Source organism: Bacteroides intestinalis (genome assembly GCF_003464595.1).
Taxonomy (GTDB): domain Bacteria; phylum Bacteroidota; class Bacteroidia; order Bacteroidales; family Bacteroidaceae; genus Bacteroides; species Bacteroides intestinalis_A.
Window position 1 is genome coordinate 403,701 of sequence record NZ_QRZF01000001.1, and the last position, 230,686, is coordinate 634,386.

The 230,686-nt window shown below is 42.9% G+C and carries 155 protein-coding genes, 1 tRNA gene and 1 pseudogene (1 of these 157 running past the window's edge); 73 read left to right on the forward strand and 84 right to left on the reverse strand.

Going from position 1 to position 230,686, the window contains the following annotated elements; translation table 11 throughout:
* From DWW10_RS01460 to DWW10_RS01510, 11 genes are all read left to right on the forward strand, one after another.
* A protein-coding gene (locus DWW10_RS01460; RefSeq protein ID WP_022391438.1) for a SusC/RagA family TonB-linked outer membrane protein crosses the window boundary here: on the forward strand, positions 1 to 1,065 show its final stretch. Its footprint begins 1,974 nt before the window's first position; the window shows 1,065 of its 3,039 coding nt (coding positions 1,975-3,039); its start codon lies beyond the left edge, outside the window; its stop codon occupies positions 1,063 to 1,065.
* Between the two features lie 34 nt (positions 1,066 to 1,099).
* Positions 1,100 to 2,620 carry a RagB/SusD family nutrient uptake outer membrane protein gene (locus DWW10_RS01465; protein WP_118420646.1) on the forward strand — a complete coding sequence of 507 codons (1,521 nt, stop codon included), beginning with the start codon at positions 1,100 to 1,102 and terminating at the stop codon, positions 2,618 to 2,620.
* A 74-nt stretch (positions 2,621 to 2,694) separates the two neighbouring features.
* Positions 2,695 to 5,112, forward strand: a complete 2,418-nt coding sequence (locus tag DWW10_RS01470) for a glycoside hydrolase family 3 N-terminal domain-containing protein (protein WP_118420647.1) — start codon at positions 2,695 to 2,697, stop codon at positions 5,110 to 5,112.
* Positions 5,113 to 5,222: 110 nt separating this feature from the next.
* Entirely contained in the window at positions 5,223 to 6,557 is a 1,335-nt protein-coding gene (locus DWW10_RS01475; RefSeq protein WP_118420648.1) for a glucoamylase family protein, read from the forward strand.
* Positions 6,558 to 6,849: 292 nt separating this feature from the next.
* Entirely contained in the window at positions 6,850 to 9,888 is a 3,039-nt protein-coding gene (locus DWW10_RS01480) for a SusC/RagA family TonB-linked outer membrane protein (protein ID WP_022393670.1), read from the forward strand.
* Between the two features lie 45 nt (positions 9,889 to 9,933).
* Positions 9,934 to 11,451, forward strand: a complete 1,518-nt coding sequence (locus DWW10_RS01485) for a RagB/SusD family nutrient uptake outer membrane protein (RefSeq protein ID WP_022393671.1) — start codon at positions 9,934 to 9,936, stop codon at positions 11,449 to 11,451.
* A 75-nt stretch (positions 11,452 to 11,526) separates the two neighbouring features.
* A complete protein-coding gene (bglX, locus tag DWW10_RS01490) occupies positions 11,527 to 13,848 on the forward strand; it encodes a beta-glucosidase BglX (protein WP_022393672.1) in 2,322 nt (773 codons plus the stop codon).
* Between the two features lie 306 nt (positions 13,849 to 14,154).
* Positions 14,155 to 15,477: a glucoamylase family protein gene (locus DWW10_RS01495; protein ID WP_118420649.1), complete on the forward strand. Its 1,323-nt coding sequence runs from the start codon at positions 14,155 to 14,157 to the stop codon at positions 15,475 to 15,477.
* Between the two features lie 133 nt (positions 15,478 to 15,610).
* On the forward strand, positions 15,611 to 18,439 hold the full coding sequence (locus tag DWW10_RS01500; RefSeq protein ID WP_022393674.1) for a triple tyrosine motif-containing protein: 2,829 nt from the start codon (positions 15,611 to 15,613) through the stop codon (positions 18,437 to 18,439).
* Positions 18,440 to 18,586: 147 nt separating this feature from the next.
* The gene (locus DWW10_RS01505) at positions 18,587 to 19,834 is read left to right on the forward strand and encodes an alpha/beta hydrolase family protein (RefSeq protein WP_022393675.1); all 1,248 of its coding nucleotides are present in this window, start codon (positions 18,587 to 18,589) and stop codon (positions 19,832 to 19,834) included.
* An 86-nt stretch (positions 19,835 to 19,920) separates the two neighbouring features.
* Positions 19,921 to 21,801: an outer membrane protein assembly factor BamB family protein gene (locus DWW10_RS01510; RefSeq protein ID WP_022393676.1), complete on the forward strand. Its 1,881-nt coding sequence runs from the start codon at positions 19,921 to 19,923 to the stop codon at positions 21,799 to 21,801.
* Positions 21,802 to 21,900: 99 nt separating this feature from the next.
* Here DWW10_RS01510 and DWW10_RS01515 read toward each other — a convergent pair whose 3' ends face one another.
* From DWW10_RS01515 to DWW10_RS01545, 7 genes are all read right to left on the reverse strand, one after another.
* The gene (locus DWW10_RS01515; protein WP_022393677.1) at positions 21,901 to 23,199 is read right to left on the reverse strand and encodes a zinc-dependent metalloproteinase lipoprotein; all 1,299 of its coding nucleotides are present in this window, start codon (positions 23,197 to 23,199) and stop codon (positions 21,901 to 21,903) included.
* A gap of 9 nt (positions 23,200 to 23,208) precedes the next feature.
* Positions 23,209 to 24,366, reverse strand: coding sequence for an Omp28-related outer membrane protein (locus DWW10_RS01520; protein ID WP_022393678.1), 1,158 nt, complete (start codon positions 24,364 to 24,366; stop codon positions 23,209 to 23,211).
* Positions 24,367 to 24,376: 10 nt separating this feature from the next.
* Positions 24,377 to 25,939 (reverse strand): DUF6029 family protein, encoded by a 1,563-nt coding sequence (locus DWW10_RS01525; RefSeq protein WP_022393679.1) that lies wholly within the window; start codon positions 25,937 to 25,939, stop codon positions 24,377 to 24,379.
* The gene (locus tag DWW10_RS01530; protein WP_229096854.1) at positions 25,936 to 26,424 is read right to left on the reverse strand and encodes a TlpA family protein disulfide reductase; all 489 of its coding nucleotides are present in this window, start codon (positions 26,422 to 26,424) and stop codon (positions 25,936 to 25,938) included. The genes DWW10_RS01525 and DWW10_RS01530 overlap by 4 nt, the downstream gene beginning before the upstream one ends.
* 66 nt (positions 26,425 to 26,490) lie before the next feature.
* Positions 26,491 to 29,064 carry a hypothetical protein gene (locus DWW10_RS01535; protein ID WP_147350449.1) on the reverse strand — a complete coding sequence of 858 codons (2,574 nt, stop codon included), beginning with the start codon at positions 29,062 to 29,064 and terminating at the stop codon, positions 26,491 to 26,493.
* Between the two features lie 1,411 nt (positions 29,065 to 30,475).
* Positions 30,476 to 32,041 carry an MAC/perforin domain-containing protein gene (locus DWW10_RS01540; RefSeq protein ID WP_022393684.1) on the reverse strand — a complete coding sequence of 522 codons (1,566 nt, stop codon included), beginning with the start codon at positions 32,039 to 32,041 and terminating at the stop codon, positions 30,476 to 30,478.
* Between the two features lie 265 nt (positions 32,042 to 32,306).
* Positions 32,307 to 34,829 carry a TonB-dependent receptor domain-containing protein gene (locus DWW10_RS01545; RefSeq protein ID WP_022393685.1) on the reverse strand — a complete coding sequence of 841 codons (2,523 nt, stop codon included), beginning with the start codon at positions 34,827 to 34,829 and terminating at the stop codon, positions 32,307 to 32,309.
* 319 nt (positions 34,830 to 35,148) lie between these two features.
* Between DWW10_RS01545 and DWW10_RS01550 the strand changes: the two genes are divergently transcribed.
* Positions 35,149 to 36,354, forward strand: a complete 1,206-nt coding sequence (locus tag DWW10_RS01550) for an ATP-binding protein (protein WP_022393686.1) — start codon at positions 35,149 to 35,151, stop codon at positions 36,352 to 36,354.
* A gap of 13 nt (positions 36,355 to 36,367) precedes the next feature.
* Here the strand turns inward: DWW10_RS01550 and DWW10_RS01555 are convergent, their stop codons facing one another.
* The 4 genes from DWW10_RS01555 to prfB form a co-directional block, all read right to left on the reverse strand.
* Complete coding sequence (locus DWW10_RS01555; RefSeq protein ID WP_118420696.1) at positions 36,368 to 37,660, reverse strand: MgtC/SapB family protein; 1,293 nt, start codon at positions 37,658 to 37,660, stop codon at positions 36,368 to 36,370.
* Positions 37,661 to 37,776: 116 nt separating this feature from the next.
* Positions 37,777 to 38,244, reverse strand: a complete 468-nt coding sequence (locus DWW10_RS01560) for a CYTH domain-containing protein (RefSeq protein ID WP_022393688.1) — start codon at positions 38,242 to 38,244, stop codon at positions 37,777 to 37,779.
* Positions 38,245 to 38,251: 7 nt separating this feature from the next.
* Positions 38,252 to 38,389, reverse strand: a complete 138-nt coding sequence (locus tag DWW10_RS25945) for a hypothetical protein (protein WP_007660676.1) — start codon at positions 38,387 to 38,389, stop codon at positions 38,252 to 38,254.
* Between the two features lie 199 nt (positions 38,390 to 38,588).
* Positions 38,589 to 39,704, reverse strand: coding sequence for a peptide chain release factor 2 (prfB, locus tag DWW10_RS01565; protein WP_022393689.1), 1,116 nt, complete (start codon positions 39,702 to 39,704; stop codon positions 38,589 to 38,591).
* A 102-nt stretch (positions 39,705 to 39,806) separates the two neighbouring features.
* Here prfB and DWW10_RS01570 point away from each other — a divergent pair, with 102 nt between their 5' ends.
* Together DWW10_RS01570 and DWW10_RS01575 are read left to right on the forward strand one after the other, a co-directional pair.
* Positions 39,807 to 42,725, forward strand: coding sequence for a M16 family metallopeptidase (locus DWW10_RS01570; RefSeq protein WP_022393690.1), 2,919 nt, complete (start codon positions 39,807 to 39,809; stop codon positions 42,723 to 42,725).
* Positions 42,726 to 42,914: 189 nt separating this feature from the next.
* Positions 42,915 to 44,393 (forward strand): glycoside hydrolase family 28 protein, encoded by a 1,479-nt coding sequence (locus tag DWW10_RS01575; protein ID WP_022393691.1) that lies wholly within the window; start codon positions 42,915 to 42,917, stop codon positions 44,391 to 44,393.
* A 79-nt stretch (positions 44,394 to 44,472) separates the two neighbouring features.
* Here DWW10_RS01575 and xyl3A read toward each other — a convergent pair whose 3' ends face one another.
* Together xyl3A and DWW10_RS01585 are read right to left on the reverse strand one after the other, a co-directional pair.
* Positions 44,473 to 47,061, reverse strand: coding sequence for a xylan 1,4-beta-xylosidase (xyl3A, locus tag DWW10_RS01580; protein ID WP_022393692.1), 2,589 nt, complete (start codon positions 47,059 to 47,061; stop codon positions 44,473 to 44,475).
* A gap of 88 nt (positions 47,062 to 47,149) precedes the next feature.
* Positions 47,150 to 48,955, reverse strand: a complete 1,806-nt coding sequence (locus DWW10_RS01585; RefSeq protein ID WP_118486961.1) for an AMP-dependent synthetase/ligase — start codon at positions 48,953 to 48,955, stop codon at positions 47,150 to 47,152.
* Between the two features lie 157 nt (positions 48,956 to 49,112).
* Here DWW10_RS01585 and DWW10_RS01590 point away from each other — a divergent pair, with 157 nt between their 5' ends.
* The 5 genes from DWW10_RS01590 to DWW10_RS01610 all read left to right on the forward strand — a co-directional run bounded on the left by DWW10_RS01590 (position 49,113) and on the right by DWW10_RS01610 (position 53,740).
* The gene (locus tag DWW10_RS01590) at positions 49,113 to 50,693 is read left to right on the forward strand and encodes a tyrosine-type recombinase/integrase (protein WP_022393694.1); all 1,581 of its coding nucleotides are present in this window, start codon (positions 49,113 to 49,115) and stop codon (positions 50,691 to 50,693) included.
* Positions 50,694 to 50,960: 267 nt separating this feature from the next.
* Positions 50,961 to 51,167 (forward strand): hypothetical protein, encoded by a 207-nt coding sequence (locus DWW10_RS01595; RefSeq protein WP_022393695.1) that lies wholly within the window; start codon positions 50,961 to 50,963, stop codon positions 51,165 to 51,167.
* The gene (locus tag DWW10_RS01600) at positions 51,142 to 52,092 is read left to right on the forward strand and encodes a hypothetical protein (RefSeq protein ID WP_022393696.1); all 951 of its coding nucleotides are present in this window, start codon (positions 51,142 to 51,144) and stop codon (positions 52,090 to 52,092) included. The genes DWW10_RS01595 and DWW10_RS01600 overlap by 26 nt, the downstream gene beginning before the upstream one ends.
* A gap of 255 nt (positions 52,093 to 52,347) precedes the next feature.
* Positions 52,348 to 52,977, forward strand: a complete 630-nt coding sequence (locus DWW10_RS01605) for a recombinase family protein (protein WP_022393697.1) — start codon at positions 52,348 to 52,350, stop codon at positions 52,975 to 52,977.
* Positions 52,978 to 52,990: 13 nt separating this feature from the next.
* Complete coding sequence (locus DWW10_RS01610) at positions 52,991 to 53,740, forward strand: class I SAM-dependent methyltransferase (protein ID WP_022393698.1); 750 nt, start codon at positions 52,991 to 52,993, stop codon at positions 53,738 to 53,740.
* A gap of 63 nt (positions 53,741 to 53,803) precedes the next feature.
* On the opposite strand, the gene DWW10_RS01615 is transcribed toward DWW10_RS01610, so the two are convergent.
* Positions 53,804 to 54,478 (reverse strand): porin family protein, encoded by a 675-nt coding sequence (locus DWW10_RS01615; protein WP_022393699.1) that lies wholly within the window; start codon positions 54,476 to 54,478, stop codon positions 53,804 to 53,806.
* Positions 54,479 to 55,049: 571 nt separating this feature from the next.
* Here DWW10_RS01615 and DWW10_RS01620 point away from each other — a divergent pair.
* The 3 genes from DWW10_RS01620 to DWW10_RS01630 all read left to right on the forward strand — a co-directional run bounded on the left by DWW10_RS01620 (position 55,050) and on the right by DWW10_RS01630 (position 58,991).
* Positions 55,050 to 55,709, forward strand: a complete 660-nt coding sequence (locus tag DWW10_RS01620; RefSeq protein WP_022393700.1) for a porin family protein — start codon at positions 55,050 to 55,052, stop codon at positions 55,707 to 55,709.
* A gap of 183 nt (positions 55,710 to 55,892) precedes the next feature.
* Positions 55,893 to 56,963: a M20 family metallo-hydrolase gene (locus tag DWW10_RS01625; protein WP_022393701.1), complete on the forward strand. Its 1,071-nt coding sequence runs from the start codon at positions 55,893 to 55,895 to the stop codon at positions 56,961 to 56,963.
* A gap of 297 nt (positions 56,964 to 57,260) precedes the next feature.
* Complete coding sequence (locus tag DWW10_RS01630) at positions 57,261 to 58,991, forward strand: erythromycin esterase family protein (RefSeq protein ID WP_022393702.1); 1,731 nt, start codon at positions 57,261 to 57,263, stop codon at positions 58,989 to 58,991.
* 38 nt (positions 58,992 to 59,029) lie between these two features.
* Here DWW10_RS01630 and DWW10_RS01635 read toward each other — a convergent pair whose 3' ends face one another.
* The 4 genes from DWW10_RS01635 to dut are packed head-to-tail and all read right to left on the reverse strand — an operon-like array spanning position 59,030 to position 63,144.
* Positions 59,030 to 60,343 (reverse strand): murein hydrolase activator EnvC family protein, encoded by a 1,314-nt coding sequence (locus DWW10_RS01635; RefSeq protein WP_022393703.1) that lies wholly within the window; start codon positions 60,341 to 60,343, stop codon positions 59,030 to 59,032.
* Positions 60,340 to 60,936, reverse strand: coding sequence for a lipoprotein insertase outer membrane protein LolB1 (gene lolB1, locus DWW10_RS01640; RefSeq protein WP_022393704.1), 597 nt, complete (start codon positions 60,934 to 60,936; stop codon positions 60,340 to 60,342). Before lolB1 ends, DWW10_RS01635 begins: the two co-directional genes overlap by 4 nt.
* The gene (locus tag DWW10_RS01645; protein ID WP_022393705.1) at positions 60,933 to 62,690 is read right to left on the reverse strand and encodes a tetratricopeptide repeat protein; all 1,758 of its coding nucleotides are present in this window, start codon (positions 62,688 to 62,690) and stop codon (positions 60,933 to 60,935) included. Before DWW10_RS01645 ends, lolB1 begins: the two co-directional genes overlap by 4 nt.
* Before the next feature lie 22 nt (positions 62,691 to 62,712).
* The gene (gene dut / locus DWW10_RS01650) at positions 62,713 to 63,144 is read right to left on the reverse strand and encodes a dUTP diphosphatase (protein ID WP_022393706.1); all 432 of its coding nucleotides are present in this window, start codon (positions 63,142 to 63,144) and stop codon (positions 62,713 to 62,715) included.
* 203 nt (positions 63,145 to 63,347) lie between these two features.
* Between dut and DWW10_RS01655 the strand changes: the two genes are divergently transcribed.
* Positions 63,348 to 64,673, forward strand: coding sequence for a deoxyguanosinetriphosphate triphosphohydrolase (locus DWW10_RS01655; RefSeq protein WP_022393707.1), 1,326 nt, complete (start codon positions 63,348 to 63,350; stop codon positions 64,671 to 64,673).
* A gap of 21 nt (positions 64,674 to 64,694) precedes the next feature.
* On the opposite strand, the gene glsB is transcribed toward DWW10_RS01655, so the two are convergent.
* Both glsB and glsA read right to left on the reverse strand, forming a co-directional pair.
* Positions 64,695 to 65,681 (reverse strand): glycine N(alpha)-acyltransferase GlsB, encoded by a 987-nt coding sequence (gene glsB, locus DWW10_RS01660; protein WP_022393708.1) that lies wholly within the window; start codon positions 65,679 to 65,681, stop codon positions 64,695 to 64,697.
* Positions 65,682 to 65,718: 37 nt separating this feature from the next.
* Positions 65,719 to 66,537, reverse strand: a complete 819-nt coding sequence (gene glsA, locus DWW10_RS01665) for a lyso-glycine lipid O-acyltransferase GlsA (RefSeq protein ID WP_118420652.1) — start codon at positions 66,535 to 66,537, stop codon at positions 65,719 to 65,721.
* Positions 66,538 to 66,767: 230 nt separating this feature from the next.
* Between glsA and DWW10_RS01670 the strand changes: the two genes are divergently transcribed.
* Complete coding sequence (locus DWW10_RS01670; RefSeq protein WP_118221689.1) at positions 66,768 to 67,271, forward strand: RNA polymerase sigma factor; 504 nt, start codon at positions 66,768 to 66,770, stop codon at positions 67,269 to 67,271.
* Between the two features lie 273 nt (positions 67,272 to 67,544).
* Positions 67,545 to 68,051: an RNA polymerase sigma factor gene (locus DWW10_RS01675; protein ID WP_022393711.1), complete on the forward strand. Its 507-nt coding sequence runs from the start codon at positions 67,545 to 67,547 to the stop codon at positions 68,049 to 68,051.
* Positions 68,052 to 68,285: 234 nt separating this feature from the next.
* On the opposite strand, the gene DWW10_RS01680 is transcribed toward DWW10_RS01675, so the two are convergent.
* The 7 genes from DWW10_RS01680 to DWW10_RS01710 all read right to left on the reverse strand — a co-directional run bounded on the left by DWW10_RS01680 (position 68,286) and on the right by DWW10_RS01710 (position 84,795).
* The gene (locus DWW10_RS01680) at positions 68,286 to 70,706 is read right to left on the reverse strand and encodes a sulfatase-like hydrolase/transferase (RefSeq protein ID WP_022393712.1); all 2,421 of its coding nucleotides are present in this window, start codon (positions 70,704 to 70,706) and stop codon (positions 68,286 to 68,288) included.
* A gap of 4 nt (positions 70,707 to 70,710) precedes the next feature.
* Positions 70,711 to 72,582, reverse strand: coding sequence for an alpha-L-fucosidase (locus DWW10_RS01685; RefSeq protein ID WP_022393713.1), 1,872 nt, complete (start codon positions 72,580 to 72,582; stop codon positions 70,711 to 70,713).
* Positions 72,583 to 72,607: 25 nt separating this feature from the next.
* Complete coding sequence (locus DWW10_RS01690; RefSeq protein ID WP_118420653.1) at positions 72,608 to 75,673, reverse strand: glycoside hydrolase family 2 TIM barrel-domain containing protein; 3,066 nt, start codon at positions 75,671 to 75,673, stop codon at positions 72,608 to 72,610.
* 27 nt (positions 75,674 to 75,700) lie between these two features.
* Positions 75,701 to 78,016: a glycoside hydrolase family 20 protein gene (locus tag DWW10_RS01695; protein ID WP_022393715.1), complete on the reverse strand. Its 2,316-nt coding sequence runs from the start codon at positions 78,014 to 78,016 to the stop codon at positions 75,701 to 75,703.
* Positions 78,017 to 78,042: 26 nt separating this feature from the next.
* Positions 78,043 to 79,626 (reverse strand): sulfatase family protein, encoded by a 1,584-nt coding sequence (locus DWW10_RS01700; protein WP_022393716.1) that lies wholly within the window; start codon positions 79,624 to 79,626, stop codon positions 78,043 to 78,045.
* A 119-nt stretch (positions 79,627 to 79,745) separates the two neighbouring features.
* Complete coding sequence (locus tag DWW10_RS01705; RefSeq protein WP_022393717.1) at positions 79,746 to 81,563, reverse strand: RagB/SusD family nutrient uptake outer membrane protein; 1,818 nt, start codon at positions 81,561 to 81,563, stop codon at positions 79,746 to 79,748.
* A gap of 19 nt (positions 81,564 to 81,582) precedes the next feature.
* Entirely contained in the window at positions 81,583 to 84,795 is a 3,213-nt protein-coding gene (locus tag DWW10_RS01710; protein ID WP_022393718.1) for a SusC/RagA family TonB-linked outer membrane protein, read from the reverse strand.
* Positions 84,796 to 85,055: 260 nt separating this feature from the next.
* Between DWW10_RS01710 and DWW10_RS01715 the strand changes: the two genes are divergently transcribed.
* Positions 85,056 to 88,967: a hybrid sensor histidine kinase/response regulator transcription factor gene (locus DWW10_RS01715; RefSeq protein WP_182021338.1), complete on the forward strand. Its 3,912-nt coding sequence runs from the start codon at positions 85,056 to 85,058 to the stop codon at positions 88,965 to 88,967.
* Positions 88,968 to 89,021: 54 nt separating this feature from the next.
* Here DWW10_RS01715 and DWW10_RS01720 read toward each other — a convergent pair whose 3' ends face one another.
* The 9 genes from DWW10_RS01720 to DWW10_RS01760 all read right to left on the reverse strand — a co-directional run bounded on the left by DWW10_RS01720 (position 89,022) and on the right by DWW10_RS01760 (position 109,291).
* A complete protein-coding gene (locus DWW10_RS01720) occupies positions 89,022 to 90,551 on the reverse strand; it encodes an arylsulfatase (RefSeq protein WP_022393720.1) in 1,530 nt (509 codons plus the stop codon).
* A 34-nt stretch (positions 90,552 to 90,585) separates the two neighbouring features.
* Entirely contained in the window at positions 90,586 to 93,261 is a 2,676-nt protein-coding gene (locus DWW10_RS01725; RefSeq protein ID WP_022393721.1) for a glycoside hydrolase family 2 protein, read from the reverse strand.
* Between the two features lie 246 nt (positions 93,262 to 93,507).
* Positions 93,508 to 95,934, reverse strand: a complete 2,427-nt coding sequence (locus DWW10_RS01730) for a glycoside hydrolase family 127 protein (RefSeq protein ID WP_022393722.1) — start codon at positions 95,932 to 95,934, stop codon at positions 93,508 to 93,510.
* Between the two features lie 23 nt (positions 95,935 to 95,957).
* A complete protein-coding gene (locus DWW10_RS01735) occupies positions 95,958 to 97,910 on the reverse strand; it encodes a RagB/SusD family nutrient uptake outer membrane protein (RefSeq protein ID WP_022393723.1) in 1,953 nt (650 codons plus the stop codon).
* Positions 97,911 to 97,922: 12 nt separating this feature from the next.
* Positions 97,923 to 101,075 (reverse strand): SusC/RagA family TonB-linked outer membrane protein, encoded by a 3,153-nt coding sequence (locus DWW10_RS01740; protein ID WP_022393724.1) that lies wholly within the window; start codon positions 101,073 to 101,075, stop codon positions 97,923 to 97,925.
* A gap of 904 nt (positions 101,076 to 101,979) precedes the next feature.
* Positions 101,980 to 104,397, reverse strand: a complete 2,418-nt coding sequence (locus DWW10_RS01745; RefSeq protein ID WP_022393725.1) for a glycoside hydrolase family 127 protein — start codon at positions 104,395 to 104,397, stop codon at positions 101,980 to 101,982.
* Between the two features lie 21 nt (positions 104,398 to 104,418).
* Positions 104,419 to 106,812 (reverse strand): beta-L-arabinofuranosidase domain-containing protein, encoded by a 2,394-nt coding sequence (locus tag DWW10_RS01750; protein ID WP_022393726.1) that lies wholly within the window; start codon positions 106,810 to 106,812, stop codon positions 104,419 to 104,421.
* Positions 106,813 to 106,838: 26 nt separating this feature from the next.
* Entirely contained in the window at positions 106,839 to 108,905 is a 2,067-nt protein-coding gene (locus DWW10_RS01755) for a beta-L-arabinofuranosidase domain-containing protein (protein WP_022393727.1), read from the reverse strand.
* Between the two features lie 104 nt (positions 108,906 to 109,009).
* Complete coding sequence (locus DWW10_RS01760) at positions 109,010 to 109,291, reverse strand: DUF6805 domain-containing protein (RefSeq protein WP_022393728.1); 282 nt, start codon at positions 109,289 to 109,291, stop codon at positions 109,010 to 109,012.
* A 209-nt stretch (positions 109,292 to 109,500) separates the two neighbouring features.
* Here DWW10_RS01760 and DWW10_RS01765 point away from each other — a divergent pair, with 209 nt between their 5' ends.
* The 16 genes from DWW10_RS01765 to DWW10_RS01840 all read left to right on the forward strand — a co-directional run bounded on the left by DWW10_RS01765 (position 109,501) and on the right by DWW10_RS01840 (position 131,688).
* Positions 109,501 to 113,526 carry a hybrid sensor histidine kinase/response regulator transcription factor gene (locus tag DWW10_RS01765; RefSeq protein WP_118420656.1) on the forward strand — a complete coding sequence of 1,342 codons (4,026 nt, stop codon included), beginning with the start codon at positions 109,501 to 109,503 and terminating at the stop codon, positions 113,524 to 113,526.
* A gap of 335 nt (positions 113,527 to 113,861) precedes the next feature.
* Entirely contained in the window at positions 113,862 to 114,338 is a 477-nt protein-coding gene (gene mraZ, locus DWW10_RS01770) for a division/cell wall cluster transcriptional repressor MraZ (protein WP_022393730.1), read from the forward strand.
* Between the two features lie 24 nt (positions 114,339 to 114,362).
* Complete coding sequence (gene rsmH, locus DWW10_RS01775; RefSeq protein WP_022393731.1) at positions 114,363 to 115,277, forward strand: 16S rRNA (cytosine(1402)-N(4))-methyltransferase RsmH; 915 nt, start codon at positions 114,363 to 114,365, stop codon at positions 115,275 to 115,277.
* A 19-nt stretch (positions 115,278 to 115,296) separates the two neighbouring features.
* Positions 115,297 to 115,656 (forward strand): FtsL-like putative cell division protein, encoded by a 360-nt coding sequence (locus tag DWW10_RS01780; RefSeq protein WP_021968182.1) that lies wholly within the window; start codon positions 115,297 to 115,299, stop codon positions 115,654 to 115,656.
* 52 nt (positions 115,657 to 115,708) lie between these two features.
* Positions 115,709 to 117,811, forward strand: a complete 2,103-nt coding sequence (locus DWW10_RS01785; RefSeq protein WP_118420657.1) for a penicillin-binding protein — start codon at positions 115,709 to 115,711, stop codon at positions 117,809 to 117,811.
* 32 nt (positions 117,812 to 117,843) lie between these two features.
* Positions 117,844 to 119,292, forward strand: a complete 1,449-nt coding sequence (locus DWW10_RS01790) for a UDP-N-acetylmuramoyl-L-alanyl-D-glutamate--2,6-diaminopimelate ligase (RefSeq protein WP_022393733.1) — start codon at positions 117,844 to 117,846, stop codon at positions 119,290 to 119,292.
* A gap of 88 nt (positions 119,293 to 119,380) precedes the next feature.
* Positions 119,381 to 120,649, forward strand: a complete 1,269-nt coding sequence (gene mraY, locus DWW10_RS01795) for a phospho-N-acetylmuramoyl-pentapeptide-transferase (protein WP_007660749.1) — start codon at positions 119,381 to 119,383, stop codon at positions 120,647 to 120,649.
* A gap of 125 nt (positions 120,650 to 120,774) precedes the next feature.
* Positions 120,775 to 122,109, forward strand: a complete 1,335-nt coding sequence (murD, locus tag DWW10_RS01800; RefSeq protein ID WP_022393734.1) for a UDP-N-acetylmuramoyl-L-alanine--D-glutamate ligase — start codon at positions 120,775 to 120,777, stop codon at positions 122,107 to 122,109.
* 33 nt (positions 122,110 to 122,142) lie between these two features.
* Complete coding sequence (locus DWW10_RS01805; protein WP_022393735.1) at positions 122,143 to 123,420, forward strand: FtsW/RodA/SpoVE family cell cycle protein; 1,278 nt, start codon at positions 122,143 to 122,145, stop codon at positions 123,418 to 123,420.
* A gap of 11 nt (positions 123,421 to 123,431) precedes the next feature.
* Positions 123,432 to 124,586: an undecaprenyldiphospho-muramoylpentapeptide beta-N-acetylglucosaminyltransferase gene (murG, locus tag DWW10_RS01810; protein ID WP_022393736.1), complete on the forward strand. Its 1,155-nt coding sequence runs from the start codon at positions 123,432 to 123,434 to the stop codon at positions 124,584 to 124,586.
* Positions 124,587 to 124,653: 67 nt separating this feature from the next.
* The gene (gene murC / locus DWW10_RS01815; RefSeq protein WP_022393737.1) at positions 124,654 to 126,027 is read left to right on the forward strand and encodes a UDP-N-acetylmuramate--L-alanine ligase; all 1,374 of its coding nucleotides are present in this window, start codon (positions 124,654 to 124,656) and stop codon (positions 126,025 to 126,027) included.
* A 3-nt stretch (positions 126,028 to 126,030) separates the two neighbouring features.
* Complete coding sequence (locus DWW10_RS01820; RefSeq protein ID WP_022393738.1) at positions 126,031 to 126,771, forward strand: cell division protein FtsQ/DivIB; 741 nt, start codon at positions 126,031 to 126,033, stop codon at positions 126,769 to 126,771.
* A 112-nt stretch (positions 126,772 to 126,883) separates the two neighbouring features.
* Entirely contained in the window at positions 126,884 to 128,308 is a 1,425-nt protein-coding gene (gene ftsA, locus DWW10_RS01825; protein WP_022393739.1) for a cell division protein FtsA, read from the forward strand.
* Positions 128,309 to 128,412: 104 nt separating this feature from the next.
* Entirely contained in the window at positions 128,413 to 129,732 is a 1,320-nt protein-coding gene (gene ftsZ / locus DWW10_RS01830) for a cell division protein FtsZ (protein ID WP_022393740.1), read from the forward strand.
* 54 nt (positions 129,733 to 129,786) lie between these two features.
* Complete coding sequence (locus DWW10_RS01835) at positions 129,787 to 130,236, forward strand: GatB/YqeY domain-containing protein (protein ID WP_021968176.1); 450 nt, start codon at positions 129,787 to 129,789, stop codon at positions 130,234 to 130,236.
* Between the two features lie 201 nt (positions 130,237 to 130,437).
* Positions 130,438 to 131,688 (forward strand): acyloxyacyl hydrolase, encoded by a 1,251-nt coding sequence (locus DWW10_RS01840; RefSeq protein ID WP_022393741.1) that lies wholly within the window; start codon positions 130,438 to 130,440, stop codon positions 131,686 to 131,688.
* A gap of 147 nt (positions 131,689 to 131,835) precedes the next feature.
* Here DWW10_RS01840 and recO read toward each other — a convergent pair whose 3' ends face one another.
* A complete protein-coding gene (gene recO, locus DWW10_RS01845; RefSeq protein ID WP_022393742.1) occupies positions 131,836 to 132,570 on the reverse strand; it encodes a DNA repair protein RecO in 735 nt (244 codons plus the stop codon).
* Positions 132,571 to 132,856: 286 nt separating this feature from the next.
* Here recO and DWW10_RS01850 point away from each other — a divergent pair.
* The 3 genes from DWW10_RS01850 (at position 132,857) to gyrB (ending at position 135,395) form a co-directional block, all read left to right on the forward strand.
* Positions 132,857 to 132,928 (forward strand) — tRNA-Glu (locus DWW10_RS01850).
* Positions 132,929 to 132,968: 40 nt separating this feature from the next.
* Positions 132,969 to 133,223, forward strand: coding sequence for a 30S ribosomal protein S20 (rpsT, locus tag DWW10_RS01855; protein ID WP_007660764.1), 255 nt, complete (start codon positions 132,969 to 132,971; stop codon positions 133,221 to 133,223).
* 210 nt (positions 133,224 to 133,433) lie between these two features.
* Entirely contained in the window at positions 133,434 to 135,395 is a 1,962-nt protein-coding gene (gene gyrB / locus DWW10_RS01860; protein ID WP_118221603.1) for a DNA topoisomerase (ATP-hydrolyzing) subunit B, read from the forward strand.
* A 251-nt stretch (positions 135,396 to 135,646) separates the two neighbouring features.
* On the opposite strand, the gene DWW10_RS01865 is transcribed toward gyrB, so the two are convergent.
* The 4 genes from DWW10_RS01865 to gpmI form a co-directional block, all read right to left on the reverse strand.
* The gene (locus DWW10_RS01865) at positions 135,647 to 136,228 is read right to left on the reverse strand and encodes a DUF3109 family protein (protein ID WP_022392248.1); all 582 of its coding nucleotides are present in this window, start codon (positions 136,226 to 136,228) and stop codon (positions 135,647 to 135,649) included.
* A 9-nt stretch (positions 136,229 to 136,237) separates the two neighbouring features.
* The gene (locus DWW10_RS01870; protein ID WP_022392249.1) at positions 136,238 to 138,181 is read right to left on the reverse strand and encodes a tetratricopeptide repeat-containing sensor histidine kinase; all 1,944 of its coding nucleotides are present in this window, start codon (positions 138,179 to 138,181) and stop codon (positions 136,238 to 136,240) included.
* Positions 138,178 to 139,272: a HAMP domain-containing sensor histidine kinase gene (locus DWW10_RS01875; protein ID WP_118420658.1), complete on the reverse strand. Its 1,095-nt coding sequence runs from the start codon at positions 139,270 to 139,272 to the stop codon at positions 138,178 to 138,180. The genes DWW10_RS01870 and DWW10_RS01875 overlap by 4 nt, the downstream gene beginning before the upstream one ends.
* A gap of 136 nt (positions 139,273 to 139,408) precedes the next feature.
* Entirely contained in the window at positions 139,409 to 140,923 is a 1,515-nt protein-coding gene (gene gpmI, locus DWW10_RS01880; protein ID WP_022392251.1) for a 2,3-bisphosphoglycerate-independent phosphoglycerate mutase, read from the reverse strand.
* Between the two features lie 273 nt (positions 140,924 to 141,196).
* On the opposite strand from gpmI, the gene DWW10_RS01890 reads away from it, so the two are divergent.
* A complete protein-coding gene (locus DWW10_RS01890; protein WP_022392252.1) occupies positions 141,197 to 142,123 on the forward strand; it encodes a magnesium transporter CorA family protein in 927 nt (308 codons plus the stop codon).
* A 427-nt stretch (positions 142,124 to 142,550) separates the two neighbouring features.
* The gene (locus DWW10_RS01895) at positions 142,551 to 144,107 is read left to right on the forward strand and encodes a PQQ-like beta-propeller repeat protein (RefSeq protein ID WP_259320399.1); all 1,557 of its coding nucleotides are present in this window, start codon (positions 142,551 to 142,553) and stop codon (positions 144,105 to 144,107) included.
* Here the strand turns inward: DWW10_RS01895 and DWW10_RS01900 are convergent, their stop codons facing one another.
* Positions 144,108 to 144,713, reverse strand: a complete 606-nt coding sequence (locus DWW10_RS01900) for a ribonuclease HII (protein WP_022392254.1) — start codon at positions 144,711 to 144,713, stop codon at positions 144,108 to 144,110.
* Between the two features lie 95 nt (positions 144,714 to 144,808).
* Here DWW10_RS01900 and DWW10_RS01905 point away from each other — a divergent pair, with 95 nt between their 5' ends.
* The 7 genes from DWW10_RS01905 to DWW10_RS01935 all read left to right on the forward strand — a co-directional run bounded on the left by DWW10_RS01905 (position 144,809) and on the right by DWW10_RS01935 (position 157,452).
* The gene (locus tag DWW10_RS01905; protein WP_118420659.1) at positions 144,809 to 146,431 is read left to right on the forward strand and encodes a tetratricopeptide repeat protein; all 1,623 of its coding nucleotides are present in this window, start codon (positions 144,809 to 144,811) and stop codon (positions 146,429 to 146,431) included.
* Between the two features lie 214 nt (positions 146,432 to 146,645).
* Positions 146,646 to 149,786: a SusC/RagA family TonB-linked outer membrane protein gene (locus DWW10_RS01910; RefSeq protein WP_022392256.1), complete on the forward strand. Its 3,141-nt coding sequence runs from the start codon at positions 146,646 to 146,648 to the stop codon at positions 149,784 to 149,786.
* A 23-nt stretch (positions 149,787 to 149,809) separates the two neighbouring features.
* Positions 149,810 to 151,327, forward strand: a complete 1,518-nt coding sequence (locus tag DWW10_RS01915) for a RagB/SusD family nutrient uptake outer membrane protein (protein WP_022392257.1) — start codon at positions 149,810 to 149,812, stop codon at positions 151,325 to 151,327.
* 92 nt (positions 151,328 to 151,419) lie between these two features.
* On the forward strand, positions 151,420 to 151,698 hold the full coding sequence (locus DWW10_RS01920; protein WP_022208430.1) for a LysO family transporter: 279 nt from the start codon (positions 151,420 to 151,422) through the stop codon (positions 151,696 to 151,698).
* On the forward strand, positions 151,695 to 152,300 hold the full coding sequence (locus DWW10_RS01925) for a LysO family transporter (protein ID WP_007660790.1): 606 nt from the start codon (positions 151,695 to 151,697) through the stop codon (positions 152,298 to 152,300). Before DWW10_RS01920 ends, DWW10_RS01925 begins: the two co-directional genes overlap by 4 nt.
* Before the next feature lie 28 nt (positions 152,301 to 152,328).
* On the forward strand, positions 152,329 to 155,481 hold the full coding sequence (gene lacZ / locus DWW10_RS01930; protein WP_022392258.1) for a beta-galactosidase, LacZ type: 3,153 nt from the start codon (positions 152,329 to 152,331) through the stop codon (positions 155,479 to 155,481).
* A 42-nt stretch (positions 155,482 to 155,523) separates the two neighbouring features.
* A complete protein-coding gene (locus DWW10_RS01935) occupies positions 155,524 to 157,452 on the forward strand; it encodes an MGH1-like glycoside hydrolase domain-containing protein (RefSeq protein ID WP_022392259.1) in 1,929 nt (642 codons plus the stop codon).
* 72 nt (positions 157,453 to 157,524) lie between these two features.
* On the opposite strand, the gene DWW10_RS01940 is transcribed toward DWW10_RS01935, so the two are convergent.
* Together DWW10_RS01940 and DWW10_RS01945 are read right to left on the reverse strand one after the other, a co-directional pair.
* Positions 157,525 to 159,732, reverse strand: a complete 2,208-nt coding sequence (locus DWW10_RS01940; protein WP_022392260.1) for a sodium-translocating pyrophosphatase — start codon at positions 159,730 to 159,732, stop codon at positions 157,525 to 157,527.
* A gap of 212 nt (positions 159,733 to 159,944) precedes the next feature.
* Complete coding sequence (locus DWW10_RS01945) at positions 159,945 to 160,265, reverse strand: heavy metal-binding domain-containing protein (RefSeq protein WP_022392261.1); 321 nt, start codon at positions 160,263 to 160,265, stop codon at positions 159,945 to 159,947.
* Positions 160,266 to 160,434: 169 nt separating this feature from the next.
* Between DWW10_RS01945 and DWW10_RS01950 the strand changes: the two genes are divergently transcribed.
* Positions 160,435 to 160,776, forward strand: coding sequence for a hypothetical protein (locus tag DWW10_RS01950; RefSeq protein ID WP_259320400.1), 342 nt, complete (start codon positions 160,435 to 160,437; stop codon positions 160,774 to 160,776).
* A gap of 86 nt (positions 160,777 to 160,862) precedes the next feature.
* Positions 160,863 to 161,906: a CNNM domain-containing protein gene (locus tag DWW10_RS01955; RefSeq protein WP_022392263.1), complete on the forward strand. Its 1,044-nt coding sequence runs from the start codon at positions 160,863 to 160,865 to the stop codon at positions 161,904 to 161,906.
* Between the two features lie 74 nt (positions 161,907 to 161,980).
* On the opposite strand, the gene DWW10_RS01960 is transcribed toward DWW10_RS01955, so the two are convergent.
* The 12 genes from DWW10_RS01960 to DWW10_RS02015 form a co-directional block, all read right to left on the reverse strand.
* On the reverse strand, positions 161,981 to 163,195 hold the full coding sequence (locus DWW10_RS01960) for an aminotransferase class V-fold PLP-dependent enzyme (protein ID WP_022392264.1): 1,215 nt from the start codon (positions 163,193 to 163,195) through the stop codon (positions 161,981 to 161,983).
* 22 nt (positions 163,196 to 163,217) lie between these two features.
* Positions 163,218 to 164,561: a Fe-S cluster assembly protein SufD gene (sufD, locus tag DWW10_RS01965; RefSeq protein WP_022392265.1), complete on the reverse strand. Its 1,344-nt coding sequence runs from the start codon at positions 164,559 to 164,561 to the stop codon at positions 163,218 to 163,220.
* A 33-nt stretch (positions 164,562 to 164,594) separates the two neighbouring features.
* Entirely contained in the window at positions 164,595 to 164,993 is a 399-nt protein-coding gene (locus tag DWW10_RS01970) for a GxxExxY protein (protein ID WP_022392266.1), read from the reverse strand.
* A gap of 56 nt (positions 164,994 to 165,049) precedes the next feature.
* A complete protein-coding gene (sufC, locus tag DWW10_RS01975) occupies positions 165,050 to 165,802 on the reverse strand; it encodes a Fe-S cluster assembly ATPase SufC (protein ID WP_007210912.1) in 753 nt (250 codons plus the stop codon).
* A gap of 25 nt (positions 165,803 to 165,827) precedes the next feature.
* On the reverse strand, positions 165,828 to 167,285 hold the full coding sequence (sufB, locus tag DWW10_RS01980; protein WP_007210913.1) for a Fe-S cluster assembly protein SufB: 1,458 nt from the start codon (positions 167,283 to 167,285) through the stop codon (positions 165,828 to 165,830).
* Positions 167,285 to 167,791 carry a CvpA family protein gene (locus DWW10_RS01985; RefSeq protein WP_022392267.1) on the reverse strand — a complete coding sequence of 169 codons (507 nt, stop codon included), beginning with the start codon at positions 167,789 to 167,791 and terminating at the stop codon, positions 167,285 to 167,287. Before DWW10_RS01985 ends, sufB begins: the two co-directional genes overlap by 1 nt.
* Before the next feature lie 152 nt (positions 167,792 to 167,943).
* Complete coding sequence (gene infB / locus DWW10_RS01990) at positions 167,944 to 171,048, reverse strand: translation initiation factor IF-2 (protein ID WP_022392268.1); 3,105 nt, start codon at positions 171,046 to 171,048, stop codon at positions 167,944 to 167,946.
* A gap of 67 nt (positions 171,049 to 171,115) precedes the next feature.
* On the reverse strand, positions 171,116 to 172,432 hold the full coding sequence (nusA, locus tag DWW10_RS01995; RefSeq protein ID WP_022392269.1) for a transcription termination factor NusA: 1,317 nt from the start codon (positions 172,430 to 172,432) through the stop codon (positions 171,116 to 171,118).
* A gap of 4 nt (positions 172,433 to 172,436) precedes the next feature.
* Complete coding sequence (gene rimP / locus DWW10_RS02000; RefSeq protein WP_022392270.1) at positions 172,437 to 172,904, reverse strand: ribosome assembly cofactor RimP; 468 nt, start codon at positions 172,902 to 172,904, stop codon at positions 172,437 to 172,439.
* Between the two features lie 228 nt (positions 172,905 to 173,132).
* On the reverse strand, positions 173,133 to 175,466 hold the full coding sequence (locus DWW10_RS02005; protein WP_022392271.1) for a glycoside hydrolase family 3 N-terminal domain-containing protein: 2,334 nt from the start codon (positions 175,464 to 175,466) through the stop codon (positions 173,133 to 173,135).
* 11 nt (positions 175,467 to 175,477) lie between these two features.
* The gene (locus tag DWW10_RS02010; protein WP_022392272.1) at positions 175,478 to 176,671 is read right to left on the reverse strand and encodes an esterase; all 1,194 of its coding nucleotides are present in this window, start codon (positions 176,669 to 176,671) and stop codon (positions 175,478 to 175,480) included.
* Positions 176,672 to 176,701: 30 nt separating this feature from the next.
* Positions 176,702 to 177,526 (reverse strand): alpha/beta hydrolase, encoded by an 825-nt coding sequence (locus DWW10_RS02015; protein ID WP_022392273.1) that lies wholly within the window; start codon positions 177,524 to 177,526, stop codon positions 176,702 to 176,704.
* A gap of 124 nt (positions 177,527 to 177,650) precedes the next feature.
* Between DWW10_RS02015 and DWW10_RS02020 the strand changes: the two genes are divergently transcribed.
* Positions 177,651 to 178,049, forward strand: coding sequence for a hypothetical protein (locus tag DWW10_RS02020; protein WP_022392274.1), 399 nt, complete (start codon positions 177,651 to 177,653; stop codon positions 178,047 to 178,049).
* 147 nt (positions 178,050 to 178,196) lie between these two features.
* Here the strand turns inward: DWW10_RS02020 and DWW10_RS02025 are convergent, their stop codons facing one another.
* Complete coding sequence (locus tag DWW10_RS02025; RefSeq protein ID WP_118420698.1) at positions 178,197 to 178,901, reverse strand: YgjP family zinc-dependent metalloprotease; 705 nt, start codon at positions 178,899 to 178,901, stop codon at positions 178,197 to 178,199.
* A 295-nt stretch (positions 178,902 to 179,196) separates the two neighbouring features.
* Between DWW10_RS02025 and DWW10_RS02035 the strand changes: the two genes are divergently transcribed.
* Positions 179,197 to 180,060 (forward strand): head GIN domain-containing protein, encoded by an 864-nt coding sequence (locus DWW10_RS02035; protein ID WP_022392277.1) that lies wholly within the window; start codon positions 179,197 to 179,199, stop codon positions 180,058 to 180,060.
* A gap of 328 nt (positions 180,061 to 180,388) precedes the next feature.
* Here DWW10_RS02035 and DWW10_RS02040 read toward each other — a convergent pair.
* Positions 180,389 to 180,715, reverse strand: a pseudogene (locus DWW10_RS02040) (transposase); the annotation flags it as partial.
* 378 nt (positions 180,716 to 181,093) lie between these two features.
* Here DWW10_RS02040 and DWW10_RS02045 point away from each other — a divergent pair.
* The 5 genes from DWW10_RS02045 to DWW10_RS02065 all read left to right on the forward strand — a co-directional run bounded on the left by DWW10_RS02045 (position 181,094) and on the right by DWW10_RS02065 (position 186,758).
* Complete coding sequence (locus DWW10_RS02045; RefSeq protein ID WP_022392279.1) at positions 181,094 to 182,785, forward strand: tetratricopeptide repeat protein; 1,692 nt, start codon at positions 181,094 to 181,096, stop codon at positions 182,783 to 182,785.
* 156 nt (positions 182,786 to 182,941) lie between these two features.
* Complete coding sequence (locus DWW10_RS02050; RefSeq protein ID WP_022392280.1) at positions 182,942 to 183,328, forward strand: DUF3244 domain-containing protein; 387 nt, start codon at positions 182,942 to 182,944, stop codon at positions 183,326 to 183,328.
* Positions 183,329 to 183,342: 14 nt separating this feature from the next.
* Positions 183,343 to 184,650, forward strand: coding sequence for a hypothetical protein (locus tag DWW10_RS02055; protein ID WP_022392281.1), 1,308 nt, complete (start codon positions 183,343 to 183,345; stop codon positions 184,648 to 184,650).
* A gap of 4 nt (positions 184,651 to 184,654) precedes the next feature.
* Positions 184,655 to 186,328 (forward strand): BSAP5a family pore-forming toxin, encoded by a 1,674-nt coding sequence (locus DWW10_RS02060; protein WP_022392282.1) that lies wholly within the window; start codon positions 184,655 to 184,657, stop codon positions 186,326 to 186,328.
* A gap of 4 nt (positions 186,329 to 186,332) precedes the next feature.
* Positions 186,333 to 186,758 carry a hypothetical protein gene (locus DWW10_RS02065; protein WP_022392283.1) on the forward strand — a complete coding sequence of 142 codons (426 nt, stop codon included), beginning with the start codon at positions 186,333 to 186,335 and terminating at the stop codon, positions 186,756 to 186,758.
* A 273-nt stretch (positions 186,759 to 187,031) separates the two neighbouring features.
* On the opposite strand, the gene DWW10_RS02070 is transcribed toward DWW10_RS02065, so the two are convergent.
* The 14 genes from DWW10_RS02070 to DWW10_RS02135 form a co-directional block, all read right to left on the reverse strand.
* Complete coding sequence (locus tag DWW10_RS02070; protein WP_022392284.1) at positions 187,032 to 189,176, reverse strand: glycoside hydrolase family 97 protein; 2,145 nt, start codon at positions 189,174 to 189,176, stop codon at positions 187,032 to 187,034.
* A 322-nt stretch (positions 189,177 to 189,498) separates the two neighbouring features.
* Entirely contained in the window at positions 189,499 to 190,824 is a 1,326-nt protein-coding gene (locus DWW10_RS02075) for an alpha-amylase family glycosyl hydrolase (protein ID WP_022392285.1), read from the reverse strand.
* 1 nt (position 190,825) lies between these two features.
* Complete coding sequence (locus tag DWW10_RS02080; RefSeq protein WP_022392286.1) at positions 190,826 to 192,169, reverse strand: alpha-amylase family glycosyl hydrolase; 1,344 nt, start codon at positions 192,167 to 192,169, stop codon at positions 190,826 to 190,828.
* Positions 192,170 to 192,332: 163 nt separating this feature from the next.
* Positions 192,333 to 194,012, reverse strand: a complete 1,680-nt coding sequence (locus DWW10_RS02085) for a starch-binding protein (RefSeq protein ID WP_022392287.1) — start codon at positions 194,010 to 194,012, stop codon at positions 192,333 to 192,335.
* An 18-nt stretch (positions 194,013 to 194,030) separates the two neighbouring features.
* Positions 194,031 to 195,827 carry a RagB/SusD family nutrient uptake outer membrane protein gene (locus DWW10_RS02090; RefSeq protein ID WP_022392288.1) on the reverse strand — a complete coding sequence of 599 codons (1,797 nt, stop codon included), beginning with the start codon at positions 195,825 to 195,827 and terminating at the stop codon, positions 194,031 to 194,033.
* A gap of 134 nt (positions 195,828 to 195,961) precedes the next feature.
* Positions 195,962 to 198,940, reverse strand: coding sequence for a SusC/RagA family TonB-linked outer membrane protein (locus DWW10_RS02095; protein WP_022392289.1), 2,979 nt, complete (start codon positions 198,938 to 198,940; stop codon positions 195,962 to 195,964).
* 204 nt (positions 198,941 to 199,144) lie between these two features.
* Entirely contained in the window at positions 199,145 to 200,800 is a 1,656-nt protein-coding gene (locus DWW10_RS02100; RefSeq protein ID WP_022392290.1) for a DUF6377 domain-containing protein, read from the reverse strand.
* A 218-nt stretch (positions 200,801 to 201,018) separates the two neighbouring features.
* The gene (locus DWW10_RS02105) at positions 201,019 to 201,414 is read right to left on the reverse strand and encodes a hypothetical protein (protein WP_022392291.1); all 396 of its coding nucleotides are present in this window, start codon (positions 201,412 to 201,414) and stop codon (positions 201,019 to 201,021) included.
* Between the two features lie 404 nt (positions 201,415 to 201,818).
* On the reverse strand, positions 201,819 to 202,301 hold the full coding sequence (locus DWW10_RS02110; RefSeq protein WP_022392292.1) for a hypothetical protein: 483 nt from the start codon (positions 202,299 to 202,301) through the stop codon (positions 201,819 to 201,821).
* Entirely contained in the window at positions 202,291 to 202,800 is a 510-nt protein-coding gene (locus DWW10_RS02115; protein WP_022392293.1) for an RNA polymerase sigma factor, read from the reverse strand. Before DWW10_RS02115 ends, DWW10_RS02110 begins: the two co-directional genes overlap by 11 nt.
* Before the next feature lie 61 nt (positions 202,801 to 202,861).
* Positions 202,862 to 203,635, reverse strand: a complete 774-nt coding sequence (gene argB, locus DWW10_RS02120; RefSeq protein ID WP_022392294.1) for an acetylglutamate kinase — start codon at positions 203,633 to 203,635, stop codon at positions 202,862 to 202,864.
* A 4-nt stretch (positions 203,636 to 203,639) separates the two neighbouring features.
* Positions 203,640 to 205,532 (reverse strand): biosynthetic arginine decarboxylase, encoded by a 1,893-nt coding sequence (gene speA / locus DWW10_RS02125; protein WP_022392295.1) that lies wholly within the window; start codon positions 205,530 to 205,532, stop codon positions 203,640 to 203,642.
* Between the two features lie 107 nt (positions 205,533 to 205,639).
* Entirely contained in the window at positions 205,640 to 206,167 is a 528-nt protein-coding gene (locus DWW10_RS02130; protein WP_118420664.1) for a shikimate kinase, read from the reverse strand.
* A gap of 54 nt (positions 206,168 to 206,221) precedes the next feature.
* Positions 206,222 to 206,830 carry a nitroreductase family protein gene (locus DWW10_RS02135; RefSeq protein ID WP_022392297.1) on the reverse strand — a complete coding sequence of 203 codons (609 nt, stop codon included), beginning with the start codon at positions 206,828 to 206,830 and terminating at the stop codon, positions 206,222 to 206,224.
* A 109-nt stretch (positions 206,831 to 206,939) separates the two neighbouring features.
* Between DWW10_RS02135 and DWW10_RS02140 the strand changes: the two genes are divergently transcribed.
* Positions 206,940 to 207,575: a ribonuclease H1 domain-containing protein gene (locus DWW10_RS02140; protein WP_022392298.1), complete on the forward strand. Its 636-nt coding sequence runs from the start codon at positions 206,940 to 206,942 to the stop codon at positions 207,573 to 207,575.
* A 107-nt stretch (positions 207,576 to 207,682) separates the two neighbouring features.
* Here the strand turns inward: DWW10_RS02140 and DWW10_RS02145 are convergent, their stop codons facing one another.
* Positions 207,683 to 209,524, reverse strand: coding sequence for an ABC transporter ATP-binding protein (locus DWW10_RS02145; RefSeq protein ID WP_022392299.1), 1,842 nt, complete (start codon positions 209,522 to 209,524; stop codon positions 207,683 to 207,685).
* A 195-nt stretch (positions 209,525 to 209,719) separates the two neighbouring features.
* On the opposite strand from DWW10_RS02145, the gene DWW10_RS02150 reads away from it, so the two are divergent.
* The 3 genes from DWW10_RS02150 to DWW10_RS02160 all read left to right on the forward strand — a co-directional run bounded on the left by DWW10_RS02150 (position 209,720) and on the right by DWW10_RS02160 (position 213,731).
* Entirely contained in the window at positions 209,720 to 211,501 is a 1,782-nt protein-coding gene (locus DWW10_RS02150) for an LTA synthase family protein (RefSeq protein ID WP_118420699.1), read from the forward strand.
* Between the two features lie 95 nt (positions 211,502 to 211,596).
* Positions 211,597 to 212,568: a hypothetical protein gene (locus DWW10_RS02155; RefSeq protein WP_022392301.1), complete on the forward strand. Its 972-nt coding sequence runs from the start codon at positions 211,597 to 211,599 to the stop codon at positions 212,566 to 212,568.
* 29 nt (positions 212,569 to 212,597) lie between these two features.
* Positions 212,598 to 213,731 carry a glycosyltransferase family 4 protein gene (locus DWW10_RS02160; protein WP_022392302.1) on the forward strand — a complete coding sequence of 378 codons (1,134 nt, stop codon included), beginning with the start codon at positions 212,598 to 212,600 and terminating at the stop codon, positions 213,729 to 213,731.
* Here DWW10_RS02160 and DWW10_RS02165 read toward each other — a convergent pair.
* From DWW10_RS02165 to DWW10_RS02195, 7 genes are read right to left on the reverse strand one after another with little or no spacing between them, the layout of a single operon-like run.
* Positions 213,702 to 214,517 carry a glycosyltransferase family 2 protein gene (locus DWW10_RS02165; protein WP_022392303.1) on the reverse strand — a complete coding sequence of 272 codons (816 nt, stop codon included), beginning with the start codon at positions 214,515 to 214,517 and terminating at the stop codon, positions 213,702 to 213,704. The genes DWW10_RS02160 and DWW10_RS02165 overlap by 30 nt on opposite strands.
* A 29-nt stretch (positions 214,518 to 214,546) precedes the next feature.
* Positions 214,547 to 215,686, reverse strand: a complete 1,140-nt coding sequence (locus DWW10_RS02170) for a glycosyltransferase family 4 protein (RefSeq protein ID WP_022392304.1) — start codon at positions 215,684 to 215,686, stop codon at positions 214,547 to 214,549.
* Between the two features lie 11 nt (positions 215,687 to 215,697).
* The gene (locus DWW10_RS02175) at positions 215,698 to 216,573 is read right to left on the reverse strand and encodes a glycosyltransferase (RefSeq protein WP_022392305.1); all 876 of its coding nucleotides are present in this window, start codon (positions 216,571 to 216,573) and stop codon (positions 215,698 to 215,700) included.
* A 2-nt stretch (positions 216,574 to 216,575) separates the two neighbouring features.
* A complete protein-coding gene (locus DWW10_RS02180) occupies positions 216,576 to 217,868 on the reverse strand; it encodes a glycosyltransferase (protein WP_022392306.1) in 1,293 nt (430 codons plus the stop codon).
* A gap of 2 nt (positions 217,869 to 217,870) precedes the next feature.
* Positions 217,871 to 218,803: a glycosyltransferase family 2 protein gene (locus DWW10_RS02185; RefSeq protein ID WP_022392307.1), complete on the reverse strand. Its 933-nt coding sequence runs from the start codon at positions 218,801 to 218,803 to the stop codon at positions 217,871 to 217,873.
* A 25-nt stretch (positions 218,804 to 218,828) separates the two neighbouring features.
* A complete protein-coding gene (locus DWW10_RS02190) occupies positions 218,829 to 219,920 on the reverse strand; it encodes a glycosyltransferase WbsX family protein (protein WP_022392308.1) in 1,092 nt (363 codons plus the stop codon).
* Positions 219,913 to 220,923 (reverse strand): glycosyltransferase family 2 protein, encoded by a 1,011-nt coding sequence (locus tag DWW10_RS02195; protein WP_022392309.1) that lies wholly within the window; start codon positions 220,921 to 220,923, stop codon positions 219,913 to 219,915. Before DWW10_RS02195 ends, DWW10_RS02190 begins: the two co-directional genes overlap by 8 nt.
* 201 nt (positions 220,924 to 221,124) lie before the next feature.
* On the opposite strand from DWW10_RS02195, the gene DWW10_RS02200 reads away from it, so the two are divergent.
* From DWW10_RS02200 to DWW10_RS02210, 3 genes are read left to right on the forward strand one after another with little or no spacing between them, the layout of a single operon-like run.
* Positions 221,125 to 222,036, forward strand: a complete 912-nt coding sequence (locus tag DWW10_RS02200) for a glycosyltransferase family 2 protein (RefSeq protein ID WP_022392310.1) — start codon at positions 221,125 to 221,127, stop codon at positions 222,034 to 222,036.
* A gap of 5 nt (positions 222,037 to 222,041) precedes the next feature.
* Positions 222,042 to 222,917: a beta-1,6-N-acetylglucosaminyltransferase gene (locus tag DWW10_RS02205; protein WP_022392311.1), complete on the forward strand. Its 876-nt coding sequence runs from the start codon at positions 222,042 to 222,044 to the stop codon at positions 222,915 to 222,917.
* A gap of 23 nt (positions 222,918 to 222,940) precedes the next feature.
* Positions 222,941 to 223,861, forward strand: coding sequence for a capsular polysaccharide synthesis protein (locus tag DWW10_RS02210; RefSeq protein ID WP_022392312.1), 921 nt, complete (start codon positions 222,941 to 222,943; stop codon positions 223,859 to 223,861).
* A 23-nt stretch (positions 223,862 to 223,884) separates the two neighbouring features.
* Here the strand turns inward: DWW10_RS02210 and DWW10_RS02215 are convergent, their stop codons facing one another.
* Positions 223,885 to 225,366 carry a glycosyltransferase gene (locus tag DWW10_RS02215; RefSeq protein ID WP_022392313.1) on the reverse strand — a complete coding sequence of 494 codons (1,482 nt, stop codon included), beginning with the start codon at positions 225,364 to 225,366 and terminating at the stop codon, positions 223,885 to 223,887.
* Between the two features lie 7 nt (positions 225,367 to 225,373).
* Positions 225,374 to 226,090, reverse strand: coding sequence for a hypothetical protein (locus DWW10_RS02220; RefSeq protein WP_022392314.1), 717 nt, complete (start codon positions 226,088 to 226,090; stop codon positions 225,374 to 225,376).
* Between the two features lie 515 nt (positions 226,091 to 226,605).
* Here DWW10_RS02220 and DWW10_RS02225 point away from each other — a divergent pair.
* From DWW10_RS02225 to DWW10_RS02235, 3 genes are read left to right on the forward strand one after another with little or no spacing between them, the layout of a single operon-like run.
* Positions 226,606 to 227,829: a site-specific integrase gene (locus tag DWW10_RS02225; RefSeq protein ID WP_004303751.1), complete on the forward strand. Its 1,224-nt coding sequence runs from the start codon at positions 226,606 to 226,608 to the stop codon at positions 227,827 to 227,829.
* 31 nt (positions 227,830 to 227,860) lie between these two features.
* Positions 227,861 to 229,150 (forward strand): site-specific integrase, encoded by a 1,290-nt coding sequence (locus DWW10_RS02230; RefSeq protein WP_004295428.1) that lies wholly within the window; start codon positions 227,861 to 227,863, stop codon positions 229,148 to 229,150.
* Positions 229,151 to 229,178: 28 nt separating this feature from the next.
* Positions 229,179 to 229,544, forward strand: coding sequence for a virulence RhuM family protein (locus DWW10_RS02235; protein WP_007559043.1), 366 nt, complete (start codon positions 229,179 to 229,181; stop codon positions 229,542 to 229,544).
* Positions 229,545 to 229,577: 33 nt separating this feature from the next.
* On the opposite strand, the gene DWW10_RS02240 is transcribed toward DWW10_RS02235, so the two are convergent.
* Together DWW10_RS02240 and DWW10_RS02245 are read right to left on the reverse strand one after the other, a co-directional pair.
* The gene (locus tag DWW10_RS02240) at positions 229,578 to 229,889 is read right to left on the reverse strand and encodes a helix-turn-helix domain-containing protein (RefSeq protein WP_004295430.1); all 312 of its coding nucleotides are present in this window, start codon (positions 229,887 to 229,889) and stop codon (positions 229,578 to 229,580) included.
* Positions 229,886 to 230,179 (reverse strand): helix-turn-helix domain-containing protein, encoded by a 294-nt coding sequence (locus DWW10_RS02245; protein ID WP_004319131.1) that lies wholly within the window; start codon positions 230,177 to 230,179, stop codon positions 229,886 to 229,888. The genes DWW10_RS02240 and DWW10_RS02245 overlap by 4 nt, the downstream gene beginning before the upstream one ends.
* Between the last annotated feature and the right edge of the window lie 507 nt (positions 230,180 to 230,686).

Sequence of the window (230,686 nt, forward strand, 5' to 3'; positions counted from 1 at the left end):
TCTGCAGTATTCGGTGTTCCGTCCGCTATCTACCCGGGTTATCAGCTTGCTTATCTGCCCAACCCGAATCTGCGTTGGGAGAAAGTAGAGGCATGGGAAGTAGGTGCTGAAGCCAACTTCTTCCGCAACCGTCTGCATTTTGAAGGTGTATATTACAAGAAGAAAACGAAAGATCTGTTGGCAGAAGTTCCCGGTATCTCAGGAACAGTGCCGGGTATCGGTAACCTGGGGTCTATTGAAAATCTGGGCGTAGAACTGGCATTGAACTGGCGCGATGAAATTGGCGACTGGAACTATAACATCGGAGCCAATCTGACTACCATTAAGAATAAGGTATTGAACCTTGTACAGGAAGGATACTCCATCATTGCCGGAGACAAGAGTCAAAGTTATACAATGGCAGGTTACCCTATCGGTTACTTTTATGGTTATAAAGTAGAAGGTGTTTATCAGAGCCAGGAAGAGATTAATAATTCACCGAAAAACAAGCTGGCTACCGTCACTCCGGGTGACTTGAAGTTCAAGGACGTGAACGGTGACGGCGAAATCACCACAGCCGACCGTACCATGATTGGTGATCCGACACCGGATATTACTTATGGTATTACACTCGGAGTAGGTTATAAGAATTGGGAGCTGGCAGTAGATATGATGGGACAAGGCGGCAATCAGATTTACCGCACTTGGGATAACTACAACTGGAGTCAGTTCAACTTCATGGCACAACGCATGGATCGTTGGCATGGTGAGGGCACCAGTAATACCCAACCGTTGCTGAATACAAAGCACACCATCAATAACCTGAACTCCGAATATTATATAGAAAATGGTAGCTTCTTCCGCATCCGTAACGTATCATTGGCTTACAACTTTGATAAGGCACTGATTTCTAAGATCGGCATGCAGGCACTAAAGCTCTATGTGAACATTCAGAACCTGAAAACGTGGAAGCATAACACGGGATATACACCTGAGTTGGGCGGTTCGGCCATTGCTTTCGGAGTAGATGACGGAAGTTATCCGATGCCGGCGATTTATACATTCGGGTTTAACTTAACTTTCTAAGGGATAGCATCATAAACCATTAACTATTGAAATTATGAAAATAAAGAAATATATTCTATCACTGTTGATTGGCGCAGCCGCCTTCTCATTCAGTTCTTGTAATGACTTCCTGGACCGCGATCCGCTGGGACAGTTCACGGAAGACGACGCCCCTAACGCCCTTGTAGGCGGAAAGATGTACAACGTCTACTACCTGATGCGTGGTTATGATATCACGGCGGGTATTCCTGCTTTCATGATACACATGGTACGTAGTGAAGACTCCGAAAAAGGAAGTGATGCCGGCGACGGTGGTGAACAGGCAGCCATGTACGATGACTTCGAATACACCGCTTCCAACGGTACCTTGGGTGCATACTGGAATCAAAACTATAAAATCATCTACCAGTGTAATGAAATTCTGGATGACATCGAGAATAGCGCAAACAAAGACGATACTGAGAATATCCGTACCAAAGGTGAAGCTCTGTTTTTCCGTGCTTATTGCTACTTCAATCTGGTACGTGCTTTCGGAGAAGTCCCCTTGGTGACCATCAAAGTAGTGGAAGCATCCGATGCCAATGTACCTAAAACCACTGCCGAGAAGATATACGAACAGATTGACAAGGACCTGACCACAGCCGAAGACTGTCTGCCTCTGCGATGGGACAGCGACTACACAGGACGTATCACCTGGGGAGCTGCACGCTCCTTGCACGCACGCACCTACATGATGCGCAACGACTGGGAGAATATGTACACCGCTTCTACGGATGTCGTTAATTCCGGAATTTATAACTTGAATACTCCGGTAGATAAAGTCTTCACCGTAGAAGGTGAGAATTGTGGTGAAAGTATCTTCGAACTGCAATGCGAATCCACCGATGCTATGAAGGAAGACGCCAGCATCGGTAGCCAGTTCTGTCAAGTACAAGGTGTACGCGGAGCAGGCAACTGGGACTTGGGCTGGGGTTGGCACATGGCCACCACCCTGATGGGTAAAGCTTACGAACCGGGCGATCCGCGTAAAGATGCCACACTGCTCTATTTCCGTCGCAGTGACGACGAACCTATCACTCCGGAGAATACAAACAAGCCTTATGGTGAATCGCCCGTATCCACCGCCATGGGCGCTTACTTCAATAAGAAAGCTTACACCGACCCAACCTTGCGTCGCAAATATACGCGCATGGGATTTTGGGTAAATATTCGTCTGATCCGTTATCCGGATGTCTTGTTGATGGCTGCTGAATCTGCCAATGAGAAAGGTTTGATGGGTGAAGCAAGCGGTTATCTGGAACAGGTACGCGCACACGCTCGCGGCACGCTGACCAATGTACTGCCGAAAGTAGAATCTCTGGATCAGAGTGTATTGCGTGAAGCTATCCGCCATGAACGCCGTGTAGAACTGGGATTAGAGCCCGACCGCTTCTATGACCTCGTACGTTGGGGTATCGCACAAGAAGTGCTTCAGGCTGCTGGAAAGAACTATCAACCTAAAAACGCACTGTTACCATTGCCGCAGACGGAGATAGATAAATCAAACGGTGTATTGGTACAAAACCCCGATTATTAATCAAATAGGAATTGAATAGGGGGATATCAGAAAGTCCCCCCCTTTATCGGACTCTAACTTATATAAAACAAGATATGAAGAAAATATTCAAAAGAACAAGCCTGTTGCTGATAAGTGCTTTAATGAGCATGGCGGCGGCACAGGCGCAAAAGTCTCCCCAAGACATGGACCGCTTCATCGATGCGCTGATGAAGAAGATGACTGTGGAAGAGAAAATCGGACAGTTGAACCTACCTGTCACAGGAGATATTACCACAGGACAGGCCAAGAGCAGTGATGTGGCGCAAAAGATTGAAAAAGGATTGGTAGGCGGACTCTTCAACCTGAAAGGGGTAGACCGCATTCTTGAAGTGCAAAAGCTGGCAGTAGAGAAATCACGTCTCGGTATTCCCCTTCTATTCGGTATGGACGTGATACACGGCTACGAAACCATCTTCCCCATTCCATTGGGATTATCCTGTACCTGGGATATGGCAGCCATTGAGAAGTCTGCCCGTATTGCAGCCATCGAAGCAAGTGCCGATGGCATCTCCTGGACATTCAGTCCGATGGTAGACATCAGCCGTGATCCACGCTGGGGACGTGTCAGCGAAGGTTCGGGAGAAGACCCTTTCCTCGGTGGAGCTATTGCACAAGCAATGGTATACGGGTATCAGGGTGCCAACTTGCAAGACCAACTACACCGTAATGATGAAATCATGGCCTGCGTAAAGCACTTTGCCCTGTATGGAGCCGGAGAGGCCGGGCGAGATTATAACACAGTGGATATGAGCCGCAACCGGATGTTCAATGAATTTATGTATCCGTACGAAGCTGCTGTAGAAGCAGGTGTAGGTAGCGTAATGGCTTCATTCAATGAAATAGACGGGATACCGGCTACTGGAAACAAATGGCTATTGAGCGACCTGTTGCGTGGTCAATGGGGATTTGAAGGGTTTGTGGTAACAGATTTTACAGGTATTTCAGAGATGATAGAACATGGTGTCGGCGACTTACAAACCGTCAGTGCGCTTGCCCTGAATGCAGGTGTGGACATGGATATGGTAAGTGAAGGTTTTGTCGGTACACTGATGAAATCCATTAAAGAAGGAAAAGTGAGAATGGGTACGCTGAATACGGCTTGCCGCCGGATATTGGAAGCTAAATACAAATTGGGCCTGTTCGACAATCCTTATAAATATTGTGATGTGAGCCGTCCGAAGCGGGACATCTTTACAAAAGAGCATCGGGATGCCGCCCGTAAGATTGCCAGTGAAAGCTTTGTACTCTTAAAGAACGCTCCGTTTCAGTTGACAAGGGAAGAGTTGACGAGGGAACAAGGAGACAAGGGAACAAGGACGGACAACACCGCGCAGCCCCTCGTCCCCTCGTCAACTCGTTCCCTTGTCAACTCCTCCCCCATCCTTCCTCTGAAAAAGCAAGGCACCGTTGCAGTCATCGGTCCTCTCGGTAATACGCGTAGCAATATGCCGGGTACTTGGAGTGTAGCTGCACGCCTCAACGATTATCCTTCTTTGTACGAAGGACTGAAAGAGATGATGGCAGGCAAAGTTAACATCACCTACGCCAAAGGTAGCAACCTTATCGGTGATGCTGCTTACGAAGAACGCGCCACCATGTTCGGTCGTTCACTGAACCGTGACAACCGTACAGACCAGGAATTATTGGACGAAGCATTGAAAGTGGCAGCCGGAGCCGATGTTATCGTAGCTGCACTGGGAGAATCTTCTGAAATGAGTGGTGAAAGTTCAAGCCGCACAGAACTCGGTTTACCCGATGTGCAGCATACTTTGCTGGAAGCCTTACTGAAAACGGGCAAGCCTGTAGTACTTACTCTGTTTACCGGCCGTCCGTTGACACTGAACTGGGAACAGGAACATGTACCTGCTATCCTCAATGTATGGTTCGGAGGTAGCGAGGCAGCTTATGCCATTGGCGATGTATTGTTCGGTGACGTAAATCCAAGTGGAAAGCTGACGATGACGTTCCCGAAGAATGTAGGCCAGATACCTTTGTTCTACAATCATAAGAATACCGGTCGCCCATTGGCAGAAGGTAAATGGTTCGAAAAGTTCCGTTCAAATTATCTGGATGTGGATAATGAACCATTGTATCCTTTCGGTTATGGATTATCATATACCAACTTCCAGTATAGTGACATTGCACTGAGCACGCCTACACTGGGAAAAGATGGTTCTGTTACCGCCGTAGTTACTGTAACCAATACGGGTAAATACGATGGTGCGGAAGTAGTGCAACTCTATATCCGTGATCTTGTAGGAAGCATCACCCGTCCGGTGCGCGAACTGAAGGGTTTCAATAAGATCTTCCTTCGTGCCGGAGAAAGTAAAACAGTATCATTCACCATCACGCGTGATCTGCTCCGGTTCTATGATTATGATATGAATTACGTAGCCGAACCCGGTGACTTCAATATTATGATCGGTGGAAACAGCCAGACGGTGAAGACGGCAAAGTTAGCACTTAAATAAAGTGATTAGGGTTTAGTGATAAGTGATTAGTGCCATGCGGAATAATAGCGCAGCCCACTAATCACTTATCACTAAACCCTAATCACTAAACTTTCCCCCCTATATTAATTATGAAACAACTAACAACCTATTTTCCTCTCCTCTTCCTGCTCCTCCTCGGAGCTTGCAAGAATTCAAAGACCGGAAGCACTGCCCAACTTACGGACGATGCTCTGATGGACACTGTTCAACGGCGAACCTTCAATTACTTCTGGGAAGGCGCAGAACCTAACAGTGGCCTTGCCCCCGAACGTATCCACATGGACGGTATCTATCCCGAGAAAGACCAGAACGTTATCACTTCCGGTGGCAGTGGTTTCGGCATTATGGCCATACTTTCAGGTATCGACCGCGGCTACGTCACCCGTGAAGAAGGTCTGGCACGTATGGAAAAGATTGTCTCTTTCCTCGAGAAAGCTGACCGTTTTCATGGAGCCTACCCACATTGGTGGTATGGAAATACCGGTAAAGTGAAGCCTTTCGGACAAAAAGACAATGGTGGAGACCTTGTGGAAACAGCCTTCCTGATACAAGGATTACTGGCCGTACACCAATATTACATCAATGGTTCGCCGGAAGAGCAGGCACTTGCCAAACGTATCGATACCCTCTGGCGCGATGTCGATTGGAATTTTTATCGCCAAGGCGATCAGAATGTACTCTACTGGCATTGGAGTCCCGAATATGGCTGGGCAATGGATTTCCCTGTACATGGTTATAATGAATGCCTCATCATGTACCTGCTTGCTGCAGCCTCTCCTACACATGGTGTTCCCGCCGCTGTCTATCATGACGGTTGGGCACAGAACGGTGCCATCGTCGATCCCCATAAAGTAGAAGGCATCGAACTTCATTTGCGCTATCAGGGTTGTGAAGCCGGACCGCTCTTCTGGGCACATTATTCTTTCCTCGGATTGGATCCGACAAATCTGAAAGATGAATATTGCGCCAGCTACTTCGACGAAATGCGCAACCTGACGCTTGTGAACCGTGCTTATTGCATCCGCAATCCGAAGCACTACAAAGGTTTCGGCCCGGACTGCTGGGGACTGACCGCCAGCTACTCCGTCAACGGATATGCCGCCCACATGCCGAATGAACGGGACGACCAGGGAGTTATCTCTCCTACTGCCGCCCTTTCATCCATTGTCTATACACCGGAGCAGTCGCTGGCTGTGATGCGGCACCTCTACGGAATGGGCGATAAATTATTCGGTCCTTACGGTTTCTACGATGCCTTTAGCGAAACGGACAACTGGTATCCCAAGCGATATCTCGCCATTGACCAAGGCCCGATAGCCGTCATGATAGAGAACTATCGAACCGGATTGCTATGGAAACTCTTTATGAGTCATCCGGATGTACAAAACGGGTTACAGAAACTGGGATTCTCAATAAATAAATAGATAGAAAAGCCGGAAGCAGTACACAATACTTGTTTCCGGCTTTTGCTTTTTGTCAGATAAGTTTTATTACAACTTTCCTTATTTCATTAATAAACAACGCATTAAATTAATTTGAGTAGTAAATGAGTAGTCTTTGATTTGTTAAAAATCAGGGATATGTATTGGTGGTGAATGTATTTTTTGTGCCCGGCTTATTTCTATTCATACTTTTGCCCCAGACTTAATTCCCGCCAAAAACAGAAGAAGCGAGGAATGAAGTCCAACCTAGTTATCCACTAAAAAATTTAATGCAATGAAGAAAAAAACACTTCTTCCCTTGGAGAGAGCCTCATGGCTTAAAAGTTTATTTCTATTAGTGTGCCTCGTACTTTCCGGCACCACTGTATTCGCCCAAGAAAAAACAGTAACCGGTGTAGTAACCGATTCATTTAATGAGCCGCTGATTGGCGCATCTATCGTAGTACAAGGTACCACTAACGGCGTAATAACCGATCTTGATGGTAAGTATTCCATTAAAGTTACTCCGGGTGCTACCCTCCAGTTCTCATACGTAGGTATGGAGAAACAAAGTGTCAAAGTAGGCAATCAGAATGTTATCAATGTTCAGTTGAAAGATGATTCCCAAATGCTTGCCGAAACTGTAGTTATCGGTTATGGTAGTGCAAAGAAACGCGACCTGACAGGTTCTATCACCAATATCAAAGGTGACGAGATTGCCAACAAGCCGGTTGCCAATCCATTATCGGCCCTGCAAGGTAAAGTGGCTGGTGTACAGGTTATCAACTCCGGTAGGGCAGGTGAAGACCCTGAAATCCGCGTACGCGGTACCAACTCTATCAATGGTTACAAACCTTTGTATGTAGTTGACGGATTGTTTAACGACAACATCAACTTCCTGAATCCGCAGGATATTGAATCTATGGAAATCCTGAAAGACCCGTCCTCGCTCGCCATCTTCGGTGTACGTGGTGCCAACGGTGTTATCATCATCACTACGAAGAAAGCTAAAGTAGGCCAGACTCGCGTAAACATTAACGGTTCTTTTGGTTTTAAGAGCGTACCCAATCAGATAGAAATGGTAGATGCCGCCGGATTCAAAGAACTGTATAACGAACAGCTAAGAAATGAAGGTAATCCCGAATTCGACTTCACGGGTTGGAACGGTAACACTAACTGGCAGGACGAAATCTTCCAGACCGGTTTCATCACCAATAACAATGTCAGCATCACAGGAGCTTCCGAAAAGCATAGTTTCTATCTTGGTGCCGGTTATGCTTATGAACAAGGTAACATCAAGAACGAAAAGTACAGCAAAATAACGTTGAGCGTCAGCAATGAGTATAAACTGACAGATAACTTCAGAGTAGGTTTCCAGTTCAACGGTGCACGCATTTTACCAGCCGACACTAAGACTGTAACCACTGCTGTTCGCGCTACTCCGGTAGCTACGGTATTCAATGACCAATACGGCCTTTATACAACTTTGCCTGAATTCCAGAAGGCACAGATGAATAATCCAATGGTAGACGTTGACCTGAAAGCCAACACAACACGTGCCGAGAACTATCGTGGTTCGGGTAACGTATATGCCGAATGGGATTTCCTGAAACATTTCCAGTTCAAGGCAATGTTCTCTATGGATTATGCTTCTAACAATAGCCGCAAGTTCACTCCTATCATCCAGGTATATGATGCCAGTGCTGAAGGAAGTATAGTTACACTGGGCGACGGTAAGACAGGTGTCAGCCAAGCCAAACAGACAGAGATGAAAACACAGAGTGACTATCTGTTGACTTACACGAATACATGGGGTGATCATAGCCTGACAGCTACTGCCGGTTTCACCACTTATTACAACAAACTGGAGAATCTGGGAGCTGCCCGTGCACAAGGTGTAGGTCTGGTGATTCCTGATAATCCTGACAAATGGTACGTAAGCATCGGTGATGCCGGTACTTCCACCAATGAAAGTACACAATGGGAACGCGCTACCGTATCAATGCTGGGACGTATCCTTTACAACTACAAAGGCAGATATTTATTCAACGGTTCATTCCGTCGTGACGGTTCTTCCGCTTTCTCGTACACAGGAAACCAATGGCAGAATTTCTACTCTGTAGGTGCAGGCTGGCTGATCAGCGAAGAAGAATTTATGAAAGATATCACTTGGCTGGATATGTTGAAACTGAAAGGTTCATGGGGTACACTGGGTAACCAGAATCTGGACAAAGCTTATCCTGCAGAACCTTTGCTGAGTAACGCATACTCTGCCGTATTCGGTACTCCGTCTGCCGTCTATCCGGGCTATCAGCTATCTTACCTGCCTAATGCTACCCTGAGATGGGAAAAGGTAGAAGCATGGGAAGTCGGTGCAGAAGCTAACTTCTTCCGCAACCGCTTGCACCTGGAAGGTGTATATTATAAGAAGACTACGAAGGATCTGCTTGCCGAAGTGCCGGGCATTTCAGGAACAGTACCGGGTATTGGTAACCTGGGATCTATCGAAAACAAGGGTATCGAACTTGCCATTAACTGGCGCGAACAGATCGGTGACTGGAACTATAGCATCGGTGGCAATCTGACTACTATCAAGAATAAAGTGCTGAGTCTTGTACAAGAAGGTTATTCTATCATCTCAGGTGACAAGAGCCAGAGTTATACAATGGCCGGATTCCCTATCGGTTACTTCTATGGTTACAAGGTGGAAGGTGTTTACCAAAACCAAGCTGAAATAGACAACTCACCCAAGAATACACTGGCAACCGTTACACCGGGTGACCTGAAGTTCGTAGACGTGGACGGCAACGGTGAAATCACTCCTGCCGACCGTACCATGATCGGCGACCCTACTCCGGACGTGACTTACGGCATCAACTTCAGTGTAGGTTACAAAAACTGGGAACTGGGTGTTGACATGATGGGACAAGCCGGTAACGAAATCTACCGTACATGGGACAACTACAACTGGAGCCAGTTCAACTTCATGAAGCAGCGCCTGAACCGCTGGCATGGTGAAGGTACCAGCAACAGCCAGCCGTTGCTCAACATGAAGCATACGATCAATAACCTGAACTCTGAATATTACATTGAAGACGGTAGTTTCTTCCGTATCCGTAATGTACAGTTGGCTTACAACTTTGATAAGACATTACTCTCCAGGATCGGAGTACAGGCGCTCAAGCTCTATGCCAATATTCAGAACCTGAAGACCTGGAAGCATAACACCGGTTACACACCCGAATTGGGCGGTACAGCTATTGCATTCGGTGTGGACAACGGTAGCTATCCGATGCCGGTAGTTTATACATTCGGTTTCAACCTTACTTTCTAAAATGAAGAATGAAATACTAAACATTAATCATTAAACATTGAAAACATGAAGATACAAAAATATATCCTGTCACTGTTGATTGGCTCTGCAGCCATCTCATTCAGTTCCTGTAATGACTTCCTGGACCGCGACCCACTGGGACAATTCACGGAAGACGATGCCCCCAACGCCCTTTTAGGTGGAAAGATTTATAATGTATATTATCTGATGCGCAGCTATAACATCACTGCCGGTATTCCCTCTTTCATGATAGAAATGGCACGCAGTGAAGACTCCGAGAAGGGTAGTTCGGCAGGCGACGGCGCCGATGTGGCAGCCATGTACGACGATTTCGAATACACGGCCTCCAATGGAACTATGGGAGCTTACTGGACTCAGAACTATAAGATCATCTTTCAGTGTAATGAAGTACTGGATGACATAGAGAAAGAAGGAAAGACAGATACGGAAACCATGCGCAATAAGGGAGAAGCCCTTTTCTTCCGCGCCTACTGTTACTTCAATCTGGTACGTGCCTGGGGAGAAGTGCCTCTGATCACTTTCAAGGTTGTGGACTCTGCCGACGCAAATGTAGCCAAAAGCGGTGTCGATAAAATCTACACACAGATTGATAACGACCTGACCGAAGCAGAAAAGCTTCTGCCCTTGCAATGGGATTCAAACTATACAGGCCGCGTTACCTGGGGTGCTGTACGCTCACTGCATGCACGTACCTATATGATGCGTAACGATTGGGATAACATGTACAAACTCTCTACCGAAGTGATCGGTAAGGGCCTTTACAACCTCGACACTCCGGTAGACAAGATCTTCACCGTAGAAGGTGAGAACTGCGGTTCCAGTATTTTCGAGTTGCAGTGTGAATCTACAGATGCATTGAAGAACAGCCTTACCATAGGTAGCCAGTTCTGCGAGGTACAAGGTGTACGCGGCTCCGGCGACTGGAACTTAGGTTGGGGATGGCACATGGCCACCACAGAATTGGGCAAAGCTTTCGAACCGGGTGACCCGCGTAAAGATGCCACTTTACTCTACTTCCGCCGCAGCATCGATGAACCTATCACGGAAGCCAATACCAATAAGCCCTACGGTGAATCTCCCGTTTCCACAGCTATGGGTGGTTACTTCAACAAAAAGGCATACACCGAACCGTCATTACGCAAAAAGTATACCAAGGGTGGTTTCTGGGTGAATATCCGCCTCATCCGCTACACGGACGTATTGTTGATGGCTGCCGAAGCTGCCAATGAAAAGAATCTGCCGGGTGAAGCCAAAACATATCTGGAGATGGTACGTGCACATGCCCGTGGTCTGGACAAGGAAATCCTGCCCGAAGTTACCACCAATGACAAAGTTGAACTGCGCAAAGCCATTATGCACGAACGCCGTGTAGAGTTGGCTCTTGAACCGGGACGCTTCTACGACCTCGTACGCTGGGGTACTGCAAAAGAGGTGATGGCCGCTGTCGGTAAAACGTATCAGGATAAGAACGCTTACCTGCCTATTCCGCAAACGGAGATAGATAAATCGAAGGGAGTATTGGTACAAAACCCGAACTACTAACAAACAATGCTATCCCAATTCTCTTCATTTCAGGATGAAGAGGATTGGGGATAGTTCTTATAAAAAACAGAGTGTATGAAGAAAGTTTTCAGAAGAACAAGTGTCCTGTTAGCAGCAGCGTTTCTTAGCACTGCTGCCATACAGGCACAAAAGTCTCCGCAGGATATGGATCGCTTCATCGATGCATTGATGAAGAAGATGACTGTAGAGGAAAAGATCGGCCAGCTGAACCTGCCCGTTTCCGGCGAGATCGTCACCGGACAGGCACAGAACAGTGATGTGGCAAAAAAGATTGAACAAGGACTGGTGGGCGGACTCCTCAACCTGAAAGGGGTGGAGAAGATACGCGATGTACAGAAACTTGCCATAGAGAAGTCACGCCTGGGCATCCCCCTGATATTCGGCATGGACGTGGTGCATGGCTACGAAACCATTTTTCCTATTCCATTGGGACTCTCCTGTTCCTGGGATATGGAAGCTATCAGGAAATCTGCCCGCATTGCAGCCACCGAGGCCAGTGCTGATGGTATTTCCTGGACATTCAGCCCGATGGTAGACATCAGCCGTGATCCGCGCTGGGGACGCGTCAGCGAGGGTAACGGCGAAGACCCATTCTTGGGTGGAGCCATCGCTAAAGCAATGGTATCGGGTTATCAGGGTATCGACCTCAACAACCAACTGAAGCGCAACGATGAAATTATGGCATGTGTAAAACACTTCGCACTGTATGGCGCCGGAGAAGCCGGACGTGATTACAATACCGTAGACATGAGCCGTAACCGTATGTTCAACGAATACATGTATCCCTACCAAGCTGCCGTAGATGCAGGTGTAGGCAGCGTTATGGCGTCTTTCAACGAAATAGACGGCGTACCAGCCACGGCTAATAAATGGCTGATGACCGACGTACTGCGCAAGCAATGGGGCTTCGACGGCTTTGTGGTGACAGACTTTACCGGTATCTCCGAAATGATAGCGCACGGCATCGGTGACTTGCAGACTGTTTCCGCACGTGCACTCAATGCAGGCGTGGATATGGACATGGTAAGTGAAGGCTTCACGGGTACAATCAAGAAATCCATCGACGAAGGCAAGATCAGTATGGAAACCCTGGACAAAGCCTGTCGCCGCATCCTTGAAGCCAAATACAAACTGGGATTATTCGACAATCCTTATAAGTACTGCGACCTGAAACGCCCGAAACGTGACATCTTCACCAAGGAACATCGCGACGCTGCCCGCAAGATTGCGGGAGAGAGCTTTGTACTCCTGAAAAACGACAAGTCAGGTTCTTCTGCAAACCCGACACTTCCTTTGAAAAAAGAAGGTACGGTAGCTGTCATCGGCCCACTGGCAAATACCCGCAGCAACATGCCGGGAACCTGGAGTGTAGCCGCACGCCTCAACGATTATCCTTCCGTGTACGAGGGATTGAAAGAGATGATGGCAGGCAAAGTAAACATCACTTATGCCAAAGGTAGTAACCTCATCAGTGATGCAGCCTACGAAGAACGTGCCACGATGTTCGGCCGTTCACTAAATCGTGATAATCGTACAGATAAAGAAATACTGGACGAGGCGCTGAAAGTGGCCGCTAATGCAGATGTAATCATAGCTGCATTGGGAGAATCATCCGAAATGAGTGGTGAAAGCTCAAGCCGCACCAACCTGGATCTTCCCGATGTACAGCGCACTCTATTGGAAGCTCTGCTGAAAACCGGGAAGCCTGTCGTACTGACGCTTTTTACCGGTCGCCCGCTAACGCTGACTTGGGAACAGGAGCATGTGCCCGCCATCCTGAATGTATGGTTTGGTGGAAGTGAGGCTGCATACGCCATTGGCGATGTATTGTTCGGCGATGTAAATCCCAGCGGTAAACTGACGATGACATTCCCCAAAAACGTAGGCCAGATACCTTTGTTCTACAATCATAAAAATACCGGCCGCCCCTTACCGGAAGGCAAATGGTTCGAGAAATTCCGCAGTAACTACCTGGATGTAGACAACGATCCATTGTATCCATTCGGCTATGGTTTGTCATATACCAACTTCCAATACAGCAACATAACGCTGAGTGCCCCGACTATGGGACAAGATGGTTCTGTTACTGCTATGGTCACGGTAACCAATACCGGTAAGTACGATGGTGCAGAAGTAGTGCAACTTTATATCCGCGACCTTGTAGGAAGCATTACCCGTCCGGTAAAAGAGCTGAAAGGGTTCGATAAAATCTTCCTCAAAGCAGGTGAAAGTAAGACTGTATCTTTCAAAATCACTCCGGAGTTACTGCGCTTCTACGACTATGAACTCAACTTCGTAGCCGAACCGGGAGACTTCGACATAATGATTGGGGGTAGCAGCCAAAGTGTAAAAACGGCTCACCTGAGTTTGAAGTGACAATTTTGTATTTTGAAAGTTATTGATTCACTTCGGACGGAGTATCGTTTAGTATATCAGTCTTGGTCTTAATACTAATTGCTTACAACAAGCCAATAGTCGAGGCATAGTCGTATACTTAGGGTACCTCAGTCCTATACTTAGGGTATCTCAGTATCATACTTAGGGTACCTCAGTCGTATACTGAGATAGGTCTGTTACAGTTCCCTGATAATCAGCCGGTTGCAAAGCACTCTTTTATCATCAATAAATCGAGACAGGCAATCGGCAAAAAAATAAAAAAATGAGTTCATTACCATACCAGATATGAAGATACAATATAGCTTATTACTGCTCTTATTACTATCAGGCTTTACACAATGTAAAAGCCCGACAGCAAAATCCGGTTCCATAAGCGACGAAGCACTAATGGATACCATACAACGCCGCACTTTCAACTATTTCTGGGAGGGTGCCGAGCCTAACAGCGGACTGGCATGTGAGCGCATCCATATGGACGGCATCTATCCCGAAGATGACCAGCATGTAGTAACCACCGGTGGCAGTGGTTTCGGAATTATGGCTATATTGGCAGGTATCGACCGCGGATACGTCACCCGTGAAGAAGGGCTGGCACGTATGGAGAAGATTGTTTCTTTCCTCGAGACAGCCGATCGGTTTCATGGTGCTTATCCTCACTGGTGGTATGGAGATAACGGCAAGGTGAAACCTTTCGGTCAGAAAGATAATGGAGGCGATCTCGTAGAAACAGCATTCCTTATGCAGGGATTGCTGGCCGTACACCAATATTACGTCAGCGGTTCGCCCGAAGAGCAAGCCCTGGCCGGACGTATCGACACCCTCTGGCGTGAAGTAGACTGGAACTTCTATCGACAAAACGACCAGAACGTGCTCTACTGGCATTGGAGTCCCGAATACGGTTGGGAAATGAATTTTCCCGTACATGGTTATAACGAGTGCCTCATCATGTACATCCTTGCCGCCGCTTCTCCCACACACAGTGTTCCCGTCGAGGTCTATCACGATGGCTGGGCAGAGAAAGGCGCTATTGTCGATCCTCATAAAGTAGAAGATATCGAACTTCACCTGCGTTACCAAGGGTGCGAAGCCGGTCCCCTTTTCTGGGCACATTATTCATTCCTCGGATTGGATCCGACAAATCTATCCGATAAATACTGTCCCGGTTATTTCGATGAGATGCGCAATCTCACCCTTATCAATCGTGCCTATTGCATCCGCAACCCCAAGCAATGGAAAGGTTTTGGATCTGACTGCTGGGGACTGACAGCCAGTTATTCCGTCAACGGATATGCTGCCCATGCCCCAAATGAGCTTGCAGACCATGGCGTCATCTCCCCCACTGCCGCTCTTTCTTCCATTGTTTATACTCCTGAATATTCATTGGAAGTAATGCGCTATCTTTATAACATGGGGGATAAAGTGCTCGGCCCTTATGGCTTCTATGATGCCTTCAGTGAAACCGAAGATTGGTATCCTAAACGCTATCTTGCGATAGACCAGGGACCTATAGTTGTAATGATAGAAAACTATCGTACAGGATTATTATGGAAACTCTTCATGAGTCATCCCGATGTACAGACAGGATTAAAAAAGCTGGGATTTAAATAGAAACATGGGGAGAGACTTTCATATTAAGAAGAAGAATCTCCCCATATTTTTTGCCCTTACCTTAAATTAACTATCTTTGTCCCAAGAATAACAATAAGGTCATGGCCTTTTCTAACCTTTATTCAACCTATTTATGGACATCCGAAAGAACATCATCATAACCTGTGTGTCCCTTTTTGTCTGCGCTACCCTATTTGCCAATCAAAAACCTTATGTCACCAACCTCTCACGTGACAAATATCACGCTGCCAATAAAAATTGGTCCATCGGGCAAGATGAAAAAGGCATCATGTACTTCGGAAACAGCATCGGGTTACTGGCATCCGACGGTATGGAATGGAAACTTTTTCAAACGCCCAATGCCAGCATCGTGCGTGCCATTGCCGTAGAATCGCATCAGACCATATATAGTGGTGGCTCCGAAGACCTGGGTCGCTGGGATCGCGACCAATCGGGAGAGTTGAAATACACTTCCCTCAAAGGATTAATCAAAGGAGACAATCCACTCGACAATCAAAGTTTCTGGCGCATTTGGATAGATGGTAATAAAGTATATTTCCAATCCTTCAGCCACATCTATGTATACGACCATCAAACCATCACCCCCATTAACGGGCCAAGCGCTTTTCTACTACTGCTGAAAGTACGAAGTGAATACTGGGTACAGGAAATGTACGGCGCCCTTTATCAACTGAATAATGGGATACTCAACAAAATTCCCGGAAGCGAATTCCTGAACGGTACTACCACTCGCGTCATCCTGCCTTACGACACTGACCGCTATTTGATAGGCACTTCCACCGGAGATATTTACATCTATGACCAAAAGAACTTTATTCCCTGGAACCTATCTCTTTCCCGACAGTTAAGAGGCCAGGAATTAAACTGTGCTATCTATTCCGCCAAACGGAATACCTACTATCTGGGTACGCAACTTAGCGGTGTATATGAGGTCGATACCCACGGAAACATCCTCAACCATTTCTCTACCACCAACATTCTTCAGAATAATACCGTTCTGTCTCTCTACGAAGATAACCAGAATAACATCTGGGCAGCCCTGGACCGCGGTCTCGCCTACATTCGCTATACTGACGGATTAAGTTACTACCGTTCTACCGATGGTGGATTCGGGGGCATATACGATGCTACTATCTGGCATGACAACCTGCTTATCGGTACAAATCAGGGAATCTACTATACCCAGTATAACAAACTCAATGAGCTGGATGTATTCTCCTCTCTCAAATTGATAGAAGGTACACAGGGACAAGTATGGTCTTTTCGAAAAATAGATGGACGATTATTCTGTGCACACACCAACGGATTACTGGAAATCCTTCCCGACTTCCGCATCCGCCACCCTTATCGTGTCAATACCGGAGTCTTCCGTACATTGGAGGCAACCATCAATGGAAAACAGATACAAATTATCATTACCTACGATAACTTACTGATACTGAACAGAACTACCGGAGAATTAAATTCCATGCGACAGATATCCGACCCGATATATAATGCCGAAGTAGACCATCTTGGAAATATATGGTTAGAAACCACCAGTCGGGGCGTATATAAATGTCGGCTGAATGACGAACAAAATGCCTTCCGCTATTATACTTATTATGGTAATGAAAAAGACAGTTCGCTCCCTGCCCGGCTGCAACTATTCAAATCGGGCGGCCGTATCCTCTTCTTAGGCAATGACCAGTTTTATATCTATGACGAGGTCAACGACAACTTGCAACTTGAACAGCACCTGAACCGTTGCTTCGAAACCATACATGATCTTAAACGTATCGTCCCTATTGATAGCGAAGAGAGTTGGGCCATTACCGGTTCATCAGTCTATCGTTTCTTTTACGACGGTTACATTGCACGCATCCGCGAAGCCTATAAAGTAGAAGCTGATAATCTCTCGCTCATCACTGCCTACGAGAACATCGCCGTCCTTAACGACTCACTTTCACTTATTTGTCTGGATGCAGGTTTCATTCTCCATAACTCCCACCGCAGTAAGCGGCAGACCGTAGAGCTTTCCGCTCCTAATCTGGAGTTTATTCATGCCGGAAAAGAGTTGAATGCAGGTTTTATAGATATTAATCAGACCATCCACATCCCTTTTCAAGACAATACGGTTACTGTCGGTTTCTCTGTCAATGCCGCATTTGCCGGAAATCTCTCTGTACAATACCAACTGGAGGAAATGGATAGCACCTGGAGTGCCCCGAAACAATTGAATAGCATTTCCTATGCCCGTCTGCCACAAGGCAAGTATACATTGCGCCTGCGCACTACAGATGGACTGAATAATTACTCACCGGATACTCTTCTGGAGTTTAATGTACTTCCTCCCTGGTACAATACCGTTTGGTGGTATCTGACCTGCTGTGCCCTCATCATTGCTGCCCTGTTTGGTACCTTCTACCTGATGAAACGGCGCCTGCAAACCAAACATCTGCGTCGGATGAAAGCCCAGGAAGCTGCACACTTGCGTTTGATGAACGAGCAACTCCAAAATGAAATCGAAGAAAAAGATGCCGAGATCTTCACTCAGACTTCATTTATCATCCACAAGAACGAACTCATTCTGAAACTCAAAGAGATGGTAGATGATATCTGTTCCCGGAATACACAGAAAGGATTGATCCCTCTTTATCAGAAGATAAACAATCTGCTCGCCAACAATCTCGATACCGAAGATGATTGGAAAATGTTCCTTATCAAGTTCGAGCAGAAGCATCGTAACTTCTTCAAGCGACTGAAAGAAATGCATCCGCAACTCACCAACAACGACCTCCGCCTCTGCGCCTGTCTCAGATTGAATATGGAGACCAAGGACATCGCCTCTTTAATGAACCTTTCGGTCCGTGCGGTAGAGAATAACCGGTATAGATTGAGAAAGAAGCTTGATTTGAAGCCTACACAAAACCTGAATGAATATTTTTTGAATATTGACTAAATAGATCAGGTGTTCTCTTTCATCTTTAAAGATTTCATCCTAAAGATGTAACGTAATGAAAAGTATCTGTAACATCATCCTGACCAGGCAATAAAAACATCATCTATCTTTGTCGGCAGATGTAAACCTCTTAATAAAGATAGAAACATGAAAAACAGGAAAACACATTTACTGGCACTGATTATGCTGCTGAGCATGGGAATGGGTACTGTGACATTCGCGCAGAAAATCCCTTTAGTTTATAACGTGGAGAGTACGGGAATAAAGAATTCATCTCCCGTATTACCCGGAATCAATGAGTTACCGGTAGTCAAACCATTGACCGATCCTTTTCAATGGTCTGACGGTAGCGGTCGCTCAACCAACTTCAAAGACTGGAGCCGCCGACGTGCCGAAATAGCCCGCGAAATAGAACACTATGAAATAGGTGAAAAACCTGTAGTATCAAAGAAAGACATTACTGCGGATATCGTGGATGATACTCTTAGAGTCAATGTAACGGTAAACGGACAGACACTCACTCTGAAAGCCAAGATTACTTATCCGGAAGGTAAAGGTCCTTTCCCAGCCATCATCGGAATAGGAAGAGGTACAGGTAGTCTTCCTCCTGTCATTTTCACGAGCCGTAATATAGCACAAATCGCATTCAATTTCACACAAGTTATGTCGCATACACAAAAGCGCGGCAATGAACCTATCAATAAGCTCTATCCCGATCAAACGGATATGGGAGCCTACTGCGCCTGGTCGTGGGGCGTAAGCCGTATCATCGACGGATTGGAAATTGTAGGAAAAAAGAGTAAGATAGATACCAGGAAATTGGCCATATCCGGTTGTTCCTTTGCCGGTAAGATGGCTCTCTTTGCCGGAGCATTCGACGAGCGCATTGCACTGACTATTGCTCAGGAACCCGGTGGTGGAGGTGCTGCTGCATGGCGAGTATCCGAAACGCTGGGTGAAGTGGAAACATTGGGAAGAACCAGCCATGCCTGGTTCATGGAAAGTATGTTCCAATATAAGGAAGACAATGTTTCGAAGTTGCCGTATGACCACCATGAATTGTGTGCTATGGTGGCACCGCGTGCACTGCTGGTACTTGGAAATCCGGACTATGTATGGCTTGCAGACGAATCGGGTTATGTCTCCTGCCGTGCCGCCCGCAAGGTTTGGGAAACTTTCGGTATTGCCGACAGAATGGGCTTCTCTATTGTAGGAGGGCATGGGCATTGTCAATTACCGACGAACCAATATCCTGAAGTAGAAGCATTTGTCGACAAGTTCCTACTTGATAAGAAAGAAGTAAATACAGAAGTAACCATTGCCCCCCTTTACGAAAAGGTGGACTATGAGCGCTGGTGTAAATGGTGGGGAACAAATGATCCGTCCTTCCCTTAAACTTATTTGTTTTCGCGGTAAAAGTAATGTTTTACCGCGGAAACTTTTTACCTTTGGGGGAACACTTACTAATACCCCCAAAAATCATGAAAAGAATTTTATTGGCTATCTGCGTGATAGCGCTGTCCGTCCTCTCCTACGGGCAAGACAGCAACCAACGAGCCTTCACTTTCGCCTGGCTCAGCGATGTACACCTCAATTCTTTCGCCTATGCCGAAGATGATCTGCGGCAATCCATTGAAGACATCAATGCTAATCCAGATGTTGACTTCACTATTCTCAGCGGCGACGTCACCGAATTCGGTGATACCAAAGAATTCTATTTGCTGCAAGACATTCTGAAAGATTTCAGGAAGCCTTATTTCCTCATTCCCGGCAACCATGATGTAAACTGGAGTGAAAACGGATGCACGATGTTCGACAAGATTTTCCAGGCTTCCCATTTTTGTTATGACTGGCAGGGAGTTCGTTTTATCGGCTGTGGTGCCGGACCAAGCCTACGTATGGGACCACCTCACATCCCCCGCGAAGAGATTCTGTGGCTCGATTCCATCGTCCGTGCTACTCCGGCAAAGCAACCCATTATCTTCATCAATCACTTTCCTCTCAATCAGGACCTGAGTAACTGGTACGAAGTTATCGACATTCTTAAAACACGCAATATCCAAGCAATACTCGGAGGGCACCTGCACGTGAACCATGCTTATGATGCAGAAGGTATTCCTGCCGTTCTCGGGCGTTCGTCTTTGCGGAGAGAAGATCCGATAGGAGGATATAATCTCGTAACCCTCCGTGGCAATACATTAGAGTTTCAGGAACGCATCATCAAAACAGAAACTCACCCGGCATGGCATACTATCCTCCTGGCCCCTCTGCAGGAAAAGAGAGATACCACCTACTATCGCCCCGACTTTACCATCAATGACGAATATCCTTCAGTACGCGAAAGCTGGAAATTAAAAGACGTAACTGATATTGCTTCACAAGGTAGCATAGACGGTGATCTGTATGTCTATACCAATACTGCCGGTGTGGTCCACGCCCTTAATGTCGCCGATGGTAAAACATTGTGGACCTATACCACCGGGAATAAGATATTCTCAGCCCCGTTCATTACTCCCCGGCTTGTAATCATATCTTCGTGTGACGGCTTCATCTATGCCCTCGACCGGAAACAAGGCACTGTATGCTGGAAGTACAATACGGATTACCCTATTGTAGCTTGTCCCCTCGTATCAGAAGAAACAGTTTATATAGGCAGCAGCAACGGTAAATTCTATTCTTTAAAACTGGCAGACGGAACGCTGAACTGGACTTGCGATGGCTTGCATGGCTACATCGAATCGCGTCCGGCTATTGATAAAGAGCGTGTGTATATAGGCACTTGGGGAGCAATGTTCTATGCTATAGACCGCAAGAGTGGAAAGAGAGTATGGGAGTTCGACACCAAACGAGGCAGATATTTCTCACCGGGTGCCTGCTGGCCGGTTGTACTACCCTATACGCAGCAAGGAAAGAAGAATGAGCAAGTCATTGTCCTCAGTTCCGACTATTTTGTCCGCTCATTCCACCCCGAAACAGGAGAAATCCTCTGGGCTTCCGATAAAGCAAAAGGACGCGAATCTCTTGGTTTCTCACCGGATGGAAAAACGATGTATGTGAAAGGAATCAAGAACACTATTACCGCAGTAGACATTTCTCAAGGTACATACAACAATCTTTGGAACACATTGATGCCTTATGAAGGTAACTTTATCCCTACCCGTATGGAAGCTACCGGACAGTTGGTATTTGTTCCTACTGAATTCGGCGTCCTTCATGCTATACGAACAGATGGAAGTGGCATTGCCTGGTCGCACAAAATCTCCCATTCGGCAATTACTTCTCTGAAGAGTGCAGGGAAAGGGAAACTTATCGTTATGACAATGGATGGTACGGTTACTTGTCTGGAATATCCAGTTAACTAATAAAAATGCGGGAAACACGAGAGAGCAAAATTATCTCTTCGAGGTTTCCCGCATTCATTTATCAGAAGTATGCTTTACACAACTCCCCGCTTACCTTCCTTATTCCATGAATTGAGGAGTAAAGCGGAAGTCGGAGGCACTACCCCTCGTTTCCGTAAAGTCAGCACCGGTATGATCTTTCGGTCCTGGCATAAAGAGCGCATGATTCAATATATATCTGACGCGTGCAGCCTGCTCTTTAGTAAACGCATTGGCATCCGAGATGGCATAATCCATGATGTTAGCCGAACGGAATTCCACATTTGTTTTGCTGTTTACACGCATCACATACACCTTGTAAGCATCCGAGGATTTTGAAGTAATCTCAGGATTATAGGTCAGATAATTGGTCAGCTTCACATCATAAAGCGCCTTGTTGTAGGGCGGTGTATCCGTGCAATAATCAGTATCCAGATTTGTGTTTGTATTACCATTGTTCAATTGGTTGAAAGCATGATACAACCCTAAGAAGTGACCTAACTCATGAGAAAGCGTCACAATTACATTGGACATGGAGTATTTATCCGCACCCTCCGGAATATCATAGATATACTTATTATTAAGGCTTACGCACTGCGGATAAGGATTCTCACTCAGGTTAGCTCCTTTCGGTGCCTGGCTGATACCCCCTAATTCAAAAGGCTCGGGCAACCATGGGAATTGGGCAATACCCATTACCAATTCATCGGAGAAGTTATACAAAACCACATTGACATATCGGTTCGTATCCCACAAGATGTCTTTATACTTCTTGTCACCGCTACCCATGAAAGAGGTACAGTCCATCGTTGTATACTGCCATTTCTCACGGCTCACACCCGGTTCTTCCAGTTTGTTGCCATCAGGATCTTCTGTAGCCATCACAAACTCAAAGTTCATGTCGACACCACTATTATCATAATACTGGTTAACAAGATTCAATACTTTCTGTAAATGTCCTTCCTTTACATAGTGTTGCGTGTTGTTTGCATTCCAATAAAGCACATGGAAGACAACCGGCAATTTATAGTGGTGATTTGCACTATAAGCATAAGTGCCTTGCTTTACAGAGACTGTCTGCGAAAGATTCTCGGCATTAGTCAGTGTAAGAGTCAGCGAACGATCTGTCTTTTCCAGGTTCTCATTCACTTTCAGTACCAGCTTATCCTTTGTGGTGGAGATCTCCGTAGCAACCCATGCCGCACCTTCGGATACAGTCCAGTCACTGGTACTTGTCACCGTTACAGTATACTCACCACCTTCGGCATTGGCAACCACTTCCGCATTCTGTAATGTGAAAACAGGCTCTGCATCATCTTCTGAACAGCCGCAGAATAATACGACTGTAAACAGTAGGAATAAATATTTCAATTTCATCATTCAACTCGTTTATTTATATTCAAATTTCACCTGGCTATTCAGTTTGCTACTGATTACATTGTCTACTATATAGCGTGCACCGCTTTCATTGCGGGTAACAATAATTGCTACACGCACATTCGCCATATTTGTAACAGAGAGCTTCTTCAAATCAAACTCATAAGAGAAACCCAAGGTTTCACCAGACTTACATTCTTCTTTTCCACCCAGGTTCACACCCGTAATCGGGCTGGTCGAAGAGATGCATCGCAAAACGTTGCTATGATAGGTAAAGTCATAGGTTCCTTCCAATGAGGGATATTTATTCAATTGTCCGGTTGCATGAATATCATCTTCAAGCACCCACGCACAGATGCGGTATTTTCCAGCCTTTCCTACCTTTACAGCAGCGGTCACTTTGATAGAGCCGGAAGCTTCGGTACCTGATACAGCAGCACAGATACCTGTATTAGCACCGCTCTGCAACAGAGTTTGGGCAGCAGATTGAACATGTTTAGCTACACTGCTGGGAGAGTCCGCACTGGTGAGCCCCAATATCTCACTACTTGAACGCATGTTAAACAATAAAGCAGGTATACCGGTAGTGTTGAAGCCCATGCCTTTGGCTACGGCGGTACTGTAATCCGAAATCATGTCATCACCCGACATGATTGCATGAGCAGCCACCAATACGGTGCTCTTGCTTTCTTCCAGCTTGGCATATTCCGTAAGACCGGCAATCATAAGAGGACAGTATACACATCCCAGACTTGTACCCTGCACTGCCAGCACACGTTGCTTGAATCCGTCAAATTTATCAGGCTGAGGATCTTCGGGTAAACCTTGCATTCCGGAAGTCACTGTTACTGTAATTGCAGGAGACATTTCACCATTATAGCTAGCGAAGAAAGCGTATTCACCCGATTTCTTTGAGGAGAAAGAAGTGGAAGACATCAGATCATAGCTTGCACCATTCTTCTGATAAATTTTAGCTTCGGAAGTAACATCTTTCTTACCTTTCATAACTGTAAATACAGCCTGATCCGTACCATTATTCTCTATATACGCAGCAGAAGAGATCAATACCAGTTCGCCACCTTCAGGCACCTCGTCTTCACCTGAATTGCCAGAACAAGAAGCAAATACAAGTAAGAAAGAACACAATAATAAATTCCAATATTTTTTCATAAGTCTTTTTTTAGAATGAAGTAGTTAATGTAAGATTAGCTCCAGTGTAAGCAGGTGTATAACGACATACACCGCCCGAACAGACATATCCGGCACGATTCCGTCCGTAACTCAACTGTAAGCGCGTATTCTTCCGGGTATAGCTCACGGAACCATTATAATAGTGTACCTTCGTATCACCCATATTATACATATCGCTCACGGAAAAGCTCCAACGGGGAGCCAGATTAAATTCAACCAGCCCTGCAATCCAGTCTTTTTCATAATCCTTTGAATAAAGATACTGTACTTCGGCACGCAGTGACTTCTTCCGGTCAAACTTATACAAACCGTCTAATACGAATATGTTCGATACATAGGTTTTGTCATCCATTCCATGAGTAGGGCTCCATTCCTGAACAGATACCAGGAAAGTTGTCTTCAGTTGTTTGTTCCACTGACGTTCTACATCGGCATTAATATCCCGCCACAACAAACGTGACTCTACCGTAGTGGCTTTATCTGAATAAAACATAGAACCGTTGGCATGGAAATTCCAGTATTTACTACGATCTTCTTTGCTACGTAAAGAGTAGTAAACATCTACTTGTCCACCTTTCTCACCTTCACCATTGCTTTGATAAGGATTCAGGTTAGCAAGCATGTAAGTATACTGGCGCGTCAGGGCAGGTAGATAATTCAGAATATTTCCTACCCCACTACCATCCAGCGAGAGTTTCGTGCTCATATATTTCAGTTCGCGATAAGTACCTAAAACTGAGAAACCATTATTACTGTAGCCCAGCTCAGCCAACAGGCCATGACCTTTGGCAGTAGCACCTAACAGTGCAGAAGAGACATCTTTGCCCTTATCAACATATTCCACACGACCATTAAAACCATTCCAGTCAAAATTGGCACGTGCCGAATACATATCCAAATTAGGCTTCATCAGTTCCGCCAACTCATCGGATACCTTTTCATTACGATTCACATAGCTACTTTCCAGATTGAGCATGATTCCCTGCCAACCGATAAGGTTAGCAACAGAAAAACTAAGATCAGCACCACGTACCCATGAATCTGTATAATCCGTATACAGACGAGGTCGTCCATACAATCCTTTCAGCGTGAGGATATTTTCGTAAGAATAAGATCCGAAAACTCCTTCGATAGAGTTGTTGATGCCCAACGTACGATCCTCAAAACTACGGAATATCATACCCGAACCAAACTGCTCGAAGATATCTCCCACACGGAAACCAAAGTTATCATCCTGCCAGCTTACATACTTTACACCCAGAAATGCTTTCTTGTCACCATAGTTCCCTATGTCATATCCTTGCAAAGCTGGGAAAAAGCCTTCCAGCTGAACTCCGGCAGTGAACTTTCCTCGGATATAGTCAAGTTTCAGATAATTATTGCTTCCAAAATGATCATCCGGATAGACACTACTCTCATCTCCGAGCTTACTATCTTTTACATAATATATGCTGTTCGATTCTAACCCTCCTGTCAAGTGTCCTTTATCCTGGGCACACAGATTGGGCATCGCAGTACCTGCCAACAGCAATAAGAATAAAATGTGTTTCATTTTTTAGTGATTGCTTTAAGTTGCTCCAACAATTCATATTCACTACCTGGAGTATAACCGGTATGTGCATAAACCACCTTTCCGGTACCATCAACAACAAATGTCTGTGGTGTCAGCATAACGTTCATCGCACGTTTCAAATCTTGATTTTTGTCGAATAGGCAGATGAAATCCCAGTCAAAACCTTTAGCCATAGAACGGGCACGCGCTGTAAAGCGACTATCATCAATAGATACAGCAATAACATTGAAATCGACTTCTTTTCGCCATTCTTCCAGCAATTCATTCAATGTGTTCAACTCCGTCATACAAGGCTTACAAGTAACACCCCAGAAAGAAACAATAGCTGGTTTTCCACCAAGTATTTCTTTGGTACTTATTACCTCACCTTTTTCATTTTCTACTTTTACATCCGGCCATGCCTCCTGTGCAGAAACTGTCACTGTAAAAAGAAGAAAGAGAGTTATATAGAATAATTTATTCATAACTAAAATATTAAAAGAACTTCTACAGGAGATCTCTCCCATAGAAGTTCCTTATTGTTATACTAATTATTTCTTCAAATTCTTTTTCATACGATCCATAGAGAATACCTCTCTTTGAACCGGAGTTTTAACAACATAACCGAAAGGAGTACGAGTTCTGCGGAAATGGTTACCACTACGAGCACTGACCTTAGGTTTAACTGTAGAAATACTACGACTTGTAGCTTTTTGTACAGCATCACTGGTGGCACGTGTCAGGACAATACCAGTTGCATTAACCGGGAAACTCCAAGAGGGACTACCGGCAGTATATTCAACAGCAAAACCCGGTGCATAAGTAACACCTTCTTGCTCTACCGGTTTAATGGTAATCGTGTTCATGTCTTCAGATATTTCAACCGGGAAGTCTGCTATATAATAATTATTGCTGGCTTCAGGATTATATGCATACATCTGCAAAGTTATAGCCCAGTCTGCCACAGGATCTATATAGCGAGCATAGTTATAGCCATCCTCTGCATAGCGAGTCGATATCACTGTTACCATATCTTTTCCAGCTTCATCTTTACTAATATTCAAGAATAACTTCGGTCCATAATCACGGAACAGCTCATCTGTATTATAAGAGGAATATTCAGTTGACTGGAATAAATCCCATGGTGTAGCCAAAGGAGCAAAAGAATTATTATAGTTGAATCCAGTGGCAACGAGGCAATTCATATTCCTGTATTTCTGAGTATAATATTCGTTTCTTTCCTTATATTCCTCAAAATAACTAAGTACGACTTCGTTTGCCTTAGCTTCTGTGTATTGCTTCTTTTCTACATAATAGTTAACTAAAGCAGCCCTAACATCCTCAGGTAATGTAGATATTTTCTCAGGACCAGCAGCAATTGTAACAGGCATTGTTACAGGTTTACTACCTTCATTAGCACTGGTCATAGTGGCCATCCAATTACCTTGTAGTTTATTGAACAACTCACTGTTCACAGGTTCTTCTGCAGGAAGAGGAGCTGATGTTGTTTTGTAATCCGGTCCATCATAGAATAGTTTTGTTTTCTCATCCGCATTATAAGATTCCAAAATCAACCAACTTTCAATATCATCTATTGAAGAGAAGTATAAGTCATACCCAGCATTGCTATTAACTTTACTCAGGACCTCTACATCATTGATACCCTGTCCATAACTATTCACCATACTTGCAATATTATCTTCCAAAGTAGTCCCCTCCAACTGGTTCAACATGGGATACCATTCCTTAGTATAATTAAGAATATATTTAAACCCAGCACAGTCTGCATTAGGTGCTTTCACGTTGAAACCTACTTGATAAGGGTTATTTAAAACTAACGGAGTTACTTTCAATTCCACAGCTGGTTTATCAGAAACAATAGCTTTAATACCTGCCGTTTTTTGGAATGTTTGTACTGTTCCATCTTCAGTACATACCCCTACAATATACAAACTATATTCCACTCCTTGCTCCAATTCGAATGTTCCTTGTTGTACACCGTCAACAGCAGCACCTCTATTTAAAACAAATGCCTGCCAACCATCTTCTCCGCCTAAAAAAGGAAGATATTCTTCTCTCACCTTATCACCAATCATCATTACGACATATTGCAAAAGATCATCAGTCGGAGTAAAGGTGATTACAGCATTCTTTTCTGTTACACGATCAATATTCACCATTACACTACCAGTGCCTTGCTTCGGTTCTTGAGTAAAGAATACAGTTTTTGCATAATGACCGGTAAAACTAACAAATTCACTTGTCGGCGATTCCTCTGTATATTTTTTCACATTCGGCAATTTAGCACCCAGGTCTCCCCAGTCATCACCGCCACCTTCTGCAAACTGGCTATAATCATCTGTAGAACCATCTTCAGCACATTGGCTGACAAAAAGCACATAGCCAGTTCCCGGATGTACAGCATACGTAAATTCATCAGCATATTCGATATAATCTTTCTCATTCAAAGCACCAGCATGAGTGAAAACACCATTCTGTATCGTGATATTCCGAGGACCTTTATAGCGAGGGTTTGCCATCCCCATTCCAGCTATAATATAATCAACATCGTTACGTCCCTGCTGATCTTTATAGCTCTCATATAGCTCTACATCTATAAAACTTACAAGATAATACTCATCAGCAGGTACTTCTACATGAAATGTTACAGAAAACATATCAGATTTTATGATCGTTACCCTTTGCGAGTATTTCGGTGTATTAACCACTTGCGAGTGTATTTTATACTCATTGCCTACCTTAAATACAAAAAACACAGTATAAGTCTTATTACCTTCCAGACCTGCTACAATCGTTTCGTCTGTATCTCCCGTTACAGTTACCACTTCACCATTTTCCTGTGCCTCAGCATAAACAACGACGGGGTCCGGTTCAGCAGCATTAGCTCCTTCTACAGCTTTATACACATAAGACTCTGCCCCTTTCGTTTTTAGCTTAAAAGTCACTGAAGTTGCAAAGACAGCATCCGAGGCCGGTGCCTCTACTTCCAAAACAGTGCCATCCCCATTAGGATCTGGTTCGTCATTATCATCCGAACAACTCCACAATCCTCCAGCCAGAGCAAATGTGCTCAGCAAGAATAGACATCGATACAATTTTCTCATAAATCAAACAAATTAAATTAATAAATACACGAATCAGTAATCCAAAAATATTCTCCCAATTCGTTAAATAAAAAAACCTCTCTTATGTAATCAATAACCTTTATAATATTCTGTAAGCTTACCCTTTTGGATATGATAAATACGACATAAAAAGCGGCTAAATAACATCGCCTCTTTTCATGTATTTACAATTTGTCCAAAAAGTCATTAGCAATGCACATCTGATGCTTGTGCATAACAAACATTTGCAGACAAATAAATTCTACATTCTAAAACTAATAGTCCGTGATTTGATTCTTTAAATAGAAAAGTAAAAAGAGTATTCCCACCTCTCTTGGGCATTCTCAAAAGGGAGGAACAGGTGATAGCATGAAATTATCATTAAAAGTAGCGTCATTATAGAGGATAGATACTTGGATAGTATCCCTCAAACCTAAATTATTGCAAAAGCAACATGTAAAAAGTTCAATGCAACAACTTACTAATGAAAGCGTCTTTTTTGCATTTGTCATATTCGTCATTTTATTATGTGAATAAGCCGTTAATATGTCCTCCCTCAATTACCCTCGTCAGACTTCTATACCCTATTTCTATTTATCATCATTCTTGTAAATAGAAACTATTTCAATCTTAAAAATGGCAAGTTCAAGAAGAACATTTAATTACATACTGTATGTGTTTATTTTGAGTCTGTTAGAGCTATATTTTACTTAAGTAAAAAAAAGCAGTAGAAATGGAGGAGATCAATATGCTTTATAAAGTATTATTTCATCAGGTAATTGTATCTCATACATTTCAGAACAAGGTTAAATTCTAATATTAGAATAAGGAAAGTAGAAAAACAGAAGAATTAAAAGAGAAATACAAAATGAGAGTAAATTACCCCTTGTACATGTTACATTATAAGTAACCATCTCTGTTTTATAATATTGCAATATACAAGATGGCATCCCAATTAGTTTTTATAAATATTAAATTTATTGCGTTAAAAAGAGCTTGATTGTATCATTTTTACAAAAAAAACACATATCTTTGTAACTATAAAGTAAGTGAGGCTCAAAAGAGCTTATATCAGCATTGAAAATCAACAGATTGAACTATTTTCTTTACATATCAATATACACAGATATATTTATATATAAAAAAGAGAATTGTATTTTACTAAGTTCTTCTTGTACTTGGTATGTTCATTTTTCGGTTTAAAAGTCTTATTATATTAAGTATAGAAGCATCTTTAAGATAATATCGAGAACTTAGGCCCTTTCCCAAAAATATAGTTTCTACTTTTGTAATACCAATACGAGAAGGTATTCTAAAAAGATAAAGAGCAAAGCTGCATAAAAGAAAACTTCACTCTTTATCCTGAAAGGAAATAACTAAATTAGCTATTCAAAAGTTAGTTTGAAGAAGATCAGAGAGCAATTAGAATATACTTGCGTAGTTCTTCAAATGTAAGATCATGGGTTGGGAGTAATTTTACAAAACTTCTAATGGCATAAGTATCTAAGAGATAATCATTATGTAAAGAATATCCTACTTTCTGTACTGGGTCTAGAAGATAGACTGCTCCGTCTGCACTCTTATAACAAAAGCTACGCTCCATGAGTGGAGCATCATAATTAAACTTTTTAATAGATTCAATGAAACTTTTCCCTATCCTTTTATTTACTTTTATCGTCAAACCATAGATACGGCTATATCTTTCTGATTCTTTCTCAATCCAGAAATCAATATTAGGTACCGACACATGGTCTAAGGTGATAAATTCATGATTTCTTGTATACAAATAGACATTACAATTCGTAGTTGTTGAGGAGCTAGCAGATAAAATTCTTTCAAATATTATTTGCGGCTCTTTTAATAAATGCTGCATTGCATCCCCTTTCATACATAACCCTAACCTGTTCTTTACATTCTTCTCCATAATAAATGCGGATATAGGTACCAATCCCCCATCAGCTATATCCACAATGCTATGTGTAGCTGTATCTGCTAATGAAGCCATCCATTGCGACAAGTTAAGATTCACATCCTCCAATTTTTGAGGAACAGTAAATATAGGATATGCCGGCGAACCTCCGACAGTTTCAATAGCCATAGATATTTCCGTTACTCCACTTTCTGTACTCGACCCTGACCCTGAAGAGTTTTTACCAAAACTCAAATCGGCAGAAGCTCCTACATTTTTTAAGCTGAAACTAGCGTTTATTTCATTATCCAGTGCCTTTTCTTTAACTGTAGCAGTGGCTTCCTGTTTGTAAATACCCGAATAAAAAGCAGTAGCTCTTCCACCAGTCACAAATCCGGTAAGAACAAAAGCACCATAATTTTTGTAGAACTCCTCTATTGGCGTATTATACAATTCATCCTTAAAAGTTGCAGTTAGATAGTCTTTCATAATTATCTCACTGATATTACTGCTGTATTGCATTTCATAGAAGTTTTGATCTATCGCAATATTCAATTCTCCAAATATATTTTGGGTATTATCAGTTATTGTCGAACCAAAGATCTCCGTCATTTTCCTTTTATGACCAATCTTAAATAAACCAACATTTATAGAAAATCCGCTATTCACCTTCTTTACAACTTGTGACTTTTCCTGGTATCTATCAAAAGAAGCAAAAGAAAATGCATTCACAACACTATGCCCTATCCTGTGCACATTAAAATAGTCCTTATGGGCTGCTTCCAGTTTCTTAATATCAACCACCGCAAACCTTAAGTTCTCTTCATCAGCATAAGGATATGCTGTAGCTCTGAATGAACGCCCCAAATAATCATCAAAGGTCACTTTCGTTGCTCTTGTAGTTAGATCAGGAGTAACATATTGCTTCTGAAACAGAATGAGAGGGGAATTAGGATCACGTTCTTTCAACACCTTTACATCTCCATCGAAAGAAAGGACGTCCTCTTCTTTGGTACATGCACTCAATGCTATCGCAAAAAGTGCGAAAAATAGTAGTTTTACTTTCATAATACCTCGATTTAAGTTTAACAATATGTGAATTTCAAAAAAATAAGCAGGCTATCATCAAGAATATAACTACATTTCTAACATAGAGTAATAGCAGCTCCGAGGCTAAATTGTATAATTATCACAAATATATGCATTCTATTGATAAGATCAAAGAAATAATAACTATTTAAATCTCACAACTTCAATTTATTTGAGACGTAGCACAATAAAAAAGAGGAAGCTCATTGTAAGCCTCCTCTTCTACTATTAGTTTGCGGTTCAATTATTCTCCACCGCCACCGCCTTCGCCGCCACCACTTTTCACATCATCATTACTGATGGTACGTGCAGCTTTCTTCACGCTGGCTTTCAATTCACCGATGCGATAGCTAACGCTTACACCAAAGCGCTGACGAGTATACCGATTCCAGCTATCCTGGGTAAATCCTACACCTTCTATACTTGAAGTAGGACTTGTGTATTTCTTAAAGAAGTTGCTGGCAAATGCTGACAATGTCAAACGCTTATTCAGGAATGACTTGTTCACACTCAACCCATAATCAAAGAAGCTGCTACCCTTTCCTTGCAGCATGATCCAAGGTGTCTGTCCATAGACATTCAAGCTGATACGCCAATCATGGGGCAAAGATTGCTGGGCACCACCATAGGCAAACAGATTCCAACCGTCATTCTTCAGTCCATTGGCACCTTCCATATAAGTATAGTTTCCGTAAAGGTTAGCATAAATACGAGTATTGGAAGTAGCATTCCAGTTTACATAACCACTCAGACTGGCATTTCTGCTCTTACCGATGTTCTGGTAAGTAGAGTAAAGCACCTCTTTACCAGTAGGGTTCTGCAAACCGGCAATTTCCGTGTCCTTCACCTGTTCGGTAACCTGTTCAATACTATTGTTAGTAAAGCTATAACGTGCTGAAAGATTGATGTTGAACTTCTGAGTAAAGTTACTGTAACTCAGATTGAACGAATGACTTTTTTCACTGTCAAGATGAGAGTTACCCTGACTGATATTGGTAGGATTGCTATCATTCAGATAAGGATTCAGATACCAGATACCCGGACGGTAAATACGCATATTATAGCCGAAACGCAGGTTAGACATATCCGTCAGCTTATAGCCGATACTTGCAGAAGGTACCACATCATCAAAATTTTTGTTGAAGTTATCACCTTTGCCCAACAAGTATTTCACTTCCTGCTTGGTATGTTCATAGCGCACACCCAATCTTCCGGAGATCTTCTTCACCCTCAGCCCATAACCCATATATGCAGCCAGAATGTCGTTCTGATGTTTGTAATGTGAGCTATGCTCTTCATCCAGTACATAGTCTCCCGTAGTTCCTATTTGACGTTCATAACGGTCGTCTTCCGAAGAGTTGTCACGAAGAATATATTTAGCTCCGGCTTCCAGTGTATGTATCTTGCCGATGGGTGTTGTATAGTCAGCCTGGAAAGTATGTTCCGTAGTATTCTGAGAACCATCGTTATTCAGGTCATACAGACGCTTCAGGAAGTCTTCCCAATCAGTAGCGGCATGCATGTCATTATAAGTGGAGTATGAATCCGAGGTCTGCGGACTGGTATTGATCTTATAAGATAAGGTAAACATACGGTCTTTCACATGGAACATACGTTGATAGTCAACGCCACCGTCGATAGAATACCATGAGCTCTTACTTCTGCCGTCTGACACATAGCGATATAACTCATTACTTGTGCCGGGTGCAGTAGCCAGAGTATTGTTGATGCTGGTACTATTGTTTCCACCACCCCAGAGTCCGAATGACATAGAAACCAGACGCAAGGTATCAATTTCATAACTGGCTTCCATGCTACCTGACTGGAAATTACCATGTCCCTTGCTGCTACCGTCGTAGTCCAGGTCTGAAGAGCCTTCAGTAACATCACCTACCGTACGGCGATTTCCACCGGAATAACTACGTGGACGGTCATTATAATTATAATTGTAGCGTGCACTCACCGTCAGTTTACCACTCTTCACAGTACCGAACAAACCGCCTCCGGCTCCCATGTTACTAACATTTCCACTGAATGTAGCTGTATAACCTTCCAATCCGCTACCTACAGTAACGATATTCAGGATACCACCCACACCTTCGGCATCATACTTAGGACCAGGGTTCGTAATTACCTCAATATGCTTAATAGAGTTGGCAGGCATACTTTTCAGTACTTCTGTCGGATTGTTACTCATCATATTGTTAGGTTTACCATTCACATATACCTTAAAGCTACTACTACCGTTCACCTTGATGTTGTCCTCACCATCTACCGTAACCAAGGGTACTTTACGAAGCATCTCCAATACAGAATTGGATTTTGAGTCAGGGTCATCCTGCACATTATATTCTATTTTATCGATATCGGCTTTCACCAGTGGTTTTTGGGCTACCACTTCTACTTGTCCCAATTCATTGGAAGCATCCGTAATGTACAATGTTCCGAAATCAACAAGTTTCTCTCCGGCTTTCACTGTGAAATCTTTCACAATCGTATTTCTACCAATGGAAGAAATCGTCATCACAAAATTACCTGTTCCAGGCACTTTCTCCTGAAACTTACCTTTCATGTCCGTAACCAGCATTTTCAAAGCATTCGCAGGAGCTTCTTTTTTTACGATTTTGATTGTGGCGTAAGGTTCCCCTTCCTGTGTCAGCGAGTCAAGCAAGACTCCCTTTATCTGGAACGTAGGCGCCGCATTCTGTGCCGCTACCAATGAAGATACCACCAACATAATGAGCAGCAAAGAGCATTTAATTTTCATTTCTGTTTTAGTTTGTTTGATGAATATTAGTTGACTGTTTTGTATTAGACGTATAATGTAGTCATTTTGTCACATGAATGCGGCAAAAATAGGCCCTTTTTCTCTATCTACGAGAATTTCGGAGTTAAAAAAGCACAAAGGGGAAGGAATAACTCGTGCTTTTATCTGTTTAATGCTAACCTTCCCTATTTCCTAATTTACCTTGTACCCAGCAACCAACGCCCCTAATTTATCTTTCATAAAAGATAAAAAAATATTTTGAAGCACTTTTGTCTTCTATAAAAGATAAAAACATTATCTTTGTTCAAACATTCAATTTATGAAACTAATCAATCGCCCTCAATATACAGATAAAATCAGACCTTCCATAGGCAAAGGTTTGATAATCGTACTTACCGGACAACGCAGAGTTGGGAAAAGTTGTATTCTGCAACAGCTTATCCAGGAAACAGGCTCTAAGCAGCAAAACAATATTATATATATCAATAAAGAAAAAGCAGAATTCGATTTCATTAAAAGCCATAAGGAATTAACCCTATATGTAAATGAACATTTAAACCACACAAAGGAGAACTATCTGTTTATTGACGAGATTCAAGAGATTATTGAATTTGAAAAAACACTCAGAAGCCTACAAGCAGATGATGAGTGTAACATAATCGTGACAGGTAGCAATGCCAAAATGCTTTCAAGTGAGTTGTCTACAGTATTATCAGGAAGATATATTGAATTTCATATTCAGAGTTTGAACTACAAAGAATTCCTGGAGTTCCATCAATTGGAAGACATTGACTCCTCTTTAATGAAATATTTGACTTACGGAGGATTGCCACAGTTATATCGCATTGGCCTAGAGAATCAGGATTTAGCTCAAGACTATCTCCACAATATTTATAACACCATAATATTGAAAGATGTCATCGCCAGAGAGCAAATCCGTAATGTGCCTTTCTTGGAAAACTTAATATCTTTTATCAGTGATAGCACAGGAAAGATAATTTCGGCATCAAGTATTAGTAAATACATGAAAACACAACAGATAGAAGTTACTACCACTGTTATATTAAACTATCTGGCCTACTTTTGCAATGCTTTTATCATCAATAAGGTTCCCAGATATGATATTCACGGCAAACGCCTTTTGGAATCCAGTGAAAAATATTATTTTGAGGATTTAGGACTTAGAAATGACTTAACCGGCTCCAACCGAATCGGGGACATTGAGAAGTTAATAGAAAACGCTATTTATCTGCACCTTAAAAGCCAAGGCTTTGCAGTATTTGTAGGACAGTTCCGACAAATGGAAATTGATTTTGTAGCTAAAAAAAATGAACAGACCATATATGTACAAGCCACATATCTTCTTGCATCGGAAAATACCATAGAACGAGAATTCGGTAATCTTCAACTTATCAAAGATAACTACCCTAAATATGTCATTTCATTAGATCCATTCCATAAAGTGAATGACCGGGAAGGTATTACACAACTTCATTTAAGGGAATTCCTGAAAAGGGATTTCTGACAGCAAAGAAGAACTATACTAAATAGAAGAAAAAAAGCAAACAGACATTGATTGCAATCACACCACCAAACCCGCGCAGCACCCACCGGCGTAACGGGCTCTTCCCACCGGCAAAAAACAGCGCATAACACATATTTATGGCAATATTACTCACAATAGCCTGCATACAGCAAGCCGTCACCACCATAACAGCAACTCCCGAACCTTGCAATAAATTCAAAATAAACGGAGTAATATCACTCAGCCCGGCAATAAACGATAGCACATTCAATCCACCAGTACCCGTATAAAGTAAAGTGTAATGTGTCACAATAGTGAATACCACAAACAGAACGGCAAAAATAAGTGCAACCTTAAATTCCAAGGGGTTACTAGTATCTTCTTCTTCAGCCTCTTCATCTGTTACCGGAACTTGTTTACGCTTCCGATGCAGATACCAAGCTACTCCAGCTGTAACTAAAGACATAATAAGCAAATATGGATAGATAGCGGCAAGAATTTCCTTACTGAATATACCTATTAATATAAGGAAACGGAGAAACATCATACTTACAGCCAGCAACATGGCTGCTGCATATTCCGGTGCTTCCTGCGCAGGCGCCTTGCGGCTCTTACGTGCCAGCACGGAAATGGTTGCCGTGCTACTATATAAACCACCGATGATACCGGATACCAGAATACCGGATTCATGAAAAACATACCGCCTCAGCAAGTAAGACAAATAAGAGATGCCGGATACCACCACCGTAGCCAACCAGACGGTATAAGGAGTGAGATTTATATCCGGTATCAGATTTTCGTTGGGTAACATGGGTAAGATAATACCACTGATAGCAAGGAACTTGGCAAGAGTAATCATTTCGTCATTCTTCATACGCTGCGCAAGTTCTGTAAAAGTATGCTTCAATTCTGTAAAAAGCAATACTGTCACCACCACCATCACATAAAACCAGGAGGGCTGCGTGTCTACAATAGGAGCAATGCAATAAGTAATCAGTGCAATAATAATGGTAGTAACTCCGAATACATGGAACTGAGATTGCTTGACGTAATAATTCAGCCCGAGCAACAGACCTAATATCGCTCCTCCACCCATAAACAAGCGATATTCCACCGGATCGAGAATATAAAGCAAATACCCCAGAATACCTATAAAAGTGAACGTACGGTCCGTACCGAACAAGGTCGTTTCACCTTCACGCTTCAAACTGATTTTCCGCTGTGAAAGACCTATCAATAAAGAGAATAAGGTTACCAATACAAAAGTGACCAGTTCTCTCGGCAGATATTCATAAAGTTTCTCCATTCCTTGCTCTAAATATATCTGATTAGCAGCCGCTTGCAAAGAGTTAACTTCCTGTTGACAAGAACTTAACTTCTTGCGCACAAGGTATTAACTTCCTGTTGACAGGCAGTTAAACATCACCAGACCGTATAGGGATGTTTCCTCAGTTGTGAGTTGTAGTAACGAATGTCACCCGTCACCTCCTGACCTATAAAGTCCGGTTTCTCGAAAACTTCGTCTTCCGAAGCCAGTTCTACTTCAGCAACTACCAGTCCTTCGTTCTCACCGTAGAACTCATCCACCTCAAACGTATGCCGCCCGCTCCGTACCAGATAACGGGTCTTGTCTATAACTCCCGGTTCACAGAGTTTCATCAGGTCCTCCGCTTCATTCAGTGGAATTTCTTTTTCCCACTCATAACGGCTGAGGCCCGAAGCATCGGAAGCACCTTTTATCGTAAGGTATCCCTTTCCGCTACGGATACGTACCCGTACGGTTCGGCCTCTTGCGCTACTGATATAACCTTGCACAATGCGGCTTTGTTCATACGCTCTCGATTTATAATCCCCCGTCACGAGGAATTTCCGTTCTATTTCTTGTGACATTTAGTTCTTATTTCCCCAAGAAAGAGTATCCTATCAGCATTACCAGCACCAATATCAATGCAGATACACCAATAATCAACAACACTTTCTTAGCTTGTTCTTCTTCTTTACGGCTATGCATAACCTTTTTCTTATTCTTTCCCATAATGTGCTTTTAGTATTAAAGTTCAACTGATAACAAAGTAACATGAAATTCGGGAAGATTCCAAAATAAAAGAGAAAATTTATTCATATCAGCTTAATATCCGCCCCATACCTATCAAGTATGACTCACTTAAAAAAAGAATGGGTATCACCTTTCATTTATCAGGTGATACCCATTTACTGTATAACAGAGTTCTGATTTATTCTCCTTGTCCTGCAAATTCCATCAGATATGCTTTAATGAAACCGTCTATCTTGCCATCCATCACTCCATTGACATCCGAAGTCTGGAAGTTAGTACGATGGTCTTTTACACGACGGTCGTCGAATACGTAGCTTCGTATCTGAGAGCCCCATTCAATTTTCTTCTTACCGGCTTCCACCTTAGCTTGTTCAGCCATGCGGTGCTGAAGTTCTTTATCATACAGGATAGAACGCAGCTGGCGCATTGCATTTTCACGATTCTTGGGCTGGTCGCGGGTTTCCGTATTTTCAATCAGGATTTCTTCTTCCTCGCCCGTATACGGGTCTTTGAACTGATAGCGCAGACGAACACCGGACTCCACCTTGTTCACATTCTGACCACCGGCACCACTGGAACGGAAAGTATCCCAAGAAATATTGGCAACATTAATGTTCACCTCAATAGTATCATCTACCAGCGGAGTGACAAAGACCGAAGCGAAAGAAGTCATGCGCTTACCTTGCGCATTGTAAGGAGATACACGTACCAGACGATGCACACCGTTTTCTCCTTTCAGGTATCCATAAGCATAATCACCCGAAATTTCGATGGTACAAGTTTTGATACCTGCTTCATCACCTTCCTGCAAGTTGGAGATCACAGCTTTATAACCATTGGTTTCGGCGTAACGCAGATACATACGCATCAACATGCTTGCCCAGTCCTGGCTTTCCGTACCACCTGCACCGGAGTTGATTTTCAGCACACAGTCCATCTGGTCGGCTTCATCACGAAGCATATTTTTCAATTCAAGCTCATCAATAGCAGTGGAAGCCTTGGCATAAGCTTCGTCTATCTCTTCCTCCGTAACAAGTTCGTCTTTGTAGAAGTCGAAAGCCAGCTGCAACTCTTCCGATAATGTCTTTATTTCATTATAACCGGCTATCCATTGTTGCAAACCTTTCACCTTTTTCATCTGCGCTTCAGCAGTCTTCTGGTCATCCCAAAAGCCGGGAGCCTGGGTGCGCAACTGTTCTTCTTCTACCTGGATTTTCTTTCCTTCTATATCCAAATAGCGATAGAGTGCTTCGGTGCGCTCCTTTACGTCTTTCAGTTGTTCTATGGTAATCATAATCTATGAAAATAAACCTTCTAGTTAAAATATTTACTTTTTGCGTGCAAAGGTATGAAAAAAACGCATATTTTTGCAGTTATCAATCTAATAAGTCAGCTTATGAACAAACTATTCCGACAAATTGGTTTAATGCTTATCCTACTGGTAGCGATAAGTTTAGGAAGTTGTACCTCAAAGTACAGTTATGAAACAGTTCCCAACGATCCGCTGAAAGCGCGCATCTACACTCTGGACAATGGTCTGAAAGTTTACATGACCGTTAACAAGGAAACACCGCGCATACAGACGTACATTGCCGTACGTGTAGGTGGAAAGAACGACCCTGCAGAAACAACCGGGTTAGCTCATTACTTTGAGCACCTGATGTTCAAAGGTACCACAAACTTCGGCACCCAGAACTACGAGATTGAAAAGCCTTTGCTCGACCAGATCGAAGCACAGTTTGAAATCTATCGTAAGACTACCGACAGTCTTGAGCGTAAAGCTATTTATGCAAAAATAGACAGTATCTCTTACGAAGCTTCCAAGTATGCCATTCCTAACGAATACGACAAGCTGATGGCTGCCATCGGCGCCAACGGGACGAATGCCTATACCAGCTTCGACGTAACTTGCTATACAGAAGATATCCCCAGCAACCAGATTGACAACTGGGCCAAAATCCAGGCAGAACGTTTTGAAAACTGCGTAATCCGTGGTTTCCACACTGAACTGGAAACGGTTTATGAGGAAAAGAACATGTCACTGACCCGCGACCCTCGTAAGGTATATGAGGCTGTACTTTCTTCTCTCTTCCCACACCATCCTTACGGCACACAGACCGTACTTGGTACACAAGAAGACCTGAAGAATCCTTCTATCACCAATATCAAGGAATATTATAAGAAATGGTATGTGCCCAACAATATGGCCATCTGTCTTTCCGGTGATTTCGATCCCGATCAGATGATTGCAACTATTGATAAGTATTTTGGTGGCTTGAAACCGAATCCTGATCTGCCGAAACTGGATTTACCGAAGGAAACTCCAATGACAGCACCTGTTGTACGTGAAATTCTGGGTCCGGATGCTGAAAGCGTTGCTTTGGCATGGCGTTTTCCCGGAGCAGCAGACAAAGATGTAGAAACTTTGCAAGTGGTCTCCCAGATACTTTATAACGGGCAGGCAGGTTTGATAGACCTGGATCTGACACAACAGCAAAAGACCCTGAGCGCTTATTGCTATCCGATGACTATGAGCGACTACAGTGCATTCATGATGCAGGGACGCCCCAAACAAGGACAGACGTTGGACGAAGTAAAAGACCTCTTATTGGGCGAATTAAAGAAACTCCGCGAGGGTGACTTTGACGAAAAAATGCTGGAAGCCAACATCAACAACTTTAAGCTGTATCAGATGCAACAGTTGGAAAACAATGACGCACGTGCAGATATGTTCGTTGAATCATTCGTAAACGGTAGCGACTGGGCAGATGAAGTGACCGCTCTCGACCGCATGTCTAAACTGACAAAAGATGACATCGTAGCCTTTGCCAACAAATATCTGAAAGATGATAACTATGCCGTTATCTACAAGAAGCAAGGCAAAGACCCGAATGAAAAGAAGATGTCGAAACCTGAAATCACTCCTATCGTAATGAACCGCGATACAGTCAGCACCTTCCTGAAAGAAATTCAGGCAAGCGTAGTGACTCCTATTGAACCGGTATTCCTGGATTATTCCAAAGACCTCACTCAGTTGAAGGCCAAATCGGATATTCCTGTACTCTACAAACAAAATACAACGAATGACATCTTCCAGTTGATTTACCTTTTCGATATGGGTAACAACAATGACAAGGCATTGGGTACTGCTGCTCAATATCTGGAATACCTCGGCACAGCCGACATGACTCCGGAAGAAGTAAAAAGTGAATTCTACCGCCTTGCTTGTTCATTCTTCGTATCTCCGGGTGCAAAACGTACTTATGTAGTGCTCTCCGGCCTCAGCGAGAACATGCCTGCTGCTATGGCTCTCTTCGAAAAACTGATGGCAAATGCCAAAGTTAATCCGGAAGCTTACACCAATATGGCTAATGATATCCTGAAATCACGCAAGGATGCCAAGCTGAATCAGATGCAAAACTTCTCACGCCTGGTGACTTATGCCACTTATGGTCCGAAGTCTCCGTCAACCAACATATTGACCGAAGCTGAACTGACTTCTATGGATCCACAACAACTTGTAGACCGTATCAAGCAGTTGAACAGCTTCAAACACCGTATTCTTTATTATGGCCCCAATAATCAGGATGAATTACTTGCCATCATCAATAAAGAACATCAGGCTCCGGAAACATTGAACGAAATTCCGGAAGGAAATAACTTCGAACCGTTGCTCACACCGGAAACGAAGATTTTCATTGCTCCGTATGAAGCTAAGCAAATTTATATGTCGCAAGTCTCCAATAAGGGAGAGAAATTTGATCCTGCTGCAGAATCAGGCCGTCAATTGTATAACGAATACTTTGGTGGCGGTATGAACTCTATCGTATTCCAGGAAATGCGCGAAAGTCGCGGTCTCGCTTACTCGGCATGGGCCGGTATGCTGAAACCGTCTTACCTGACTGATCCTTACACTCTCCGTACGCAGATTGCTACGCAGAACGATAAGATGATAGATGCAATCAATACATTCAATGATATCATCAACAACATGCCTGAGTCAGAAGCTGCTTTCAAACTTGCTAAAGATGGTATGATTGCCCGCATGCGTACTGACCGTACTATCAAGATGGATGTCATCTGGGATTACATCAGCGCTCAATACCTGGGACAGAATGTGGATAGCCGCATCAAATTGTACAATGATGTACAGAATATGACGTTGCAGGATGTTATTGACTACCAGAACAAGTGGATCAAGGGACGTACATATACTTATTGTATTCTTGGTGACAAGAAAGAATTGGATATGGAAAGTCTGAAGAAGGTAGGTCCGGTGATTGAACTGAAACAGGAAGATATCTTCGGGTACTAAAATTTCCGATAAATAAAAGCAAAAAAGGGCTGTACGTAATGTATAGCCCTTTTTTGTTAGCAATTTTCCTTGACTTCAATCTATAAATACTCCTTATTACACAAAAAATCCCCCTTCATCGTTGTGTGATTCCGTACTTTTGTCCACGCATTCATATTTTATCACATATCAAAGAACATAAGACAACCCATGAAACGCTTATCTATTTTTATTGTGGGAATAATGGTGGCTGTGGTAGCCATGTCCCGCACATTCGACATGAAACAGTTGGGAGCAGATGCCAAAGGTATCAAGTCCTGTACAGAACTAATCAACCGAACCATTGAAAAAGCAGCTTCGGAAGGTGGCGGAACTATTTATTTTCCTGCCGGAACTTACCTGACTGCTACCATTCACATGAAAAGTAACATAACGTTGTACTTGGAATCGGGTGCCATTTTGCGTTTCTCCGACAAGTTTGAGGATTATCTACCCTTCGTCACCTTACGTTGGGAAGGCACTGTGATGAAAAGTTTATCACCACTGATTTATGCACACTCAGCAGATAACGTAACCATTTCCGGACGCGGTACACTGGATGGAAATGGATTAAAATGGTGGCTGTGGGAATTTGATACCCGGAAAGTGATAAAAGAAAACGGCGGCAAACTCCCTGCCTTGGATAAACTGCAGCAGATGTGGGTGGACGCTAATAAAGATCTGGAAATATCCGACTATTACAAACCCTCATTGGAACGCCGTATGTTCCGCCCGCCTTTTATCCAGTTCTACGAATGTACCAACATCCTTATCGAGAATGTAAAGATCATAAACTCTCCTTTCTGGACTATCAATCCGGCATTTTGTGATAACGTTACGATACACGGGGTTACTATCAATAATCCGTCAAGCGATCCCAAAGGCCCCAATACGGATGGCATCAATCCGAGTTCCTGCCGGAATGTACGCATCTCCGATTGTTTTATCAGCGTTGGGGACGATTGTATCACCATCAAATCCGGACGTGATGCTGATGGACGTAAATATGGAAAAGCCTGTGAGAACATTACAATCACCAACTGCATTATGCTTTCCGGGCATGGTGGAGTAGTCATCGGTAGTGAAATGTCAGGTGGAGTAAAAAGAGTGGCAATATCCAATTGTGTATTCGACGGGACTAATGCCGGTATCCGGTTAAAAGCATCCCGTGGTCGCGGTGGTGTAGTAGAAGATATCCGGGTAGATAATATTGTAATGAAGAATATCCAGGGAGATGCCTTTATCTTCGACTTATTTTATGACCGTTTATCAAAAGTGGAGCCTGTAAGTGAACGTACACCTATCTTCCGCAATATTCATTTGAGTAATGTCACAGGAAATGATATAAAACGAATAGGATATATAAAAGGAATTGAAGAGATGCCTGTATCAGAACTCTCTTTTTCCAATATGAATATAGTAGCCGAACAAGGATTTAAAGCGGAAACAGCAACAGATATACGATTTAACAATGTCAGCTTTACAGTGGACGAGGGACCATCATTCGACTTCAGACAATGCAATGGCATATTCCTGAATGATGTACGTTCAAAGAAGCCGATTGCCAATCAGTCGGTAGTAAATATAGAGAAGGATGTGGAGAATGTGAATATCATTCATTGCGACTCCACACAGATCATGAGAAAATAACTTCCAACAGATGATGTACAAATTACGCGGGGCTTTATGTGCCCCGCGTAATCTGATATTCAAGAAGTACTCTTTATTACTATTTTATGGTAACTAAAGTTCGTTGCAAAGATTCATCCTCCGAACTGCCACCTACCATAATATCATAAGTTCCCGAACAGACTCTCACCGTATTGGTTTGTTCATCCCACCATTCCAATTCCTTATCTTTCAAATCGAACTCTATGTTAACAGTCTGTCCGGCTGGGATAAATACACGCTTGAAAGCACGTAGTGTTTTTACAGGACCTTCCGCATCACCTTGCTTTTTGAGATAAACCTGAACGACTTCTTCACCGTCACGTTTTCCCGTATTTGTGACCGGAACAGTTAACTTCAAAGTTTGTCCGGCAGTAACCTCGCTCTTATCAAGAACAACTTTGCCATAACTGAAAGTAGTGTAACTCAACCCATATCCGAATGGGAACAGCGGGGTATCCTGCATGTATCTGTAAGTTCTCCCTACCATATTATAATCTTCGAAATCAGGAAGTTGAGATACATTTCGATAGAATGTCACCGGTAATCTACCCGCCGGATTATAATCGCCAAACAGCACTTCGGCAACTGCTGTTCCACCTTGTTGTCCCGGATACCAAGCCTGCAGAATGGCTTCACATTTCTTAGTTTCAGGTTCCAATCCGATAGGAGATCCGGAGCAGTTAACCAGAACAATCTTTTTGCCGGCACGGTGCAAAGCATCAATCAGTTCACGCTGAACTGCCGGAAGTTCAATATCCGTACGGTCACCTTTCTTAAAGCCAGGCAGGTTGACTCCCATTTCTTCTCCTTCAAGACTGGGAGATATGCCACTCGCAAAAATAACGATATCTGCCTCCTTCACTTGCTCGACGGATTTCTGAATATCGACCTCTCTCTTGAAGCCAAGATCGAAGTTTAGCTGAGCATCACTTCTAAGATATTCAAAATCGAGTTCTATATCATAGGATTGACCGGCCTGAACTTTCATGGCATGGGTTGTTTTACGGGCACCATGCTTATTAGAGAAACCTTTCACTTCTTCTCCATTTACACGAAGACGCCCGTTTCCGTAACAGTATATTTCAAGTACGATTTCTCCGGATTGTACAGGAGTAAATACACTATTATAAGTAGCAGAGAAGTCCGTCAGATTTACTCCCGGAGCGAAAACCGTGGCACCCGAAGTGCAGAAACGGAAAGGAGTGGTGACCTGAGTAGTAGTCACAGGACTACCTTCACGCGTCAGATTATTCCAGTAACGGGCAGTGAAACCAGGACTATCCGCCGACTTGCATTGGCTGAATGCACTATGAATCAAGGTTCTTTCTACCCACGGGCAACCTTGTTCATAAATCAGTTTATCATCAGCTCCGAGCAAATTCCGTACTCCATCCAGAATAGTTACGGTGTGCGGCGGCATTCCATTGTAATTTCCCCATTGCATGACAGAATCATTGGCATTGGGTCCCATTACAGCTACTGTCAGCCTTCCACGCTTCAACGGCAAGAAGTTATCCTTATTCATCAGTAACGTCATGGATTTACGGGCTATTTTCAATGCCAATGAATCATGGGCAGCAGAAGCGACTACAGAGAAAGGTATTTTTGCCCAGGATACTTTTTCCAAATCATCCATTTCTCCCAGCTCGAAACGGGCTTTCAACAAACGTTTCACGGAAGTATTTACTTTTTCCTCAGAGATCAACCCTTTTTTTACACTTTCCACCAAAGCTTTATAGCTGGAACCACATTCCAAATCAGTACCACTCACTACAGCTGCGGCAGAAGCAGACTCAGCGTCCGGATGCGTGTGATGTCCACGGTCATTATAAAAATCGGCAATAGCACCACAATCGGATACAACTATACCATCAAACCCCCATTCATCGCGTAAGATTTGCATTAACAAGCGGTTACTGCCACAACAAGGTTCACCTTCAAAACGGTTGTAAGCGCACATCACTTCTTTTACTTCTCCCTCTTTCACTAAGGCTTCGAAAGGCGGCAAATATGTTTCATACAAATCGCGAGGTTTGATATTCTCTGCATTAAAAGAATGGCGGTTCCATTCGGGACCGGAGTGTACGGCAAAGTGCTTGGCACAAGCATGCAACTTATCATAGTTTCCGTCTGCAGGGCCCTGTAACCCTTTTACTACCATTACTCCCATCCGGCTTGTAAGATAAGGGTCTTCGCCATAGGTTTCGATACCTCTCCCCCAACGCGGGTCACGATAAATATTGACCGTAGGCGTCCACATGGTTAACCCCTGATAACGCTCACGGCTGTCTTTAGATGAATAATAAGTATTCTTGGCACGCGCCTCATCAGATACGGCAGTGAATACATCATATACCGTTTCGGGACTAAATGATGCGGCCATACCTATAGGCTGAGGAAAAACAGTAGCTAACCCTGCACGAGCAACCCCATGCAGTGCCTCATTCCACCAATTATACGGTTTTATACCCAATCGTTCCACGGGACGGGAACCATCCATCATGAGTTGTACCTTTTCTTCCAGTGTCAGTTCTTTCACCAACATGTCTGCACGTTCTTCAGGAGACAATGAGGTGTTTTTGTAAGATACTTGTCCACAACCGGTCAAGACTAAAATAGGTAATAGATAAAAAAGTTTCTGTTTCATACTTTAAGGTTCAATTAATAGAACTTTGCAAAAGTACAAAACAGAAACTTCTTTTATGGGGAAATATTAGTTGTTGAAGTGTATTTTTTTACTCTTCGTACATCTTATCTATCACTTCCTTGTAGTTCTTTGCAACTACAGGGCGCTTCAGCTTCAAGGTATTAGTCAGTTCACCACGTTCCATACTGAAAGGTTCGGGTAAAAGAGTAAAGCGCTTCACTTGCTCATAGTGTGCAAACTGCTGTTGCAAGGTATCTATGCGAGCACGGAACAAACCGATCACCTTAGGATGCTGCAGCAGTTCTTCCATATCCTTATATTCAATCCCTTTTTCCTTGGCATAATCTTTCACGAAGCCATAGACCGGAACAATAAGGGCAGACACAAATTTACGCTGGTCGGCAATAATGGCAATCTGATCAATGTAACGATCAATAGCCAGTTTCGTCTCCAAAGCTTGCGGGCTGACATATTTACCATTGGAAGTCTTGAACAAGTCCTTGATACGTTCAGTCAGATAAAGCTGATCACCTTTCAGGTAACCGGCATCACCGGTATGGAACCACCCATCCTTATCAATAGCAGCAGCAGTAGCTTCCGCTTTCTTATAATAGCCTTTCGTGATAGTCTTCCCACGCAGGAGAATTTCATTCTCTTCACCGATCTTCACTTCCACATCAGGCATCACGGTACCTACGGAACCTATTTCATAACCTTGATTAAGGAAACAGGAAACAGTAGCCGTCGATTCGGTCAGACCATAACCAACCAACATATTGATGCCTACCGAATGAACAAATTCACAGATTTCATCGGGTACGGCAGCTCCCGCAGTAGGGAAGAAATTACCGTTCTCAATACCAATCGTCTTTTTCAGTAAAGCATAAACCGTCTTTTCGTAAAACTTATATTTCAGTTGATTCATCAACGGCGGAGTTTTACCCTTACGCAGATAATCGATGTTATGTATCTTACCTACCTTAATGGCATCCAGCATCATAGCTTTCTTCAAGCCTGTTTCCTGAGCAATCTTTTCCTGCACACCGGCATACACTTTTTCCCAAAAACGGGGAACACTGCACATCAATGTCGGACGGATTTCTTTAATGGTAGTCTGGATATCCACCGGACGGAGGTTGATACAAATCTGCACGCCTTTATGAATACAAAGATATGTCCATGCTTTCTCGAAGACATGTGTCAAGGGAAGGAAGTTCATGGAGATATCTTGGTCACTCATATCTACCAAACGGATATCATGGATACGGAAAGCCTCCATATAATTAGAGTGATGCAACATTACCCCCTTCGGTTCACCAGTAGTACCGGATGTATAAAGAATGTTCGCAAGGTCATCATCCGATGCACGAGAAGTGCGTTCTTCCACTATATCGTTGTTCGGCAAACCTTTTCCTGTTTCCAAGAACTCGTCGAAATAGATGGAAGTCATGTCACGAGGGTCGCGTACAACAGCCCGGTCAAAGATGATCAATTGCTGCAACGATTGACAAAAGCCAAAGACACTGAAAGCCGCATCATACTGGAATTGCTCGCCTACGAAGATATAACGTATCTGAGCATCATTGATAATGTACTGTGCCTGTGCAGGTGAACTGGTAGCATACAGAGGTATGGTCACTGCACGGTTAGCAAATGCCCCGAAATCCACATAAAGGCATTCGGGCTTGTTCTGAGAAAAGATTCCTATGTTTTCTTCCTCCTGCACTCCTAACTCTATGAGTGCATTCGCAACTTGTCGAACTGCTTGTGAGAATTGATTCCAGGTAATGGGTATCCACTGCGACGTTTCGTAATCTCTGTATTTCAGAGCCACCTTGTCGCCATACTTCTCTGCCCGTCGATGTACGAGGACAGATAAATGATGATAAGTCATATTATTCATATATTGGTAAATACCTGGCAAAGATAGTGGTTTCAAATGAAACTTTCTACAATAATTAAGAATATTGCAGGGAACTATTACGGATTAGTTTATAGGATTGGCAACTCCATGTAAGAACCGATTTTAAGAACATAAATTCAGTGTCAATATGGAAGTTGAACAACGCTTTGGAACTATAAGCTTAAACTTTAACCTACGTAATCCTCGTAGTACTAAACCAACTATTATATATGCTATTGTTAGGATAGGTCAGAAGCAATACAAGATAAGTACAGGGGTGAAAATATTTGCATCTAAATGGAATTTTCGCTTCCAAACGGTTAGTTTATGTACAGTAAATAATACCGATTACAAGAATCTTTGCGAAGTCTTAAACATAATTAACATATACAAGCAGTCTATGATAGGATTAAAGGCGTATATTTGCAATAATAAAATATGTGTTAATAATCACGAGGATATATTACATATTTTCACTAATATTATTAATCATAAAAGAGGATATACAATGAATACAGGAAATAGAAAAAGAATAAATACAAACAATTCAATCATATCATGGCTATATCGGTATGTTAATGAAAATAAACAAGGCAACACCCTAATAAAAGAACGGCAGAATATCGGTTTACTAAAGCACTTTTTTGATGAAAACCCTCAATGGAAGGATGATTTTGCCAACATTGGTTTTGATTTGGTTAATGCTGCGTTCCGTTATATAGAGAATGCAACAATGCCCAATGGTAAGCAATATGCAATATCAACTATAAGAGAGGCACAGAAAAAGATAAAAGCGGCATTGAAAGTTGCCTCCAATAGAGAAAATCGTAAATTTGATTGGAGGAAGAGTGAGATTGACGAGGTTCAGCTCACAAAAAACAATATTCCCAAATCTGAACGAGGAATGAAAAAAGCACCATTAACGTCAGAGGAAGTAGCTAAACTTAGGAATTATAAATGTGAAGGGGCGCAGGAGATAGCACGAGACCTATTCCTTATTCAATGCTATTCGGGACAGCGTAGGTCGGACTTGGTTAAGTTATTGGATAGCAGCAATATAGATTGGAATGCACATCTTATTACAGTCAAACAAATGAAGGGTAAGTCTCCTGCATATGTCCCAATGAAAGATACCGTGTTGATAAACTTAATTCGTAAGTATGAAGGTAAGGTGAAACGGCTGCCTATTAAATACAATGAAACATTAAGGAGAGTGGCAAAGAATATTGGACTTACTCGCATTGTTGAATATACAGAACAGCGTGGGCTTAAAACAGAGGAAAAAAAAGGTCCCATTTACGAGTTGATTCATAATCACATAGCGCGACATACATTTATAACTCGTATGGCTGAAGAAGGAGCTACGAAGGATGAAGTTAAAGCTATTACGGGACATACTTGTGATGCGACAGTTGAGAATATATACACGCATATTGACCGCGTGAAAGCTGCCCAAAAAGGGGCAGAGTATCAGAAAATCATGTATGTTGAGGAAACAGCTGAAATGGCTTCTGCTCCCCACATAGGTGATACAGATTTGATGTCTGATAGAACTATGGATATGATAGTGAATTTGAGATTACAATGCCATCAGTTGAATTCTGAATTAACTTCCCTGCAGGAGGAGAATGCAGAGTTAGCCTCAATATGTAGACGTCACGAATACGATGAAAAAGTTGAAGAGTTGCAATGGTTACTTCCTACAGAAGATATAATATATACGGTTTGATGTATATCTTTTTAATGTATTTTCTAAATTCTATTTAGGCAAAAAAAGGCTGTCCTGACTATCTGTAACTCAGATAAGTTGTTAATTATTGTTGAAATTAAAACAAGTATAGTACTACTGTAACTTGCCTTTCAGAATTGGGCATATTTCAACTTGTCTACTACGTCCTTGGTTTGCCATGCGTAAATTTTTTTTCAAAAAAAATCTATAAATCTGTGATTTTCCTACCTTTCTAACTACTTATATACAAGTAATAATATTTTATACATGAAAGAAGAAACAAAAAAGAAAATAAGCATACGTCTGAGAGGGCGCAAAAAGCTTGCGACACATCGCAAACATATCTCACAGGCATTACGACACCTGAAAAAAACGAAAGAGCATAAAGAGAAGATTAGTGCTTCTTTGAAAGAGTACCATAAAAATAACATAACCAAAAAAGAAAGAAATGAGAAAGATAGAAGCTGTGATTAGTATTGATAAGTTAGCACTTTGTTATATTGCAACAGGCGAACTGATAGAGAAATTATCAGAGAAGGATGAAAATGACGTATTAGTTGATGAGTATGATTATGATTGTTTTCGTTTGAAAAGAGTTCCAAGTGATGAAACCATATATGTCAATTATTTTGATGTTTTAATCAAATTCCCAAAGGATAATGAGAAGAGTGGTTGTACTGAAAGAAAGTTTGCAACTTTGAAGACAAAGCCACGTTCAGTGGAGGAAGGCAAAAAGAATTATATTTGGCTGTACATTGAGAATTGGGTGTTCTACGAGGTTTTCCTCACTATTCAACGAAGTAAATGTAATTGGTTGTCTTGTGTTGACTATATTGTTGATGAGTTAGGGCTTGTCTTCAATAATATTACTTCCATGGATATAGCTTTGGACGGCAATGTGAATATTGCAAAGCGCATTAAACATGCTCAATTTGATGATGCATATACGGTAAAATTAAATGGAACATTTAGGCGAAATAAGGAAGAAGTATTAGATAATATCTTACATATCTCGACGGGTGACCAAATCAAACTGAGAACGACGACTATCGTTGCCAAGCCTCAAAAAAAGAAAGACGAGAAATTGAGTTTGAAAGTTTACAATAAAACAAATGAACTTGAAAAGTCCTCTAAAAGGTATATTTCAAAATGGGTTGATATAAATTCGACTATCTACCGCACAGAAATAACTATCGGAAATGAGAACCTAAAAGAATTTTATGCTCGTAAGGGTGAATGTATCCCCTATGAATTATTGCTTACGACTTTTGCCAACCAAAGTGAGAGTCAACTAATTTTGTTTGAAATGATGGAATATTTCTCTAATCGTTTGTTGATGTTCAACTATAATCCCAAACATAAGGGAAAGGGTGAGACTTTATCTATTTTTGAGCTATAAAGTTCTTCCATGGGGGTATTAGCAGAGACCCCTGCGGAGGCAACTTTTTCTCGTTTAATTTCCTACTAATTAAATAATTAAATGGTGCAAAATGCGTAGCACCATTTTTTTATTGTATTCAAATAATAAGTGTATTCAAATAAATCTGTTAAATAGCAAAAATGAATACATTTTGTGTATTCAAAATAATCAAAGAATTATTTGCATACATAAAAGAAAAAGTGTACCTTTGTTCTATAATTCAAAAGCAAAAATATGAAAGCAGTAATATACGCTCGTGTGAGTTCAACCACAGATAGGCAGTCTACAGATAGACAGGTTACCGATTTAAAGAAGTATGCTGAGTATTCCAAATTGGAGGTAGTGAAAGTATATGAGGAAAAAATTTCAGGTGCAAAAAAGAATTCAGAACGTCCTGTGCTTGTTGAGGCTTTGGAATTTTGTATAGCAGAACATGCTGATATGCTATTGGTATCTGAATTAAGTCGTTTAGGGCGTAACGCCTTTGAAGTCTTGGAGACAGTTAAGACGCTTGTAGATAATAAAATTAATTTATATATAGAAAAAGAGAAATTTACTTTGTTGGATGATGAGAAACAGCCGTCTACTTTCGCTCCCATTATGCTTGCAACTCTTGCAACATGTGCACAAATGGAACGAGAGAATATCAAATTCCGTCTCAATAGTGGGAGGCAGCAGTACATTGAAAAAGGTGGAGTTTTGGGCCGAAAAGTAGGAAGTGTTAAAAATGTTGATAGCAAAAAAGAGGAGTACAAGGAGGCTCTTAAAATGTTAAAGCAGGGATTATCAGTTCGTAAAGTGGCTAAATTAGCAGATATTTCAGCCTCAACGGTTCAGAGATTAAAGAAAGAATTTCAATTATAAAGTATTGTATATCATGAGTTTACCCGCTCAAAAGTCTGTGAGAAGTTCTGTAGAACGGCATGAGAATGATTTATATACAACTGATCCTGAGGCAGTTAGACAACTATTGAAAAGAGAAAAGTTTCATGTGGATGTGCTTGAACCTTGTGCAGGCTTGGGGCACATTAGTGAGGAGTTAAGTAAACATGGATATAATGTAACATCTTCTGATATTAATGATTACGGGTACGGTACACCAAACCGAGATTTTCTAACAGATTTCTTTTTTGATGAACACACTCAAGAATTTGATATTGTGACAAATCCACCATACAACTTGGCTATTGATATGGTACAGAGGGCATTATTGATAGCCAAACAAAAAGTAGCAATGCTATTTCCTTATTGGTACATTACTAAATTTTATTGGATGCCTCCCCGTAGGGTGTATCTATTTACGAGAAAAATTGATATTGCCAAAGATGGAAATTTCGATGCTTATCACAATAAAAATATGAAGGATTATGCTTGGTTTGTGTGGGACGTTGGTTACTATGGAGATACTATAATTAAGTATATTGTTAATAACAAACGAGTTACTAAGCAGGTGGAAAAGTTAGAAAAGGAATATTCTGACATGTCAAAATATTGGAACACTTCAAAGGGAAATATGAAAAAAGAAGTTTTGAGATTACATAGTGAAAAGTTTAGTAATCGAGAGATTGGAAGAAGATTAAATATTGATGAGAAGACGGTGCGAAATTGGTTAAAAGAAAATGTTTAATTGCGGAATTTCCGCACATATACTTATAAAAAGGGAGGTATAAATGTACCTCCCTTTTTAATGTTAGAACATATAGGCAACTGAAATAGTTAAATTGCGATTTTTAGCTCCGCTCGCCAAATCAATTTCCATTTCTTCGAAGTCTTCATCACCTTCTTCAAAGTTGGAATCGTTCGTTTTAATAAATCCGAAATCATACCCGAGAGAAATTCTGTATTTTTGTTGAATTTCTACTCCTACATTGAAACCTACCCCCATATCGAAACGCTTGTAGCCATCGCCAAACGTGTTGTACTTGTACGAGGTGTTAACAAGCTCATGAGAACTGTCGTAGTCTAATTCATCCACTTTAGTTTTTCCAAATAACCCAATTCCAACATAAGGTCCAAAACTCCCAAATACATTAAAGTTCTCATTTATAGCATATTTGTACCCCACATGAATGGGAATTTCCAAATAGGTCGCATTGACGTTAATACCACCAAGGTCGCCCGCATCTGTTTTAGCTCCTTTTGCTGACAGAAGTGCGGCAGCATCAAGATATAAGCCGTTTGCAACTTGCGGTAACCCTAATTCGGCTCTTACACCGACATGATACCCAATTTTATTGCCTAAACCTGCGGTACTCATTTTACTCACATTCATACCCGCAACTACGCCCCATTTAAGGTTGTCCTGTGCGTTTACACTCCCTAAGCCCATCGCCATTACAACGGCAAATAATAGAATCTTTTTCATTTTAATAAGATTTACTTTGTTTAATCAGGCCTAAATTAAACAATTAATATACAATAAAAAGAGCGTAGGCACTGTTAATATATCGGTATCAAGCATCGCCAAACGCTCCTATCACAATATACAACAACAGCCCACGCCCCCATATAGGTGCGTGAGCATTTAGTTGTAATCCTTGTGATAGTTTGAAATTGGCGATTTCGATACCAAGGATTATACTAAACGCTCTTTTACGTTATCTTAAAGTTGCTACAAAGGTACAAAGTTTTTCAAAATAAATAATAAAGTATTAAACAGAAATTATTATATTTGCAATAATATGTGGAGTTAAGAACCATCTTTAAGAACTAACTTTATAATATTTTGATTTTCAATATTGTTTTAGTTTCAAATGAAACTATTTCTATCTTGAGAATTAAATGTTTAGTATATACTTCTGTAATATTAGTACGATCTTACCATAAAAAGGAAGTGATCACTCCATATTTCTGTTCTTTTTTCCAAAGAGATACAAATATATGTATATATTTGCAACCGATAGTTTTTTTAATATCAATACAACAACTTAACTGACATGAAAAAGATTCTAGCATTAGTCGCCATACTGGCGATAGGTTTAGGGAGTGTAAACGCACAGGAAAACCTTAGATGGGGCGTCACAGCAGGTATGAACAGTAGTAAATACTCCAACAGCTTTATGAATAGCAGAACAGGGTTCCACGTAGGTGTAAAGGCAGAAATGGCATTGCCACAAGTTGCCGAAGGAGTTTACCTTGAATTTGGCGGATTACTGACATCAAAAGGTAGTAAAGTTAACTATGGCTCATTGGTAAGTCTCAAGCTTAATCCGTATTATCTGGAAATTCCGGTTCATATGGGATATAAATATGTCATAAATGAAAACTTTGCTGTCTTTGGAAATGCAGGTCCTTATGCTGCTATCGGCGTATTCGGTAAAATTAAAGCCAAAGCTGACCTTAGTAGTGCTGGCGGAAACATAGATTGGGGAGAATGGGGAATAGATCCCAGTGATTTAAAAGGTGAAGGTTCTGAAAACATATTCGGAAAGGATAAAATGAAACGTTTTGATTTAGGCTTAGGACTTAAAACAGGTGTTGAATTCAATCAGAGATATCAAGTCGCTATTAGCTATGATTGGGGATTACTTGAAACAATAGACAATAGTGATTGGAAAAACCGTAACCTAATGATTTCCTTCTCCTATATGTTCTAAACAAATAATAAGATAATCAGAAAAGGGTGCCAGCGAGCACCCTTTTCTTTTCCCTTCTCTCCTTCTTCCGTACCCTTTTATTCATAAACACCAACAGCCGAAGAGGCATTTTTATTCTGTCTATTAAGCATATTTCAGTATTTATCCGTAAGTTTGCATCACAATAATTTAACTGATTGAGATATGACTTACGATATACCTACAATGGTTTCTGAGGCAACCGGAGTTCTTAAGTCTCTGATTGCGATTCCTTCCATCAGCCGCGATGAAGAAAAAGCGGCAGATTATCTACAGAATTATATTGAGCTGCAAGGCATGGCAACCGGACGAAAAGGCAATAATATCTGGTGCCTCAGCCCAATGTTCGATTTAAATAAACCCACACTGTTACTAAACTCACATATTGACACCGTGAAAGCCGTGAACGGTTGGCGAAAAGATCCGTTTACACCAACCCAGGAAAGCAACGGAAAACTATACGGGCTGGGAAGTAATGATGCCGGTGCAAGCGTTGTCAGCCTATTGCAAGTCTTTCTGCAACTTTGCCGCACTACACAGAAGTACAATCTCATTTATCTAGCTTCCTGTGAAGAAGAAGTGTCCGGAAAAGGTGGTATCGAGTGTGTATTACCGGAACTTCCCCCGATCCACTTTGCCATTGTAGGCGAACCTACAGAGATGCAGCCCGCCATTGCTGAAAAGGGATTAATGGTACTGGATGTAACTGCTTACGGTAAAGCCGGACATGCTGCACGAAACGAAGGAGATAATGCTATATATAAGGTATTAGAAGACATCGCCTGGTTTCGCGACTATCGCTTTGAAAAAGTCTCTCCGCTGTTAGGTCCTGTAAAAATGAGTGTAACACAAATAAATGCAGGTACACAGCACAATGTCATTCCCGACCGCTGCACTTTTGTGGTAGATATCCGCAGTAACGAATGTTATAGCAATCAGGAACTATTTACCGAAATACAAAAACATATTTCTTGCGAAGCCAAAGCACGTTCGTTCCGCTTAAGTTCTTCTCACGTAGAAGAACAACATCCGATAGTACAGCGTGCCGTAGCAATGGGACGTGTGCCTTTCGGTTCTCCTACCCTCTCCGACCAGGCACTAATGTCATTCCCTTCTCTCAAAATGGGTCCGGGAAAGAGTAGCCGTTCTCACACCGCAGATGAGTTTATTTTCATTCAGGAAATAGAAGAGGCTATCGGGTTATATCTGGAACTACTGGATGGCGTCACTTTATAGTCTTTAACCAACTGATAATCAATAAACAGCATTTACCGATGGTTTACTGCAAGATGTAAAAGCATTTACTTCGGCATGTAACGGCCTTTACTCCTTATTGTAACGGCCTTTACCTCGGTATGTAACGACCTTTACCCCGGCGTGTAAATGGAGTTACCGTGTGGAGTGAACAAAGTTACCATTTGGCGTAAACTGAATTTCCATGAAAAGAAACAACTAAGCACTTATAAAAGAACAAAGATTACTGATAATCATTTACTTTTCATTATCTTTGAAAAAACAAAGAAACAACCATCCATGAAAAAAACACTTATATTCTTCTCCTTCGTACTACAATTGACATTCATTCATGCCCAGTCTTTCTCAAACTTAGGCTTCGAATACTGGCAGGCGAACAAATATCCTTTGTGCTGGACGCACCCTGCCATAAGTGTTACACCTGACTCCATCATAAACTTATCAGGCAAATATTCACTAAAAGGAGTGAGACAACAAGCTGATGTGGAACAAGCAAGTACTCCGTATGGTTTGATATTGCAGGATGTGACGACTGCATTCAACTATTCGGATTTAGAAAATGGAAAGATAAGTGTATCCGTACAAATTAAAAGTAAAGCAGCTGACTCTACTATGCACATCGGTGCTTTTGTCCAGATCATAGACAAAATAAATCCCCAAAACAATAATTTAGTTATCGGAAATGATGTTGCCGACAGAGAATGGGCAGAATCATCAGCCACACTCATACTCAAAGACATAACACCTGCTTCCAATATATATATGGGAGTTATCATGATGGGATATGGAGAAATCTGGCTGGACAATTACCAGATAAAATTAAACGGTGAACTCTCAAAAGAAATTTCCCCCAGAACTACCAGTCTGACGGAAAAAGAAAAAGAATGGTTAAGCAATCATATTATTTCGTTTTCTGACGATGAGCCAATAGATGGGCAACTGTTTGGAAAGGCATTACCCGCTCCCTTAATTGTGGGTATAGGCGACAATGTACATGGTTCCTCTTCCATTATCAAATTGAAAAATAGGATAGCCCAGGCTCTCATTGAATATGAAGGGTTCACTCTTATAACCATTGAAGATAGCCCCGAAGTGGGAGAAGCTATAAATAAAATTATCCAGGGGGGCTCAGACACCGCAGAGAGAGGGATTAATATAATGTATGAGAATCCAGATTTCATAAACTTCACTGGATGGCTAAGAAAGTACAATAAATCGGTAGCAAGAAAAGTCAGGGTCTTTGGCGTAGATGTTAATAGCAGATATGAAGGAATGATTGAGGAAATAGATAAAGGAACCTTTGGCAGGCATTCACAGGAACTAGATTCAATTCGCCATATATTAAAAACTTCAATGAATAAATGGGAAAAGATTGGAGAACTACCTTTTAATGAAAAGCATAAAAAGTATCTCAAAGAAAAGCTGGAATCCATCAAACAAGACATAACCTCCATGAAACCGGATAAGGAACAGGAAATATTACTTTGCTATTATGCAGATCATTTGCTCCACTATCTGTCTTTCGATGCACAAGAAAGAGAAAAGCAAATGGCTGACAATATAAGTCGCTTACATTCTCTCTATCCGGATGAGAAGATTATTTATATGGCCCACAATCTACATGTGGGCAACATCCATAAGGGAACCCAAAAGACAGGATCTTGGCTAAAGGAACGCTTTCAGGATCAATACTATATCATAGGTACTTGCTATTACGATGGTACCGATTGTTTCAAGAAAGCAGCATTATCGAAGAATCAGACAGTCATTAACGAGTCGGTGCAAGGATCCTATGAATATCTTTTTAATCAGATAACAGCCCCCTGCTTTTTCTTAGATTTAAATCGTTTGCATGACCACAAGAATGCATCCAATGAATGGCTGCACAAACCGATGCTGATGAGGAACTATGGTGTCGAACCATTCAACTACTATTATGAATTCACCATCACAGACATGATGCACGAATATGATGGGGTATTATTTATAAAGAAATCCATTCCGCTATAAATAAGAAAAGACAGGGAAAGATTTCGTTCCATAAAGCATCAGCGGCTCAGCCACGGTTCCGGATTCAGTTTTTCCTTCTCCTTACGCAACTGGAAGTGAAGCACCGTACGCCCATTGTCGGCACCGTCCGAGAATATCTGTCCGATATTTTGCCGGGTAGTTACAGTATCGCCCGTCTTCACTGAGGCTGAAGATAAGTTACAGTAGACAGATATGTAGTTTCCATGACGAATCAAGATATTGAAAAGACCGTTCAACTGGAAAACAGCAGCCACCTTTCCATTAAAGATAGCACGTGCCTGCGCACCGGGCTTACCCTGAATGTCAATACCCTTATTATCCAGTTTTACATTATGAAGTCCTTCTACGGAATACTGTCCATAGCGGCTGGTAATAATATAGGGTCCTGTAATAGGCATTGGCAGCTTGCCACGGTTGCTGATAAAGCTACCGGAGAGTTCCCGGTCTGCCTTATCCATCGTATAGGTTTCAAGAGGCGCCGCTTTCTTTGTTGTAGTCTTTTCGGAAGAAGAAGTTGCTGTCGGTTTCGTTTCTTTGGCAGCAGTTTTTTTACGGGCAGCAGCTTCCTTACGGGCTTCTTCAGCTGCACGTTTACGGGCTTTCTCTATTTCTTCGGCTATCAATCGATCGATACGTGCATTCAATTGGTTAGCTTCCTTACGCTTTTTATTGAGTTCATTCTGCAAACCGCGTTGTTTCTTCTGCAGGTTGGCCACCAAAGTCTTCTTTTCCTTTTCCTGAGCTTCCAACTTTTCTTTCTCTACTTCACGCTCTTTCAGTAAACTGGCCTTCGCTTTCTTTACCTGTTGCAGTTCTGTTTTCTTTTGATTGACCTGTTCTTGTTTTTTCAGAATCTCTTCACCTTGCAGACGCTGATAGTCGGCATATTCGCGCACATAGCGCATACGGCGATACGTCTGCGACAGCGTTTTAGCAGAAAGAATAAAAAGAAGCTTTTCCTGAATGGAACGATTCTTATACAGATATTGGACGGAAGCCTCATATTTCTTTTTCTTATCCTTCAAATCGTTTTCAAGGCGGACCAATTGCCGTTCCAGTTTAGATAATTCACGGTCTATAGTCTCCATATCATTATTGATGGTAAGGATATACCGTTTCCGTTCCTCTATCTGTCCGGTAAGGGCGGCAAGCCCGTTCAACTGGCTACCTACATCTTTCTTTGTAGTGTTCAAGAGTGTTTCCGACTCAGCTATCTGCTTTTGCAAAGTACCCCGTTTACTTTCCAACTCCTTTATCATCTTGTTGGATTGGGCACAAAGCGGCAGAGCCAGACAGAAACAACCTATGAAAATACAAAGAAAATGTCTCATAACTTCGCCAGCATCTCTAAAAGTTCAGTCCATTCAACTTTAGTATATCTGGAAGACACCTGAGTAGGTGTCAACGATATCTCTTTGTTCGAGAAGTCGGTAAGAACAATTTTACCTTTCTCCAAAGAAGGGATACCCAGTTCTTTGCCCGTCAAAGTGGCCTTACCACCGGGTTTGGCAGCATCAAAAAGAATCTTTTCCAGATAGGCAAAGTCTGCCTTCCTGGGCAGGATGTCTTTCAATTCTTTGCGGGTAGCCTGAACATAACGTTTTCCCATACGATCTACTACCAGTACATCGTTGGGAGTGATTTCCAATCGAGCTATTTCACTGCGAAGAATAGGCATCAAAAAAGAAAGTTGCATACGTTCTCCACTCACTAACTTCATTGTACCATTCACTGTAACTGTACCCCCTTTATTGGGAATGGTCAGTTGTACCTTAGAAGACAAATAGCGAGGTTCTCCTGTTGATGAAGTCATTTTCTGGGAAGTCTTACAGCCGGAAAGACCTACCACTAAACTTAGGAGAAGCAAAAAGGGCAGGATACGAATACGTCCTGCTGTGCTGTATTTGCTGTATAATACTCTCATTCTGGTATATATTTCTTTTTCTCAATCTTCTTTTTCAATGTTTTGGACTCACTACCCATTTCCCGGGCCTGCTTCCAATACTTCAAGGCGCCGTCCACATCACCGGTCATATAATAGATATCACCGCAATGCTCTACAATGGTATCACTCTTATCACCTTCATTCTTCATTGCATCGTCTATATAAAGGCGTGCTTCAGCATAATTACCTTTCTCAAATAAAATCCAGGCATAAGTATCCAGGTAAGTAGAATTATTCGGCTCAGCCTTCACGGTTTTATAACTCATTTCCTCCGCTTTATCCAGATCACGACGTTCCAGAGAAAGATAATAAGCATAGTTATTCATGGCTCCGATATTCGCCGAATTGTAAACCAATGCAGAATCATAAGCGGCATAGGCCTCTGCATTCATCTTTTTCGTATGATAAATATCACCCATGATGGCATAGAAATCCGAAACGACTTCTTTCTTGCTCTTTTCCGTAATGTTTTCCAAAGCCTTCTGGCAAACGGCAAGTGCATCGTCTGCCCGTTCTGCCTGATTATAAGCTATAGCAAGATAGAAATAGAATTCCAACATATCCGGATTGGATTCAACACCTGCCTCACAAAGCCGGATCACTTCTTTATAATCTTCCTTACGAATCGCCTCACCCAGAAGCGTCATACGGGCAGCAGTGTTGGTAGGGTCTATGTCCAACACCTGTTCCAGCACAGGCATTGTCTCTTTATTCATCCCTTTGGAAAGGAGATATTGGGCATAGAGCATAGGCATTTGTGCATCGTCCTGATCCTGTTCCAAGATACGGTCGAAAAGGGTAATCACGCGAGTACTATCCTTGCCTGCCCGTTCATTCTCAACCACAAACTGGCGCATTACATTCAATTTAGTATCGGAAGGTACTTTCTTGTTCAGCAAAAGGGTATCCAATTGCTGTTCATAAAGCTCTTTCTGTCCGGTCTGCTCATAGTAGGATGCCAGTGAGTACATGGCCATGGCATTATCCGGTTCGGTAGCAAGCACTTTCTTGTACATGTTGTAAGCTTCATCCTTCTTGCCATTCTGCATATAGACATCACCCAGCACTACTTGATAACGCATATCCATCGGATATTCTTCCACCAGACTTTCAATCTCACGGAAAGCACTCTGATTATCTTTCATCTGTAAGTAAATGCGGAATTTCTCCATACTGAGCTGCTCGTTCTTACCCATCTTTTCTTCCAGACGATTCAGAGTAGTAATCACATTATCATACTCTTCCAAGCGATTATATATTTCCAGTAAGCTGTATAGAGCGTCCATCTTATCCGGGAAGCGGGTGACCATGCTTTCCAGCAAGTCAGTAGCCTTTTGCATCTCGTTCTGCTGCTGATACAGGCTTGCCAGTCCCTGACTATACCAGTAATTATCCGGATCATTCTCCACAGCTTTTTCTAAAGCTGCCTGTCCCTGGGGAACTTGTTTGAGGAACATGTAATATTGCGATATTTCATATAGAGCCGATGACGCATTCGGATTGATGCTCAGACAGTGCTGCAACAAATCGAAAGCAGCTCCATAATCATTTTGCATCTTCAGGCGGGAAGCTTCCAGAAAGAAGTAATCGTATTTACGCTGTTGTTCGGGCGTAAGCACAACCTGCGTCTTCATCCCTTTCCGTTGCTTCTTACTTCCCTGACGGGAAGTACCACACGATACAAGTAACGCGCACAACAGGAAAAGCGATAGTATGTTAAATCTAATCTTCATTATCAGTTGCAATTATCAATTGTTACACTCCCGTATGGCCGAAACCACCGGCACCGCGCACCGTTTCATCCAACACTTCCACTTCCTGCCAGGTGGCTTGTTCGTGGCGTGCTATCACCATCTGGGCTACACGTTCCCCATCTTCTATCACAAAAGTCTCCGATGACAGGTTTACAAGGATGATGCAAACTTCCCCACGATAATCGGCATCAATCGTTCCCGGAGAGTTCAACACAGTAATACCTTTCTTTATAGCCAAACCACTGCGAGGACGTACTTGTGCTTCGAACCCCGGCGGCAGGGCAATATACAATCCCGTAGGTACCAGGCAACGCTGCATCGGAGCTAACGAAATAGGTTCTGAAAGATTAGCACAGATGTCCATTCCTGCGGACAGTTCAGTGGCATAAGCCGGAAGCGGATGTTTCGATTTATTAATGATTTGTACGTTCATGACAATAATTACAAATTACGAATTATAAATTACGAACTGCCGCTATTCAGTATTTAATAGCAGTTCTTCTTTTTTTAATTGGGCGAAAATACAGCTTTTAAAGCAAAATAGTGATACATTTGCAGTTAAATAATAACAAAGGGCAAATGTCCCCCTCTCTTTTGCCATTTATAATTTGTAATTCATAATTCGTAATTATCGCCATGAATTGGAATACCCTCATATCTGCCAAGCGTTTCGGACTGGAAGAGTTTCATCAGGAGCGTCACGAAAACCGTTCAGAGTTCCAGCGTGACTATGACCGTCTCGTTTTTTCAGCTCCTTTCCGCCGCTTGCAGAACAAAACACAAGTCTTTCCCCTTCCGGGTAGTATTTTCGTACACAACCGCCTGACACATAGCTTGGAAGTATCCTGTGTAGGCCGCTCATTAGGGACTAATGTAGCCAAGGCAATCCTTGCCCGCCAGCCCGAACTGCAAAATTCTTATCTTCCAGAAATAGGTTCCATTGTATCAGCTGCCTGCCTGGCACACGATTTAGGTAATCCCCCCTTCGGACACTCCGGAGAGCGGGCCATCTCCACTTTCTTCTCTGAAGGAAAAGGTATGGCACTGAAAGAGCAGCTGCCTGCCGCACAATGGGAAGACTTGACACACTTTGAAGGAAACGCCAATGCCTTCCGCTTACTCACCCATCAGTTCGAAGGACGGCGTAAAGGTGGTTTCGTTCTTACCTACTCCACTCTGGCAAGTATCGTAAAATACCCCTTTTCATCGAGTTTAGCCGGCAAAAAGTCTAAATTCGGTTTCTTCACCACGGAAGAAGAAAGTTTCCGACGGATAGCCGAAGAACTGGGTATGAAAAGATTGAATGATGATCCACTGAAATATGCCCGCCATCCACTCGTCTATCTGGTAGAAGCGGCAGACGACATCTGTTACCAGATGATGGATATTGAAGATGCCCATAAACTAAAGATACTCACCACCGGAGAAACACAAGATTTACTCCTTTCTTACTTTCCTGAAGAGCGTAAGGCACACATGCTCAAAACACTGGATTTTGTCAGCGATGTCAATGAGCAAATAGCTTATCTGCGTTCCTGTGTCATTGGATTGCTAATCCAGGAATGTACTCAGGCCTTCCTGAACAATGAAGAAAGAATATTGGAAGGAGAATTTGAGGGAAGCCTCATCAAACATATATCCGAACTGCCTGCCAGTGCTTATAATCATTGTGCCGACATTTCTCTAAAGAAGATTTATCGCTCACGCGACGTATTGGATATTGAACTTGCCGGTTTCCGCATCATCAGCACTCTGCTCGACTTAATGATAGATGCCGTTCGTTCACCTGAAAAAGCTTACTCACAGCTACTCATCAACCGGGTATCCGGCCAGTATAATATAAAAGCGCCCATACTCTATGAAAGAATACAGGCGGTATTGGATTATATCTCGGGTATGACAGATGTCTTCGCTCTCGACCTCTACAGAAAGATCAACGGGAATAGTTTGCCGGCAGTATAAGTTGTGCCTCAGGCACAACCATTATCTACTCGGGAAAAAGACTTTATTAGCACCGGAAGTCAGTTTGCAAGACTCCGGTTCATTTTCTATGAACGATTGGATATGGCGAATACGCTTTTCTGCCAGAATTTCGTCCACAGCAATCAAGATACCGGTTTCTTCTACATCACCGAAACCGTAGTTAATAGCGGTGCCAAACATACGCATGGTTGGGCTCAGGCTCATGTAAGCATTCACCAACGGCGGAATATTGTAACCTAACTTACGTATCTCGCAATTCAATATCTTATAGTCTTCCTTAAATGTCTTCTTACAAAACAAAGCAGCCAAATCAGCTTCTTTAGCTTCCATTTCCAGCGGTTTCATCGGAGTAATCAGATTATCTTTATCCGCAAAGTGCTTCTTCAAAAAATAAAGAATCATGTCGCGTCCCTGGCGGTGATAGCTTGGATACATAGTTACTTTACCGAAGAAATATTTCACATTCGGCATAACTACTGTCAATGCTCCCAGTCCGTCCCACAAATTATCTAACGCAAATAAGCCTTTGCTACCGGCACGGGTAGACTGATATTCCACTGTAACAAACGAACGACCTAACTCAATAGTAGTAGGAAGATACTCCTTCAGGAACTTTTCAGAGAAATTGAACATATGAGCCGTAGCCAGAATGGGAGCGCCATGTTCGTCATATTGAACATCCGTACCAAGGAGATAACGGTAACCGCCCAATATTTCTTCTGCCTCCGGATTCCAAACAATCAGCTGTTTATAAGGATTTTCCATGATATCGTATTCATCGATATCCAGCGGTTTTCCTGTTCCCCCGCCTGCCGCACGAAAAGCAATCTCACGCAAACGTCCGATTTCCTGCATTATATTCGGAGAATCCTGAGCTGTAATGATATAAATCTGATTATGGCTCTTGTTGGTCGTACGCAGACGCTTCTCTTCGGTCAATTCCGCTTTCAGAAGGTCCTTACTTATAGGTTCAATAATCTCTTCCATATTTTTTTGTTAGTAGTTCTCTTATTAAAACTAAGTTCTATAATTTATAAACGATATCTTTTACGTAAGCCGCCCACTCGGCAGGAGTCTTCGATTTATCAAAAGTCTGCCAGGAAATAGGTTTCCCAATGGTAACGGTAAACGTTTTATGACGGTTCTTCAGCATCTCATCCGCAAGATAGAGCATAGCAATATTAACCTTGATGCCCAAGAATTTACAGATGTTAGCCAAATTATAAAAAAAGTTCGAATTCCGGCCCTCGAAATGAATAGGGACAACATCACGATGTGTCTGCACACTCTTCACTACAAAGGTCTTTTTCCAATCCAAGTCACGGATCACTCCATTCTGACGACGAGAACACAACCCGGCCGGAAACATAATCAATTGATCATCGGATGCAAAGCCTGCTTCTACCATTCTCGGAAAGTCTTTTGCCTGTTTTCCGGTCTTATTAATAGGTATACAGAGAGGGGCTAATCCTTGCAGGTTCATCAGCAAGTCATTTACCATATACTTCACCTTACCATTATAAAAAGAGCCCAGTACATATCCCAAGGCCACACCATCCTGGCCTCCCAATGGATGATTGGAGACAAAGGTATAGAGTCCTTCTTTCGGTAGGTTTTCTTCTCCCTTCACCACGATATTGGCATCCAGAAATTCCAGGCAGGCTTTTAAAAAGTCTACACCCACTTTATCCTTAGAATCGCGCAGGAAAACATTCAGTTCTTCCTGATGAACAATTCTTTTCAGATAAGAAACTACGAATCTGGGGATGTACTTATAGTACTTCGGAGCCTTTTCCCGGAGTACTTTATCAATATCAATCAAAAATAAAGAGTCGTCAGCCATTCTTTTTAAGATGAAATGATTGCGCAAAATTAACTCATCTTTTTAATTATACGCAATAAAATTGTCTAAAACTGCACCCAAAAACAAACAAAAGACGCCCAAAAACTATCATTTGATAGTTTTTGCCCTAAAGATTGCTTGAAATGCGTCCGTCGGAGTTAGATAACTTTCGTAAAATTGCAACATCAAAAGTCAAACAAACGAATAACTATATAAAAAAGGAGAACGATATGAACAGTATTACATTCCAAAAAGATTTGCTCGGAGTACAAAGCGATTTATTACGTTTCGCATACAAATTAACCTCCGACCGTGAAGAAGCAAATGATTTGCTTCAGGAAACCTCATTAAAGGCATTGGATAATGAAGACAAATATGTACCCGACACTAATTTCAAAGGCTGGATGTACACCATCATGCGCAATATCTTTATTAATAACTATCGCAAGGTGGTTCGCGACCAGACCTTCGTAGACCAGACTGATAATCTTTATCATCTTAATCTGCCACAGGAATCCGGATTTGCAAACACCGAAAGCGCTTATGACCTGAAAGAGATGCACCGCATAGTAAATGCCTTGCCACGCGAATATAAGATTCCATTCTCTATGCATGTATCCGGTTTCAAATACCGCGAAATTGCAGAAAAGCTGGGATTACCCTTAGGCACAGTAAAGAGCCGCATATTCTTTACACGCCAGAAGTTGCAGCAAGAACTGAAAGACTTCAGATAACCTGACTGGCAAGATAAAACCAGGGATTACCTTATTCAACCTAAACCGATAACGTTTTGATATAACAGAGTGTTCATACAGAGGTCAGAAGCCTCCTGTATGAACGCCATCAAAACACCCGAAAACTATCAATTTATCACCCGAAAACTATCAATTGATAGTTTTCCCCCCATTTATTGCGAGAATTCCGTCCGTTAAAGTGACGTATCTTTCGTAAAATTGCAAAGTCAAAAGGCAAAACAAAAGAATAACTATTGAAAAGGAGAATTGATTATGAATAACAGTATTACATTCCAAAAAGAATTACTCGGGGTACAAGACGATTTATTACGCTTTGCATACAAATTAACCTCGGATCACGAAGAAGCAAACGACCTACTCCAGGAAACCTCATTAAAGGCGTTAGATAACGAAGATAAATATGCACCTGATACGAATTTCAAAGGATGGATGTATACCATCATGCGTAACATCTTTATCAACAACTACCGTAAAGTAGTTCGCGATCAGACTTTCGTAGACCAAACAGATAATCTCTATCATCTCAACTTACCGCAGGAATCGGGATTCGATTGCACGGAAAGCGCTTATGATCTGAAAGAGATGCACCGTATAGTAAATGCTCTGCCCCGTGAATACAAGATTCCGTTCTCAATGCACGTATCCGGTTTCAAATACCGCGAAATTGCAGAGAAGCTGGGATTACCATTAGGTACAGTAAAAAGCCGTATCTTCTTCACCCGACAGAAGTTACAACAAGAATTGAAAGATTTTGTTTAATAATAAAGAATAATAATAAGCAGAATCAATACATCACATAGAATTTTAGTTGTGTTAGAGAGATAATGGGCAGGCAGGAGTAATCCGGTCTGCCCTATCTTTTTTAGGGGTCTGCTCCACACCCGAACCATACCAAAGCCGTACTTGCTCCGTACATTCTCCACTCAGAAGTACCTCTACACGGAGAAAGTACGGAGTTGGTACGGAGCAAGTGCAGCCCGGGCAGGTATTTGATTAGTAAAATCTGGGGGCAGGAGGATTTTCGCCTTTATAATCCTTATTCGTATAAACGCGTATCCAGTCGATATACATGGCAGGCTTGGCATCTTTTTTCCATTCGGAAGGAATGATAGCACCAGGCCAGGCATTCGGGTTCGTAGAGATACCCGTACTGAAAATCAGGAAGAAGCCCAGCGGATCACTCCAAGGCCAGTCGGTATTGCCATCAGCCCCTTTGTGATGTTCAAAATAGGCTTGTCCGTTGACACCTCCTACAATGCGGTCGGGATACCATTCCAGCCAATAGATATTCCATTGAGACATATCGGCAAGATTGATGGAAGAAGTGACACTACCGCCACCGCCTACTACACCGGCATAGTGGTTTTCGGAATGGAGCGTGAAATGAGCACAATCATTCAATGTCTTCTTGGGATTCTCCAAAAGATCGATCTCACCATTCTTCGGCCAAGGACGGTTATTGTTCCCCATAAACCAGAGAGCATCATTGAAGCCTACATAAGGAGTACGTTTGAAACGTATCTCAATACGCATATTTTCAGTAAAGTTACACCAGAACTCCTTACTGCCGGGAAGTGAGGTGCGATAGCAACCGTGGGAATACTTCACTTTCTTACCGAAGCGGTTGTCTATCGAGTCTTTCTCTTCTACACTCCAGATGCGCAAAACTCCATCTTCTACTTTTGAACATTTCCTGTTATCGACCTTTGCCGTACGTGACATGTGCAAGCCTCTATGCTCTACAAAGCCAAGCGGCAGTCCCTTTTTCGTATCCTTATCATTAAACTCATGGGCTGTATAAAAAGACCATCCTTTCATTTTAGGATGCATATCGCCCTTCTTCAAGTGCAGGGCATCCCCCGGATTGTCATACACCAATGTTTCATCATCTTTCGGCAATACCCTCTCTACGTCTTCTCCATCGGGATAGGGAACAAACTTGCCGGTAGTTTTCAGAATAGGCATAGTGGCATGTTGAGCTCGCAGATAGTCACTCAAAACTTTAGCCAGCTCCTTCACTTTATCCGGATAACATGCAGACAAATCATGCTGTTCGGAAATATCATCGTTCAAGTTGTATAGACAACTGCTGCCGGTTTCGTAATAATGAATTAATTTCCAGTCACCTTTCACAACGGCACTTTGTGGAGCACCAATCGTTTGTATTCTCTCACCCCAATTATTCGGATAATGGAAAAATAAAGCACGTTCTTTTTCTCCAGTCTGTCCCTTCACCTGTGCCATAAAGCTCTGCCCGTCAATCTGCTGTGGTGTCTGATAATCATGTACTCCAGCTATTTCCAACAGAGTCGGGAAGAAATCTTCAATAATGACTGGTGTATCATTCATGGTTGAGGGGGGCGTTACATTCGGATAATAGACGATCATCGGTTCGCGAATTCCTCCTTCTTTCAAGGAACCTTTTCCTTCACTCAATGGAGCATTTTTATCCGCACGGCCTATTGTATAGCCACCATTATCCGACATGAAAATAATAACTGTGTGATCTGCAATGCCTTTCCGGTCTACATAGTCCATCAAATCTCCCAAGCTCTTGTCCATACCCTCCACCAAGGCAGCATACTGCGCCTCTTTATGTGGAAGCCCTTTATCCATATACTTCTGATAGAAACGTTTATCTGTCCCGAAAGGCGCATGCACGGCATAATGACTCATATAGAGGAAAAAAGGCTTAGACTGGTCAAGAGCCTTATCCATAAGCCCTTTTGCCTCCAATGTCAAAGCCTCAGTAAGGAAAGTATCTGTTCCATGATACTTTTCCAAATCGGGCACAGCCCATATCGCTGCCCATTCCGGCTTGCCGGAAGCACCATATCCTTCTTCGCCCAGATAGCTGCCCATAGCACCGGCTGCATGACCGGCTATGTTATAATCGAAGCCGATAGCCAATGGATTGGCAGCAGGTGTATCTATCGAACCGAAATGAGCTTTACCTACCATCATGGTAGTATATCCGTTTTCACGAAGCAATTGTGGCAGGCACTTCGCATAAAAAGAATGTTCCAACCCGGGTTCAGGACACAGACCATTATAATTCCATGCTTCAAAATCCAGCATCTCATTTTTCCGGTCGGTCGGTGTATCTTTCTTCAACGTCCAGTTCGTTACTTTATGCCGGGCGGCGTTTGCTCCCGTAAACAAGCTGACACGTGAAGGGGAACTGATAGGGCATGCATAAGCGTGCGTAAACCTGACACCTTTCTTTGCCAGACGCTCCATATTGGGTGTTTCATAAATATGATTCAATTCGGTAGTATCATTCCAGAACGGTAAGGAAGTATCTTGCCATCCCATGTCATCCACCAGAAAAAGAATAATATTAGGCTTTTGCTGAGCTATGGCATTACCTGAAAGCAATGCCATAGCGGCTATAGAGAGTATCGAATTCTTCATAACACTACTTTGTCAGGATACCGACTTCACCGACCGTTACAACATTTTTATTATTTATCTCCGACAATGGTTCCAGCTTGAAATAACGGGCAGGATATGTTTTGCCAAACCGTACAAAGTAAGGCACAGGATTGTGCATGATATTACTGAATTCACCACTTGCCTCACATTTAGTCCACGACTGTCCGTCAAGGCTCACATAGAAAGCATATTTATAGATAGTTCCCGTCAAATCCTCTCCTATGGAAGGAGCATAACTAAAGCCACTTACTTCAACTTTATCCCCCATATCAACAACCAATGGCGTAAGTGCGGAAGCACGCCAAACCGTTTTCCGGTCCCCATCAATAGCCTTACGGGAATCTGCATTGCCACCAACCACCTGCCATCCATCGACAGGTACATTGCTGAGTTGTATTTCTTCATTCTTATCTGCAAGAGGTTCTGCATAGAAAAGACCGACCGCAGCAACATTAGCCACACCACGGGCAGAGCGAATGGTTACACGAATGCGCTCCGGACGAGTATCAGAGAAACGTACAAGACGTTTATATCCTACTGTTGTGCCTTCTGCCATATGAATCCAGGAACCATCTTTATACGCTTCTACAAGGAAACTTTCAATACGTTGTCCTTTGGAGATATCTTCCTGAATCATGAAAGCATTCACCAACGCATCTTTCTGTATATCATATTGGCGGACTGTACCGGAAGTTCCATGCCATGCCTCGTTTCCTTTCAGCACATAATTACGGGCAAATGTTTTCTTTAAATAACTGGAAAATTCTTTCAGCCTCTGCACATCATTTTCATTAATCAACCCACGAAGGTCGGGCGGAATATTCAATAAAAGAACGGAATTATAGCCTACTGACTTGAAATAAATATCCGTCAGATGATTTAAAGACTTCACCTGCTTGTCTTGATCAGCATGATAAAACCAACCCGGACGGATGGAAACATCTACCTCAGAAGGATACCAGAAAAGTTCGGTAGCGCGAGCCACTATATCACGTCCGCCTAAGTCCTTTGCCTTGCCGAAGATACCCAATTCTTTATTCTGTTCGCCGGAACGGGGATAGATACCCGGAGTCAGAGCTGTAGCACTCCATTCTGTTTCACGACCGATACCTTTTTCATTGCCTACCCAACGAACGTCATCACCCATGATAGCAGTAACTGCTTTAGGTTGCAGGCGACGAATGGTTTTCAATATAGCATCCCAGTCATAGATTTGTTTTTTGCCATTAGGACCTTCACCGTTGGCACCGTCAAACCACACTTCATGGACTTCACCGTAATTGGTGAGTAATTCAGTCAGTTGCTCGATGAAAAACTGGTTGTAGGCAGGAGAATCACCATAGCAAGAAGCATTACGATCCCACGGGGAGAGGTAAACTCCAAACTTGATGCCATACTTCTTGCAGGCATCGCGCAATTCACGTACCACATCTCCCTTTCCACCTTTCCAAGAAGAAGATGCTACGGAGTGCCGGGTCGTTTTGGTAGGCCAGAGACAGAAGCCATCGTGATGTTTGGCGGTGATGATGGCCATCTTGAAACCGGATTCTTTAAGAGTCCGCACCCATTGTTCGCAGTCCAGCGAGGTAGGATTAAAGATGGCAGGATCTTCAGTACCATCTCCCCACTCTCGTCCGGTGAAAGTATTTACACCGAAATGCAGGAAAGCGGTCAGTTCCATACGCTGCCACTCCAGTTGTTGGGGAGTGGGTACAAGGCGTGAAGCCATTTCTATCTTTTCCGCAACTGTAGCACCAGCGGGAAAAGCAACGTGCTTTTCATAATAAGTCTCTTGTGCCTGCAATCCGGAAAGGATTGTAAGACTGAGAACTGTAGTTAGAATCAGGTTTTTCATGCTATCTTATGTTATAGGTTTCGATCTATTTCAAAGGACGGATTGTAAACCGGAATGTATAATCCTGCACAGGTACACGATACTGCGGCAATACTCCAGGGCCACAGGTGGCCGTACCGACTCCTGCCTGTGCTGCATCCAGATGAACAGTTACCACTCCTTCGCGCCGTAATTGATTGATATGCGTTGCTGCATCCAGATTCTCATCCGTAAAAGGAATCACACTAAATTGGAACGAGGTATCGGAACGGAATGCCAGCCCCTCACCTGCCTCATCAGCAAGTTGCATCCAACGGACATCCGTACGGTTACCCGTTGCCTGCGGACGAACATAATAGTGAAACATGCGCTCCACATTGGTATGATAAATACCTATTTTACCGGATTGGTTACGATCCATATAAGTTTCATGCGCTCCACGCCCCAGATAAGACACCTGACTGTAAGTATCAAGCATTTCAAAAGTAAGCCCTACACGCGCCAGTGAAGAGATAACGGTGGTATCCGGCACGAAGTGTGTCTGTATATCCAATTCACCGTTTTTCTTTAATGTATAAATGAAAGAAGCGGTTCCCACTTTTTCACCACGGACATTTAATAATTCCACTTCGGCACGTCCACCGCGGATAGAGGTCTTCACGGTAAGGGCACGCTGTGTCAACTGACCCAACCCGGCTTTCTTCCAAGCTTTGGCTCCTCCTACTTTTTCACGGTTATCATTATCCGTCACCGGACGATAGAGGCTCAATGTAACGGGAGAAACCAGTAATTCTTTCCCATTATAAATATAAGAGCGAAGCGCCCCTGTTGCCGGATCTATATTCATTTCCACCTTACCCGAAAGTTTAGTTTCCGGAGCCCGGTGGTTCTTATTACCCGAAAGAACAAATTGGTCATAGGCTACCTCGTAATCCGTATTAATAAACGGAGCAGCATCCACAGACGTCCAACTTAAGTTCAGATAAGCTTCACGAACATCAGAAGGTAAACGTACAGTACCCAACGTAACTTCAACGGTGGCGTGCGGAGCAGCATCTACCCGACGAGTACCGTCAGCAATCACTTTCCCATGATCACCTACCACCTGCCAGTGTAAGGTATAAGCATCGAGATTCGTAAAATCATACCAATTCTTTATATTTAAAGTCAGGTTACTCTTATCAACTAGTGTAGCCTTTATATATTGATATGCTTTCTTCACTTCCAGCAAATGCGGATGAGGTTCGCGGACGGCATTCACCAGACCATTGCAGCAGAAGTTTCCAAAACTGGGTACATTCTTCGGACCATAATCGCCACCGTAAGTCCAATACCAACGACCATCGGCATCTATTTCACGGAAAGACTGATCTACCCAATCCCAGATGCAACCACCCTGCACTATAGGTTCTGTTTCGAAAATATCCATGTATTCTTTCAACCCGCCTCCGCTATTGCCCATAGCATGCAGATATTCAGTCATGATGAAAGGACGATACACTTTCGGTTCTGTCTGGCGGGCATAGGCCAGCAGTTCTTCCACACTGCGGTACATACGGCAGTAGATATCCGTATTATAATTCTGTTCGGCACGCTCGTATTGTATAGGGCGGGTGGTTTCAATGGACTTCATCCAATCATATGTCCGTTCAAAGTTGATTCCGTTACCCGCTTCGTTGCCCAACGACCAGATCACGATACCCGGATGGTTCTTGGCACGTTCGTACATACGTTGCGTACGGTCCATGTGTGCAGGCAGCCAAGTGCTATCCTTTGCCAATGAAGCCGGGCCATACCCCATGCCATGCGATTCGATGTTTGCTTCATCTATCACATAAAGGCCGTAACGGTCGCAGAGTTGATACCAGTACGGATGTGTCGGATAATGTGAGTTGCGCACAGTATTCAGGTTATGTTGTTTCATCAGGCGAATGTCTTCTTCCATCAGTTCTTTACTGACAGTACGTCCCAACTGTGAATGTTCATGCCGGTTAGCACCTTTTACCAATACAGGTACCCCGTTGATACAGAAACGGCCATCCTTGATTTCGGAAGTACGGAAACCGACTTTGCAACCGGTCAGGTGTGTTATATGTCCTGCATCATCTTTCAACGCCAATATCAATGTATAAAGATTCGGGTGTTCTGCACTCCAACGTTTTACATCAGGAAGGGACTGTTCGTCAAAGGTAATAAAATTACTCAAACCACGGCTCTTGACCGGTATTTCATTTTGTAATATTGCCTTTCCTGCAGTATCTTCCAGACTATATGCCAAAGTAGACACACCAGTCGCACTTCCTTCAACTGTTACATCAAGGCCGAAAATTCCTTCCTTATACTCTTTCTTATCCAAAGAAGAAGTTACTTTATAATCAGCTATAAACTGGCGTGGAGTACTGTAAAGATAGACATCCCGTTCAATACCACTCAACCGCCACATATCCTGACATTCCAGATAGGAACCTGCACTCCAGCGATATACTTCAAGTGCCACGGTATTTTCTCCTTCCTGCACATAGTCCGTGATATCCCATTCGGCAGGAGTCTTTGAACCTTGGTTATAACCCAGCATATGTCCGTTCACCCAGATATAATAGAAAGAGATCACACCCTCACAGCAAATCACGATGCGACGGTCTTTCCAGTCAGCAGGAACCGTGAACGTACGGCGATAAGAACCTACTTCGTTCTCTGCATAAGGCACCAGCGGCGGATTCTTTTTGAAGTTGAACAGAGGATCATCAAATTCGTAAGTTTCGTTCACATAAATAGCCGTACCATATCCCTGACGCTCCCAGTTACCGGGTACATCGATGTCTGCCCATCCGCCCGTATAGAACGAAAGTTTATAAAAGTCTTTCGGACGATGATCGGGATTCTTCACCCAGTGGAATTTCCACTTACCGTTCAGACTCATATAGTAAGGTGACTGCTCATAATTGCCTTCACCCGCAGCAACAGCATTCGCATAAGGCCATATATAAGTATGTGGTGCCAGTTTGTTTTTTCCGATGGCATACTGGCTCTGCCATTCCGGCTGTACAGTCTGTGCTATAGCAGGGGCGGTAAGCAGACAAGTCAGACACAAGCTCATCAGGGTCTTTTTCATGGTACTATATCTCATTTTTCTAATTTTCTATTCTATTATTATCTCATCAAAGTATATCCTCGCTTCCTGTCCCGGACGTACATGCGTGAAAGGACAGTCTCCTGCTCCACGGGCTACTACACGAACATAGCGTGCCTCTGTCCCTATTTCAAACGGGATATCTTCTCTAAATACACCTTCACGGAAGATTTCGTTCTTTGTGTAGCTACACTCACCTACTTTGCGATACTCCTTGTCATCATCCGAAATCCAGACTTCTATTGCAGCAGGTTTATGCACTGCCATGCCATAATTCGTTATAGAGCCTAACGTTAGTTTATTCACCAATTCCGGTTTCTTCAAGTCGAGGGTGAAAGTAACCGTATCGCTTTTCATCCAGGAACACCATTCCAGATCAGTATATTTCTGACTTCCCCGTATCCCGTTTGTCAGCATATAAAGGTCTCCTGTACCGGCACTCTTAACAGGCTTTGCCGTCGCTTTATTCCAGATGACAGGCAACTCCAGCATTTGTCCCAATTGCTCGTTTCCGGCAAAGGTTGCTGCCTTAATTGTTTTGGCCTCTGTAAGCATCAATGGTTTTGTATAAAGGGGTGATTGTGCAGTCGGCACACTGCCATCCATTGTATAACGCACCTGTGCATCAGGGCGAATACAATCCAGTTCTACTTGCAGACGCCCCTCTTTCGGAGTTACAGTCTGTTGTATATTATACATGGAACGGGCATAGACAATGCCTTTTGCAGCCAAGTGTTCATTAAAGTGGTCCATAGCTTTCAGGTAAGAAGCCCAGTTCTTGCGTGCAGGCTTCGTCCAGGCAACTTCCGCCAATGCCGACAGGCGGGGGAAAAGCAGGTAGTCCACATCTGCCGGAGAGTTACAGAACTCTGTCCACATACACGCCTGAACCCCCATTAGCAGAGATGCAGCCTGCGGTGTCCAGTCTTTCTGCACAGGTTCATAGTCATAGACATCTTTCAGGGTGTTATTTCCAAAATATGTAATAGGTTCGAACCATTGGGGACCTTGATAGCGGATGAGATACAATATCCGGGCAGGAGTCATGATGAAGCGGTGACCCAATTCGGCAGCTTTCAGTGCAGCCTGTCCGTAACCTTGCCATCCAAGGATAATGCTCCCTTCGGGGATTCTGGCATTCGTCAGTTCATCCCATCCTATCACTTCACGTCCCTTATTCTGCACATACCGTGCTACCCGTGCCATGAAATAGCCTTGCAATTCTTCTGTATTCTCCAATTTCTCCGCTTTCATCCGTGCCTGGCACAACGGACATTCTTCCCAATGTGTCTTTCTCGCCTCATCACCACCTAAATGGATATATTTTGAGGGAAACAATTCGAGTACTTCATCCAGAATATCTTGCAGGAAAGTAAATACACTGTCATTTCCTGCACAAAAGATAACATCCGCATGATTCCCGCCTAAACCGGGCAATACACCGATAAATTTATCCACTACCGGACAGGACAGCAAAGGGTAAGCAGCCAATGCAGCATTACTATGTGCCGGCATTTCTATTTCCGGGATCACTTCGATATGCCGTTCCTGAGCATAGCGCACGATCTCGCGGATTTCATCCTGCGTATAGAATCCTTTTTCCACAGTAGGTTCACCTTGACGGGGATTACGGCGTTCGGGGAATGTCTTGCCCGGACGGTCTACACGGCATGATCCTATTTCTGTAAGCGAGGGGTATTTCTTAATTTCAATACGCCAACCATTGTCATCTACCAGATGCAGATGTAACTTGTTCAACTTCAGCATCGCCATACAATCGATAATACGCAACAAGTTTTCCTTGGGGGAGAAAAAACGTGCCACATCTACCAATAGTCCCCGATAACCGAAACGGGGTTGGTCGGTGATAGTCAATGCCGGAACAGTCCAATCGACGTTCTCCGTCACTTGTTCACTTTCAATCTCAGAGGGAAGTAATTGACGAATGCTTTGAAGGGCATAATAGAAACCTTGCAGATCGGAGGCACGGATGGTTATCTTCTTAGCCGTTATCTCCAGTTTGTAAGCTTCACTTTTTAAGGTAGCGTCCGTCACCAGACAGACATCCCCTTTCCGGCTATCTACCTTTATGCGGGGAGTAAAACCTGCCGCACGGGTAAGAAGTCCGGTGAACTGGCGCACTTGCTCAGTTTGTCCTTCATTCTCTACTGCGAAACTTGTCTTAGCGGAGAAGTGGAAGTTACCCGTGCCCGGTACTAAACTCACCGGGCAGGGAACTAATGAAAAGGGTTGTGTCAAGTTATCAGCCTGAATGTTTGTTACTGCCAGGAACAGACAAAGCAGTACTGTATATATATATCTCATAAGGTCATAGCGTTTGATAATATGAATTATTCTTTATCTCTCTCTGGGGAAAAGCGTACCGGATCATTGTATTGTTCCTGCAATGCCGTAAGTTCGGTTTTCAGTTCCTTCACAATGTCTTCCGTACCCGGTTGTCCATAGATGTTACGCATTTCGGTCGGATCGGCCTGTAAATCGTACAATTCCCATTCATCGATGTCATTATAGAAATGAATCAGCTTGTAACGTTCGGTACGTACGCCGTAATGACGCTTCACCATGTGTTCAGCAGGATATTCATAGAAGTGATAATACAGGGATTTCCGCCAGTTTTCAGGTTTTTCGCCTTTCAGTAATGGAACCAGGGAAAGTCCCTGAATATCTTCGGGCACTTTCACGCCGGCCAGTTCCAGGAATGTGGGTGCATAGTCAATGTTCTGTACCAACTCTCCGATGTCTCCTTTACGGTCGAAACCTTTCGGCAAACGCATAATCAGCGGTGTATGCATGGATTCTTCATACATGAAACGCTTGTCGAACCATCCGTGCTCACCCATATAAAAACCTTGATCGGAAGTATAAACAACTAATGTGTTATCCAGCAATCCTTTCTCTTTCAGGTAATCCAGCACACGGCCTACATTATCATCCAGAGATTTCACAGTCTTCATGTAGTCGCGGATATAGCGCTGGAACTTCCAGTTGGCAAGTTCTTTACCCTGAGGATTCTTTTTATAGAAATCATCGATGATAGGACCATAGAACTTATCCCATGCTGCACGCTGCCCCTCATCCATCCGGCCGATATATTTCTCATAAAGAGACTTCAACCGGGTTTCTTTGTCCGGATGTAGCATTTTGAGGTCATAGATCATATCCATATCTTTCACAATGCTCATTTCCTGTGCAGCAGCGGCAGGACGTCCTTCGTAATCGTCGAAAAAATTGTCCGGTAGCGGAAAGGTCTTGTCTTCATAAAGTGCAAGGTTGCAGGTATCTGCCAACCAGTTACGATGAATCGCTTTATGATGAATTAAAATACAGAACGGCTTATTTGTATCCCGCTGATTTTCCATCCAGTCGATAGCGTCATCAGTGATGATATTGGTCACATAACCGTGCTTCTGTATAGTATCATTGTCCTGAGTGATAAAATCAGGATTATAGTAATCACCTTGTCCGGGCACGATCTCCCAGTAATCAAAACCCGTAGGCAGACTTTCCAGGTGCCATTTACCAACCAACGCAGTCTGATAACCGGCCTGTTGCAAAAGTTTAGGGAAAGTTTGCTGCGAAGCATCGAACACGCAAGTTGTGTTATCATAGAATTTATTGGCACAACTGTGCTTGCCCGTAATCATACAGGCACGGCTGGGACCACTCAGAGAATTAGCCACAAAGCTGTTTGTAAAACGTATTCCGTCGGCTGCAATGCGGTCCAGGTTCGGCGTCTCCATGTAGCGGTGGTCATAACAGCTCATCATCTGGGCTGTGTGATCATCCGTCATGATGTATACTATATTATATTGCTTTTGTTCCTCAGCTTTCTTTTGTGAAGTACATGAAGTCATGGATGCCACAGCAGCGGCACCGGTCAGAGAAAAAAGCAATCCTGATTGTATCGTGTTCATAATCAAATCTAATTAAATATTTAAAAATCCGGATGTGGAATGCGAGGGTGGAAGACAACTCCCACCCCGCATCCGGGAAGATCTAATAACCTATTGTAAACTCTATAGATTCCGGATGATTAATAACCAAAGTTATTATCGTTATTCGTGAGGCCCGGATTAGCATCTATTTCACTGGTAGGAATCGGCAGAAGCAAATTCTTTTTCAGGAAGTCATCCGTCAGGCTACCATTGTTCAGGAGACGATCTGCAAAGTTGTTTACACTTGAAGTATAATTCTTTTCTCCCAATATGGTCAGTTCATGAGTAGTATTCAGTTCCAGGAACTTCTTGAAGTATACCGTACCGCGGATACGTACCATATCGTAAATGCTGGGTTCGCCGCAAAGTTCGATGATCCGCTCAAAATACAATTTTTCCGTAACCTGTTCTTTGGTAAGTGATGCCGACCAGTCTGCAGGTTGTGCAGAAGAAACGGCTCCGGATTTGCGTGCACGGGCCAGTACTTCATTGGCCAGGCTGATAGCTTTCGGAGTATCACCCAGTTCATTGTAAACGTCAGCCATCAGTAACAGCATTTCAGCGTAACGATAAACCATTAAGTTCTTGTGGGCCATCGTACCAGTTTGTGTCTGGTCGTACAACTTGCCAAAGTACGGCCACTTTTCTGCATTACCTGTTTTTGCAAAGTCATTTACAGCTTTTGCTACTGAAGAGTTATACGGAGATGCCCCGTGTGTAGCCTCGTAATTATCACAAACGCTAAGGCTCGGGTTCTTCGGATTAGGAAATTCTGCATAAGGCATCTTGGCTGTAACCTCCATATTCACATTGTTCGATCCGGGCACTGTCATATCAGTATATTTGATTTTCCAGTAAGGGTACGTACATACAGAGTCGTTAGCACAAAGTGCAGTACCAACCTGAGGTTTCGGATTAGCTTGATTATTACCGTTACGAGCTCTCCACTTTGTCAAGAAGTTAACATCAATACGGGGATCTCCCGGGTAAGTACCTTCATGCATATCATAAGCGAACTTAGCTACACGATACGTACTCCAGTTGATGCCACTGGTAGAAGCCTGAGGAGCAAAGCGGTTACTGCCACGATTGTAGCACCCGTTCGCATTTCCCGTTGAATAATTCATCTGGAAGATAGACTCCTTGGAGGTTGACACATATTCACCAAACAAATTGGCAAACTTAGGCTCCAACGAATAAACATGACTTGTGTATACTGCATCAAACATGTTTTTTGCATTCTGCCAATTGGCGGCAGCATCTATACCCAGAACAGCCATCTTATAATACACTTTACCTAGGAAAGCTTTTACAGCCCAGGAATTAGCACGTCCCACTGCTGATTTTTCAGAAATAGACAGAGCATCCACCAGGTCCTGTGTGATTTGTGAGAACACCTCTTCACGGGGTGAACGGGCAATAGAAATACCTTCGGAAGAGGAAGCAACCGTTTTCAAAGGAACATCACCAAAAGTGGAAACCAAATTATAGTAAGCCAGTGCTCTCAAAAATTTAGCTTCGCCACCCTTCTGAGTCTTGACTGCTGCACTCAGCCCGCTCTTATCAATACTTTCCAGAAAAGCATTGATTTCGGCTATCGCCTTGTACATACCTCCCCAAGCCAAGGATACCAAGCTATTGGCAGCCAATGTATTCAGCGAGTTCAAATCCTCAGGACGTTGTGCCCATGCAAGACCCGAAGCTACAATAGGAGCTTCCTGCCACATCTGTCCGTAAGCATTAGGAGCCGACATATAACCATAGCATCCCAACAGAGCTAATTCTGCATTATCTTCGGTCTGGAAAACAATATTACTATTCTGAGAGTATAAGGGATCTTCATTCAGTAAAGAGTCACAGGCTGAAAAGCTGCACAGTACAGCCAAAGACAGTATATAATATTTATATCTTTTCATATTCTTCATGTTTTTAATATTAGAAAGTCAAGTTTAAGCCGAATATAAACGAACGCGGAGTCGGATAAGCACCCATATCTACGCCCGGACGAAGACCGTCGAAACCGAAAAAGTTTACATCAGGGTCGTAGCCACTATAGTTGGTAATAATAAATGCATTCTTAACGGAAGCATAAACCGAAGCATTCTGGAAACCAATCTTGCTCATCCATGTTTTCGGTAATATATAGTTCAGAGTAATGTCGGCACAACGCAGATAACTGGCATCTTCTACATAACGGTCCATAACATAGTTCTGTATAACGAATGTGGAACTCGGATACAGGTTGGAATGATTGCTTTCTGTCCACATATTCTGATAAGCTTTACGGGTGAGATTATTAGATCTGGTTCCCGGAGTATTAACATAGCGATTGTTGGTATTCAGAATATCTTTGCCTTGTACACCGGCAAACGAAGCCGACAGACTCAGGTTTTTCCAGGAAATATTTGTAGAGAAACCGTAGGTAAAATCAGGATTCGGATCACCGATAACATCACGGTCGTTTACATTTACATCACCGTCTCCATCGCTATCTACAAATTTGATATCGCCGGCTACCGGAGTAACCTTATTAAATGTCTTGTAATAACCAACCGTACCATCTTTTTTAGTATATCTCACACCTTGTTCTGTTATATCTTCCGGCTGTACGATACCCTGTGTAACATATCCGAAGAACAAGCCCGGAGCTTCACCTTCCAGGAAGACATGGCCTACACCGAAGTGGTCGCCTATCGAGTTACCATAATATCCTACTTTCTCACCCAGGAAACCAAAGTCAGATGGCAGAAGTCCCAACTCGGCAATCTCGCTCTTGTTGAAACCGATATTACCGCTTACGCTCCACTTCCAATCTTTCTTATCAATAATCTGTGCGTTCAAAGAGAGTTCAACACCATTATTCTTCATTGATCCCTGATTATAATAAGTGGAAGCAAATCCGGCAGAACCCGGCAGAGTTCTGGAAATAAGCAAATCAGTAGTCTTCTTCTGATACACGTCGAGAGTACCACTCAAGCGTGAGTTAAACAAACCGAAGTCCAAACCGGCATTCCATGAAGCTGTCTTTTCCCATTTCAAGCTGTTATTTGACAGGTTGGTTACCGTAAAGGCTGTCTGGGCATTGCCGGAACCATCAGCATAATAAAGATTGGAATTAGAACCATACATAGAGAAGGTAGAATACGGATCAATACTTTGATTACCGGTAACACCATAGCTCACACGAATCTTCAACTGGCTCAACCAAGAGATATTTTTCATAAACTCTTCCTGTTCCATACGCCATGCCAACGATGCAGACGGGAAGTATCCCCAACGATTACCTTTAGCAAATTTACTGGAACCGTCAGCACGGAAAGAAGCAGTAATCAAGTACTTGTCGAGAATGGAAAGATTAGCACGTCCCAGATAGGAAACCAACTGGTAGTCTTTCTGGATAGGCTGGGCATTGTTTACATTACCTGCCATGTGAAGACCATTCTCACGCATTTCAAAGAAAGTGAATTGATTGGCGGTAGTATTTTTGTTCAGGAAGTTATAATCTTCGTAAGTAACACCAGCCGTAGCATCCAAAGTTGCGAAAGACTTGAGCTTCGTACTGTAATTCAGGATATTCTCAACGGAAACATTATTCTTATTCAAGTCTGACAATGCCAGCAAACCTTGGTTGTTCATACCTTGGTAAAGTTGCAGACCGTACCAACGCTTGCGCTCGTTGATATTCAAGTTACCACCGGTACGAAGGTTATAACGGAAGAATTTGTTAATCTTCCAGGTCAGGTCCAGACTGGCTTTGAAAGTTTTATCATCTGTTACGTCTACATAATCATTCAACCAACTGAAAACAGTTGTCTTGTTCTCATTATTAAAGCTGGGGTCACCTTCCGGCATTTCAAATGGAGCATAGTCCAATGCCGTACGTGAGATAGCACCGGTAGAACCTCCCAATGTATTACCACCCGCCATCATATCATTCTGACGAAGTGCACCACTCAAAGACAGGTCAATCTTTACGGCTTTTGATACTTCCGCGCTCAGGTTGGCACGTAAGTCACCCTGTTTCAAAGAAGTTTGCTTTACCGTACCGTTGATGTCCTTGAAATTGGCAGATATATAATAGGTAATCTTATCCGATCCACCATTCAAAGACAGAGAATAATTCTGTGAGAATGCCGAAGTATAGATTTCCTTCTGCCAGTTGCGGTAGGTTACAACGTTGTAAGTTTCGGGATTATTAGCATCATATTTGTCGTAAGAACCATTGAATACATATCTTACCTGGTCGCCTACAATATGAAATGGTACAAGGCCATCCTGAATTCTGCTATTTGCATAATTAGCATACTCTTCCAGGTTGATCATATCCAACAGATTCGTAGTATTGGCAATCGTGAATGTAGCCGAAGCATTGACTTTAGCTTTTCCAGCCTTACCTTTCTTAGTAGTAATCAGGATTACACCATTGGCACCACGCGAACCGTAGATAGCGGTTGAAGAAGCATCTTTCAAAACAGTAATGTCTTCAATATCGCCAGGGTTCAAAGAAGACAACGGATCTTGATTGATCTGGAAGTCTCCACTGATACCTGAAGAAGCAAATTCACCTGTTGAAGCTTGCGGAACATTATCAATAACATACAGCGGCTGGTTGTCGCCACGAAGTGAACTGGCACCACGAATCGTAACCGAAGAAGCGGAACCAACAGCCGAAGAAGTTGAGTTAACGACCAGACCTGCCACTTTACCGGACAATAAGTTATCAAGAGAAGTAGCCTTAGCCGCATCATTCGGATCAGGACGCAGGCTGGTTAACGCACCGGTTACATCACCTTTACGGGCTGTACCGTAGGCCACTACCACTACTTCATCCAACACTTGCGTATCATCTTTCAATGATACATTTATTACGGTCTTGTTTCCCACAGGGACTTCCTGCGTTTCATAACCGATAAAAGAAAATACTAATACGGATTTAGAGTTGGGAACATCGATCTTATAGTTACCATCCACATCGGTAATGGTTCCTAAAGACCCTCCTTTTACTTGTACATTGACACCGGGTACACCTTCATTGGTGCTGTCAATCACTTTACCTGTCACCTTAATCGTTTGCTGTGCCAAAGCAGCGGCAGTAGATGTCAAACAGAGCAGGCATACCAGAAATACATTCAATAATTTCTGTCTCATAGAATTAAATTTAAATTAGTTATAAACTATCGTTAACATTGATTTGTGATGCAAATGTAAAACGATAGCAAAGGAGTGTCTGTACAAGATTCACTATTTCCAGGTTCAAAATTGACTATCCGGACGACAAAAACAAATAATAGTCAAAACTGGAGGCGAAGTAGACAAATTTGGAGCTTATTTCCAAGTAATTTCATGCAAATTGTATTGTGCGGTTCATAACAAAAGAGTATTTTTGCTCCAACCTATCCACAATACCCATGAGAAAAACCCTGTTAACCACATTACTATTATTCCTGCTACTGTCCTTTTCATACAAGGTGGCAGGAAATACCCAATATACTTTCCAACAGATAAGTACGCAGAACGGCCTGTCTTCTTCGGTTCGCTGCCTGGTAGTGAGCCATGAGAAAGGGTATGTCTGGATTGGAACAAGATCAGGTATCGGACGCTTCGATGGCTACGAACTCAGGAAATACCTCCACGATAATATCACTCACATCATTGAAGACAAAGAAAATACCATTTGGGCCATTACTCCCAAAGGGCTTTTCTACTACAATTATCAGGAAGATGAATTCCGGCAGGCACGCGATGAGGATAATAATCCGGTAATAGCTACCTCCATTTGTCCTTGGGAAGACGGTGTATTATTCGGTGGAAGCGGCAAATTATATAAGTATGACTATGCCAATCACCAAATCAGATTCCTGTGTGCCCTCACCAATAATAAGTATAATATTACCAGCCTCCAGAAATGGGACGATCATACCCTGATGTGCACCAACCGATGGAGTCGTGCACTACTCATTGATCTCCCGACAGGCCAGACCCATCCCGTACCTTTCGAAAGTAACGAACTGATAGCCACTCTTATCGACAAAAACGGGAATATATGGTTGGCTCCTTACCATCAGGGTGTGAAGTGCTACGACCGGAACGGCAAGCTTCTTCACTCTTATGATACCACAAACTCTCGGTTGCAGACCAATGTCGTACTTTCTTTAGCCGAACGCGACGGGCAGATATGGGTGGGTACGGATGGTTCCGGTATCTATATTCTGAATCCCAAGGACGATACGATGTCTGTTCTTGTGCGAGTTCCCGGAGATCCATACTCACTACCTGCGAACTCAATCCTTTATTTATATACTGACTCCAATAATAATATGTGGGCAGGCAGTGTGCGTGCCGGCTTAATACACATCAAAGAAGCGGGAATGAAGATTTATTCGGATGCATTGCCCGGATTTGAATACGCACTCAGTGAAAAGTCGACACTTAGCATCCACCAGGATGAAAAAGAAGATATATGGGTTGGAACAGATGGCGGCGGAATCAACCGCCTTAATCCTGTCACTAAGAAATTCCACCATGTGCTCTCTACCTGGGGAGATAAAGTATCTTCCATCACAGGGGTAGATCAGAGACATCTTCTGGTTTCTTTATTCAGCAAAGGGTTATTCTTTTTTGATAAACAAACTGAAAGCTACCAACCACTTATTATCATCAACGATAGTATAAATACCCTCTTATGCAAACGGGGAAAAACGGTTAATGTATTCCGGAACACACCGGAAACAATATTATTATTATCCGAAATGCCATATAGCTACCACTTAGCCCGGAAAGACTTCACACCTATTCCTCTGGACAAACCTGCCCAAGATGTCATCGGCACGCTCCTGCCTATATGCCAGAACGGTTTCGTTTCCTATCTGCATGATTTCAAACGGATTTACCGGATCGATTCCCGAAAGAACCGGTTAGAAACCTTATACAGTTGCAAAGGTGATACCATATTCAATTCTGTATCTACCGATGAAAACGGGATTTTCTGGATAGGAAGCAATTATGGGCTCAGTTACTATTCCATGGAAAAACAGCAATGCGTCAATATTCCCAATAGTCTGATCAATGAAATTAATTCACTGATTTGTGATCAGCGGGGACGTGTATGGATAGGAGCAGACAGCAAACTATTCGCCCACCTGATTCAAGAAGGAGAGTTCATTCTTTACGGGGAGTCAGATGGAATCATTCTGAACGAATATCTGGAGAAACCTCGTTTACTCTCCACACAAGGCGATATCTATATGGGAGGTGTCAACGGACTGCTTTGTATCAACAAACAACTCCCTGACGAACCAAACGCCCCTCCTATTCTTGAACTGGCAGACGTTTGGGTAGGCGGAGAACGTATGAATGCCTTGATGAGTACCGGACGAAGACTGAAAGTAGAAGAACAAAGTAAACCCATCACCATTAAAATCATTGCCCACGATAAAGATATCTTCCGCAAACCGATGTATCGTTATACCTTACTCGGCATGGAAGGGCAAGTGATTTACTCCTACCAACCGGAACTGACATTAAGCGGACTACCTGCAAGAACCTACCAAGTGATGGCCTCCTGCAGTACCCGTACCGGGGGATGGACTGAGGATTATCAGATTCTGGAACTCATAGTCTTACCACCGTGGTATAAATCCAACTGGTTTATCAGTATTTGTTTCATATTGATAGTTTCAGGGGTGATATTGGCATTCTTCTCCCTGTTGCATCGCAAAGAAAACAAATTGAAATGGGCCATGAAGGAACATGAGCAACAGGTTTATGAAGAGAAAGTACGTTTCCTTATCAATATCAACCATGAATTGCGCACCCCACTCACCCTGATACACGCCCCGTTAAAGCAATTGCTGGAATCACTATCGCCGGAAGACGACAAGTATCCGGTTATCCAAAGCATTAGCAAACAGTCCGGACGCATGAAGAACCTTCTGAATATGGTGCTGGATGTACGCAAAATGGAGGTAGGGCAAAGCACGCTGAATGTAGGAACTGTGGAACTAACTCCATGGATAGAACAACTTATAACAGATTTCAGACCGGAAGCCCAGTTAAAAGGCATCTCCATCTTATATAGTCCCGGACCGGAAGTGGATACTCTTTGCTTTGATAAAGAGAAATGCACTACCATATTAATAAATCTGCTGATCAATGCGTTGAAGTACAGCCCTGAGAACAGTCTGATTCGTCTCACTACCAGCCTGTCAGACGATAAGAGCCGTGTACGCATCTCTGTTTCCGACGAAGGTCCCGGATTGAAAGATGTAGATATAAACAACTTGTTTATCCGTTTCTATCAAGGCAACAATAGCCGCCCCGGAACAGGCATCGGCCTCTCCTACTCTAAAATTCTTGCCGAACAACATGGCGGAAGTATAGGTGCCTATGACCATGGAGATATGTCCGGTTCTACCTTCTGGTTCGAACTGCCGCGAGACATACAACCGGGAAAGGTTACTCTGCAACCGCAAGCCTATTTGAATGAGTTGCTGGCTCCCACCCAGGAAGTCGAAAGCATCCCAAGCGATATTCTAAACAAAGAGGATACCCAAAACTGTACTCTCCTTATCGTGGATGATAACAAAGATCTGACAGATTATCTATTCTCCGCCCTTAAGAATAAATTCAAAGAAATCCGGGTGGCTTATGACGGTGAAGAAGCCTTGCGTATCTGCCGTGAATCTTCACCGGAAATTGTAGTCAGTGATATTCAGATGCCACGTATGAATGGCTATGAATTATGCAAGCATATCAAAGAAGACCTGGAAATCAGCCATATCCCCGTTATCCTGCTTACAGCCCGCAATGATGAGGAAAGCCAGTTATTCGGTTACAAGAACGGAGCGGATGCATACCTGACCAAGCCTTTCGAAGTAGACATACTTTATACCGTTATCCAAAGCCAACTGAAGAATCGCGAACGGATACGGATACGTTATGCTGAAGCCGGCCCACTCCCCCTGCCACAGGAAAGTACATTCAGCTCGGCCGATGAGAAATTCCTCAACCGCCTGAATAAACTGATCTCCGAGAATCTGGATAACCTGCAAATGGGGATACCGTTCCTTTGTACGGAATTGGGTATCAGCCGTGCAGGTCTTTACAACAAGCTGAAAGCATTGTCGGGGATGGGGGCCAATGATTATATCACCAAACTACGGATAGAACGGAGTGCCTGGCTGCTTACCCATACCGCGCTCAGCATCGTTGAAGTCGCAGACCAGACAGGGTTCTCAACTTCCCGCTATTTCAGTACGGTGTTTAAGCAATACATGGGGTGTTCGCCCACTCAATATAAGGAAGAACATAAACCTATATAGGGAGAAAGTTGAGGGTGTAATGCCGTCTTTTGCAATACATCTTTATGCTATCAGCTACAGATCAGGTAATGTAACAGGAAACATCTCGCTGTCTCTGTGTTCCCTCTTAATAATCTCTTTCATCTGTTTCACAATATCGGGATGAGCAGCTGCAATATCATGATCTTCATGTACATCATTTGCGAGATCATACAGATAAGGTGTCCCTTTCTTAACTATCAGTTTCCAGTCTCCCATACGGACACCAATCTGATCTGTTTCATGGAACTCCCAATAAAGGAAATCATGTTTTTGCTGCTTGCCGTCGTCCCCCAACAAGGTCGGAACAAAAGAGATGCCATCGAAGCAATCATTCTTTATCTTTTTATTTATGTACTTCTTCGGAAATGCTTTATCCACCATCAACTCACAGAATGTAGGCATCACATCGTAGAAAGCCAATTGGTGATCATTCACCTTGCCTGCTGATACATGCCCGGGCCAACGCACAATAAAGGGGATTCGTATACCACCCTCATGGCATTGCCGTTTCAGACCACGTAGCTTACCATCCCTCCCAAAGAATTCGGGATCTGCTCCACCCTCTTCGTGGGGACCATTATCACTGCTAAAGATAACAATCGTGTTATCATCAAGACCTTTCTCTTCCAGCTTCTTCAAGACTTCGCCTACATAACTATCAAGGCGGGTGATCATACCGGCAAACTCAGCATGGGTATGCTCCACGGCATTGTATCGCGAACCTTCGGAACCTCCCCAGGTTTTATCTCTGAAGAATTGCTTTTTGTATCCTTTCAGAATGGAGTCATTAGGCTGCGCCAGTTCGGCATGTGGAAGCGTATAAGTGAAGAAGCCATAAAAAGGTTGTTTGCCATCCTGCTTATCAATCCACTCCATGGCTTTCTGATGAATCAGGTCAGCAGAATATTGCGAACGCTTTTTGTAATCATCACCAAACATGGGATAATTGATGTTGTCTTCCATTACAATACGTACGACTCCGGTATCCCCTTCCTCTTTACTGTATCTGTTTAGGAAGTTGGGATAGTACAAATGTGCCTGAAACTGACATATATAACCGTAGAATTCATCTACACCCCGTTTATCCGGTGTGGAGCAGGAACCTTCGTAGCCGCCTGCCCATTTACCGAAAACTCCTGTAGTATAGCCATTCTTCTTCATGATTTCGGGCAGAATAATGTGGCCTTCATCATACGGTTCCTGCCCCACGACAGAGAAATCTTTATTGATACCGTATGTCACGGTAGGAACATTCTTCCAATATTCTTTATTACCACGCACATGAGTATGCCCAGTGTGCTGCCCGGTCATCAAAGAAGCACGTGAAGGTGCACTAACCGGACTACCGGCATAAGCTTGGGTAAACAGCATACCTTCCTGCGCCATACGGTCAAGATTGGGTGTCTGGATATATTTCTGTCCGTAACATCCCAAGTCGCCATAGCCCATATCATCGCAGAGAATAAAAATGATATTAGGCCTAGATGAATTATTAGCCGCATTGCTATATAAAGAAATAGCGGCCAACAATCCTGTACCCAAAGTTACTTTTATAGATTTCATACCATTGTTTTTCTATTTCACCGGGAAGGTTCATTCACTTCTTCTCACCAAAATCTTCCTGCTGCTTCTCGACTTCTTTCAGCTTCTGCGCATTCTGTTCTTTCTGCAACCGCTCCTGTTCCAACTCAGCAGCCGATTTTACAGCTGTTCCTCCCAATCCGGCGGCAGAAGGATTTGAAATAAGCGCCGCCTCTTTCCCCGAATATAGTAACGGATGCTCTGTCGGCACACTCTCCAACTCCAGTACAGCACTGGTGGGCATCTGCGAACCTTCAAACAGCACACTGGCTGTCACCTTTATCTTGCCCGGTTTCAAGGTCGACTGTATCAGTACCGGAGCAGTGCCCCACTTTACAGGTGCGGGATTTGCCAATATGGAAGCATCTCCCAGAAGGCGTCCTTCGCCTTCCACATGGAACTTCACATAATAATTATTCAAGCGCTTTATATTTCCATTTTTATCAGCAACGGCAGCCACCACTGTTACAAAGTCGGAGCCATCGGCTTTCAAGTTAACCCCTTCATTATCTATCCAAAGCAGTAGCTTCTCCGGACGACGTGCCGGATGCACCTCATGAGTGGCAACCACTTTGCCATCTATCAGCCCTTCGGCCAGCAAAAGTACATCTTCTTGTTTTTTCTTCCGGGACATGGCTTTGTCCATCTGAAAATCATAGACATCCGGGAAAGTGATAACAGGTGAAGGCATACCGGCTTCTGTCAGTGACTTGCTGTAAGTAGACCCTTTCCCGTCTCTCATGAAAGTAAGCCGTACTTCCTCGCAATTCGAATAAACAGTGACATCCTTACTTGAGAATGGAGTCATTTCATGGGCTATATAAACCATCGGGCCAGTCTCGAAAAGGCGTTCCTGTTTCTCGGGCGAACGCTGTGCCTTGAACATATAGTACGAATACTTGGGCTGACGGAATACATCCATCAATCCACCATAAAACGGATCGGGATGGTAACCACGTTGATGGTCGAACGAGTGCCAGAGACATCCGCCCACGTGTTGCCGGGGAGTGCGATAAAGAGCATCATAGCAAGTATAAGTATAGGCAGGATTGGCATAATGCCGGGCCTGGATGAGCATAGGTTGCTCTCCCCAGTTGCGTGCTACACGACTGGGTGAGTTATGCGAACTCCAATCATCCACATTGTCGCCCCATTCACGGGTAAAATAGGTAATTTTAGGATCGGCATTCGGATCCCCCCAGGCCTTCCCGTCAAAAGACGGATGGGTGAAAAGTACCGGGAAATATTCTTTGCCACGCGCTCCGCTGTCGCAGCCGGAATAACAATAAGGGTAAGGATATTCCTGATCGACCAGTTCACGGGTTTTCTTGGCAAAATCATCCGGATACCAGGTTTCATTCAGGATAGGCTCCCACAACCAGACACAAGCATGGTTACGGTCACGGCGTACCAGATTACGTATATCACTATATACACGTTGTGCAAATTCAGGGGCATCATTCCAGAACTGCCAGCCCGGAGTATTGACTATTACAAACAAACCGAGTTCATCGCATGCATCCATGAAAGCAGGGTCTTGCGGACAATGGGCATTGCGGATCACCTTCATTCCGGCATCCCGCAGTTTCTTTGCGTCACGCCAGTGAATGCTGTTGGGTACAGCATTACCTACTACAGCAAAGTCCTGGTGACGATTGGCGCCGATCAACGGTTCTTCATAAGGTTTGCCGTTCAGCCAGAAGCCATCCTTACCTTTAAATTCCACACTGCGGATACCAATACGGCGACGGTAACCATCCACCACTTTTCCTTCGTGGTCGCGGATACGTACAATCAGATTATATAAAGTAGGAGTCTCCGGACTCCACAACAATGGACTCTTTACTGTGATTTTATCTTTTGAAGTAACAGCCTTACCCGGACGTACCTGTATTTTATCATTCAGGAACGCCACCTGAGTACCATCCAGTTGCTGCAATTCATATTCCACAACTCCTGTAAAAGTTTTACGGCTTTCATTACGTAGATGAGCTTTCAGCAATACTTCAGCCGAAGCATCCGATACCTTATCATAAGCCACAAACAGACCGCCACCTGCGACCTCGTCCTCAAAGTTAGGGTCAGTGATAAAGACAGGGTTATGAGCTACCAGCCAGCAATCACGGTAGATACCACCGAAATAGGTAAAATCAAGAACATCCTGTGCCTTTCCGGGAGGATAAGACGGATCATCACTATTGTCCGCCCATACGGCAATCACATTATCCTCTCCCCATTTCAGGGCATCGGTTACATCTACAACCACCGGCAAGTAACCACCAAAATGCTCTTTTATCAACCGGCCATTCACAAACACCTTGCTCTTCCCCATGATGGCTTCAAAATGCAGGAATAATTTCTTTCCTTTCAATGCATCTGCGGGAGTGAAGTGCTTACGATACCAAACTTCACCTTGGTAATTGATACAACCGCTGGCTTCTGTAGGCAGATATTCAATTCCATTAGGCAGGGAGACTACAGCCCATTCCGTATCATCAAAACTTATAGCCTCAGCACCGGCAACGCTTCCTTTATAAAAACGCCAGGCCGGATTCATGAAAAACACTTCACGTCCGGAATTGGGTAATTCGAAGAAACCGGCAGTGGAAAACTCTGGTTGGTGAGACGCCTGCAATGTGCTGCAGGGAACTAACAATAAAACAATTAGAATTAAATAAATGATTTTTCTCATGAAGATAGTATTATTTTAGGTGTACACGATTTGATGCAACAACAACTGTTCACAACATCCGATACAAAAATAGGGCAAAACAGAAGATAAGTATCACAATAATCACTATTTTTTAATCCAATTTTGTCTAACCACCTATTCTTTTTACCTTCAACAAGACGAAAGAGTATAAAATAAGGATGAGAATGTATCAGCACGAATACATTCTCATCCCATCCTAATTTAGAAACTACTGATTACCTTAAATTATTCTACCTTTACTATCCGAATATCAAATAGTCCTCCTACCGTATTATTTTTCTTTGCATGTAACTTCACCGTCACGGATTTCTTTCCGGAAAGCAGTTCTTTGGGAAGCGGTACTACTTCATAATAGAATAGATCCGGAATGTCTTTAGGTTGGCAACGATCTATTGTAGCAATCTGCTTTCCATCTACCAATACATCGAATACCCTTGCACCTCCATCCGTATTGATGAACTGCATGTAGAGACTTTGAGGTACATCCGGCAATACCGCCATCTGGTACATAAAGTAACCGCCATTGGAAGCATGCCTCCATGAACGACCATATGCTTCACCCCAATCCATATTCACACCCGCCAGTTTATGATCGCTCTCCGAAAGTGGCGACTGAATCAGTACATGGTCTACCGTATTCGCTTGCAACATCTCATTTTCCAGGATAGTCTTCTTTTCCTGGTCATAAACAGCCTGATAATCTTTCATCTGTTTATAAAGCGGGAAATAGATGGCATAACGGTTGAAATGAATTCTATTGAAAGGAATCAACTCAAAAGTAGTGGAAGCTACCTCCGATGAACATTCAAACACTAATTCCTTATCCGGTTTTCTGGAAACTGCTTTCTTTATTTTATCTAAAGAACCTATTAACGCAGGAGCTGTCAGCATTGGAATTTCTAAAGTGGCAACCGTTCTTTTCGGGAATCTGAAACTATAGGCTTCTTCCAGTCCATTATTGCCGACTTTTGCTGCCAGGACTACGGGACCATAGAGAAATGCAGCATATTTATCACTGCCTTTCAGATATTCTACTGTAACCTGGGGAGTTAATTCCACCTCTACTTTGTCTCCATTGCTCCACGAGCGGTCCAACTGTACATAACCTTCAGTGTTCGGAGCTAACTGCATCTTCTTGCCATTCACCCATACGGTCATCTTCTTCGCAGTCGACCAATGAGGTTTGCGGATATTCAAAGTGAAATGAACGCCAGCAGCCGTATTGATTACAAAACCCACCTTATTATTATCAGGGAAGTCCGTGTTCTGTACCAGTTTCACACCCTTATCTTTCCAGTTCAGCTCGGAAGGCATAAAGAGGTTGACATACAACTCGGAACCTTGATGCGCATATATCATCTTTCCAAACTTTGCAGGAGCCTCCATACCTGTACCGGTACAGCACCAGAAACTATGATGCTGGGTTCCATATATCCGGTAATGTGCCGGACGCATAGAAGTATAGTAAGTACACATTCCTTCATGAGGATCATAATTAGCTAGGATATGATTATACAATACCCGTTCGTAATAATCCACCATCTTCATTCTTCCGTAATCCTGATACAAGGTTTCCGTCAGCCTCATCATATTCACGGAATTACAAGACTCCGGTCCTCCGTCACTTGGCACTCTCTTTTCAAACTGATCTACCGGAAAGAAGTGCTCTCCCGTACTGTTTCCACCAATCACCCAGGTATGCTTGTCCACCACAGTTTCCCAGAAGAACTGTGCCGCCCGGGTATACTTATCTTCCCGGGTATAGTTGTATACCTTCTCGAAACCCGTGAACTTGGGAATTTGCGTATTGGCATGCCAACCGTTCAATACATCCCGTTCCTCGGCTGCGGGAATAAGCATGTCTTCATCATTCAGAAGTTTAGCCCATTTCAGGTACTTCTCATCGCCTGTAATCTCGTATACAGTGATATACGACTCATTGATAGAACCATGTTCACATACCAGTAACTCCTGAATCTGTTCATAAGTCAGTTTATCCAGAACCTGATATCCAAACCAGTCAGCCATCTTCACCAGCACATCTTTTGCTTGAGGAAGATCACAACCCAGATAGGCATTATATAACCCTAACATGATTTTATTCATGATGTATACAGGTTCCCATACTCCGTTGATTGTCGGATTGTTGGTAGTGAACTTTCCACTCACTACTTCTTCAAAGATGCGTCGCCCGTTGATCGTTGCCAACAGATAGCCATCTCCCTGGGCATCCTGACACTCTTTCAGTCCGCGAACCATCTTTTCAATCTTTCTCCTCAGTGCCTCATCTCCCGTAGCTTCATACATCATTGACATGGAAGACAACGAGAAGCCCATAATATGCCCGGCCAGAGGGCCACCACCCCAGACATCTTCGGACTCCCAGAAAGGATAAGCGGGTGCATCAGAAGCAAGACCTGCCTCCCGCCGGAACCAGGATAACAGACGTTCCGGCTCCAATGATAGTAGATAAGCATGATCCAGTTCCTGAATGTCTTTAAACTGGCTGTCGCCCAGTCTCACGTCCGTAAGCGGAAACAAAGTCCGTTGTGCGGGTTGCACAGGGTTCACCACTATTTTAGTATCTGCAGCTTCGGCAGTTGTGTAGGCACTTAGCAAAGTACCTACCAGCAAACAAGTTATATATTTCATCCGTTCTGTTTTATGTATAAAATTTACCAACCATGATTCTGAATCAGGTTCTTATTCTTATCGATCTCAGTCTGTGGAATCGGGAACAGGTAATGCTTATCCTCAAATACACGTTTCATCAGTTTCGAGCGTTTGTAGAATACGGATAAACCCACTTGCTTCGATTCGGAAGGAACACTCAAATTCAATCCCGATTGCTGTGCAGCTTTTTCCAATTCTTCCATGGCAGGAAGTGAGTTCATACCGGTAACATTCGCACCGTCTACCTTTTTAGCTATCATCCAGCGACGTACATCATAGAAACGATGGTTCTCATAAAACAATTCTACCCGACGTTCGTTTCTGATTCTCTTACGCATTCCCACCTGGGTTTTATCCTCTTCAGTGATAGGAAGTGAAGGCATACCAACCCTGTTTCTCACAGCATTAATAGCACTATATACTTTATCATCCGGTCTATCCAAGTACTCATTCCAAGCCTCAGCACAGTTCAGATATTGTTCGGCCAAGCGGAAATGTGGATAATGATGGCTTGTACGCCACGACATTTTCAAATTAATATTGGGATCCATCCATTTGCGGATGCTATATCCTGTTTCACAACTCTTTCCTACCAACTTCTTGTTTCCTTCGAAAGAGTCATCGCTATTGTTCAGCCAGTAAGCATAGTATAGCGGACGGTTGACAAACTCCGATTTCCAATAAGTGCCCTGGAAAGATATGGAGGCATAGAAACGTGGATCACGATCCTTATACATATTAGATATATTCTCAACATGTTTCATCGTCTTTCCATCAAACAGTTCGCCCGACCAGAATCCGGTTTCCGTGTATCCCGACTCCGGATCAATCTGAGGATTACCATTTGCATCATAAATCACACAACCATCGTCGTCCATCTTGAAAGGGAAATAACCGTCTTTGGTTTCATACGCATCCACCATCTCCTGCAAAACAGAGAACTTACCATAACCACCGTAATCACCGGCATTGGAGGTACATTCCTGATCAATCGTCATATCCGTACCCAGCAATCCCGGAAGAATGATTTCCTTGGAATGCGTGTTATCATAGAAGAGTTTCGCATAATTATCTACCGGATTGGAAGGATTGGGCTGTTCAAGAATGATACCTGCACGAGCACTCCAATCTATTACTGCTTGTGCTGCTTCCGCCGCTCTTTTCCATAACTCTTTATCGTATCCCTGAGGGAATAACTGCGTACCGTCAGGATTTATCTGGTCAGCATACATCTTGTTACCATTGTACAAAGGACTTGCCATATACAGCAAGGTACGGGCTTTCAGTGCCAGACAAGCACCCTTCGTAATTCGTCCCAATTCTTGGGTAGAATAGGAATCAGGCAATCCGGCGGCAGCAATATCCAATTCAGAACAAATATAATCGACTACTTCAGTCACAGAAGCTCTCGGCAACATCGTATTCTCCACATTAGAAATGTCCACCAACTCTTTTGGCAAAGGAATAGCACCGTACTGACGGAAAAGATCGAAAAAGAAATAGGCTCTAAAGAAACGGGCTTCCTCCTTATACTGCTTCACACGATCCGAATAATATGCTATTTGTGTAGCTTTCAACTCTACTTTATCTATATTGTCAATGAAAACAGTGGCACGACGAACGAAATTGTACATAAACTTCCATTCACCCAGCGGGTTATTCGAAGCACCCCATGCCCCGCTGTTATACAAAAGTCTGGAAGCCGGAGTTTCCCAATGGTCATACATTTCATCGGTACAAGCACCCAGTTCACTCTTGAATCCGTCACGCCTCATGGAACCATGATCCCAGTACATACTCCAGTAAATACGTCCCAAAGCCAGCTCTGCAGTTTTGATATCACTGAAGATTTCTTCTTCAGAGGAAACTTCTGTCGGTGCAATATCCAGATAGTCACAAGACGTTGTCAGCATGACAGAACATATAAATAATAGTATAAATTTTATCTTTTTCATATCTGTATTTCTTTAAAAGGTCAAGTTTACTCCGATATTATATATTTTCTGTTGAGGATAGTTGCCCGAGCTATGAGGCATTTCCGGATCGAAGACTTTAATCTTATCCCAAGTGATCAGATTCTCTCCGGTCAGATAGAAGCGACAGCCTGCCATTCCCATACGTTTACAGAAAGCTTCCGGCAAGGAGTAACCGATTTCCAGATTCTTCAGGCGAATGTAATCGGAAGAACGCGTCCAGTAAGAACTTGCCTGATAATTGTTTGGATTAGAGTCAGATGTCATACGAGGATAATCCACCTTTGCATTCTGCGCTGGAGTATTGTCCTTCGACCAGTAATTACCTTTCACATCGGCAAGGACATTGGAGAAGCGGGCAAAGGGCCAAACCAGATCACCGGAATACCAGATATAGGCTCCGGCAGCTCCCTGGAACAGTACACTCAGGTCAAAGCCTTTATAACTACCGCCCAATGAAAGACCGAATATCTTATCAGGTTTATCGATACGCCCCAAAAAGCCTTCATCTTCCGCATCAATCACATTGTCATTATTCAAGTCCTTATATTTGATATCACCGGGCTGCACATCACCATACATTTGTTTCGGACTGTTAGCAATATCTTCTTCCGATTCAAACAAACCGATAGCTGTCAGTCCCCACATCTCACCGATCCGACGTCCTTCGTTTTCACGCCACTCACGGCCCACATAGTCAGGTTCGGTCATATCAATGATCTTATTGCGTGCATAAGAGAAGTTGGCTACAGCAAAGATGCTGGCATTACGGAAAGCCTTACGATATTCCAATTCTAATTCAAAACCTTTATTATCTACAATACCTGCATTGATAAGCGGAAGGGACTCCACACCCGAGAGATCGGGAATAGTCAAAGGAGTAGTCAGAATATTCGTACGGTGTTCGAAGAAGATGTCACCGGTGAAACGCAACTGATTATTGAACAAAGCTATATCCAAACCGACATCTATCTTCCGGGCACGTTCCCACGTTACATTCGGATTTCCGGTAGTAGCTTCCTGGGCACCTCCCAGATACCAACCATCGCGCACATAACCAAAGTTATAACCATACATATTCGGATTCCAGGTCGTCATATACATAAAGCGGCTACCACCAATCTGGTCATTTCCCACTTCACCGAAGGAAGCCCTTAACTTCAACATATCGAGCCAGGATACATTATTCTTTATAAAGTTCTCTTCTGAAATCAACCAGCTACCGGACACGGCAGGGAAGAAACCAAAACGTTTACCTTTCGGGAAGTTCTCGGAACCATTATATCCCGCATTAAATTCAAAATAATACTTCTTGTCCAAATTATATGTAACACGCCCCACCAGACCTTGTCGGCGATAAGGCAAACCAGCCACCGCATTCTGAGTACCTCCACCCACACTCGGTGTATTTTGTTGTTGGTTATACAATGCCAGTAAACCTACCTGATGCCGTCCAAATTGTCTGTCATAATTCAAAGAGGCTTCTACTACGGCTGTTCTCCAACCATTGGCAATCACATCATAACCTAATGTCGTATTACCATCTCCTACGGAAGAATAAGTTCCTTTGGATAGATCCGTTTCATTTTCATCAATTGAGAATGTATAAGACTTATAAGAACGATGTCTGTTCACATTTCGCCAATTACTATTATCAAAACTTATACGTCCTTTGGCAGTCAAACCTTTCACCAGTCCCGACATATCCCAGGATAATCCCACCGTAGCATTCAACGTTGTGGTATGGTGGGCTCCATAACCGGTCTGTGTGAGAAGAGCATACGGATTAGCATTTTTACCTGCAATTTCGCCGATGGATCCATCCGGATTAAGCATAGGATACCACCAGGAAGGAGTTTGTTGTATAGCTTTGAAGATAGTTCCTGCCGCCTGACCGGGGAAGTTGTTATCTTGGATAATTCCTCCAAGATTCAGTTCCATCTTCAGTCTCTTAGAGAAATCCACATCCAAATTGGAACGGAAATTATAGCGTTCGGAACGTACCTGAGTATCGTAATCATTCAAGTCCGTATGCTTGTACATACCACTTTGATTTAGATAGGATACGGATATATAGTAACGAACGGCGCCGCTACCACCCGATACATTAACATTGGCCTGAGTTTTGAATGAGGCTTTCCGCAACAACTCTTCTTGCCAGTTTACATTAGGATACAAATACTGGTAAGTGGGGTTACTGCGATCACGGAACTTCTCAATATACTCATCCGTATATGTTGCATAATTAAGACCGTCATTCTTCAGACCTTCTCTGTAAAGTTGCAAAGCATCATATGATTCCAGATATTCCGGCAACCGGGTAGGATTCAGCATGGCCTGCTGTACATTGACATTTATACGAGGTTTACCCTCAGATCCTCTTTTCGTAGTAACAATCACAACTCCATTCGCACCACGTACTCCATATACGGCTGTGGAAGAAGCATCTTTCAGGATAGAAATACTTTCTATTTCATTCGGGTCGATATCACCAAATGCGCGTTCAATGCCATCTACAATAACTAACGGATTGGAAGCAGTCTGATAGGTTCCCTGTCCACGTACCCAGATGGTAGCACCGTCATAGCCAGGTTCTCCCGAATTCTGAATAGCAGTAACACCGGTCAATTTACCTGCCAATGAATTGGAGATATTGGCAACAGGAGATTGAGTCAGTTCTTTGGTACTGACAGCAGATACAGCACCTGTTATCGTCACTTTTTTCTGAGTGCCATAACCAACTACTACAACTTCATCCAGCATTTCATTGGATTCCTGCATCACAACATTCAATACAGACTGATTTTTCAACTGGATTTCCTGTTTCTGATATCCTATATAAGAGAATACCAATATAGCATTGCTCGAAATATTCGTGATTTCGTACTGCCCGTCAGCACCGGTAATCACTCCCTGGGCAGTTCCTTTCACTGTGATAAGTACACCTATTAAGGGTTCTTTGTCGACGCCTGTCACTGTTCCCTTTATTGTTTTTGTAGCTTGTGTCGTAGAAGCTACAGCAGCAACATCGGCAAACAAAGCAAGGGGTGAATTGACAAACAACAATGTCATAATCAAACAAATCCCCCAGCAGGAATGCCATTTGTCAGGGAGCATTCCAACATCAAATACTCTTTTCTTTTCCATAAATTAGATTAATTAATAAGTATAACAATAGTGTATTATAAGAACTCATAGTATCAAATCTGTCTCATCTTCCAGAAATCCGCAGTTTGATTTACACAAATGTAGGGATTAGAAGAGAAGATCTACATCATAATTCTGGCAAAAGACAGTAAAATCCTGTCATTAATAGGGGGTACAAAAGGTTCTTGGCAAACCATGCAAAAATCCTTTCAACACAGGAGTTTCAAAGGGGCAGGCTGCCTTATGAATTGTAATTGCCATACTTGTATATGGCAGAAAATGCAATCATATCAGTTTTAAAAGGCACTATACTAACTATCAAATAGAAATAAAAACAAGCATTTTCCTTTCTATACTATCAGCTTATTAAAATTTTACGAACTCAAGGTTTGAATAAAACGAGCTATCTGGAAAAAAGAAATCATATTTTGCGTGAAATAACCCGCCTATTTACCTCAAAACAAACGGTCTATTTACCCCAAACATACAATCTAATCAGTCAAAACACACAATCTGTTTCTATAAAACAGATAATCCTTTTTCCAAGGCTACACCATTTTGCTCAAAAGGTGTAGCCTTTTACCCCATTAGGTGTAGCCATGTATCATAAAGGGTATAACCATTCCGCCAACCAGAACAAATAAGTTCTGGTTGGCGGAAACACTTGAAGCAAAGGAAACTTTCCTTTTCAATACAGTTCAGACAGATTCAAATCCAAACGTGCAAGATATTAGAAATTATATAGCATTTTATCACATTATCCCCAATCTTAGTATCTCTTCAAATCTTTGAAACGCAAAATCCTTGCGTTTCTTTTCACTTCTTTATAAATGGGGCGAACGAAAGGATTCTGAAGGAGCCAAATTATCATTTTGCCATTTTGCTACTTCATTCCTACCCTCTCCTATTCCTTTTGTTTTTGTGTCCGGCAACCGAATACTCCTCCGGCAATCATTCCGGGCAAAGCCTGAATCTTCACCGTCACACTTTTTCTGCCTTTCGTCAAATCGGCAGGTATGGGATAAACCCTGTCAATCCAGGCACTATAAGTTTCCGCCCGCAGTTTTTGCTCACCAATCTTCCGGTCATTTACCAGAATCTCAAACTCCCGGTTACCACCATCCGTACTGAGATAAGTCAACACCAATTCCATCGGTCGTTCCGCATCCACCTTCATTGTATAGGAGAACCAACCGCCGTCCGATGCATCCCGCCAAGTATTGGGCCCTCCGGTATGCGTATTCTTACCTTTCAGGTTATGGGCTGCCTCCGAGTCAGTATGCCCGATAATAACTTTATCCGTCATACGCCCACGCTCTATCAGTTGATTCTTCAGAATTGTTTCATCCGAAGGAAACCATACGGTCATTTCACCATTTCCCCTATGGGAACGTGCATAATAAGGAATCAAAGTAAGGGAATCAATTACAGACTTGATGACTTTAAAGTTATCCTCAGCAACAATCCGTTCAGCCTCGCCCTTCAATACATTTACTCCACCGAACATGGCATTTTCAAAAACGGGTGCAAAAGCTGTTTCCGGTTTCAGTACATAGTTAAGAACTACATTCTTATTATCGGCAAATTCAGCGCAATAAACAATCGGGCCGCGTTCCACAGCTATATGATTGACATCAGCTTCCACCAGATCATTTGCCTTACATGTATGTACCTCCATGGGTAAATTCATTTCAATGACATCACCCGGTTTCCAATCTTCCGACAGAACAGCATAGCCTTTTTCCATTCTGTACTCTTTGGCGCGTCCATTTACGGTTATCTCCACCGCCGGTTTATGGGTTGCCGTATAGTTATACAAATCAGAAGGAACCGGCTGATCATTCACCCATCCGGGAATACGCAGCATTACATCGAAGTGCTTCTTACTTTCGGGTGTCAGTGTCAGTCTGACTTTACCATCCCAAGGGTAATCAGTTTGTTGTGTCAGCTTAATATGCTCTCCACTGTTTAAAACAACTTCGGCCTCATTGGCTCCGTATAAGTTGACATACATTCCTTTGGCAGAAACCGCATACACATATCCGGGAACTGAAGGAATGAAACGGGATAAATTGGAAGGACAGCAAGAGCAATCAAACCATTCGCTACGTTCGGCACCATTCTCATCACAAGTCAACACATTCGGATAAAAGAATTTCTTGCCATCCAGACTGATGCCACTCAGCACACCATTATACAGGGAACGCTCCAGAACATCAATATACTTGGAATCTCCATGCAACATAAACATGCGCAGGTTCCACATACAGTTGGCTATAGCAGCGCAAGTCTCACAGTAGGCAGTACTATTGGGCAATTCATAGTTCTTGCCGAAAGCTTCGCCGTGACGGGTGGAACCGATACCACCGGTGATATACATTTTCTTTCCAACTACATTTTCCCAAAGCTTATCTATAGCATTCTTATAAGGTTCTTCGTTCTTAAGTGCGGCAACATCTGTCATTGCAGAGTACATGTAAGTGGCTCTCACGGCATGGCCTACCGCCTCATCCTGTTCCAGCACCGGTTTATGATCCTGCCAGTAAGCGCCGTTGCGGAACTGGTCTTCACTGCTACGGTCGTACTTATCATACTTTCCACGTGCATCCAGGAAGAATTGGGATAGATCGAGATAACGTTTATCCCCCGTTACCCGGTAGAGTTTAACCAAACCGATTTCAACTTCCTGATGTCCGGGTGCTACCGTGATTTTCCCTTCTTCCGGCCCAAAAGTCTCGCATAGCAGATTCGCACTCTTTATCGCTATATCCAGGAACGAACGTTTCCCTGTTGCCAGATAATGAGCCACCGCGGCTTCGTACATATGTCCTACGTTATAGAGCTCATGACTATTATCCCGTTCATTCTCCCATCTTTCCTTACCGATCCACGGATGGTTTCCGCCACTTGTACGGACTGTATACAAGTATCCGTCCGGTTCCTGCGCGGCAGCAATCAGGGTGATAAGACTATCCACATAAGCATCCAATGCCTTATCCTGCTTGACCGCCATCAGATAAGAGGCTCCTTCCATAATCTTATAGACATCCGAATCATCAAACGGATAAGGTGAATTGAACTCACCCTCCATCAATTTGCCTGCTACGGCAAAATTATCGATGCGATGCGTATCTTCACATTTCTGGAAAGCAAAAGGAACGGTTACACTACGAATGGTTTCGATACGTGGCGCCCAAAAGTTATCATTGAAATGCACATTGGTAAAAGGCACATCCTTATAAAGATAATCAGACTTTTCCTGCATAGACTCACAGGAAAGGAGAGTACAGGAAGCCCAAAGGACTATCAGTGTTTTCTTCATGGTTATTCTATATTTTATGGTTTATCTGTAATTCGTATCAGAAGTTATTTTCAATTCATACAATCCGCCCGCCCGCTTATCCTTACCGGCCCGGAATGTCACTTTCACTTTATCTTTGCCTTGTGTCCATTCCACCGGAATAGGGAATACATCGTCCACATAAGTCAAATAGAGCCTTCTGTCCAAACGGACCGTACATAGCAGGTTATCATCCACCAGGATATCAAATTGACCGGCTTCCGATTCATCCCCCCAGAAACGGCAGATCAGGTTATAGGGCTTTGTTTCTTTTTTATCTATATGCAGAACGTAAGAGAACCAGCCGCCGTCTGCCATACGATATTGCCTGTTCTTTGCCCAAAAGAAATCGTGCCAGTAGATCGAATCATTCTCTCCCCGGAGCAAATGCTGCTTTTCATCCTTCTCATCCCCTATCTTCACTTCATCCGTCAGAGAACGGGTGCGATAGGTAAATTCTTCGGGACTGTATATTTTCCAGTAGACCGTATGCCGTTGATGATGCATCCGGAAATAAGGAATCAGTTCCACATCCTGTTGCTTACCCCCATTCTTAACTGTAAAGTGCAGCGGACTTTGTGAAGAACATACAATCCAACTATCCAGGTCCGCCAATGAGCCAACCAGCATCGGGATATTTCCGGCAGGTACCGATTCACGGCATGCCCGATTATCGGAAACACGGTCTGCCGGCATATTCTCCTTGCCCAATCCACCGGCCAGCAACAACGGGCCATACATGACAGAACCAAAGTGAGGTTCATCCTTTGCATAGTCGATATATAACTTCCGGGCGAATACCAAAGTGATGATGTCTCCTGTCTGCACCGGAGACAACAGACGTATATAGTTTCCTTTATGGGCTTCCGTCTTCGCTTCTTTTCCATTGATCAGAACCACCGCTTCGCCATCTACCCAGGCAGGATAACGAAACAGGAATGAACCGGTATAATCTCCTTTTTTATCTATACTGACAGAAATCGTATCCGATTCCGGGAAACGGGTATTCATTGTCAACGCCATCCCCTTTTCTCTCCAATTTAGGCGTGAGGGAATATACAGATTGACCAGTAAATCCTGTTCTGATTTAAAATAGATGGACTCAGCATACTTGGAATGATTTTCCATTCCTGTACCGACACAGCACCAGAAAGAATCGAACGGAGTGCTGTATTGTTTGAAAGAACCGGGCAACAGAGACGTATAATAGGTTACACATCCGGGCATATCCGGGTCCTGAGAAGCTAATATATGATTATATAAAGCATGCTCATAGTAATTCAGATATTTATAATCTCCATCCAGCATGAACATTTGTCTGGACAATTTCAGCATATTATAGGTATTACAAGTCTCAGCCGAAGTATAATCCAGGCGCTTACTCTCCTCACCCGGTATGCCGAAACGTTCATAGCAACTATTTCCTCCGATAGCCAACGTGTGATTATTTATAATCATATCCCAGAAGTTACGGGCAGCTTTATGATAAACTTCATTAGAGGAAAATTCATATTCCCGGGCTACTCCCATGAATTTAGGTATCTGATCATTGGCATGGCGTCCAAATAGTACATCTTCTCCATTGGCTACCGGATATATTACATTAATGTGGTTAAATCTCTTGGCTGTCTGCAAATACTTATCATCTCCGGTTATGCTGTAGATATCGGCAAACACTTCATTCATTCCGCCTTGCTCCACACTCAGTGTACTCTGAAATAAATCGCTATTACTGTTCAAAGCGATATTAGCAATGAAATCGGCCAAAGGAAGCAGGATATCTTTCGCCTGCTTGCAGCCTGCATAGACATAGGCATCCTTCAAACCTGCCAGAATCTTATGAATGCAATACCAGGAATTGCCATTCTGGTTATAATTCCAGGGTTGTCTGGTTTCATCGGGCCGGTTCAGGATAACGTTACCTTGCAGTAATTGCCGATATCCTTCCTTCGCTCCCGCACCAGAAATGAACCATCCGTCTTTTGTCTGATTCTGGCATTCCTGCAATTCGCTCAACATATAATTGAGTTTATCCAGAAATGCTTTTTCGCCTGTAGAAGCATACATCATGGCACAAGCCGACATATAATGTCCGTAGCTACATCCTCCATGTGTTTCCCAACCTCCATAATTAGAGCCTTTTCCTTGTAGCCCCACACCACGGCGTACATGCGGAATCAGCCTGTCTACTTCCAGTGAAAGCAAGTATTCTTTATTCAGCTCCATTGCTTTCTTGAAATAGCTGTCAGTCAACTCCACATCCGACAGGGCAAAGGCTTGCCACACCGGAACATGCACGCGAGGCGCTTTACGCACCTTCTCATATTCCGATGCCGGCAACTTTGTTATCCCTAAAACCAGTATACCTATAATCAATATCAATCTACAGTTCTTCATAGTATCGCGATGTTATCTCATTTATTTTATTGGGTTACGGGGAAAGCCGAAATACGCAAACGGGCGGCTCCCATCGGTATAAGCGTAATCTCTTCCAGTACTTCACTTTTGGGAGCATCTTCTTCCGGCAATACTCCGCACAGTCCATGCTTGTCAATTCCCCAGGAAGGTACTTTCCGCCCTTTTGCCTTTATCATAAGGGGCACACTCTGAGTGGTAAAAGGATAATCATCAGAAGGCCATTCTTTTCTTTCTACTTTCAGGCACTGTGTCAAAGCTTTATCGTCCAGCTTCAAAGCATAATTCCATGCACTCTGCGGATAAATCTCGTAAGTAGGCCATGCGTTCACGTCCGCATCCTTCTGCCATTTGGAATCCCAGATGGCTGTTTCCGCACTGTTCACTTTCCTATATTCTTCTTCTATCAACAGAGAGAAAGTCAACGGACCATAATTCACACTCGCACTATTCTGGTTTGTTTCCCAACGCTTGACGGATAATGCCATCGGCAATTGTAAAGTAACCACATCACCTTCGCTCCATGTTCTGCACAAACGGATGTATTTACCCGACTCCATATCAGCATTCACCACATTCCCGTTGACAAGCACCTTAGCGTTCTTACACCAGGAAGGAATACGTAGATACAAAGGGAAATCCACACTCCCGGAAGCTTGCAAGACAAAACGTATAGACTCCTCGAAAGGATAGTTCGTCTCTTCTTTTAGGGTAACGACTGCACCGTTTTCACCCACCTTAGCCTGCGTGGTACAAGGACCGTAAATAACGGCAGCCAAACCATTATCGGGAGTTGCATACATCAGGTTCTCAATATAATAAGGCCATCCCTGTGCATGATTATGCTGGCAGCAACGACTACTGAAAGGATTCATTGCCAGGAAAGGGCCTCCATTATCGATACCGGGCCTATGATTCTGAGAATCACTCACTACCTGATTGGGACAGGTAATGTATCTCAATGCCTTAAAATCAGGCATCACTGCTGCCGGATAAGAATTAAATGCCACATCCTCGCAATGTTCTGCCCAGAAAGGATCACCAGTCATACAAAGCATGATTTCATCCGAAGCCATCTGCTCTACAAAGCCACAGGTTTCTGTTCCCTGTCGCGGATCTATATAAGCCAGACGGGCATTCTCGTCAGCTCCAAACATACCTCCCGGTACTTGCCCAAATATGCGGCGCACCAGATGGTGTACTCTATAAGAAGCTTTCAAATCTGCCGAATCACCACTAAGCATATAATAAGTAGCCGGCTCACGGAAAGATTGAGCGATATTTACATTATGCCAGTTAGGCAATGCCGAATCATTAGTCCAGTCGGCAGTATTACGGTGTATCTTCTCTGCAAGCTCCAGCAGGAATTTATCACCCGTCCGGTTGTAAAGCCAATAAACACTGTACAGATTATCTCCTCCACGACTGTTTTCCCAATAATCCTTCAGGAAATTCTCATCAGGTACCGTCATTTGCCATTTGAAATAGTTAGTCATAAGACTGATAACCCTCTCATCACCGGAATATTCATAATAGGATTGCAGGCACCAGAGCATGATCATATTTGCCCAAAGTTCCCGGTTCCCCCTTCGTTCATTGACCGGGCCGAAATATCCATCCGGTTGCTGACTCCGGATAGCCGCTTCAATCCAGGTTTGAGTTTCAGCTATCATTGCAGAATCATTCAGAATATATGCCATATTGCCATATCCTTTCAACCAGTAAGGAACTTCTTCCCAACCATGATCGCCACCGGAGAGTAACCATGCATTGTCTTTCTTATCCAGCCATGCACTGATCTCGCCCAGTTTACCAGTCAGACCTTCCTTCTGCAATAATAAGTACTTTTTCAACCAGCCTTCCGGTTTAACATCTCCTACCGGCAATTTAATAAAATGCAGAGGCTTTAGTGGCAACCTGTTTCCCATATAGCTCACATTAGCAGAGGTCGTATACGGACGGGATAAAATATTCACTTCTGTCGAGGCATTCTTTTCCGTACAGGACATAAGCACAGCCGTAGCTAAAAAAGAGCCAAGCAATAAGTTCTTCATTTTTCTTTTTCTATTAAGCATATCGTTATCTTTTAAATTATTTCTGTGACAGCAAAAATACAGCAATACAGAAACTTTACAGGATAAAATCCAACCTGAAAATGCAACGATTCTGTTATTCGAACCTATTTTATAATCCGCACATCAAAAACACCGCCTGCCGTACTTCCATTCTTAGCCTGGAATTTAACCGTCACAGCATTTTTGGAAGCAATACAATTATCGGGTATTTCAATATAGCGTCTGTATAATCCGGGACATTCCGGATTAGGAGTAGAAAGATCAAGAGTCTGTATCGGTTTCCCATCGATCAGTACATCAAATACCCGGTTTCCTCCATCGCTTCCTGCCTGTTGGCAACCGGAAAAGACCAAAAAACAATAAAAGAGAGCAAGAACATTTTTCATAATACGAATCATTTTATAGGTGTTATTTTCGATGAGAAGTTGGTTCTGTGGGCAAATGTAGGCCTATTGACTACAAAAAAACAAAAATATTCTTCCAGTTTACAGTACTATCCGGTCAAAGTTAATATCCCATACTTTTTATGCCTGATTCCCTTCTTGCCATTCACAATTAAATATCTACATTTGTGAACAACCTTATCAATAAAACTATGCATAAGAAGTTTTTTTTCCTGATGCTAACTTTCGTTAGTTTGTTTGCAAATCATGTAAATGCTGAAAGATACTACTTCCAACATTTAGGACTAAAGAATAAATTATCTCAAAGCTCTGTCCTTTGTATATTGCAAGACAAGAGTGGTTTTATGTGGTTCGGCACAAAGGACGGACTGAACCGTTACGACGGCTCTAACTTCCGCACATTCAAGTACGACCATAAGAATCCCCAGTCATTAGGCAATAATGCAATCAATTCCCTCCATGAGAACAAAGATGGAAACTTATGGATAGGGACAGATAATGGCATTTATCTGTATAACCCCATCATGGAATCATTCTCCAAACTCGAAAAGAAGAGCCAGGACAGTGTTTGCATTACCCAACCCATTGTACAAATCACTGCTGACTCGCACGAAAACATATGGCTCATAGTAGAATCACAAGGCGTCTTCTACTTCGACAATGATAAGCAAGCATTATTCCATTACCCGGTTCCCGATGCCCATGCTCTTAGTTCCATTTGTGTCGATCAACAGAACACGGTTTGGTTGGGTTATAAAGGAAAAGGTCTTTATTATACAAATGATACATTCAGAACATTGCAATTATTCACTACTAAAGATGGAAAGAATCTCTTTGCTACTGACCACATTTTCAAGATTCTTCCCGAACAGCATAACACATTATATACAGGTTCCTCCAAAGGAGGACTAAAGAGTATAAATATCGTCAACCAGACTGTTACAGACCTGTTAGCCGATCCTCAGACTGAAAGTATCTTTGTCAGGACCATCTATCCCATCAACAAGGATGTACTATGGATTGGAACGGAAAGAGGGGTTTATACTTATGATAAAAACACGAAAGAAAGCAGGCATTTTACTCACGATCCCAGTGACGACTATTCATTATCGGATAATGCCATTTACTCCATCTGCAAAGATAAGGAAGGAGGCATCTGGATAGGAAACTATTTTTGTGGCATTGATTATTATCCGAACCAATATGCCACATTCGAAAAGTATTACCCCATAACAGGTAAAAACAGTCTTAGCGGCAAAGTCGTACGCGAGTTCTGTGAGGATGAAGAAGGTAACTTATGGATTGGTACGGAAGATGGCGGACTTAATAAATTCAATACTAAGACTAAACAGTTCACTCCACTCAATTTAAGCGGATTACACTATAATATACATGCCTTAAGTTTAGACCATAACACTCTATGGATAGGAACGTATTCCAAAGGACTATATGCACTGGATTTAAGGACTAACCACTCCAGACATTACACTATGGGAGATGCAGAGAATGAATTGAATGATAATAATATCTATTCCATGTGCCGCACCTCATCAGGAGAACTATATATAGGAACAACTACCGGACTAAATCAATACAACTACCAAAGTGATAATTTCACCCGCATCCACAAGATGGACGGTATTTTTATTTTCAGTATATTGGAAGATAGTAAAGGAAATATCTGGTTCGCCACTTATAATTCCGGAATATTCAAGTACAACCCCAGAGATAAAAGTTGGAAGAACTATGTCTCCAGCCCTGACAATCCACATGGCCTGCCCTATAACAAAGTGATAAGCATATACGAAGACAGCAAACAGCGGCTATGGTTCTCCATATTGGGGCATGGCTTCTGTTCACTAAACGAAGATACGGAGACCTTTATTTCTTATGACTCTTCCCAAGGATTGGCCAATGACGTCATCTACAAAATAATTGAGGAAAAGGATGATATTCTATGGTTGACTTCCAACAAAGGTCTGATACGATTCGACTTAAATACAAAAAAATCAACCATCTATACTGACAGTAATGGTTTATTAACCAACCAATTCAACTATTGCTCCGGAATAAAAAGTAAAGATGGAACTATCTATTTCGGATGCATAAATGGCTTCATAGCTTTTAAACCCGATCTATTCACCGAGAATACCGGCTTCCCGCCTGTTGCAATCACAGACTTTCTGCTCTTCAACAAAAGTGCCGACATTGGAAGCACCGATTCTCCTTTAGCCCAGAGTGTGACGTATACTCAAAACATAGAGTTGAAATACAATCAAAATTCATTCTCATTCCGCTTTGCTGCCTTAGGATATGCATCTCCTGAAGAAAACTGCCTGAGTTACACATTGAAGGGATTCGATAAAGAATGGTATTATACATCAAAAAGCGCCACAGCTACTTACACCAATCTCAAGCCCGGTACATATACATTCTGCGTAAAAGCAGCAAACGGCAAAGGGGAATGGAATGACGAATACAGAGAAATCCAAATACATATTGCACCTCCTTTCTGGAAAACAGTTTGGGCTTATACTATCTATGTGATATTAGCCATCATCATTACAAGTTATACTTTCTACCGGTTCCGGAAACAAATAACTGATAAACATAAAAGGCAATTAGAAGTACTGGAATCGGAAAAGGAGAAAGAGATTTATCATGCCAAGATAGATTTCTTCACCAACATTGCCCATGAGATACGAACTCCTCTGACTCTAATAAAAGGACCGTTGGAAAACATCCTGAAAAAAGAAGAAATAAATACACACTCGCTCAAAGATAATTTAAGCATCATGGAGCGAAATACCATGCGCCTGCTTGATTTGACAAATCAACTTCTTGACTTCCGCAAAACAGAAGCGCAAGGGTTCCAACTCAATTTCATGATTTGCGACATATCACAACTCATAAAAGATACCTACATACGTTTCGACCCTGCTGCAAAACAAAATGATCTGACTTTCAAGATTGAACTGCCCGAACAGAATTTCAATGCTGCCGTTGATAAGGAAGCACTGACTAAAATACTGAGCAACTTATTCAACAATGCCGTGAAGTATGCGAAGTCATACATTCATGTATCCTTACATGCACCTACAGATGAGCAAAATGATTTCTTCTCGATCACAGTCAGCAACGACGGGTTACCCATTCCTGTGGAAATGAAAGAGAAAATATTCGAACCTTTCGTTCAGATCAAAAATGTATCCAACGGACAAACCAAAACCGGAACCGGTATCGGACTTCCATTAGCCCGTTCACTGACGGAACTGCACAGAGGAAAACTATATCTAAAAGATAGTGATGACATCTGTTTCTGCATCGAACTTCCCATCAAACAGGAAAAAACCATTCTATTGCAGAAAACAGAAATAGAAAAAACTGTCAATACCCCTACCGTCATCCGCCAGCACCAAACAGATATATGCATACTGGTAGTTGAAGATGATCCTGAAATGCAAAGTTTCATTAGCTCCCAACTGGGAGATGCCTATTCTGTGATGAATGCCTCAAATGGCAAGGAAGCACTGAAAATATTGTCAGAGAATACAATCAGCCTAGTGGTAAGTGATGTCATGATGCCGGAAATGAATGGATTTGAACTATGCCGTACATTAAAAACGAATATCGAATACAGTCATATTCCTATCATCCTATTGACAGCCAAAGCTACCATTCAATCCAAGATAGAAGGCATTGAACTGGGAGCCGATGACTATATCGAAAAACCGTTTTCTACGGAGTACCTGTTAGCACGTATTGCCAACCTCCTAAGTAACCAGGAGAAATTGCGCCAAGCCTTTACTTCATCTCCCTTTGTCAATGCCCAAACCATCGCATTGACCAAAGCAGATGAAGCCTTTTTGGAGAAATTGACTGAGGTCATTAAAAGTAATATCTCCGAACCCGAATTCAACGTAGATATACTGGCTGAGAAAATGAATATGAGCCGGTCCAGTCTGCACCGTAAAATAAAAGGCATTGCCCAAATCACCCCTAACGAATTCATTCAACTGGAACGTCTGAAAATGGCAGCCCAGCTTATCCAATCGCAAGAGTACAAAATCAATGAGGTATGTTATATCGTCGGATTTAACTCCTCTTCCTATTTTGCCAAATGCTTCCAAAAACAATTCGGAGTACTTCCCAAAGACTTCGGAAACAAGCCAACGGGCTATTACACTTCCTCTCAGCAGGAAGATACTGATAAATAAGCTGATAGATAACAAACAAGCTACATCTGCTCCATACCCGGACCGTATCTGCACCCTACTTGCTCCGTACATTCTCCACTCAGAGGTACCTCTACACGGAGAAAGTACGGAGTTGGTACGGAGCAAGTATGTCCCAAGTATAGTCCGGATACAAAACTGAGACTATAAAACCGTGTTAATTCCCCACCCAAAAGGGCTTTCACCACTATGTTCATTATCAATGAAATAAACAATGAACAGGGTGTTGAAAACTTCTCTAAAAGTTTTTAGTTAAAACTTGTGGGGAATTGTGGGGAAATGTGTACTTTTACCGTCGCTTATTATAATAAGGTAGCATGATACGTTTTTTGGGCAATATAGAAGCGAAGACCGACGCTAAGGGACGTGTATTTATCCCCGCCGGTTTTCGGAGGCAACTGCAATCTGCTTCCGAAGAGAGACTCGTGCTGCGCAAAGACGTGTTTCAGGACTGCCTGGTACTCTATCCAGAAAGCGTTTGGTTCAAGACGCAAAACCAACTAAGGAAGCGCCTGAATAAATGGAACGCAAAACACCAAGAAATCTTCCGGCAATTTGTGAGTGATGCGGAAATCATGGTTCCCGATGGGAATGGACGCATCTTACTACCCAAACGCTACCTGCAAATGGCCGGCATACAGAGCGATGTACGTTTCATCGGTGTGGACAATACGATAGAAATCTGGGCGAAAGAGAAAACAGAACAACCCTTTATGAACCCGGAAGAGTTTAGCGAAGCTTTGCAGGAAATCCTGGGAGACGAAGAGGATTGGGAAGAAGAGGAAGATGAGTGATTAACGATTAGCGATTAATGGTGAATGGGAAATGAAGAGTTGACATATCATGTACCGGTGTTGTTGATGCCGAGTGTGGACGGAATGAATATCCGGCCGGATGGAACGTATGTAGACGTTACTTTCGGTGGCGGAGGGCATTCACGGGAAATTCTGTCACGTCTGGGAGATGGCGGGCAGTTGCTTGGATTCGACCAGGATGAAGATGCCGAGCAAAACATTGTGGACAATCCCCACTTCATTTTTGTACGCAGCAACTTCCGATACCTGCACAACTTCCTGCGTTATCACAACATCGAGGAAGTAGATTCAATACTGGCCGATTTGGGTGTATCCTCCCATCACTTCGATGATAGTGAAAGGGGATTTTCGTTCCGCTTTGACGGTGCATTGGACATGCGCATGAACAAGCGTGCAGGAGATACAGCGGCCGATATCATCAATACATATTCTGAGGAACGGCTGGCTGACATCTTTTACTTATACGGTGAATTAAAGAACAGTCGCAAACTGGCATCTGTAATTGTGAAAGCACGTGCCGGACAGAAGATTACAACCATTGGTGAATTTCTGGAAGTTATTAAACCGCTTTTTGGCCGCGAACGGGAAAAGAAAGAGTTAGCCAAAGTATTCCAGGCATTACGCATCGAAGTTAACCAGGAAATGGAAGCTCTGAAAGAGATGTTATATGCAGCAACCGAGGCTTTGAAACCGGGCGGACGATTGGTAGTAATTACCTACCATTCACTGGAAGACCGGATGGTAAAGAATATCATGAAAACCGGAAATGTGGAAGGTAAAATGGAAAAGGATTTCTTCGGAAATGTACAGACTCCATTCCGGTTGGTTAACAATAAAGTAATTGTACCGGACGATGCGGAAATAGAACGGAATCCGAGATCGAGAAGTGCAAAACTGAGAATAGCAGAGAAAAAGTGATGGTAAGACAATGAAGGATATGGAAGAAAAACAGGTAAACGAAAAAACAGAGAAAGCGAAGAAAGCCAAAAATCGCACATCTCTGAAAAACATTATCGGTGGTGACATTCTGGCTACGGATTTTTTTCGCCGTCAGACGAAGTTGCTCGTAATGATAATGCTGCTGATTATATTCTATATACACAATCGTTATGCTTGCCAGCAGCAAATGATAGAGATTGATAAATTGAAAAAAGAACTGATTGACATCAAATACGATGCTCTTACCCGTAGTTCGGAATTAATGGAGCGAAGCCGGCAGTCACGTATCGAAGAGTATATTGCAAGTAAAGAGAGTGACTTGCAGACATCCACTCATCCGCCGTATTTGATTAAGTAGTTATAGAATCATTAAATTGTAGACAGATTTGGCAGTAAATAAGAAAAATATCATGACCCGCTACTTCTTTGTAGTCCTCGTAATGGGATTGCTGGGAATAGCTATTGTCGTTAAAGCCGCAGTCATCATGTTTGCGGAGCGACAGTACTGGCAGGATGTAGCCGACCGTTTCGTGAAAGAAAACGTGACGGTAAAGCCTAATCGTGGTAACATTCTTTCATCCGACGGCAAACTGATGGCAAGTTCCCTGCCCGAATATCGTATATACATGGACTTCAAGGCAGGAGGAGAAACCAAAGACACTATGTTGGTGAACCACATGAATGAAATATGCGAAGGATTGCATAAGATATTCCCTGATAAAAGTACAGCTGAGTTCAAATCACACTTGCAGAAAGGGCGTAAGAAAGGTAGCCGCAACTACCTGATTTATCCGAAACGTATTTCATACATTCAGTATAAAGAAGCCAAACGTCTGCCTGTTTTCAATCTGAACAAATACAAAGGCGGTTTTCACGAACAGGTATATAATCAGCGTAAAAAGCCGTTTGGCTCCTTGGCAGCCCGTACACTGGGTGATCTCTATGCAGATACTGCACAGGGAGCAAAGAATGGTATCGAACTGGCTTTTGACACTCTGCTGAAAGGACGTGACGGTATCACGCACCGCCAGAAGGTGATGAATAAATACCTGAATATCGTAGATATAGCTCCTGTAGATGGCTGTGACATTATCTCCACTCTCGATGTAGGCATGCAGGATATCTGCGAAAAAGCATTGGTGGATATGTTGAAAGATATCAATGCTACCGTAGGTGTAGCTATACTGATGGAGGTGGAAACGGGTGAAGTCAAAGCTATCGTTAATATGATGAAAGCAGGTGACGGTAACTATTATGAAATGCGTAATAATGCCATTAGCGATATGATGGAACCGGGTTCTACATTCAAGACGGCTTCTATCATGGTGGCTCTTGAAGACGGAAAGATTACTCCGGAGACAGAAGTTGATACCGGAAACGGTATAATGATGATGTACGGTAGCAAGATGAGGGATCATAACTGGCATCGCGGTGGCTACGGGAAGATCAATGTAACCCGCATCCTGGAAGTTTCTTCCAATGTCGGTGTTTCGTACCTCATTGACAAGCACTACAAGGATAATCCTCAAAAGTATGTAGACGGACTGAAGCGAATGAGTATTGACCAACCGCTAAATCTACAGATTTCAGGTGAGGGAAAACCGAATATAAAAGGTCCGAAAGAAAGATATTTCGCCAAGACGACCTTACCATGGATGAGTATCGGTTACGAAACTCAGGTTCCGCCGCTCAACATCCTTACTTTCTATAATGCCATTGCCAATAATGGCACGATGGTACGTCCTAAGTTTGTAAGGGCCGCGGTGAAAGACGGTGAAGTGATAAAAGAATATCCGACGGAGGTAATCAATCCGAAGATATGTTCCGACCGTACCTTGACACAAATCCGCGATATTCTGGAAAAAGTGGTATCACAAGGATTGGCAAAACCTGCCGGAAGCAAGCAATTCTCCGTAGCCGGAAAAACGGGTACGGCACAGGTATCTCAAGGTGTGGCAGGTTACAAGTCAGGACGAGTGAATTATTTGGTAAGTTTCTGCGGTTACTTCCCGGCAGAAGCACCGAAGTACAGTTGTATTGTCTCTATCCAGAAGCCGGGACTTCCTGCCTCAGGTGGTCTGATGGCCGGTAGCGTATTCGGAAAAATTGCCGAAAGAGTGTATGCAAAAAATCTGCGGTTTGATATCCGCAGTGCAATAGATAGTACAAGCAATGTCATTCCTCCGGTAAAAGCAGGAGAGATGAATGAAGCATTGCAGGTGTTGGACGGGCTGAATGTTCCGGTACAAAAACAGTTCTCCCCCAAAAAAGGAAAAGAAGCATGGGGACATACACAGGAGTCCCCCAATGCAGTTATACTGCAGGCCAGAGAAGAAGCAAGTTCAAATACAGTTCCCAACGTTATAGGAATGGGAGCAAAAGATGCTGTTTACTTATTGGAAAGTAAAGGACTGAAAGTAAGAATAAGCGGTATAGGAAAGGTAAAGAATCAATCGATACCGGGTGGTAACCGCGTTGTGAAAGGTCAAACAGTAGCTTTGACGCTTCGTTAAATGATAGGAATATACATTATATATAATAAGGTATGATATTAAGTGAATTACTGAAAGCAATACAACCGATACAAATCATCGGAAGTACGGAGACGGAAATAACGGGGGTAAATATCGACTCCCGCCTGGTGCAAGCCGGACATCTGTTCATGGCTATGCGCGGTACCCAGACTGACGGGCATGCTTACATTCCTGCTGCCATTGAGAAAGGTGCCGTCGCAGTGCTTTGCGAAGATGTGCCTGAAGAAAAGAAAGAAGGCATCACCTACATCCAGGTGAAAGACAGTGAAGATGCTGTTGGTAAAATAGCCACTACTTTTTACGACGATCCAACCTCCAAAATGGAATTGGTAGGCGTAACCGGAACAAACGGAAAAACCACCATCGCCACCTTATTATATAATACGTTCCGCTATTTCGGTTACAAGGTAGGACTGATCTCTACTGTCTGCAACTATATAGACGATCAGGCAATCCCAACTGAGCATACAACCCCCGACCCCATCACCCTAAATCAGTTGTTGGGACAGATGGCAGACTCCGGATGCAAATATGTCTTCATGGAAGTAAGTTCACATTCCATTGCCCAGAAACGCATTAGTGGTCTACGCTTTGCAGGGGGTATCTTTACCAACCTGACACGTGATCACTTGGATTACCACAAGACTGTGGAGAACTACCTCAAGGCTAAGAAGAAGTTTTTCGATGATATGCCGAAAGGTGCTTTCAGCCTGACTAATCTGGATGACAAGAACGGGCTCGTTATGACTCAGAACACACACTCCAAAGTATACACTTATTCCTTGCGTAGCCTCAGCGACTTCAAGGGTAAAATATTGGAATCTCATTTTGAAGGGATGTTGCTCGACTTCAATAACCATGAACTGGCTGTACATTTCATTGGTCGTTTCAATGCTTCAAACTTGCTGGCAGTATTCGGTGCAGCCGTATTGCTTGGAAAGAAAGAAGAAGACGTACTCGTTGCACTCAGTACCCTGCAGCCTGTGGCCGGACGCTTCGATGCTGTACGTTCACCTAAAGGCATCACTGCCATTGTGGACTATGCGCACACACCGGATGCCCTCATCAATGTTCTGAATGCCATTCATGGTGTACTCGAAGGAAAAGGAAAAATTATTACCGTAGTAGGTGCAGGCGGCAACCGGGATAAAGGTAAACGTCCCATCATGGCAAAAGAGGCGGCCAAAGCAAGTGATCGTGTCATCATCACTTCGGACAATCCCCGCTTTGAAGAGCCGCAAGATATCATCAATGATATGCTTGCCGGATTGGACAAAGACGACATGCAGAAGACCATCAGCATTGCCGACCGGCGCGAAGCTATCAAAACAGCATGCATGCTGGCGCAGCCCGGTGATGTTATTCTCGTAGCCGGAAAAGGTCATGAGAACTATCAGGAAGTCAAAGGGGTTAAACATCATTTTGATGATAAAGAAGAGTTAAATAGAATTATGAATTGAGAATTATGAATTATGAATTACCATGCGGCACGCACACTGCGCAGTCTCATTCACAATTCATAATTCATAACTCATAATTAGAACAAACATGTTATATTACTTATTTCAATGGCTGGACAAATATAACATTCCCGGTGCGGGTATGTTTGGTTATACATCATTCCGGGCTCTGATGGCAATCATTCTCGCATTGCTCATCTCGAGTATCTGGGGTGACCGTTTTATAGACTTACTGAAACGGAAACAAATTACAGAGACCCAACGTGATGCCAGCATCGACCCGTTCGGAGTGAACAAAGTGGGTGTACCAAGTATGGGAGGTGTCATTATTATTGTGGCCATTCTCATTCCATGTCTATTGCTGGGTAAACTGAGCAATGTCTATATGATATTGATGCTGATTACCACAGTATGGTTAGGATCGCTGGGCTTTGCCGATGATTACATCAAAATCTTCAAGAAAGACAAGGAAGGTTTGCACGGGAAATTCAAGATTATCGGTCAGGTAGGTTTGGGACTGATTGTGGGCTTGACACTTTACCTGAGTCCACAGGCAGTTATCCGCGAGAATATTGAGGTAAAGAAACCAGGACAGGAAATGGAGGTCATCCACGCGGGACAAGACATTAAGTCCACGCAGACTACGATTCCGTTCTTTAAGAGCAACAACCTGGATTACGCAGACTTTGTGGGTTTCTTAGGTGAGCATGCACAAACTGCCGGTTGGGTTTTATTCGTAATCATTACTATATTCGTAGTAACAGCAGTCAGCAATGGCGCCAATCTGAATGACGGAATGGACGGCATGGCAGCGGGAAACTCGGCAATCATAGGCTTGGCATTAGGTATTTTAGCCTATGTATCGAGCCACATTACGTATGCCAGTTACCTTAACATCATGTATATCCCCGGATCGGAGGAACTGGTAATTTTCATTTGTGCCTTTATCGGTGCATTGATCGGTTTCCTGTGGTACAATGCATATCCTGCACAGGTATTCATGGGCGATACGGGTAGTTTGACAATCGGTGGTATCATTGCCGTGTTTGCCATTATCATACACAAAGAGTTACTGATACCTATTCTTTGTGGAGTGTTCCTGGTAGAGAACTTGTCCGTCATCCTGCAACGATTCTATTACAAAGCCGGAAAGAGAAAGGGCGTTAAGCAAAGGCTGTTCAAGCGAACTCCCATTCACGACCATTTCCGTACTTCCATGAGTCTGATAGAACCGGGGTGTACAGTGAAGTTCACTACGCCGACCAAGCTGTTCCATGAATCAAAGATAACAGTCCGCTTCTGGATTGTGACGATTGTATTGGCAGCGATAACGATTATAACATTAAAGATAAGATAATAGAGCTACCAGCCGCGAGCTACAAGCTACAAGTGCTCGCTACTGGTTGCTGATAAATAACAAACTTGTAGCAACTACCAACTCCAGCCACTACTGGTAGCTGGTAGCTCATAACTAAAGAATATATGAGTAGAATTGTAGTATTAGGAGCCGGAGAGAGCGGTGCAGGTGCTGCCGTACTCGCCAAAGTGAAGGGTTTCGACACATTCGTATCCGACATGTCCGCCATCAAAGATAAATATAAGGAAGTGCTGGATAAGTACGGCATTGCCTGGGAAGAAGGACGACATACAGAAGAACTGATTTTGAGTGCGGATGAAGTGGTGAAAAGTCCCGGCATTCCCAACGACGCTCCGATGATACTGAAACTGAAAGAGCAAGGTACACCCGTTATCTCTGAGATAGAGTTTGCGGGACGCTATACCAATGCAAAAATGATATGTATTACCGGTTCAAATGGTAAGACCACTACCACCTCACTTATTTACCACATTTTCAAAAGTGCAGGTCTGAATGTAGGATTGGCTGGTAACATAGGTAAGAGTCTTGCCTTGCAGGTAGCCACAGACCAACATGATTATTATGTGATTGAGCTCAGCTCTTTCCAACTGGATAATATGTATAAGTTCCGTGCCAATATTGCCGTGCTGATGAACATCACACCCGATCATCTGGACCGTTACGACCATTGTATGCAGAACTATGTGGATGCCAAATTCCGCATCACACAGAACCAGACTCCTGAAGATGCTTTCATCTTCTGGAATGATGACCCCATCATCAAGCGGGAACTGGACAAGCATGGGCTGCGAGCCCACCTTTATCCGTTCTCTGCAGTAAAAGAAGATGGAGCCATAGCTTATGTGGAAGACGGTGAAGTTGAAATCAATGAGCCCATTGACTTCAACATGGAGCAAGAAAAACTAGCCCTGCAGGGTACACATAATTTATATAATTCTCTCGCCGCAGGTATCTCCGCCAATATTGCCGGAATAGAGAAAGAATATATTCGCCAGGCATTGTCTGACTTTAAAGGTGTGGAACATCGTCTGGAAAAAGTAGCAACAATACGTGGCGTGGAGTTTATCAATGACTCCAAAGCCACAAACGTAAACTCCTGTTGGTACGCCCTGCAAAGTATGAAGACGAAAACTGTGCTTATTCTGGGAGGAAAAGATAAAGGTAATGACTATACGGAAATAGAGGATTTAGTACGCGAGAAGTGTTCAGCCTTAGTTTATCTGGGACTGCACAATGAGAAGTTACACGACTTCTTTGATCGCATGGGATTACCCGTCGCCGATGTACAAACCGGAATGAAGGATGCTGTAGATGCAGCATTCCATCTGGCAAAGAAGGGTGAAACCGTATTACTCAGTCCTTGCTGTGCCAGCTTTGATCTTTTCAACAGTTATGAAGACCGGGGCGACCAGTTCAAAGCATACGTTAGAGCTCTTTAATTTTTTAATTATTAATTATTAATCTGCGAAGCATTGGATTTATTAAAAAGCATATTCAAAGGTGATAAGGTAATCTGGATTATATTCCTTTTCCTTTGCCTCATTTCTATCGTAGAAGTGTTCAGCGCTGCGTCTACCCTGACGTATAAAAGCGGTGACCACTGGGGGCCGATTACACAGCACAGCATCATCTTGATGGTGGGTGCCGTAGTAGTGGTGTTTATGCACAATATCCCCTATAAATGGTTTCAGGTATTTCCTGTATTCCTGCTTCCACTATCCGTGGTACTGCTGGCCCTCGTTATGATGATGGAACGCATTAACGGTGCTGCACGCTGGATGACCTTCATGGGGGTTCAGTTCCAACCTTCGGAAGTAGCCAAAATGGCTGTTATCATCGTTACCGCCTTTATTCTTTCGAAGGGGCAGGACGAAGATGGAGCCAGTCCGAAAGCTTTTAAACGTATCATGATCATCACAGGTGTCATTTGTCTGCTGATTGCCCCGGAAAACCTCTCGACGGCAGCACTGCTTTTCGGAGTGGTTTATTTGATGATGTTCATCGGGCGAGTGGCAATGAAGAAATTATTAATACTGGCAGGCGGTCTGGCTGGAGTAGCAATTATAGGCATAACATTCCTTGTACTAACCAAGAATAGTGATTTGCCATTCCTGCACCGCTTCGACACATGGCGTGCCCGTATCGAGAAGTTTACAAATGACAATGAGGTACCTGCTGCTAAATTCGATATAGACAAAGATGCCCAGATTGCCCATGCACGTATTGCTGTAGCTACGAGTCACGTTGTAGGTAAAGGGCCGGGTAACTCGGTACAACGCGACTTCCTGAGCCAGGCTTTCTCTGACTTTATCTTTGCTATCATTATCGAAGAGTTGGGATTGATAGGTGGAGCTTTCGTCGTATTCCTTTACGTCTGTCTACTGATACGAGTCGGGCGTATTGCGAAGAAGTGTGAACGAACGTTCCCTGCTTTCCTTATAATAGGAATTGCACTACTACTTGTATCGCAAGCTGTATTCAATATGATGGTAGCAGTAGGATTGGCCCCGGTAACCGGACAGCCGCTTCCACTTATCAGTAAAGGTGGTACTTCTACGCTTATCAACTGTGCTTATATCGGCATGATACTGAGTGTGAGCCGCTACACCGCCAGACTGGAAGAACAGAAAGAACATGATGCTTTGATACCCATGCAAGTAGAAGCACCTGCCGAAGAGACAAATAGCGATGCACAAACGGCTGCTGACCCGACGGCGAAGGTATTGAACAGTGATGCTGAATTTGAATAAAAATAAGATATATGGAAACAAAAAATAACGGACCGCGTGTCATCATCAGTGGTGGAGGTACAGGAGGGCATATATTTCCTGCAGTATCTATCGCCAACGCCATCAAGGAACTGCGCCCTGATGCTGAGATCCTCTTTGTAGGTGCAGAAGGACGAATGGAGATGCAACGTGTGCCCGATGCAGGATATAAAATTATCGGTCTGCCTGTAGCAGGGTTCGACCGTAAGCGCTTATGGAAGAACTTTGCAGTAATTATCAAGTTGTTGCGTAGCCAGTGGAAAGCACGCCGTATCCTGAAAGAATTTAGCCCGCAGGTAGCAGTAGGTGTAGGCGGATATGCCAGTGGTCCTACATTAAAAGTAGCGGGCATGATGGGAGTCCCTACTTTGATACAAGAGCAGAATTCTTATGCAGGAGTAACAAACAAATTGCTTGCACAGAAAGCATGTAAAATCTGCGTAGCATATGATGGAATGGAGAAATTCTTCCCCGCAGATAAGATTATCATGACAGGGAATCCCGTACGTCAGAACCTGTTAGCAAATAAACAGAGCCGCGAAGAAGCTGTAACCTCTTTCGGTTTCAATCCGGAGAAGAAAACAATATTGATACTGGGTGGTAGCTTGGGGGCACGTACCATCAATCAGACCCTCATTGCTGCACTGGATACGATAAAAGCAAACGGCGACATTCAGTTCATCTGGCAGACAGGAAAAATATATATCCAGCAAGTCAAGGATGCCATTACTACCGCAACAGGCGAAGCTATACGTAATCCACGTATTCCTGCTATCCCGAATCTGTATGTAACGGATTTCATCAAAGACATGGCAAGCGCATATGCAGCTGCCGATCTGGTTATTTCCCGTGCAGGTGCAGGTTCTATCTCTGAATTCTGCCTGCTGAACAAACCGGTCATTCTGGTGCCTTCGCCTAATGTGGCGGAAGACCATCAGACTAAAAATGCACTGGCACTGGTAGATAAGAAAGCCGCCATTTATGTGAAAGATGTAGATGCCATGAAGCATCTGGTTCCTGTGGCTCTTGAAACTGTCACAGATGTCGAGAAGCTGAAAACATTGAGCGAAAACATTGCAAAACTGGCTTTGCCGGATTCGGCAACCATTATTGCAAAAGAAGTATTGAAACTGATAAATAACGATTAGTATTTAGTGATTAGCCCCGTACACACAGCGCTAATCACTAATCACTAACCGCTAAACACTAAAATACATGAATATAGAAAATATAAAATCCGTATATTTCGTTGGTGCCGGTGGCATCGGTATGAGCGCCCTGATACGCTACTTCTTATCAAAGGGAAAGCTCGTTGCCGGCTACGACCGTACCCCAAGCGAACTAACCGAACACCTGATTGCAGAAGGAGCACAGATACATTACGAAGAGAATGTGGATCTGATTCCTGAAGCCTGCAAGAATGCAGAGAGCACTTTGGTAGTGTATACTCCGGCTGTTCCGCAAGAGCATGCCGAATTAGTCTATTTCCGTAACAATGGTTTCGAGATTCAAAAACGGGCACAGGTTTTAGGAACGATCACACATAGTAGCAAAGGCTTATGTGTAGCCGGTACACATGGTAAAACAACCACCAGTACAATGGCAGCGCATCTGCTTTATCAATCACACGTAGGTTGCACTGCATTCCTCGGAGGTATCTCCAAGAATTATGGTACTAACCTGTTATTATCACAGTCCAGTCCATACACTGTGATCGAGGCAGATGAATTTGACCGCTCATTCCACTGGTTATCACCTTACATGAGCGTAATAACTGCCACAGATCCCGACCATCTGGATATTTATGGCACAGAAGAAGCCTACCTGGAAAGTTTTCGTCATTATACGACGCTTATCCAGCCGGGTGGTGCACTCATTATACACAAGGACATTGCTTTGAAACCTGATGTGCAATCCGGTGTAAAAGTCTATAGTTACGCCCGTACCGAAGGAGATTTCCACGCAGAGAATATCCGTATCGGAAATGGTGAGATCTTTATTGATTTTGTTGCACCCGACACGCGTATTAATGATATCCAACTGGGTGTTCCCGTCAGCATCAATATAGAGAATGGCGTAGCAGCCATGGCACTCGCCCACCTCAATGGTGCGACAGACGAAGAGATCAAGCAAGGTATGGCAAGTTTCCACGGAGTAGACCGTCGTTTCGATTTCAAGATCAAGAATGACAAAGTCGTATTCCTGAGCGACTATGCCCATCATCCTGCCGAAATAGCACAGAGTGCGAAATCTATTCGTGATCTGTATCAGGACAAGAAGATTACAGCTATCTTCCAACCACATCTCTATACCCGCACGCGCGATTTCTATAAGGAATTTGCCGACAGCCTGTCGCTACTTGACGAAGTCATTCTCGTAGATATCTACCCGGCACGTGAGCAACCGATTCCTGGTGTCACCAGCCAATTGATATACGATAATCTGCGACCGGGCATTGAGAAATGCATGTGCAAAAAAGAGGATATACTGGAACTCTTATCTCAGAAGCAGATTGAAGTTCTGATAACTTTAGGTGCCGGAGATATAGACAACTACGTCCCTGAAATCACTAAACTATTAAATAAATAGCCCATGTTAAAACGAATTCTATTGTCTATCGTCCTACTGCTCGTCATCGCCTATCTGGTGGTAGCTCTCTCGGCTTTCAACCGGAAGCCTGCCGGACAGGTGTGCAATGACATGGAATTGGTTATCAAAGATACCGTCTATGCGGGTTTCATCACCAAAAAGGAAGTGGCAGGTATTCTGGAAAAGAAAGGGATTTATCCAGTTGGTAAACCAATGGATCGCATCCGTAGTAAAACGCTGGAACGGGAACTTGCCAAACATCCGCTTATTGATGAAGTGGAATGCTACAAGACTCCCAGTGGCAAACTTTGCGTAGAAGTCAGTCAACGTATCCCTATCCTACGAGTGATGAGTGCGAACGGTGAGAACTACTATCTGGACAACAAAGGTACTGTGATGCCACCCGATGCAAAGTGCGTGGCTCACCTTGCTATAGTGACCGGAAGAGTAGAAAAGTCGTTTGCCATGAGGGATTTATATAAGTTTGGTGTATTTTTGCAGAATAATAAGTTCTGGGAAGCACAGATTGAACAGATACATGTGCTGTCGGACAAAGACGTGGAACTGGTGCCTCGCGTAGGCGACCATATTATCTATCTTGGAAAGCTGAATGGTTTTGAGCGTAAACTCGAACGGATGAAAGCTTTTTATGAAAGAGGTTTAAATCAGGTAGGATGGAACAAATATTCCCGCATTAGCGTTGAATTTAGTAACCAGATTATCTGTACAAAGCGAGAGAAGTGATGTACAATTTACCATTTACAATGTACAATTTGCTATGTAGGGTAGTGGTGCAATCTTAATGGTAAATGGTACATTGTAAATGGTAAATGAAAATATAATTAATAGAAAAGATATGGCAACAACAGAATTTATCGCCGCTATCGAGTTGAGTTCTTCCAAGATTTCCGGTATCGCAGGAAAGAAGAACAGTGACGGAAGCATACAAGTGCTGGCTTATGCGCGTGAAGATGCCGCTTCTTTTATCCATAAAGGAGTCATCTACAACATTGATAAGACCGCACAGGCTCTGACTTCCATCATCAACAAGCTGGAAAGCCAGTTGAACAACTCCATTGCCAAAGTATACGTAGGCATTGGCGGACAGTCTTTGCGCACGGTAAAGAATGCGGTAAGCCGTGTGCTGGAAGAGGAAGGGATTATCTCACAAGAGTTGGTAGACGCTATCAGCGACGAAAACCTCGAAGTCCCCCTGATGGACATGAGTGTGCTGGATGTCGCCCCGCAGGAATATAAAATAGACAATAATCTTCAAGCCGACCCGGTAGGTGTGGCAGGCAAGCGTATCACAGGAAACTTCCTGAATATTGTGGCCCGTGCTTCACTTAAGAAGAATCTGGAGCACAGCTTTGAACAGGCTAAGATAGAAATAGCCGACCTGCTCATCGCTCCGATAGCATTGGCAAACGCCGTGCTGACGGAAAGTGAGATGCGTTCGGGTTGTGCATTGGTGGATTTCGGTGCGGATACAACGACCGTATCGGTTTATAAAAATAATATGCTCCGCTTCCTCAGTGTATTGCCACTGGGTGGAAACAATATTACCCGTGACATCACTGCCCTGCAAATGGAAGAGGCCGAAGCTGAACAACTGAAAAAGAAGTACGGTGATATGCTCTACGAAGAAGAGGAAACAGAGACACCCGCAGTCTGTACTTTGGAGGACGGTCGAAGCATCGAACTTAACGTATTGAATGATATCATCGATGCACGCGCCGAGGAAATCCTTGCCAATGTATGGAACCAGCTTCAACTGTCAGGATACGAGGATAAACTATTATCCGGTATCATTTTTACCGGTGGAGGTGCCAACCTGAAAAACCTGGAAGAAGCGTTCCGTAAACGTAGCAAGGCTGATAAAGTAAAGACCGCCAAATTTGTTCATAACAGCATCCACGGCTTCAATGATGTGCTGAAGAAAGACTGTATGCAGAATACCCTGCTCGGACTGCTTGCAGCAGGAAATGAGAACTGCTGTCTGCAAGAAGTGAAACCCGCTGTTACAACTACGACTGTTCCGAAACAACCCGTCGATATGTTCGGCGATGATGAAGCCCTGAAAGAACAGGAAGCCGCCGCCCGCGCTGCCAAGGCTCAACGTGACAAGGAAGAGAAAGAACGTCGCGAACGGGAACGTAAGGAGAAAGAGCGTAAAGAGAAAGAAGAGAAAAAGAAAAAGAAGAAAGAAGGTCCCAGCTGGTTTGAAAAGACTTTCAACAAGCTTTCCAATGAAATTTTCTCGGATGACGATTTGAAATAAGTTTTTTAATTATAAATTATGAATTATAAGTTATGAATTGGCTGCGCTGTTAGGACGCGCGAGGCATTCATCATCTATAATTCATAATTCAAAATTCTATAATCATGGACGATATAGTACAATTCGATTTCCCGACAGACTCACCGAAGATCATCAAAGTGATTGGTGTAGGTGGTGGTGGTGGTAACGCCGTGAACCACATGTACCGGGAAGGCATACACGACGTGACGTTCGTTCTGTGCAACACAGACAACCAAGCGTTGAAAGAGTCTCCCGTCCCCGTGAAATTACAACTGGGGCGTTCTATCACCGAGGGACTAGGTGCCGGAAACCGTCCCGAACGTGCCCGCGAAGCTGCCGAAGAAAGTAGTGAAGAAATCAAAGCGCTACTGAACGACGGTACAAAAATGGTATTCATTACTGCCGGAATGGGTGGCGGAACAGGTACGGGCGCTGCTCCCGTCATAGCCCGCATAGCCAAAGAAATGGACATCCTTACGGTCGGTATCGTCACCATACCTTTCATCTTCGAAGGTGAAAAGAAGATTATCCAGGCACTGGACGGTGTGGAGCGTATCGCCCAACATGTAGATGCCCTGCTGGTTATCAATAACGAACGCTTGCGCGAGATATATTCCGACCTTACGTTCATGAATGCTTTCGGCAAGGCAGATGATACATTGTCTATTGCCGCCAAAAGTATTGCCGAGATTATCACTATGCGCGGAACAGTGAACCTTGACTTTGCAGATGTGAAAACCATCCTCAAAGATGGTGGTGTGGCTATCATGAGTACCGGTTTCGGCGAAGGTGAAAGTCGTGTGACCAAAGCTATCGACGACGCCCTGCATTCTCCGTTACTGAACAACAACGATATTTTCAATGCCAAGAAGGTGATGCTGAACGTATCCTTCTGCGACAGTTCAGAACTGATGATGGAGGAAATGAACGAGATTCACGAATTCATGAGCAAGTTCCGCGAAGGTGTAGAGGTTATCTGGGGTGTGGCTATGGATAACGCATTGGAGGGCAAAGTAAAGATTACCGTACTTGCCACCGGTTTCGGAATGGAGGATGTTCCCGGCATGGATAGCGTACTCGAAAAGCGCAGCCAGGAAGAGGAAGAACGACAACTTCAACTCGAAGAAGAAAAGGAAAAGAACAAAGAACGTATCCGTAAAGCCTATGGTGAAAGTGCCAGCGGCATCGGTAGTAAGAATATCCGCAAACGCCGCCATATCTATATCTTCAACCCGGAAGACCTGGACAATGCCGACATTATCAGCATGGTAGAAAGTTCACCGACGTATCTGCGCGATAAGAGTACTTTGAGTACTATCAAGACCAAAGCCGCCACCGAAGGACAGATAGCTACGGAAGAAGCACAAGGAGGTGAAGACTTGGGAGGTGTGATTACTTTCTAAGCTACAGAGCAACTCCAATTATTAAATGTAAATAGTAAAATAATAAATAGCATTATGGATTTATTTGAAAGAGTCAGCGAAGACATTAAAACCGCAATGAAAGCCAAAGACAAAGTAGCTCTCGAAACACTGAGAAACATCAAGAAAGTATTCCTGGAAGCAAAAACAGCTCCGGGAGCTAACGATACTCTGACTGACGATGCTGCATTGAAAATTATGCAGAAGCTCATGAAACAAGGTAAAGATGCAGCTGAAATATACATCCAGCAAGGTCGCCAGGACTTGGCAGACGAAGAACTGGCACAGGTTAAGGTGATTGAGGTCTATCTGCCCAAACAAATGTCAGCCGAAGAGTTGGAAGCTGCCTTGAAAGAAATTATTGCCGAAACAGGTGCTACCAGTGGTAAAGATATGGGTAAGGTAATGGGGGTTGCTTCCAAGAAGCTTGCCGGACTTGCCGAAGGACGTGCCATCTCCGCCAAAGTAAAAGAATTGCTGGGATAATCTCCCGCTTTGTCACCGTCATTGGCCGTGTTTTCGGGAGATAGAAGAAGACGAATCAACTTCTATCTCCCAAAAACACGGCTTCTTTTTGCATTTTATTGAGTATCATAATTTTTAATTCAAATACTATCGTTATATTTGCCACGCATTTTAAGGGAATATCCCCGCATAATAATAAAACTAGAATTCTGGCACAATATCATGAAAAGCAATATAAAGATATGGAAATTAATAGTCCTTGTGGGGACAATGTTTTTCTTGTCTGACGTTGCTCATGCAAAGAACCGGGCGCAAGATAGCATACCGGGATACAAGCCGGATACAGGTTACTTCGCCAAACGCTTTATTCACAGACTGGGAGTAGAATACCGCCCGGGATACATTTTCCAGACCAGTTCTTTTCTGGCAGGAGATAACTCACAATGGAAGCCTTACGAATGGGGTTATTCAGCCCACTTGAAATATTCATTCCAATTTAAGCCCAATACTTGCGCCGACCGGATTTATGGCAGTGCCTACCAAGGTATAGGTTTAGGCTATTACGATTTCGGAAGCAAAGAAGAATTAGGAAATCCGATTGCCATTTACCTCTATCAGGGAGCACGTATTGCCCGTATTACTTCGCGGCTATCACTCAATTACGAATGGAACTTCGGTTTATCTTTAGGATGGAAACCCTATGACGACTACACCAACCCTCACAACAGTGTGATCGGTTCGAAAGCAAATGCCTATATCAATGCGGGCATACAATTCAACTGGATGGTTTCACGGGAAATCGACCTGGTTGCCGGAGTTACGGGTACCCATTTCTCCAATGGTAATACTAAATTTCCCAATGCCGGCCTCAATACAATGGGCCTAAAAGTAGGGGTTATCTACAACTTCAACAGACCTAAAGATGCACTCACCAAGCCTCTATATCAAGCTCCTATTCCAAAGTTCTCACGATACCTCAGCTACGACTTAACCCTGTTCGGTTCATGGAGACGGAAAGGAGTATGGGTAGGAAGCGGACAAATTGCTTCACCAGATGCCTATACTGTGCTTGGTTTCAATTTCGCACCTATGTATAACATCGGATATAAATTCCGCACAGGTGTATCACTGGATGGCGTATATGATGCCAGTTCCAATGTCTATACCATCCCCGGAAACGGCAATGAATGCTACAAGCCTTCATTGGAAAAACAGTTAGCTTTAGGTATTTCCGGACGCGCAGAATATGTAATGCCTTACTTCACAGTAGGTGTGGGTATCGGAGCCAATGTGCTGCACGGTGGCGGTGACCATAAAGGTATCTACCAAGTATTGACACTCAAAGTGGAGATGACCCGCAGTTCTTATCTGCATATCGGGTATAACCTGAAGAACTTCAGTGACCCGAATTATCTGATGATGGGTATCGGCTTCCGCTTCAATAACAAGTATCCTACCTTTCACAGAAGATAAAACGCACCATGTCCAGGGGGCTTCCCCATATCCCTAACACATCTCTTACACATCCCTGCTTAATCTCATGCAAAAGATGGTATCTTTTGCATCAAGGGTCAGGAAGATATGCAGGAAAGGGCTTATTGTTCCGCGTCAAAGGATTTATTAATCCGTATCAAAGAGCTCCTTCAACACCTCAAGAGACTTTAATACGGGAAAGTCAGGCAAGTGGAGGCGATAATATTCATTCATTATTGTAAGGCAACGAGTACGCTCGGCGCGGTTCATGGCAAAAAGATGCATTGTTTCATAATTCATGCGCATCAGCATTATCAACCGTGAGGCTTCCTCCGGAAGTATATAAGAAGAATGGAGTTGCGGTCGCAAAGGAGTAAAACAAGCATTCAGCATATCAAAATAATCGCCTTTTTGATAATCTTCCAGATTAGGATACAATCCCAGGAAACGGGATAAGCGCATCAGAAATACCAAATGGAAGTTGGCAAAATTATCACGGCACTCATCCAGCCAAATGATAGAATGCTGCAAGTACGCAAACAACGGATGATTTTCAGTCTCCTCACGCACTGCCCGATAGAGAAATTCCGCCAGGAAAAGTGCAATGGAAGACTTATACGGGTCATAAGGAATAGAAGAAAACGGATAGAAAGACTTCGCTTCCGTTATCTTATATATACTGGCATTCGGACGGAAATCAGCTTCCAGTTCCACCAAAGCCAATGGTTGGAACAATACCGGCTTCACCGCAGCCTTTCGCGAACGGGGAATCTTTACGATGAACGAAGCACGCCCGACCACCTCTGTATAAATGTCTGCAATAAGGGAAGTATCGTTATATTTCAGGGTATGCAGCACAATCCCCAGCGTTTTCTGTAACATCCGCACTTACTCTTTTGGTTTCAATCCGGTAACAAAACTACGAAAAAAGACGGAAACAGCAGGGATAAAACACGGATAAATAAAAAAAGGCAGGCAGACAAGTAAAAAAATGAAAGCTTTTATTCCACTGATATTCAGATAATAAACCACAAATAGCAGAATAAGCCCGACATATTCCTTTATTTTTTTCTCATGATTATTTTGCCAATTCAAAAATAGTCCCTACATTTGCAACCGCAAACGAGAGATAATCTCTCTGCAAGAGCAGAAATGCTCAACAAAGGATGGCCCGTTCGTCTATCGGTTAGGACGCAAGATTTTCATTCTTGAAAGGGGGGTTCGATTCCCCCACGGGCTACAATTAAAAAAATAAACGAATTAAAAAAAGATTAGTCGAAATGGCAAATCACAAATCATCACTGAAAAGAATCAGACAAGAAGAGACTAGAAGACTTCACAACAGATACTATGGTAAGACCATGAGAAATGCTGTTAGAAAGCTTCGTTCTACAACCGACAAGGCAGAAGCTACTGCAATGTATCCGGGTATAACTAAGATGTTGGACAAATTGGCTAAAACCAATGTGATCCACAAGAACAAGGCAAGCAACTTGAAGTCTAAGTTGGCTCTTTACATTAATAAGCTGGGATAAGCTAATTAATATTACACAAAAGAAATATCGGAAGGTTGGACTTTTTAGTCCGACCTTTTCTGCATATGACATATTTACCTCCCCTATCCCAAACACCCTCCGGAAGAAGCTAAAAAGCTGTAAACGAATGAAATTTATCACTCAGTTTAGTTCCGTATCTCACGAATTTTCACTATATTTGCTCTGTTATTTGAATAAGGAAATTAGATTATGACTGAAGAACAGATTAACTCCAATAGCGGGAGCTATTCAGCCGAAAACATCCAGGTTCTGGAAGGTTTGGAAGCCGTTAGAAAGCGCCCCGCAATGTATATTGGTGACATTAGTACGAAAGGACTTCACCACCTGGTTTATGAAGTTGTGGATAACTCTATCGACGAAGCTCTCGCCGGCTATTGCGACCACATTGAAGTAACCATCAACGAAGACAATTCTATCACTGTACAGGACAACGGACGTGGTATTCCGGTTGACTTCCATGAAAAGGAACAGAAGTCAGCCCTGGAAGTAGTTATGACCGTACTGCATGCCGGTGGTAAATTCGATAAGGGTTCTTACAAAGTATCCGGCGGTTTGCACGGTGTAGGTGTATCCTGTGTAAACGCTCTGTCTACCCACATGACTACACAGGTTTTCCGTAATGGAAAGATCTACCAACAGGAATATGAATGTGGTCATCCGTTGTATCCGGTGAAAGAAATCGGCACAAGTGATATTACAGGTACGCGTCAGCAATTCTGGCCGGACAATACGATCTTCACTGAAACGGTTTATAATTACGAAATCCTCGCCACCCGCATGCGCGAGTTGGCTTACCTGAATGCCGGTATCAAGATTACCTTGACCGACCTTCGCGTAAAAGATGAAGAGAACAATGCAAAGATGGAAGTATTCTATTCAGAAGAAGGTCTGAAAGAATTCGTTCGCTACATCGACTCTTCCCGCGAACACCTGGTGAATGACGTTATCTACATCAATACAGAGAAACAAGGTACACCGGTGGAAGTGGCTATCATGTACAATACGTCTTATAACGAAAATATCCACTCTTATGTAAACAACATCAATACCATCGAAGGTGGTACACACCTTGCAGGTTTCCGTCGCGCACTGACCCGTACGCTGAAGAAATATGCCGATGATAACAAGATGTTGGAGAAAGCTAAAGTGGAAATTGCAGGTGATGACTTCCGTGAAGGTCTGACAGCTGTAATCTCCATCAAGGTGGCAGAACCTCAGTTTGAAGGCCAGACCAAGACGAAGCTCGGAAACAGCGAAGTGATGGGAGCCGTAGACCAAGCTGTAGGTGAAGCTCTGAACTACTACCTGGAAGAGCATCCGAAAGAAGCGAAGATGGTGGTAGACAAAGTGATTCTGGCTGCCCAGGCACGTGTTGCCGCACGTAAGGCACGCGAATCCGTACAACGTAAATCACCGATGTCCGGTGGCGGTATGCCCGGTAAACTGGCTGACTGTTCAAGTAAGGATGCGGACGAATGCGAATTGTTCCTCGTCGAGGGTGACTCGGCAGGTGGTTCTGCAAAACAAGGTCGTGACCGCAGATTCCAGGCTATTCTACCGCTTCGCGGTAAGATTCTGAACGTAGAAAAGGCCATGTGGCACAAGGCGTTCGAAAGTGATGAAGTAAACAATATCATCCAGGCACTGGGTATTCGTTTCGGCGTAAACACTGAAGACAGCAAGGAAGCAAATATCGATAAGTTGCGTTACAAGAAGGTTATCATCATGACCGATGCCGACGTCGATGGTTCTCACATCGACACACTGATCATGACACTCTTCTTCCGTTACTTCCCGCAAATTATTCAGAACGGGTATCTGTATATTGCTACCCCACCGCTCTATCTTTGTAAGAAAGGCAAAGTGGAGGAATATTGCTGGACGGATCAACAACGCCAGAAGTTTATCGATACATATGGAGGCGGATCAGAAAGTGCCGTACACACACAACGATACAAAGGTTTGGGTGAAATGAACCCGGAACAGTTGTGGAGTACGACTATGAACCCGGAACACCGTATGTTGAAGCAGGTAAGCATTGAAAATGCTGCCGAAGCGGATTACATATTCTCCATGCTGATGGGCGAAGACGTAGGACCGCGCCGTGAATTTATCGAAAAGAATGCAACGTATGCAAATATCGATGCGTAAGAAAAACAGTGATTAATGATTAACGATTAGTGGTTAGTCACTGAATAACACGTTTTTATTAACCAACCTCACATCTTACAACGAAGAAACGCCGGGCGGACAGGAAAATCCTGTTGCCCGGCGTTTTTCTTTTTCATCTCACGAGATAGAAAAATCCGTCCCACGGGATAGATATTTTCACTTCACAGGACGGATTTTTTCAGCTCACGAGACGATTTACTTCGCTTCATGAGACGGATTCTATATGATATCTACAACATATTCTGTTTCTTCATCTCTTCTGCCACCAATTCCAGCTCAGCATACCAGTCTTCACCGAATTTACGTATCAATGGTTCTTTCAGGAACTTGTATACCGGTATGTTCTCTTTCTGCCCCAGCAATACAGCGGCTTTGCACACATCCCAACGGTTATAGTTCACTGCTTTATAAACTCCGTAATTCCCGACCCTGATCGGATACAAATGGCAGGAAACTGGTTTGTAGAAGTCTGTCTTTCCGTTCCGGTAAGCTTTCTCTATGGCACAATAACAACATCCTTTCTCATCATAACAAGTAAAAACACAGTCTTTGTTGTTTACAATGGAAGTTACCAAATCGCCCTCACAGTCGGTATATACAACACCTTGTTTCTCTATAATGGCACGTGCCTCCGGGGCAAGTTCTTCCCAAATCTCAGGAAGTACCTCCTCCAGCTTTTCGATTTCATCCAGTTCTACCGGAGCCCCGGCATCTCCCTCAATACAACAAGCACCCTTGCAAGCATCCAGATTACATATAAATTTTTCACGCAGCACATCAAAACTGACTACTACGTCACCTATTTGTATCATATTTTTCTCTTATTTTATAGGATATGTTATTATAATCAACTGTTTACCATCTTCCTCACATAACTGATAACCACCCTGAAAGGTTTCCAGATACAAGCGGTTTATGGCATGCTGAATTTCACGTTCTCTTTCGTTTTCTGCATCCATGAGCAGCGGACTGTTTGTAACCACTATCTTCAATTCATCCACACCGTTATAGAACAGAGTATATTCTATTGTATACTGCTCTTTACTCCTCTTTGGTGGCATCAGAACAGAAGAAAGCAACTTCAGGAAACGGGTAGTGTCCACTTGCACCAACAGGGTATTCAAGTCAGTAAGAAAATCGAGTTGAACAGAATTCCCCTCCTCCAATTCCACTCTCATCTTGGCATCCTTACACAACTGCACCATATCATACTCTTGCACATTAAACTTCATCATGCCTGATTCCAAACGTGAAAGATCAAGAATATTAAATATCAAATTGATCAACTGCTCAGAATTTTGCCGGATAATCGTTGCATATTCCTGCTGCTGTTCCATGGTCAGATCATTTCTTTGGCAAAGATAATCAGAAAGTGTCACAACTGAGTTAAGAGGCCCACGAATTTCATTCGTGATATTATGAAGAAAGACTTCTTTCATCTTATCAGCTGCTTTAACTACAGCATACGACTCACGCATTTCATGCTCCGACTTTGCCAGTTCCCGATAAATCCGGGATACACGCAATACTCCCCAAACAAGTAAAATTACAAATAAAGATGCACCGCCTACTGCTATCTGCCAAAAACGCTTTGCGCCGATTTCTTTCTCTAACAGAGCTTTCTGTATCCTATAATTAGCCTGAACAGTCTCCTCATTCATACGCAACGTAGCCTTATTGATAGAATCACATTTCAGCACAGCCACTCTATATGTTTCAGCAGCTTCTTTATACCGCCCTGCATCAACATAAGCATCCCCCATAATTCTACGTATATCCATCTCATACATGGGCTGAGTGCCTTTAAAGGCAGACAATGTCAACTCAAATTGTGGAAAACATTTACCCCAATCTTTCGTTATATAGTAATAGCCCGCCCATGAAAAATTATAAGCAATTACAGTAGAAAGAAAAGAGTCATCATTGTAGAACTTTGCAGCTTCATCCAGATGCTTCTTCAGATTAGGAGCATCCTCAACAGCCAGATAAATTTTACAATACATTAATTCTATTTCCAAGATTTTACCCCTATAAGAATCAAGCATCGCAGGCTGCTCCTTTATGATACCATCAATGATTCTCCGTTGAGTCTCCAATTCCGCTATCATTTCAGGATATTTATTAAACAAATAATAAGCACTCGTTAAATATTGATGAACCATTAGCTCATCCTCCGTGGAAAGTGAAGTTAACTCCACTGCTTTTTTATAGCATTCAATCGCTTTTTCGTAGTTCCGGGCAAACACATACGCTTTACCCTCTGTCACATAAGACAGAAATACGCCCCGACTGTCTTTCAGGCGAATAGCCTCTTCACGCATCTTCTGAGATTCGAGAATCGCTGATTCCGTATCACCTCTGCTTCCCTTAAGTTGAATCATGTAATGTAATGCAGAAAAGTAATTATCATATAGCTTACAGCGATAACAAACTTCCTTCAGCAGAGCTAATGCTTTATCCATATTTTCACCATCCAGCCTGAAAGTGTAATAACGGAAATATTCGTAACGAAGTGCCAGTTCGCTTTTCACATCTTTCATGCTTATTGCAGAGGTTAATGCCGAATCAAGCAATTCAGCCGACCAATCTTTATCAATATTGCGTACAAAGACATCTTTCAGAAATTGTGTCCGGGCAGTATCTACAGGCATTGACTGATAAATCTGGAAGATACTATCACGCAAATGCTTATCGTCCGTATCCTGAGTAGCAGCAAACGACATTGAACTGACCACACAAAGCAATATAAAAACCAGCTTTTTCATCGTACCATCTCCTGCTTTAAAGGATGAATAAATACAAACCTGGCACCGGCAGTATAACCGGAATCTACCCAAATTTCACCTCCCAATCGTTTAATAATCAGTTTGCAGATGGACAACCCCAAGCCTGTACCTTGCACTCCCTCATTTAGTTTTTCAAACCGACCGAAGATCGTGCTTTGCTTTTCAAGAGGAATACCACAGCCGGTATCTGTCACCGAGAACTCGGCAAAGCCCTTTTCATCCAAGCGTAATGCAAGTGTGATACTTCCTTCTTTCGTAAACTTAGTAGCATTAACCAGTAAGTTCACCAACATTTGCTGCAAACGTCCCTGATCTGTCTCTATCTCCAATGAAGCCAATTCTGTTTCAAAACGAATATCAGCCGATGTCTGTTTGATATTATCCAACATCTTCACCACATTGCGGCAAAGAACTACAACCTCATGTGTAGTGATACTGAACTTCATATTCGCTACATCCAGACATGAAATATCCACGACATCATTGATCAATTTAAGCAGCAATTCCGAGTTCAGTTGAATTACATCATTGCACTGTGTACGGGTAGCCTCATCAATTCCCGGTGTAGTCAACACCTCCGAAAAACCTGCCAATGCATTCAGTGGAGTCTTGATTTCATGACTCATATTGGAAAGGAACAAACTCTTATTACGAATGGATTCTTCCGCCAGAAACTTAGCTTTCTGGAGTTCATCCTTGGAATGAAGCAACTTCTTCCCTACCTTCTTCAGATAGAAGAAACCACCCAATAAAGAGACTGCAAGGAATAAGATTATTATAAAAGAAAGCTGTAATATATGCTTTTGCTGTGTACTGTTTTGCAACTCCAGTTCATCGATGGGATAATCTTTACGCATATCTTCCACACGCTCACCGGCATACACACGAAACAAGGAGTCACCTATCACTATCATCTTACTATACAAATGGGCGGCATCTTCGTATTCTCCCTCCCCCATCTTCTGTTCAGCATTTTGCCAATACAAGCTATCCACTATTACCTCTTCCGCACAAAGAGATGATGGTAGTCCGGACAAGACAAATATCAATAATAATATAAGTAGTTTCATTCCATCAATTGCGTGTATTATCTGCAAAGATAACCTTTTAGAAAGAAGGATAGCCATTGAAATACAAAAAAAGAGACGCCCCAAGAGTATTAATTCTCTTGAAACATCTCTTTTATTGACTATTGTAGACTACTACTTACTTAATCAAGTCTTTCCCTGTCATATCAGCCGGCTGTGCCATGCCCAGGATATGCAGAATGGAAGGAGCAACATCTGCCAAAACACCATTCTCGACTTTAGCATTCTTATTCTCCGTTACATATACAAAAGGAACCGGATTCAAAGAGTGAGCAGTATTCGGAGTACCATCTTCGTTCAGTGCATGATCTGCATTACCGTGGTCAGCAATGATGATAACTTCATAATCGTTAGCTTTAGCTGCTTCTACGGTATCTTTCACACATTCGTCGATAGCTTTCACTGCTTTCTCAATGGCGTCATAGATACCGGTATGTCCTACCATATCACCATTTGCATAGTTCACAACAATGAAATCAAACTTCTGAGTGTTAATAGCTTCTACTAATTTATCCTTTACCTCGTAAGCACTCATTTCCGGTTTCAGGTCATAAGTAGCTACTTTCGGAGACGGAACCAAGATACGTTCTTCAGCATCATACGGAGTTTCACGACCACCGTTGAAGAAGAAAGTTACGTGAGCATACTTCTCTGTTTCAGCAATGTGCAATTGAGTTTTGCCTTGAGTTGCCAGATATTCGCCCAATGTATTCTGAACATTTTCTTTATCGAAAAGGATATGTACACCCTTGAATGATGCATCATACGGAGTCATACAATAATACTGCAAGCCCGGAATAATATGCATACCCTGTTCAGGCATATCCTGTTGAGTCAGCACTACTGTCAACTCTTTTGCACGGTCGTTACGATAGTTGAAGAAGATAACTACATCACCTTCTTTAATCGTTCCATCGAAGTTACCATTTACAATCGGCTTGATGAATTCATCCGTTACACCTTCGTCATAAGACTCCTGCATAGCCTGAACCATATCAGTGGCAACTTTACCTTCACCGTTTACCAGCAAATCATAAGCTACCTTCACACGTTCCCAACGTTTATCACGGTCCATTGCATAGAAACGGCCAACAATAGAAGCAATCTTACCTGCTGACTTTTCACAATGTGCAGTCAGTTGCTCAATAAAGCCCTTGCCGCTCTTCGGGTCAGTATCACGACCATCCATGAAGCAGTGAACGAAAGTATTGTCAACACCATATTCTTTTGCAATATCGCAAAGTTTGAATAAGTGGTCGAATGAGCTGTGAACACCACCATTGGAAGTCAATCCCATGAAGTGAATATTCTTACCGTTTTCTTTAGCATAAGAGAAAGCAGAAACAATTCCCGGATTCTTCATAATACTATTGTCGGCACATGCGCGGTTAATCTTTACCAGATCCTGATATACGATACGTCCGGCACCGATATTGAGGTGACCTACTTCCGAGTTCCCCATCTGACCGTCGGGCAAACCTACATTCTCACCGCTTGCCTGAAGCTCTGAATGAGGATATGTAGCCAGCAGACTGTCCCAGTACGGAGTAGGTGTATTGAAAATCACATCGTCTTTACCCTGATCGCCGATACCCCAGCCATCAAGAATCATTAAAAGGGCTTTCTTACTCATAATATTAATTGATTTTAAATGTACAATCTTTAACCTCTGCAAAAACGTTCTTTAAAGAGAGAACGATTTTTCCGGCTGCAAAGGTACAAAAAAGCATGGTTAAAGCGTACTGTTTCAAATGATTTATGTACTTTTGCCACGCTTTAAAAAAACAAAAAACAAGAAATATGGACGATTCAAACCCACGAACGTGCAATAGTATTTATAATTAAAGCGAACGGAGACGTTGCTCGCAATACCTCGGTTCGTCCCTAAAGAAAGGAGGCCATTACGATGAGAACGTATCTTTACTCTGAAGCCGGCTTTATGGAAAAGCCACAATGGATGCCCAATAGCTGGGTAAACGTTGAATGTCCCGATGACAATGATTTTGACTTTCTCACCCAGGAACTGAAAGTTCCCGAATCATTTTTAGAAGATATCGCCGATGCGGACGAACGCCCGCGTACGGAAACAGAAGGTAACTGGTTGCTCACCATTCTGCGTATTCCTATGCAGAGTAGCCAGCATGGTATTCCTTTTATCACTGTGCCTATAGGTATCATTACTAATAATGAGATTATCGTATCGGTATGTTACCACAAAACCGAACTTATTTCTGATTTCATCCAGCATACACGGCGCAAAGGTATCGTAGTCAACAATAAACTGGATTTAATCCTGCGGATGATTTATTCTTCTGCTGTTTGGTTCTTGAAGTATCTGAAGCAAATCAATAATGACGTTGCCAATGCAGAAAAAGAACTGGAAAAGAGTATCCGCAACGAAGACTTGCTTCGTCTGATGAAGTTGCAGAAGACTCTTGTCTACTTCAATACTTCCATCCGTGGTAATGAAGTGATGATCGGCCGCTTGAAAAACATCTTTCAGGACACTGATTATCTGGATATGGAACTATTGGAAGATGTAATCATTGAATTGAAACAGGCATACAATACTGTAAATATCTACAGTGACATTCTTACTGGAACGATGGATGCTTTTGCTTCTATTATCTCCAATAACGTCAACGCTATCATGAAACGCATGACGAGCCTTTCCATCACGCTTATGATACCCACACTGATAGCCAGCTTCTATGGTATGAATGTGGATATTCATCTGGAAGGTTTTCCATATGCTTTCATATTCATTATCCTAATCTCCGTAATACTGTCGGCAGGTACATTTATCTGGTTCAGGAAGATTAAGTGGTTCTAAAATAAGCTGCTATTATTGCAGTTATTTGCTGATTGTTTGTCTTGATTTATCAACGTTAGAACATCCTTTTGCAACTATTTGATTATCAGATTACTATAATAGTCCTATCTCAGTACGGAACTGAGGTACCCTAAGTATGATACAGAGGTACCCTAAGTATCATACTGAGATAGGCTAAGTATACGACTATGTCTCGAATATTAATTGGTTGTAAGCAATTAGTATTTATTATAAACCTCAAATGTTAACTACAACCCCTTGTCAACTCGTTAACTCGTCAACTTTCCCTCATAACCTACCAGAAATGAGGTAAAGGAAAAAAGAATAATGAATGAAACAAACTTCAGTCTCCCGGAATCGCATTTCACAAATAACATGTATATTTACGCCCAATAAGTCAATGATTACGCCAATTAAGTCAATGAACATGAAAACACAGAGGAATCTAATGCTTGTATGCCTCCTTCTCACGGCATCGATATCTTATGCGCAATCCGAAACTATCGTTGTAGGAAAGAAGATAGACGGAACTGACTTGAAAGCACAGTGTTACACTTTTCCGCAGCGAGTGGAAACTTTTTCTATGAGTGATAAAGGAGATTACCTCTGTATCAGTTTCCGGGAAACGACTAAAAGCGGTAAGTATCTGAAGAATAAAGGAGAAATTGGGTTTTATGACACCAAAAGTAGCCAACTTCTATGGAAACAACCGATTGATTTCAGCAAATCAAAAATAACCTGTCTTTCGGAAGGAGTCTTAATATCCGAAATTGGCAGCAAGATATCATTGCTCAGTAAAGAAACAGGGGCAAAGAAATGGGAAGCTGATTTATTTCCGGTATATGTGGATGATTCACTTGGGTTAGTCCTAGGATATAATTCTCCTACATCCAACAAGCTCCGTGCTGTTAGTCTGAAATTCGGTAACGATTTGTGGGAAAACAAAATACCTCATCAATACGGTTGGAATGAGGTTCTTGATCTGGAACATAACAAGCGTTTAATCGTAGCAGACGCATTGCACAAGTTAGATTTCATGACCGGAGAACTACTGACCTATCCGGGAAAACCGGGAGCTCATGATACAAAAGCGGCACTATTACAAGGGCTTGCTGCTGTTGCTGTAGGAGTAGCCGGTGGCGTGGCAACAGGCGGCGCATATTATTATAGCTATGTTCCTATTGCCAATAATACAATCACGGGGCTGACTTCCAACATATTATCTCAAGATTCACTTTATTACTGGGCAGACCGTCAGCACATCTCCTGCGTAGATACAGCCTTCAATGTAGTGTGGCAAACGGAATTTCCTGATGTAAAAGCTTCCCGTTCCAATCTTTTCGTACAAGACGGCAAGTTATTTATGTTGAATTACGGTTTCGGATTACGTGAAGGAACAAGCCCTAGAAAATACGGACGCCCATTCATAGCCTGTTATAATTTACAAAACGGAGAGGAGATTTTCTTCAACCAACTAAGCGTCAAGAAAGACATGATTGAAGATGCCCTGCGAACGGATGATGCACTATACATGTTGTTTGATGACGGATTAGCTTATCAGGAATTGACAGATTCAATAGTGAATATTGTACCTTGGGATACTAAACAATATGGAAAGCTGGAGGCAATGTTGCCCAATACACTCTATGCAGCCAATCAGGATACGACAGCTTTCCAATCACTCGCCTTCAACGGGGAACATTGTCTGGTGTATAATGATCAGGGAGTTATCTATGAAGTAGACAAGGACTTGAATATTGGTAAGACCTACGAACGGGAACGTATCTATAGTCCCAGCATCCAATTAAAGGATTATTTATGCATCGGTAATCGTGGAGACTATTGGTTTATTCACGAAATGGGAATGCCTGTAGCTCATCTTCAAACAAATTTCAAAAAAGGACAGGTGATTGATAATAAGCTGTTACTACTCAATTATAAGAACCAGTTCTTGTTTATTGATCTGGATGAAGCGATTAAATAATCACTTAAAATCAAGTGCTAACTGCCCGTCACCCAACAGATTGAATGTCATGCGGTGATAAGGCGTAGTTCCACGTTCGGCAATAGCTGTGCGGTGTTTCTTTGTAGGATAGCCTTTATTATGATCCCAATCATAATACGGAAATTCTTCGTGAAGCCGGTTCATGTAGTCGTCACGATAGGTTTTGGCAAGTACGGAAGCTGCTGCTATGGAGAGATATTTGCCATCACCTTTAATTACTGTAGTATGCGGAAGATCCTGGTATTTCTTAAAACGGTTGCCATCGATAAGAAGATGTTGCGGACGCATTTTCAATTGATCCACCGCACGGTGCATGGCTAGGAAAGAAGCGTTCAGAATATTAATCTTATCGATTTCTTCGGGAGATACGATACCTACCGCCCACGCCAGTGCTTCTTTCTCAATCACTTCGCGCAAAGCATAACGCTGGTGTTCCGTCAACTGTTTGGAATCATTCAGTAGTTCATTCTTGAAATCTTTGGGAAGAATCACAGCAGCAGCATACACAGCACCTGCCAGGCAACCACGACCGGCTTCATCACAACCGGCTTCAATCAGATCTTCATTCAAATAAGGCAATAGCATATAGCATTAATTTAGAGCCACAAAGATAAATCTTTTTGAAAGCAAACCGGACTTTTAAAGGAAAATAATTACATTTGCAGAAACAACAATATACTATGAAGCAAGCACTGTATCTACTATCTACAGTTTTCCTATTAACCACGATCCCCTTACAGGCTCAAGATAACAAACAAGCCCAGACTTTACTGGAGCAAGCTCAAAATGCCCTGTTCAGTAATCCCAAGCAAGCATCATACTATGCAGCCCAGGCTGCTGCCTTATTTCCTGAAGATGCACCCAATGAAACCCGTGCGCAAGCTATGATACTCCATTGCCAGGCAGAACAACTGCTGGGAAACTTCGATTTAAGTATCAAAAATTTATATGATACACAGAGATATATCAATCCGGCAAACAAACGACAAACGGCCCAGCTCTATTCACTCATGGGACGTGTATATAGCAAGTTGGGCGATTATAACAAAGGAATAGAACTGAATGATAAAGCAACCTCTATTTTCAAGTCTTTAGGAGATTCGGCTTCGGTGGCAGGATGTTATAATGAGCGTGGAGTCATGCATTACCTACTCGATGAATTTCTGGTAGCTGAAAGATTCCTTCAACGGGCACTGACTATCAACCGCGCCCAACGAAACTTAAAAGAAATTGCTACCAACCTGAATAATTTATGTCTATATCAGGGAGATACGGAAAAGAAACTATCTCTCATCCAGGAAGCCATAGCTATCAATAAAAATCTGGATGCACAATGGTCGTTGGGAGAGAATTACAACAATATGGGCAAACAATATTATTTTGGTGAGCAATACTCCAAAGCTCTGGAAGCTCTGCAAAAGGCCTATGAGTACGCCCGCAACATTGGTGCCAAGGAATTGATTTGTGATTATTACGAATATTCATCCTGGGTATATGCTGCCATAGGTGATTATGACCAAGCCTATAAACGGCTCAGTCAAATGTATGCTTTAAGCAAGGAGCTACAAAGTAGCAACAAACTACGCAATATCGAGCAGGAAATCTCTTATAAAAGATATCAGGATCAGAAATATGCTACCGAAATGCAAGAGCAAACTTATAAGATAGAACTACTAAAGCGCAACCTATGGCTTTTGGGCAGTATACTTGTTCTTGGCTTAGCCTTCAGTATATTCTTATATAAATGGTATAAACGCAGAAAAGGTCTTCAGCTGGTAGAAGCCCGTTATCAGTTGGAACTGTCACAACGAGAAATATCCGAATTGAAACTGCACCAACAGGAATTGGAATTGCAAAATGTACAGAGTGCCCTGGACAACAGTCAACAGGAAGTAACCAGCTTTGCCGTATTTCTCAGAAGCCGTAATGAATTGCTGGATAAAATACGAGAGATGATTAAGGAAGGATATAGAATGGATAATCAAGCGCTTGTTCCCCACTTAAAGAAAGTAAATGCTTTTATCAGTCAATATCAAAGCGGAGATAAAACGAATAATACTTTACTTCTGAGTATTGAAGAAAAGAATAAAGAATTCATTGAAAGACTTATTCTAAAACACCCCGAACTAACGCAAGGTGAAAAATACTTGGCTACTTTACTGCGCGTGAACTTATCTACCAAAGAAATCTCCATGATTACTGGCACCAATCCCAAAACCATCAATATGAATCGTTACCGATTGCGCAAATCATTGAATCTATCCACAGAAGAAGACCTGGTAAAGTATTTGCAAGCCTTTTAATATCTCCTTTTAGAATACAATGGATTGTAGATATATAGTTCTCCACTACATATCTATAATTCAATAATTTACAAAATGCTTTGTAGACTAAAAAAGTATGCAAATCAACCTTTTTGTAGATATTTTATAGATACTCTTTCATAGGAATACTCCTAATACAATTCTTTCTTTGCCATGTGAAAAACAATTTTATAAACCTTAAAAACTATCACACATGGGTAAAATTAAAAAGTATTCCCTGATGCAAAGAGTCATCTTACTCACCTTGCTCTTTGTATGTTTGGTACCGCTAAGCTCTTTAGCACAAACCATTCAATTAACCGGTACAGTAACTGATACCAAAGGAGAAACCCTCATTGGTGCCAGTGTTTTGGAAAAAGGTACAACTAATGGTTGCATTACCGACATTGACGGTAACTTCACCTTAACAGTTGCCCCTAATGCGACAATGGTAATCTCTTATGTGGGTTATGTAGCTCAAGAAGTTCCGTTGAAAGGTCAGAAAGTATTGAACGTAACTTTGAAAGATGACACCGAAATGCTGGATGAGGTTGTTGTAGTAGGTTATGGAACAATGAAGAAAAGTGATATGACCGGAGCTATTTCTTCCGTAAAATCAGAAGATTTAATGAAGCGCGCCACTACCAGTGCTACCGAGGCACTGCAAGGTAAAATTGCCGGTGTAAGCGTATTAAAATCCGGTGGTAATGCTGGTGCAAGCATTTCTGTGAAAATCCGTGGTATCAAAACAATGGGAGACAACGAACCTCTTTACATCATCGACGGATATCCCGGTGACATCAATACCATCAATCCGCAGGATATTGAATCAATGGAAATCCTGAAAGACGGCGCAGCCGCTGCAATCTATGGTTCGGTAGCTGCTAATGGCGTTGTAATTGTTAGCACAAAGAATGGTAAAGCAGGTGAAATGAAGATTTCATTCAATACCTACATGACTGTTAATTCGGTAGCTAAGAAATTCGAGATGCTGGATGCAGACGGATATATGAAAGTACACAATATGATGTACGAAAATGCAATGGCCAATGATCCCAATCAAAAGAAACAGGCTTATCTTACCGTAAAAGACGGAAAGAATCCGACAGGAGCAGATACCGACTGGCAGGATGAAATGCTTCGTACCGGTATTGCACAAAATTATTATGTAAATATTATCGGCGGCTCGGAAGTTGCCAAATACTCTTTATCTTACGGACATGCCGATGAAAAGGGCATTTTCAAAGGCAACTCCTACATTCAGGATAATGCACGTCTGAAATTGAATGCCCACAAGTATATCTTTGATTTCGACGCAGGCTTGAACTTCAAAGTAACTCAAAGCAAACAACCCCAGTACTCTCTGAAAGAAATGTACTCCATGTCTCCGCTGGTGCCTGTATATGATGAAAACCAAACTTATGGCTACGGATTAACCGACATGTCTGTCGACGGAGTGAAGTTGGGACTTCCCACCAACCGTAACGTTATGGCTGATGATCACTATAAAACCAGAAAATATACCGGCTATGATATCACCGGTAATATTGGCCTGACAATGAAATTTGCTTCATGGCTGACTTTCAAGACAAGCTATACATACAACGGCTACTATTATAACGATCGTTATCATCGTGCTAAATATGAAGCTAATGCGCAGGAACCGAGCTTGTATCCGTATAATTACGAATACAATTCATATTACTACCAACAGACCTTTGAGAATGTATTGACCTTCATGAAGAATTTCGGCAAACATTCTATTACAGCAATGATAGGTAATTCTGTCATTTCAACTCGCCAAGATAAAAGTTCAGTAAGTGTTGAAGGCAAAAAAACGGAATACGATGTAGTAGATGGGAGTCTAAGTTCCAGTGAAGTACCCGGCGGATTCTTCGACCCGACCTCCCCGACCATTGATGCCGGTATTGGCGGAACATTTACAGGAACCGGTACATTCTACGATTATAACCGTGCTTCTTTCTTCGGTCGGTTCAACTATTCGTATGCCAGCCGCTATTTGCTGCAAGTTACGGTTCGTTCTGACGGCTCTTCCAAATTTGGTAAAAACAACCGTTGGGGTACATTCCCTTCAGTAGCTGTGGGATGGAGAATCAGCGAAGAAGACTTCTTCCCGAAAAACACTCCGATCAGTAATCTGAAATTCCGCGCCAGCTGGGGACGTTTAGGTAGTGAAAGCGCATTAGGATATTATTATGCTCCTACTATGACGAGCAGCAACACACAGGGTATGAGCTATCTCCAGGGTGGTAACCCCTGGTCCGGAATGTCCAACCTCTATCTTGTAAACGATGACCTTCGTTGGGAAACAACGGACACTAAAAACATAGGCTTCGACTTCGGGCTATTCAATAACAAGCTGAATGGTAGCATCAACTATTACTACAACACGACAGAAGATTTGTTGATCGAAAAAGTTATGGCACCTTCTGCCGGTATCTACAATCCAACAGTCAATGTAGGTAAGATGGTAAATAAAGGTTTTGAACTTGAATTAAACTATGGCGACAACGTAAATGGCTTTGAATATAACGTCGGCCTTAACCTTTCCACTATCAAGAATGAGATGTTAAAAGCAGACCCCAACCAGATATTATACGGTTCGGCATGGAAAGGTGATGGTCACGCTGTGACTCAGACTTTGAAAGGATATCCTGTAGCAGGTTTCTGGTTGTATCAGGCAGATGGTCTCTTCCAAAGTGACGCTGAAGCTGCAGCTTACGTAAATAGCAAAGGAGAAAGGCTTCAACCCAATGCCTATGCAGGCGATGTTCGCTTTGTAGACACAAACGGTGATGGCAGCATAGATAGCAGTGATAAAGTATACTCCGGATCGGGTATTCCTAAAGTAGAAGCGAACTTATCATTCAGTGGCGCTTATAAGAACTTTGACTTATCTTTCCAGTTTGGCAGTGCATGGGGACATAAGCTCTACAATGTAAACCGTCTTTACTACGAAGGTATGGATGCCGGTAGAAATTTCTTCAAAACGACGCTGGATGCATGGACTCCGCAAAATACCCATACCGACATGCCTAGAGCCGTATTGAATGACCTGAATCAAAATACACGCGAATCTACCCGTTTCCTCGAAAATGGCAATTTCGTCCGTTTGCGCCAATTACAGTTAGGATATAGTCTGTCCAGAACCATAGCTAAAAAGATTTACCTTGAGAAATGCCGCCTTTATGTAAGTGGTGAGAATCTATTCACTATTACCAAGTATTCAGGCATTGATCCTGAGTTTTCTTCAAGCATCCTGAATACAGGTGTCGATTCTTTTGTATACCCGTTTACACGTTCTTTCGTAGTAGGTTTACAAGTTACATTCTAATCACTATTTAAAATTAAAAGACAATGAAAAAAATAATATACTTAGCATCTTTCCTGTTCACAGTCTTACTGGCAGGGTGTGATGATTTTCTAACAGTAGAGTCTCCGGACTTTTCTACCGACAAATACTGGAGAGACAAAGCCGATGTAGAAGCAGGGTTATCCGCCGTTTACGGCCAATTGGATAATAGGACAGGTGCCTACTCTGTAGCAGAAGTCAAATATGTTGTAGAAACATTCCGCAGTGATGAAATGAAAACCGGACAAGATGTCAATAACTATCCGGAATGGGGTGAACTATACAATTATACCTATAATAATGAGAACTCCAGTATCAGATCATACTGGATGAACAACTACAATGGCATCAACTATGCCAACAATGTACTTTTTGGTATCGAAAAGGTACAAAGTACAGGCGAAAAAATGAGTACGGAAGATTACAACCACCTCAGAGGTGAAGCTCTCTTTCTACGTGCATACTACCACTTTAAGTTGATTATGAGTTGGGAGAAAGCAATTATTCGTAATGAATATCTGACCGGTGAATCACAAACTCATAAAGCTCTTTCTCCAAGAGCAGATGTATGGGACTTCATTTGTACGGAATTAGACCAAGCAGGTGGCATGTTGCCACAAGACCGCCCTTCTTCCGAAGCTGGACGTGTCACGAAAGGCGCAGCATATTCTTATCTGGGATGGGCTTACCTGACTCGCGCTTACGAAGAAAGCGGCAAGAAAGATGAATATCTGAGACTGGCAGAAGAAGCGTTTGGAAAGGTAACCGGTTATGAACTGGAATCCAACTACAGCAGTATGTTTGACGGAACCAATAAAAATTGCAAAGAAGCTATTCTGGAACTTCAATTCACCAATAGTACAGCAGACGGAACTTTCCACAAACATGTATTACATTTTTGGGTTGCTCCGGGCAGTATGTCCGGTTGGGATGAAATCCGTGTCAGTGAAATGATGTATGACGAGTTTCTGAAAGAAGGTCGCATTGCAGAAGATAATATGTACGATGCACGTGCCTACGGCTCAATGATGTTTGATGATCCTTATTATCGTGAAGGCGGTCATATTTTAGGATATAATTACGATGATGTTTATTCTGAAAGTTCTGCAACCAGCTATAATTATCGCAAATATCTACCGGCAACCTGGACTGACTATGCACAGAACTATGTAGGCACTAACATGCCACTGATGCGCTACGCCAATGTTATGCTGATGCAGGCAGAAGTGTATAATGAACAAAAACATCCGGAAAAAGCAATCCCATTAATTAACGACGTCCGCCGCATACACGGAAAATTACCAGCTATGACAGGAAGCGATTATGCGGCTGTAAAAGCACAAATCGAGCATGAACGCTTGGTAGAGTTCACATTAGAGAACTCCCGCTTTTACGATCTTCGTCGTTGGGGCAAACTGGATGACGCAATGCGTAGTGCAGGTAGAACACATTTCGATGAAACTAAGCACTTCCTGCCCATTCCTCTAATGGAAATTCAAACGAATAATGAAATAAACGAGTAATCCTTTCTCTCTGAATATGGTAAACAAGGTGGCCTTGCTGCTGCCTTGTTTACCTATAAAGAATTATCTTTGCCCTCAAAAACGACATAGATATGTTTACAATTATCGGACTGATGCTCACAGGAATGCTGCTGGGCTACCTCTTACGGAAACGGAATTTAAGTAAAATTCATAAAGTTATCACAGTGTTGATCTGGGTACTGCTCTTCATTCTCGGCATTGAAGTGGGAGGAAACGAGCAGATTATCAAAGGACTGCACACCATTGGCCTTGAAGCCGTCATACTCACCATAGGTGGAACTCTGGGAAGTGTGATTGCCGCCTGGGCACTGTGGAGAGCCTTATACAAACGGAAAGGAGGACAAGCATGAAAGGAAGTCTTATCATAGTCGGCTTTTTTGTGCTGGGTACGCTCTGCGGAGTCTTTCACCTGATACCTATCGATATCGTAATAGATAGTAAAGTCAGCTTTTATGCACTCTGCGCACTGATGTTCAGTGTAGGGCTAAGTGTAGGCAATGATCCGCAAACGTTGAAAAACTTCCGTTCACTCAATCCACGGTTGATATTCCTGCCTATCATGACCATTCTGGGCACGTTGGCAGGTTCTGCCGCAGTCAGCCTGATACTGACACACCGTTCCCTGACAGATTGCCTGGCTGTAGGTTCGGGCTTCGGATACTATTCACTCTCCAGTATCTTCATTACCGAATATAAAGGAGCTGAATTAGGAACAATTGCCCTGCTCGCCAACATCAGCCGTGAGATTCTGACCTTGCTGGCTGCACCGTTACTGGTGCGCTGGTTCGGCAACCTCGCCCCTATCTCTGCCGGAGGAGCAACCACGATGGACACCACACTGCCCATCATTACACGAACGGCTGGACAACAATTTGTAGTTGTCTCTATCTTCCACGGATTTGTGGTGGATTTCAGCGTTCCGTTCCTTGTGACACTGTTTTGTTCAATTTAATACTGTTTTGAACTTAAAACCAATTATCATGAAAGCCAAAGTTTATACTTTACTCTTTTCCTCATTGCTTTGTGTTTCTGCCCTGGCTGATAACGAGCCCTGGCAGAACCCACAAATCAACGAAATAAACAGAGAGCCGATGCATGCGCATTTCATTCCGTTTACAAATGAAGCCAACGCTTTGAAACAACGCTCTCTCCCCGCTGATGTACGTTTCGACGTGAATCCTGCGACAGAAAGACGAATTTCTCTGGATGGAACCTGGAAATTCCTGTTCTCAAAGAATAACGATCTTTGTCCTCAAGATTTCCATAAATCCGGATACAATACCCGGAAATGGAGCAAAATACAAGTTCCCGGAAGTTGGGAACTACAAGGATTTGATGCCCCTATTTATACGGACACCCGCTATCCATTTCCTGCCAATCCTCCGTATGTACCCGCCGACTACAATCCGGTAGGAGCTTACATCCGTGAATTTACTGTCCCGAATGGTTGGGAAGGTATGGATATCTTTCTTGACTTCGAAGGAGTGGAATCCGCTTATTATGTATGGGTGAACGGTGAGTTTGCCGGATATGCGGAAGACAGTCGTCTGCCGTCTCACTTCAACGTTACGAAGCTGTTGAAAAAAGGCAGTAATAAACTTGCCGTGAAAGTATTCCGTTACAGCGACGGCTCCTATCTTGAAGGGCAGGATTACTGGAAATACAGTGGCATTGAGCGGGATGTATATCTCTATGCCCGTCCGCAAAGCCGTGTTCGCGACTTCCGGATGACTGCTGAGTTAGTCAATGACTACAAAGATGGAGAACTAAACCTCGACGTACTACTTCACCAGCCTAAAGCCGGAGAAACCGTCGAAGTAAAGGTATTGGATCACGGCAAGGAGATTTACAATCGGAAGAAGTCTGTCACTTCCACCACCGATACTCTATTCAGCCAACGGCAAATCTTCCCGAATGCACGTGCATGGAATGCGGAGACGCCGAATACTTACACATTAGTAGTCAACACCTTCGACGCTCAGGGAAAACCGCTGGAATCTTTCACTCATCTTTTTGGTTTCCGCACGGTAGAGATGCGCAACGGAATGCAGATGATCAACGGGAAAGCAGTACTGTTTAAAGGAGTAAACCGCCACGAGCACGATCCACACAAAGGACGCACTATCAGTGTTGCTTCCATGATACATGATATTCAGTTGATGAAACAATTCAATCTGAACGGTGTACGCAACTGCCACTATCCGAACTATTCTGCCTGGTACGAGCTTTGCACCGAGTTCGGTCTATACATGGTGGATGAAGCCAATATCGAAAGCCACGGCATGATGGATCACAAGGATGGTACGCTGGCTAATTATCCGGACTGGGAACTCCCCTTCATGCAACGCATGAGCCGCATGATTGCACGCGACCGCAACTATTCAGCCATCGTCACTTGGTCCATGGGCAATGAATCCGGATATGGCAAACATTTTGAAACACTGTACGATTATACTAAGAAAATAGACTCTACCCGTCCGGTACAATACGAAGGAGGTGGCTACGATGCAAAAAGTGACATCTACTGTCCGATGTATGCGCGTATCTGGTCACTGCGCCGCCACATCAACCAGCGTGACAAACGTCCCTTGATTATGTGTGAATACGCTCATGCAATGGGTAACAGTGCAGGAAACTTCCAGGATTACTGGGATTTGATTTATAAGTATGACCAGCTACAGGGCGGCTTTATCTGGGACTGGGTAGACCAGACATTCGCCATCAAAGATAAAAACAACCGTGATATCTGGGCATTCGGAGGCGACATGGGCTTTGTAGGCATCGTCAACGACTCTAACTTCTGTGCCAACGGACTGGTAGCCGCCGACCGTTCTCTCCATCCGCACATCTATGAGGTGAAGAAAGTATTGCAATACATTCACTTCGAACCGGTAGCTTTTACTCCGAACAAGATAAAAGTCAGCAATCGGCATGATTTCATCGGCCTGGAAGGATATACCCTGCGCTGGGCAGTAGAGTGCGACGGAAAAGCAGTACAAGGAGGTGAAATGGACTTCCCCGTAATCACTCCGGGAAGCTCTGCCAATATAGAATTACCCTTGAAAGCATTGCCCGCCGACAGTAAGGAATACTTCCTGACTCTGCGTGCATTCACCAAGCATGAAGCTCCGCTGATACCGAAAGGACATGAAGTGGCCATCGAGCAATGGATACTCCCCACAACTCAAATCGCCGGAAAGGTTCAGCCCGCCAACAGTTCACTGGCAATAGACCGGAATAACGAAGCGATCACACTGAAAGGAAACAACTTCCAGATAGCCTTCTCTGCCCAAAACGGTGAGATGACAGAACTGAGCTACCATGGAAAGAATCTGATTAAAGAGGGATTACAACCCAACTTCTGGCGTCCGTTGACGGACAACGATATTCCTAATGGACATCTCAATCGCTGTGCCACCTGGAAGACTGCCGGAAAGGATGCCAAACTGAAGAATCTGGAAGTTACAGAGAAACAGCACATTGTCATTGTAACGGCTACTTATAAGATGGAGGCGCAAGGCTCTACATTGCAAACAATCTATGACATTCATCCTGACGGTGCCGTCCGGGTGAGCATGCACTTCACCCCGGGCAAACAGGCGCTGAATGAAATGCCTCGTCTGGGTATGCGTATGATACTTCCGGCAGAATATGAAATGATGTCCTGGCTGGGACGCGGTCCGCAGGAAAACTATGCAGACCGGAAGACAGGAGCATTAGTAGGCCTGTATAATGCTACGGTTTGGGAACAATTTCATCCGTATGTACGTGCTCAGGAAACGGCCAATCACTGTGATGTGCGTTGGGTTGCCCTGCGCAATGTTGCCGGAGAAGGTTTGCTGGTAACCGGAGAAGAGCCTCTGAGCGTAAGTGCCTGGAACTTTCCGATGGAAGACATCGAATATCGTCCTTCGCAGATAGAACGCCGTCATGGAGGAAGTATCCTGAAAAAGGATATAATTTGGCTAAACATCGATCATCAGCAGATGGGTGTGGGTGGTGACAATACCTGGGGAGCACAGGTACATCCCGAATACACCATCACGCCACACGAATGGAAATACAGTTTCACACTGCAACCGCTCGGAGCAAAGGATGATGCGACCGAACAGGCTCATAAATGTTGGTTCTAAGCGATTCTGATTGAAAAAAAACCATTAATTATAAATTAGATCATGCGACATAAGTTTATACACATTATTTGTTTTACTCTGCTGGTTGCAGGCATCGCCGCCTGCACTCCCGGCAGCAAAAACACTGCGGAGAAGCGGTATACATTCAATAATATACTGGATATTGCCTACACTCCCGATACCTTGCACCGCTGCTACGGCTGGTTCACAGATGCCGGCTCGTGGATGGGCTTCACCCTTCCCGAGAAAGAGAACTGGGTAAACGGTTTCTGCGGTCCGTTCAGTCTGGATATGTTCCGCCGCCAGTGGATGGCACAATCCGCTGTTACGGTAGGTTTTAGTAAGAAAGCCGCGGATACCTTTGTGCCCGATTCCACCTGTTACTATCCCGGAGAACTGTATATGTCCGCCCATTCCGGAAATGAAACTGTCACCCAGCGACTTAACTTTGTAAGTGCTTCCACCGCATTGCTTCGTATAGAAGTCGACAAGGCGGAAGAACTGATGCTGACCAGCAGCCAATGGGGAAAGAACGTAACCGTAAGTGTAGAGCAGAACTCCGTAATAGCCCGCCATCCCAGCGGAGAAAGCGTAACTGTAACGTTTACTCCCGATGTGGTACTTACCGGAACTGATAATAACTACACCGCCCTTATCCATACCTCCAAGTATCCCGTGAATGTAGCCATTTCCTTCTTCACCTCCGAAAAGGATATGACAGCCGGACTACAGAATCTTCCCAACCTGCTCAACAATCCCGAAAAAGCATTGCAAGCCAATGCCGAACGTTGGGAGGGATACCTGACGAAGATACTGCGTACCGACATGAAACCCGAATATGACCGCATCGCCGTAAAAGCCGTAACCACTCTTATCTCCAACTGGCGCACCCACCGCGGTGGTCTGTTGCACGAGGGAATCGTTCCAAGCCATGCAGTTGGCTACTTTGTAGGCTTCTGGGCATGGGACAGTTGGCGTTTCAGTGCCGGAACTGCCAAGTTCGATCCCGAGCTGGCAAAGAATAACATCCGCGCCATGTTCGATTATCAACAACCGGACGGCATGATTATTGACTGTATCTACACCGATCCATCCGAAAACAATGCACGCGACAGCAAACCGCCTTTGGTATGCTGGGCTGTAGATGAAATCTTTACGCATACTGGTGATACGGCTTTCGTTGCCGAAATGTATCCGCAACTGCTTTCTTATTATAAGTGGTGGTATCAGAAACGCGACCATAATCATAATGGCATGTGCGAATACGGCGCTACAGACGGCACTCTGGAAGCGGCAGCCTGGGAAAGCGGTATGGACAATGCCATCCGTTTTGACGATGCCGTGATGCTGAGGAACGACGGAAGCGAGGATGCCTGGAGCATGGATCAGGAAAGTGTAGACTTGAACGCCTACCTGGCACTGGAATGTAAGTTACTGAAGAAGTTTGCCGGATTACTAAATGTCTCATTCGATGCTCCCGACTATAGCAATAAAGTAGCCGACTATTTCTTTGATCCCAAACTCAACTTCTTTTTCGACCGCCGCCTGAAGGATGGTTCATTTATTGAAGAACCGGGATGCGAAGCCTATACTCCGTTGTGGACACAGATTGCCACGCAAGAACAGGTAGACAAGATGTTACCCATGCTTCAGAACACAGCGAAGTTCTCAACGTACATCCCCTTCCCCACCATTGCCGCAGATAATCCCAAGTACAACCCACGCGGCTACTGGCGTGGTCCTATCTGGCTGGACCAAACTTACTTTGCCATCCGCGGACTCCGTAACTACGGTTATCATAAGCTCGCCGACGAATACACCATGCAAGTATTCGACCGCCTTAACGGACTGAAAGAAGGAGCGCCCATCCACGAGAACTACGGCACTCACACCGGAGAGCGGCTGAAAGCACCACACTTTAGTTGGAGTTCATCCCATCTATTGATGATGTACGATGATTACGGGAAGTAATTTCTGTTCCCATTAAAGAAAACGCCCGTTTCCATTAAGGAAAACGGGCGTTTCTATTAGGAAAAATTGCCATTACTGAAAGAGGCTCCAAGTAACCGTCAGCCCCGCCATCACGATAGCTACCATACTCATCAGTTTGATAAGGATATTCAAACTCGGACCGGAAGTATCTTTAAACGGATCACCTACCGTATCGCCTACCACAGTGGCTTTATGTACTTCGCTACCCTTACCGCCGAAGTTTCCTTCTTCCACATATTTCTTTGCATTATCCCATGCACCGCCCGCATTCGCCATAAAGATAGCAAGAACGAAGCCACTACTCAATCCACCGATCAGCAAACCCAGAACACCGGGAACGCCAAAGATAAGTCCCGTTGCAATCGGAGCTATAATGGCTATCAGCGAAGGAACTACCATCTCACGCTGTGCTCCTTTTGTAGAAATCTCTACACAACGTTCGTAGTCCGGTTCTGTCTCACCAGTAAGGATACCCTTGATTTCACGGAACTGGCGGCGTACTTCATCCACCATGTGAGCAGCAGCACGACCAACAGCGTTCATTGTCAGTCCGCAGAAAAGGAATGCCATCATACTACCCAGGAACATACCCGAAAGCACCTTCGGATTCATCAATGTCACATCATAATGGTGCATAAAGTCGAAGAAGGTGGCATCTTGAAGAGCCACTGTATCTCCATGAGGAAGAGTTAGCTCTGTGGTTCCCAAACGAGTCAGTCCGATACGGATTTCTTCAATATAAGAAGCAAGCAAAGCAAGTCCTGTAAGTGCGGCCGAACCAATAGCAAAGCCCTTTCCAGTAGCAGCAGTAGTGTTCCCCAAAGAGTCGAGGGCATCCGTACGTTTACGTACTTCTGCACCCAGACCTGCCATTTCAGCATTACCACCGGCATTATCGGCAATAGGGCCGTAAGCATCCGTAGCAAGAGTGATACCCAAAGTGGAAAGCATACCTACAGCAGCAATACCAATACCGTAAAGTCCCATACCTACATTATTGAAATCAAATCCTGATGCAAACAGATAGGAAGCGATGATACCTATTACCACAGCAACCACTGGAATCGCGGTAGACAACATACCCAAACCGATACCGGAGATAATCACCGTCGCCGGGCCAGTCTTTCCGCTTTCGCTCAACTTCTGGGTAGGACGGTAAGATTGAGAAGTATAATATTCCGTAGAACGTCCGATAATGATACCGACTACCAAACCAACTATAACGGCACAAGATATCCACATCCAGTTATCAAGTTTCAATAGCCAAAGAATAAAGAAGGTAGCCACTACAATCAGTACGGAACTCAGATTCGTACCGAAAGCCAACGAAGCAAGCAGATCTTTCATCTTCGCATTTTCTTTAGTACGCACTGCGAATATACCGATAATAGAAAGAAGGATACCTACGGCAGCAATCAGCATCGGAGCAATAACTGCTTTGAACTGCATGGCCGTATCTCCCGTATGGATAAAGGCAGCAGCACCCAGGGCGGCAGTTGCCAGGATGGAGCCACAATAACTTTCGTAAAGGTCGGCACCCATACCGGCTACATCGCCTACGTTGTCACCTACATTATCGGCAATCGTTGCAGGGTTGCGCGGATCATCTTCGGGAATACCGGCTTCAACCTTACCTACCAGGTCGGCGCCTACATCGGCAGCCTTTGTATAAATACCTCCACCTACACGGGCAAAAAGTGCTTGTGTAGAAGCACCCATTCCGAAAGTAAGCATCGTGGTAGTGATAATACAGAGTTTATGAGTCGGAGTCAAAACATCTTCCGGAATAACCGCATTCAACAACAGGTACCAGAAAGAAATGTCGAGCAAGCCCAAGCCTACTACCACCAGTCCCATTACCGCACCACTACGGAAAGCAACGCGCAATCCTGCATTCAGTGAATTACGGGCAGCATTTGCCGTACGTGCCGAAGCATACGTTGCCGTCTTCATACCGAGGAATCCGGAAAGTCCGGAGAAGAAACCGCCCGTCAGGAAGGCAATCGGTACCCAACGATTCTGTACATCAAAACCATAAGCCATAATAGCGAAAAGGATCACAAGTCCCAGAAATACCCAGCCAACTATCTTATACTGTTGTTTCAGATAAGACATCGCGCCTTTGCGCACGGCAGCGGCAATCTTTATCATTTGCGGAGTACCCTCACTCTCTTTCATCATTTGCTTATGGAAATAGTAAGCAAAGCAGAGAGCTAAAACGGAAGCGGCCGGAATCAGCCAGAAAAGCAAACTGTCCATAGTGTTATTCGTATTAAAAGGTTGATTAAAAGTCTAAAAGTATTGATTTGAAATGAAATAAACAAAGGAATAAAAGAAAAATTACCGCACCAGCATCATCTTTCATTCACCCAACTTACTGGAACAAAAAAAGGGAAAAGTAATCATCAGCGATTATTCTCCCAAATATTGATATGCAGAGGAAGGGCTTTCCGGCTCTCCCTCTATATTCATTATTCTACTGTCACAGCCGTACCGCAAGCGGTTACCATCAGCATACTACCGCTTCCACCTACAGTTTCATAATCCAAATCCACGCCAATCACAGCATTGGCTCCAAGTGCCTTGGCATGTTCCTGCATTTCACGCAGGGCGATATCTTTCGCTTCGCGCAGCACTTCTTCATAAGAACCACTACGTCCGCCCACTACATCACGAATACTGGCAAAAAAGTCACGGAATACATTGGCACCGATAATCGTCTCACCTGAAACGATACCATAATAGCGGGTGATACGTCCACCCTCGATAGTTGGGGTTGTTGTTACTAACATAATCTTTCTCCATTTATTTAAGTTATTTGCACCCTATTAGACGCACGAATAGGGCGGAAAGTTGCAGTGACGCCCCGTTTTATATCTCCTCATTATAATAAAAAAACAAAAAATAGAGAGCATCTATATATGAGCAGAGTCAACATTTATCTATCTTTGTACCGAAGAAATGGAAACAAAGCATTTTATATTTAAAATAATGATGTATCTGGTAGTAGTGCTTTTTGCACTGCAACCGGAAGATTATAATTCCTTTTCCGAAAATGAGCCTCCTTTTCTTTGCATTGAACAAAACGAACAGCATTCGCCCGAAGAGTTCAACGATGAAGCTGTTATCTCCCGTACACTTTCTTTAAACCGTGCGCGTAAGCTCTGTGCAGAGATTACGACTACTTATACTTTCTCTACCGAGAACACTAATTTATATCAATATAGTGACGGTACTCAACCGCACAATCTCAGGAGCGTATATTCACCTGAACGTTCCCTACTCTGTATATATCGTCTTTAGCACAAGTCCTTCTATTACCGTATTTTTATATTTTATCCGGGCGAATCTTATATTCGTTCCGCTATGTCTAATTAATTAATTTATATATGGGACTTGTTTTATTATACTTAACCCTTGCATTAGCTTTATCATTTTTATGCTCCATTCTGGAAGCAGTTTTATTATCTACTCCAATGTCGTACATCTCCACTAAAGAGAAAACACATGGGAAAAGCGCTATTTTATTAAAGAAGTTCAAACAAGATATCGACCGGCCTATTGCTGCCATATTATCCTTGAACACCATTGCCCATACCGTGGGTGCCGCCGGTGTAGGTGCCGAAGCAGTAAAGATATTCGGAGAAGCTTACTTCGGTGTAATCTCCGCCATACTGACTATCTTAATTCTCGTTCTCTCAGAGATCATTCCTAAAACGATAGGTGCCTGCTACTGGCGCACACTGGCACTTCCAGCAGCCCGTATCATCAATTTCCTTATTATCATCTGTTACCCCTTAGTGTGGCTGTCCGAACTGATTACCCGCCTTTTTTCTTCCGGCAAACAGGAATTATCCGTAAGCCGCGAAGAAGTTTCGGCCATGATTTCCATCGGAGTGGAAGAAGGTGTTTTCCAGATGAAAGAGAACAAGATGATACAGAACCTCATTAAACTGGATAAAGTAAAGTCACAATCCATTATGACTCCCCGTACTGTGGTGGCAACAGCTCCTGAAAGTATGTCTCTGAAGGAATTCTATCAGGATGGAAAGTATAAGTTTTACTCTCGTATTCCTGTTTACAATGATAGTGAAGATTATATCACAGGATATGTATTGCGGCAAACTGTACTCGAAAAGTTAGCAGAGGACAGATTCGATATGTGCCTGAAGGATGTGGTCCGTCCCATCCTTTCTTGCCCGGAAAATAGTTCTGTTTCCACAGTTTGGGAACAAATGCTTGAAAAGAACGAGCATATTTCAATCTTGATTGATGAATATGGCTGCTTCTGGGGAATTGTCACAATGGAGGATATCATTGAAACAGCCTTAGGTTTTGAAATTGTGGATGAAAAAGACTCCGTAACGGATATGCAGAAGCTGGCACGGGATAAGTGGCAGAAGAAGCAGGCAGAAACGAAGATTAGTGATTAAGGGTTAGTGATAAGTGATTAGTGACAACCATCCCGCATGGCACTAATCACTTATCACTACCCCCTAATCACTAACTAGAACATCTTGCTGACACGTTCGATACCTGCCACCAAAACATCTATTTCTTCTTTCGTATTATAGATTCCAAAGGAAGCACGCACTGTTCCTTCTATGCCGAGGCGTTGCATCAACGGTTGGGCACAATGGTGCCCTGTACGTACGGCAATGCCGAGACGATCGAGCAATGTGCCCATATCGAAGTGATGAATATCACCCACAAGGAAAGAGATGACACTCCCTTTCTCTGCAGCTTCACCAAAGATGCGCATGCCAGGAATTGTTTTCAATCGCTGCGTGGCATATTCCGTCAATTCATGCTCATAAGCGGCAATCTTATCCATGCCAATGGCAGAAACATAATCGAGCGCTTTCGCCAGTCCCGTAGTACCGATATAATCAGGAGTACCGGCTTCGAACTTAAATGGCAATTCATTGAAGGTAGTACGTTCAAAAGATACATGCTTTATCATCTCACCGCCGCCTTGATAAGGGGGTAATTTATCCAGCCATTCTTCCTTTCCATAAAGCACGCCTACACCGGTGGGAGCATACACTTTATGACCGGAGAATACAAGGAAATCAGCATTCAGCTCTTTCACGTCCACTGCCATATGAGGAATGGACTGTGCCGCATCTACCAGAAAAGGTACATTATGGTTATGGGCAATCTTAATCATTTCCTTGATAGGATTGACCGTACCCAATACATTGGAGACATGTACCACACTGACAATCTTCGTTCTATCAGTAAAAAGTTTCTCGTATTCATCCATCAGAAGTTCACCGCGGTCGTTCATTGGGATAACCTTCAGGTTGATACGCTTCCGTTCAGCCAGCAGTTGCCAAGGCACAATGTTACTATGATGTTCCATTACTGAAACAATCACTTCATCACCCGGACTCAGGAATTCTTCACCGAAACTGGATGCCAACAAATTGATGCTTTCCGTGGTTCCCCGTGTGAATACGATTTCATTTATAGAACCGGCATTGATGAACTTCCGCACTGTTTCGCGACTTGCCTCGTGCAGTTCCGTTGCCTGTTGCGACAGAAAGTGTACACCACGATGCACATTGGCATTGACAGAATAATATTCATCCGTTATTGCATCCACCACACAACGCGGTTTCTGTGTCGTCGCCCCATTATCCAAATAGACTAATGGTTTGCCGTACACTTCACGGGAAAGTATGGGAAAATCGGCTCTTATCTTTTGAATATCATACATGTTGTTTAGTATTAATATATTCTCACTTACATATCGCACAGCCCTGGCACTTATTCAGTTCGCCACGGAAACGTTTCTCAACCAAGAGGTGTAAGCGATCCTTCAAAGCATCCAGACGAATGGTATCAATTACTTCGTTCACGAAGGCAAACATCAGCAACAAGCGGGCTTCACGTGCCGGAATACCGCGCTGGCGCATATAGAAGAGTGCATTTTCATCCAACTGACCAACGGTAGCGCCATGGCTACACTTTACATCATCGGCATAAATTTCCAGTTGCGGCTGCGTATACATACGTGCCTCGCGTGTGGCGCAAAGGTTCCGGTTCGTTTGCTGCGAACTGGTATGTTGCGCATCCGGACGCACTAACACCAGACCGGCAAATGCACCGACTGACTGATCATCGAGCACATACTTAAATAGTTCATTGCTCGTACAGTTAGGCACAGCATGGTCGATGATTGTATTATTATCTACATGCTGATTCTTATCTGCAATGGCCATACCACAAAGGTTGATTTCAGCGCCTTCACCTGCCAGCAATACTTCAGTGGTATTGCGGGAAGTACCGTTATGCAAGGTCATGCCATTCAGCAATACATTGCTGTTGGCTTCCTGCTTCACATACATATTGCTGATACGTACGGTACTTGTATGCGTTTCTTCCAGTTCGTAAAGATCAAAGACAGCATTCTCACCTACGAATACTTCTACCACCTGGGTTGCCAGGAAGTTCACGGCATCCATGGCATGATCACACACCAGCATACGCGCCTGTGCGCCATCTTCAAGTACAATCAATACCCGGCGGTTCACCAGGAAGTTCACGTCACCACGCAGGATGTTTACCAACTGAATGGGACGTTCCAAAGCGACGTTCTTAGGCACATACAGCAGCACACCGTCTTGTGCAAAAGCAGTGTTGAATGCTGTCACTCCGTCTTTTGAAGTATCTGCCAGCTTGCCATAGTATTTCTTTACCAGTTCCGGATGCTTCTCTGCCATCTCCTTCAAACTACCGAAGATAACTCCTTCGGGTAGATGTGAAGCAGGTAATGCTTTATTATAAAAAGCATCATTCACTACAAAGTACAGAGAGGTACTCATATTAGGTACATCACATTTGAATACTTCATAGGGATTTACCGGAATATCCAGACGGTTCAGGTTCAACCCATAATCCGGTTCAAAGAACTTGCTGACATCGGTATATTTATATTTCTCCTGTTTACGGGTAGGAAAGCCAAGCCGTTCAAAGTCGGCAAACGCAGTCGCACGAGGGGTATTCATCACCTCGGTGCTGTGCTGGCATATCATCGCTTCCGTCTGGGAGAAAAGATCTATGTATTGTTGTTCTGCATTCATATATTATAAATTTAGATACGCGGACGACACGGATTAAACGGACGAACGCGGACTTTCTATTTCTTTCCTATTACTAAACACTTTACGTTTAAAGGTAGGTTTTGGACCAAAATTCAAGATTAATCCTACTTCAATACCTGTAGCCTTCAAATAATTCATTAATTGAGACTCATGAGCAGAATGTATTTCAGCCACTGCCTTCAATTCAAGTATAATTATATCTTCAACAAACAAATCAGCATAATATAAACCAACAACTTCGCCTTTATAAAACACTTCAATCTTCTTCTGTGCTTCACACTTAAGCCCACAGTGTTTTAACTCCTTATATAAAGCATTTTGATAAACATTCTCTAAAAAGCCATATCCTAATTCATGATATACATCATAAAAGGCTCTCAAGATTATATCAGTTATCGATTCATATAACATTACAGCTTAATTATTATCCGCGTTCGTCCGCCTTATCCGCGTCGTCCGCGTACCCATTATTCTCCCAACTCCTTCTTAATCCAATCATACCCCTTCTCTTCCAGTTCCAGAGCCAATTCCGGTCCCGCAGTCTTCACGATACGACCTTTATAAAGCACATGTACGACGTCAGGTTTGATATAATCCAGTAAGCGTTGGTAGTGAGTGATGACAATGGTACTGTTCTCCGGTGTTTTCAACTTATTCACACCTTCGGCTACGATACGCAAAGCATCGATATCCAGTCCGGAATCCGTTTCATCCAGGATGCTCAATTTCGGTTCCAGCATCGCCATCTGGAAGATTTCATTCCGCTTCTTCTCACCACCGGAGAAACCTTCGTTCACCGAACGGTTAGCCAGTTTATTGTCCAGTTCCACAATGGCACGCTTTTCACGCATCAACTTCAGGAACTCACTTGCACTGAGAGCAGGCAGGTGATTGTATTTACGTTGCTCATTCACCGCTGCACGCATAAAGTTGACCATACTCACACCCGGAATTTCTACCGGATATTGAAAGCTGAGGAAGATACCTTCATGGCTACGGTCTTCCGGTGAAAAATCCAAAAGGTTCTTACCGCAGAAAGTCACGCTTCCCTTTGTCACTTCAAAGGCAGGATTACCTACCAATACAGCAGAAAGAGTACTCTTACCGGAACCGTTCGGTCCCATAATAGCATGCACCTCACCTGCTTTTACCGACAGGTTGATGCCTTTCAATATTTCTTTGCCATTTACACTGGCATGCAGGTCTTTTATCTCTAACATGATATTTATTTTTTTTATTTTAAACTTATCCTACGCTGCCTTCCAGCGAAATAGCCAACAACTTCTGAGCCTCTACCGCAAACTCCATAGGCAGCTTATTAAGCACTTCCTTAGCATAACCGTTCACAATCAGCCCTACAGCATCCTCCGTAGAAATACCACGTTGGTTACAATAGAATATCTGGTCTTCATTGATCTTGCTGGTAGTCGCTTCATGCTCCACAACTGCCGTCTCATTATGGATATCCATATACGGGAAGGTATGCGCACCGCACTTATCACCCAGCAACAGAGAGTCGCACTGGCTATAGTTACGCGCATTATCCGCCTTTTGAGCTACACGCACCAAGCCACGGTAAGAGTTCTCACTATGTCCGGCAGAAATACCTTTGCTGACAATCGTACTGCTGGTATTCTTACCCAGATGAATCATCTTCGTGCCCGTATCCGCCTGTTGGTAGTTATTCGTCACCGCCACACTATAGAATTCAGCCGAAGAGTTATCTCCCGTCAGAATACAGGAAGGGTATTTCCACGTAATAGCCGAACCTGTCTCCACCTGTGTCCAGGAGAGTTTACTGTTCGCACCTTTGCAGTTACCACGTTTCGTAACGAAGTTATAGACACCGCCTTTGCCTTCGGCATCACCCGGATACCAGTTCTGTACGGTACTGTACTTCACTTCCGCACGCTCATGCACCACAATTTCCACGATAGCAGCATGCAGTTGGTTCTCATCGCGCATCGGAGCCGTACAACCTTCCAGATAGGAAACATACGAATCATCATCCGCCACAATCAGCGTCCGCTCAAACTGGCCTGTATTACGCGCATTGATACGGAAATACGTGGACAACTCCATCGGGCAACGTACCCCTTTCGGGATATATACAAATGAACCGTCGGAGAATACCGCCGAATTCAGTGCAGCAAAGAAGTTATCACGGTATCCCACAACGGAACCAAGATACTTCTGTACCAAATCCGGATGCTCACGTACAGCTTCACTGATGGAACAGAAAATGATTCCTTTCTCCATCAAGGTCTCCTTGAACGTAGTCTTCACAGATACGGAGTCCATCACAGCATCTACGGCCATGCCACTCAATGCCATCTGTTCTTCCAAGGGAATACCCAGCTTATTGAAGGTTTTTATCAACTCAGGGTCTACTTCGTCCATGCTCTTCGGAGCATCTTTCTTCTTCGCCAACGGATCGGCATAGTAGGAAATAGCCTGATAATCTATCTCAGGAATACGGAGATGTGCCCATGTAGGCATCTCCATCGTCAACCAGTGACGATATGCTTTCAGACGGAACTCCAACAGCCATTCCGGCTCGTTCTTCTTCGCAGAGATCAACCGTACAACATCTTCATTCAGCCCACGCTCAATGACTTCCGTATGCACGTCGGTGGTGAAGCCGTACTTGTACTTCTCCTGCGTTAGTTCCTTTACATATTTATTGGGTTCTTCGGGTTGCATTATGTATTAAGTATATATTGTTCTGTAACTTCTTTTGCAGCCGGGAAAAACATTCCCGCGAACGACTCTATAGGATAATATAACACGGATTCCTCCTTCATTGTTCTATCAATCATCGTATTATCCGAGTCAATAAACTCGACAACACAGATAAGCAGGCTCACCAGCAGCAGAAATTTCAATGCGCCCAGTCCGGCACCCAGCCAGCGGTTCAGCCAGCCGAGGGAAATTGCTTCCATCGCCTTCGTCAACAAAGATGCCACCAGCAAAAACAATAACGGCACCACTACCCAGATAACAACAAATGCCAATACCTGTGCAAATGTCATAGAGTCCGTTATCTTAGAAAAGACTCTCTCCGCTACCGACACATACAGCGCTTTCGCAGCCAGCAACCCGACAATCAATCCAAGAATAGATGCCAGTTGTCTGATGAAACCTTTTATAAAACCGGTGACTGCTCCCGCGCCAATCACTACTAATAGGATGATATCTATTATCGTCATAGCTAAAGAGTGATAAAAAATGGTAAGCGATACAGGGGGTTATACAACAATGTGCCAATTGACTGCGTACGAAGGATGCCGCAGGGCAATTGGCACATTGGCACATATAACATTATAACTTCATCACATTATCACTCCACCACACTATCACATTATAATGTTTGTTTTACTTCTATTTCTTCGTAAGATTCGATAATATCGCCTACCTTGATATCGTTGCAGTTCGTCAGGCTGATACCGCACTCGAAGTTGGTACCTACTTCCTTCACATCGTCCTTGAAACGTTTCAAAGCATTGATAGAACCGGTAAAGATTACGATGCCGTCGCGGATCAAACGAGCCTTATCGCTGCGTTTCACCTTTCCGGTCTTCACTAACGCACCGGCTACAAGACCTACCTTGGTAATATTGAACACCTCGCGAACCTCGATAGTTGCAGTTACCTGCTCCTTCACTTCCGGTGCCAACATACCTTCCATAGCGGCCTTCACCTCTTCGATAGCGTCGTAGATCACTGAGTACTTGCGGATATCCACACCTTCGTTCTCAGCCATCTTTGCAGCGGCATTCGACGGACGTACCTGGAAACCGATGATAATGGCATCCGAAGCGGCAGCCAGTGAAACATCGGACTCGGAGATAGCTCCAACACCCTTGTGGATTACATTCACCTGTACCTGTTCGGTAGACAACTTGATCAGTGAGTCGCTCAATGCCTCAACAGAACCATCCACGTCACCCTTAACGATAATATTCAGTTCGTGGAAGTCACCCAATGCCAAACGGCGGCCAACTTCATCCAAAGTAAGCATCTTCTGAGTACGCAGGCCCTGTTCACGTTGCAACTGTTCACGCTTGTTAGCGATTTCACGAGCTTCCTGTTCCGTATCGATTACGTGGAATGTATCACCTGCAGCAGGTGCACCATTTAATCCCAGAATCAATACCGGCTCAGATGGCCCGGCCTCTTTCAGGCGCTGGTTACGTTCGTTGAACATAGCTTTTACCTTACCATACGCTGTACCTGCCAATATGATGTCACCTACGTGCAATGTACCGTTCGATACCAGCATAGTAGCTACATAACCACGTCCTTTATCCAATGAAGACTCAATGATGGAACCTGTAGCTTTGCGGTTCGGGTTTGCTTTCAAATCAAGCATTTCTGCTTCCAGCAATACCTTCTCCAACAAATCGTTTACACCTAAGCCTTTCTTTGCTGAAATATCTTGTGACTGATACTTACCGCCCCATTCTTCAACGAGGTAATTCATAGCTGCCAGCTCTTCTTTAATCTTATCTGCATTGGCAGTCGGTTTATCAATCTTGTTAATAGCAAATACGATAGGTACACCAGCAGCCATAGCATGGTTGATAGCTTCCTTCGTCTGCGGCATCACATTATCATCGGCAGCAACAATAATGATAACCACGTCCGTCACCTTTGCACCACGGGCACGCATAGCGGTAAATGCTTCGTGACCCGGAGTATCGAGGAACGTAATCTCGCGTCCATCTTCCAGTTTCACGTTGTAAGCACCGATGTGCTGCGTGATACCACCGGCTTCACCGGCAATAACGTTCGCCTTACGGATATAGTCGAGCAATGATGTCTTACCGTGGTCTACGTGACCCATAACGGTAACAATCGGTGCGCGCGGTTCCAAGTCCTCTTCAGAATCTTCTTCCTCTACAATGGCCTGTGCCACTTCCGCACTGACATATTCAGTCTTGTATCCGAATTCTTCTGCCACCAGATTAATGGTTTCAGCATCCAGACGCTGATTGATAGACACCATGATGCCGATACTCATACAAGTAGCAATAACCTGAGTTACGGAAACATCCATCATGCTTGCCAATTCGTTGGCAGTCACAAATTCCGTTATCTTCAGTACTTTGCTGTCCGCCATTTCGCGGTCTTCCTGTTCCTGCATACGGCTGTTCGCCATATCGCGCTTGTCCTTACGATATTTGGAAGTCTTGCTCTTGCCTTTGGAAGTGAGTCGTGCCAAAGTTTCCTTTACCTGCTTAGCTACATCTTCCTCACTAACCTCCTGCTTGATGATCGGTTTCTTGAAGCGATCCTTGTTATTGTTGTTACGATTGTTGTTCTTGTTGCCACCCTGGTGATTGTTACCACCACCGGCACCTTGCTGACCGCCGCCGGCATGAGGGCCTTTGCCTCCACCACCACGATTGTCATTTCCACGCTGGAAGTTGGATGCATTGTTAATGTCAACCTTCTCCTTATTATTATTAATACGAAGACGTTTCTTCTTGTTGGCATTGGCATCGGTATCTTTCTCCTTACCATCCTTCGCTTTGTTGTCTTCGCGGCGAATTTCTTTGATAATCGCCTCTTTCATCTGCTTCTTCTGATCCTGACGGATTTTCTCCTTCTCTTCGCGCTCCTTCCGTTTCTCTTCTTTGGTCTTCTTCTTGGGGCGTGTAGACTGGTTCAACGTAGCCAGGTCGATCTGACCGATGATATTGATCTTGGAAACAAACTCCGGCTTATGGATGGTGAAGATTTCATCTCCCTCCTTTGCTGGTGCTTCTTCTGCAACTACAGGTTTCACTACTTCCTTAGCAGCAGGTGCTACGGGGGCAGGCGTTTCCTTTTTCACTTCTTCTTTTGCCACTACCGGAGCGGGAGCGGGTTTCTCTACAACTTCCGGTTTCGGTGTTTCCTTCACCACAGGAGCCGGTTCGGGCTTGGGCTCAGGCTTCGGTTCCGGTTTGGGTTCCGGCTTTGGTTCAGGCCTGGGCTCTGGTTTGGGTTCGGGCTTCGGCTCCGGTTTAATTTCCGGCTTAGGCTGCGGTTTCGGTTCTTCCTTTACCACAGATACGGGTTCTTCTACTTTCTTTTCTTCCACTTTCTCTACTACCGGTTTCCGGTTCAGCTTATCCAAATCAATTTTTCCGACAGGTTTAAACTTCGGACGTGCATCTTCGGGGACAACAGTCTTAATTTCTTCCACTTTCGGTTTATCCGCAGTTTCAGTTTCGTAACCATCGATGGATACCGATGCTTTGTTACGGTCTTTATTCTGTCGTTCCTGAATAAAACGTTCCGATTCAAGTCTAAGATTCTTATCTGTACTGAACTCTTTCACGAGCAAGGCGTATTGCTCCTCGTTAATCTTTGTGTTGGGGTTTGCCTCAACGGCAAAGCCTTTCTTCTGCAAGAACTCAACTACCGTCGATATTCCTACATTCAAATCTCTTGTTACTTTATTTAACCTAATCGTCATACTAAAAAATTAATGAATAATGTGGAGAAAGAAGTTAGTGCAAACAGAAACCAATGTCAGCAGACACTTATTCTGTCTCTGTTTCAGATTCAGGCTCAGCTTCAGCCTCAAACTCAGGCTCGCCTTCGCTCTCCTCAAACTCCGAACTTAAAATGTGCAATACTTCGTCCACTGTTTCTTCTTCCAGGTCGGTCTTCTCAATCAACATCTCACGCGGAGCGTTCAGCACGGCTTTTGCAGTATCGATACCAATCGCTTTGATGGCATCAATCACCCAACCGTCGATTTCATCCCTGAACTCATCCAAGTAGATGTCTTCATCTTCAACAGCCTGATCCAACTCACGGAATACGTCAATAGTGTACTCAGTCAACATACTGGCAAGTTTGATATTCAAACCGCCTTTACCAATAGCCAGCGATACTTCTTCCGGTCTCAGGAAGACTTCCGCCTTACGTTCTTCTTCATTCAAACGAATAGAAGAAATCTTCGCAGGACTGAGAGCACGCTGAATAAACAACTGAATATTGGATGTGTAATTGATTACGTCAATATTCTCGTTGCGTAACTCACGAACGATACCATGAATACGGCTACCCTTCACACCTACACAGGCACCTACCGGGTCAATACGGTCATCGTATGACTCAACGGCAATCTTGGCGCGTTCACCAGGGATACGGGCAATCTTCTTGATGGTAATCAGTCCATCATTGATTTCGGGCACTTCCATTTCGAACAAACGTTGCAGGAATACCGGCGACGTACGCGAAAGGATGATCTTCGGGTTGTTATTCTTGTTGTCCACACGGGCTACAACGGCACGTGCCGTTTCTCCTTTGCGATAAAAATCGCTCGGAATCTGTTCCGTCTTAGGCAGCAACAACTCGTTACCTTCATCATCCAGCAGCAGCATTTCTTTCTTCCATATCTGGTATACTTCTGCATTGATGATGTTGCCCACCTTATCAATATATTTATTATAGATACTGTCTTTTTCCAGTTCCAGAATCTTAGAAGCCAATGTCTGGCGAAGGTTCAGGATAGCACGGCGTCCAAAGTTTGCAAAGATTACCTCATCCGTCACTTCCTCGCCTACTTCATAAGAAGCATCAATCTTCTGTGCTTCCGATAATGCGATCTGCAAGTTCGGATTTTCCAAGTCTTCATCCGCCACCACTTCACGGTTACGCCATATTTCGAAGTCCCCCTTGTCCGGGTTCACGATAACGTCGTAATTTTCATCGGTGCCGAACATCTTCGCAATCACACTACGGAACGACTCTTCGAGTACGCTCACCATGGTGGTTCTATCGATATTTTTCAGTTCCTTAAATTCCGAAAATGTATCTATCAAACTGACAGTTTCTACTTTTTTGGCCATAGTCTTATTTAAAACTGATTAAGTATTTAGTATATTTTATTTCATCATACGCAAGGGTTTCGTCCTCTTCCACCAATGTGGGGCGTTTAGCGCCTTCGGGCTTTACCTTCTTTTCTACGGTTACCGTGAAATGCTGTTCATCGGCTGCTTTTAGCACGCCACACAACTTACGTCCGTCTTTTCTCAGTACTTCCACTTCCTTTTCAATGTGGTTGATGTACTGTTGCAACACTTTAAATGGCTGTCCGATACCGGCAGAACCTACCTCCAACTCATAATCTTCATCCTCACGGTTCAACTTGGATTCGATGTATCGGCTCAACTCCACACAATCTTCAATCCAAACCCCTTCTTTGTGGTCAATTTCCACCACAATCTTGTCGTCCGGGCTGATAGTTACTTCCACCAGAAAGTACTCTTTTCCCTCCAGCCACTCGTCAACAATTTGACAAACAGTTTTCTTTTCTATCATTGATTAACTATATAAGAACAAAAAAAGGAGCTTAATTGCCCCTCCACCTTTCATCCATTGCGGCTGCAAAGATATAAATAATCTATTCGACTACAAAATATTAGAGAAAAAAAGAATGTTTTAACGGTTAGTTGACGTAATTATTTCATTTCTGAAAAGAAAGGTAGTTGACAAGGGGACAACTCGTCCCCTTATCAACTTTCCCTCAAAACCATACAATATAGTCTTCTATTTATTCGGAGTATCCCACTTCTTTGTATCCGTACAACTGATATTTAACGTCTGGTTACCTGTCTGGATGCGGAAATCACCTTTTTCCAGAATCCATTTACCGTCATAACCTACAAATGCGAGATCGGAACCTTTTACTTTCAGCGTTACGGTCTTAACTTCACCCGGTCTCAGTTCCACTTTTTCAAAAGCACGTAGGCGGCGAACATCAGGAGTCAACGAAGCTATCAGGTCACTGCTGAATAGCAGGACACTTTCTTTGCCAATACGGTTACCTGTATTCTTTACGTCAACCGTAAAAGTAAGTATATCATCGGCTGTAAAGTTGGACTTATCTACTTTAAGGTTGCTATAAGCATAGGTAGTATAACTCAATCCGTAACCGAAAGCCCACTGTACGGACATCACAGCATCATAATCATAAGCACCCTGCATCTTTTCAAGGTCCTCACATGGCTTGTAGTCATAAGTGAATAACGAGTTGATTTCTTTCGGATAGGTATAAGGCATCTTTCCGCTGAAATTAGCATCACCTGCCACGAGGTTTGCCAAAGCGTCACCACCATAGTTACCCGGAAGCATAGCGTTGATAACGGATTTTGCTAATGGCTCTATTTCGTTGATAATGCGTGGACGGCCTTCATTCAGCACAAGGATAATCGGCTTTCCGGTCGTAGCCAATGCTTTCACCAGGTCAAGCTGGTTCTTGGAAAGGAAAAGATTCGACAGGTTACCCGGAGTTTCACAATAGGAGTTCTCACCGATACAGGCAACGATATAATCGGCATTAGCCGCTGCTGCTACAGCCTTATTTATTTCAGGGGTATTTTCTTCCCACCAAGCACCCCCTTTTTTGTAAGTGACACCCGGTTCGTAAATGATATTGGAAGTACCGAACTTGTTAGTAAACGATTCAAGAATAGTATTGTAATCAGTAGCACATTCATCAGCTCTATCACCTTGCCAAGTGTAGGACCAGCCGCCATTGAGCGTACGCATAGAGTTCACATTAGGTCCTGTCAGCAGTATTTTCTTACCGGAAACCAATGGCAAGATACCCTCTGTATTTTTCAGCAATACCACAGACTCTTCGGCAGCCCGCAAAGCAGCAGTTGCATGTTCCTTTCCGCCGAACAATGGAAAATCCTGATGCCTGTAAGCAGGTGTATCGAACAAGCCCAAGCGATATTTCATACGCAGCACACGACGCACAGCATCATCAATACGGCTCATGGGAACTTCACCTTCTTCCACCAGTTCTTTCAGATAGATACAGAAACTCCATTCATAAGGAACCATAGACATATCGATACCAGCATTAATAGCCACTTTAATTGCTTCTTTCTTGCTTCCGACAATCTTATCGCGGGTATAGAGGTTGTTGATATCCGCCCAGTCAGTTACAATCATACCGTCCCAGTTCAAGTCTTCTTTCAGCCACTGCGTCAACAGCTCATAGTTGGCATGGAAAGGAAGTCCATTATTCATGGCAGAGTTCACCATGACAGACAAAGCACCCGCCTTGATACCTTCGAGGAACGGAGCAAAATGCTTCTCGCGCATGTCTTGCACAGTGATGGACGAAGGTGTACGATCTTTGCCCGATACCGGAACACCATATCCCATATAATGCTTGATACAAGCTGCTACCTGTTGCTTTCCTATATTATTAGGATCACTGCCCTGGAAACCGAGGACAGCTTCGCGTCCCATCTCTGCATTCACATAGCAATCCTCGCCATAATTTTCCCAATGACGGGGCCAGCGGGCATCGCGAGCCAGGTCGAGCACGGGAGCATATGTCCAGGGAATACTACCGGCTTTAGTTTCGTAAGCGGAAATGCGGGCCCCTTCACGAACCAGTTCCCGGTTGAATGTAGCCGCCATATTGATACCTTGGGGGAAGAAAGTACCGCCCAACGTATAGGTGGTTCCATGTATCTGGTCTACTCCATAAATACAAGGGATACCCATAGTCTTCATGGATTTATCCTGTATCTTCTTAATAATTTCCTCCCATTTCTCTTTGGATTGGGCAATACCCTGGGGAACATTCAGGATAGAGCCTACTTTATACTTGCCGATAACAGTATCCAGCAATGCATCATCTATCTGGAACTCTTTAGTCGGATTATCACGTTTGGTAATGACGTCAATGGTAAGTTCCGTCATTTGGCCAATCTTCTCTTCGAGGGTCATCTTCTCGAGCAGTGCCTCCACCTTTTTCTCAATATTTTCGTCTCTTGGAATAGCGGGCGCTACCGTGGTTTGCGCCATAGCAGTTGACACTAGCCCGGAGAGGGCTACAGATAAGATCAATTTTCTACTCATGGTTTTGTTTTTTATTTAAATAACATCGGGACAAATTCCGTCAGATAAATACGCCAGTTCTTCCAGATATGTCCTTCATCCGTCTCATAATAAGTATATTTATATCCGTTTTCATCCAGCAGTTTACGGTAATCCACATTGGCTTTATAAAGGAAATCCGTTTTGCCGATGGCAATCCAGTAAAGGGCGGGATTCTTAGCAAACTGTACCTTCAATTTACCTTCAATATCTTCATAAATCGGTGAAGATACATCCTTATTAGGCATAATGGCAGCAGAAAACAGACCGACATAGTTGAACATATCGGGGTATTGCTTGGAAATGTGCATAGAGTGGAAACCACCCATAGACAAGCCGGCAATGGCACGACCGGACTTACTCTTAATCGTACGATAGTTTTTATCTACAAACTTCACGATGTCGGGAAACGCCTGTTCGTAAGAGCCCTCCATGGTCTTGGGCAACTGCGTAGTGGGAGGCAGCAATCCACGTGAAGTCTCACCCGGAGCAGCTTCCTGTGAAGCATTCCCATTCGGCATGACTACAATCATAGGTTTTGCCTTGCCTTGTGCAATCAGATTATCCAGAATCTGCGCAGTACGGCCAAGTGAAATCCATGCTTCTTCGTCACCACCCATTCCGTGAAGGAGGTAGAGCACCGGATAACGTTTTCCGCTGGTTTCATAACCGGCAGGAGTATAAACCGTCATACGGCGTTCCATGCCAAGCGTCGGACTATTGTACCATGTCCGGGATACGGTTCCGTGGGGTATCGAGTTCACTTTATAAAGATCGGCGCGATCACCGCCAATGATAAATACATTGGTCAAGGTAGCTACATCACGAATCAGATAGATGTTAGCAGGATCATTCATCCGCAAACCATCTACTATGAAAGAGTAACTATAAAGCTCCGGCTGTAAAGGTTCGGGAGTTGTATATTCCCATACTCCTGTTTTCCCCTCCGTAAGTTCGGCAATCCCGAGGATTTCAAACTCCCCATTCGCCGTTTTTATCTTTTGCTTAGGAAGGAAATCGCCTGTAACTTGTACTTTCACCGCTTTAGGTGCTTGCAGGCGGAAAGTAACGGTATTATTATCATGAATTTCGGGAGAAACAACCGGGATATTCCCCCAGAGAGCTTGCTGTGCAAAAGTAATGGTGCACAACAAAAAGGCAGTTAACAAAGTCGTTAATCTTTTCATTATAAAATATGTTTAGAGGTATTATCTTGCTTATTTCTGGTCCGCCATGCTTCGACAGTAGTCACGGATATAGTTTATAATCAGGAAACAAGCTGGTTCGAGCACTGTGCCGTGATTGAAGCCCTGTAGTTCGTACAAAGCAGACTTCTTGTTTCCGATATTCTTTAGTACCGAAGCAAGCAATGCATTTTCTTCCCAACGATCTGCCATTTCCAGGTTACGGTCACCGGTAATCAGTATTACGGGAGGGGTATCTTTGCGTACACGGTTCACAGGGGCATACTCATCAATAACAGGAATGCCATTCGGCAATCCCCGTTCTTTGCGAATAGTGAAATGGGTTACGGTCTGCCCGCTAACAGGAAGATAAGCGGCTACTTTATCGGCATCCGCACCATAAGCTTCCATATACTTTTTATCCATAGCCAGCATTAATGAAAGATAACCTCCTGCCGAATGACCGGAAATAAATATCTTATCTTTACTACCACCGAATTCTTCTATATGGCTGAATGTCCACGCCACAGCCGCGGCAGCATCTTCAATATAAGCAGGATTTTGGGCTTTGGGGCTCAAGCGATAATTCACCGCTACTACAGCAAAGCCTCTATTCATCAATTCCTGTGGAATATGCTTACCGCCACCTTCCAGTCCACCACCATGAAACCATACAATGGTAGGGAAATCTTTTTTGTCCACCGGATAGTAGACATCCAGTTTACAACGTTCTTTTCGATAGGCATCAGTTTCCTCACCGGAAACATAAGAAAGGTCTTTATCCGTTTTATACACTCCTTGTGCATGCAGGGTAAATATACAGAATAATAGCAACAGGAGAGTCACTTTCCTTTTCATGGCATCTTCATTTAAAGTTTTGCAACTGCAATATTAGGCAATTTATCCCAGAAAGTTACTCTTCAGGTACTGAAATATAGCATCTATTCGTTACATTTGCACCTTTCTTAAAACTTCAAACTTTATGGCACACCATCTGAATACTAACAAACAGTTTATGGTAGGCAATGGCATCCTGGCTTTTGCTGTTATTTTCGTAGTCGTCATCTTCGTTTACATGAGTCTGCGTCTGGATAAAAAAAAAGATGAAGACCGGAATTTCATTGAAACATATACCATTACATTAACGAAAGGATTTGTAGGAGATTCCTTATCGCTAATGATTAATGACAGCGTACTGGTAAATAAAAAAATAACAGAAGAGCCATTCAGCATTGATGTGAAACGTTTTGCAGAACAGAGCGCACTGTTTATTGTGGATAATAAAACCGAAAAACTTTCCCTGTTCGAACTAAGCGAAAGAGGAGGAACCTATCGTTTTGAGAAAGAAAACGAAGAAGTAAAACAGTTGTCACAGAAATAGGTAAACCATACCTTCTTCATATCTGAATCTGATTTACCTCTCATCCACTCCCCACCTTCTCCCTGTCCTATAGCAAGGAGAAGGTAGGGAGTAGGTAAGGAGTAGGTAGGGAGAAGGTAAGGAGAAAGAAGGGAATTTAAACGATTCTTATATTTCTGTACGGTATTGCTTCAATTCTTTCCGCAATGCCTGGGCTTTTCCTTCCGTCAGTTCGTCGAGAAGTGCCCAGAAACGCTCTCCATGGTTCATTTCGCGGGTATGAGACAATTCATGTAAGAGCACATAGTCTATCAGATGCTTCGGAAGCAAGACCAGATAGAAAGAAAGATTTATGTTACGCCGTGCCGAGCAGCTGCCCCAACGTCCACTGCTGGAATTGATTTTTACACTTTGATAAGGCAAGTTATGCTTTTGCGAAAGCATATACAGACGGGGTGGAAGAATAATCTTCGCATTACGCCGCAAGGCTTCTTCAATGACTTTACGCAACCATGTCTGTAATCCTTCATCCGAGAAATCAGCTCCCGGAGGACAAATGATCTGCATCTCGCCCAGTTCGGAACGCGAAAGAAAACGTTCACGCTGTCCGCCTACAAGGCTTAGCTTGAAGAACTCCGTATCTATCCGGAAGTTCAAGTCTATCAAAGGACGGATATGCTTTTTACGGGCTATCCGCAAACGAGGACGCAACTGTTCTATTGCATTCTTCACCTCTTTCATCGTAGTTCCGGGCGGAACGGTTACATAGACGGCATCTTCCCGCGTACGGAAAGTCAGGCGCCGGGCACGGGTATTCACCTTTATAAGGAAACGCCCAAGTTCATTATCTTCCAATACATTTTCCAAAACAATAAAATCTCCCAATGAATAAACGGACAAATGAACGAAATATCATCCGAATATACAAGTGATCGGGCAACCAAAAACGGACAAGTGTCCGAAAATGAACACATGATTCAAAAGAATATATTCTATGTATCAACACTTTATAGATTTGGCATGAATATTGACTTATATAACATGACCGGACGTTCATTAAAAAGTTTCTTTAAAAAAGAGAAAGAAACATGCAACCTTTTTTAAGTAACTTACGTCTAATAAGTAAACAGGAATAATATATATAAATAATTATAAAACTAAAGAAGTTATGAGAAAGTTAGCAAGTCTTATCACATGTATCTGTTTAATCATCAGTACAACAGCGTGTTCACAAAGCAAGAACTACAGTTCCGGTAACTGGAGCAATAAGAAAGTAGTAGCCAGCAATACTTACGTAACCAAGGACATCAAGGTAGACAATTTCAAGAAAATCAGCGTAGCCGGCAGTCCGGATGTTACGTTTACCCAGAAATCGGGACGTCCTGAAGTGGAAGTCTATACTTCAGACAATATTATCGACTTACTGGATATCAAGGTAAAAGACAACACCTTATATATAGGTTTCAAGAAGAATGTCAACGTATCTTATAAAAAACTGGAGGTACGCGTATCTGCAGAAACTCTGAATGGTATCTCAGTTGCTGGTTCGGGAGATATTTTCCTGAAGAATGGACTTCAAACCGATGATAACCTGACAATCAATGTTGCAGGTTCGGGAGACATCAAGGGCAGTGGCATTAAATGTAATGATATGAAGGTATCTGTAGCCGGTTCAGGTGATATCAATGCAAATAACATCACTTGCAACAATCTGAAAGTTTCTGTAGCCGGATCGGGTGACATGATATTGAAGAATGTAACCGCCGCAGGCACAGAAGCAAGCGTTGCCGGATCAGGTTCAGCTACCATTACCGGAACTACTCAAACCGCTTCTTACAGTGTAGCCGGTTCGGGCGACCTCCTTACAGAAGGTTATGAAGCCCAGCGCGTTTCCGCCAGTGTAGCAGGTTCGGGCAGTATCAAATGCTTTGCTACCGAATTCCTGAAAGTACGCACCAGCGGTAGCGGTAAGGTAGGTTACAAAGGCAATCCTGAATTGGATTACCCGAAGAAGAGCTTGTACAAACTTTAAAATTCTCTCTTACAACTACTATAGGAAAAAAAGTTTTTTCTAACACACTAAACGCAAGGGTTTCCGTGAGGAAGCCCTTCGTTGTATCACAGATTGATTATTAGAAATTGTTTTGAACTTATAAGCTGACTCTGTTTATCAGTCAGATAGATACAATATCCCTACTTATTACTCTGCAAATATGACTTGGTTGTTATATTTAAAGATATGAAACAGCAGGGAATTCACCGACTACTAGGTAGGAGTTGACCAACGACTTATAGGTAGCTTTATCGCTTATTCCCACTCAGTTCCTTATAGAGCCTAAAATAACGTAAGTTCAATATAATCAAAATAAGGCAAGTTGTCCGTCTTTTATAAAATTGATATCAATGGCTGATTTCTTACCAAAGAAGCAATAAACAGTAATAGCAGAAAGCACATTAGTAATAAAGCTATTGAAAGAGCGATAGCTTAAACGTTCAGTCTATGTTAGATTCTTCAGTTCATCATTAACCATTTCAGTCAGAACTAGTTTCCTCATTAGAATTTTGTCAGCTACACTCTTCAGTGAGTTCTTCATGTTATTTTTCACTTTTGGTATTAACTGCATACCATTAAGGAAAAGTTTTTCAAATAACTCTTGCCCGATATACCCTTTGTCAGCACATCTTTTGTTCTATTTATTTCTAGGCATACATTTTCCCTATTGAAATGCAAATTCTTTGCAAAAATCATTGACTATATAATAGACTTCCGTAATTTTAGACTCTGAGAACATAGTGATAATCGTTCAAATATTATAATTAAGTCCTATGAAACCAACGCTATCATTGCTATAATCCTAATTACTTACTTATACCGAGTTCACATTAAATAGTGCTAAATGTAGAACAGGTAAATAACACATCTTGAAGAATATCCATACTTTTGTAATAGACTATTGAAAGTACTAATTACATTTTCAATGTAGATTATGTAGCATAGTATTATCTGGTAATTTAATGGCATAACATGACAAATTACAATTAATATAACCAAACCAAATAAACAGATGAAAAATATAGTGTATGCAATCATCACTTTACTAGTATTCGTAGGATGCAGTAAACAGCAGCCCGCTTCGGGCAAGCTATTGGATGAAGTAGAAAAGATAATCGAGATCAATCCCGATAGTGCTTCAACTCTATTGGAAAGCATACCTTCCCCAGAAGCTCTTGACAATAAATCATTTGCCCGCTGGTGCATGCTGTCAGGGAAAATAACAGATAAAATTCATACTCAGATTCTACCTACTTATCACCTCGAACGTGCCTACAAATGTTTTTTATCAGAAGGCAATGCAGAAGAGCAAGCCCAAATACTGCTTTACCTTGGACGTTCATATGCAGAAGACGGAGACTATGACCAAGCAATGACAATCTATACCAAAGCTTTGGAGATTGCAGAAAAAAATACATTTGAAAATTTAACCGGCTATATAAATTGCTACATAGGTGATTTATATGAAGAAAAAGGCATGTTCGAACAAGCTAGCACCAAATATAAACTAGGGGCGAAACATTTCAGATTAGCTCAAAATTTTGATAGCTATGCGTGCGCATTAAGGGATATAGGGCGTGAATATGCTGGAATGGATTCATTATCTCAAGCTTTAAAGGTAATGTTTATGGCAGACTCCATAGCCAATATGTCTAAAAACATAGCAATAAAAGCATCTATTTTAAATGGTATCGGAAATATTTATCTCATACAACAAAAATATGATAAGGCTAAACCTTATTATCATAAGGCATTATTGCATGGTACTAACATAATGCCCAACTATATAGCTTTAGTTCAAATGTATATTGAAACTGATTCTTTAGCCAAAGCAAGAGACATATTACAAACATTGCCACAAGAAAATCCGGAATATGCATATAGCATCAATAATCTGTATCATCTAATACACAAAAAAGAAAAAAAGTATGATCTGGCACTTGACAATATGGAAAGATGCCTGATTCTATTGGACTCAATTGTAGGAGCAGAGAATCAAATGAACATCCTAAATATAGAGAAGAAATATAATAACCTTAGGCACAGAGAAAAAATCAATGACCTGACCATCAGCAGACAAAAATATATTATCATTTCCATACTCTGCATCCTATCTATATTAGCAATGCTAATCGTATATTTATGGTACAGAAAAAGGATTATAGCAAATATCCATAAACAACAGATTGAGCTAAATGATGTAAAAATGAAGCTGCTACATTTATCAATAGATTTGGAAGAGAAGCAAAAGAAGTTGTCTACCCTTGAGGAGAAGAACGAGAACTATAACAAGATGAAAGAAGAAATAACCATTGTAGTCTCTAACTACAAAAAGCTACAGAACAAGTTAATCTCAAATTCACCTATATATAAAGACTTGGTACATTTAGCTAGCCCAAACATACCGGGAACAAAAAAATCTCTCATTACGGAGAAACAGTGGTGTCTTATTGAGAAAGAAATAACAAGTATATATCCTAATCTGCATTCTTACATATTAGATACATGTACTGAGCTATCAGACCAGGAATGGAAGTATTGCTGTTTCTGTATGTTTGGCTTCGACATAACTTCAGAAGCCAAACTGCTTAACATCAATCCGACCTCTGTCAGTACAAAGCGTTTAAGACTCAAACAAAAGCTAAATATAACGGTTCCGGCTAAAATGCCTTTTTATGAATATATCGCTTTAAAACTCATGTAAATGTGACAGTAATCCCCCGATAAAAGGAACATGAGTATAAACTTCAGCCTATACTACTGATTATCAACACTGTCATGTATATGTATTGAATGTGTGTTCAGCACTATGATTCATTATCTATTCGTAATTTTGCAACAAACAAATTACAATAGATACATGAAAAAATTAGTCTTTGCATTATTGCTAATAGCTGTTTCATTCAATGTCATGGATGCAGCTATTTTATCAAGTTCAAGAATTCTGTTTATAAACTCAAAAATCTGGGATACTACAACTAGGTCAGTATCCTTTATACCTATCGATGCTTCTGTTGAAGATAATAGGTATATAAAAGTGGAATTCCTAGATGACGAAAGTCAATCAAGTACCTTTCAAATTAAGGACAATCAGGGAAATATCATCTACCACGAAACTGTAATACCTAAGATTAATACACTCTATACGATTGACCTAAGTGAGTTTAAAGGAGGACAATATGAACTCATCTATTCGGATAAAGACATGGAAATAGTAGGAGAATTCACTGTGAACAATATTCATTAATCAAAAAAATAATCATGAAAAAAAGTATTTTTACCCTATTCGTTGCAATAATACTTATAGGAATGTATTCTTGCTCAGAAAGCGAACAAGAACTTACGGATTTAGGTAACCAAGTATTAATTACGCGGGCTCTACCTGACACCGTACCAAGTTATATACCATATATACCTAATCCTGATTCTGTAAAAAAACGTAATACACGTGCTAATTACGACTCTAATTTATCAGATATTTTATATACAATTCGAGAGATGCCAATTACCATAGAGCCAAGAGCATATAGTGGTGCACAATTAACTATGAACGGAGTTAGCCAACCTATAACTGTACATGCTAAATATATAGGAAACTACCGCCAACAATTTTATATAAAGATATTGCCTTCTGTTAGTGGAATACCATATCTTATTTATGGTACACCAGCCATGAATCAACCTTTGGCCGTAGGGCAACGTTCCGATAATCCGGATAATAAAATACTATTTATGTCACCAGACGGCACAGGATCTTTATATGGTGCTTCATGGGATATATATCGTGCAACTAAAAATCAAGGTTATCTAGTCATAGAGAGTCAGTCACTGATAGGACAGGGGGATAGTGGAAACTGGATGGATGTTTTCAATTATGTATGGGAAACAAAAGGGTTAAGTAGCACACCTGTCGGGTATGGGAAATATCAACAAAAAGAAACCCAAGAGTTTATTATAACTCCATGCGATACTTTTACGCTTAGAGAAATTAAGTATATAAATCAATATTCTGCTAAAGCTACTTTTAAAGGCAATTACGATATTGTTAGCTCATATACCAATGAAGCCTATTCAGATGATCTTACAATTATGGCATTCGAATCAACAGTAAGAGAACGTTCACAATACATAGAGGATAAATGCGTAAATTTTCTACTACATGGATTAAATCGAAAATTCAAAAGGCCAAGCGTAATAAACGGAGAAGTAAATCTTCTTCCAAGTCAAAACACTGATGCAACTGTTACATATAGCCCTTCCTATACAGTTGTCAATCCGTTATCTATCAGTTTGCCTATAACTGTACCGGCTAGAACCAAATATGAGGTAACATATCATCTCAAAATCTACGATGTAGAAGTAGAATATGAAGCAAAAATCGATTATACTAATCCTAAAAATGAGGAAGATTATCGAGAAACTAATTTAAGGGGCATATGGAAAGGCACTCTCTATGTAGATGAAAAGATTGAGCCATCAATACATGAGATTAAATTAGATACCAAAGAAGTAAGAATTTTCCATCCAAACATCAAAAATGTAAGTAAAACAAACCCTCTGAAACTTTAAGGATATGAAAATTAGAAGAACAGTTATATATATATCTTTGGCTACATTCTTTGCTGCATGTACCAATGATGATTATTTCTCCTCCAATGGAGTAAAACCTTTAAAAAGCAAAGGTGATTCTATTATTATCCTGCAAGATAGAAATCCAGATCTAACAACCGTATGGACAAAAGATGTGCCTAAGCGCAAAATACAAACCCGAAGTTATTTTCCTTTAGAAGACTATATAGGTGTAGGTTATAATGTAGGTAACTCTCTAATAGGTGAATACTCAAATGCTACAGACGCCGTTATTGATTTGGAAAAATTAAGAAGTCGCTTTAGCAAGGCAATCACAGCATTCAATATCAGTGAAACTAAAATCGAAAAAACGGCTTATACAGATTATGACAGATATGAAAAAAATACAAGTGTAACAAAAACGGTTAAATCAGGATTTAGCCTTAACTTAAAACTTTTCAAATTCGGCAGAAAAAAAGAAACCACTGAAATTTTTAAGACAACTAATATAACCGAGAGCAATAGAGTCTATGGGGAAGTTAGTATAAAACTTCAACAGGCACAATATAAACTTAATACAACAAATGTTGTACTGAAAACGATAGCATCAGAATGCTTGGACGAAGTATTTCAAATGTCGCTTTACTTGACTCCAATATCTGAAATATTGAACGATTACGGCCCATTGGTTATAAGCGGATATTATACCGGTGGCAGAGCTTCTGCATTATTCGTAGCTTCAAGTGACTACAAGTTTGACTATGAAAGCACTGAGAAAGACGTACAAGAACATATTGAGGCTTCGTTCAGTTGGGGTAAAAAAGGATTGCCCAAAGATAGTTTGAGTTCTGCTTCCGGTAACTTAGATTTTGGGAAAAATACGGGTAACAATATATCCAATACGAATAAAGTAAAAGATGTACATTGTTATATTCACACTATCGGGGGATTAGGCACAATAGAGACAAGTGCCGAAAGCATAGAAAATATGAATATTGATTTAACACCATGGCTGAGAACCTTGTCTGACCAGAGTAACCATGTTATGATTGGTTTAAGAGAAAATGGCGAAGGCTTGATTGGATTATCTGAACTTGTCTTAGAGATGAATTTCAAGCAAAGAATACAAGATACACACATGGGCTTTACAAGTAACATAGAAATGACAGAGCCTTTTATTGAAATAGTGAAAGTTTTTGTTCGCAACTCTAGTTCTGGAGAAAAATTATATGAAATAGCACCTGTATTAAATACCAGGCAAGGAGATCAAATTATACTCAGTGATGGGAAAAGTAGCCAAGCATCGGATGCAGAGTTAAAAGCAAATAGTAGTTATGATACTTTTATGGCAAAAAGCAAGATTATTACTGATGAAAAGAGTAAATATTATCAGTGTGAGATTAAAGCTAATTCCAATAAAACGCTCAATCCAATAATTCGAATACCTTTCAATATAAATCTTCCCGGTTTATCTGAGAGTAATATGTACAAATTTAAGAATCCGAACACTAATATTTGGTATATATATGATCCGGTTAAGCGATATGCCTATTCTTTCTACGATATAGATAACTTTATACCGGAAACCTATGGTATGAATAACTGGATAAATACTGTACCGGAAAAAGCAATATCAATGACAACATTATCTCAATTCTACAAAATAATTGGATTATAATACAATGAATAAGCTAAAGATAATATCAACAATTATCGTCACACTCAGTTTCTTTAGTTGTGCCAACAATAATGAAATCGAGGAAATTCCACTAAAAATTCCTGACTTAAAGCAAACAGAATGGGAAGGTACATTGATAACAAAAACGTCAGGACAGATAACCGATAATGGTAAAGTTAGTATCTTATTTCTCACTGAAAATCGCGGAAATTCCGTGGTGGTTAAGAACGGACGAGTTCAGAAGTGGGATTTCAAATATACCACAGATGATAGGCTATTAACCATAGAACAACCTTTTAATTCTATCAACCTTCACTTTTTAGAAGGTGACTGGATATTAACAGAGATAGGAGTAAATAGACTGGTGTTAGTACAAGGACTTAATGATGAGTACAAACAAATGATTATGGATATCTATAAAATAGAATAAATATTTATCCCTATACGGAATCTAGTTACTATAAATAAACTGAGTAGGAAGGAATTTAAGTCGTTTCCTTCCTACTTTCCTTTATTACTTGTCAATCTTTACCTTTTGCAAACGACCTCCGCTGTTAGGATTTGCAGAAACCTTACACTCATTAGAAATATCTAATGCAGGCAGGTAAGCACAAAAAAATAGGGGAACCTCCCGGCCTCCCTATTCGTATTGTTAACTTTAATATTAAATGCAGAGTATATCTCCATTTAATGCCTTTATGCCTTAGCGGATGGTTTTCAAACCTTTTATCTCCGCTTTATCAGCCTCTTTGATGCTGATGGCAACGCCACCACTGGCGGCTAATTTCTGTTTCAGTACACTCTTAGGTGTCACTACTACCTTACGTATACGATAGCTTTGGGGATTGGTATCCCAATCTGCATCCTTGCCATCTTCGTAAATGGTAGCGATGTATTGTTTTCCTTCCGGAAGCCAGGAGAAAGGAATCGTTGCCGTACGACTATTCTCATCGGTAATGCCGCCAACAAACCATTCGTTTTTACCTTTTGCCTTGCGGGCTACGGTAATGTAATCTCCCGGTTCGGCTTCCAGGTACCAGCTATTGTCCCAGTCTACCGCAACGTCTTCAATGAAGCGGAAGGCATCCGGGAAACGGGCGTAATTGGAAGGCAGGTCGGCTATCATCTGGATAGGAGAAGGCATGGTCATGTAGAGTGCCATTTGCTTCACCAAAGTGGTATGCACACGTTCGTTGGGCTTCTCACCGTTGTAATAAGACAGTCTTGTCTCGAAAATACCCGGGGTATAGTCCATCGGACCACCTTTCAGGCGGGTAAAAGGCAGGATACAAGTATGATCGGGATCATTGCCGCCCATTGTTTCGAACTCTCCGCCACGGGCAGATTCCTGGGCCAGCCAGTTAGGATAAGTACGGCACAAACCGGTGGGGCGTACTGCCTCGTGGCTATTAACCATTACTTTATAATCAGCTGCGCGACGGGCTACATGGATGTAATGGTTGTTCATCCATTGGGAAGAGTGATATTCATTACGGGGGATGATGTAACCTACATAACCGGTTTTCACGGCATGATAGCCATTGTCTACCATGAACTGGAAGGCCTCATCCAATTGGCGTTCGTAGTCGGCAGCATTCGCGGCTGTTTCGTGATGCATTACCATTTGCACGCCTTTTTCTTTGGCATAACGCTGCAGCTCTTTAACGTCGAAGTCGGGATAGGCTTTGTTGAAGAGGAACTGACGGTCTTTCCGGTAGGAAGCCCAATCTTCCCAACCTTCGTTCCAGCCTTCTACCAGTATTCCGTCGATGCCATGGGCGGAGGCGAAGTCGATATATTCCTTCACATGGGCGGTATTGGCGGGGTGATGGCCATTAGGTTTCAGTTTGGTATAATCTGTGATGCCGGGCTTGGCCTGGTAGAAATCACTATACGCCCAGGTCTTTCCTTCGCCTGTGAACATTTCCCACCACACACCGACGAATTTCATCGGACGAATCCAGGAGGTATCTTCATATTGGCAAGGTTCGTTCAGATTATAAATCAATTGAGAAGCGAGAATATCGCGGGCATCATCGCTAACAATAACGGTACGCCAGGGAGACAGCACGGGCAGTTGCAGGTAACCTTTCTTACCCAATTTATCGGGAGTCAGGTGGGCACTCAGTTTAAACTGCTTATCGTCTACATTCAGCAACATACCGGCATAATCCACTAAAGCGGCTTCATGGATATTCAGGTAGATGCCATCTTCGCTTTTCATCATTAGCGGGGTTTGTACTGTCAAGCCGCCTTCGGCTTTCGATTCATAAGATTTCTTGGCAATTCTTTTCTCCATATCCACTGCTATTTCCGATAGAGGGGCGGTGGTATAGGCAAACTCATTGGTATCATAGTCGCCGGGAATGCAGAAAGCTTTGTGATTTCCCGTGAGATTGAATTCGGTTACTTCATCTTTTACGGTGAGGTAGTTCATCTTGCGTTGCAAAGGCAGTTCGTAGCGAAAGCCCAGGCCATCATTGAACAGACGGAAGCGGATATTCAGGATACGTCCTGTTTCCGGTTGCTCCAGGGTGACGGTCATTTCGTTATAATGATTCCGTACCCGGTTGTACTCACCCCAGACGGGATTCCAGTAGTTATCAACAGAAGCACGTTCAAGGTTTGTTTGTTTGAATCCACGGGTCAGGTCGGCTTCTTCCGTCAGGAGACCTAAACGACCGGAAGTTAAAACGGGTTTGCCTTTATAGTCCAGCCGGTATGCCGGAACGCCATCTGCCTGCTCCATAAATACCAGTGACAGGTTACCGTCAGGAGAAGTGAGTTGCTGGGCCGAGGCGAACGAACCGAGGCAAAGGAAAAAGGCAATAAAAAGGGAATGTTTCATATTCTATTATGGTTTTAGTATTATACATAAACTGATAATTTACAAGACGAACATTGAAAGACAGAACTATCCCAATTCCCCTCATCTTGGGAGGAGGGGTGCCCAAAGGGCGGGGTGGTAGGTAGGGAAAAGATTCCTTAGACTTATGATTGATAGGTATTTTATTGCTTCACCTACCACCTCCCCCTACGGGTACTCCTCCTCCCTGGAGGAGGAGAATTATAGTTACTTCATATTATAGTTACTCCATATTATAAATGCTTCGTAATTATATCGAGCTTGATAAATTATCATTTATTCATATTATCATATCATCATATTATCAATACTTAAAGATTCGATACTGATAAGGGCACAGGCTCAGTTCTGCTTCCAGCTTCTCTTCTGTTCCGCTATACATATCTTTACTTGGATGTCCGTTCCACTCTTGCGGAAGCGTCACATTTACTTCACGATTACGTACATTTACAGCAACCAACACACGATCTTTGCCATCCTGTTTCTCAAAGAGCAGCACATCGGGTTGCGGATATGTCTTCAATCCCCCTTTACGAATAGCCGGATACTCGTTGTAAAGAGCCATCAGACGGCAGTATTCCTGATACAGTTCACTGTTCCCGGTCCAATCCACCGGAACATACGTAAAGAAGTTGATAGCTTCGGGATAACCCGCCTCTTGTGAACCATAAATCAACGCTCCTCCATGCAGATAAGTAGTCAGCACGAAAGCTGCCATAGAGCCGCGCATATCTCCGAATTCTTTAATAGGCGACATCTTTGCCGACTCATCATGATTGGTGGTAAAACGCAGTTTCACTTTTCCTACGGGGATAGTGTCATACTCCGCTTTATCCGTAGCAAACAGTTCCTGTGCCGGAGCATCTTTTACGAATACATCGCGAAGTGACTCCAGAAAGTCCCAGGAATAATTCATATCGAAACCAGCATCAAAGTGGTCGCGTCTTTTCCCTTCAGCCAGCATCAACAACGAACGCTCGGGGATGGCACGCAAAGAGTCGAGCGCCTGTTTCCAGAAGTCGAAAGGAACAAAGTCCGCCGCATCGCAACGGAAACCATCGATGCCGATTTCAGTAACCCAAAACTTCATGGCTTCAATCATTGCCAGGCGCATCTCCTGATTATCAAAGTTTAAGTCAGCTACATCCTTCCAACCGGTTCCGGCAGGAAAGATTATATTGCCGGCCTCATCCTGCGTATACCATTCTTTGTTGGCAATCCAGGCATTGTCCCAGGAAGTATGATTGGCTACCCAGTCGATAATCACATTCATCCCCTTCTGATGGCAAGTGGCAACTAAGGCCTTAAACTCATCCTGTGTTCCGAACTCCGGATTCACTCCTTTATAGTCCTTCACACAATAGGGGGAATTCACAGATTTCTCCTGCCCCACTTCATTGATCGGCATAAACCACACCACGTTGATTCCCAATGCCTGAATGGAATCTAAGCGACGTTCCACCGCCTTGAATGACTTCTCAGGAGCAAACACTCGCGGATTGACCTGATACATCACCACATCTTCCACAGCAGGCAATGCCGCAACTTCCACCACCGCTTCGTCCTGCCGCTTACCTGTACAGGCAGCAAGCAGGCACAGCAGGCTTACAATAAATATATATTTCTTCATATTATCCTTCTATTTTCCAGATGTAATATTGATAGGGCTCCAACGTTATCGTTCTTGGCAACACGGTGCTTTCTCCGGTCCAGAGATTCTTTGCACTATCCCCTACCCGCTCCATAGGCAGATTCAATCTTTCCTGATTGCCACTGGTATTTATCAGTACCAGTATCTTTTCCGTACTGGAAATACGATAAGAGCATATCGCTTTACTCGTCTGATAAAGTTTGATCTCTCCATTCTGTAAAGCGGGAGAATTGCGATACAACTGCATCAGTTTGGTATAATCCGCCTGATAATCGGCATTAGAATTCCAGTCCATCGCCTGATAGCCAAAGAAAGAGAGGGCCTTGTCATAAGCCAGTTCCTGCGAACTATAAATCATTGGGCAGCCACCCATAGAAATAGAGGCCACAAAGGCTGAGAAAGCACCTTCTTTGGTTTGATAAGCCTGCACGGGCGATTTCTCGGAAGCCATATCATGGTTAGTGGAATAACGCATAAGTAACCGTTTATCTGTTACCGAAGCAAGCTCACTACGATGTGTATCATACAAATTAGCCACAGAAGCGCTTCCTGCATATACATACTGTAGTTTATAAGCGAAGTTCCAGGCATACAGCATATCAAAACCTGCATCGTAGAGTGCGGTTTGTGAACCTTCGGCCAGCATCAGCAAGGTACTTTTGGCGGCACGAAGCTTCGTGATAGTTTCCTTCCAAAAGTCATTGGGCACACCTTCGGCATGGTCGCAACGGAATCCGTCTATGTCAGCTTCGGTCAGCCAGTAAAGCATAGCCTCCTGCATGGCGGCACGCATGGCAGTGTTGTCATAATTCAAATCAGCCACATCGTCCCAACCCATTCCCGGGGGAGAAACAATATTGCCGTTGGCGTCCTGCGTATACCAGTCCTTATGCTCCGTAGTCCAGGCATGATCCCAGGCGGTATGGTTAGCTACCCAGTCCAGGATGACCAACATACCTTCGGCATGGGCTTTCGTGACTAATGCTTTCAGATCGGCCAGCGTTCCATAGGCAGGATTAATAGCCCGATAGTCTTTCACACAATACGGAGAACCGACAGCATTCTTTTCACCTTGCTGGAAAATGGGCATGAGCCAAAGAACATTGGCTTCCAGCTTTTTGATACGCGGCAGTTGGGCAGTCAGTCCATTCAGTGCTTGCGTTTCACCGAAGAGTGCCGGATTGGCTTCATAAATCACCATTCCGTCTGTAGTAGCGTCACCTGCGGGAGGCGGCATATCAGGATCATCATCCGAACTGCATCCGGTAAAGCTCAACAGCAAAAGGCTGGAGCACAAAATCTTAAGGATATCCTTTATTCTCATATCTATTTAATTAATTGAGATAGTATAAGTTATAATTTCAAATAATCTGTTTCAAGCAATGAAACTAAGAGTTTCTCGGTGTGAAACAGAGAGTTTCAAGTAATGAAACTACTTGTTTCAAGGCATGAAACAAACGGTTTCCCATCTTGAAACTCAAAGCATCTTAAGGCTTGGGCAATTTTTCATAAGAAGTAGCTGTGATAGAGAAGTAGATATCTCCTATCAATGCTGTATACAGCCCGCCATCTTCTATTTGCTGTCCGCCTCCATTGTTATTGAAAATCAGATTCGAATACTTACCCATGTGCTCCGATAAATCAAAGTACTTATAAGTAACACCATTGATCTCCCTCGTTCCGGTTACTTGTATGCCCGGCCAACTGTCGCCAATTGCAGCGTCGCCCCAGCCATAGAGAGTCAAAGCTTCCCAACCGGAGTTATCCTGTACATACACGGTGCAATCTTTTATTTCACTACAACCCGCTTCCGAGGTGCGGAGATAGTAATCGCGATCTATCGTCAGATTATAGTCTTTCAACTGATTTCCAACGCCGTTATCATTGAATATCAGGTTGATATTCTTATTTGTGCAAGCCGGTGTCAAATGGAAACACTTATACGTTGTACCATTGATTTCCTTCGTTTCTGAAACCTGTATGCCGGGCCAGCTGCTACCAATAGCCGCTTCTCCATAGCCATACAGCGCCAACGCATTCCAACCGGTATTATCCTCCACATAAAGGGAATAGCTTGTACCGTGTGTTGCAGGATCTATCTCCTCACACTTCTCAGGAGTTATGCTGAAATAGAAATCGCGGCTGAAAGTGATGTTCTTTACGAAAGACAGCACGAGTCCCGGATCGTCTTCCTTTTTGTTATTATTAAATGTCAGTTTCAGACTCTGATTCATCAATTCCACATCAGTTTCAAAGTATTTATAAACTACTCCGTTGATTTCCTTCGTTCCGGCAGGTTCAAGTCCCGGCCAGTCTTCATTGTTATCACCTGCCCCGGAGATGTAAAGTGCCAGATCTCCCCAACCGGACTGGTCATCCACATAGATGCAATAACTTGCTTCCGGATCTATCTCTTCAAAGCCTTTATCGGTAATGCGGAAGTAGAAGTTTCTGTTGAGTGTCACCACCGGACCGTCAAACTGCTTTCCATCATTATTATTGAAAATTAGATTCACACCTTCATAACCATCCAGAGCTTTCCCCATATCGAAGTATTTATAAGTAACTCCATTGATCACTTCCGTACCTTTCACCGCAATACCCGGCCAAGCAGGTGTTACATCACCGGCACCAGCCCAACCGTACAAGTAAAGATTATCCCAACCGGATTTATCAGCCACATAAACCACAAAGCCATCATGTCCTTCTTCTTCAGTTTCAAAATATGCTTTCCAGCGGTCCACCCATACATTGGTACGGGTTCCTACCTTTACATCCAACTGATGCACCACAGCCTCATTCTTCACCGAACGTTCCTCACCTTTCGAGGCCGATACGAAGTAGAAGCCGTCTGCCAGTGTCTTTCCATCTTTGAAAGTAGAAGGTAGCAGATAGATTCCCCACTTGGATTCACTACCGGTAGCTTTCTCCAACTGCCATTCCAGATTACCTACAGCAGCTTCGGCTCCTCCGTTGAAGTCGCCCACAATGTAGTATTCGTCATCGGCAGCACTGCCTTTCGGCATGATGACTTCCAGCAATATAGCGTTCGCCTTGATTTCGAACTGAGGCAGTTCATCATCGAATATAATCGTATCTGTATCGTCGCACCCGTTGAGCAGAGCAAACAACGGCAACATAAACAGCCAATAAATTATCTTTTTCATGGATTTTCTGTTTTTGAGTTATTTATAATTCGGGTTCTGTATCAGTCCTTGATTGACAAGCAATGCAGAAGCAGGCAACGGATACCACTCATATTTACGATCACGCTTGGCGGGATAAAGTTGACCATTGTCCGTGGCACGTCCGAAGAACCACCACTGGCCTTGCGTGAATTTGTCGAAACGACGCAGGTCTGTACGGCGGCGGCGACCTTCATTCAGGAACTCAACACCCCACTGGCTCAACATCCAGTCCATATCGAAAGCAGTGAAGCCACGGCCCGGTTTGTCTTTCACGTCTGCCCAGTCGCCGGTACTGAAGTAACGTTTACGTACTTCATTCACCAGTTCTTTGGCCTTGTCGGCTTGTCCGGCACGCATTTCACACTCAGCCAGCATATAGTACACTTCGCTCAGGCGGAATTCCACTTCATCGATGTTCTGAAAGTCGATGGCTGCGGAAGTAGGATATACCGGGTATTTCACCAGACGGAGGCCGGAGTTCGTCTCACCCCAACGCGGTGACATGACGGTTTCCAAGTTGCGTCCGAGGTTCATAAACGTACCTACCTGGTCTACATACGCCAAGTCTTGTCCGTCACGGTCGGCATCGGCTTTCAAAGCTTCACCATTACCATAGTTAGCTTTTATGGTACCTTTCAGGAAGATACCGCTGTAGCCGTTCTTCTTATCATAATTATAGTTCTTTTTACGGATGTCGCGGTCGTCGAAGCGTTCATAGACTGCACCCAGTTTATCACCATAAGCCGCATCGAGGAAGCAGGTAGCTCCCTGTGTACCTCCCAGTTCATTCACCGTTCCCGCATTGTCATACGAAGGAACCAGACAAGTGCAGTTCCAACCACTCTGACTGTAAGTGCCTCCGAAATAATCCCAGATATTATAAGGATAGAAAGTCATGCGCATCCATCCCATATTCAGTTTACCGTCTTCGCAGGCAAAAGCCATGATGACTTCGGGACATTCCGTATTATTGATAGAGTAAATATCGCGGTAATCCTTTGCCAATTCATATTTTCCATATTTACCGCTGATTATTTCACGGCACAGTTCGGCACATTCGGTATAGTGGCTTTCTTTGATGAACACTTCGGCATTCAGCAACAGACGGGCCTTGATCATACGGTTCACGGCCTTGTTCATGCGGTTCACCTGATTTTCGACCATTCCTTCGTAGCAATCATCCAGCTCGGTAGCAATGAAGTTATAAATCTTCTTGCAACTTGTATCGAAGTCCGGATCGGCAGTGGGTGGCAATTCACCGTCTACGGTGGCCGGTTCAATATTCAGCGGCAATGCACCACCCCAGATTTCAAAGATATTGTAATAAGCCCAGGCACGGAGTGTACGTACTTCGCCTTCATAAGCTTTCAGTTTCTCATCAGTCATCTTCAGGTCGGCAGAAGTTAGCTTTCCCATATCAGCCAATAAGGTGTTACACAGGCCGATAGTGGTCCATGCATTCTCCCAGGCACTACGGATAATCTTGGCATCGGGAGTCCAGTTCTGAATGGAGAAGATAAACTTTTCGCCTTCATCATATCCCCACTGACCGCCATTCCATACACGCCAGGTCACCTGATCGGCAGGAAATTCCTGCATGTACCAGAAGTATTCGGCATAACTGGTAGCACCTGTGGAATAAATAGTAGCTACCGCACTCTTCACACTATTCTCGTCCTGATAATAGACGCCGGAGTCTACACGGTCGAACACTTCTTCCGTAAGGTCGAAGCAACCGCTCAATGAACAACCCAGAATGATTGCCAACAGACATTTATATTTCAGATATTTCATAATTCTTTTCTGTATTTAGTTATTAAAGGAGTTGACAAGGCTTCAGGCGACAAGTTGACAAGGGGAAATGACTCTCTTACTAAACGAAACTATTATCCTCGTTCCCTTGTTAACTGCAACCTTGTTAACTATATCTATTTGAAACGGATATTCAAGCCTACGCTCAACTGGGTAGCTGAAGGATAGGCGCTGTTTGTATCTACACCCGGAGTCAGTCCGTTGATAGCAACGGCTGAGGGATCGTTACCGGAATAACCGGTCAGCGTAAACAGATTCTTAGCTGTCAGATAAACTCTCATACCTTTGATGAACTTGTTTTCTTTCGGAGTGATGGTATATCCCAGAGTCAGGTTATCCAGCTTAAAGTAATCACCCTTTTCAAGGAAGAAAGAAGAGATTACACCGCCACCGGTTGTAATATTCGCATCTTTTCCATAAGCATCGCGCAGCACATTGTCCGTACCGCAACCTTTCAGACCCATTCCGTAACGACGCATATTGAAGATTTCAAAACCGAAAGCACCGTTGAACATCAGGCTCAGGTCGAAGTTCTTATAACGGAGCGTATTACTCCAGGAAAGATAAGAGGTCGGCGTACCATTACCTATATGGCGTTTGTACTTCACATCTGCCTTGGATACAGGAACTTTTTCGCCTTCATCGGTATAAATCATCATATCGCCATTCTCTACACCGGCATACTCGTAGCCATAGAACTGGCCGATCTTGCTGCCTTCTTCCACGCGGAAGAAGTACTCGCTGGTACCTACACCCGGCTTCTGATACAGTTCCACATAAGAAGCTTTGTACAGGCTGTTAGAGAGTTTATCCAGTTTCGTAGTGCCGTAAGAGTAGTTGATACCCGTTGTCCATTCTACGGGAGTTCCTTTGAAAGCGTCGCCTTCCAGAGAAACTTCGATACCACGATTCACAGTGGTTCCTACGTTTACCAGAATTGTAGAGTAGATGTAGGGAGGCTGTGGAGCCGTATAGTTATAAAGCAAGTCGCGTGACTGGCGGTCGAACCATTCAACAGAACCGCGCAATCTGTTCCATAAGGCAAAGTCAACACCGATGTTCATACTGACACTCTTTTCCCAGCCCAGTTTGGAATTGGCATTCACTGAAGGAGCATAACCTGTTACCCAGGCACCGTCCATCAGATAGGTATCCGTAACATTCAACTGGGCATTTTTATGAGAGCCGTAAGTGGCTAATGACTGGTAGCAATCGAAGTCCGAACGACCTGTTACACCATAGGAAACACGGGGTTTCAAACTCTGAACGATGTTTTGGTGGTCTTTCAGGAAACCCATATTCGCCATTTCCCAGGCAAGAGAAAGAGATGGGAAAGCACCCCATTTATGATCTGCACCGAATTTCGTAGAACCTTCGTAGCGGATGGAGGCGGAAGCAATCAACAGATTCTTCCAATTATAGTTGATACGTCCGAAGACACCGATCAGTTTGGCAAGAGATTTACCAGTACCCATGCTTGCTTTTCCTTTGGCAAGGTAAGAACCGCTTCCAAGGTTATTCCAGAGAATATCATCGAAATTGAAATCACTGTTTCCGGCTTGCAGGCGCTCCCAGGTGGTTTGCTCATAGTTGTAACCTACCATTGCCTTGAAGTTGTGGTCACCCAAATCCAACGAGTAGTTACCCAACCACTCCAGGCGGGACGTATACCACTTCTGGTAAGTCACTTCTGCACGTCCGTTATAGCCGTTCCAGTAAGATTCACCGGCAGTGGAAGGAGTATAATAGTGCTGTTTCAGATCGTTGTAGTGCAAAGAGTAACTTAATGAAGTATTCAGCATTTGCTTTTCCGAACGGATCAGGTTGACTTTTACCTCAGCAGTACCCAGCAAGTAAACACGCTGGCCGTTATTGTCGATTTCTTTCAGTTCCTGCACCGGGTTGCGTGCTCCGGTAGGAGAAGTAGGCTGGAAATAAGTTCCGTCTTCGTTATACAAAGGCATGGTAGGGTTCATGCTCAGGGCAGTATCGAACATACCATCATTACCCCATACTTCATTCACGCGACGGGCGTTGAGTGAACCGTTCAGTTCTACGATTCCATCCATCATACGCTGGTTCAGGACGAAGCGTCCGCCGAATTCTTCACGGCTGCTGTTCAGATCAAGGCCGGTTGCTTTCTTATAATTGAAAGAAGCGCCATAGTATCCATTCTTGGTACTGCCGTCGATAGAAAGATATTGGTTGTTATCATAAGAGAAATCACGCAGCAACAGGTCATACCAATCAGTAGAATACCCATAATCCGTTGCACGACGGGAACGACGGAATTCGTCTGCACTCAAAATATCCGGACCGCTCTTTGCCAGGTTCACACCGAACCAGCTGTCGTAAGTCACTTGGGCACGTCCGGCTTCTCCGGCTCCCTTACGTGTGGTAATCAGAATCACCCCATTGGCACCGCGTGTTCCGTAGATGGCAGCGGAAGCGGCATCTTTCAGTATGGTCATCGACTCAATGTCCTGTGCTGCCAGGTTGCGGATATCGCCACCTGCCACACCATCAATTACCACTAACGGGTCATTGGATGCCGAAATAGATGTTGCACCACGAATCTGAAGGGAAGAGCTTGCATTCGGATTGGCTGCCGCCGTATTGTTTACGGTCAAACCGGCTACTTTACCGGTCAGCATCTCCATCGGATTGTTCATGGAACCTTGCAGGAACTTCGATCTGTCTACCTGCACGATGGAACTGGAAAGTTCTTTCTTACTCAATGAACCGTAGCCCACCACAACGACTTCATCCAGTGCCTGAGCGTCTTCTGACAGCACTACATTGATTTCCTGACGTCCACTACAGGGGATCTCTTGTGTTTTGTAGCCAATAAAGGAGAAAACAAGGACGGAAGAAGGCTTCACGCCCGACAAAGTATAGTTACCGTCAATATCGGTAATGATACCATTAGTTGTACCTTTCACGGTTACGTTAGCACCAATTACAGTTTCGCCCGTGGTATCCGTTACTTTTCCTTTCACGGTTAAATCCTGGGCAAAGGATGCCACTGCAAAAAGTAATCCGGTCATGAGAAGGAGAGACCGGCACAAACATAACTTTGTTCTTTTTACATTCATACTATTAATTTTTAGATTAACAATCATTCTGTTCACCTCCACAGGTTGAGGCGACAGTGCAAATGTCTGTAAAAAGAAGGGGGAAGAAAAAGGGAACTAAAGAAAATCTAGATTAGCAAAAGAAGCAAAATATTATATATCAGCAAGATAAAACAAAGAAAGGGCGTTAAAAAACTAAATGAAAACAAAGAAAAAGACATCTCATTATCCTGCAAAAGAGCCTATCTTCATCACCTCTTCTTCAAAATTATCACGGCAAAGAGAGCGATTCTTCAATTTGGAACGATAAGTATAAATAGTAGTAATGGAATAACGTAGGAACCCTGCAATCTTGGCACTGTCCGTAATGCCCAAACGAATCAGGGCGAATATACGAAGTTCCGTTGTCAGCCGTTCATCCTGTTTAGGAATAATTCTTTCTTCTTCCGGCAACAACTCATTAAAGCGTTTCACAAAATCAGGGAAAATACTAAGAAACGAATTATCGAAGTTCTGATAGAATTCTTTCAGCTCCTCATCGATGAAACGGGACGATTTCAACGTTTTGTAGAGTTCTTCCACCTTTCCCGAAGCAGCTTGTTTGTTAAGCATCCGGCGGTATCCCTCCAACTTGTCAATGTATGTGGAACACAATCCCATAAACCGACCGACGTACTCCTCTTTAATATGATTAGCCTCCGTCAGCGAATCATTCGTTTCGTGCTGTCTCTGATTTACTTCAATCAATCTTTCATTGAGAAGTTTCAGTTCTTCATTCACAGCCAGCAAATCCTGCCGCGCACGGGCCAGTTTCTTCACCTGACGAATTACATACCAGACCGCACATGCCAGAAACAGCGTCAGTAAACTGGTAACGACCAGAAATATCTGCAACACTTGCTGATGTTTCTGTTTCTCCACTTGATAGGCATGGTCTATGACGGGAAGCATCCTTGAAGCCTGCACATTCCGGAGACGGGCATTGTAGAAATTGGCATCTTCCATACTGCGTTTCATATAAACATCCGCCCGTTGCAATTGCCCCTCTTCATATAACAATTCCGCCAATGCACGCAAGGAATTATTCTCTTTCACCACACCACGAATATCGGCAATTGCACTCTTTATCAAGTACTCTTTTTGCTTTTCCCTCTGTCCTGTACTCTGATAGATAAAGGCAAGAATAGAGGTCACCACTGCATAATCCCGTGTATCCGGTGAAAGCTTCCGATGATAAACTTCTAACATTTCAATGGCTTCCTCGCCCCTTCCTTGTTGAAGAAGTTCGGGAGTATAAGCTATGACATACTGATAAGATCCCTCTTCTACCATCTGCAATACAGAGTCACGGTAGGTATACAGGTTATTCAGATATTCAATCTGATATTCATCGTCCATCGCATACTCTGCATGATAGAGATAAATATCCTCAAAAGTGATGTAATATTCAATGAGTTGTTCTCTGGAGAGTTGTTTGCTGTCTATAGACTTCAATAATGCCACGCCTTCCGCATACAGACCCGTTTTTCCCAAGATGCTTGCTTTCTTCAGTTTGGCTTCATTCAGCCAGTCTTGATTATTATTCTGAAGGGCAATCTCAATATTGCGATTGATGTAGTATCTTGCAGAATCGCAAATATACGCTTCATATTCATCAAAAAGTTGTTGATTGATATGGTATTCCTCGGAAGGAGAAGTACTCTTACGAGTCCGGAAATATTCTTTAATCTGATCAATGCGTTTCAGCCTGGCCTGCTCATATTGAGCGGTATTCTCAATTGTCCTGTCCAGCACTACCAGTAAAGAATCTATTTTCTCCTGCGCTTGCAGAAGGCAACAGAACAGCAAAGAGATTACAAAAAGCAGGTACCGGTCTTTCATACTTACAAACGTTTACGAACAGGACAAAGATATAAAATCCTACTATAATAACCATCTTACCAGTTCGTTTTTAATAAATCGCCCCTACAGTTAACCATGAAGCTTATTAACTTGTAGGGACGAAGGCCTTTCATCCGACTCTCTCGAGCCGGAAAGAAAGACCTATTAACTTCTTAGTTTATACTATAGGAACGTACTTTTCCAAAGTAAAGTAACAGTTACTTCAGGGCTTGCTTAATAAGCTCCTTGACTTCTTCTGCCGAAGGATATTTCTTGGAATTCCACTCTTTGTCAGCTTCTTCTGCAATCTCATATACCGAATCGCAATGCTCCGACATCAAGAGATAAAGTTTCTTCTCCAATTCCTCGCCTGATTCTGTAGTAACCACATAGTAAACCTCAGCATACTTGCAATCTTTACCATCATAATGGCAACCATTCTTTCGCTCAAGGTGTCCCCATTGATATTTCTCACCTTTATTCAGTCGGGCACTTACATAATCGGCTGTTGCTGACTTAATTTTATACTGGTCACTTCCTGGAAGATAGCAGGAAGTAAAAGCAATAAGCGTGAAACACGCTATAGCTGAAAATCTTTTTAATGTACGCTTCATGATCATTTTATTTATTGGTTCTGGAAGCGAAGTTAGGCATAAAGAATCAACCTATCGCTCTATATCAATGAATAAAAAGTCTATATAGACAGTACATAATACACTGATTATCAAAGAATATAAATCAAGAATATCTATATCTGTTTTTTAGGGATTTATACATTACTAATTATCCGCTTTCTTAGGCAGAAAACTTAATATGAAGCAGGCAAGATAGCATCAATATAGATACAAAATAAAAGGGACGCTGCATCTCGCGGCGCCCCATCTATCTTAGTTAGTTTTTATAAGAATTTGAGAGAATTGAAACTTCACAGCCTCAATTTGTTGTTTTAATAAAGCACACTAACTATATTTATGTTTAAAGCAAATGAAAATGTTATTTTTAAAAGCAAATGAAAACGTTACTTTTTCAGTTCCACCTTCTTGTCTACCCGTTGCAGACTATCCAGAATCTGTTGTTCATGGGTAATCGTCACGTCTCCCGAAAGAGCTACCGAAGGTGCGGTAATTTGTTTGCCTATTGTATCGGCTGCGGCCACTTCTTTTATATCACTATAGAATGAATGTTGCATCACATTCCCTAATGAAAGTACCACTGCCACTACTGCGGCGGCCTTGAACAGCGGAACGAAACGTGCGGTAAGCGTCAAGCGTTTTGCCTTCACCACCGGAGTCTCCACTTCTGCAAGCACACGGGCATCGAAATCTGCTCCCAACCCCACTTCTTGTTGCAGTTGCTGATATACGAACAAGTCTTTGTATCGAAGCAAATGCTCCGGAACGTCGCTTCCGTTAAAGAAAGCACGCAACTGCGTTTCTTCCTCAAGGGAAGTCTCACACTGCCAGTAGCGTTCTAAAAGTTGTTCTATATATTTACAGTCCATAACCATCTATATCTAAATACCGTTGTTTCACTTTTTGCCTCGCCCTGAAGAGGTTCACTTTTACCTGTTCCTCCGTCAAATGCAGGACGACCGCGATTTCTTTATAACTCTTACCCTCTATATCCCGAAGCTGCATGATCAGCCTTTGTTTATCGGGAAGTTCATTGACCAGATGATGGATGAGTGTCATTTGCTCTTTATCCACCAAGTGATCGTAAGGGTTGGATGCTCCGGAAGTCTGTTCCATTTCAGGTGTCAGTTCCACGGTCTGAGCGTCTTTTCTTTCGCTACGGTCTATTGCCAGGTTCTTTGCCACTGTCAGGCAATAAGCCTCGATAGAACCGAATTTCGTCCACTCATCACGTTTGTTCCAGACTCTTATCAGTGTTTCCTGCACAATGTCTTCTGCCTCTGCTCTGTCGAAAGTAATCCGGAGAGCCAACCGAAAGAGTTTGTCTTTCAGAGGGAGAATGTCATTCCGAAAACTGATTTCTTGCATCTCTATTAATAATGACGGTTAAGTATATGGAAAGTTACAGTTGATCACTACTTTTTTTGAATTATTTTTTGATGCGGGTTCCGCTATTCTCGTTAATCGCTGACGCTAAGGTAATTACCACTTCAGTTACTCCCGCATTCAAAGCTTCAAAAGAATTCTCCAGCTTGGGTATCATACCTCCTTGAATAACACCGTCCGCTACGTATTGTTTGAATTCGGCAGGAGTGATCTGAGGTATCACGCTATCGTCATCGTTCTCGTCACGAAGCACACCCTTCTTCTCAAAACAGAATACCAATGTCACATCGAACAAAGCAGCAAGGGCTTTTGCAGTCTCTCCTGCAATAGTATCGGCATTTGTATTCAGCAGATTGCCCGCACCGTCGTGCGTCAGCGGAGCCATTACGGGAACTACTCCTTTATAGATCAAATCACCCAAAAACTCTGCATTCACTTGCTTTACATCACCCACAAAGCCATAGTCAACGTCTTTCACCGGGCGTTTTACGGAACGGATTACATCCATATCCGCACCAGTCAATCCCAATGCATTGGCACCACGCGCCTGAAGTCCGGCTACAATATTCTTGTTTACCAGTCCGCCATACACCATCGTCACTACTTTCAGTGTTTCGGCATCCGTGATACGACGCCCGTTTACCATCTGGCTTTCAATGCCCAGTTGGGCAGCCAATTTTGTGGCCGAACGGCCACCTCCGTGTACCAAGACTTTGTAGCCCTCGATAGCTGCAAAGTCATCCAACAACTTATGGAGGGTAGCTTCTTCCTCCACGATTTTGCCACCCACCTTTATTACTGTTAGTTTTTCTCTCATATTCTTATTCCAAATAGGTATATCCGTACAGACCGGAACGATAATTGGAAAGGAACTCTTTACCTTCTTCCAATGAAATACGTCCTTCTTTTACTGATTGAGTCACCCAAGTCTCCAGTGTACGCACCAGCTTCTTAGGGCTATATTGAACATAGTCAAGCACTTCCGCCACAGTTTCACCATCAATCACTTGTTCGATGGTATATCCTTTCTCATTAACAGATACATGCACAGCATTCGTATCACCGAAAAGATTGTGCATATCACCCAGAATTTCCTGATAAGCACCTACCAGGAACACACCCATATAATAAGGTTCCTTACTCTTTAAAGAATGAGTGGGCAGATAGTGTGCCACATTCTTAGTCGAGATAAAGTTAGCTATCTTTCCATCCGAGTCACAAGTGATGTCCTGTAAGGTTGCCGCACGGTCGGGACGTTCGTCCAGACGCTGAATGGGCATAATCGGGAATATTTGGTCGATGGCCCAGGAATCTGGCAGGGACTGGAACAGTGAGAAGTTACAGAAATATTTATCCGCCAACAGCTTCGGTAGCCCGCGGAGTTCATCGGGAGCATGCTTCAACCCGCCTGCAATCTGGTTCACTTCACGCATAACAGACCAGTAAAGACGCTCAATCTGTGCACGTGTTTTCAAATCCACGATTCCATGGCTGAACAGGTCGAGCGCTTCTTCACGGATTTGTTGCGCATCGTGCCAGGCTTCCAGCATCCTATTTTGATTCAACGTATCCCAAATGCCATAAAGTTCCTGCACCAATTCATGGTCTTCCTCAGTTACTTCTTCATCATCATCCCATTCGGGCAAAGTGGTGGTTTCCAGCACTTCAAAAATAAGTACGGAATGATGGGCAGTTAGTGCACGTCCGCTTTCCGTAATAATATTGGGATGGGGAATATCATTTTTATCACTGGCATCTACTAAAGTGGAAATAGAGTCATTCACATATTCCTGAATGGAATAATTGACGCTACTTTCGCTGCTGGACGAGCGTGTTCCATCGTAATCTACGCCCAAACCTCCACCGATATCCACGAATTCAACTTTGAAACCCATAGAGTGAAGTTGCACATAAAATTGAGATGCTTCGCGCAAGGCTGTCTTAATGCGACGGATCTTTGTCACCTGGCTACCAATATGGAAATGTATCAATTTCAGACAATCTTTCAGCCCTTTTGATTCCAAAAAGTCAAGTGCTTCAAGCAATTCACTGGAACTAAGTCCGAACTTGCTTGCATCGCCTCCTGAATCTTCCCATTTGCCACTTCCTGAAGAAGCCAGCTTGATACGAATACCAATATTAGGCATAACATTCAACTGCTTCGCCATCTTGGCTATCAACTTTAGCTCGTTCATTTTTTCTACTACAAGAAAAATGCGTTTACCCATCTTCTGGGCAAGCAAAGCCAACTCTATATAGCTCTCATCTTTGTAACCGTTGCAGATAATCAACGAGTCAGAATCTGAGTTAATCGCAATCACAGCATGAAGTTCAGGCTTCGACCCGGCTTCCAACCCGAGATTGAATTTCTTTCCATGGCTGATAATCTCCTCTACCACAGGGCGCATCTGATTAACCTTGATAGGATAGATGATAAAGTTCTGCGCTTTATAGCCGTATTCCTCAGCGGCCTGTCTAAAACACGAAGAAGTCTTCTCAATCCGATTGTCCAGAATATCGGGAAAACGTATCAGCATAGGAGCCGCCACGTCTCGCAATTGCAATTCATCCACCAATTCTTTCAAATCGACGCCGACACCGTTTTTACGAGGTGTTACCACTACATGACCTTTGTCATTGATACCAAAGTACGAAGTGCCCCAACCTGTAATGTTGTAAAGCTCTTCTGAATCTTCAATACGCCATTTTCTCATTTTTTGTAACTCAGATGTTTGTTGTTTGATTTTAATAGGGCGACAAAAATACGATAATTCTCGATATTTATTGCGTTTTCCACCTAAAATTACACATTTACAAGCGGTTAAATGCTCAGTAAGTTACGTAACTGCTGCACAGAATCCGCTATTTGCCGGCGGCTTTCCAATTGTCCGGCATCGAAACGATACCTTGCCTTACCATAGTGCGGCGCACGTTTTTCCAAGGCTTCTATAATGAAGGTCCGCAATTCTTCGTCCGTTTTTCCTTGCAGAATGGGACGTTGCTGCGTAGCCACTCGCAATCGGCGGAACAAAACGTCAGGATGAACATCCAAAAAGACAGTTTGCCCGTGTTCGTTCATATACCCCATATTATCGAAGAAGCAAGGAGTGCCGCCCCCGGTCGAAATAATGACGTTTTCAAACTCTGCCACTTCATGCAGCATAGTTCGCTCAAGTTCACGAAAAGAGGCCTCTCCCCGCTCGATGAACAATTCACGTATGGATTTGTGAAAACGTTCTTCTATATACCAGTCCAGATCGATGAACGGTATATTCAATTCGCGGGCAAAAGCCTTTCCCAAAGTTGTTTTACCAGCTCCCATGTAGCCGGTTAAAAAAATACGTATCATAAGCACTTACCTTTGCGCACAAAGGTAAGCAATTCTATTCTGAGAGGTTTACTATCAGATGAAAATTTTAATGCGTTCACTCAAATCATCAAATTCTTTCCCGCCCGGTTCGCCAACAGGAGTACCGAAAGGCATCTGTGCAATCAGTTGCCAGGTTTCGGGAAGATGCCATGTACTGCGTACGTCTTCGTCAATCAACGGGTTATAGTGTTGCAGGGAAGCGCCCAGACCTTTATCTTCGAGCATGGTCCAGATGGCCAGCTGATGCATAGCAGAGGTATGTTGCGACCATGTCGGGAAATTCTCATGATAAGTAGGAAATTGTTTTTGCAATCCCTCTACGATGGAGCGGTCTTCAAAGAAAAGTATCGTACCATATCCGCAAGAGAAAGAAGTATCGATCTTCTTTTCCGACTGGCGATATTGCTCTTCGGACAGGCGTTCTTCCAACTGATCCTTCACAATTCTCCATAGTTTCTGGTGTTCATCACCCAGTAACAGCACAACTCGTGTGGTCTGCGAATTAAATGCCGAAGGCACATACTTTACTGCTGTACGGATGATGTGTACAATTTCCTCGTCCTGAACCGGAGAGTCGTTACTGATAGAATAATAACTGCGCCGATGCTCCAATGCTTCGGCAAATGTCCGTTCTCTGATCATATTTAATCCTTTCTTTTCGTAATTATCACTTTTGTCTTATATAAGGAAACAAGTGAAAGAGTGAAGTTGTTCGAAGTTGTAGAATATATTTGTACCTTTGCACCCAATTATGAGCAAAGAGAAGTTTTACGTTGTATGGTCAGGCGTCAATCCGGGTATTTATACTTCCTGGACGGACTGTCAGTTACAAATCAAAGGCTACGAAGGAGCGAAATACAAGTCGTTCGAGACACGCGAAGAAGCAGAAAAAGCCTTTGAATCTTCTCCATATGAATATATCAAGCGTTCCTCTCCGGCTGCTCCCGGTCAGAAGAGAGATGCCAACGCTCCCCTTCCTTCATCTGTTGTAGAGAATAGTCTTGCTGTAGATGCTGCCTGTAGCGGTAATCCCGGAGCTATGGAATATCGTGGCGTACACGTGGCTAGCCGACAAGAAATATTTCATTTCGGTCCGGTATATGGTACAAATAATATCGGTGAGTTTCTTGCTATCGTCCACGGACTTGCCCTACTAAAACAGAAAGGCTTCGATATGCCCATTTACAGTGACAGCGTGAATGCTATCAATTGGGTCAAGCAGAAGAAATGCAAAACGAAACTACCACGTGAACCTAAGACAGAAGAACTTTTCAAACTAATAGAACGTGCTGAGAAGTGGTTACGCGAAAATACGTATACTACCAAAATTCTAAAATGGGAAACCAAGCAGTGGGGAGAAATACCTGCTGATTTCGGAAGAAAATAAGCCTTCCATTCTCTTTTCCTCTGTTTATTAAAGTCTACAAAACAAGCACTGATACCCGTTTCCGGCAGTGGGAACGAGCATAGTCTCTTAAGTTCAGAGTTTCCTATTTAAGACAGAGACTGCATATCATTCAACCGTTTATAATATCCGTCTTTCTCCAACAGCTCCTCATGCTTACCTCTTTCCACGATTTCTCCTTCATAAAGCACACAAATTTCATCTGCATTCTTAATTGTAGAAAGACGGTGAGCAATAGCAATTGTGGTACGCGTTTTCATCAGACGTTCCAAAGCCTCCTGCACCAGACGTTCAGATTCTGTATCAAGAGCAGAAGTAGCCTCATCGAGAATAAGGATAGGCGGATTCTTCAGAATGGCACGAGCTATGCTGACACGTTGGCGTTGCCCTCCGGAAAGTTTGCCACCACGGTCACCGATACTTGTATCGTACCCGTGTTCTGTTTCCATAATGAAGTCGTGAGCATTTGCAATCTTCGCCGCCTCAATAACCTGCTCCATTGTAGCATTCTCTACGCCAAAAGCGATATTATTGAAGAATGTATCATTAAAAAGGATAGCCTCCTGATTTACATTCCCTATCAAACCACGCAAATCATGAATTCGGAAATCCTTAATGTTAACGCCATCAATCCTGATTTCACCGAAGTGTATATCGTGATAACGTGGCAATAAATCAACTAAGGTAGACTTGCCTGAACCAGACTGACCTACCAATGCAATAGTCTGTCCCTTAGGCACAACCAAATTAATATGTTTCAGAACCTCCCTCTTTCCATCATAGCTGAAAGAAACATCTTTAAACTCAATTTCATGATTCATTCCATGCAAAGGTTTCGGGTTTACAGGTTCTTTAATAGGATTCTCTGCTTTCAGAATCTTGTCCACACGCTCCATAGAAGCCAAACCTTTCGGGATGTTATATCCTGCTTTCGCAAATTCTTTCAACGGATTGATGATACTATAAAGGATAACCATGTAGAAGATGAATGTAGGAGCTTCCAGCGAAGAGTGATCATTACCCAAAATTAATATACCACCAAACCACAGTACCAATACGATAAGAAGTGTTCCCAAGAACTCACTCATCGGGTGGGCCAAAGCCTGACGGATAGCGACCTTATTAGTCGCATCACGCAACTCATTACTGCACTTAGTAAAACGATCCACCATCTTATCCTCAGCAATGAAGGCTTTAATGATTCGTAAACCGCCCAGAGTCTCTTCCAGCTGCGACATCGTATCACTCCATTTGCCCTGAGCTTCCAAAGACTGACGTTTCAGTTTTTTGCCGACTTTACCCATCAACCAACCCATTCCGGGGAGTACCACTATCGTAAACAAAGTTAGTTGCCAACTGGTGATAATAAGTGTCGAGAAATAAAGTAAGATCAAGATAGGATTCTTTAGCAACAGATCCAGCGAACTGGTAATCGAGTTTTCGATCTCACCCACGTCACCACTCATGCGGGCAATGATATCTCCTTTCCGCTCCTGCGAGAAAAAGCCAAGCGGCAAATGCATTACTTTGGAATAAACCATGATACGGATATCGCGAACAACTCCTGTACGCAAAGGAATCATGATGGCGGAAGAGCCGAAGTAGCAAGAAGTTTTCAACATAGTCATAAAGGCTAGGAAAAGCCCCATAAACAGAAGCGTCATCGTTGGTCCGTGCGTTTCAATCAATCGGGTGACAAAGTAATAGAAGTTATTAATCGCCACATCTTTCAAGCTGTCACTTCCCCACTCCATATAGTGGTAAACCTGTGAGCCATCACCTGTCTTAAACAGAATATTCAGAATTGGAATCAATAGAGTAAACGAAAAGACATTGAAAACAGCCGATAAAATGTTGAGCAAAACCGCCCATCCTATATACTTCTTATAAGGCGACACAAAACGTCGCATCAGTTGCAGAAATTCCCTCATTGCTTGGTATTAATGAATTAGGGGCACAAAGATACAAGAAATATCTTTAAGAAGAAGAAGATAAATTTAATATTAACGAGATTTATCTATGCACCCCTCAATAAACAGACATTATGAGTCATTTATGTGAATTACAGAATGATTTCGAAAAAATATATTGTACCTTTGCGCCCAGATATCAATATACGCTTTATTATGACAAAGATTGATAAGTCCATACTGACATTTGGAGTTACTATTTTTCTTAAATTCATATTATTCGACATTCTGTGGTGTATTCCCACAACGTTTGCCTCTCTTTCTACAGTTGAATGTTATACAACAAAACTGATAGCCACGTTTATATTGCTTATCCCTTATGCCTTTTTCCGAATGTGGAAAACGGAAACGTTTATCATGCTTTTGCTGGACTTGCTGTTGATAGCTAACCTTATGTATTTCAGGACCTATTACACAGCTATACCGTTGAATAGTTATGGACTATCAGGAAACTTAGCCGATTTCACTGGTAGCGTGGTTGACTCTCTCCGGTGGTATGATTTACTTTTCCCATTATCCACCCTTATAGCAGTTATAATTCACCTACGCACCAAAGCATCACACCTGAAACGCCCAGTTCGAGTTCTTCCTTATTTAGGAATACTTGCAGTAATTATCTGCATTTTTGGAACAGTAACCCTTATGAAAGGCGGATTCTCAAAGGCTTATGGGAAGTATCGTGATAAAGCCTATTTATGCTCAAGCGGTCCTTCTATTTATACAATTTTCGGTAGTTTATGTTATGACTTGATAGGCCCACAACAACAGTTGACTCCCGAATTGGAAGCCAAAATACAAGAATGGTTAAGTGCAAAGCCGAAACATGAAGCCGCATTAATTAGCAATAGTACCAATCGTCGCACCAATTGCATCATTATCTTGGCAGAATCATTGGAAAGCTGGGTATTAGAAAAAGAGGTGGAGGGACAGGAGATTACCCCCTATATGAATAAACTATTGAAAGACTCTACCACCCTCTATGCTCCACACGTACTGACTCAGGTAAAAGGCGGGCGTTCTATTGATGCACAGCTCATGCTTTGTACTGGATTATTACCCATCAATAGCGGCACCTATAGCAGCCAATACCCCAATCATATTTATCCGTCATTACAGAAAGCCATGCGCGAAAAGAATCATTCACGCAATTATCTGTTAACCATTGATAAATTGTCTACCTGGAATCAAGGTCCCATAGCCCAAAGCTTCGGCGTAGATACCATTATCGCTTATCATGACTTCAAGTTGACTGAAGCTTTCGGCACACACAAACGCACTGGAGACGGTTCATTCTTTGCACAATGCCAAGAGAAAATTAAAAAAGGAGAGATTTGGGGAAAAGGAGAAAACGCATGTATGCAACTTGTTACTTATTCCGGCCATGCTCCATTCATATTACCGGAACACTTAAAAGAAGTTTCATTCTCTTCCGACATTCCTGAAAAAATGGGTGATTATATGACGACTGCCCGTTATACAGATAAAGCAATCGGCAAATTCGTAGAATATCTGAAAACTCTTCCGCAATATAAAGAAACCTTAATCGTAATAACAGGTGACCACGAAGGTCTGGCATATTATCGGACAGAGTTATGCGAAAGCCCGGGTGGCAAAGATATTGTATCCGACAAACCATTCACTCCTTTCATCGTCGTAAACTCTCCTATAGGCATACGCTATGATGAAGTTATGGGGCAAATAGACATGTATCCCACCTTGCTGAACCTGCTCCAACTTGACAATTACTACTGGACCGGACTTGGAGAGAGCATTCTCAATCCCAATAAGAAAGGATTTGCCATAGGTTCACAGATGAATGTGGAGGGCGAAGGCTATACGCCCGAGGAGGTGGATTTAGCAAAAGAAGCTTATGATATATCAGATGAAATAATACGATTCAACTATTTCGAAAAAAACAAAAATTACTCGTTTCCTTAAAAAACTCTTTTATCTTTTTAACACAGAAAGAAAGTGTTATCTTTCATAAAATCCTTATCATTGCATTAAGTCATAATATAATACTTCTCAGTTCTATGCAGAAAATATTTATAAAACTACTGAAAAAGTTACGTCAATGTTACATCCGAAAGCATGGGACACCACCGCATTGCACCCCACACAAAGAAACAGATCCCAATATCATATCAAGCCAGATCAGAAAAAAAATATTATCACCAAAGCCTTGTATGCTTTCAAGATTTGGTTCTGTAGAAATAGGATGTGTAACCAACTATTTAGGTATTTTTCATCAGAAAAGAAAAATCGTAAAATATATAAAAGGAGAAGCATTTCCTTGGTGGTGGGAAAAAGAAACTATATATACAATGAGAAACAATGCTGGTTTTTTTTCTGCAACTCCTGATCAATTAAAACGTTTTTCAGAAATGATGATTGAAGACATGTCTTTAATTGATATTCTTGCTTCTTGGAGATACGAAGAACAATATTTTTCCAATGAATTACAGAATGCATACAAAATAGATTTTGAACCTTACAACCCTTTCTGGAGTGATATACCGTGGACGACTGCTTTAGAGAATCGGAAAGTTTTAGTAGTACACCCTTTTGCAGAAACAATACAAAAACAGTATTTTCGAAAAGAGCTCATCCACAAAGATTTGAGAATTTTACCCACCTTCGATTTACAGACTATTAAGGCTGTTCAAACTATTGGAAATCACACCGACAGTAGATTCAAGACATGGTTTGATGCTCTCGAATTCATGAAAAATGAAATAGATAAAAGAGACTATGACATCTGCCTCTTAGGTTGTGGAGCATACGGACTTCCATTAGCCGCACATATCAAACGTACCGGAAAGAAAGCTATACACATGGGAGGTAGCCTACAGTTGATATTCGGAATAAAAGGTGCCAGATGGGAAGATAGTACTTATAATGCAACTTATAATTACTCACAACTGATGAACGAATATTGGGTTAAACCTTCTGAAAGCGAAACACCCGAGAAAGCCCGACAAATCGAAGCAGGATGTTATTGGTAGCATACTATAAATCAAACAGATAATAGCAGATGAAGATACAACCATACATTATATATGATTCACAAATATTCGATCAGCAGAAATTTGGAGGAATCTCGCGATATTTTTGTGAAATCATATCCAAGTTGCAATTCAAATATGATATTGCTGTACGATATACAGAGAACCACTACTTATCACAAACAAAGATTGCAAAGCACCGTTTATATATCCCATATTTCTTATCTAAACAGTATACTCAAAAATTATATCGTAAGAATCAGAGACTGACAAAAAAGATGCTGCAATCTCCTATTCCATATCTTTACCATCCGACCTATTACGATCCATCTTTTCTTAAATACACTGGTAATTCTCCTTTAGTAGTCACTGTTCATGACATGATTTATGAGAGGTTTTCCAATCTTATTGAAGGATCAGAAGAAATCATCCGTCAAAAGAGAGAAATCATTACTAAAGCCAATCGGATTATCGCAATCAGCGAATATACCAAAAAGGATATTATTGATATACTAAATATAGCTCCTGAGAAAATAGATGTTATTTACCATGGAACAAGTCTCCGCCCATCCCAAGAGCATAACTTACCTTTACCGGAGCAATATATCTTGTTTGTAGGAGACAGAACTTTCTATAAAAATTTCCAGGCTCTATTAGAAGCATTCAGTATAGTTCACCAAACAAATAAAAAAATACATTTGGTCTGTACGGGAAAACCTTTTTCTGATAGTGAACTACAACAAATATCAAATTACAATATAGCCTCTAATATAATACAAATTGCTACCAAAGATAAAGACTTAAACGAACTATATAGCCGTGCATTACTCTTTGTATATCCTTCCTATTATGAGGGATTTGGAATTCCTATTTTAGAAGCATATGCCTGCAATTGTCCCGTAGCTCTAAGTAACACAACATGTTTTCCTGAAATAGCAGGTGATGCAGGTGCTTTCTTTAATCCTTATTCTATCAACTCCATTGCAGATACTATTATTAATGTCATTAGTGACAAGAGCAAACGTACAAAATTAATAAAAGCCGGACAGGAAAGACTAAAGCTCTATTCATGGGAAAAAGCAGCCCGAGAAACAGAGAATGTCTATCTCAAAACATTAGAAGAATATATTAAACTATCTTCTGCGGGAAAAACACTTATTTAGCCCGACAAGAAAGGCAATGACAGGTTTTATTCTGTATTGAAAACGACGCGTATTACTCAGCTCCCAGAAAAGTTCATACAAAGGTTGTTTCTTCATATGTGCAGCCGCTTTCAAAGCATCACGCAACATACTTGGAAAGAACTTACGCAAAACCATCTCCCGCTCTTCATTACATGCATCTATCTGAGAGCTAATTCCCCCCATACCAAAGGCTGTTATCGTTCTACTAATATGCCTATAAGAGACTTCTTCTAATACTATTTTCTTCAAAAAGAATTCCCAGTCTGAAACAATCTTTAAATCTTCAGAATAAAGAGAATCTTGAAACAAACTTCTTTTAATAAAAGTAGCGGGATGCCCCAATGAGTGCTCAAAAAAGTAATCTAAATTCAAGGTTGTAGGATATACACAAACCTCTCTTTCCACACCATTCTCGACATAAAGCAAATCTCCATATATAATATCTTCACCAGACAGAGTTGAAGTAACATCTTCTAATACAGTAGAATCATACAAATAGTCACCCGAATTCAAGAATAACAGGTACTCCCCTGTAGCCCTCATAATTCCTTTATTCATAGCATTATAAACGCCTGTATCCTTCTCTGAACACCAGCTAGAAACATACCTCAGGCTCTCCAAAATAACCTCTTTACTACCGTCATCACTACCTCCATCTATCACAATATACTCATATTCTTGATAGCTCTGTTCAATAAGACTTTCAATCGTTTTTTTCAGTCCGATAGCATTATTATAATTGATCGTTATTATAGACAGTTTCATTCCGAAATATTTAAAATTACTTTTAGTAATTAAAGATTCAACAACTTAGCAAAGTTCGAAGCAAAGTAATCACTACTATACTTTTCTTCTAACATAACTAAATTTATATTCTTAGAAAATGTATTTCTAACAGTCGTATCCCTAAGCAGCTCTATCTTTTCTACTAAGTCCATGATATCACCTTTTTGATAAAGCAAACCGTTTATACCATTTTCTATACGTTCCAAATTGGCTCCTACATCAGAAAGGATTACTGGTAATCCACATTTTTGAGCCTCAACAGCAACCCTGCCGAAAGTTTCAAAGGCTGAACAAACCAGCAGTACATCTGCCAAATAGTAATATGGATATATTTGTTTGACAAAAGGAACTATTCTCACACTAGAGCTTAATCCATTCTTCTTAATATAATCTTCACATATGGATATAAAACCATAATCAGGTCCAACCAGATAGCAAAAAATATCTTTTTCTTTATCCACAATACTCTTTACCGCCTGTAGCAATTCCATTTGCCCCTTATTCGAATCAAAAGCCCCTACTAACAACAGCGTGTAGCGATCATGTAAACTTCGGTCTTTGTTCACTCCCAAAACAGTTTGCAACTCAACAGCCTGCGTAATAACATGAACCTTACCACCTGTCATTATATTCTGATAATAGCATTTTGCATATTCAGAAGTAACCAAAACTTTAGCAGACAATTTATCGACCAACTTAAAAACAGACTGAGACTTGAATATAAAGCCATTATCTTGCCAAGTAGCATCAGGTATTTCATGAATAAACCAACAATGTCTAATCTTCAAAAACTTACAAGCACATGCCAGATGAGGGAGCACAATTGTATTTGTTATTCCATAATCCGGCTTTATCTGTTTCAGATAACGAGCTAATTTTATAGAATACTTAAATAACTTACGAGCATATACGAGTTTATCACCTATACCAATATGACCATTCCCACCAACCAGCCACCACCTCATTCGAAGTATCTTATAACCACTGATATAAGCAGAACAAGCATCAACCAAATCACCCTGACCAGGAAACACCACATAAATTTGCCACTCCGGATGATTTTGTTTGAGCCCCTTCAACAAATCCAACAAACATCTTTGAGCCCCTCCTGTACAATCACTGGAGTGTGAAAGAAATACCAATCTCATAATATAACAGATTACGATTTTAAATACCGATATACATTCGAAACACAATGCCTCAAATGCTTCCAAGAGAAAGGATAAGCAAGAAAATCCTTCAATGCTGTTTTCTTCTCTGGATAATCAGCCTTTATCAAATCGCGTACAAAGTAATCAAAATAACGTTCTTCAAACTTTCGCTCTTTTTTCTTGCTGAGTTCCAATCCATCCACTTTCAAAGGAAGAAGTTTATTCCATTTCAACTTGTGCAGACGAATAGTATCCTGACACCAACTCCGGTTATATTTTCCCAACGAAAAATGCTCCACCAGTACCTTCGGTGAGCAACAAACATAGTTCTTATACTGCCTACTTGCAGCTATCTGCATTGAAAAATCCAGATCATAACAATGAAATCCCGTCAATAGTTCTTCGTCGAAAGGATACAAACTCCATACGTCCTTACATACAAACATTCCGAAACCATCTAAAATTACAACTTCCTCAAAAGGATGTTCCAAAGTAACACATGCAACCTGAAGCTCAGTTCTTGCCCCCCCGCCCTGATAGAAAAAAGAACAAGCCCAATCTTTATTTTGCATCCAACCAGAATAACAATTGAGTTTAACTTTGCTACCGGCAAAACCAATAACCCCGCAATCCGGTTCATTCAATTTATCTTCAATAATACTTCCCCAATCTTGCGAATGAAACTTCACATCCTCATGTACAAAGAAGAGAAAAGGATAACGAGCCTGACACGCACCTTCATTATAAGCTCGCGCTATCGGCCATTTTTTCTTTTTATTATCTATAGCGATAATCTCATATTCCACCCCTATAGTATCATGTATATTCTGGCTTATTTGTAGCAAACGTTCAGGTGACACTGAACAAATAACGATTGACAGCATAACTAATCTATTAAATTCAACTCTACATTCAGAACCTTACTATAAATATTCAATCGCCGTTCCAACATTTCTTGTGGATTATATAATCCGTGCAATCGACCTATTGCATGATTTGCCAATTTTATCTGCAAGTTTTCATCATTAGCCAACCTGATAATAGCAGATGCAAAATCAGATGCAGTATCTGCTTTCAAGCACTCTTCTTCATGTCGAAAATCAATACCTTCAACGCCTTTAGTAGTAGTAACAAAAGGAGCTTTTGAAGAAACAGCATCCAGTATCTTCATCCTCATTCCACTGCCGATACGAATCGGGACAAGCACAATGCTTCCATTTAAAAAACTATGCAAATCTTCCACATAACCCACCAACTCCATTTCAGGACAAGAAGCTTGTAACTCTTTCATATACGAACTTCTCCATGGCCCTGTTACCTGAAAAGTGAAATGGAAACCCTGACTACGTAAACAAGGGGCTATCTCCTGACAGAACCAGACGACTGCATCCAGGTTCGGGTAATGTCCCTCATTTCCAACAAAAGTCAATCTGGCAGCAGTAGGAACAACCTGTTTATCACAGGCATCAGCTATTTTCACAACAGCAGGAGATACATATATTTTTTCTCCGCCACCAACAAAATCAATCAATATTTGGCGATCCACCTCAGTCAAGACAATCACATGCTTATAGGTTTGCAATGCAGAATGTTCAAAGTCCTTTCCAATACGATACAACATACGTTCTTCATCCGTCACTTTATCAAGAAAAGTCATTTCATTCTCATTGCGAACATATCTCAATTCATGATGTACAAAAATAGTTTGTACATCCCTCGGTAAAAGATAGCCCAATGATATCAGAGGATAAAACTCAACCTGAATAATATCAAAGCCAGATCGGGAAACAGTTGATATATATTCTGCATATTTTGAAGGAAGTGGCTCAAAAATAGAAGAAGTAAAAGTCATATCCTTACGTACTACATCTTTGTCATGAATAAGCAACTGGCGCCGCATCTTACGAGTAGCAGATAGAGCAATCTTCTTCAACCATTTATAATAAGAAGGATGTCGGGTTTCAGGCTCTGCCATTTGTTCTGTGAAGATAAAAAATTCCACGTTATCCCATATTTTTCTCAATTTCTCCACATCTTCCTTCTCTTTTCCTTTAGGGTAGAGTAATATTGAAACAGACATCTTGTGACGAAGATAATCTACCATATGGAAAAAGGCCTGATTCCCACCCGAAGTCAGTGGGTAAGGGATACAAGGAATAATAAAAAGTATTTTTTTCATCTTTATCTCTTTATATTCAGCTTTACTTTACACATACGAAATGCTACGCTCAATGCTATAGACGGGCGAATCGTCCACAAAATACGACATATCTTCCAAAGTTCGCATAGTCCAAAGTTATTGTTTACAGAATAATGTAATATCGTATACACATAAGTCTTTAAAGCGTGGTGCAGTTTTTTTTCATTAAGTTTAGCTGGATAATAATTAATTATCCATTTTAAGAACAATCTGGTGGCTTCAATTTTTCGACTATCGTAACAATCAGAATTACTAATATTTTCACCTTCGACATTTCTCCAGCAAACGGGCTTTCCTGGTAAAGCAATAATTCCTTTTGCACAATCTGCAAACTTCGTCCACGTTGCATCATCCGAGCACCAAGCCAAAGGAAACTTGACAAAGCCAGTTCCCTTCTGATAAACATCACGGCTAAACACATATTCACAAGCTGCAGAACGAATTCTACCTTCCAATTTATCCAGTAGAAAGTTATATCCGGAAATCTTTTCACCTGTAAATGATGGATTCGCATACATCTCATTATTCTCATCATCTACAACAACAAGAGGAAAACGGAACATTATGTTCTTCTCACCACATTCCTGCAAGGCCTTCAATACTCGTTCAATCCCATCACATGGCATTAAATCATCATCCGAAAAGAACCAAATGACAGGTTCTTTAGACATCTCAATGCATCGTTCCCAATGTCCGGGCAAATCCTTCTTACCCAAGTTTATCTCAAAACGATGATAAACGATATCCAGTTTACCCTGATAAAGAGATACTATATTTTTCAAATCATGAGGACTGGCATCATCTCCTATATATACAGTAAAATCCTGATTCGTTTGCACTACCATAGAGTCCAAAGTCTGCTGCAAGAAACGACTTTTATAGGCTGGTATGATGACTGCTACTTTTTTTTCCATATGAAAAAAATATTATCGGTTCCGTTTACCCTTCTTCAACATACTTCCGAATCACTTCCAAAAATTTCTTTCCATAGCGCAGATCTGGCTCCAGATAATTTCCCTCTGCCCACTCATTCCATGACTTTACAAAAACAAGACGGTGTTCCAAAGGTTTCCCTTCAAGATGCATCATTACATCTTTCATATGCCGTTCAAAATATTCCGGCTCCGAATGATGCAGAACCAAGCCCTGTTTTCCCGAACGCGGTGAATGATCCCAGTTAGGAATAATAGTAGGAATGATATTTTTATCACTATCTTCGTCTGCTACAAAAAAACGGCTGGCCTTTTCATAATTTACAATCCATGGAAGTCCAAACCAATTATGCCAACGTCGGGCTTTCCTGTAAAGACTTCTCTGTTTCCGTTCATACTCAAACATACGCACTACATTTATAGCATCAAAGTCCATAGCTTCCAGCCCCGCTCTTTCATCATCCAAATGATAGGTCTGGCCTACAAAAAAGATTCCTTTCAATCCATTCTGCATTGCCAATTCGCGCCATAGTTTCATGAAAACATTTACTTCTCTCTGATTATCAAAAGGATGATAAATCATAAATAGAGGTTTGTCATCTACAGTTATATAACGACGATCTTTAAATGCAGGAAGCACCGCATTAAAATGGGCAATATAATCTTCCTTACCCGGATAGAGCTGGTCTATCAATGTTTCTTTAGCCTTTATGCCATGAAAAAAACCTCTCCATGATTCATTAGCCCATGCTAAGCAAAAAGGGAAATCCGGTTCACCTGAAGCCAATACTTCATTGAATGGGCGTTCTAATAAACGCTTCCCATTGCCAAACCAATAATGCCAATAGCAAAAACCTTCTACTCCATACTCCCGTGCCATATCGGCTTGTGCCTTACGAGTTTCAGGAACCCGTAAATCATAATACCCTAAATCTGCCGGAACTTTAGGCTGATAATGTCCGGGAAACAAAGAACGTGCTTTTCCTACATTGGTCCATTCCGTAAATCCTCTTCCCCACCACTTATCATTCTCTGGTACAGGATGAAATTGAGGCAGATAAAAAGCGATTACTCTGGCTGAACTCTTATTTTTATTCATAACACATTTTCTTATTTCTTTTCTTAAACACAAATAACTGGCTCAAACGCAACGAAAATATGTACCATGGAAGAAAATGTTGCAATTTCCACAATCTGATATATCTTTTTAAGCCTAATTCTTTATAATCTACAGGTAAGTATTGCTGCAATTCTTGCCTGATTTTTTTTATATAATACAAATCCTTTTCCCAGTCTTTTGCACGTCTGGCAATACCTTTGGTCTCTTGAATTCCGGTCATCACCACTTTAGCAGCAAATTCTTTCGACCTTTCCAATAGAAGATGATGCTTTTGAAGATAATTATATCTTTCTTGTTCCGCAACAAAGAAATGATATTTTTTCCGAGGATCTGCATCATGATCCGTACTGCCTTTACGTTGACGGTAATGATATTCCGGCCTTTGGCAAAAAGCTATTTTATTGGCATTAATAAACCATTTAAACAGAGTAGCATAATCTTCGTAATAATAAGATTTAGGTAGCAAGTCTGTTATCACTTTCCGATGAAATAACTTATCCCAAAGAAAGCTCTTAATGACTTTATCCTCCAATATAAGTTTCAAAGCTTCATCCCGATTGTATACTACAACCTCTCCAATAGCACATGAAGCTTCCGAAATATCTTTATAATCCTGAAAATATCCACAAATTGCAATATCGGCTTGATTTTCAATCAGCGTATGATACAATACACTATACATATCGGACTCTATCCAGTCATCACTGTCCACAAACCCAATCAAATCCGCTTTTGCCAGCTGCAATGCCACGTTCCTGCTATCAGCCTGCCCGGAATTCTCCTTGTGCAACACACGAATACGTTCTTCTTTCAATGCATACTCATCACAAATCACTCCGGACTTATCAGTAGACCCGTCGTCAACCAATATCAACTCCCAATCCTGAAAGTCCTGCATAATAACTGACTCAATACACTGTCGCAAATATTGTTCAACATTATATACCGGAGTAATAATGCTTATCAAAGGAGAACTTTCCATACATTATTATTTTCAAAAAAAGGATTCTTTCATTTCTCTGCAAAGATAGACTAAAAAGGTACAAACACAAAGTAGTCTTTGAAATATAAAGCAAACCTGCTTATCCAGCATTCATTTATCGGCTTAAATTAGGTCGCATATAAAAAAATAATATATCTTTGTAAATTCGTAACCTAAACAATGATTTAATAGTAAATGCTAATGCCTCTTCTTAACAAAATAGCCCATGTACTCAAAGAAGCCCCGCAGGCTTTTAAGAAGACATCCAATCCGATACTCATTATGACATTATTAGTCAAAAATGAAGAAGATATATTGGAAGAGAGCCTTCGTTTCCATAAAGCAATGGGAATAGACAGCTTTCTCATAACAGACAACAACTCCACAGATGGCACGATTGAGATTATCCGGAAATACCAAGAAAAAGGCTGGATAAAAGAAGTTATCTTTGAAAAAGCAACCAACTACAACCAGAAAGTATGGGTAGACCGCATGATTAAACTTGCTAAAAAAAAGTATCATGCAGACTGGGTCATCAATGCCGATGCTGATGAACTATGGTATTCCCCTACCGGAGACCTTAAAACAGAACTAAAAACGACCAAAGCCAATGTTTTGAAATGTTCTATGAAGTGCATATACCCGGAAGCAGGTAAACCATTCTGGGAATGGAATCAAACTATCCGTCCAATAATAAACCCATTAAAATACAAGGCATACAATTTATCCCGCTATTCTCTTTATCTTCCACAAAGAGGAAAGGTTCTTCATCGTACCACCTCATATATACAAATCTCCACTGGGAATCACAAAGTATTAATGCTTCCACAAAATGAAAAGAAAAGCAACATATGTATATACCATTATTCTGTCCGGGATAAAAAACGTTTTCTGGAAAAAATGATTAATGGTGGAAAGCAATTGGAACAAAATCCTCATAAACATATAGGAATGCATTGGCGCCACTTTTACGAACTCTACAAAAAAGGAGAACTGGAAATGGAATATGATAGAATCACAGGAGCTAATTCCTATGAACAATTGAAACGTGATGGATTGATCCAAACCGACAACACCATTTCCGATTTCTTTAAACTACATTTCAATAAGTAATTGTAATGAAGCATGCATACCTGATTATTGCTCACAATGAATATCCGGTATTAAGAGCTCTATTATTGATGCTCGATGATGAGCGGAATGATATCTTTCTACATATAGACCACCGATCAATGGAACTGTATGAGAAGATACATTCTGTACAAATGCAGCGAGCTAATTTGCACATTTTATCTACACGAAATAAAGTATACTGGGGAGATCTCAGTCAAGTAGAAACCGAATACCTGCTACTGGAAACAGCCTCAGCAAAAGAGGCTTATTCTTACTATCATCTTTTATCAGGAACAGATCTACCCATACAGACACAAGACTACATCCATTCTTTCTTTCAAATAAATGCGGGCAAGGAATTCGTAGAATATTGGTCTGGCAATAGACATCAGAAAGACCTGAAACGGAAAATATCCCGCTATTATTTCTTTACGAAACACCTAAAGCGCAACAATAGCAAGTGGCATGTCATTACAGCCCCCTGCCACAATCTCGCACTAATAGTACAAAAAATGGTTCACTTCAATAGAAAGCAAGAAGTTGAATTTCGGAAAGGTTCCCAGTGGTTCAGCATCACTCACAATTTTTGTCTATATCTGTTGGAGAAAAAGCCTTTTGTTCTCCGGCGCTTCCGATACACACTCTGTCCCGATGAGATTTTTGTTCAAACTCTATTATGGAACTCTTCATTCAAAAAGAATATCTATAATATAGAAGACAACAACATCGGCAGCATGCGACTGATTGACTGGAATAGAGGAGATCCTTATACATGGAAGATACAAGATTACACCGAACTAGTCAACTCCGACAAACTGTTTGCCCGCAAATTCAGTTCCCAGGAAGAAGAATTAATCAAGCTGATTAAATCTACCTATTGACAAGTAACATAAAGCAGAAAGATATGAATACCATGAATCCAGATATCAACCCCGTCAAATCCTTTTTCAAATCAATCGAGAAGAAGCTTTTGCATCACAGCAAACACTTATACTTCAAAACAGTAATCTCACAGAAGTCCGGTGCAAAAGATATTATAAAGAAATACAAAGGAGCAAGTACCGGAAGAAGTCCGATTGGCAAGACATGCCCCATCTGGATATGCTGGTGGCAAGGAGAAGAGAACATGCCTGATATCGTTAAAGCCTGCTACGCCTCTGCAAAACATCATGCAGACCAACATCCTGTCATATTAATCACAGAGCAAAACTATCAGGAATATGCTACAATGCCGGATTACATCTTGCAAAAAGTGAAAAACCACGAAATAAGTCTCACCCATTTCAGTGACATGCTAAGGATAAACCTGCTTAAGCAACATGGAGGAATATGGGCTGACAGCACCCTACTTTTTACCAGAGATGTAGACTCAATAATGAATCCCGATGCCGATTTCTATACTTGTCATCATACAGCAAAAAACACGAATGTGGCAAACGGCAAGTGGACAGTCTTCTTTATGGCCTGTGGTAAAGACAATATTCTACCCGCTTTCCTACTGGACACGTTCTATAGTTATTGGAAGAATCATCAACGAATCGTCACTTACTTATTCTTCGATTATCTCGTTAGCATAGCCTATGAAAATATTCCGGCTATTACAAAAATGATCGACAATGTCCCTCTGCAAAGAATCAGTAACCTATCCAAGTGCCTCAACATGCCATTTGATGAAAAGTCTATGGAGGAATTTAGCGCAAACTATGGTTTCCACAAACTAACCTATAAGAAGCAATTCAATATGCTCACCCCCGAAGGGAAAGAAACGATCTATGCCCACCTACTGCATTATTCTACCCATGGGATAGATGCAGGCCAAGCATAGAAACCACCTTCAAAAGTCAGACATCAAGAAACCTTAGACGAAAAAGACGAAGAAGATTTATGAGCTTTCTCTATCAACTGCAAACACTTTTCCTTGTTAAAGCCACGAGATTTGGCATATTCATCCGCCAGCACAGTAAACATCTCATCAGTACCGGGTAGTCTTTCAAAATTCTTGCATCCTTCTTCCAAAGATACCTTACCAAAGCGCATCCGGTTCAAATCAATGATTTCTACGGAGATACCCTCCGGCTTTTCTGCAAATAAAATATTCCCTGCCGAATAGTCCTTATGCAAAATTCCATGTTCGTGCAAAGCGGCAGTGGTACGAGCTATGGCACGAAGTATTTCCTCCTGTTCCTCAGAAGGACGTTGTGGAAGATCCCGGTAAGTATAAGGGCATTCTGATCTCAATGAAACAAAATAGCTCTTTCCGAACAAGAACCAACTGGAAACCGAACAGAAACCAATGGGTGCGGGCGAACCTATATTAAACTGGCGCAACATGGCCGCATAGCGAAATGAACGCCGTGCCTTAGATTCCCGGAAAAAATTATAAATAATCCGATTCAGCAAGTGAGGTATCTGGAAAGATTTAACTACCACTTTCTGTCCTGCTATATCAAACTCCCTCAGTTCATTTCTTCCTTTATAAATAACAGTACCCTGATCTTCAAAAATAACCGGAAGCACTTTCACAAAGTCACTCATATTTTCATAACCAGGAGCTACAGCCATACACCGTGGACGAAAAAAGCGCTCAATACGATTGACCCATCTGGACCAGGAACGCACAGAACGCAACTTTCCACCTAACTCCCGCTCAAAGAATTCAGCATGACGCTTATTAAGTACCTTCGTAACATGTGGCTTCAACGAACGGTCTATAATTCTTTTGGATCCGGCACGTACACGATAATACAATTCTATCTGAGGCAAACGAACCACTTTACCACCATCTTTCAGTACAGATATCCAGAATTCCCAATCCTCACGTGCAATGATCTCTTCGCAGTATCCACCTACTCTTTCCCATTCTGTTTTTCTGTAAAGCGCACAAGTATCAATCATATTTTTACGTGCCAGCAATTTCAGAGAGAAAGGCGGTAACTTCCATTCACCACTACGGTCGCCTATAAATTCAGCTCGCGGACAGACCACTTTGACATCCGGGTCTCGTTCCAGTTCTATTACAGCATGGCTTATGAATGTTGGGCTGATCCGGTTATCCGCATCTACCGGCAAAATGTATTCGCCATGAGACAATGATATAGCATGATTGCGAGCAACACATGGACCGCTATTCGGCTGAGTATATGTGCATACCCGTGAATCTTTCTCTGCATATTCCTTGGCAATGTCCAAAGAATTATCTGTCGAGCCATCATCCATCAGTATCACTTCAAAATTAGGATAATCCGAAGCAAGCACCGAATCCAAAGTCTCGCACAGAAACTTTGCCATATTATAAATAGGTATAATAACAGAAACTAATCGATACTCCATAGTATTTTCAAATTTTATCCAGTCCCTTCGTATACTTCAACCAGTAATACTTCAACGGGTTCTTATACTTTAATTGTTTCCACGGACGACTACCATGCGGACGATGCCACACCGGAAGTGTAGTAAACAGATAGTTTTTGAATCCCTCTTTCAATGATTGATGGGAAATTGTCACATCGTGCCAGTTCTTTTCAAGACTCAACTGATGAAAATCAAACGAACGGAGGAAGTTCAACGTCAGTAACGAGCAACAGAAACTACAATGTTTCTTTTCGGGAAACACCTGATTCTCTCGCCCTTTTGCAAATAAATAAGGATAGTTTATATCACCCTTTTCATCAACGGTGACAGCAGCAGCAATTCCACAATCTTTTCTTTCCAAAGCGCCGTCGAACAAAGATTGCAAAGTATCTTTCTTCACCACCACATCAGATTCCACTATGATCAGTCCGGCTTCTTCCGCAATGGCACGTTCTTGCGACATTTGCAGAATCAGCAGATAATTAGGCGAAGGGTTGCTTGTGACATCCGCAAGGTTTACCAATTCGAAACCCAGTCTCACGGATGCTTCCCGCAACCTGACCGTATTCTCCTCTGTACTGAAATCATTGTAAACGGTATATGTAAAAGGAGTCTTAACGTCAGATGCCATAATAGCATCTACCGTCTGTAAAGTCAACTCAATGGAATCCTTTACAGGCGTAATGATATGGATACACTTCATTCCTTATAACTGTTTTATCTTTATTCTACAAATCCTAATATTTGTACAAGTTGACAAAGTTATGTATTATTTAGCACACAGCCAAACAGTTTACCGCTTTTATGACTAACTTTGCCTGCAACAAATATAGAAAGAACTCGCAAAAAAACGGCAAAATTTGGATAAATAAAGTAAGTGTTTGGTATTGAGGAGAGTTAAGCCAAATTCTTCTATACCTTTCCAAATCGCTAAAATGCAGGATAATGAAAGGTTAAGAGAAAGATTTGCTACTTATCCGTTGCCTTTTTTAGCCCCGGATAATCCAGCAAAATAACGCTTGACCACCTGCGGTTTTACCGTTCACCATGCAAAGAACCCTATATTTTGCCCGTAAAGATAACCGTTTTTTTCCGTTTTTCATGGAAATACAGGTTATGTTACCGGCATCCGGGGTTTTATTCTTTGTTCCGCTATAATTTTCATAACTGTAAATAACTCTATATCAAGTAATTTTGCAACATAAAAAAAATAGAGTTATGAAACAGACGGATGTAACGGTTACGTTCTACCTCAAAAAGAGCGAAATGAATGACGAGGGACATTGCCCGGTCATGGCGAAACTTGTTGTCGGCAAATTTTCAGAAGCGGCTTTTAGTGCGAAAATGTCCGTACCCGCTGCACTGTGGGCATCCGGACGTGCCACGGGTAAAAGTAACGCCGCGCGGGAAATCAACCGGCAACTGGACGATTTGCGAGCTTCAGCCATTTCCATTTATGACGAACTGTCAGCCACCCGTGAGAATGTAACGGCTGAAGAAATAAGGAATCTGTTGTTGGGGACGGCTTTCGGGCAGGAAACCCTGTTGGGCTATTTCCGGACGTTCATCGAACATTTCGAAAAACGTGTCGGCGTGAACCGGGAAAAGGGAACAGCGCAATCTTACCGCTATGCTTGTAACTGTGTGGCTGCTTTCATCCAGGAGAAATACAAGTTGTCGGATGTTCCTTTCACGGCCCTGAACCGTTCATTCATCGACAACTATGACCTCTACCTACGCACGGAGCGCCGCTTTGCCCTGGGAACTATCGTGTTGCTTGTCACACGGTTGAACACGATTGTCGGGGAAGCCATCGCGGAAGGGATTATCACTGCCGACCCGTTCGCGGGTTATGAAGCCGAACATCCCGAGCGGGAACAGAAATACCTTACCGCAGCGGAGTTACAACGGCTGATGACCACACCCCTGCACGACCCGAAACTCTACCATATCCGCGACCTGTTCCTCTTCTCCTGCTACACGGGTATCCCTTACGGGGACATGTGCCGCCTGACGACGGAGGATCTGGAAGTGGCCGAGGACGGTGAGGTATGGATCAAGACCGCCCGCAAGAAGACGAAAATCGACTATGAAGTGCCGTTGCTCGACATACCGTTGCTCATCCTCGACAAGTACCGGGATATGGCCCCGGAAGGAAAACTGCTGCCGATGTACAGCAACAACGAACTCAACCGGACACTGAAACGTATTGCCGCCATTTGCGGAATTGAACGGAAGCTCGTCTTTCACTGCGGACGCCATACCTACGCCACCGAGATCACGCTTTCGCATGGTGTCCCGCTTGAAACCGTCAGTAAAATGCTGGGGCATAGCCGCATTTCCACGACGCAGATTTACGCCAAAGTGACCGATGACAAGATCGACATGGATACCCGGTCTTTAGAGGAAAAGATTGCCGGCCGCTTCTCCGTAGCTATTTAATCTATCATTGACAATCAAATTCACAACGATTATGGAAACGAATAATAAAGAGATAAAACGCCGCAGCACGTTCTCCCTGCTGTTCTACATCAACCGCACGAAAGTCCGCAAGGACGGAACATGTAAATTGTTATGCAAGGTAAGCATCGACGCCAAGTCGGCCCCGATCAATATCAACGCGTTTGTCGATCCATCGCTTTGGAATCCGGAAACCAAAAGGGCGAACGGACGAAGCGAGAACGCCCGAACGGTAAACCTGGCAATAGAGAAACTGACCGAAAAAATCACCGGACATTACCGTCATATTCGTAAAAGCCTCGGTTTCGTGACGGCCGAGCTGGTCAAAAACGCCGTGGAAGGAATCGGGCAGAAACCGTTCACCCTCCTTGCCTTGTTCCGCGAGCATAACGAGGAGTTCCGCAAGCGTGTCGGCGTGGATCGCAAGGAAGAAACTTATGAAAGTTACGAGAACTCCTATAATATTTTAGCCTCCTTCGTGAAAAAAAGGAAGGAAAAGGAGGATGTAGCGTTGCGGAGCCTTGACCGGGAGTTCTACGATGATTTTGAAATATTCCTGCGTACAGATCGTGAAATGAAACCCAAGACAGTACACGAGCATCTTTACCGGTTGAAAAAAATGACCAAGCGGGCTGTCAGTCAGGGTACACTCCGGCGCGACCCTTACGGGAAGCTGCACCCGGAACTGCCCCGGCGCAAGAGCCGCCATTTGAAACTCGAAGACCTCAAAAAGCTGATGGAAACTCCCGTCGATAAACCCAACCTCCAGCGGGTGCGGGACTGGTTTCTCTTCGCTACCTTCACGGGGTTGTCCTACGCCGACCTGAAACGCTTGTCCGAAAAAGACATCACGCAGTCGGACGACGGAACGTACTGGATACACATCCGGCGCCAGAAGACCGAAACGCCCTCGGCCATCCGCCTGCTGAACGTGCCGTTGCAGATCATCGAGAAATACCGCCACGAGCGTAAAAGCGACAGGATTTTCAACCTCTATTGCCGGGGGTATCTCATCAAGCTCACCAGAGAACTGGGACGGACATACGGCTTCGACATGACCTTTCACAAGGCGAGGCACAATTTCGGGACACATATCACGCTCTCGTTGGGTGTGCCTATCGAAACTGTCAGCCGCATGATGGGACACAAGAGCATTTCCACCACGCAGATTTACGCCAAAGTGACCGACCGCAAGGTGGACGAGGACATGAAACGTCTGAAAGAACAGACCAAAGGCCGGAAAATAAATCTCTACGAGGAGGACGAACCGGAAACGGCAGATATTATAACGGTAAACGGTTGAACAGTATAACAAAAATTGATAAATTTGTATGACTATGACGACAAGAGAACCTATCAGCATTGAAAACGGGCGGGTGGAAATCCACACGCCGGAGAACCGTGTATGGCTCACGCGCCACCAGATTGCCGACCTGTTCGGAGTCTTCGTTCCTGCCGTGGGGAGCAACATCCGCTCCATACTCAAAAGCGGCATACTCCGTGAGGAGCGGGTTTACCGCCGGGAGCGCAACCGTGACGGCGGTATTGTCGAGCTGTATTCGCTCGAAATGATCGCCGCGCTGGCTTTCCGCTTAAAATCCGGGAATGCCGAAGCCTTCCGACGGTGGCTTGTCCGAAGGGCCACGACGACCGCCGTCGTCTGGCAGCTCCCCGGCATGAACACGATATTGAACTGAAAAAGAAGAACGGCCGTGATGGCCGTTCTTCTTTTATACCCATTCCTGTCCCCCGATACATTTCTTCCGGGAATCTTCCAGAAATTTCTGTATCTCGGATTCCATGTATAGTACCTTGCCCTGAATCAAATAATAGGGAATGATCCGCGCCGTGCGGTATTCCTGCAATGTACGCCTGCTGATTTTCAGCAGCCGGGACAATTCCTCGTCGGTGACGAACCGCTCTCCCTTGAGTGTCCGGCCTCCGGAGGATTCCAGTTTATCCAGTGCCTTGCCGGCCTTTTCCAAACGCCGGAAGAGATCCGCCACACGCGGATCGTGCTTGTCGATGAAATAATGGCTCATAACGCGGCGGTATTAGGATAGTGCGACGATTGCAGCAGTTTCCCGACATCTTCCGGTTTGTAGAAGATTTTGTGACGGATGCGGCTGAAAGGCAGCAACCCTTTCTCCCGGTAGGTTTGCAGGGTACGTTTCGATATCCCCAGCACGTCACAGACATCCTGGTTGTCCAGCCATTTTTTCAAACTCACGTCCTCCTGCCTGCGGCATAACGCCTCGGCTTTTCTTTCAATGGCTTCCACGTGCCCTGCCAGCGCGTCGAAAGCCTTCACGTCCATACTTATTATTTCCATGTTCTGTTTCATTTTTTGTTTCCCGGATGCCCAAAAGTACACAAATGAACAGTATCTTGTTATCAGCCAGTGGTATATGGACGTATCCGTCTTAAAAGTGGCAGCGAGTGGCGCCACGTCCGGCGGAAACGATCCTCCGCCGATACGGGATCGGCACGCTCCGATACGCCAATCGCCCGTGAAAGGAAATGTTCGCGGGCGATTTATCATTCCATGCAGGGTGAGCCGTGAACCGACTTTCGCGAGCGTTCACGGCATATCGTTTTCTCCCCGTTTCTCTCCCATAACCTTTTCCTCTCTTTTTTTCATGCCGCGGAGCGCGGTATGGAAATCTGTTGTCAGTAGCAAAGGTAGTTACGGGGCTCACGCTGCTGCAAGATCGGGCCGCGGGGCGGTTTGCCGCAAAATCTTCCTCTTTCCCTGCGGGCGAGCGTATTTTCCGACAAAATCTTGCAGCAGCTATCCCCGACACCTTTTGATGCTACCGAAACAGATTCCATCCATACC

Coding starts and splice junctions, on each gene's coding strand:
- DWW10_RS01870 (WP_022392249.1), bottom strand. CDS start 138,181: ATGAAAAAGCTGGTTTTTATATTGCTTTGTGTGGTCAGTTCAATGTCG.
- DWW10_RS01720 (WP_022393720.1), bottom strand. CDS start 90,551: ATGAAATCTATAAAAGTAACTTTGGGTACAGGATTGTTGGCCGCTATT.
- DWW10_RS01525 (WP_022393679.1), bottom strand. CDS start 25,939: ATGAAACACATTTTATTCTTATTGCTGTTGGCAGGTACTGCGATGCCC.
- DWW10_RS01900 (WP_022392254.1), bottom strand. CDS start 144,713: ATGCTATTGCCTTATTTGAATGAAGATCTGATTGAAGCCGGTTGTGAT.
- glsB (WP_022393708.1), bottom strand. CDS start 65,681: ATGGAAGAGATTATTGAACCTATAAGTAAGGACCTTCTGAAAGCGGAA.
- speA (WP_022392295.1), bottom strand. CDS start 205,532: ATGAGAAAATGGCGTATTGAAGATTCAGAAGAGCTTTACAACATTACA.
- DWW10_RS01515 (WP_022393677.1), bottom strand. CDS start 23,199: ATGATGAAATTGAAATATTTATTCCTACTGTTTACAGTCGTATTATTC.
- DWW10_RS01910 (WP_022392256.1), top strand. CDS start 146,646: ATGGGTAAAATTAAAAAGTATTCCCTGATGCAAAGAGTCATCTTACTC.
- DWW10_RS01680 (WP_022393712.1), bottom strand. CDS start 70,706: ATGAAGAATTCGATACTCTCTATAGCCGCTATGGCATTGCTTTCAGGT.
- DWW10_RS01605 (WP_022393697.1), top strand. CDS start 52,348: ATGAAAGCAGTAATATACGCTCGTGTGAGTTCAACCACAGATAGGCAG.
- mraY (WP_007660749.1), top strand. CDS start 119,381: ATGTTATATTACTTATTTCAATGGCTGGACAAATATAACATTCCCGGT.
- DWW10_RS01955 (WP_022392263.1), top strand. CDS start 160,863: ATGGGACTTGTTTTATTATACTTAACCCTTGCATTAGCTTTATCATTT.
- DWW10_RS01485 (WP_022393671.1), top strand. CDS start 9,934: ATGAAGATACAAAAATATATCCTGTCACTGTTGATTGGCTCTGCAGCC.
- DWW10_RS01705 (WP_022393717.1), bottom strand. CDS start 81,563: ATGAAAAGATATAAATATTATATACTGTCTTTGGCTGTACTGTGCAGC.
- DWW10_RS02070 (WP_022392284.1), bottom strand. CDS start 189,176: ATGAAACATTCCCTTTTTATTGCCTTTTTCCTTTGCCTCGGTTCGTTC.
- sufD (WP_022392265.1), bottom strand. CDS start 164,561: ATGAATGCAGAACAACAATACATAGATCTTTTCTCCCAGACGGAAGCG.
- DWW10_RS02190 (WP_022392308.1), bottom strand. CDS start 219,920: ATGAATAAAAATAAGAGTTCAGCCAGAGTAATCGCTTTTTATCTGCCT.
- DWW10_RS01530 (WP_229096854.1), bottom strand. CDS start 26,424: ATGAATAAATTATTCTATATAACTCTCTTTCTTCTTTTTACAGTGACA.
- DWW10_RS01710 (WP_022393718.1), bottom strand. CDS start 84,795: ATGAGACAGAAATTATTGAATGTATTTCTGGTATGCCTGCTCTGTTTG.
- bglX (WP_022393672.1), top strand. CDS start 11,527: ATGAAGAAAGTTTTCAGAAGAACAAGTGTCCTGTTAGCAGCAGCGTTT.
- DWW10_RS02240 (WP_004295430.1), bottom strand. CDS start 229,889: ATGAGCCATTATTTCATCGACAAGCACGATCCGCGTGTGGCGGATCTC.
- DWW10_RS02090 (WP_022392288.1), bottom strand. CDS start 195,827: ATGAAATATCTGAAATATAAATGTCTGTTGGCAATCATTCTGGGTTGT.
- DWW10_RS02165 (WP_022392303.1), bottom strand. CDS start 214,517: ATGAAACTGTCTATAATAACGATCAATTATAATAATGCTATCGGACTG.
- DWW10_RS01945 (WP_022392261.1), bottom strand. CDS start 160,265: ATGTTAGTAACAACAACCCCAACTATCGAGGGTGGACGTATCACCCGC.
- sufC (WP_007210912.1), bottom strand. CDS start 165,802: ATGTTAGAGATAAAAGACCTGCATGCCAGTGTAAATGGCAAAGAAATA.
- recO (WP_022393742.1), bottom strand. CDS start 132,570: ATGTTACAGAAAACGCTGGGGATTGTGCTGCATACCCTGAAATATAAC.
- DWW10_RS02055 (WP_022392281.1), top strand. CDS start 183,343: ATGAAAAAAAGTATTTTTACCCTATTCGTTGCAATAATACTTATAGGA.
- DWW10_RS01730 (WP_022393722.1), bottom strand. CDS start 95,934: ATGAAATATATAACTTGTTTGCTGGTAGGTACTTTGCTAAGTGCCTAC.
- DWW10_RS02020 (WP_022392274.1), top strand. CDS start 177,651: ATGGCACACCATCTGAATACTAACAAACAGTTTATGGTAGGCAATGGC.
- DWW10_RS01690 (WP_118420653.1), bottom strand. CDS start 75,673: ATGAAAAAGACCCTGATGAGCTTGTGTCTGACTTGTCTGCTTACCGCC.
- DWW10_RS02150 (WP_118420699.1), top strand. CDS start 209,720: ATGACAAAGATTGATAAGTCCATACTGACATTTGGAGTTACTATTTTT.
- murD (WP_022393734.1), top strand. CDS start 120,775: ATGAGTAGAATTGTAGTATTAGGAGCCGGAGAGAGCGGTGCAGGTGCT.
- DWW10_RS02180 (WP_022392306.1), bottom strand. CDS start 217,868: ATGAAAAAAATACTTTTTATTATTCCTTGTATCCCTTACCCACTGACT.
- DWW10_RS01635 (WP_022393703.1), bottom strand. CDS start 60,343: ATGAGACATTTTCTTTGTATTTTCATAGGTTGTTTCTGTCTGGCTCTG.
- gpmI (WP_022392251.1), bottom strand. CDS start 140,923: ATGAGTAAGAAAGCCCTTTTAATGATTCTTGATGGCTGGGGTATCGGC.
- DWW10_RS02075 (WP_022392285.1), bottom strand. CDS start 190,824: ATGAAGAAATATATATTTATTGTAAGCCTGCTGTGCCTGCTTGCTGCC.
- DWW10_RS02220 (WP_022392314.1), bottom strand. CDS start 226,090: ATGAAGTGTATCCATATCATTACGCCTGTAAAGGATTCCATTGAGTTG.
- xyl3A (WP_022393692.1), bottom strand. CDS start 47,061: ATGAAACAGAAACTTTTTTATCTATTACCTATTTTAGTCTTGACCGGT.
- DWW10_RS02095 (WP_022392289.1), bottom strand. CDS start 198,940: ATGAATGTAAAAAGAACAAAGTTATGTTTGTGCCGGTCTCTCCTTCTC.
- DWW10_RS01630 (WP_022393702.1), top strand. CDS start 57,261: ATGAAAAAAACACTTATATTCTTCTCCTTCGTACTACAATTGACATTC.
- rsmH (WP_022393731.1), top strand. CDS start 114,363: ATGGGAAATGAAGAGTTGACATATCATGTACCGGTGTTGTTGATGCCG.
- DWW10_RS01555 (WP_118420696.1), bottom strand. CDS start 37,660: ATGGAGAAACTTTATGAATATCTGCCGAGAGAACTGGTCACTTTTGTA.
- DWW10_RS01745 (WP_022393725.1), bottom strand. CDS start 104,397: ATGAAGAAAACACTGATAGTCCTTTGGGCTTCCTGTACTCTCCTTTCC.
- DWW10_RS01655 (WP_022393707.1), top strand. CDS start 63,348: ATGAATTGGAATACCCTCATATCTGCCAAGCGTTTCGGACTGGAAGAG.
- DWW10_RS02200 (WP_022392310.1), top strand. CDS start 221,125: ATGCCTCTTCTTAACAAAATAGCCCATGTACTCAAAGAAGCCCCGCAG.
- DWW10_RS02050 (WP_022392280.1), top strand. CDS start 182,942: ATGAAAAAATTAGTCTTTGCATTATTGCTAATAGCTGTTTCATTCAAT.
- DWW10_RS01575 (WP_022393691.1), top strand. CDS start 42,915: ATGAAACGCTTATCTATTTTTATTGTGGGAATAATGGTGGCTGTGGTA.
- DWW10_RS01520 (WP_022393678.1), bottom strand. CDS start 24,366: ATGAAAAAATATTGGAATTTATTATTGTGTTCTTTCTTACTTGTATTT.
- prfB (WP_022393689.1), bottom strand. CDS start 39,704: ATGATTACCATAGAACAACTGAAAGACGTAAAGGAGCGCACCGAAGCA.
- DWW10_RS01470 (WP_118420647.1), top strand. CDS start 2,695: ATGAAGAAAATATTCAAAAGAACAAGCCTGTTGCTGATAAGTGCTTTA.
- DWW10_RS01590 (WP_022393694.1), top strand. CDS start 49,113: ATGGAAGTTGAACAACGCTTTGGAACTATAAGCTTAAACTTTAACCTA.
- DWW10_RS01950 (WP_259320400.1), top strand. CDS start 160,435: ATGGAAACAAAGCATTTTATATTTAAAATAATGATGTATCTGGTAGTA.
- DWW10_RS02080 (WP_022392286.1), bottom strand. CDS start 192,169: ATGAGAATAAAGGATATCCTTAAGATTTTGTGCTCCAGCCTTTTGCTG.
- DWW10_RS01585 (WP_118486961.1), bottom strand. CDS start 48,955: ATGACTTATCATCATTTATCTGTCCTCGTACATCGACGGGCAGAGAAG.
- DWW10_RS01625 (WP_022393701.1), top strand. CDS start 55,893: ATGACTTACGATATACCTACAATGGTTTCTGAGGCAACCGGAGTTCTT.
- DWW10_RS01500 (WP_022393674.1), top strand. CDS start 15,611: ATGGACATCCGAAAGAACATCATCATAACCTGTGTGTCCCTTTTTGTC.
- DWW10_RS02105 (WP_022392291.1), bottom strand. CDS start 201,414: ATGAAGCGTACATTAAAAAGATTTTCAGCTATAGCGTGTTTCACGCTT.
- DWW10_RS01495 (WP_118420649.1), top strand. CDS start 14,155: ATGAAGATACAATATAGCTTATTACTGCTCTTATTACTATCAGGCTTT.
- DWW10_RS02230 (WP_004295428.1), top strand. CDS start 227,861: ATGGAAACGAATAATAAAGAGATAAAACGCCGCAGCACGTTCTCCCTG.
- DWW10_RS01550 (WP_022393686.1), top strand. CDS start 35,149: ATGAAACTAATCAATCGCCCTCAATATACAGATAAAATCAGACCTTCC.
- DWW10_RS02155 (WP_022392301.1), top strand. CDS start 211,597: ATGCAGAAAATATTTATAAAACTACTGAAAAAGTTACGTCAATGTTAC.
- DWW10_RS01865 (WP_022392248.1), bottom strand. CDS start 136,228: ATGATACAAATAGGTGACGTAGTAGTCAGTTTTGATGTGCTGCGTGAA.
- DWW10_RS02135 (WP_022392297.1), bottom strand. CDS start 206,830: ATGATCAGAGAACGGACATTTGCCGAAGCATTGGAGCATCGGCGCAGT.
- DWW10_RS02010 (WP_022392272.1), bottom strand. CDS start 176,671: ATGAAAAGATTAACGACTTTGTTAACTGCCTTTTTGTTGTGCACCATT.
- DWW10_RS01670 (WP_118221689.1), top strand. CDS start 66,768: ATGAACAGTATTACATTCCAAAAAGATTTGCTCGGAGTACAAAGCGAT.
- DWW10_RS01785 (WP_118420657.1), top strand. CDS start 115,709: ATGACCCGCTACTTCTTTGTAGTCCTCGTAATGGGATTGCTGGGAATA.
- DWW10_RS02160 (WP_022392302.1), top strand. CDS start 212,598: ATGAAGATACAACCATACATTATATATGATTCACAAATATTCGATCAG.
- DWW10_RS02100 (WP_022392290.1), bottom strand. CDS start 200,800: ATGAAAGACCGGTACCTGCTTTTTGTAATCTCTTTGCTGTTCTGTTGC.
- DWW10_RS01760 (WP_022393728.1), bottom strand. CDS start 109,291: ATGAAAAATGTTCTTGCTCTCTTTTATTGTTTTTTGGTCTTTTCCGGT.
- DWW10_RS01685 (WP_022393713.1), bottom strand. CDS start 72,582: ATGAAAAACCTGATTCTAACTACAGTTCTCAGTCTTACAATCCTTTCC.
- DWW10_RS01905 (WP_118420659.1), top strand. CDS start 144,809: ATGAAGCAAGCACTGTATCTACTATCTACAGTTTTCCTATTAACCACG.
- ftsZ (WP_022393740.1), top strand. CDS start 128,413: ATGGACGATATAGTACAATTCGATTTCCCGACAGACTCACCGAAGATC.
- DWW10_RS01725 (WP_022393721.1), bottom strand. CDS start 93,261: ATGAGAAAAATCATTTATTTAATTCTAATTGTTTTATTGTTAGTTCCC.
- DWW10_RS01935 (WP_022392259.1), top strand. CDS start 155,524: ATGCGACATAAGTTTATACACATTATTTGTTTTACTCTGCTGGTTGCA.
- DWW10_RS01675 (WP_022393711.1), top strand. CDS start 67,545: ATGAATAACAGTATTACATTCCAAAAAGAATTACTCGGGGTACAAGAC.
- DWW10_RS25945 (WP_007660676.1), bottom strand. CDS start 38,389: ATGGGAAAGAATAAGAAAAAGGTTATGCATAGCCGTAAAGAAGAAGAA.
- dut (WP_022393706.1), bottom strand. CDS start 63,144: ATGAACGTACAAATCATTAATAAATCGAAACATCCGCTTCCGGCTTAT.
- DWW10_RS01790 (WP_022393733.1), top strand. CDS start 117,844: ATGATATTAAGTGAATTACTGAAAGCAATACAACCGATACAAATCATC.
- DWW10_RS01695 (WP_022393715.1), bottom strand. CDS start 78,016: ATGAGATATATATATACAGTACTGCTTTGTCTGTTCCTGGCAGTAACA.
- DWW10_RS02245 (WP_004319131.1), bottom strand. CDS start 230,179: ATGGAAATAATAAGTATGGACGTGAAGGCTTTCGACGCGCTGGCAGGG.
- DWW10_RS01620 (WP_022393700.1), top strand. CDS start 55,050: ATGAAAAAGATTCTAGCATTAGTCGCCATACTGGCGATAGGTTTAGGG.
- DWW10_RS02195 (WP_022392309.1), bottom strand. CDS start 220,923: ATGGAAAGTTCTCCTTTGATAAGCATTATTACTCCGGTATATAATGTT.
- DWW10_RS01740 (WP_022393724.1), bottom strand. CDS start 101,075: ATGGAAAAGAAAAGAGTATTTGATGTTGGAATGCTCCCTGACAAATGG.
- DWW10_RS01875 (WP_118420658.1), bottom strand. CDS start 139,272: ATGAAACTACTTATATTATTATTGATATTTGTCTTGTCCGGACTACCA.
- DWW10_RS02145 (WP_022392299.1), bottom strand. CDS start 209,524: ATGAGGGAATTTCTGCAACTGATGCGACGTTTTGTGTCGCCTTATAAG.
- DWW10_RS01915 (WP_022392257.1), top strand. CDS start 149,810: ATGAAAAAAATAATATACTTAGCATCTTTCCTGTTCACAGTCTTACTG.
- DWW10_RS02065 (WP_022392283.1), top strand. CDS start 186,333: ATGAATAAGCTAAAGATAATATCAACAATTATCGTCACACTCAGTTTC.
- DWW10_RS02045 (WP_022392279.1), top strand. CDS start 181,094: ATGAAAAATATAGTGTATGCAATCATCACTTTACTAGTATTCGTAGGA.
- DWW10_RS02130 (WP_118420664.1), bottom strand. CDS start 206,167: ATGATACGTATTTTTTTAACCGGCTACATGGGAGCTGGTAAAACAACT.
- DWW10_RS02185 (WP_022392307.1), bottom strand. CDS start 218,803: ATGGAAAAAAAAGTAGCAGTCATCATACCAGCCTATAAAAGTCGTTTC.
- DWW10_RS01560 (WP_022393688.1), bottom strand. CDS start 38,244: ATGTCACAAGAAATAGAACGGAAATTCCTCGTGACGGGGGATTATAAA.
- DWW10_RS01780 (WP_021968182.1), top strand. CDS start 115,297: ATGGAAGAAAAACAGGTAAACGAAAAAACAGAGAAAGCGAAGAAAGCC.
- DWW10_RS02140 (WP_022392298.1), top strand. CDS start 206,940: ATGAGCAAAGAGAAGTTTTACGTTGTATGGTCAGGCGTCAATCCGGGT.
- DWW10_RS01535 (WP_147350449.1), bottom strand. CDS start 29,064: ATGAGAAAATTGTATCGATGTCTATTCTTGCTGAGCACATTTGCTCTG.
- murG (WP_022393736.1), top strand. CDS start 123,432: ATGGAAACAAAAAATAACGGACCGCGTGTCATCATCAGTGGTGGAGGT.
- lolB1 (WP_022393704.1), bottom strand. CDS start 60,936: ATGAGAGTATTATACAGCAAATACAGCACAGCAGGACGTATTCGTATC.
- murC (WP_022393737.1), top strand. CDS start 124,654: ATGAATATAGAAAATATAAAATCCGTATATTTCGTTGGTGCCGGTGGC.
- DWW10_RS02210 (WP_022392312.1), top strand. CDS start 222,941: ATGAATACCATGAATCCAGATATCAACCCCGTCAAATCCTTTTTCAAA.
- DWW10_RS02005 (WP_022392271.1), bottom strand. CDS start 175,466: ATGAGTAGAAAATTGATCTTATCTGTAGCCCTCTCCGGGCTAGTGTCA.
- DWW10_RS01615 (WP_022393699.1), bottom strand. CDS start 54,478: ATGAAAAAGATTCTATTATTTGCCGTTGTAATGGCGATGGGCTTAGGG.
- DWW10_RS02110 (WP_022392292.1), bottom strand. CDS start 202,301: ATGGACTGTAAATATATAGAACAACTTTTAGAACGCTACTGGCAGTGT.
- DWW10_RS01985 (WP_022392267.1), bottom strand. CDS start 167,791: ATGACGATAATAGATATCATCCTATTAGTAGTGATTGGCGCGGGAGCA.
- DWW10_RS01510 (WP_022393676.1), top strand. CDS start 19,921: ATGAAAAGAATTTTATTGGCTATCTGCGTGATAGCGCTGTCCGTCCTC.
- DWW10_RS01970 (WP_022392266.1), bottom strand. CDS start 164,993: ATGTTATATGAATCGATAACTGATATAATCTTGAGAGCCTTTTATGAT.
- DWW10_RS01925 (WP_007660790.1), top strand. CDS start 151,695: ATGAAAGGAAGTCTTATCATAGTCGGCTTTTTTGTGCTGGGTACGCTC.
- DWW10_RS02035 (WP_022392277.1), top strand. CDS start 179,197: ATGAGAAAGTTAGCAAGTCTTATCACATGTATCTGTTTAATCATCAGT.
- DWW10_RS02085 (WP_022392287.1), bottom strand. CDS start 194,012: ATGAAAAAGATAATTTATTGGCTGTTTATGTTGCCGTTGTTTGCTCTG.
- DWW10_RS01890 (WP_022392252.1), top strand. CDS start 141,197: ATGAGAACGTATCTTTACTCTGAAGCCGGCTTTATGGAAAAGCCACAA.
- DWW10_RS01895 (WP_259320399.1), top strand. CDS start 142,551: ATGAAAACACAGAGGAATCTAATGCTTGTATGCCTCCTTCTCACGGCA.
- DWW10_RS02205 (WP_022392311.1), top strand. CDS start 222,042: ATGAAGCATGCATACCTGATTATTGCTCACAATGAATATCCGGTATTA.
- DWW10_RS01475 (WP_118420648.1), top strand. CDS start 5,223: ATGAAACAACTAACAACCTATTTTCCTCTCCTCTTCCTGCTCCTCCTC.
- argB (WP_022392294.1), bottom strand. CDS start 203,635: ATGAGAGAAAAACTAACAGTAATAAAGGTGGGTGGCAAAATCGTGGAG.
- DWW10_RS02115 (WP_022392293.1), bottom strand. CDS start 202,800: ATGCAAGAAATCAGTTTTCGGAATGACATTCTCCCTCTGAAAGACAAA.
- sufB (WP_007210913.1), bottom strand. CDS start 167,285: ATGCAACCCGAAGAACCCAATAAATATGTAAAGGAACTAACGCAGGAG.
- DWW10_RS01835 (WP_021968176.1), top strand. CDS start 129,787: ATGGATTTATTTGAAAGAGTCAGCGAAGACATTAAAACCGCAATGAAA.
- rimP (WP_022392270.1), bottom strand. CDS start 172,904: ATGATAGAAAAGAAAACTGTTTGTCAAATTGTTGACGAGTGGCTGGAG.
- DWW10_RS01595 (WP_022393695.1), top strand. CDS start 50,961: ATGAAAGAAGAAACAAAAAAGAAAATAAGCATACGTCTGAGAGGGCGC.
- ftsA (WP_022393739.1), top strand. CDS start 126,884: ATGGCAACAACAGAATTTATCGCCGCTATCGAGTTGAGTTCTTCCAAG.
- DWW10_RS01700 (WP_022393716.1), bottom strand. CDS start 79,626: ATGAACACGATACAATCAGGATTGCTTTTTTCTCTGACCGGTGCCGCT.
- DWW10_RS01820 (WP_022393738.1), top strand. CDS start 126,031: ATGTTAAAACGAATTCTATTGTCTATCGTCCTACTGCTCGTCATCGCC.
- DWW10_RS01940 (WP_022392260.1), bottom strand. CDS start 159,732: ATGGACAGTTTGCTTTTCTGGCTGATTCCGGCCGCTTCCGTTTTAGCT.
- glsA (WP_118420652.1), bottom strand. CDS start 66,537: ATGGCTGACGACTCTTTATTTTTGATTGATATTGATAAAGTACTCCGG.
- DWW10_RS02225 (WP_004303751.1), top strand. CDS start 226,606: ATGAAACAGACGGATGTAACGGTTACGTTCTACCTCAAAAAGAGCGAA.
- DWW10_RS01540 (WP_022393684.1), bottom strand. CDS start 32,041: ATGAAAGTAAAACTACTATTTTTCGCACTTTTTGCGATAGCATTGAGT.
- DWW10_RS01610 (WP_022393698.1), top strand. CDS start 52,991: ATGAGTTTACCCGCTCAAAAGTCTGTGAGAAGTTCTGTAGAACGGCAT.
- DWW10_RS01715 (WP_182021338.1), top strand. CDS start 85,056: ATGAGAAAAACCCTGTTAACCACATTACTATTATTCCTGCTACTGTCC.
- DWW10_RS01645 (WP_022393705.1), bottom strand. CDS start 62,690: ATGAAGATTAGATTTAACATACTATCGCTTTTCCTGTTGTGCGCGTTA.
- lacZ (WP_022392258.1), top strand. CDS start 152,329: ATGAAAGCCAAAGTTTATACTTTACTCTTTTCCTCATTGCTTTGTGTT.
- mraZ (WP_022393730.1), top strand. CDS start 113,862: ATGATACGTTTTTTGGGCAATATAGAAGCGAAGACCGACGCTAAGGGA.
- DWW10_RS01735 (WP_022393723.1), bottom strand. CDS start 97,910: ATGAAAAAGATAAAATTTATACTATTATTTATATGTTCTGTCATGCTG.
- DWW10_RS02015 (WP_022392273.1), bottom strand. CDS start 177,526: ATGAAAAGGAAAGTGACTCTCCTGTTGCTATTATTCTGTATATTTACC.
- DWW10_RS02175 (WP_022392305.1), bottom strand. CDS start 216,573: ATGCTGTCAATCGTTATTTGTTCAGTGTCACCTGAACGTTTGCTACAA.
- DWW10_RS01465 (WP_118420646.1), top strand. CDS start 1,100: ATGAAAATAAAGAAATATATTCTATCACTGTTGATTGGCGCAGCCGCC.
- DWW10_RS02235 (WP_007559043.1), top strand. CDS start 229,179: ATGACTATGACGACAAGAGAACCTATCAGCATTGAAAACGGGCGGGTG.
- DWW10_RS02170 (WP_022392304.1), bottom strand. CDS start 215,686: ATGAGATTGGTATTTCTTTCACACTCCAGTGATTGTACAGGAGGGGCT.
- DWW10_RS01570 (WP_022393690.1), top strand. CDS start 39,807: ATGAACAAACTATTCCGACAAATTGGTTTAATGCTTATCCTACTGGTA.
- DWW10_RS02215 (WP_022392313.1), bottom strand. CDS start 225,366: ATGGAGTATCGATTAGTTTCTGTTATTATACCTATTTATAATATGGCA.
- DWW10_RS01840 (WP_022393741.1), top strand. CDS start 130,438: ATGAAAAGCAATATAAAGATATGGAAATTAATAGTCCTTGTGGGGACA.
- DWW10_RS01545 (WP_022393685.1), bottom strand. CDS start 34,829: ATGAAAATTAAATGCTCTTTGCTGCTCATTATGTTGGTGGTATCTTCA.
- gyrB (WP_118221603.1), top strand. CDS start 133,434: ATGACTGAAGAACAGATTAACTCCAATAGCGGGAGCTATTCAGCCGAA.
- DWW10_RS01765 (WP_118420656.1), top strand. CDS start 109,501: ATGCATAAGAAGTTTTTTTTCCTGATGCTAACTTTCGTTAGTTTGTTT.
- DWW10_RS01505 (WP_022393675.1), top strand. CDS start 18,587: ATGAAAAACAGGAAAACACATTTACTGGCACTGATTATGCTGCTGAGC.
- nusA (WP_022392269.1), bottom strand. CDS start 172,432: ATGGCCAAAAAAGTAGAAACTGTCAGTTTGATAGATACATTTTCGGAA.
- DWW10_RS01750 (WP_022393726.1), bottom strand. CDS start 106,812: ATGAAGAACTGTAGATTGATATTGATTATAGGTATACTGGTTTTAGGG.
- DWW10_RS01600 (WP_022393696.1), top strand. CDS start 51,142: ATGAGAAAGATAGAAGCTGTGATTAGTATTGATAAGTTAGCACTTTGT.
- rpsT (WP_007660764.1), top strand. CDS start 132,969: ATGGCAAATCACAAATCATCACTGAAAAGAATCAGACAAGAAGAGACT.
- DWW10_RS01480 (WP_022393670.1), top strand. CDS start 6,850: ATGAAGAAAAAAACACTTCTTCCCTTGGAGAGAGCCTCATGGCTTAAA.
- DWW10_RS01755 (WP_022393727.1), bottom strand. CDS start 108,905: ATGCTTAATAGAAAAAGAAAAATGAAGAACTTATTGCTTGGCTCTTTT.
- DWW10_RS01920 (WP_022208430.1), top strand. CDS start 151,420: ATGTTTACAATTATCGGACTGATGCTCACAGGAATGCTGCTGGGCTAC.
- DWW10_RS01960 (WP_022392264.1), bottom strand. CDS start 163,195: ATGTATGATATTCAAAAGATAAGAGCCGATTTTCCCATACTTTCCCGT.
- DWW10_RS02060 (WP_022392282.1), top strand. CDS start 184,655: ATGAAAATTAGAAGAACAGTTATATATATATCTTTGGCTACATTCTTT.
- infB (WP_022392268.1), bottom strand. CDS start 171,048: ATGACGATTAGGTTAAATAAAGTAACAAGAGATTTGAATGTAGGAATA.